We start from the raw sequence: 230,686 nt of genomic DNA, 5'->3' as shown, positions 1-230,686 counted from the left end.
TAGCCATGGGCTACATCAAAGGCGTATTCGGCATTAAAGGCTGGCTTAAAATTGCCGCCAATACCGAATACACCGACAGCCTGCTGGACTACCCAGAGTGGCAGTTGTGCAAGGATGGCAAAACCCTGAATGTCACGCTTGAAACAGGTAAAATTGTCAATGGCGAACTTCAGGTCAAATTTGAAGGTATAGACGATCGCGATCAAGCATTTGCCTTGCGCGGCTATACCATCGAAATTCCCAGAGAGTCATTCGCCCCTACTGAGGAAGACGAATACTACTGGGCAGATTTAGTCGGCATGACCGTCATCAATAAAGAAAACATTGTCCTCGGCAAAGTCAGCAACCTGATGGAAACCGGTGCAAACGATGTTTTGATGATTAAAGGCGAACACGGACAAATTCTGATTCCCTTTGTCTCCAACTATATCGAATCTGTCGATACCGACAGCAAAACCATTATTGCCGACTGGGGTTTGGACTACTGATGCTGATTCAAGCCATCACCATTTTCCCAGAGATGTTCGACAGTATTGTCGAATACGGCGTTACAGGCAGAGCAAGAAAACAAAATCTTTGGCAGTTTCAAGCCATCAATCCCCGAAAATTTGCCGAGAACAAACTTGGCTATATCGATGATCGCCCTTTCGGAGGTGGTCCGGGAATGATTATGATGGCGCCGCCACTTCAAGCGGCAATTGAAGAAGCCAAAGCAAACTCGCAAAAACCTGCCAAAGTAATTTATCTCAGTCCGCAAGGTCAGCCGCTGACACATAAAAAGGCCGCAGAACTTGCCGAACTGCCCCATCTTATTCTTCTATGCGGACGCTATGAAGGCATAGATGAAAGACTGCTGCAAAGCAGTGTGGACGAAGAAATCAGCATTGGCGACTTTGTTGTCTCGGGCGGTGAATTACCCGCCATGATGTTGATGGATGCCGTCTTAAGATTGGTTCCGGGCGTATTGGGCGATATACAGTCAGCCGAACAAGACTCGTTTTCAGACGGCCTTTTAGACTGCCCTCATTACACCAAACCCGTAGAATTCCAAGGCATGATGGTTCCTGATGTCTTACGCTCAGGGAATCATGGCTTGATTGCCGAGTGGCGATTGAAACAATCGCTGCGACGCACTTTAGAGCGCCGACCTGATTTATTGGAAAAGCGCAGTTTAATCCCAAAGGAATCCCGCCTCTTAAAAGAGATCTTGCAAGAGCAACAGGAAATCCAATCATAACTTAGGAAAAACAAATGAACTTGATTCAACAATTAGAGCAAGAAGAAATCGCTCGCTTGAACAAAGAAATCCCTGAATTCGCTCCAGGCGACACCGTTGTCGTATCTGTACGCGTGGTTGAGGGTTCTCGCAGCCGTCTGCAAGCATACGAAGGTGTTGTTATCGCTCGCCGCAACCGTGGCCTGAACAGCAACTTCATCGTTCGCAAAATCTCTAGCGGCGAAGGTGTAGAACGTACTTTCCAACTGTACTCTCCTACCGTAGAAAAAATCGAAGTTAAACGCCGTGGTGACGTACGTCGCGCTAAACTGTACTACTTGCGTGGCCTGACCGGTAAAGCAGCTCGCATTAAAGAAAAATTGCCTGCTCGCAAAGGTTAATAGCCTTCATCAAAAACCCACTTCAATGAAGTGGGTTTTTTGTTTTTATACAAGAACTCCTTGTCTTTCTTACACAATCCTGTAAGCCAATCACAATTCCCATCTCACGCATAAACTTAAACAGAATCATAATTCCCCCTGCTTCTTTTAACCTTTATAACAAAGGCCGTCTGAAACAAAAGATTCAGACGGCCTTTAATCACATCGGGCGGTTATTTAAACCATCTTGCCAATGCTGGGATACGCGACAACAACATTGTATCCAAAATCCAAATGACAGCGATTGCGGCAATGGCCGTTGGGAAAATCACAGCCAAAATCAAAAGTGGCACAGCCATTGCCCACCATACCGGCAATTTGATTTTCTGTGCAGGAGGAACCAAACCACGTGCTTCTGAAGGACGGCGTTTCCACCACATCACACAACCGCTGACACAGATAAAGATAATCGCCAGACAGAACAAGACATTTGCCAATACGCTCCACCAGCCCAGTGTACCCATATGCAAAGCAATGCTTGCCGCCATGAATTTACCAAACCAGTTGTAATCATCGAAATGAATATCAGCCAGGATTTTGCCACTGTATTGATCAATGTGTACCGTACGATCCGCAGTCGGACTAATCATATCGTAGCTCATTGAGTCTTGCGACAGCGTCCATACGCCTGTTTTACCTTTAGGCAGGTTCAACTGATAGCGGCCTTTAAAGCCAATTTCACGCGCAAAGCGGTCAACCGTCTCCAACGTCATCGGCTCACTCGGATTAATGCCGTTTTCGCCCATTGTCGTACCGGAAACCGGCATAGGCGTCAGCTCCAAAATCCACGGTACTTCTTTAGATTTACCGTCATTCAGCACATCACCATGGGTTGGTACGGAAGATACCGGATTAGGCTCCACGCCCCATTTACCCGCAGGAAATTGGCTCCACGCCTGAACCACTTTACCGCCCCAAATACCTGCCCAAGCAATACCTGACAGACAGAACAGCAATAAAATCAAAGAAACCCAAGAGCCAAATGCACCGTGCAGGTTGCGCCACCAAGAACGACCTTTGCCTGCTTTAGGCAAAAAAACAGCCTTCAGACTACGCTGTTTTATCCACCACAAATAAATACCGGTCACAATCATGATGATGGTTAGCGACGCAGCGGTTTCCAACAGGTAGTCCCCTGTCTCCCCAATCATAATATCGCCGTGGATTTCATCCATCGTGTGATACCAGCCTTGACCGCGTGGCATCGTATTCACGACTTTTGCCGTATAGGGATCAACGGCAACCATAGTGGCTTTATCGTCATTGTTTACGCGGAATACGGCAACCATATCATCTGCGCGCGGCGCAATATACTGCACTACAGAAGCAGTTTCCGGATTCACAAACTGTCTGGCAGCTTCAGCCTGAGCCGACAAAGGCTGAACCACTGCCTGCGGCGTAACATGTATGCGTTCGCCTTCTTTACCGGTGATATTGGCAAATAGCAGCATTCCCAACCCTGTAACAGCCAGCAGGGTTAAAAACGGCGCAACCAAAAGCCCGGCATAAAAATGCCATCGCCAAACAGTCAAATAACGGCGGTTAGCCTGTTGTTCATTTTGGGAAGTTGGTTTTGTTTCCATATATTCTCTTTATATAATTAGATAAGACTAATCCTTAAGGATTATTAGCGAACATTTTAATCAAAACCATTCATTTAAGAAACCGTTTTTCCCATGCAGCTTTGAAATACTTCAATATTTAGTTTTCAGGTCGTCTGAAAAAACAAAATAGAACAGAAAACAACACTTTACTGAAAATCCGTTTTAATCATTGCGGTTTCGGCAGAATTTGGTAGAATACAGGCATTACTTATTTATTCATCAAGCCGCCAAGCTTTGGCGGCTTGTATTTTTATTTCCAATCCGGCTACCGCGCGTGGCCGGATAAAATTTTAAAAGCATCATCATGCTTTCATGGAGAACTCAATGCAAAAAATCCCTTTGACCGTTCGTGGTGCAGAATTGTTGAAACAAGAACTTCAACACCTCAAAAGCGTAGCACGTCCAGAAGTCATTGAAGCCATCGCCGAAGCACGTTCGCACGGCGACTTGTCTGAAAACGCAGAATACGAAGCCGCCAAAGAGCGTCAAGGCTTTATCGAAGGCCGCATCGCCGAGTTGGAACACAAACTCTCTATGGCGCACATCATCAACCCTGCCGAAATCCACGCCGAAGGCAAAATCGTATTCGGCACAACTGTGACACTGGAAGATTTGGAAACTGAAGAACAAGTTACCTACCAAATCGTCGGTGAAGATGAAGCAGACATCAAAGAACGCAAAATCTACGTTGGCTCCCCCATTGCCCGCGCCCTAATCGGCAAAGAAGAAGGCGATATTGCAGAAGTTCAAGCACCCGGTGGCGTGCGTGAATATGACATCATTGCCGTGCAATATATTTAAATAAACAAAAGGCCGTCTGAAAACATTTTCAGACGGCCTTTTGCTGTACCTAAAAACACCATAATTAAAGAAAATAAAATCTTCCCAGGAGAAGCATAATGAATCTACTATACAAAATTATCCACACCGCTGCCGCCATGTGGCTTGGTATGCAGCTGACAGCAGGCTATGTTACCGCCCCTATCCTGTTTCGCCTCCTGCCCAAAATACAGGCGGGAGAAATTGCCGGCATTTTGTTTGCCATTACAGCACTATGTGGCTTAGTTATTTTTGGTGCAGCCTATGCCTTTTTCAGAAAACAGCTGGCCTCACTTTCTTGGTGGATATTGGTGCTTTGGCTACTCTTAGCCTGCAACCATCTTTTGGTTACACCGGTTATCGAGGCACACAAGTACGGTCTGGATAACTGGCTACTGTCCCTAGTAGGTGGAACATTCGGCGTTTGGCACGGCTTATCCAATATCATCTTTTTGATTTGTACAATACTGGCAGCCATCTGCGTATGGAAATGGCCCAAGTCAAACTAATCTGTCTTAATAAAAGGCCGTCTGAAAATAAATCTTTCAGACGGCCTTTTATTTTGAATCATGAATTTCCTGATTATTCAAATATAAGCCATAAAAAATGCCCTGCATATTGCAGGGCATTTTTCACAAACCGATTAAGGTTTAGCGTAACCGTGAACGCCATTGTAAGGAGCTGGGATCCAACCTTCATCAGTAGCAGGCAATTCGCCTTGACCTTCGATAGTTTGGCCTGGAGCAACTTGACGAGTAACAACGCTGCGGATTTTAACGTCAACGCGGCGGTCAGGCTCGATACAAGCGATAAGAGCAGCACGTTTCTTAGCTTTAGAAACTTTTTTGCCCAGTTTAGCAACTTCAGCTTCACAAGTAGCAGTCATTTGAGCTTGAGATTCGCCCAGACCTACTACAGAGATTTTGCTAGAAGCAACGCCACGGCCTACCAAGTAGTTAGCCACTACGTTAGCACGACGCTCAGACAGAGCTTGGTTGTATTGCTCAGAACCCATGAAGTCAGTGTGACCTTCAACACGTACAGTTTGTACGCTTTCGTTGCTCAGGCGTTGAGCCAAAGCGTTCAGGTTTTCTTGAGCTTCAGGACGCAGGTTGTCTTTGTCGAAGCCGAACAGAGTTTTAGAAGACAGGGAAACAGTTTCATCAACATACTCAGGAGCTTGTTGTACAGGAGCAACTGCTTCGCGGTCACCACATTCAACACGGCCTTGGGTAGCTTTGTCGAAGTAGGTGTCTTTCCAGCATTCGCCGTAGTTGTTACGGACGATTTCTTGAGATTGGCTGCTTACGACGTAGCCGTGTTTGGTGTGCGCTTCACTTGCCATTGCAGTGCCTGAAGCAACCAATGCAACGAACAATGCGCTTAATTTCAGCTGTTTGGTCATTTTATTCCCTCATCAAATTGTTATGCGGCGGACTAGGAAAGCAACCGCTGCAAAGTACCAATATACAGGCCGCAGTATCAAAACAGCGGCAAATCGGATATATCAGGTTGCACTATAAAGAAGCGCAAGGCAAACTGTCAATACTCGATGCCTTCAAACAATTATGAAGTGCCTGCTTCCTAGTAGTTAATCATGCCGAAAAATCAATCTTGTGTCATTAATTTAGGGCAAAATCAGCCAATTCACCCGCCCCAAGTTGTACAAAAACAACAAAACTTCATCCCCCTTTCATTCACAGATTTCCTGTTTTCATATCATTAAAAGATATTTTCATTAAAAACAAGCGTTTTCAAAACTCAGGGCAAAACCGGGCAAAATATGTTAAATTACAGACCGTTTGTCGCACAAAATCCACAATAACAACGTATCCGATACTGCTACCATGAAACTGCAACAATTACGTTACGCCCTTGAAGTTTACCGGCACAATCTGAATGTCTCCGAGGCTGCCGATGCGCTTTTTACATCCCAACCCGGCATTTCCAAACAAATCCGCCTGCTTGAAGAAGAATTGGGTATCCAAATTTTTATCCGCAGCGGCAAGCGTGTGGTTTCCGTTTCGCAACCGGGCAAAGCCGTATTAGAGATTTCGGAACGAATTTTACGTGATGTACAAAACATTAAAAATATCGGCAGCGAGTTTACCGATCACGACAGCGGCTCGCTGACCATCGCGACAACGCATACCCAGGCGCGTTATGCCTTGCCCACAATCGTTGCGGAATTTGTCAAAAACTACCCTAAAGTCAATTTGACCATCAAACAAGGCAGCCCTTCTGCCATTGCGCAAATGGTCAGCAGCGGCGAAGCGGATTTGGCAATTATTACTGAACGTATTGACGATCATCCCGAGTTGGGCAAACTGCCCTGCTATGAATGGAACCATGCCGTCATTGTTCCGCACGACCACCCTCTTTTGGACTGCCGCAATCCTTTAAGCCTTGAAGATTTGGCTTCTTTTCCGCTGGTTACTTACGAATTTGCTTTTAATTCCGGCAGCAGCATTGCGCGTACATTTAATAAAGCGCATATTGAGCAACCTGATGTTGCCTTATCGGCTGCCGATACGGATGTATTGAAGACGTATGTTCGCTTAGGCTTGGGTGTTGGTTTGATGGCCAAAATGGCGTACGATCCCGCGGTCGATCAAGATTTACAGCTGATTGATGCGGCGCACTTATTTGAACCGTCGCCCACTTGGATAGCCTTACGCTCGGATACTTACCTGCGCGGTTATACCTATGATTTTATACAGATGTTTGCACCGAAACTGACCCGTGAAGCAGTTGACCGCATTCTGTACACGCCGGTTGTTGAAGATTTTTCAATTTAACATCTAACTATAACTTGCGTAACTTAACAATTATTCTTTAATTCTTGTTAAAAAGGCCGTCTGAAATATTTCAGACGGCCTAAGATTCAGATAGCGTGCGAACAACCAGAAACCATTTTCTTCAAGGTTGTCGCATCTAAGATTTTGATGTGCTTGTGTTCAACAGAAATCAAGCCTTCATGATGGAATTTAGACAAGGTGCGGCTGACTGTTTCCAGTTTCAGCCCCAAATAGCTGCCGATTTCCTCACGCGACATCCGCAAGATAAAATCATTAGCGGCAAAGCCTCGTGAATAGAGACGCTGGGATAGGTTGAGCAAGAATGCCGCCAATCGCTCTTCAGCGCGCATATTGCCCAAAAGCAGCATAACGCCCTGATCTCGGACAATTTCGCGGCTCATCAAGCGGAAAAAGTGAGAACGAAGACTGGGAATATCCTGTCCAAGTTCTTCAATATGTGTAAACGGAAGCTCGCATACTTCGCTGTCTTCCAAAGCCACAGCATCACAGCTGTGAATATGGGAACAAATCCCATCCATACCGATCAGCTCGCCCGACATAAAAAAGCCGGTTACCTGATCTCGTCCATCTTGGCTGGCGACTGTTGTCTTAAAGAAGCCTGCACGGATGGCAAACAAAGAGGTAAACGGCTCGCCGGCACGGAACAGGTATTCACCTTTTTTCAGACGGCGGCTTTGACGAATAACCGCATCTAATTGTGAAAATTCGTTAGGCATTAGTCCGACAGGCAAACACAGTTCTCGTAAAGAACATGTGGAACACAAGGTTTTCATTTGATGTGTTGCATTGTGTGTAGCCATAACGCACCTTTAATTTGCTTAATTTTCTCAACCCCTGATGAAGCCGAATAACTATTGACCCAAGTCAAAGTTGGCATATCATTATCAGGCATTCTACCAAACTATCGAAATTTTGACTAAAATTTTCCCTAATTTCCTTACTTTATACTACAAGCCCAACCATGAAAATCATCCCCATCTCAAATAACACCAACACAAACAATGAATTACCGGAATTTGACCGTGAATTGATTGCCAGTTTGCCATCAAGCGGTCCTCGCTATACCTCCTATCCGACCGCCGACCGCTTCCATGAAGGCTTTAAAGAAGCCGAATATATCCAAGCTTTAAACCTGCGCAACATGGGCGCGCTCAACAAACCCCTTTCGCTCTACATCCACATCCCCTTCTGCAATACCATCTGCTACTACTGCGGCTGCAACAAAATTATTACCAAAGACAAAAGCCGTGCCGATGCCTATATCCAGTATCTGGAAAAAGAAATGGAATTGCTGGCACCGCATTTAGGCGGACGACACCAGCTTGCGCAACTCCACTTCGGCGGCGGCACGCCCACATTCCTAAGCGACGACCAACTCGAACGCGTCTTCGAAATGATCCGCAAATACTTCCAGCTGATTCCCAACGGCGAATACTCCATCGAAATCGACCCGCGCAAAGTCAGCCGCGAAACCGTCCTCAAACTGGGCAAACTCGGTTTCAACCGCATGAGTGTCGGTATTCAAGACTTTGACCCTAAAGTGCAGGAAGCCGTCAACCGCATTCAAAGTTATGAAGAAACCAAAGAAGTGATTGATGCCGCGCGTGAAGCCGGGTTTAAATCGGTCAGCGTCGATTTGATTTACGGCCTGCCGCACCAAAACACCGAAAGCATCAAAACCACCATCGACACGGTCTTGTCCCTCGACCCCGACCGCCTCGCCCTCTACCACTACGCCCACCTGCCACATATCTTCAAACCGCAACGCCGTATCGACACCAATGTCGTCCCCGGCAGCGAAGAAAAACTCGATATGCTGCAATATTGCGTTCAAACCCTGACCGAGCGCGGCTACGTTTTCATCGGTATGGACCACTTTGCCAAACCTGATGATGAACTCTCCATCGCCCTCAAAGAAGGCTTCCTGCAACGCAACTTCCAAGGCTACTCGACCTATGCCGACTGCGACTTGGTGGCGATCGGCGTCTCCTCTATCGGCAAAATCGGCAGCACCTACTCCCAAAACGAGCGCGACATCGATGCCTATTACGCCGCACTCGATGCCGGACATCTACCGATTATGCGCGGCTACCAGCTTAATCAAGACGACATTCTGCGCCGCAACATCATTCAGGATTTGATGTGCCGCTTCTCGCTTGATTATCAAATTTACGAAAGCGTGTTCGGCATTCCGTTTAGCCGCTATTTTGTAGCGGAACTGGAAGATATGAAACAACTGGAAACCCTCGGTCTGGTCCGCCTCAAACCGCACGGTCTGACCGTTACACCGAAGGGCCGTTTCTTGATCCGCAACATCGCCATGGTGTTCGACTACCATTTGCGCCATAAAGAAACCAAAGCCAAATACTCGCAAACCGTATAAACAGGAATGGAAAAGGTCGTCTAAAAATTTTCAGACGACCTTTGTTTTTATTTTCAATACTTTCGGGTAACATAAAACCATATTTTCCGCTTTATCAGAATTCAAAGTTAATTTGTATAGGCGCGTATCCTATGGTTACCGAACAGCAAAACGATATCCTCAGCATCAATCAAGTACAGCTTCTCCTTGCTGAAAAACGCACGGCACTTGCTATCATGCGTACAGGTATTGCCGTTTTCGCACTCCCTTTGTCTATTTTCAGTGCGCTGATTGCGACATCGAAATGGTATGAGGCCGTTGATGTTTGGCCTTTGCTCGTACTGGTCAGTCTGATGAACATCAGTTTGATTTTTTTCTCGGTCTATCTGATTACCCGCTCGCTCCGTAGAATGCACCAATACGACCGAATGATTGCCGATATCAAATACAACAACCAGTCTTTGCGTAAACTGATTAAGTCATAAAGTGCAAATAGTTGGAGCTGGGCATAAGGTCGTCTGAAAATCAAAATATAGAGGAACTCTAGATTTGTATTAAAACATGATTCTGCCAAACATACCGTAATTGATCTTGGAGACCTTACTGTACACTTTGCTCCCCCATTTGGAATCGATACGATACCATTGCAGTACAAGATATAATCTGCAATATATTTATGGTTTCTCTTAGGTTTTTTATGCCTAGAACTTATTGAAATGATCAACTCAATTGGATATTAGGAACCCTGCTGGATACACCGATCGTGTTTAGACAAATACGAATGCAGTCTGCAATTTTGGTTTATCCGGTCTCAGGTCTCGAACGCTTTTAAAATATGGAACAACCCGATTTTTTCCCCATCCCCAGTCCCTGTATAGGTGTCTGCGAAGCCAATGCCAAAGGTTATTGCAAAGGCTGCCTGCGCAGCCGGGAAGAGCGCCTGTACTGGCTCCAGATGACCGACAGCCAAAAGCATCAAGTCATGCACCTTCTATCCCTCAGGAAAGCCAAAATCCGCAACCGCAAAACAGAAAAGCCCGACACGGGCGAACATCCGGTTCAAAACCTGCTCGATTTCTAAATTGCCCTTGCCTACCGCACACCACAATAAGGAAAAACATGAAAAAACTGCTTGCCTGCCTGCTGATACCATTTACCGCCCTCGCCTTGGGCACCTGCAAACCCGCCGCGACCTCACCCGAAAGCAAACCTGCCGAACTTAACTGGCAGCAGCCTAAACTGACCAGCAATGTCTGGAAAATCAGCAAAGAAGGCCAACCCGATTCCTACCTGCTCGGCACCATCCACATGGGGCAAACCAATCAAACCTTATCTTCCGATGCAGTCAAACTATTGCAATCTGCCGACCAACTGACGACAGAAGTTGATGCATTGCCGGACAGCAGTCCGGAAACAAAAAAAATGTATCAAAAATACTTCAAAGAAGTCATGAGTACCGAACCGCTCAGCCGCAAGCTTGGCAAAACAGATTTCCGTCTTTTACAAGAAATCTATTCACAAAATGAAGAAAGCCGACACATTGCCAAAATTGCCGACAAACTCCACCCGTGGGCAGCATTGGTTTTTGCCGGCAGCGCATTTCCCCAAGGATATAGCGCAGAAACCGGTGCAGATATGTTGCTGACCAACGCAGCAGTCAATATCAACAAACCGCGTGGTTCATTAGAAAGCTTGGACGATGTTACCGCGATCTTCAAAGCACAGCCTGAAGAGACCATGCTCAACTTTCTGAAAGCCAGCATTAAAACCAATAAAGAAGAAACCGAAGATATCAAAAAACTCCATCAAGCCTATTCAGACGGCCGCTTTGAAGAACTCATTCCACTTTTGGAAGAAACCGAACAGCGCACCCTCAAACGTGTTGATGCTAAATATGCCAAAAACATGTCCGATTGGCTGAAAAACGACCTCCTGATCCGCCGCAACTTGGCATGGCTACCTGAAATCCGCAAGCAATCGGCCAAACAAAGCACCCTCTTTGCTGTCGGCATTGCCCATTTACCCAGCGAAAAAGGCTTAATCGAACTGCTACGTAAAGAAGGCTATCAAGTAACGCCCGAACCCAAAGTTCTGATTTGGCAATAAACCCAATCAAACAACAAGGCCGTCTGAAAGTCTTTCTTTCAGACGGCCTTTATTTAATCTCTATTAAATGAAGCTGTAAGCAATGTTGAGACAAAATCAATCGCCCAATGCCGCTACCATCACCGCTTTAATCGTGTGCATCCGGTTTTCTGCCTGATCAAACACAATGCTGGCTTCGCTTTCAAAGACTTCTTCCGTTACCTCCACACCATTCAGGCCGAATGTCTCATAAATCCATTCGCCGACTTTGGTTTCGCGATTATGGAAAGCAGGCAGGCAATGCATAAACTTGACTTGCGGATTTTCAGCCGCGGCCATTAATTCGGGCGTAACTCGGTAATCTTTCAGCAAATCGATACGTTCCTGCCATGCCTCTTTAGGCTCACCCATGCTGACCCACACATCGGTATGGATAAAATCCACGCCTTTCACGGCTTCTTTCACATTCTCCGTCAACAGAATCCGTCCACCGGTCTCTTTGGCAACAGCCTGCACCGTCTCGATAATGTTTTCAGACGGCCACAAACTTTTCGGCGCACCGATACGCACGTCCATGCCCAGTTTCGCAGCCAACACCAGCAACGAATTGGCCATGTTGTAACGCGCATCGCCGACATAGGCAAACGCAATTTGGTTCAAAGGCTTATTGCTATGCTCGCGCATCGTCAGCGCATCAGCGAGCATTTGAGTCGGGTGGAACTCATTGGTCAAACCGTTGAACACAGGCACGCCTGCATATTTGGCCAGTTCTTCCACCACATCCTGTCCAAAGCCGCGATATTCGATACCGTCAAACATCCGCCCCAAAACACGCGCCGTATCCTTAATGCTTTCCTTATGCCCGATTTGGCTGGCAGACGGCTCCAGATAAGTTACCCCTGCACCTTGATCACGTGCGGCCACTTCAAACGCGCAACGGGTGCGGGTTGATGTTTTCTCGAAAATCAGAGCAATGTTTTTCCCCTTCATCCGCTGCACTTCGCGCCCTGCTTTTTTAGCAGCCTTCAATTCGGCTGCAAGGTCGAGATAGGTGGTAATTTCTTCCGGCGTAAAATCCAAAAGTTTTAAAAAATGGCGGTTTTTCAGGCTCATGTCTTATTTCTCTTTTTCTAGCGTGGGCATTGCCCAACATTTTTCTCCATGCAGATTTTTCCGGGCTTCCCCGACCTTCTGCTACTCAATTTTTCAGCGTGCGAAGCCTGCCCCTAATGCAGCCTCTTATCCTCTCAAAACAAGGCCGTCTGAACCTCGCCTCGCTCCAAGGCAAGCAACGATTGTTTGCGGTTCAAACCGCCTGCGTAGCCGGTCAGCTTACCGTCGCTACCGATAACGCGGTGGCAGGGAATCAAGATAGACACCTTGTTCTGCCCGTTTGCAGCGGCAACGGCACGAATGGCTTTAGGATTACCCAACTGTTGCGCCTGCTCCTTGTAGCTGCGCGTTTCGCCGTAAGGAATGGTCAGCAGTGCATTCCATACCTGCTGCTGAAAGGCTGTACCTATCGTTTCCAAAGGTGTCGCAAAAACTTTCAGACGGCCTTGGAAGTATAAATCCAATTCTTGGCGTAAAAGTTGCGTTTGCTCATTTTCTTGAAAAATAAACTGCCCACGCAAAGCTTTTTGGACAGCCATGATTTCCTGTTCCATATGTTTCTGCCCGACAAATTCCAGCAGACACAAACCCTTACTGCCGAACACCGCCAACATCTCGCCCAACGACGTGGCAACCGCGGCCGCAGTCAGTTCGTTCGGACTATCAGGATAACGCGTTTCCAACAGACGGATGGCTCGGCGGATACGGACATATTCTTCGGGCGTGCAGCCGATACGGTCAATAAAATCCTGCTCGAACTGCTTGGCTTCGTGTTCCGTCAAACATTCATACATCAGGGTTTCGAGGTCGGTGGGAAAATAGGTTTCCAGTCGCTCGCGGATTTCATTCCACTTTAATGGAAGCTCGTTTAAAGAAGGCAGAGTAATCATATTTTGCCTTGTTCAATTATCGATAACTTAAGAGAAAACCGAAAGAGCAAAAGAATCGTATCGCCCTATCGTTTTTCAAAGCCTATGGTACGGCCTTTTCACTTCAACAGGCGTTTCAATATACCTTCATACACCGCCGACAACTTCGGAATATCGTCCAGCCGCACGTTTTCATTGATTTGGTGGATGGTCGCGTTAGACGGGCCTAACTCGATGAGTTCTTTGGCAATGGCTTTGATGAAGCGTCCGTCCGAAGTGCCGCCGGTGGTGGACAATTCGGCCTCAACACCACAAATCTCGGCAATGGCTTCGCGTGCCACGTCGGTCAGTTTTCCTGCCTGAGTTAAAAACGGCTGACCTGAGCAAGACCACTGCAAATCGTATTGCACGCCGTGCTTGTCCAAAATGGCGTGGACGCGTTGTTTCAGCTCTTCTTCGGTGGACTCGGTAGAGAAACGGAAATTGAATTTGACGTTCAGCTCGCCCGGAATGACGTTGGTCGCGCCTGTGCCGCCGTTGATATTGGAAATCTGGAAACTGGTCGGCGGGAAGTATTCGTTGCTTTCGTCCCAGACTTCCTGCGTTAACTCTAACAAGGCCGGTGCAAAAGTATGGACGGGATTGATTGCCAAATGCGGATAGGCAATATGGCCTTGCTTGCCTTTGACAGTCAGATTGCCCGACAGCGAGCCGCGCCGGCCGTTTTTAATCATATCGCCCAATTTGTCCACGGCGGTCGGTTCGCCGACGATGCAGTAGTCGATAAGCTCGTCGCGCGCTTTCAACACATCGACGACTTTGGTCGTGCCGTCCAGCGCGTCGCCCTCTTCGTCGGAAGTAATCAGAAGCGCAATGCTGCCTTGATGATCGGGATATTCGGCAACGAAGCGTTCGCAGACGGTAACGAAACAGGCGATGCTGGTTTTCATATCCGCCGCGCCGCGCCCGTATAATCTTCCGTCGCGCTCGGTCGGCTCGAACGGGGGCGAATCCCATTTTTCAACAGGGCCTGTCGGTACAACGTCGGTATGCCCTGCAAAACAGACGACGGGGGCTTTCGTGCCGCGTCGAAACCAGATGTTTTTGGTGTCGCCGAAATGGAGTTCTTCAGCCGCAAAACCGATTTTGTGCAGGCGTTCGGCAAGCAGTTTTTGGCAATCCCGGTCGTCGGGGGTAACGGATGGGCGGGAAATCAGCTCTTTGGCAAGCTCTAGGGATTGAGTTTCGGTCATATTTGTTCACTTTGAGAAACAGACCGTCTGAAACGTTCTGAATATAATTTTCAGACGGCCTTGAGTTTATTTGAAGATACTGAATAGGCAGTCTGCCTTTCGGTATTCTGAGTTATTTTCCATGGCAAGCTTCATAAAGCGGCAGTAATTCTTCCACTGTTTCCGCTATCCATTTCGCAACATCCTGCTTGCCCAAATCATTGCGTTCGATGTGCTTCCCGATACAGAAGAAATCTTTGTCGTCTCGAAGCTTTCTATCGCCGTCGCTTTGTTGGGCGACGGTGCGGTAGTCGTCATATTCGCTTTCCGCACCGTGCCACATATCGAATGAAGCGTATTTTTCAGTGTCAAAATTATCCAGCCAGCGGTTGTAATCAGGCAGCGCAATGGGGGAGACATCGGCTTTATAGCAATGCCAGTCCAAGCTGACGCTCAAACGGCGGCGGTTGAGCAAAATCGATAAAATCGCTGCGGAATTTTTATATTGTTCGTATTTAAAATAGGCAAAAAAATGAGCGCGTACCTGCCAGCCGTTACACCAGCGTTCGATATGCGGCGGCGCAAACGGTGCACCCAATTCGGCGGCAACCTGCTGGATTAGCTGCTGCCATACCTGCCAGTTTTCTTTATAGTCTGCCTTGATTTGCGGAATGCTTTCAGGCTGGTATTTTTTAAGCTGGGAAAACTGGAAAAAAGGGATATTGAACAAATCGCAACTTTTTGGGGTCAGCATAGTGTATTCCTTAAGACGATTGTTTCAGACGACCTTATTTGCGGCGACGTGCGGCCATAATTTCACCGATTTCGGTCAGTTTTTCTTTGGGGATAAAGGTTTTGCCCATATCAAACAGCGGCTCTTCAATCGCCAGATGAACATCATATCCCGCGACAAAGCGTTTGAACGTTTCCGCATCGGGGACATAGGCGTTGTCCGCTTCAAGCTTGGCAAATTCAGCCGCTACGCCGTCCCAGTTGTTGTGCAGACTGATATGTTGGCGCAAAAGCTCGTCAACGCTTTCTTGAGCTTGCGGCGCATATTGCAATAGAAGCGGGAAGAAATTTTCCTCTTCGTCTTCATGGTGCAACGGCGCGGCAACATTAAAATATTGGGCAATCTGGCGGATGGTTTGCAAAACGATTTGATTGCAGCCGTTTTCGGCAATATAGTCCGACAACATGGCAACCTGGCTGCAGAAACGGCGCACTTTGCCATGACAGGCGTACAGCATTTCAATGGGTTCGGCAAAAGTAACGCTTTTGGTTTCAAACGGATTCATGGTTTTGAGGTTTTATTCTTAAATTAATGTTTCCAGATTATAACAAAACAGCCTGCGCAAGGCAGGCTGTCTGTTTTTAAGCTTAATGCGGATTAGTCAACCAAAGTAACTTTACCATTCATCAAAGCACCGTGACCTGGGAAGGTACAAGCGAATTTGTATTCGCCGCCAGCCAATTTAGCAGGATCCAGAGTCAGGGAAGCTTCTTCGCCGCCGCCAACCAGTTTGGTGTGGGCAACAACGCGTGCGTCGTCAGGTTTAACGTAGTCAGTTGCAGCAGCACCGGCACCGTCTTTGAAAATACCGTCCATGTCTTCGGCTTTACCGATGACGATGTTGTGACCCATGCTTTCTTTAGGTTGGGTACCGGTGTGTTTCAAAGTGATGGTGAATTCTTTACAAGCTTTGCTTACTTGGATTTCTTTAGTGTTGAACTGCATAGCGTCGTTGGCTTCAACAGTAGTTGCGCAGTTGCCGGCAGTAGGAGCGGCGGCAGCATCGGCTGGAGCAGCTTCAGAGGCAGGAGCGGCATCGGCAGGTGCAGTAGTTTCTGCAGGAGCAGCTTCAGAAGCAGCGGAAGCAGCAGGTGCTTCAGCAGGTTTTGCAGCTTCTTGAGAGCATGCAGCCAAGCCGATAACGGCAGCGGAAATCAGAGCCAGATAAGCTTTCATTGATGTATCTCCTAATGATGAGAGTCTTGTTAAGTTCTATTAATAGAACCCGCGCGAATATATTAACAAAGGCAAATGTCAAACTTAAACTTATTCACGCAGAGTGATAAGAAATTCAGGCGTTATTTTGCTACAAACTTCACACGAAATCAAAATTTCAGGCCAAGTTTACATCAGTTTACCTAAAAGAAAACAGTTACTGTTTAGGTCGTATTTCTTTAGTATTAGATGCTATCAGTCAAATGAAATAAATTTTAACATTTATTAACCATAATCCCATTCAGCATGATTTTAGCGGCTGTGCTTGCGTACCAATTCTGCCAATGCCGCTGCCAATTCGGGATGCCTGCCTTCCAATTTGGCCGCAGCTGCATCGAAGCTGTCCAAAGCAGCCTCGCTCAATCGCAAGCTGTTGGTTTTCGGCTGAGGAGGCGGTTTTGGGACCACCCTGACCGCCACTTCGCGTATTCCGTCATGCAATGCTTGCAACTTAGGCAACATGGCAGGCAGGATCATTTTTAAACGCGAAGCAGCCATATTGTTGGCAGCAAGCAAAACCAATCTTCCGTCTTCTACGCAGGCCGTCTGAAAATGCGGATGCAGGTTGGCCGGCAAAACCGTTTTGACTTTTGCATCCAATTTCCGCCATTGTTGCGATTGTTGCAACAAGCCCGCCAGTAAATGATCGCGCTTGCCCAATTGTGCTAAATCCATATATTTCAGACGGCCTTTCAGTAAATTAACCAAACAATTACAATTGAAATACAGCAAAACCGCCTTTATTTCAAACAGCATTACCGCGTTATACAAGCGCTTGTGTTAAAATCCCAATTTCGCCCACTATTATATCAAGGCGCAGGAATTATTCATGCTGACAAACATTGCTAAGAAAATCTTCGGCAGCCGCAACGACCGCCTGCTGAAACAATATCGTAAATCCGTTGCTAAAATCAATGCACTCGAAGAACAGATGAAAGCGTTGAGCGACGCAGATTTACAGGCCAAAACCGCCGAATTCAAACAACGCCTCGCTGACGGACAAACGCTAGATGATATTTTGGTTGAAGCCTTTGCCGTCTGCCGCGAGGCATCCCGCCGCGTATTGGGCATGCGCCACTTCGATGTACAGCTGATCGGCGGTATGGTCCTGCACAACGGCAAAATCGCCGAAATGCGTACCGGTGAAGGTAAGACATTGGTGGCCACCCTTGCCGTTTACCTGAATGCATTGTCAGGAAAAGGTGTACACGTCGTTACCGTCAACGACTACCTCGCCTCCCGTGACGCAGGCATTATGGAGCCGTTGTACAATTTCTTAGGCTTGAGCGTCGGCGTGATCGTAGCCGATTTGCAACCTTTCGAACGCCAAACCGCTTACGGTGCCGACATTACTTACGGTACAAATAACGAGTTCGGCTTCGACTACCTGCGCGACAATATGGTTACCGACCAATACGACAAAGTTCAGCGCGAATTGAACTTTGCCGTTGTCGACGAAGTGGACTCTATTCTGATCGACGAAGCGCGTACGCCGCTGATTATTTCCGGCCAGGCAGATGACAACATCCAGCTCTACCGCGTAATGGATGCCGTTCCGGCCCACCTTATCCGCCAAGAAACCGAAGAAGGCGAAGGCGATTACTGGGTGGACGAAAAAGCACACCAAGTTATTCTGAGCGAAGCCGGTCACGAACACGCCGAGCAAATCCTGACCCAAATGGGCTTATTACAGGAAAACGATTCGCTCTACTCTGCCGCCAATATTTCCCTGATGCACCACCTCATGGCGGCATTACGTGCGCACACTCTGTTCCACAAAGACCAACACTACGTCATTCAAGACGGTGAAATCGTGATTGTGGACGAATTCACAGGCCGTCTGATGGCCGGTCGCCGCTGGTCCGAAGGCTTGCACCAAGCCGTTGAAGCCAAAGAAGGCGTAGAAATCAAACGCGAAAACCAAACGCTTGCATCTATTACCTTCCAAAACTACTTCCGCCTGTACAGCAAACTGTCTGGCATGACCGGTACGGCCGACACCGAAGCCTTCGAGTTCCAAAGCATTTACAACCTCGAAACCGTCATCATCCCGACCAACCGTCCGGTACAACGTAAAGACTTCAACGACCAAATCTTCCGCTCAGCCGAAGAAAAATTTGAAGCCGTTGTCAAAGACATTGCCGAATGCCACAAAAACGGCCAACCGGTTTTGGTCGGTACCACCAGCATCGAAAACTCCGAACTGGTTTCTGACTTATTACATAAAGCAGGTCTGCCGCATAACGTTCTGAACGCCAAAGAACACGAGCGCGAGGCATTGATTGTGGCCCAAGCCGGTAAAGTTGGCGCGATTACCGTTGCCACTAACATGGCAGGCCGCGGTACCGATATTGTCTTGGGCGGCAACCTCAAACATCAAATCGAAGCCATCCATGCCGATGAAACCCTGAGCGAACAGCAAAAACAAGCGCAAATTTCCGCCCTTGAAAGCGGTTGGCAAGCCGAACACGACCAAGTTGTGGCCGCAGGCGGTTTGCACATTATCGGTACAGAACGCCACGAAAGCCGCCGTATCGACAACCAATTGCGCGGTCGTGCAGGCCGTCAGGGCGACCCAGGCTCCAGCCGTTTCTACCTGTCGTTTGAAGACCCATTGCTGCGCCTGTTTGCACTCGACCGTGCCGCCGCCATCCTCAACCGTCTGGCACCTGAGCGCGGCGTTGCCATCGAACACGGCCTGCTGACCCGTCAAATCGAAGGCGCGCAACGTAAAGTCGAAGGTCGCAACTTCGATATGCGTAAACAGGTTTTGGAATACGATGACGTTGCCAACGACCAACGTAAAGTGATTTACCATCAACGCAACGAAATCCTGACGACTAAAGACGTCAGCGATTTGACCCGCGAAATCCGTGCCGACGTTATCAGCGACTTGGTTGATTACCACATCCCGCCTGACAGCATGGAAGAGCAATGGGACATTCCGGCACTAGAGCACCAACTTGCCGCCGATTTCCGCCTGCATGTCGATATTAAAGGCTGGTTGAAAGAAGACAGCACTTTGGACAACCAAGACATTAAAGAGCGCCTCATCAAACGCATCGAAGACGAATATGCCGAAAAAGTCGAATTGGTCGGCAAACAGGCTATGTCTGATTTCGAACGCAATGTTATGCTGCAAGTTATCGACAACCAATGGCGCGAGCACCTCGCCGCTATGGACTACTTACGCCAAGGTATCCATCTGCGCAGCTATGCTCAGAAAAATCCAAAACAGGAATACAAACGCGAAGCTTTCGCCATGTTTGAAAACCTGTGGCGCGGTATCAAACAAAACATTGCCGCTTTGCTGACCGCCGTTCAAATCGAGCGCAACAGTGAATACGACCACACTGCCGCACAAAGCGTCAGCGATGTTCAAACCGTCCACTCCGATGCGCCTGATATGGAAGAATTGCTCGGCCAATCGCAAACCGATTTGGTTACCGAAGCGTTCGACCCTGACGGCACAGACTTCAGCCCTGAAGCGCTTGCACAAAACGGCCTGATTGTTCACCGCAACGATCCTTGCCCTTGCGGCAGCGGCCTGAAATACAAACAGTGCCACGGCAAATTGAACTAAGCAGTCATCTCAAAAGGCCGTCTGAACAAGTGTAAAAACGAAATCAAAGATTCTCGTTTCCCTGTTCAGACGGCCTGAGAATTATCCAAACAAGCAAAAAATTTCCAAACCCAATTTCAAAAGAGTATCCCTATGGCAGGCAACACCTTCGGACAAATCTTTACCGTTACCACTTTCGGCGAAAGCCACGGCGCAGGCTTGGGCTGCATCATTGATGGCTGCCCGCCCGGATTAGAACTGAGCGAAGCGGATATCCAGCTTGACCTTGATCGCCGCAAACCCGGCACCAGCCGCCACGTTACCCAGCGCCGCGAAGCCGACCAAGTCGAAATCCTCTCCGGCGTATTCGAAGGCAAAACCACCGGTACACCCATTGCCCTCCTAATCCGCAATACCGACCAACGCAGCAAAGACTATGGCAATATCGCCACCAGCTTCCGCCCTGGTCACGCCGATTACACCTACTGGCACAAATACGGTACACGCGACTATCGCGGCGGCGGTAGAAGTTCCGCCCGCGAAACCGCTGCCCGCGTTGCCGCCGGAGCAGTTGCAAAAAAATGGCTGAAAGAAAAATTCGGCACTGAAATTACCGCCTACGTTACCCAAGTCGGTGAAAAAGAAATCCAGTTTGAAGGCTACGAATATATTTCCCAAAATCCTTTTTTTGCAGCAAACCAAAGCCAAATTGAGGACTTGGAAAACTATATGGACAGCGTGCGCAAATCATTGGATTCTGTCGGCGCAAAACTTCATATCGAAGCAGCCAATGTCCCTGTCGGCTTGGGCGAACCTGTTTTTGACCGCCTCGATGCAGAAATTGCCTATGCCATGATGGGCATCAATGCTGTCAAAGGTGTGGAAATCGGCGCAGGTTTTAATAGCGTAACGCAACGTGGCAGCGAACACGGTGACGAGCTCACGCCACAAGGTTTTCTATCCAACCACTCAGGCGGCATCTTGGGCGGCATCAGCACCGGACAAAACATTCATGTAAATATTGCCATCAAACCGACCAGTTCCATCGCCACACCGCGCCGCAGTATTGATATAGAGGGCAACCCTGTCGAGCTTGCCACACACGGCCGCCACGACCCCTGCGTCGGATTACGCGCCGCTCCGATTGCAGAAGCCATGCTGGCATTGGTCTTGATCGACCACGCCTTACGCCATCGTGCGCAAAATGCCGATGTTCAGGTTAATACACCGGACATTGCCAAATTGGAAAAATAACCGTTTATTTCTGAATATTCTCAGAAAAATTTAGCCAAATCACAGTCTTTATACTACAATAGCACCTTATTGCCGTATGACGAAAATACGGATTTATATTAGAGGAATACAACCGCAATGGCACAAGAAACCGCTTTGGGCGCTGCGCTGAAATCTGCCGTCCAAACCATGAGCAAGAAAAAACAGACAGACATGATTGCCGACCACATTTACGGCAAATATGATGTTTTCAAACGATTCAAACCGTTGGCCGTTGGCATCGACCAAGACTTGGTTGCCGCCCTACCCCAATACGACCCTGCACTGATTGCACGCGTACTGGCCAACCACTGCCGCCGTCCACGCTATCTGAAAGCCCTGGCTCGCGGCGGCAAACGTTTTGACTTGAACAACCGCTTCAAAGGCGAAGTCAGCGCAGAAGAACAAACCATCGCCCAACAGCACCCAGCCGTTCAACAGGCATTAGCTGCACAAGCCGAACGCCAAGCCGCTAAGGCTACCGCTGAAACAGAAGCGGCTCCTGTACAAGCGGAGACCAACGAAGCTGCCGAATAATGTTCAGACGGCCTGATAAGGCTTGCACTAAATAAATAGAGACCCCAATTCAATACGACATCTTTAACATCGATGAATTGGGGCTTTTTTATTGCCTTAACCTTATAGTAGACTGATTAAAAATAGCTTTTTCCCTCACCAAGCCAAGTTTTGAAACCAAAATCTTTGCTAAGATATTCCCAATAAGGTATTTCTCTATTACCTTGATTATTCTTATATCAGTTCAAACATTGAACAGCATGATTTATACATCGTTAAAACAAACTAAAATTTATACCTTACAAAATTAACCGTCTGAAATATCTTTCAGACGGCCTTTTGAAATAAAATAATCAATTAAAACACGGCTTGCAAAACCAAATAGCTGACAACAGACAAAACGGCAGCGGCAGGCAAGGTAATAACCCAAGCAAGGCCGATCGGTTTCATCAATTTCCAGTTGGCATTGCGGTTAACCAAGCCGATACCCAAAACGGCACCCACCAAAATATGGGTACTGGAAACAGGCAAGCCCATAAATGATGCGGCCATCACGACAGCAGCGGCAGAAAGCTCTGCAGAAAAACCTGATGCAGGGTGCATTTCTGCCAAGCTGGTGCCTACGGTTTTAATCACTTCTTTACCGACAAACCACAAACCGACGATCAAAGCGATACCGAAAGTCAACATGGCAATCGGCGGCACGGCGTTTTGAGCAGTAATGCTGTTGGTACGCAACACATCCATAATCGCGGCAAACGGACCAATCGCATTGGCAATATCGTTTGCACCATGGCTGAATGCGAAACCGCAAGCGGTAAATACCTGCATCCATGAGAACATTTGGAAGGTTGATTTATCCAAATCTTTGCGTTTCAAACTTTTGGCGAATACAAACGTACCCATCCAAATAGCCGCACCGATCATGAAAATGGTCAGGAAGCTGTTGACATTGCTCATGCCCAAATGCAGATTTTTCAGACCTTTGAAAATCAACATGGCCGCAATCATCATACCGCCGACAGAAGCAATGAACGGCACCCAAGAATGCAGGGCTTTGTAAGAATCCACTTCGCCCTTACGGCTGTCAAAGCGGTACAGGCCGCGATAATACTCAGACTGCAACTCTTCGGGATCAAAGTCCGGCTCATCATAAATTTGGGCATCGTGCGCCATTTTGGTGGCGTATTCGACTTTTTCAGATTCACTCAAGGCTTCAAAAAACAGGCGGTGCTCTTCTTTATAGGCTTTCTTCTCCAGCTTGATGCCTTTCAGCGTATTGCCGGCCCAAGAGTTGTAATCCAAAACATTTTTCTTGATTCGTGAAAACAACAGATAGGAAACGATGCCACCCAAAACCGGGGACAAAATCCAAGACAAGGCAATCTCACCCAATTTATCCCACTGAATCAATGCAACGGAATCTACGCCGTTTAACGTCGCCATGCACAATGCACTACCGACAATACCGCCGATAATGGCATGTGTCGTGGAAACCGGCAGGCCTTTGTGCGAGGCAAAAAGCAGCCACAATGCCGCAGCCAAAAGCGCAGACATCATAATAAAGACAAACTGCATCGGATCCAGATGCATGCCATTCAAATCGACAATACCCTTACGGATGGTATCTGTTACCTCGCCACCGGCAATCACTGCGCCGCTGACTTCAAATACTGCCGCAATCAGCAAAGCTTGCGGAATAGTCAATGTGCCGGAGCCGACACTTGTACCGAAAGAGTTGGCAATATCGTTACCACCCACATTAAACGCCATGAAGACGCCGAAAAAGGTAGCAAGGATAAACAGGCCGGAGTGGTTGTAGTGGGTATAACCCAGGCCCCAATAAATAAAATAGCCGACCATGCTCACAAGCATAGCGGCAAAAACCGTATTAATCAGCTTCAAGTTCGCACTCGACTGAGTTTGAGCCATGGAAAGTTTCCTTTTGGAAAACATGTTGAGTCGTGTTATTTTAACCTTTTTGTAATCTTTCTTGCACCAACTATTTACATTAAATGCCGAAATTCCCGTAAAAACGTCAAAAGGCGTTAAAATGTCGTTTTACCTTCTCTTTCTGTAACCGAAATGCAACCCCAATACTATATCGGTATCATGTCAGGAACCAGCATGGACGGTGCCGATGCCGTACTGATTCAAATGCAGGGCAAGCAATGGCAACGAGCCGTTGCCCACAGCTTTCTACCCTATTCAGACGGCCTGCGCCAAGAATTGTTGGCACTGCAAGACATAGGCGAAAATGAATTGCACAGAAGCAATATCCTGGCGCAAACACTCAGCCGCCTATACGCCCAAACCGTCCAACAACTATTGGCAGAACAAAACCTGTCGGCTAAAGACATTGCCGCAATCGGCTGTCACGGACAAACCATCCGCCATGCACCTGAACACGGTTACAGCATTCAACTGGTCAACCTCTCGCTTTTAGCCGAACTGACCGGCATTTTCACGGTCGGCGACTTCCGCAGCCGCGACCTTGCCTGCAACGGTCAAGGTGCGCCCCTCGTCCCCGCTTTTCACGAAGCGCTATTTCAAGATGCGAATGAAACCCGAGCCGTACTCAACATTGGAGGCATTTCCAATATCAGCATCCTCCCGCCCGACAGCCCTTCTTTCGGCTTCGATACCGGCCCCGGCAATATGCTGATGGATGCATGGATGCAACATATCTGGCAGCAGCCTTACGACAAAAACGGGGAAAAAGCCGCACAAGGCAAAATCCTCCCTGACCTGCTCGCTTCCCTGCTCGATCATCCTTACTTCAGCCGCCCTTATCCGAAAAGCACAGGCCGAGAATTGTTTTCCCTAGGCTGGCTTCAAGGCCGTCTGAAAGGTAATGAAAAGCCGGAAGATGCGATACGCACATTGGTCTTTTATACTGCACAAACTATTTTTGACGCGACCAAACAAGCTGCTCCGGCGATTCATCATCTTTATATCTGCGGTGGCGGCATCCGCAATCCGGTTTTGATGCAAGACTTGGAAACCCTGTTTTCTCCCGACACCAAATTGCACAGCACAGCCAAGCTCCATCTTGACCCGCAATGGGTTGAAGCTGCCGCTTTTGCCTGGCTTGCAGCCTGTTGGTGCAATCAAGTTCCAAGCAATCCCTACCATGCGACGGGCGCACATTCATACCGAATTTTAGGCTCGGGACATTACGGTAACTAAAGTCGGATAAATAAAAAGGCCGTCTGGACATTTTCAGACGGCCTTTACTATATTAGCTTTTACTTATTCTTCTTCCGGCAAACGATTGATTTTTACACGGGCAATCCGTTGTCCGTCCTTCTCAACCACTTCAAAACGCCAGCCATGATAATCGATGAAATCACCCACATCAGGAATACTTTGCAATTCTTCCATAATCAAACCGGCAACAGTATGAAAGTCCGCGTCTTCCTCTTGAGCAGGCAGATTTAACTGGGAAGCCAATTCCACATACTCCAATGCACCATCCACAGACAGCGTTTCATCCTGACTGGCTGGAGCAGCCTCTTCTTCCTCACGCTCGAATTCTTCGGGGAATTCACCGGCAATGGTTTCCAACAAATCTTTCATGGTCACCATACCCAACACCGCACCAAATTCATCCACCACCAAGGCATAATCCGCGCTGCTTTGACGGAACAATTCAATCGCATTCAACGCTGTCGTACTGTCCGGCAAAATTAATGGCTGGCGCAAGGCCGTCTGAATATTGATTTCACCCGATTCAAGCAGCTGGTTCAGCAAATCTTTTTTACTGATATAGCCCAAAGGCTCATCTACACCTGCCTTACCAACAACCAACAAACGGCTATACGGCGTATTTTTCAACTGCGCATTTTGTTCTTCCCGACTTTGGGAAATATCCAATTTCTCGATTTCCCGACGCGGAATCATCACGCCCATAATCGGACGCTCCGCCAAAGTCAGCACGCTGCGAATCATGGATTTTTCGTTTTCTTCAAAATGCTCGTCATCACCGCCGTTATCGCCTGCTTTTGCCAAAATGCTTTCGCGGATACCCATCATGCCCAACACATTTTCAGCGGTACGCTTACGCCAAGAGGTACTGATGTAGTCATTTTTGCGGGCATTCTTTTGCGAAACCTGATTAAACAGTTCGATCAAAATCGAGAAGCCGATCGCCGCATACAAATAGCCTTTCGGAATATGGAAATGGAAGGCTTCCGCGATCAGGCTGAAACCAATCATCAACAAGAAACCCAGACACAACATCACAACGGTCGGATGCTTGTCCACAAAGGCAGTCAACGGTTTGCTGGCAGAAATCATCACAGTCATCGCCACAACAACCGCCCCCATTGCCACCACAATATGATCCACCATCGCCACTGCCGTAATAACAGAATCGATAGAGAAAACCGCATCCAAAATCAAGATTTGCGCCACAACGCCCCAAAAAGAAGAATGCTTCTTCTGCCCTTCAGCAACCGCAAATTGATTGTGGCCTTCAAGGCGTTCGTGCAGCTCGGTAGTCGCTTTATAAAGCAGGAAAATACCGCCGGCAAACATAATCATGTCTTTGCCGGAAATCTCCAAGCCACCCAGTTCAAACAAAGGACGCGTCAGCGTCATGATGTGCGCCATAAAGCCCAGCATGAAAATCCGAATAACGACAGCCAAACCCAAGCCCGTTATCCGCGCCCTATCCCGTTGCGACGGTTTGACCTTGTTTGCCAAAATCGCTACGAAAACAAGGTTATCAATACCTAAAACAACTTCCAACACCAGAAGCGTGGCAAAGCCTATCCAAGTATGCGGCTCGGCCAACCAACTGAAATCCATAATGATTGCGTTCCTTTAAAATACAAAAAGGCAGCCGTTCCGCTTAAAACGGACAGACTGCCAAATTTCGGGCATAAATAAAGGGAAAGAAGCGGTATAACAACTACTCTGCTCTGCGTCTTTCATGAAAAATTTATGCCTCGGTCAACAATAATGGCAAACAGTTTATCAGTTTGACGAAAGAAAGGCAAAGTCTGACAGCATATTTTCTTTTAAAAACAGCCTACAGCTGCCAATCAATCACTTTCTCCAGCTTTAACAAAAGGAATCGGTCGATGTATTTGTTGATCATAGTTTGTTCGGTTTGCTGAAAGAAGATTCTTATAAGGAATTCCCTAAATGCCTGGGTAAAAACTTAGGTTTTTTTACTAAGGTCTCAAGCCGTCTGAAAATTGGGATTTTTTCAGACGACACGGTTTATATAGACAATAATTTTCTTAGAAAATATAACGATTATATTCTTTCAGAAATTACGGATATACTTAATCTCCATACAGTTAAAGTAATTAATCTGCCATCTAAATAAGAATATTCTAATTGAAGAGCATCATCTTCAAAGCAAATATTTCCAGCTGTAAATGTATTGCCATCTAGCCTACCTGTTATCTTATATTGTGTACTATCACCTATTCTTTCAAAAGGAATAATAACAGATTCATCTGTATTAACCTCTTCCAATATAAATTCATCAATAATGAAATAGTCAAGTTCCACATTGTAAACTTTATTTACTTCAATAGCCATTGGACAACAATTAAGGAAACAATATAGATCGTTATTTTCTATAGAAAAATATGCAAATTCCTCAATTGTTTCATCCATTTTTTTTAGCTTTGCTGAGTAAATCATTTTTAACCTTTCATAAATTATTTTACTTCATAAATTGTTTTATCTTTTGGATTGCTACGATTTATAGCTTTCCAAAACTCTTTTCCACTTTTCACATGGATGGTTGTGGTGTAACCTTAATGATTTGTTCCTATAAAGGCTGATGAATTAAGTGTAATCATTTAATCAATTATCATCAAAATATCTTAAAATATTAACCAATAGATAAAATAAAAACCACCATACAAGATGGTGGTTTTCAAATCTGGCTCCCCGACCTGGGCTCGAACCAGGGACCTGCGGATTAACAGTCCGTCGCTCTACCGACTGAGCTATCGGGGAATTAAAGATGAAATTATATAGAAAATATCAGAAGCCTGTCAAGCAACAATCTATATAAAAACAAAAATATTTTTATATCTTTTTAATTTATAAAAATTTTATAAGATTTCAGAAATTTGTTTAGCCGCACGTTTCGCATCCAACAAAATCAAGCCCAATTTACCGCTTTCTTTTGCCATCAATGCCAATACTGCATTTTCACCTGCTTGACTCAACAGAATATAGCCATTTTTACCTTTAACCATTACCTGATCCAATTCACCGCAAGCCAGCTCATGTACGGAACGATTGCCCAATGCCAAAAGCGTTGCTGACATCGCACCTACACGGTCTGCATTCAGGTGGGAAGGCAGCATGGTTGCGATCGGCAGGCCGTCTGTAGAAATAACTGCAGAAGCAGTGATATCAGCAGAGGTATTGTTCAAATCGCTTAATACAGAGATTAATAGTTGTTGCATAGTCGCTCCATTCTAAAATAAATATCGGTCAGGCAAAAATCAACGGCTGCCGTATCGGTGGTACAGCACTTTAACCAAAGTAACAAAAGCCTCTTTATTTAAGTCAGGCATTCCGCCAATTACCAAAATCAGCTTGGTCATGCCAATATACAGAGGGAAAAAGGTCAATTCACTTTGGCCTGAAGGATCACAAATACCCCATGCGCTATTATTGATATGCAGGTTATTGCGAATCAAAAGACGGTGATTGTCTTCCATTTTGGCCACTTCGCTCGCCAAAAGGCCCAATTCTTCTGCTGCCTCATGATGGAAATTAGCATTGGCAAAATACAAACCGTTTTCATCAGCCAACAAAGCTTTGCCAGAATTAGACAACTGTTCCAATAATGTCGGTAATTGTTCGTCAGTCAGATGGATGTCCTCTGTGCTGATTTCCTCATCACCGTACAAAAACTCCAAGCGTTGGAGACGATACAACAGGTTTAAAGCGGTATTGATATCGCTGGTGTCTGCCCACGCCAAAAGTTTTTCACTGCTGATGGTTTCAGACGGCTCTGCACGCAACAGACCATACAATAAAGTTCTGCTGGCACTGGGCGTATCACTTGAAACAGCATAATACGCACCCGCCGGTGTAATCTTAGGATATAAATTTGCTTGTAAAGAGAGTGTCGCTTCCATCTTATACCTCTAATCCGGGGTCAATTGAGAACAACATGGCAGTAACCAATTGTTTTACATCGTCTTCTCGACGCGCATCAATCTCAAAAACCGGTACATTAAAATTATTCTGTGCTAAATACTTTTGATAAACATCCACGCTTGGTAAGGATCGGATATCCATCTTCGTTACCCCTACAACCAGAGGCGCTTTTTTCAGCAACTCCCGGAATGCATCCAAGAAAAATTGCAAGTCTTTCAATGGGTTACTTCTTGTATTATCTAAAAGAAGTACCAAGCCCATGCTGCCTTGGCTCAGAATTTCCCACATGAAATTAAAACGCTCCTGACCAGGCGTACCATAAAGGTGAACCTTGGTTTCCTCATCCAAATGAATGACACCGTAGTCCATTGCCACAGTCGTGTACCCCTTGCGGACAAGTGTCATATCGGATGCGGATGCATCGGTTTGAACCGGCGGTTCATCAGATAAAGCTGAAATTGCAGTGGTTTTACCTACGCCGACAGGACCGGTAAAGATAATTTTATTTTCTTTCATGACGTGTCCTTTACGATTTGCCCAGCAACTTACGCATCAGGCGTTGCAACAGGCCGCGAGGTTGTTCTTTCGACGGACCGGCAATTTTTTGAGCCTCTTTGCTCATCGCTGTTTCAGGTACGTCTTTGCTATTCACATCAATCTGTTCGTTCAACGAAGGCGTATTGTTCGCATCAGTTGCAAACTCTGTATCTGTCGCTAAAAAGCCTGTCAGATATGTTGCCGATAAATAATTCAAAATATCAGGCATTTCTAAAGGCATGACTTTATAGAGGATGTTCAGATTAACAGATGTTTTCGTCAGAAATGCCGACAAACGCATAGATTCCGGAACATGCGCCAAACGGGTTAAGTTTGGCCACCGCTTGAGTGTAAAGACAGTTTGCGGCGTCATCGGATAAATCAGACGGCCTGATGCAGTCCAAATAGCCATTTGCCACAAGCATGACATAATGGTGACTTTGGCTTTTTCTTTCCATTGAGGATTATCAGGAACAGCCTTACACACAACAGCCAAGTTATCGTTCTTACACAATTTCTCCAACTCATTGGCACTGACTGTCAACAGCACTCTCTGGATACTAGGAAACACGATTAATATCGGCTTGCCTTCATGCAAGACAGCAATATCTTGGTGTCCTTGACTGGCAAATTTCAGCGCGCCCAACAAGCCTTTATTTGGATTAAATCGGCGAATGGTTGCTTTTCTTGTACCATCGGAATTGGATTGTCTTTTATTCTCTTCAGCCGCTTGTTGTTCAGACGGCTCAAAAACATTCCCGCCCTGAGCCAGGCTGCGCAAAACAGGAAACAAGGTATCGAATTTAACCGGTTTAGCCAAATAAGGAGTCGTTACGGTTGGCAATTCAGAAGAAAACATTGCCACAGGCACTTGCGGATAAGTTTTCTTCGACTCTTTCCAAGCTTCTACACCTGCCGGAGTATCGGTATCAACCAATACCAAATCCGGTCTTTCATCAGAATCAGGAGAAACGATGACGTAATTCGTCGTATTGTGCATTTTAAATGCCATACGGAATACCGCCTGCTGTTGCTCACCCATCTCCTGTAACATAACCCGTATGGTTTTAATTTTTGGTAAATGATTATTCATCACTCGTACTTTCTACGATTATCTTATTTTTTTGAATATTGGTTCATTCGTTGCAAGAGACGGCTCATTGCCAAGACAACCTCTTCAGGCAGGCTGACAACACGCTCGCGCAACAAGCGCAGAAATTGTTCCAAACGTCCCCAATCTTCAACGCGTTCGTACAAATCAAACAAGATAATGTACAACTGCGATTCCTGTGGATACCGCAAAACAGCCTGTTCCAAAGTACCGATGGCCAAATCCAACTGACCGTAGGCTAACAAAGATTCCACTTCTTTCAGAGCTTCATCAGCAGGTGAAGAGCTGGCGCTGATAACCGAAGAGTCTTTTTGAACCAACTCACGATATTTGGCTTTCATCTGCAAAGAACTTGGCTGAATATACCCGCGTTTTAAGCCAATCTCTTTAATTTGCTGTTCAGACGGCCCTTTTTCCAAATCATCAAAAATTTCGTGATAACCAAGGCTATAACCCCAGCCAAGCATACGTTCTTTTACTTGACGGCCATATTGACCCAAAGAGTGGTAAAGCTTCCACAGATGCTTGGCAAACTGCCCTACTTCTTCATTCTGATAATCCAGACGCAAGGCATCGATAATGAGACCAGCAGGCTTCGCAGAAGTTTGGATTGCTTTGTTGTATTGATGCAAAGCAGTCTCGTAGCTGATCTTGTCTTTCAGGATTTTTGCACTACGTTCCGGTTTGGCAAAACCAATAACCGCGCCCATCTCTTCAGGGCTGATTTCGCCAAAGTCTTTCTTGCCTAATACGATAGGCGCACGTTTGCCCATACCTGGCACGACAATGCGTTCAGCCGAATCGTTCTCAAAGGCAATATGCTCGTCGGAAGAAACTTCCAAACCGCTTTGCTCGCCAATTTGACGGTCCACTTCCTGCATATTCCAACCGAGATGATGCTCGGCGAAAACACGCAGGCGTAGGTTGGTAGAATCCAAAGCCAGACCGGCTTTCAGGTATTCGGCTACGCTGTCTTCAGAAAGGGAAGCACTATGGCGCTCAAGCGTATCCGCCAGCATATCGATATTGCCAACTCGCAGATTCAAACCAATTAATTCATGAACCAGCTTTTCCGGAGCACCGTCTTCCAAAGTATTGAGATAACCGGCCAAAGACTCTGCAGCCTTACTCTCATAGCCGAACTGTTTATAAACCTGATATTCGGTCAACGGATCGACTTCTTGTGCGGAGATAGAAGCTGTTGCATCGTTTGAGCCACTTCCACCCCATTCCCAGTCTTGATTATCCGCATTGGAAACTGTCTGGTTGACCTTCTCAATCCAGTCGTTTCCATCCTCAGAGGAGGCTGTATGAGCAGCAGATGTACGGCCGCTTTTTGATGCATGTGCGCTTTGTTTGTCTGAATTGTTACTTTGTTTATGACGAACAAAAAACAACACCAGCAAAAAAAGCACCAGCAAAAAAATAGTTAAAAGTTGATAGTTCAAGAACACCTCCCGGTCTTGTGCTGCAAACTGCATTTATTAACATCTGTTGCTTTACACGCAACTTCAACGTTATTCATTCCCCAAACGAATGATGATAACATGAATGCACTCATTTTTACATTAAAAACCCTACTCACATAAAGGACTTGATACCAATTTACAACTCGAACACACCGATGGATTCAACATGCGAGGTTTGTGCAAACATATTCATGATTCCCGCCGCCTTAAACTTATAGCCCTTATCAACCAAGACACCGGCATCTCGTGCAAATGTTGATGGATTGCATGAAACATATACTATCTTTTTGGGAAAAAACGGCTTATGTAGCGATTTGACAACAGCATAAGCCCCACTTCTCGGCGGATCCAGTAGCATCTTGTCAAATTGCCCCCATGACTCAACAGTCTTTTCATCGGTATCGAACAAGTCGGCAACAGAAAACGTCATATTCTCAGCACAACGATTCAGGCGGGCATTTTCCCTTGCCCTATCTACCAAATAATCAGCGCCTTCAATACCGACAACCGATGCGCCACTTTTCGCCAGCGGCAAACTAAAATTGCCCAAACCGCAAAACAGATCGGCAATCCGCTCCCCTTTTTGAGGGTTTAAAAGTCTGACCGCCCTTGCCACCATCACTTCGTTCAGCTGCGCATTAATCTGCGTAAAATCACCGGGTTTGTAAGGCATTTCCACATCAAACTGAGTAAAAGTATAGTTCAGGTCAGGCGCGTTCTCAGGGTAAAACGGCAAGGACTCGGCATGATCCTGCAACCATATTTGCCATGCCTTTTCAGCACCCGACAATATCTTATCAAACCAATTACGCAATTCGCTTAATATTTGTCCAAACGGTTGATTTACGAAACGAATGTTGAGCACCGTCAAATTTTTTCCGCAATAAAACTCAACAAATTTCACTTTCACACCATCATCATGCAGCTTTTGCAGCAAATTTCGAACATCAGACAATCTATCGGACACATGCTTAGGCAAAATATGGCAATGGTGGATATTGACAACATCATGGCTTTTTTTGGCCTGAAAACCGAGTTTCAGACGGCCTTGTTTATCCACCGAAACACTTAAACGCGCTCTATCGCGATAATACCAGGAGTAACCATATAAAGGAGGTAAAATTATTTCCGGCTTAACCTTACCTATCCGTTCCAACTGCTCTTCCAAAATCCGTTGCTTTAACGCAACTTGCGCTCCGAAAGAAACATGTTGAAGCGAACAGCCGCCACATGTATCAAAATAGCAACAGGCTGGTTCGACACGTTCGGAAGAAGCCTTCAAAACCTTTTCAACTTGAGCCTCGGCAAACTGCTTTTTCTCTTTATGTATGGTAAACGTTACACGCTCTCCAGGCAGCGCACCGCCGATAAATACGGTCTTCCCATCAACTCTGGCAACACCCCTGCCCTCATAATCCAAAGAAAAAATTTCCGCCTTTTGATACCGTTCTTTCACACTCATACCGTTTCCATCAGACAGCCGCTTACCGGCCGTCTGACTGTCTTCCAATACCGAAAGCGCATATTTTCTCACAAAAACACAGAGTTTCAGGTATCATGCGCCAAAAACTTTCATTTCAAACCCTACAAAAAAAGACGACATGAAAAAAATACTGTTCGGCCTGACAGCCGCCCTTTTAACTTCAGCCGCTGCTGCAAACACACTTATTCCAGACGTCTCCCCCGCCTCTTCCGGACAACACGTCGTTATCAATATTACGCAACAGCGTTTGTTCCTCTACGACAATGGCAAACTGAGCAAAATTTATCCTGTTGCTGTCGGTAAAGCCATGACCCAAACCAACCTGGGCGAACATAAAATCGGCGCAAAAGCCTACAACCCGGTTTGGCACATCCCTAAATCTATTCAAAAAGAACGCAATGACGGCGTAAAAAGCGTACCGGCCGGCCCAAACAATCCGCTGGGCCCGGTATTTGTCCGTCTTGGCGACCCTAAATTGAGCCTTGGCATTCACGGCACCAATGCCCCTGCCAGCGTACCTGGCGTCCGCAGCCATGGTTGCGTGCGCATGAAATCGCCTGATGCATTGGAATTTGCCAAAACCATCGCAACAGGTTCCCCTGCCTCCGTTATCTACCAAATGGCAAGTCTGAACGAAGATGCCAACCAAAACTTATGGCTGGCTGCCTATCGTGACCCATACGACAAGAAAAACCTTGATACGGCTGCACTGAAAAAAAGCATTGCCGCCTGGGCAAAAGCGCACGGTAAAACCATTCCTGCCGCGCGTGTAGATGCGATCCTGAAAGGTCGCACCGGCGCGGCAAACTGTCTGACCTGCGCCAAAGGCGTGAAACTCAAATCGCCTTTGAAATCTTTGGCATGGACTAGCGGCACGGATGCTTACAGCAAACCAAAAGTCATGCCGAAACCAGCTCCAGCTAAAGATGTGGTATTGCCTCAAGGCACTGAAATCGAAGTCGATGCTACCGACGATACAAACAAGGCAGCATCCGAACCGAAACAAAGCGTTCGTCCGACTCCGGTGAAACCGGCAAAACCTGCTGCCAAACCGGCAACTACTCCTGCCGAGACGCCTGCTTCCGCGCCTAAAGCCGCTTCCGAACCGGCTACTGCCCCGGCCTCTGCTCCTGTAAAAGAGACTCCGGCAAGCAGCGAACCGGAAGATTTGCTGTTCTAAGCAGAACAAAATACATAGCCAAAGGCCGTCTGAAACGAATTGTTCAGACGGCCTTTTCGTACAAATGGATATTGGAAATATAGGCCTCTCTTGATTCAGACGGCCTTTTTGCTTTCCAAATATTCTGACAAGCCGCGTTCGCGCAAAATACAGCTTGGGCATTCATGACAACCGCTGACCACACCGTTATAACAGGTATGCGTATGCTCGCGAATATAATCCAACACACCCATTTCATCCGCCAATGCCCAAGTTTGCGCTTTGGTTAAATACATCAAGGGCGTGTGGATTTGAAAAGCGTAATCCATAGCCAGATTCAGCGTAACATTCATCGACTTGACGAACACATCGCGACAGTCGGGATAACCGGAAAAATCGGTTTCGCACACGCCGGCAATGATATGGTGTATCCCCTGCCCTTTGGCATAAATAGCGGCGTACAGCAAAAACAAAGCATTGCGTCCATCTACAAATGTATTGGGCAGGCCGTCTGAAGCTGTTTCAATGGACGCTGTATCATCCATCAACGCGTTATGCGTAATCTGTTGCATCAGGCTCAAATCGAGTACGGTCTGCTTCACGCCTAAATCTTGGGCAATCCAACGCGCGCGCTCCAATTCGATGGCGTGGCGTTGTCCATATTGAAAAGTGATGGCCTGCACATTTTCACGGCCATATGTTTGAATTGCCTGAATCAGGCAGGTTGTTGAATCCTGCCCGCCCGAAAAAATAACGAGGGCCTGCTGTTTTTCCATAGTAAATTCCTAGTTTTGTTAACGCGGGAGGTTTGCGAACCGCGTGATTTGAAGATTGACGGATTATAACGGATTTCGTCTATAATCACGGCACTTCATTTTCTTTTATATAGCATAATTATGAGCATCTACGCCCTGAAACCAAAATTTCAAAACCTGTTGCGCCCCATTGTTAAGCGACTGTATCAAAAAGGCATTACTGCTAATCAGGTCACTCTGTTTGCCTGCGCTGTTTCCATTTTGATCGGTTTACTTTTAGCATTGTTTACAGGTGTATCCACATTATTCTGGCTTTTGCCGATCTGGTTGTTTGTCCGCATGGCGCTGAATGCAATCGACGGCATGTTGGCAAGGGAGTTCGGCCAGCAATCGGCATTAGGCGGTTATTTGAATGAAATCACCGATATTGCCGCCGATGCTGCTTTGTATCTGCCTTTTGCCTTCATCGCGCCCTTCGGCGGCGTGCAAATCGCCCTGTTTATTTGGCTGGCGGCAATGACCGAGTTTTGTGGCGTTTTGGGACAAGTTCATGGCAACGGCCGTCGTTATGACGGGCCATTCGGCAAAAGCGACCGCGCATTCTTTATCGGCGCATTGGCAGTATGGTATGCAATCGCCGGCAGCTTCCATTCGACTTTCTATATCCTTATGTGGCTGGCCTGCGCGGCATTGGTTTATACCTGCTACAAACGCGTCATCAATGGCTTGAAGGCCGTCTGAAACCATAAACTATCGGTTTCAGACGGCCTTTTATCCATCAGCCGAGATAACTTACTGTTTACCCAACTGACTGTAATCTACCAACATATACTTGGCAGTAATTTTCTGCGAAGCATTACCTTCGTCACCCATCAAAATCATCTGCGGCTTGCCGTTAATGGTAATCGAATCAACAGCTTCAACGTTGGTGATGTGTTGCAGATTAGGCAGAGAGATTTTTTGCGGTTCATCGGTCGGATTACCGCTCCAAGTCCACAGTTGTGAGAATTTCTGTCCATTCTCATCCTTCACTTCATTGGCGATAACGTAGGTTTTCAACACAGGATCATAGTTGAGGGAACGGATACCGCCGCCATCAATATCAATCACCGCCACTTCATCAAACTCAGGCTTGGCATTGCGCTCAAACACATCTTTCGGATTGCTGATAAACGCGACCAAAGCCATGTTGTTGAACTCAGGATCACGAAATCCCAAAACAAGACGTTTTTTCACCGGATCAAACGCCATGCCCTCAATATTGATTTCTTCAAAAGAAACTTCTGCCTTGGTTCGCTCGCGAATCAAATCATGCAGCTTATGATCGGTTTCCAAAACTTGCGTCAGATTATCGTAGCTGGTCAGCCCCAACACATTGCCGTCTTGGATTTTAAAGCGCATCAGGTGTTCGCGGTCAGGCGAGCGGTTGCCTTTACGGGTGCGAGAATGTGAAGTCAGCGCGTAGATAAAGCCTTCATCGTCGCGTGCCAAAGCCTCCAAGTCGCTGAGACGACGTTTGAAACCGGTAATCACGCGTGTATCCAATGCCTCGTCTTCCACAAACCTGCCGGTTTTATCAATGCTGATGATACTGAACGCATGGTTTGGTTCGTCTTCCGCGATCAGCAATTTACCATCCGGAAGCTGTTGTACGGCAGAAGGCTCAAATACGCCGTTAAACATATTGATACCCAGCGAGCGCAACTCTGCCTCGTTGTTGGCTGGAGGCGTCAGCAATGACGGCAATGTTTTCACGCCGATAAATGCTGCTAACGAAGCCAGCAAGCCCCAGCGGAATACAGCGTAAGATAAATTGATGTATTTGAACTGTTTGTCCGCCAACAAACCAAGCCAATAAAGATGGTCGCTCATCTTTTCATAGATTTGTTTACGGTCGCCCATAATCTCCTGCATCATTTCCCAATATTGATCTTTTTGCAGCTTCACACGGTCTTCATAAATCAAAATATTGGGTTGGCTGCCGCCAAAAAAGCGCGTTTCGGTACTGCTGAGGCGGGTTTTCAAATCCCGCAGTTTCGAACGGCCTCGGACAAAATCCTTAAACCATGTACGCGCCGCCTGCATTTTGCCGATACGTTCCGGCGAAGCAGAAAGCAATGCAAACACGATAGACGCAGCGGCAGTAATCATAAACGTACTGGCCGGAATCAAAAACTCGGGCGACGATGAAAAAATAAACGCGCCCGAAATCATCAGCGCAGAAACAATAAAACCATTCAGCGAAATCATAATGTTCGCTTTGGTTGCCGCCAGCGCCAACAATTCCATCTCCGAGCGTACGGCGTTGCGGAACATGGTTTCCACGCCCTTATTCGTACCCAACAAATCAGGCGCATTCAAATCCTCGGCTTTATTTTTTTTCTTCTTCGCCTTATCTTTTTTACGTTTGGCTTTCTTCTCGTTTTTTTCAGACGGCATTTCAGGATGTTCAACCACTCCCTGACCTTCTACCGTTTCCTGAATTTCTACCGCGTCAGCCACAACCTCAACTTCATTTTCAACCACACCGTTTTGACTGTGATCCCAAAAATCAACATCCTGTTGGGATTCGGCAGCTGTGCCGTCATTTAAAGGTTTTTCTTGGTCGCCTATCTGCTTCGGTTGACCATCTTCCTTCCAATCATTCAAACTCATATCATGACTCTCAACATCAAACACTTTGAATTAAATGGAAAATAAAAAAGCATATTTAGTTCATTTATTTTAGATAATTTACATGCTATTTACATTCTTTAAATGCCTAAATAGCAAACTGTCGCAGGACCAAAAGCCCTGCGACAATCCACTTTATATCGAAATATTAATAATCGATGCGTTCTTTAATAATTTTCAAATCAGGGTAAGACAAAACAATGTCGTACTCACGGCCATCTTTAAAAGCCTCAATATCCAATACAGGCTGGCCGCGACGGCTGTCGGCTTCAACATCGTGGACTTGATAGCCGCGTTGTTCCAATATTTTTACGGCTTTAGCACGATTTTGCTCGAAGTTTTTGTCGTTGTAGATTTTGTGTTCGATATAATCGCTGGCACCGGCAGTAGCGGCAGACAAAACAACGATGGCGGTCAATAAGAATTTTTTCATGTTTGATTTCCTTTTCAAATGTGTATTCGGGTTTCGATGGATGTATTAAAACATGACAAAATTAGCAGTTAATTAGTGCTTGGTTAAACGCAGTAAAGGCCGTCTGAAAACTATTCAGACGGCCTAAGCGATTCCCCTTAGGAAGAAATAAGAGAAAAAATTTGGCAACAATATGATAACGATAAGTCCCGTCTGACTGTATTTCGTAAATTAATTACGAAACAAAGAGTTTATGATGATATGTCGGTAGTAGTTTGTAAGGTTATCCAAACACCCTCTATCTAACCTTTTAACGATTACTGTCATCAGTTTTAAGTGAAATTTGGAATCATCTTTTACCATGTCTCCCCATCATTTCATTCGTCCGTCTATCGGATAATCATTGCATTTATTTGATATGTCATGATACTGTTCAAAAAATATGACTATTAGGAGTTTCTCATGTCCGAACAGCAAAAATACTTTTCTACCCAAGACGGTACTTCGCTTTTCTACCGCTATCGCCCTGCTGCCGATGGTTCTTCCGACAAAGCCATTGTGCTGTTCCATCGCGGACATGAGCACTCCGGCCGGATGATGTTTGTGGCAGATGAACTGGGTTTTGATGATTTTGCCTATTTTGCTTGGGACGCGCGCGGTCATGGTTACAGCCCCGGTGAACGCGGCGATAGTCCTAGTATCGGCACTTCGGTTTCAGATGTGGATGATTTTATCCGACACATCCAAAGCGAATACGGTATCAAACCTGAAAACATCTGCGTTATCGCGCAAAGTGTCGGTGCGGTATTGGTTTCTACTTGGTTGCACGATTACGCTCCGAAAATCCGTTGCGCCGTATTGGCTTCGCCTGCGTTCAAAGTCAAACTCTATGTTCCGTTTGCCCGTACCGGTTTAAAAATTATGCAAAAATGGCGTGGCAATTTTTTTGTCAACAGCTACGTCAAAGCCCACTATCTGACCCACAACGTCGAACGTCAAAAAAGCTACGACAATGATCCACTTATTGCCCGCGCTATTTCCGTTCGTATCCTGCTGGGTTTATATGAAGCGGCCGAGCGCGTCGTTGCCGATGCACAAGCGATTACTACGCCTGTACAACTGTTGATCTCAGGCAGCGATTGGGTTGTTCATCACAAACCGCAACACGATTTCTACAACTGCTTAGGCAGTCATATTAAAGAGCGCCATATCCTGCCCGGCTTCTACCACGATACGTTAGGCGAGCAAGACCGTGAAATCGCATTTGTCGAAATGCGCCGTTTTATCCGCGAGCGTTTCAATCAGCCTTTGCAACAAGTCGATCTGACTCAAGCGCACTTGTTTGGAGACAGCCGTCGCGAAGCCGACGAACTGGCTACGCCTTTGCCTGTTTGTACGCCTCGCGGCGCATTTTGGGCAACATATCGCGCCTCACTCAAGCTGGGCTCGCGTTGGAGTGAAGGCTTGAGAATCGGTCAAGAAACAGGTTTTGATTCAGGCAGCACACTGGATTACGTCTACCGCAATCAACCGCAAGGCAGCAACGCTTTCGGTGTATGGGTGGACAAATACTATCTCAACGCCATCGGCTGGCGCGGCATTCGCCAACGCAAAGTCAATATCGGCAAAGCCATTCAGACGGCCTCAGCTAAATTGCGTGAAGCAGGCAAACCTGTACACGTTTTAGATATCGCGTCCGGTCATGGCCGCTATGTATTGGATGCCCTGACTGCCGACACATTGCCTGATTCCGTACGCTTGCGCGATTACAGCCCGATTAATGTCGAAGCCGGCCGCAAACTGATTGCAGAACGCGGCTTGCAAAACACGGTAACCTTCAATGAAGTCAATGCCTACGACCGCGCCAATTATCACGATTTACAGCCGCGTCCTACCCTAGGCATCGTCTCCGGCTTGCACGAATTGTTTGCCGACAATGATTTGATTTTGAACTCGCTCTACGGCTTCGGCGAAGCCATTGAAACCGGCGGCTACCTGATCTATACCGGCCAGCCGTGGCATCCACAACTGGAAATGATTGCCCGCGCCCTGACCAGCCACAAAGCAGGCAGCCCAAACTGGGTAATGCGCCGCCGCAGTCAGCAGGAAATGGATCAGTTGGTTGAAAAAGCCGGTTTTGAAAAAATCCATCAATGGATAGACGAAGACGGTATTTTCACCGTGAGCTTGGCAGTGAAGAAATAAAAATAAAGGCCGTCTGAACAATTTTTTAACTTTCAGACGGCCTCAATGAGGCTTAAATCTTTCGCTTTGAATTAAAGATTAATGTAAACAGATTCGTCGTTTTTCACGATGAAGTGGTTATGCTTTATCAATACCTATGACTTCAGAAGTAGTGTAGTTATTTCTATCGAAATAACTACCAGATATGAGTTTTATTCGGTATTACTCCGCAAGGTAAAAAAAGTGAGAATAGACTATCCAGAGCCATCATTGCATCACTTTTAAAGTAGAACATATATCTTACCTACTCCGAAAAAATATACGATATACCGATATACAAAGAAATTCTCGGGAGTGCTTTCTCAAATTTCAATAAGTTGAAATCCCATAATGCTAAAGTTACTTACATTACTGCTTGTTTCCACATTTTCAGCTATCTGCCATGCTGCTGCGGTTGACTGGACACCTTTGCTGCAATCTATGAAGAAGGGTTGTGCGTTTGATTCTGAAGCCTTGCCTTATGGAAAGTCCGACATCGGCAAACTGCCTGCCAAATACCGCGCATCCGTTGCCCGAAGCCACAGCAAGCAGACAGCGTCAGATGGTGAGGCATTCACCATTGAATTGAAAAATTCTGTTGCTTTTGGGCTGCCCTTATCTGCTTTGACCATCGAATCCAATGAAGGATACGGCTACATCAAAATGAAATTTGCCCGAAATGCCGATGTATCTAAGCTTATCCCCTTATTCACAATACCAACCAATAAACAACGCGGTATGTTGGCCGTCGGCATGGCGAAGAATTTTTGTGCCAAAGATGCAAATGGGACGTTGACTGAATACCAATCTTCACAGCGTCACTGGCGAGCCGTTTCAACAGATGGTCCGTGGCAGGAATTCCGCTACCATCCAAAAGAAAACGCTTTATCCTGCCTTCGCTCCGATCAATACGGCGATGAATTGAGATGTCCAAAATAAGTCCATGAAACCCTCCCTCAAAACTTCCCTACTCAAGCTGATTTCAGTCGGTATCTTGTTTTACACCAGCTACGGCCTATCCAATCATTATGCGGCATCGCTGGACTATGTGCCTGAAATCACTTTTGCATGGGAGCGCAATATTCCGTTTTGGGCATGGACGATTGTGCCTTATTGGTCGCTAAACCTGATGTATGCCGCGGCATTTTTTCTTTGTCGTGATACACATGAACAAAACCGATATGTAGCGCACCTTGTCGTCGCCCAACTGATTGCGACTATTTGCTTTGTGCTGTTTCCACTGCGTTTCGGGTGGCCTAAACCGCCTGCCGATGGGCTGTCAGGCTGGCTGTTTGATTCATTGGCTGCATTTGATTTGCCGTACAACCAAGCGCCATCTTTGCATATCGCGTTGGCGATTATCGTGGGTGCATTTTATTGGACACGCTTTCCCAAAATCCGCCTGCCGCTTTTGTTGTGGCAAAGTTTGATTGCCTTGTCAGTACTGACGACTTATCAACATCATTTTATTGACGTGCCGACCGGAGCATTGCTTGGCTGGCTGGTGTTGTGGGCTTTACCGCGTCAGATGACTTCGCCATTTAAACTGGGCTTGAGTGATGTACGCTCAAGAAAGATTGCGTTGCTGTATTTGCTTGGTGCGTGTTTGATGGCCTTGCCTGCGCTGCTGGGTGGTGTGTGGCTGTGGTTGATATGGATTAGCGTGTCTTTGCTGATGGTGGCCTTTGCCTACTTGACTGGAAATGCATACGTATTCCAAAAACAGGCTAACGGTAAATTATCGGCGGCGGCGACAGTTTTGCTGTTGCCTTATCTGGTGGGCGTACGGCTAAACATGGCGTATTGGTTACGCGGTAAAGCGAAAACGGCACCAGTCCGCAATGATGTATGGATTGGCAGCGTTTGGGGAATTTCAAACCATCTGCCTGCCGTATTGGATGTATGCGCCGAATATCTCTGCCGTAGCTATCAAGGAGAATATCGCTCCCTGCCTTTACTGGATATGGTAACGCCATCTGAAAACGATTTGGTTCAGACAGCCTTGATATTGGAAACCTTGCGCCAAAAACACGGCAAAGTGCTGGTATGTTGCGCTTTGGGTTATGGAAGAAGTGCCGCAGTGGTACTGACGTGGCTGCTGGTCTATGGTGGCTGCAAAGACTTGGCACAGGCAAAGGCCGAACTCAAACAGGCTCGGCCGCAAATGGTATTATCGCCGGCTACCGCCCAAGCAGTCGAAGCTGCGGCCAACCGTTTAAGACAAGGATAATGATGGACAACGCAACCGATAGCCGTATTATTGCCCACCTGCTCTCTACCGCACATTATGTTGCCGCCTGCAACGCCTTGCTGCTCGCCTTGTCGGCAAAATATGGCGGCGCATGGTTTGCGGTACAACTTGTCTTGGCAGCGGTTTTGCTGTACTGCCATATCCGCATTCACTTCGACCGCCGCGTGTTCCAAGACTTTGCCGACAACCGCTACTCTCCTGAAGACTTCGACCAATCCTTACAACAAAACAGTTTGCGTCAAATTTCAGGCAACCGTACGTTGACCCAACGGATAAACGGCGCACTTTCCCTATGGCGCAAATGCTTATACCTGACCGCCGCCCAATTTTTAATTTTGCTTATCCAAAGCATTTGATTATTTTGGCTGATTTATCCAAACCGAATCCTTAGCGGTATCTCACTCCAAAAGGCAGAAACAATGAAAAACTTCCTCAAAAAACAACTTGCCTGGCTGACCGACCAAGCCTTGTGTCTGTCGGTCTCTTTTCTTACGGGCGTACGCCCCAAAAGTCCGCGCGAGCTGACATTCAATCAGCACCAAAAGGTCTATTACGCCAATCACGGCAGCCATGGCGATTTTGTACTGGTGTGGATTTCTCTGCCCCGCCGCTGGCGTTTGTCCACACGCCCTGTCGCCGGTTCGGATTACTGGCTGACGAGCAAACTCAAACGCTTCATCATTCAAAATGTTTTCAACGCCTTGCTGATTCCGCGCCATAGCGATAATCCGCAAGCGATTACCGAACAGATGAAAGATGCGCTGAACGCAGGCGACTCTTTGATTATTTTCCCTGAAGGCACGCGCAACACTGACGACAACACCATCCTGCTGCCGTTTAAGTCCGGCATTTATCATCTGGCAAAAAGCAAACCCAATACCGAATTTGTGCCGATTTGGATAGACAACATCAGCCGCGTACTGCCCAAAGGCAAAATCCTGCCTATCCCGCTTTTGTGTGAAGTCCATATCGGACAGCCGCTTACTTTGCAGGAAAACGAAGACAAAGACAGCTTTTTAACACGCAGTCGTGAAGCGCTGCTGGCACTCAGGCCGTCTGAAAACGACCGCAGCGAGCTTCGCCAAAATGAACCTGAAGTTCATCAAAACAAAGGAGGACAAGCATGAGCCTTTCTACGACTTCCCAACAAATCATTGTCGAACAAGCCGCCGCTCATCTGACTCCGCAAGCCAGCTATATTTTTGTCGGCGTATTTGCCGTATTGTGTTTTGCCAGCATCATCGGACAATGGCTCAAGCGCAAAAATGGCGCAGATAATGCCACCATTGCCAACCTCAACGCCCGTATTTACGCATGGTGGCTGATGACGCTGGTGTTGCTGGGCGCGTTTTGGTTCGGAAAAATCGGGACAGTTGTACTGTTTTTCCTGATTTCATTTGCCACACTGCGCGAGTTTATGACCCTCGTCTATCGCCGCCGCAGCGACTATTACAGCATGGTGGTCTGCTTTTACCTGTTGCTGCCGGTGCAATACTATTTCGTCTATGACGGCTGGTATGGCATGTTCAGCATTTTTATTCCGGTTTACGGCTTTTTGATACTGCCGATTATTGCCAGCCTCAGCGGCCAAACCGCGCATTTTTTGGAACGCGCCGCCAAAACACAATGGATGGCGATGATTTGCATCTTCTGTCTGTCCCATGTTCCGGCGCTGATGTTTCTGGACTTGGACGGCTTCGACAACGGCAACAATATCCTGTTGCTGATCTTCCTAATTGGCGTGGTTCAAGTATCGGATGTATTGCAATACGTTTGGGGTAAACTGATTGGCGGTGCAAAAATCATGCCTTCGCTTTCGCCGTCCAAAACCATTTCCGGCACAGTCGGCGGTATTTTGTCGGCCACAGCCATTGCCGCGTTGATGGCGCCGATTACACCGTTCTCCCACGGACAAGCAGCCGTTATCGGCTTTATCGTCTGCCTGATGGGCTTCTTTGGCGGCCTGGTTATGTCTGCCATCAAACGCGATTACGGTGTCAAAGACTGGGGCAATATGATACACGGCCACGGCGGTATGCTTGACCGCGTGGATTCGATTTGTTTTGCCGCACCCGTGTTTTTCCACATCACCCGTTATTTCTGGAACGGCTAAACTTCAGGCCGTCTGAAAGCTGTTTTCAGACGGCCTTGAATGTCTAAAACTGCCTGCCCTACCAATTCGTTATACAATACGTAACCATTGTTATTACACACACAAAATGAATAAACCCTCTCCAATCTTTCCCATTTTTCTTGCTACGATTATCTTCGCGCTCATTGTTTGGTCAGGTATCAATCCCCATGACCGTGCAGTCTGGTACGCCGAAATCATCCCCGTAGCATCCGTATTCTTCCTTCTTGTTGCTACCTACCGCATTTTCCGCTTCAGCAACTTGGCCTACTTATTCATGAGTTTTTGGCTGATTATGCATTCCATCGGTGCATACTATACTTTTGCCGATGTACCGTTTGAATCCATCAACCGCTTTGTCGAACCGATTTTGGGCGAAAACCGCAATCATTACGACCGTATTGCCCATTACATCATCGGCTTCTACGCCTACCCGATGGCTGAATGGCTGCTGCGCCGCAAGCTGTGTAATCTGCCGCTGGCTTTGTTTTTCGGGCTGTTCTTCATCATGAGTGTGGCTGCCGCCTATGAAATCATCGAATGGCAATATGCCGTCATTGACGGCGGAGAAGCCGGACTGGAATTCTTGGGTTCTCAAGGCGATATTTGGGACGCGCAAAAAGACATGCTTGCCGATACTTTGGGCGCGTTAACTTCTCTGTTTATTTTTGTGTTTACCCGACCCGATAAACGCTTGGGTTTCTCTTAAATCTACCCCTTTAAAGCGAAAGGCCGTCTGAAACCAGATTTTCAGACGGCCTTTTTTCATTTTTCTATCGACATTATTGTAAAAATTAATAAATACGATAGTTAAAAACATAAGCCGATTTTGAAACAAAATCCGTCATCAAAATTTTTAAGCACATGAAATATATAAAAAACAACGTCTGTTAAGATTTTGTAAACAACATGCCTACGTCAACCTGAATTTTTCGATTTGATTTAAGTCAGCATATCTTGTGTCATTAATCCATAAAATATTCAGAATTCTACAAAATATCGATTAACCCGATAGAGGTTATCATCAAGACGAGGAACACAAAATGCAGAAAATTCCAGAATTGGTCTGCCCCGCCGGCAACCTGCCTGCACTGAAAACCGCTGTGGACAACGGTGCGGATACGGTTTACATGGGTTTGAAAGATGCGACCAATGCACGAAACTTTCCGGGACTGAATTTCGATATGAAATCTGCGCGGGAAGGCGTAGCTTACGCCCATGCGCGCGGGCGCAATGTACTGATGGCCATCAATACATTCGCACAAGCCGGCCAAGTGGAGCGTTGGCACGCTGCTGTGGATACGGCGGCGGATTTGGGTGCCGATGCGATTATTGTTGCCGACCCCGCCATCATGGCGTATGCGGCAGACAAACATCCGAATTTACGCCTGCATATGTCGGTACAAGGTTCGGCCACCAATTACGAAGCCATCAATATGATGAAAGAGCTGTTCGGCATCCGTCGTGCCGTTTTGCCGCGCGTGCTGACCATCGATCAGGTCAAACATGTGATTGACAATACTGATGTGGAAATTGAAGTCTTTGGCTTCGGCAGTTTGTGTGTGATGGTGGAAGGCCGTTGCATCTTGTCGAGCTATGCAACAGGCGAATCGCCCAATATGCAAGGTGTCTGTTCTCCGGCAAAATCCGTCCGCTGGGAACAACTGCCCGACCGCATGAACGTACGTCTAAACCAGGTATTGATAGACCAATACAAACCCAATGAACCGGCAGGTTATCCAACCTTGTGCAAAGGCCGCTTTGAAGTCAATGATGAAACCTACTATGCTTTGGAAGAACCAACTAGCCTGAATGTTTTGGAAATGTTGCCTGAACTCATCAAAATCGGTGTATCCGCCATCAAAATCGAGGGACGCCAACGCAGTCCGATGTATACGGCGCAAGTAACCAAATCCCTGCGCCAAGCACTGGATGCAGCCGCAGCTGACCCGTCGCATTTCAAAGTCAATCCGTCCTGGAACAATGCCTTGAGCAAAGTTTCGGAAGGTCATCAGACAACTTTGGGCGCATACAACCGCCCATGGAAATAAGGGGAAGAAAATGAATTCATTGAAATTGTCGCTGGGCCCTATTTTATTTTTCTGGCAAAAAGAAGCCCTACTGGAATTTTACGTTTCCATGCTGGATACGCCGTTGGATACGGTCTATTTGGGCGAGGTAGTCTGCTCACGCCGTCAGAAAATGCGCTTTGCCGACTGGTTCGGACTGGCTGAAGACCTGGCAGAAAGCGGTAAGGAGATTATTCTTTCTTCACAAGTCCTGCTCGAAAGCGAATCCGATCTGAAACGCCTGCGCAAAATCACGGAGCAGGGAAAGTTTAAAGTTGAAGCCAACGACATGGGTGCGGTCAAATTGGCACGCGAACATGGCATTCCTTTTGTTGCCGGTGCAAGCCTGAATATCTACAACGAAACTACTTTGGACGTATTCCGAAAATTAGGGGCATTCCGCTGGATTGCACCGTCCGAGCTGAGCCGCGATAAGGTTGCCGAAATCATCAAGGCTTCAGACGGCATTGAAACCGAACTCTTCGCTTGGGGTAAAATGCCGCTCGCCTATTCATCACGTTGCTTTACCGCCCGCCATTACAATTTGAATAAAGACAGTTGCGAGTTCCGCTGCCTCGACCACGAGCACGGTATGGCCATGAATACGCGAGAAGGCCAGCCGTTTCTCACCATCAACGGCATCCAAACCATGTCTTACGGCTGCCAAAACCTACTGCCCCACCATGAAGACTTGAATAAAATCGGCGTGAATATGCTTAGACTGTCGCCACAAATGCACGGCATGGCTGAAATTATCCAAATTCACCGCGATGTATTGGACGGAAAAGCCACATGGGAAGATGTCCGCCTCGAGTTGGAACGACTGACTACCGGAACACTGGTTGACGGCTATTGGCGCGGTCAGCCCGGTATTGAAACCGTGAAGGAGGCATATTATGGCGCTGCCTGAAATCATATTACCCAAATGGATGGCAAAAATCGGTACCAAACTTCCCGGCAAACCTCCACGCTTTGTTTTGGTCTCCGTATTGAATACCATGCTGAAAAAAGGTTTACTGCCTGCCGATATGGAACTTTTTGCCGGAAGAAAATTCGAAATCGAAGTTTTGGATGCCGGTATCAAAGTGCGGTTTAGTGCCAATACGGAAAAATTCCTGGACGACAACTTCAGTGGCGTCCCCGATCTGAGGCTGGCGGCCAACGGTATAGACTTCATGCGCATGATGATGCGCGAGGAAGATCCCGATACCTTATTTTTCAACCGTAAATTGCAAATCGAAGGCGATACGGAACTGGGGCTAATTACCAAAAACTTACTCGACAGTGTTGAGTGGCCTTTCAGCGAATGGTTCCTGAAACGCAGCACGTCCACTTTGGATTGATTAATTTTGGTTGAACCAAGAACAAAGGCCGTCTGAATGTTTCAGACGGCCTTATATATTTCACCTCTTTGATATGTCTTCTCTTATTGGTTTTATCAAATATAAAAAAGCGTACCTTGTTAGGTACGCTTTTTTCAATCCGACTCAAAATTAGAATTTTGCACCGGACTCATTTGCCATAAAGTCTACAGCCGCTTTAACCTCATCGTCACTCAAGCTGCTGTTGCCGCCTTTGGCAGGCATTGAATTAAAACCTTCAAGCGCGTGTTTGTGCAAAGTATCTTTACCTTGCTTAATTCGAGGAGCCCAGTCGTCTTTTTTACCGACAACAGGTGCGCCCGGAATCATACCGCCATGACATGTTTTACAGTTGGCTTCAAAAACAGCTTTGCCGTCTACCTTAACCGGAGCTGCTTCTGCTTTTTCAGCAGGTTTGGCTTCAGCAGCCGGAGCAGCTTTAGCATCTGAAGCAGCTTTATCGGCAGCAGGAGCAGAAGCAGCCGCCGGAGCAGAAGCATCGGCAGGTTGAGCTACCGGAGCAGGCTCGGCTTTTTTAGCAGGAACTTTTTTACCGTCTTTGTTGGACAAACCCCAAACATAAGCGGTCATGATGTGCAGCTTGTCTTTGTCAAGGAAGTGACCCCAAGCAGGCATTTGGCTGCTGCGGCCGTTGGTAATGGTTTCGGTAATCGCTTTTTGAGTACCGCCCCACAACCATACATCGTCGGTCAGATTCGGGCCGAGGCCTTGGATACCTTGACCTTTGTCGCCGTGACAAGTGAAACAGTTGGCAGGTGGGCCGCTAAACAGGGCTTTACCGCGTTCTGCACGTTCTTCGTCGTATTGACCTTTAGGTTTAGAAAGAGACATAACATACTGTGTTACGTTTTTCACTCCTTCTTCACCCAAAGCAGGCCCCCATGCCGGCATAGAGGCAGTACGGCCTTTTTCAATGGTTTCCTGAATTTTTTCAGGTTCGCCACCCCACAACCAGTCGTCGTCGGTCAAATTCGGGAAGCCTTTGGAGCCTTTGGCATCTGAGCCGTGACATTGGATACAGTAGGTATTGAAAAGGTTTTGTGCAATAGCACGGGCTTCAGGGTCTTTAGCCACTTTCTCAATCGGCATATTGGAAAATTTAGCATACACTTTACCGTATTGCTGATTGGCTTTGGCAACTTCTTCTTCATATTGACCATGGCTGCTCCAGCCCCACAGGCCTTTGTAATCGCCAATACCTGGATACATAATCAGGTAGCCGACGCCAAACAGCCATGTGCAGACATAAAGCCAAAACCACCAACGTGGCAGAGGGTTGTTGTACTCCGAAATGCCGTCCCACTCATGACCTGTGGTTTTTACTTCTTCGCCTTTTTTAGGGCGTTTCACAACGTTTTGCGAAAGCAGAAGCCAAGCCAGGCCGATGAAGCTGAGCACGACGATAACGGCAATATATATACTCCAGAAACTACTGGTAAATTGGGATGTTGTGTTCATTATTTTGCTCCGTGATCACGGACTGACTGAGCTTGATCGTCCTTTTCAGACGGCCTTTGTTCGTCATTATCGAAAATACTGCTGGCAGCATCGTCATAGTTTTTCTTATTGCGTCTATTGAATACAATATAGAGAACTAAAATAAAGCTGATAAATACCCAAACAGTAAAGAGCGAGCGAGCCCAGTTAGCGTCCATGATGTTACCTTACGTTTTTCAATGCCAAGCCCAAGCCTTGCAGATAGGCGATAACAGCGTCCAGCTCTGATTTGTTAGCCAGCATTTCAGGTGCTTTGGCAATTTCTTCATCGCTGTAAGGTGTACCCACTTTACGCAGGGCTTTCATATGCGCCACAGTTGCCTCGGCATCGACTTTATTGCGTGCGAGCCATGGGAATGCAGGCATATTGGACTCCGGCACAACGTCGCGTGGGTTCTGCAGGTGGATGCGGTGCCATTCATCGGAATAACGGCCGCCAACACGAGCCAAATCCGGACCGGTACGTTTAGAACCCCATTGGAACGGATGGTCATAAACAGACTCACCGGCAACAGAGTAATGACCGTAACGTTCAGTTTCTGCACGGAATGGACGAATCATTTGAGAGTGGCAGTTGTAGCAGCCTTCGCGTACATAAATATCGCGACCTGCCACTTGCAGGGCGTTATATGGTTTCACGCCGGGTGCAGGTTCGGTAACTGCCTTGGTGAAGAACAGCGGAACAGCCTCAATCAGAAGGCCGACGCTGACTACAAGCAGGGTGAATACAATCAGTACACCGACTTTTTCTTCAGCTAATTGTTGTAATTTCATTTTGGTAGCCTATCTTTCTTGTCATTAGTGGTGTTGAGTTTGAGAAACCGCAGGAATCTCAGCATCAACTGCTTTACCACTGATAGCAGTACGGTAAACGTTATATGCCATGATGCACATACCGCTCAGGTACAGAAGACCGCCGGTGAAACGAATCATGTAGTAAGGCATGGTACGTTTTACGGATTCAACGAAGGAATAAGTCAGCGTGCCGTCGTCATTCAAAGAACCCCACATCAGACCTTGCATTACGCCGGCAATCCACATTGCAGCGATATACAGAACCACGCCGATGGTCGCGATCCAGAAATGCGCCTCAACCAATTTGGTGCTGTACATTTCATTTTTGCCGAACAAGCGGGGAATCATATAGTAAACGGAACCGATGGTTACAAAGCCCACCCAGCCCAATGCGCCGGCGTGAACGTGTGCAACAGTCCAGTCGGTGTAGTGGCTCAGAGCGTTAACTGTTTTGATAGACATCATCGGACCTTCGAAGGTAGACATACCGTAGAAAGACAGAGAAACGATCAAGAATTTCAAAATCGGGTCGGTACGCAGTTTGTCCCATGCGCCGGACAGAGTCATGATACCGTTGATCATACCGCCCCAAGAAGGCGCAAACAGGATCAAAGACAATACCATACCCAAAGATTGAGTCCAGTCAGGCAATGCGGTGTAGTGCAAGTGGTGAGAACCTGCCCACATATAAGTGAAAATCAAAGCCCAGAAGTGAACAACGGACAAGCGGTAAGAGTAAATCGGACGGCCCGCTTGTTTAGGCACGAAATAGTACATCATACCCAAGAAGCCGGCTGTCAGGAAAAAGCCCACCGCATTGTGGCCATACCACCATTGAACCATCGCATCAATCGCACCTGCGTAAACCGGATAAGATTTCATCAAACCGGCAGGGATGCTGATATTATTGACGATGTGCAACAGCGCAACGGCCAAAATAAAGCCGCCGTAGAACCAGTTGGCAACGTAAATATGTTTGATTTTACGTTTGGCAATCGTACCGAAGAATACGATAGCGTAGGCAACCCACACCAGCGTAATCAAAATGTCGATAGGCCATTCCAATTCGGCGTATTCTTTACCTTGGGTGTAACCCATAGGCAAGCTGATGGCCGCAGCCACGATAACAGCCTGCCAACCCCAGAAGGTAAATGCAGGCAGCCAACCGCCAAACAGACGGGTATTACATGTACGTTGAACAACGTAGTATGATGTACCGATCAAACCGCAACCGCCGAATGCAAAAATAACCGCATTGGTGTGCAGAGGACGCAGGCGGCCGAAGTGGAACCAAGGTCCGATATTGGATAAATCGAGGGCCGGAGCAAAAAGCTGGGCAGCGACGATAACGCCAACCAACATGCCCACAATACCCCAAACTACAGTCATGATGGCGAACTGGCGCACCACTTTGTAGTTATAAGTTTGTGTGTCCATGGAAGTCTCCATAAATTATGGGTATAAAAAATTTTTATCTCACCCCAACCCCTGCATTTACGAAAAACGCAATACGGCCAAGGCTCAAATTTTTCTAAATTTAACATAGACACCACAACATGCCAAGCAAAATTACATTCCACATTGCATAAAATATTTAGCAAGACATAAATTCATTTCTTTTATAATCAATAAATTATTAAAACATACGCATTAAATCGGACATGGTATTTTTTCAAGCCCCCTTTTTCATACAGTTTTATTGATATAGATTAAGCCTACCCTTTAAACCCCCTATTCTTAATAAACTTTAGCAAATTAACCAATAGCCATGATTAATTACGAAATTACTCCCAACTTTCTGTCTCATGAATGGCACATCACCTTATCATTCACTCAAACCAATGATTCTGAAACAGAAATCAGCCTACCAAACTGGGTTCCCGGCAGCTACCTCATCCGTGACTTTGCCCGCCACATCACACACATCAACGCGCACTGCAACGGCAAAGCCCAGCCGCTGACACAAACCAGCAAAAACCATTGGCAAACCCCTGCTCTCAGTGGAGCGTGGGAAATTTACTACACTGTTTACGCATTCGACTTATCAGTTCGCGGCTCGTTCCTCAGCACCGAGCGTGGCTTTTTCGACGGCGCGTGCCTATTCTTAAAAGTACACGGACAAGAGCAACAACCGCACCAAGTCGAATTTCCTACCCTGCCGCACACATGGCAGATAGCCACCACCCTGCCCCAAACCTCGGCGATCACTTTTCAGACGGCCTCATACACCGAGCTTATCGACCACCCGGTTGAAACAGGCATCATCGAATTTCTCGAATTTGAAGCACAAGGCATCCCCCACCGTATTGCATTAAGCGGCATCTATCCTGATTTCGATCGCACCCGCTTCCTCGCCGATATTCAAAAAATCTGCGAAACCGAGTTAGCGATGTTCCCCTTCCCTGCCCCGTTTACCAAATACCTTTTCTTACTACATCTGGGCGACAACCTCTACGGTGGACTGGAACACATCAGCAGCACCGCCCTGCTTGCCGACCGCCACAGTCTGCCATCTTACGATATGGGCGAAGCCGACAAAGCCTATACCGAACTGCTCGGCCTCTTCTCCCATGAATACTTCCACGCATGGAACGTTAAATCCATCAAACCGGCCGTCTTCGCACCTTACAACCTCGACCAAGAAAACTACACCGAGCAACTTTGGGCATTTGAAGGCATTACCTCCTACTACGACGACCTCTTTCTAGCCCGAAGCAAAACCATCAGCCCCGAAGCCTACCTTACCCTGCTTGCACAAAGCATCACACGCGTACAGCAGACACAAGGCCGTCTGAAACAAACACTTGCCCAATCCAGTTTCAGCGCATGGGACAAGTTCTACAAACAAGACGAAAACAGCCCTAACGCCATCGTCAGCTATTATCAAAAAGGCGCACTGGCCGCACTTTGCCTCGACCTCATCATCCGTGAAAAAAGCCAAGGCAAATACAACCTCGACAGCGTGATGCAGCAACACTATCGTGACTGGTGCAACACCCATCAAGGCATACCCGAAAAACACTGGCAATCCCGTTGTCAAGAAATAACCGGTTTAGATTTAGAAACCTTCTTTCAGACGGCCTTATACAGCACCGAAGACCTTCCGCTCGCAGAATGCCTGCAAAGCGTAGGTGTCAAACTTGACTTCATCCCTCTGCCACGCCAGCACGGCGGAGCATTTGCAAGCGAACCCCAATCGGTTGCCCCAGCCAACGATTTGGGCGCACGTTTCAAACAAAGTAGCGACCATGCCGTCCTGACTCATGTATTTAATGGCGGCAGCGCAGAAAATGCCGGACTCTGCCCGCAAGACAAAATCATCGCCCTAGGCGGCTATGCCTGCAACGACCTTGCGGCACAGTGGAGCAAACTGCCTATCGGCACGCGCACCACCATCCATTTCTTCCGCCAAGGCCTGTTGCGCGAGACCAGCATCACAGTTCAAGCGGCAGAAGCCAATACCGCCCTGCTGCAGATTACCGATCGCCAAAAACTCGAAAACTGGTTGTACAATCATTAAATAAAACTTCAGACGGCCTGCTAATTCACAGGCCGTCTGAAATCAACATACCCATTTAATATAAAGAAAGGAAAAACTATGCCCATCCGTAAACTGACCGACACCCTCTATATCGCCCCCCAACTGACCGAAGCAGATGTCCAAGAAGCCGTACGCCTCGGCATCCAAACCGTCATCTGCAACCGCCCGGACGGCGAAGAAGAAAACCAACCGGCTTTTGCCGAAGTACAAAACTGGTTTAAAGAGGCCGGCATCAACCAATTCTCACACCAGCCCGTCGTTGCGCCTCAAATCAACGCAGCCGATGTTGCAGCCTTCCAAAATCTGTTGCAACAATCCCCGGCTCCTATCCTTGCCTTCTGCCGTACTGGTACTCGCTGCTCCCTGCTTTGGGGTTATCATCAAGTGCAACACGGCGTATCTGTAGCCGAAGTAGTTGCCGCAGCCGAGCAGGCAGGCGTCAATCTCAGCAACTTTGAAGCCCGCCTGCAAGAAGCCAAAGATAAAGGTTTGGCTTAATGCTTAATTTATATAAGTAGCAGCCTTTAAACCGATCAGGCCGTCTGAAACCCATTTTTCAGACGGCCTAATGACTTTTATTCACAATCAAACCTTATTTTTAATTTATTTCCACTATCCTAAAAATATATTTTCTAAATCAAGCCCGAATTGACCTGTATCAATACCCCAACCCTATTTTCATTTATAATGCCTTTCAATACTTCAGGGTCAAGCCCGAATCATCCAGTTTTCCTCTATAAGAGCCAGCTCTCTTATTAAATGATTTTTCTTTCCTCTTGATGTGTGTGTGTTTGGGTGTGGCCGAAAGCCACCCCCTTTTTTTTATACCTACCCCCTTTAAGGCCGTCTGAAAACTTTCAGACGGCCTTTCCTTTCCCCTCACAAAAATAGTATAAAATCCCCTTATCGTTCAAACTACAAACTCAAAACACCATGGTCAACAAACTCACTCCCCCTCCCAGCCTGCCCGATCCGCAAGACCTCCGCGCCATTATCGCTTACAACATGCGCCTCTATCGCGTCAATCACGGCTGGTCGCAAGAAGAACTGGCACGCCAATGCGGACTTGACCGCACCTACGTTTCCGCCGTCGAGCGCAAACGCTGGAACATCGCCCTTTCCAACATCGAAAAAATCGCATCCGCGCTTAAAATCGCCCCTTACAAACTCCTCCTTCCGCCGCAAGAAATGCTCCGCCAAATGACTGAGCCTGCCGATACCCAAGCCTAATTCACAGCCAGACACCATTATGACCGCCGCCCAACAAGCCATCAAAACCTATCAGCAGCAAAAAGCCGCAGCAGAAACTGCCTACCGCCAAAACAACCGCCCTACCGCTTACTTCCGCGACCATATCACCGCTGCCGAAACCCTGCTGCAAACCCTCTGGCAAATCCATTTCCCCGACAGCAACGACATCAGCCTCATTGCCATCGGCGGCTTTGGGCGTTGCGAACTCTATCCCCATTCCGACTGGGATTTAGCGATTATTTCCTCCACTCCTTTTTCAGACGGCCTACAACAACAAACCGCCCAATTTATCCAAACCCTTTGGGACGCACGCCTCAATCCGGCCATCAAAAGCGGCAGCATAGAAGAAATCCTCCAAAGTACCCAAAACGACATTACCGGCGAAACCGCCTTTCTTGAAGCACGCCACCTACAAGGCAATGCCGACCTTACCGCCCAACTTCTAAACAAACTCAACACACGCCGCGACACAGCCGCCTTTATCGAAGCCAAACTCCTCGAAATGGAGCAACGCCATACCAAATCCCAAGGCACAGGCGCACAACTCGAACCCAACATCAAAACCTGCCCCGGCGGCCTGCGCGACATCCACACACTTATCTGGACAGCCAAAGCACAAGGCATAGACAGCAACCCCACCGCCCTCGTTACCGCCGGCGTCCTCACACGCACCGAAGCCGGCATGCTGGCCCATGGCTACCGCCGTCTTGCCAACATCCGCATTCATCTCCACCTTACCGCCGACCGCCCCGAAGACAGGCTGCTTTTCGACTACCAGTCCCAAGTTGCCGAAAGCTTAGGCTATACCCAACCCGACATCCGCGGCCGAAGCGAAGCCCTGATGCACACCTTCTACCGCGCTACCAAAGCCATCAAACAACTCAACGGCATCCTCATTCCGGTTCTCAAAAACCATCAAACCTCCAGCCGTCCCCGACATATCCACCCCATCGACAGCCGCTACAAACGCATCGGCCACCAAATCGCCGCCAACGACCTTGCCCTGTTCGAGCAAAATCCCGAACACATCTTCACCATCATCCAAACCATGCAGGAGCAAAACATCACCACCATCGAGCCGCAAACCCTGCGTGCATGGTGGGCGGCCACACGAAAAATCAATACCCGTTTCACCCAAAATCCAGAAAACCGCCGCCGCTTCATCCAATTCTTCAAACACGGTACCGGCCTCACCCAAACCCTCCGTTTTCTCAACCTCTACGGCGTACTTGGCCGCTATCTCCCCGCATGGGAAAAAATCACCGGCCTGCTCCAACACGACCTCTTCCATATTTACCCCGTAGACGACCATATTCTGACCGTCGTCCGCAATATGCGCCGTCTCGCCATCGAAACCCACAGCCACGAAATGCCCGAAGCCAGCGCCATCATGCAGGCCTACCCACGACCACATGTCCTCTACACCGCCGCCCTGCTGCACGACATCGCCAAAGGCCGTGGCGGCGATCACGCCAAAGAAGGCATCAAAGACGCACAACAATTCGCCGCCAACCACTACTACACCGAAGAAGAAAGCCACCTCCTCGCATGGCTGGTTGAAAACCACCTGCTCATGTCCACCGTTGCCCAAAAAGAAGACATCCAAGATCCCCATGTCCTCCAAGCCTTTTGCCGCCGTATTCCCACACGCGAATACCTAGACGCACTCTACCTGCTTACCATTGCCGACATCCGCGGCACCAACCCCAAACTTTGGAACACATGGCGCGCCAGTCTGCTCCAAACCCTCTACCACAGCACCGCCGCCGTTTTAAACAGCAAACACCACGATCCCGAACGCCTCCCCAACCGACGCGAACAAGCCTCGACCGATCAGCTCACGCGCGCGGCCGTTCCCCTCAAAAACCAACAAAAGCTCCGCCGCATTCTCGGCAGCGCATACTACGTCCGCCATCAGACACGGGAAATCCTCTGGCACACCGCAAATCTCGCCTACGATACCCAAAGTCCGGCCGTCCGCAGCCGCATCCTTCCCCAAAGCAACAGCCTTCAAGTCATGGTGTTCATGCCCAATGGCGACCGCCTCTTCGCACGCCTCTGCCGCATCTTCAGCAGCCACCGTTTCGACATCCAAGCCGCCCGCGCCTTCATTACCGAGCACGACTACATCCTCGACACCTTTATCTTGCAACTTCCCGACAATCTCCCGCCCGAAGAATATCCCGACCGCCAAAGCGCACTCGAAGCCGAGCTCAACAGCTTCATCCACGGCAATACCACCGTCCAAAAACAAAGCGGCCGCCCACACATCAGCCGCCGCATCCGCCATATCCCCATCCCTCCTACCGTAATCATCACCCCCGAAGAAGATTATCCCGGCTGGCACACCATAGACATCACCGCCGTCAACCGCCCCCACCTCCTCGCCGACATCGCCGAGACCTTCTTCGCACACAACATCAGCCTGCGCTACGCCAAAATCACCACCTTGGATCAGCGCATTGAGGACAGCTTCATCACCTACAGCCCATCCCTGCAAGACCCACAAACCCAAAACACCCTAAAACAAGCATTGATCGAAGTCTTGACCCCATAAAGGCCGTCTGAATATCTTAAAAACATAGGGTGAGCATTTTTTGCTCACCCTAATCACATCCAAATTATAAACATCCTGAATATATCCTTCTAAAACACTCAAGAAATCCAAAGCCTTAAAATTCGAAACCAAAACTTCCTTCTGACATAAAACTACATTCTAAAATCATAACCCAAATGAATACAATTCTGATAACAAATTTTCATTCACCTATTACACCAAACCCTCTTTAAAAATCCTTCCTGCCAAATCTTTTCCCCATTCATATTCAAACAAAATACGCATACAAAATAAAACCCATAAAAAACAAAAAAATAAAATCACAAAATATTAAACCTACCGATTAATCCATAAAGATACCGTCTATCTAAATCAATTAACATATTATTGAACAAGCTTAATTTCTGACAAAAAACGTCACACACCCAAACTTGTCTCCCTTCCCTGTCACAAAAAACACAAAACTGACAAAAAACGTCAACCACCCAAATTCCCTAAAATCCTGAAACTTTCAAACAAAACCTCACAAAACTTAAAAATTAAAAAATAAACCCAATAAAAACAACAAACAAAAAATAAAAGAATAAAATTTTCAACCCATTTTCCACACTTGGCACACCGACTGCTTGAAACAACACGTCCGGTAAGGCCCAAGCCTCAAAGCAGCAAGCCCGACGGAAGCTGTATATTCCTTCTTACTTTATGGTTTACTCATAATACAAAGTGCCAAGCACATTACGGACTTTTTACTTAAACATAATTATTCACACTTTCAAACTGGAGTTTTAATCAATGAAAGCAATCCAAAAAGGTTTCACCCTGATCGAATTGATGATCGTCATCGCGATTATCGGCATCTTGGCAGTTATCGCCCTGCCTGCATACCAAGACTACACTGCACGTGCTCAAGTTTCTGAAGCCATCTCTTTGATGGAAGGTCAAAAGTCCGCTGTTGTTGAATACTATGCAGATAAAGGCAAATGGCCTACTAGTAATGCCGAAGCAGGTATTGCAACTAATACAAGCATTCAGGGTAAATATGTTGCACAAGTAGATGTTGGTGGTGACGGTGTTATTACTGCCACAATGAAAGCTAGTGACGTAAATAACGAAATTAAAGAAAAAACTGTATCCCTTACTCCTCATGCCACTACTGCCGGTGCTACTCCTGGTGCAGCTGCAACTGCTAACGGCTCCTTCACTTGGACTTGTGCTCCAGGCACAACAAATGGCGTAGCTACAAAATTCTTGCCTTCCTCTTGCCGTCCAGATGAGAAAAAACCAGCTGCGTAAAAATAAGCTAGCTAATCTAATTTAAATATCTAACAAAAGATATTCGACTCGAAGCAAATCCCATAATAATTATGGGATTTGCTTTATAAAATAAAAATAAGAAAACGACATACTCAAAAATGAAAAAACTACGCAAAGCCCAAACCGGCTTTAGCCTGATTGAGTTGATGATTGTTATCGGCATTATCGGCATTTTGGCAATAGCGGCTCTTCCTGCATACCAAAACTATGTTGCCCGAGCACAAGTAGCAGAAGGCATTTTGTTGGCAGGCAGTATGAAAAGCTATGTTGAAGAAGCCTATGCGGATAAAGGCAGCTTGCCGCTTGACCTCAATATCAAGCAACTCGCTTCAGACGACAATAAAGTCGGCAACTATGTAAAGATTGTCCGTATTGAAGATAATGGCACTATTGTTGCCGCCATCGGTAATCAAGCCGCTGTTCCTGTGAAGAATACCGAAATCCACTTGACACCAAGTTTTGCAAAAACAGGGGCTACTAAAGGTACAACAGTTTGGTCTTGCGGTGGCACCATGGATACACACTTCCTTCCTGTATCCTGCAAACAAAGCCTGTAAGCTTATTTCCCAAAATATAAAAATACATTGCGAAGAAAACACCCCAAACAAAGCCAAATACAAACGCGGAAAACGAATCAAAGCAAAAGAACAAAACTCTCCAAAACAAGGTCATTAAGAGCCTGAATCATCACATTACGAGAATAAATGCCGTCTGAAATCCATTTTCAGACGGCCTCTTTATATTTAATCCGCATCCGACAAGAAAGTTTTAACCTGATTGGTTCAGACGGCCCTCGTCTTTTCACCACTACATAAAACAAATTCGCAACACTCCTGATAAGACAATTTGTCGCCCATCTGAACTCAATATATAATTTAACCATACAAGTCTTTATTTTTAAGCATTTTTCATTTTTAAAACATACATTGTCTACATTGGGAGAACCATCATGCCTCATCTAAACTTAGATAAAACGGATTTAAAGATTCTGCAGGTTTTGCAGGAAAATGGGCGGTTGAGCAATGTTGAGCTTTCTGAAAAGGTGGCGCTCTCCCCTTCCCCCTGCCTGCGCCGTCTCAAACAGCTTGAAGATGCCGGCATTATTCAAAAATACGCCGCCCAGCTTTCTCCCGTATCTTTGGGCTTGGGCTTGCAGGCTTTTATCCGTGTATCGATTAGCAAGGCAAAAGATGCGCGCGAGGATTTTTCCGAATCTGTCCGCGCTTGGCCGGAAGTATTGAGCTGCTTTGCTTTAACGGGTGAAACCGACTATCTGCTCCATGCCTTTTTTACCGATATGAACGCGTTTTCCCATTTTGTTTTGGACACGCTGCTTTCACACCACGGCGTGCAAGATGCACAATCAAGTTTTGTGTTGAAAGAAATTAAAAACACGACCGCCCTGCCTTTGGTTCATTTGGTTCAGGATTGATGATTTGAAACTGATAAAGGCCGTCTGTTGTTCAGACGGCCTTTTAAATTCCAATGGTTTGCTTTCACGCCCATACACTTGTATACTTTTTAAGAATAATTCACATAAGCTTTTACTATGACAGACACCGCCCATCTCGATATCGATACTGTTTCAGAACATACCAAACAATGGCTGGAAAAAGCCGTTATCGGGCTGAATCTCTGCCCGTTTGCCAAGGCGCCGCACGTTAAAAACCTGGTTCGCATCGTTGTCAGCGAAGCCCGTCATTTGGACGGTTTTCTTGAAGACTTGGATCGTGAATTGCAACTTTTGGGCAAGACGCCCGCTTTGGAATTGGAAACCACTTTACTGGTTCATCCGACACTGTTCCCTGATTTTGAAACCTTCAACCAAATGCTGGAGATTGCTGACGATGCCGTTGTAGAAAACGAATTGGAAGGCATTGTCCAAATTGCGCCGTTCCATCCTGATTTTCAATTTGAAGGCACAGAAGCCGACGACATCAGCAACTACACCAACCGCTCGCCCTATCCGACCTTGCATCTGATTCGTGAAGACAGTATTGCCAAAGCGGCTGAAGCATTTCCCGATGCCTCGGCAATTTTCGACCGCAATATCGCGCTGTTGGAAAAAATGGGGCATGAGGGCTGGGATAAATTAGACATTCCGCGTTGTCCATTTCCGCATCACAAGCCGTCTGAAAACAAATAATTGGTGATGGGAATATGGTTCGCTATTTATTGATTTTTTGCGGCGCATTGTCGCTCGTCTTAGGCATTATCGGCATTTTCCTGCCATTACTGCCGACTACGCCTTTCATTTTATTGACCGCCGCCTGCTGGGCAAAAGCTTCGCCGCGCTTTCACAATTGGCTCTATCATCACCGCCATTTCGGCCCGATCATACAAAATTGGGAAAACAACGGCGCCGTGCCACGCAAGGCAAAGTTCTTCGCTATCGGCATGATGGCTCTTTCTTGCCTGTTTATGTTTTGGCAATTTCCAGAACGCTGGTGGATTGGTGCCGTATCATCAGTCTTCTGTAGCTGCGTAGCAGTGTGGATGTGGCTGCGGCCGGAAGCATAAAATAAAACAGGTGGGCATTTTCGCTTACCTGTTTTTTATTTTCATACCTAATTTATCCATCAAAACAATCAGTAAGAACCAAAACACCCTATTCGACCCTCATTTTTCAGACGGCCTCCATTTATTCAATTAAATGTAAATTTTAGCTAAAATTAATTCAAAGTATTTTTTCGATAGCATTATTTCCGAAATTTCAAACTCCTGTTTCAAAAACATTTTTTTACTACTTCCAACTACGCCCATCGCTTTTATTTCTTTATTTGTATCAACATTTCTTTTGATTCCAACATTCTAAACCATCCCTTAACACTTGCTTTGCGTTATACTTTCCCCTGACACAACCGCGCAGTTCGTCTGGATATTTTCAGACGGCCTGAATATTTCACCGCCGTGCTTTCTCAACGAAGTTCCTCACGGCGCAACAGAATAAAAAGGAAATACTATGCGCTCTCTCTCATTTTTACTGCTTCTTGCCGCCTTTCCTGCTGCGGCATCCGATTTTGACGGCTCATCCGCAAGCCTGCTTTGGGGTCTGCCGTTTGCACTGATTCTCTTATCCATTGCACTCGGACCTTTGTTTTTCTCCCGTATTTGGCACCACCACTTCGGCAAAATTACGGCGTTTTGGACGCTGCTGTTTTTAACGCCGTTTATCGTAACCTTTGGTTTCGGAGCCGGCGTGCATACCGTTGCCCATGCATTGGTTGAAGAATATATCCCCTTTATCCTGCTGCTTTTGGCGCTCTATACCATTTCAGGCGGTATTTTTGTCAGCGGCGATTTGCACGGCTCGCCCAAATTGAACACAACCCTGTTGGCAGTCGGCACGGCTTTGTCTTCCATCATGGGGACGACAGGTGCGGCGATGTTGATGATTCGTCCGCTTTTGAAGGCCAACCATAAACGCCACTACCGCGTTCACATCGTGATTTTCTTCATTTTCCTGGTAGCAAATATCGGCGGCGGTCTGACTCCGTTAGGCGATCCTCCACTGTTCTTAGGATTCCTGAAAGGCGTAGATTTCATGTGGACGGTCAAACACATGCTGATGCCTGTATTGATCAGTTCTGTGGTTTTGCTGGCTGTTTTCTACATCATCGACAGCCGACACTTCAACCGCGAACAAAGCGAGCACCTTGCTCCTGCTCCTTCCGATAAAGAAGAAAAAGTCAAAATCTACGGCAAATGGAATTTTCTGTTACTGGCCGGCGTAGTCGGTGCGGTTTTGCTGTCCGGTTTGTGGAAACCAAATCATCCGGGCTTTGAAATCTTGGGCAGCCATTACGCCTTGCAAAACCTGATGCGCGATGGCATTTTGCTGGCTTTGACCGCCGTATCTTGGATTATTACGCCCAAACAGGTACGCGCAGGTAATGAGTTCAACTTCGAGCCGATTGCCGAAGTGGGCAAACTGTTTTTGGGTATTTTCATTACCATTTCGCCTGTTTTAGCGATTTTAAAAGCCGGTGAAACAGGCGCATTGTCTTCCGTTGTCTCTTTGGTTCACGACGCGGCAGGCAATCCGATTAATGTGATGTATTTCTGGATGAGCGGCATTTTGTCGGCATTCTTGGATAACGCGCCGACTTATTTGGTCTTCTTCAATATGGCCGGTGGCGATGCCCAAGCCTTGATGACAGGCCACCTGTTCCATTCATTGCTGGCAGTATCCATGGGTTCCGTATTTATGGGCGCGCTCACTTATATCGGTAATGCGCCGAACTTCATGGTAAAAGCCATTGCCGAACAACGCGGCGTACCGATGCCTTCCTTCTTCGGCTACATGGCATGGTCGGTAATTGTATTGGTACCGCTGTTTGCCCTGCATACGATGATTTTCTTCGTTTGGCAGCTCTTTTAAACTTAAGGCCGTCTGAAATTCAGACGGCCTTTTATTTTCTAACAAACCAGCAAACATAATTCTTAAATATCAATCAGTTAAAATTTTTTCGCTTTAACATTTCATTACATATCCCTACTTTTTTCCCACTTTTCCCGTAAAAATAAGCGTAAAACTGACATAAAACAGCCTATACCTGATAAAATCTAAAGCTTTGTTGTTTGCGTTTATTCGTTGTTTTTATAGCAAACCTCTGCTTTTTTCAGACGGCCCATCCTTTGTTTCAAAGCATTACATGCCGTCTGAAAAAACAATCCGACATCCGAATCTCAACCCACCAAAAAGTAACGCATCCTTATGATTAAGATAAAAAAAGGCTTAGACCTGCCTATCGCGGGCAGACCGGAGCAAGTCATTTATGACGGTCCGGCCATCACCGAAGTCGCGTTGCTTGGCGAAGAATATGTCGGCATGCGTCCCTCGATGAAAATCAAGGAAGGCGAAGCCGTCAAAAAAGGCCAAGTGCTGTTTGAAGACAAAAAGAATCCGGGCGTAGTATTTACTGCTCCGGCTTCAGGCAAAATCGCCGCTATTCACCGTGGCGAAAAGCGCGTACTTCAGTCAGTCGTAATTGCCGTTGAAGGCAACGACGAAATCGAGTTCGAACGCTACGCACCTGAAGCACTGGAAAAATTGAGCAGCGAAGAAGTGCGCCGCAACCTGATTCAATCCGGTTTGTGGACTGCGCTGCGCACCCGTCCGTTCAGCAAAATCCCTGCCGTCGATGCCGAGCCGTTCGCCATTTTCGTCAATGCGATGGACACCAATCCGCTGGCTGCCGATCCTACGGTCATCATCAAAGAAGCTGCCGAAGACTTCAAACGCGGCCTGTTGGTATTGAGCCGCCTGACCGAGCGTAAAATCCATGTGTGTAGAGCAGCAGGCGCAGAGGTGCCGTCTGGAAACGCTGCCAACATCGAAACACATGAATTTGGCGGCCCGCATCCTGCCGGTTTGAGTGGCACGCACATTCATTTCATCGAGCCAGTCGGTGCGAACAAAACCGTTTGGACCATCAATTATCAAGATGTAATTGCCATTGGCCGTTTGTTTGCAACAGGCCGTCTGAACACCGAGCGCGTTGTTGCCTTGGGCGGCTCTCAAGTCAACAAACCACGCCTCTTGCGTACCGTTTTGGGTGCGAAAGTATCGCAAATTACTGCGGGCGAATTGGTTGATGCAGACAACCGCGTGATTTCCGGCTCGGTATTGAACGGCGCGATTGCACAAGGCGCGCACGATTACCTCGGCCGCTACCACAATCAGATTTCCGTTATCGAAGAAGGCCGCAACAAAGAGCTGTTCGGCTGGGTTGCGCCACAACCGGACAAATACTCCATCACGCGCACCACTCTCGGCCATTTCCTGAAAAACAAACTCTTCAAGTTCAACACAGCCGTCAACGGCGGCGACCGTGCGATGGTACCAATCGGCACTTACGAGCGCGTGATGCCCTTGGATATCCTGCCTACCCTGCTCTTGCGCGATTTAATCGTCGGCGATACCGACAGCGCTCAGGCACTGGGTTGCTTGGAATTGGACGAAGAAGACCTCGCTTTGTGCAGCTTCGTCTGCCCGGGCAAATACGAATACGGCCCGCTGTTGCGCAAGGTGCTGGAAACCATTGAGAAGGAAGGCTGATTATGGGCTTGAAACATTTTCTTGAAAAAATCGAACCGCACTTCCTGCCGGGCGGCAAACATGAAAAATGGTATGCCCTCTACGAAGCTGCGGCGACGATTTTCTATACATCCGGCGCGGTAACGCGCAAAGCGGCCCACGTCCGCGATGCACTCGACTCCAAGCGCATGATGATTTTGGTGTGGCTGGCTTTGTTCCCTGCCATGTTCTACGGTATGTACAACGTCGGCGTACAGGCATTCGGTGCGTTAACGCCTGATTTGCTGCAACAAAATATTGCCAACGACTGGCATTACGCCCTTGCCAACGCTTTGGGCATCAATATGTCGTCTGAAGCGGGCGTGTTGGGCAAAATGCTGTTCGGCGCGATTTTCTTCCTGCCGATTTACGCGACTGTATTTGTTGTGGGCGGTTTCTGGGAAGTCTTGTTCGCCACCGTGCGCAAACACGAAATCAACGAGGGTTTCTTCGTGACTTCGATTCTGTTTGCCTTAATCGTTCCGCCTACGCTGCCGCTGTGGCAGGCCGCCTTGGGTATTACCTTCGGCGTGGTGGTTGCGAAAGAGGTGTTCGGCGGTACGGGTAAAAACTTTATGAACCCTGCGCTGGCAGGTCGTGCGTTCCTGTTCTTCGCCTACCCTGCCAATATTACCGGCGATACCATTTGGACTGCAGTTGACGGCTATTCCGGTGCTACTGCTTTGGCGCAATGGGCGGCACACGGTGCAGACGGCCTGAAAAACGCTGTAACCGGTCAAAACATCTCTTGGATGGATGCGTTTATCGGTAACGTGCCCGGCTCAATCGGCGAAGTATCCACTTTGGCGCTCTTAATCGGCGGCGCGTTTATCGTGTTCACTCGTATTGCCTCTTGGCGCATTATCGCCGGCGTGATGATCGGTATGATTGCCATGTCTTCTCTGTTTAACTTCATCGGTTCGGACACCAACGCCATGTTCTCCATGCCTTGGTACTGGCACTTGGTAGTCGGCGGCTTCGCCATCGGTATGCTGTTTATGGCGACCGACCCTGTTTCCGCTTCCTTTACCAATGTCGGCAAATGGTGGTACGGCGCGCTTATCGGTGTAATGTGCGTATTGATCCGCGTGGTCAACCCTGCTTACCCCGAAGGCATGATGTTGGCGATTCTGTTTGCCAACCTGTTTGCCCCGATTTTCGACTATTTCGTCGCACAAGCGAACATCAAACGCAGAAAGGCGCGCAGCAATGGCTAAGAAATTCGATAAAGACAGCTTCAGCGGCACGCTGATTGTGGTATTGGTTGTCAGCCTGATTTGTTCCATCATCGTTGCTGGTGCGGTCGTTGGCTTGAAACCAATCCAAGAGAAACAAAAACTCCAAGACAAACAAGGCTATATCTTGAGCGTAGCCGGTTTGATGGATAAAAACACCGACATCAGCAAAACCTTTGCCGAGCGTATCGAGCAACGTGTCGTGGACTTGGCTACCGGCGAATACGTCGCCGATGCGCCTAAAGACTTCAGCGCACGCGTTGCCAGCAAAGACCCTGCCCAAAGTATTCAAATCAAACCTGAAGACGATTTGGCAGGCATCAAAAGCCGTGCCAAATACACTGAGGTTTACTTGGTAAAAGGCGAAGACGGCAAAGTCAGCCAAATCATCCTGCCTATGCACGGCAACGGTTTGTGGTCTGTCATGTACGGTTTTGTCGCCATTCAACCTGACGGCAACACCATCAACGGCATTACCTACTACGACCAAGGTGAAACCCCGGGTTTGGGCGGCGAAATCGGCAACCCTCTGTGGCAACAAAAATTCGTCGGCAAAAAACTGTTTGACGAACAAGGCAAACTCGCCCTGCATGTCGGCAAAGGCGCAAGCTCAGACAAAGAACACGGCGTAGATGCCCTCTCCGGCGCGTCGCTGACGTCTAAAGGTGTGCAAGGTTCGTTCGACTACTGGTTCGGCGAAAACGGCTATATCCCCTACCTGAACAAATTGAAATCAGCAGGAGCACAATAATGGCTGACATGAAACGCTTGAAACATTTGATGTTTTCACCCTTTATCGACAACAACCCGATTGCCTTGCAGGTTTTGGGTATTTGTTCGGCTTTGGCGGTTACCACCAAACTTCAGACGGCCATCGTAATGGGTATTTCCGTAGCTTTGGTAACCGGTTTTTCCAGCTTCTTCATTTCTTTGGTACGCAACTACATCCCCAACAGCATCCGTATTATTGTGCAAATGGCGATTGTTGCTTCCTTGGTAACGCTGGTTGACCAACTGCTCCAAGCCTTTGCTTATGAGCTGTCCAAACAGCTGTCCGTTTTCGTCGGCCTGATTATTACCAACTGTATCGTGATGGGTCGTGCCGAAGCATTCGCCATGAAAGAGCCTCCTTTGGAGAGCTTGGTTGACGGTATCGGCAACGGCGCAGGTTACGGCATGATGTTGATCATCATCGCAACCATCCGCGAACTGATCGGCTCAGGCAAGCTCTTTGGCTACACCATTTTCCAAACCGTACAAGATGGCGGCTGGTATCAAACCAACGGCTTGTTCCTGCTCGCCCCTAGCGCGTTCTTCATCATCGGCTTCTTGGTATGGGGGCTGCGCACTTGGAAACCTGAACAGGCGGAGAAATAACACATGGAACATTACTTAAGCCTCTTTGTAAAATCCGTCTTTCTGGAAAACATGGCACTTTCCTTCTTCTTGGGGATGTGTACATTTTTGGCGGTATCTAAAAAAGTATCCACTGCATTCGGTTTGGGCGTTGCCGTAACTTTCGTACTCGGCCTGTCCGTCCCTGCCAACCAACTCGTTTATTCGCTGTTGAAAGACGGCGCGCTGGTTGAAGGCGTGGATTTGACCTTCCTGAAATTCATCACCTTCATCGGCGTGATTGCCGCTTTGGTGCAGATTTTGGAAATGTTCTTGGACAAATTCGTCCCTGCCCTCTACAACGCATTGGGTATCTACCTGCCTCTGATTACCGTAAACTGCGCGATTTTCGGTGCCGTATCGTTTATGGCGCAACGCGAATACAACTTCGGAGAGTCCGTTGTATACGGTTTCGGTGCAGGTTTGGGCTGGCTTTTGGCTATTGTCGCTTTGGCGGGCATTACCGAAAAAATGAAATATTCGGATGTCCCTAAAGGCCTCAAAGGCTTAGGCATTACCTTTATCGCCGCCGGCCTGATGGCAATGGCGTTTATGTCGTTCTCCGGCATCCAGTTATAAGAAAGGAATCGGCATGGAGATTATTTTAGGTATCGTGATGTTTACCCTCATCGTCTTGGTTTTGGCACTGATGATTCTGTTTGCCAAATCCAAGTTGGTGAGTGAAGGCGACATCACCATCAAAGTCAATAATGAAAAAGAGCTGACGATGCCTGCCGGCGGCAAACTGCTGGGTGCGCTTGCCAGCCAAGGCATCTTCGTTCCTTCCGCCTGCGGTGGCGGCGGCTCATGCGGTCAGTGCCGCGTTGTCGTGAAAAGCGGCGGCGGCGACATTCTGCCGACCGAGTTGTCCCACATCAGCAAACGCGAAGCGCGCGAAGGCTGCCGTCTGTCTTGTCAGGTCAACGTCAAAACCGACATGGACATCGAAGTACCGGAAGAAGTGTTCGGCGTGAAAAAATGGGAATGTACCGTTATCTCGAATGACAACAAAGCAACGTTCATTAAAGAACTCAAGCTTGCCATTCCCGAAGGCGAAGAAGTTCCTTTCCGCGCCGGTGGCTACATCCAAATTGAAGCCCCTCCTCACACTGTTGCCTACAAAGACTTCGACATTCCTAAGGAATACCACGAAGACTGGGACAAATACAATCTGTGGCAATACGTTTCCAAAGTGGACGAGCCGATTTTGCGTGCCTACTCTATGGCTTCATACCCTGAAGAAAAAGGCATCATTATGCTGAACGTTCGTATCGCTACGCCGCCTCCTCGCGTACCTGATGCGCCTCCGGGACAAATGTCTTCTTACATCTGGTCGCTTAAAGCCGGTGATAAAGTAACGATTTCCGGTCCATTCGGTGAGTTCTTTGCCAAAGATACCGATGCCGAAATGGTATTCATCGGCGGCGGTGCAGGTATGGCGCCGATGCGCTCCCACATTTTCGACCAGCTGAAACGTTTGAACTCCAAACGTAAAATTACTTTCTGGTATGGAGCCCGTTCTAAACGCGAGATGTTCTATGTCGAAGACTTCGACCAACTCGCAGCAGAATTCCCGAACTTCACATGGCACGTTGCCCTGTCCGACCCATTGCCTGAAGACAACTGGGACGGTTACACAGGATTCATCCACAACGTGGTTTACGAAAACCACCTGAAAAACCACGAAGCACCGGAAGACTGCGAATTCTACATGTGCGGCCCTCCAATCATGAACCAGTCCGTGATCAAAATGCTCAAAGACTTGGGCGTGGAAGACGAAAACATCCTCTTGGACGATTTCGGCGGCTAACAGACAAGAAGGAAGAAACTTCGGTTTCTTCCTTTTTTATTGCCAGGCCGTCTGAAAATCATACTTTCAGACGGCCTGAACCTTTCTTTTACGATACAATAAAGGCTTCAAAAAATAATCCGCAAATCCCTTATGCCGTTTCTTTCCAATTCGTTTTACCGTCCGATAATCGGTTGCACCGTTGCCATCTTTTCCGCATTCACACTCTCTGCCTGTCAACCTGAAAAACAACAACAAACCATCACCCTGCAAGGCGAGACCATGGGCACGACCTATACCGTCAAATACCTTTCAGACGGCCAAGACAAACTCCCCTCCCCTGCCGAAATACAAAAACGCATTGATGACGCGCTTAAAGAAGTCAACCGGCAAATGTCTACCTACCAGACCGATTCCGAAATCAGCCAATTCAACCAGCTGCGTACCGTCAATCAGGCCATGCCCATTTCCCAAGACTTTGCCTATGTGACCGGCGAAGCCTTGCGTTTAAACAAACTAACGCACGGCGCACTGGACGTAACCGTCGGCCCTTTGGTCAACCTTTGGGGATTCGGCCCGCAAAAAGAAATCACGCACGAACCGACTGCACAAGAAATCCAACATGCTTCAGAAATGGTCGGTACGGACAAACTCAAACTTTCCCAAGATGGACAGCATCCCACACTTGCCAAAACCCATCCCGAAGTTTATTTAGACCTATCCTCCATCGCCAAAGGCTTTGGTGTAGATAAAACCGCCGCCGAACTTGAAAAACTCAATATCGGCAATTATTTGGTTGAAATCGGCGGCGAGTTGCATGGCAAAGGCCGCAATGCGCAAGGCAATCCTTGGCGTATCGGCATCGAGCAACCCAATATCGTTCAAGGCGGCGCCACTCAAATTACCATTCCATTGGACAATAAATCACTGGCCACGTCCGGCGACTACCGCATTTTCCATGTCGATAAGTCAGGCCGTCGCCTTTCCCATATCATCAACCCTAAAACCAAACAACCCATCAGCCACAACCTTGCTTCCATCAGCGTAGTAGCAGAAAACGCCACACTTGCAGACGGCCTTTCCACCGGATTGTTCGTTCTCGGAGAAACCGAAGCGCTTAAACTTGCCGAGCAAGAAAATCTCGCCGTTTTCCTTATCATCCGAACCCCGCAAGGCGGCTACCATACTAAAATGTCCAGCGCATTCAAAAAATTATTAAACTAACCTTCAGGAATACACACATGAAAACCCTCCTTCTGACTTTCGGCATCTTTATCATTGTCATCCTCGGCATGGCAGTCGGCTATATTTTCTCCAAACGCACCATCAAAGGCAGCTGCGGCGGCATTTCCTCTCTCGGTATGAAGAAAATGTGCGATTGCGACACACCATGCGATACCTTGCAAAAAGAGCTGGATAAAAAACAACATTCCGACAATCAAGGCATCAAGGTCGATCATTAAGTCTTTGTTGAATGTTTATTCATAACTCAAGGCTGTTTATCCCCCATCAGGCCGTCTGAAAAATAAAAGAGCGTAATCCCAATGGATACACGCTCTTTGTATTTTGTCTATTCCAAAGCAATCCAAAAATATCTTGCATACACATTTGAAACAAGCCCCCAAAAACCAATCAGAAAATAAAAAGAAAAGCTCCTGCAAAACAGGAGCTTTTCTTGGAAGAAACCGGATTATTTCAATTTAGTTTCTTTGTAAATAACGTGTTTACGGGCTACTGGGTCAAATTTTTTGATTTCCAGTTTGCCAGGCATAGTACGTTTGTTTTTAGTAGTTGTGTAGAAGTGACCAGTACCAGCGCTGGACTCCAGTTTGATTTTATCGCGCATTGCAGTAATCCTTAATTAATGGTGTTTAAATTAAGCTTCGCCGCGAGCACGCAAATCAGCCAATACGACATCAATGCCTACTTTATCGATGGTGCGCAATGCAGCGTTAGAAACGCGCAGGCGAACCCAGCGGTTTTCACTTTCTACCCAGAAACGACGTGATTGCAAGTTAGGCAAAAAACGACGTTTGGTTTTGTTGTTGGCGTGTGATACGTTATTGCCAGACATCGGGCGCTTACCGGTCACTTTGCAAACTCGTGCCATGGTTAGTCTCCAAACTTCTAAAATAGTAAAACGCGATTTATACCACGAAATCCGCCTTCAGTTCAAGTCGTTTACTGAAAAAACGGGATTTGTGGAAATAAATCTTCTCAATATGTTGCATCTGCGAAACGGTATCTCGCAAAGCCTTAACTTTTCAATTATAACGGATTTCTTCAAAAAAATCATCTGTCGTTTGCTTGGTCGGCGAAATAAATAGGCCGTCTGAACATTTCAGACGGCCTATTTATCATCATGCTTTTTTCTTCAACGCCGCATTCAAAATGCAGCCGAGTATAAAACAGGCTAAAGAAGGAACAACCCACCCTAAACCGATATTATAAAACGGCAATGCGCGCTCGATGGCGGCAGCGGTATCGGCATCCAATCCAAACGCAGCTTTATAGGCATCGAGCAAACCGACCATAAGGGCCGCCATCATGGTGCAGAAATAGACAATACGGCCGCCGCCGAACAGTTTATCCGTCAAAGCCAGCAGAATGATGACGATGGTCAGCGGATACAACAGCATCAGCATTGGGATGGAAAAATGCAAAATCGCTGACAGGCCTTTATTGGCCAACAGGATAGACACCACCGTATTCAGTATTACAAAGACTTTATAAGAAATACCCGGGCAAAGACGGTTGAAATATTCGGCGCATGAAGTAATTAAGCCAACCGCCGTACTCAGACAGGCAAGCAGCACCATGACGCCAAGCAACACAATACCGGCCGTACCGAAATAGTGCTGTGCGGTTTTAGACAAAACCGACGCGCCGTTTTCCTGCAAGCCGATACCGGCCACACCTGTCGCGCCCATATAGCCGATAAACAGGTAAACCACTGCCAAACAAGAAGCCGCCAACACACCGGAAATCGTCGTGGTCTTCAGCAAGTCCGCGCGGTTATCCACGCCCATGGCGCGAACGGCATCGATGACGATAATGGCAAACACCAGCGAAGCCAGCGCGTCCATGGTGCCGTAGCCTTCCAAAATACCTTTAACCAACGGATGAGTAGCAAAATCGCCTTGCGCCGCCTGCGGCATACCCATCGGGTTAATAGCGGCATAGCCGACCAATATTGCAATTGCCAGCAACAAAACGGGCGTAAGGATTTTACCGATACGGTCAACCAGCTTACCCGGAGAAATCGACAGCCAATAAGTCATGCCGAAAAACACCAGGCTGAATACGGCCAATGCGATGTTTTTCCAAGATTCATCAATGAAAGGGGAAATCGCGGTTTCAAAAGACACTGTCGCTGTACGCGGCATGGCAAACAAGGGACCGATTGCCAGATAAAGCGCAGCGGCAAAAGTCACGCCGTACCAAGGCGCAACACGGGAAGCCAGCGCTTCCACATCGCGCGAGCCGGAATAGCCGACGGCAATCACGCCCAGCAATGGCAACCCCGCCCCGGTTAACAAAAAGCCGAACATTGCCGAAAGCCAGTTTTCGCCGGCCTGCTGCCCCAAATAAGCCGGGTAAATTAAGTTACCCGCGCCGAAAAACAGCGCAAACAGCATCAAGCCCACCGCCCATAAAGAAGCCTTACTGCGACTTGTCGTCGAATTCATTTTAGTTCTCTTTTTCCAAATACCCGTTATCGGTTTCATCGATTTCAAGGCCGTCTGAAAACATTTCGGCTTCATTTGTTTCCAAACCGTCTTTCAGGCTGATTTCGATTTCGCCATAATTTTCCGGCTGTACGATACGCACCAAGCCTTCTTTGGCCAATTCCAGCAATGCAATAAAATTGACCACCACATATGTCGCGCCCTGCTCCGGCTTAAACAAATCGCTGAACTTGCTGATACCGCTTTCGTTCAAATGACGCAAAATCGCCGTCATCTGCGCGCGCACGGAAATGGTTTCCCGCACCACTTCATGACTGCGCGTATGCTTGGCACGCGACAAAATACCCAACCAAGCCTGCGTCAAATCGGCAACGTACACTTCCGGCAACTTCGCTTCGACCGCAATTTCCAGCGGCAAATACGCCCAAGCGAAATCACGTCCGGCACGCGGCAATGCGTCCAAGCCCTGAGCCGCCAGTTTCATTTGTTCGTAAGCCAACAGACGGCGCACCAGCTCGGCACGTGGATCCGCCTCTTCATCCTCTACCTCTTCAGGACGCGGCAACAGCAGGCGCGATTTAATTTCAATCAACATCGCCGCCATCAGCAGGTATTCTGCCGCCAAATCAAACTGATACGCTTCCATTTGGGCAATATAGTGCAGATACTGCTCGGTAATCTTCACCATCGGAATATCGAGGACATCGATATTTTGCTTGCGGATAAGGTACAGCAGCAAATCCAACGGCCCTTGGAAGCTGCTCAATACCACCTTCAACGCATCAGGCGGAATAAACAAATCCTGCGGCACATCGGTAACAGGCTGACCGAACACCCACGCAACGGTATGTTCAGACGGCGTTGCGGCAGTAGAAGAAATAAGGTGTTCTGAAGACATGGTTAAAGGGTCTTTTTCTTTTTAAGTTTAGTAAGAAGTTTCATCAACAACAGGCCATCTGAAACAAGGACGACCCGTTTTTAATATAAAAATCAGCGTTTTTTACGATTGATTTGCAAAGAAACAATGGCGACGGCAAATGTCTGAGCCAAGGCCATACCCAACAGCGGCAGGCTGGCGAAAACCGTACCCGTCAGTACCGAGCCGATATCTCGGGACAACACAAAACCATCCCTCGCAAGCATCGCCACCATCAAAGCCAACAGCAGCAAACTTTCGCAGCCGACCAAAAACCAAATCATTTTAACCGAACGGCGTTTGCGCCATTTCATGATACCGGCGTGCAAAAGGCTGAAGATCACGATGGACAGAAACGGATAAAGAAAAGTGGTGAATGGGCGGTTATAACCGCTTTGCACACACAAATAATCGCTGGGTAACGTATTGCATTCCATCACATCGAGAAACATCGGATCGACGGCATACATCAACACACCGAACCATACCGCATAAATCAGGCTGGCGATAAAGTAGGCTTTAAAAAATCGGTTCTTACCCATTTCCTACCCCTCACTTCCGCCCCGCGATATGCTCCACCGCCGCCTGCGCACAATACAATCCAAACGAAGCCGTCACCAGCATACTCGCACCGTAGCCCGCGCAGGACAAACCTTGTGGCGCGGCATCGGTCGAACATGCTTCGCCGGATTGCGGCGGCGTAATATTCTCGGTTGAATAAACGCAAGGCACGCGCATTTTTTCTTTGGTATCGCGGCTGAAGCCGTAGCGTTTGCGCAAGGTATAGCGCAAATTGGAAAGCAGCGGGTCGTGGGTAACGCGGCTCAAATCGGCGGTTTGGATCAAAGCCGGATTTTTCTGTCCGCCCGCGCCGCCGCTGATAATAAACGGTTGTTTATGTTGCACGAAATATGCCGCCATCGCCGCTTTGACACGGATTTGATCAATGGCGTCGATGACAAAATCAAAAGGCCGTCTGAAAAGCTCGTCCAGATTGTCTTCGGTCACAAAATCTTCGATTTCCGTCACTTCGCATTGCGGATTGATTTGGGCAATGCGTTCGCGCAAAGCGGTAACTTTTGCCTTACCGAAATCATCGGTCAAAGCGTGCAACTGGCGGTTGACATTGGACTCGGCAACGTTGTCCAAATCAATCAGCGTTAAACGACCGATACCGCTCCTCGCCAACGCCTCCACCGCCCACGAGCCGACGCCACCGACGCCGACCACGCACACATGCGCACGCGAAAAGCGCACCAGCGCTTCGTCTCCGTAAAGTCTGGCAATGCCGCCAAAGCGGCGCGAAGAAAGAAAAGCGGCGTCCTGCATAAGTAACCTTGTGATATATCAATAAATTAATGAAAAACGCCACAGGCGAATCGGACTGACATTATACTTGAAAGCAGATGGGCTGTTGTACCCGCCCGAAAGAGTTTATAATCGTTTCACATTCAGACAAGTTCTGATTTCATATTAAACGAAAGTGCCGCTACTCGGCGCAAAAGGAGAATAAATATGTACAAACATCTGGTTGTAGCCGTTGACGGTAGCGAGACCTCCCTCAATGCATTGAAACACGCCGCCGAACTGGCAAGCCTCAACAAAGCCCAACTGACTTTGGTTCACGTTGCCAACCCTGCCGAATACATGGCTTTGGCTCCTGAATTCCTGCAACACGAAAGCTACGAAGCCGCCGCAGTGGCCCAAGGCAACGAAGTTTTGGATTTCGCAGAAAAAACAGCGCGTGAAAGCGGCGTTGAAAACATCGTGAAACACCTGTTGGTTGCCAACAAAGGCGCGCGCGAAATGGCGCAAGACTTGGTTGACTACGCCGACAACAACGGCGCAGACCTGTTGGTACTCGGCACACACGGCCGCACCGGCCTGATGCACCTGCTGATGGGCAGCTTCGCCGAAACCGTAATGCGTCAAAGCCACCTGCCTCTGCTGATTATCCGCAGCAAAGCTGAAGAAGCATAATCAAGCATTTATTTAAAATAGCGAAAGGCCGTCTGAATATTTTTCAGACGGCCTTTTTTCATTTCACATTACAGCTTCAGCTTTTATTTTGCCATTTCTTTGAACACTTCGTGTGCCACAGCAATGGTTTCGTCAATCAGCTCAGGCGTATGCGCGGCGGAAACAAACCCGGCTTCGTAAGCAGACGGGCCGAATGCGACATTGCGGTCGAGCATACCGTGGAAGAAATGTTTGAAACCGTCGATATTGGAACGCGCCATGTCGGCATAGTTTTGCGGCGTATGGCTGGCAAAATACAAACCAAACATACCGCCCACGCTGTCCGCCGTAAATTCAACGCCATGTGCTTTAGCCGCATCGGCAATACCGTTGGCGAGGCGTTGGGTCAGGGCAGTCAGGTTTCCATAGAAGCCTTCGCGCTGAATGATTTCCAGCGTTTTCAAACCGGCCGCAACCGCAATCGGATTACCGGACAATGTGCCTGCCTGATACACGCCGCCCAATGGGGAAATACATTCCATAATGTCTTTACGGCCGCCAAACGCTGCCAAAGGCATACCGCCGCCGATCACTTTGCCCATGGTGGTCAAATCAGGCTTGATGCCGTGCAAAGATTGCGCACCGCCCAGCGCCACGCGGAAACCGGTCATCACTTCGTCGTAAATCAACACGGCACCGTGTTTTTCAGTCAATTCGCGCAAGGCTTTGACAAAGGCTTCAGACGGCCTAACCAGATTCATATTGCCGACAAAAGGCTCCAAAATCACACAGGCAATGTCATTGCCGCTTTGGGCAAAGGCTTCTTCCAGTTGGGCGATATTGTTGTATTCGAGTACCAAAGTATGTTTGGTAAAGTCGGCAGGCACGCCGGCAGAAGAAGGATTGCCAAACGTCAACAGGCCGCTACCTGCTTTCACCAACAGGCTGTCGGAATGGCCGTGGTAGCAGCCTTCAAACTTGATGATTTTGTCGCGGCCGGTAAAACCGCGTGCCAGACGGATAGCGGTCATCGTTGCTTCCGTACCGGAGCTGACAAGGCGCAGCTGCTCGACTGACGGCATGATTTTGGCGATTTCTTCGGCAATGACAATTTCGCCTTCAGTCGGCGCACCAAACGACAAACCGCCCAATGCTGCTTCGCGCACGGCTTCAATGACTTCAGGATGGGCGTGGCCGACAATCGCAGGGCCCCAAGAGCCGACATAGTCGGTATAACGCGTGCCGTTTTCGTCCCAAACATACGCGCCTTCTGCCTTTTTGATAAAGCGCGGTACGCCGCCGACGCTGCCGAATGCGCGCACAGGAGAGTTTACGCCGCCGGGAATAATGGCTTTGGCGCGGTTGAACAAGCTTTCATTACGGTTCATGGTCAATTCTTTCGTAAGAGGTCGTCTGAAAATCAAATCGGAGCCATTTTAACACCAAATCCTTTTCAGACGGCCCAAGCTTCAAAATAAGAATCGGGCGCAAAATCAAAATTATTCTTTAAAAACAAACACTCTATCCACATTTTTCCTGCTTGTGCTATAATCCGCGACCTATTGAAACAATAAAAGAAAAGCATCATGTTACGCGGATTCATACTCAGCCTCGCCCTTTTGGCATCCGCCCTCGTCCATGCACAACGCAGCCTGCCTGACGATATGGACGTGGCCATTTTAAAGACTGTCGATTTGCCTTATCTGAAAGTCAGCAAAGGCGGTTTTTCTTGGACGCGCCTGCTGACCTTGGGCATTGTGGACGGCAATGCGGCCAAACTGCAAATCACCCGCTTCACCAAAATCCACGATGAAAACGACCGTTTCATCCCCATGGGCCGCCTGCTGAATCAAACCGGCAAAGCCGTCGCGTTCAAATACAACGAAGAAAGCCGCCTCGTCCGCGAAATCTGGATTTTGACCGACGCCGAAGCCGACAGGTTCATCGAACACGCCAAAAAGCAGAAAAAGGCGGAAGAATAATTTTTCAGACGGCCCGAGTATTTCACAGGCCGTCTGAACCCTTTTACAACAAGCAAGTCAATCAAAACAAACCATGAAAAAAGTATTTATCCGCACCTTCGGGTGCCAAATGAACGAGTACGACAGCGAAAAAATGCTGTCCGTCCTCGCCGAAGAACACGGCGGCATCGAGCAGGTTACCCAACCTGACGACGCCGACATCATCTTGTTCAACACCTGCTCCGTGCGTGAAAAAGCGCAAGAGAAAGTCTTCTCCGACTTAGGCCGTGTACGCCCGCTCAAAGAAAAAAATCCCGACCTCATCATCGGTGTTGCCGGCTGCGTTGCCTCTCAAGAAGGTGAAAACATCGTCAAACGCGCTCCGTATGTGGACGTGGTTTTCGGCCCGCAAACGCTGCACCGCCTGCCCAAACTCATCGTCGATAAAGAAACCACTGGTCTCTCGCAAATCGATATTTCCTTCCCCGAAATCGAGAAATTCGACCACCTGCCGCCTGCACGCGTAGAAGGCGGTTCGGCGTTCATTTCCATCATGGAAGGCTGTTCCAAATATTGCTCTTACTGCGTCGTCCCTTATACCCGCGGCGAAGAATTCTCCCGACCGCTCAACGACGTATTGACCGAGATTGCCGGTTTGGCACAACAAGGCGTTAAAGAAATCAACCTCTTAGGCCAAAATGTCAATGCCTATCGAGGCGAAATGGAAAACGGCGAAATCTGCGACTTTGCCACTTTGTTGCGCATCGTCCATGAAATCCCCGGCATCGAACGCCTGCGCTTTACCACCAGCCATCCGCGCGAATTTACCGACGCGATTATCGAGTGCTACCGCGACCTGCCGAAGCTGGTTTCCCACCTGCACCTGCCGATTCAAAGCGGTTCCGACCGCGTATTGAGTGCGATGAAACGCGGCTACACCGCCTTGGAATACAAATCCATCATCCGCAAACTGCGTGCCATCCGTCCTGATTTGTGCCTCAGCTCCGACTTTATCGTCGGCTTCCCGGGCGAGACCGAGCGTGAGTTCGAGCAAACCTTGAAACTGGTCAAAGACATCGCCTTCGACTTAAGCTTCGTCTTTATTTACAGTCCGCGTCCGGGTACGCCTGCCGCCAACCTGCACGACGACACGCCGCACGAAGAAAAAGTGCGCCGCCTCGAAGCTTTGAACGAAGTCATCGAAGCCGAAACCGCGCGCATCAACCAAACCATGATCGGAACGGTTCAACGCTGCTTGGTTGAAGGTATCTCCAAAAAAGACCCTGACCAACTGCAAGCCCGTACCGCCAACAACCGCGTGGTCAACTTTACCGGCACACCCGACATGATCAACCAAATGATCGATTTGGAAATCACCGAAGCCTACACCTTCTCCCTGAAAGGCAAACCGGTATAAGCACACACAAACAAAGGCCGTCTGAAACTGTTCAGACGGCCTTTATCTTGGTTCAGCCCGGCATTATCTGATTCATGTATTTTTATTACCCGAACAAAAGGCTTTTCAGTATAATACCGCCCGAAAATTCCCTTATCTGTTGAGAAGTTAAGGCAAAAATCCGAGCTTCCGGCAGTTAAATCCGCTGATTCCGTCCTTGAACGGCTTTCCCAAAGGAATATCTCGAATGAGTTCTTCAAATCAAAGCGTTTTGGAAAGATTATTCAACCTCAACGCCAATCAGACCAACGTCCGCACGGAAATTATGGCCGGTGTGACAACCTTCCTCGCCATGTGCTATATCATCATCGTCAATCCCCTGATTTTGGGCGAAACCGGTATGGATATGGGCGCAGTATTTGTGGCCACCTGTATCGCCTCCGCCATCGGCTGTTTCGTGATGGGCTTTGTCGGCAACTACCCGATTGCCCTCGCTCCGGGCATGGGTTTGAACGCCTACTTTACCTTTGCCGTCGTCAAAGGCATGGGCGTAGACTGGCGTGTGGCTTTGGGTGCCGTTTTCATCTCCGGCATCATTTTTATCCTGTTCAGCTTCTTTAAAGTGCGTGAAATGCTGGTCAATGCCCTGCCTATGGGCTTGAAAATGTCGATTGCCGCAGGTATCGGCCTTTTCTTGGCATTGATTGCGCTCAAAGGCGCAGGCGTGATTGTGGCCAATCCTGCCACATTGGTCGGCTTGGGCGACATCCACCAGCCTACCGCCCTGCTGGCGATGGCAGGCTTTGTCATGGTGGTTGCACTTGGCCACTTCCGCGTTAAAGGCTCCATCATCATTACCATTCTGACGCTGACCGCCGTCTCCACCGTCTTGGGCTTGAGCGAGTTCAAAGGCGTGGTCGGCGAAATTCCGAGCATTGCGCCAACATTCATGCAGATGGACTTCAAAGGCTTGTTCACCGTCAGCATGGTCAGCGTGATTTTTGTATTCTTCCTGGTTGACCTGTTTGACTCTACCGGCACATTGGTCGGCGTTTCCCACCGCGCAGGCCTGTTGCAAGACGGCAAACTGCCACGTTTGAAACGCGCCCTGCTTGCCGACTCTACCGCCATTATCGCAGGCGCCGCCTTGGGTACTTCTTCTACCACCCCTTACGTTGAAAGCGCGGCAGGCGTTTCTGCCGGCGGCCGTACCGGCCTGACTGCCGTTACCGTCGGCGTACTGATGCTGGCCTGTCTGATTTTCTCCCCGCTGGTTCAAAGCATTCCTGCATTCGCTACCGCACCCGCCCTGCTCTATGTTGGCGCGCAAATGTTGCGCAGCGCGCGTGAAATCGATTGGGACGACATGACCGAAGCCGCACCGGCATTCCTGACCATCGTCTTCATGCCGTTTACCTACTCGATTGCCGACGGTATCGCGTTTGGCTTTATCAGCTACGCACTCATCAAACTCTTGTGCAACCGCACCCAAGACGTACCGCCTATGGTATGGATTGTCGCCGTGTTGTGGGCACTGAAATTCTGGTTCTTAGGTTAAACCACTCAAACGAACAGGCCGTCTGAAAAATTTTCAGACGGCCTGTTTTATTTTACCCAGCGTTTAAAGCTGTTGGTAAAAGATTATTTTTTCGCTTTTTTAGCAGCAGGTTTAGCGACAGCTTTCGCGCCTTTGTCCAATGCGCAGAAGCGGGTAACGATTTGATCAACCACTTCTTGTTTGCCGTTTACTTCGGTAGTACCGCGGATAGTCAGCATGTTGCCGTCAACTTTGTCTACGTTGGCTGCAGTGGCAGCTTCAGCAACCCAAGCAACATTACCGCCCCAGAATGCGTTTACATCTTTGCTGCTGTCAGTGATACGGAACAGGTTTTCAGTTAGTTGACCTTTGTATTTTACTTGTGCAGCAACAACTTCGTTGCCTTTGAAGCCGTACATTACGCTCAGAGGCTCTCTGCCGTCTTTACCGCATTTGTAGTGAACTTCTTTAGTACCGTCGATAGAGTCTACTTTCAAAGTATTAGGCACTGGAGCTTGAGCTTGTTGAGCCTGAGCTTGGGTTTGTTGTTGCGCAGTAGGCGCAGCTTTAGCTTCAGGTTTAGCTTTAGAACCGCTGCTACATGCAGTCAGGGCAACAGCCGCCAAAACGGCAGGAACGATTAATTTAACATTCATATTCATAATTGACTCCCAAATGGTTTCAATAAAAAACCAGCAAAGGCCGGCTGACATTTACACATTAACAGAGATATTCCGTCTTGTCTTTATCTCAGACGGCATTTTTTAAGAAAAGTTTGAATGTATATTTTTATCTTCTAAAATCAATAAATTATAAATATGAAATCATGTAAATTCAGGTTTGGGAATTTTTAAGATGAATACTGTTGTCAATAAATCGGGGTTTGGCAATGGTAAAATGAGATTGAAAAGCGCATATAGACAACAAAAAGTCTGGGCGATTTATTTTACACACTTCTGCCTCTTGAGTTGCCGTGAGTTTCAGACGGCCTTAGAACACAAACAGTAAATGTAATAAAAAAACGCAATCTGAAACAGATTGCGTTTTTTTGAAAACTGGCACGCCCACGGGGAATCGAACCCCGGTTACCGCCGTGAAAGGGCGATGTCCTAACCGCTAGACGATGGGCGCAGATAAATCTTGTGGCGCACCCGGAGCGATTCGAACGCCCGACCCTCTGGTTCGTAGCCAGATACTCTATCCAACTGAGCTACGGGTGCATCCTCATCACTTCGCAAGTGCGTTGTGAATCAAGAAGACCGAATAATATAGGCTTTACTGAAACCTGTCTACTCTTTTCGCAGATATTTTTTATATTTTTAATTAAATGATTGAAATTAAACAATATAAAATTAACGTAAAATCCCTACTCCTGACAAATCCTGCGCCATTTTGGCGGCGGAGTTATCGGTCATGCCGCCGACAAAATCCAAAATCTTCATATAGGCCTGATACAGACTGTCTTCAGGAAGAATCGGATTGTGCTTTTTCAATAATTCCAACGCCAAAGACTGACGTGTTGCCAACTGTTTTTCAGCAATCAGGGCATAAGCGGCAGGGACGAGTAAATCCAAGATGGAGCCTAAACATGGGAACGTGGCGATCTCGGTCAAGAGCTTGGTGTGATGGCGGAAAATCCGTGTTTGCGCCAATTCTTTCGCTTTTGCCAAAGTGTTTTGCACTTGCGGGCTACACAAAGCAAGCAAGTCTTTGCCTTTGAATGTTCCGTCCAACAAATCGGACTGATGCAGCATAAAGGTTTGCGCAACATCATCAATCGCCTTGCCGATCGCAATGCCGCGCAACATGGCGCAACGCTGACGACTGGAGCTGGCGTGCCATGCGCTTTCAGCAAAGGTCAGCTCGGACAAGATACTCTCCACTTCCGTATCCGTGAGCAAATCCAATTCGACGGCATCTTCCAAGTCCAGCAAGGCGTAACAAATATCGTCGGCAGCCTCCATCAAATAAGACAAAGGATGGCGCGCCCAGCTGTCTACTCCTGCGGAAACCAGCCCCAATTCGTCGGCAACTTGACGGATAAACGGCAACTCTGTTTGATAAATATTGAATTTCTTTCTGCCGTTTGGATGTTGCGTTGTCCATGGATACTTCAGCAATGCGCCGATGGCTGCTGCAGTCAGGCGCATTCCGCCCGCCTCGGGATACATTTCAAGACTGGCGACGATACGCAGGCTATGCGCATTGCCTTCATAGGTTTGAATGTCGTTGCGCTCCGCTTCGTTCAATGTGTTCAGATAAATTTGATGCTCAGGCCGTCTGAACCAATCACGCAAAGCATCTTCGCCAGTATGGCCAAACGGCGGATTGCCCAAATCATGCGCCAAACAGGCAACCTGCACCACGGCACCAATATCGCTGGGCGTATTGCCCTGCGGTAGAAAACCGCCGTTGTGCAACATTACGCCCACACGATTACCCAAGCTCCTGCCCACGCTGGCAACTTCAACGCTGTGCGTCAGGCGGTTGTGCGTCAAGTCGTGCTGCGCCAGCGGATGCACCTGCGTTTTTCGACCAAGGCGGCGGAAGGCTCCGGAAAAAACAACCCGGTCGTAGTCGATGTGAAAATCCGTACGCAAAGCATCGGCACCTTCCTGAGTCGAAGGGGTAACGGTCGGCACGATTTCGCCGTTTTTAGTGCGGAAGCGTTGGGTGGATAATAAGTTTTGCCAATTCATTCGGATGTTCATAAAGGTTCCTCAAGCAAAGTAAAGGCCATCTGAAACATATTCAGACGGCCTTATGCTTATTTACCGCGCATCAATTCAAAGAAATCGTCATTGTTTTTGGAGTCTTTGAGTTTACCCACCAAAAACTCGGTCGCTTCGATTTCGTCCATAGGATGCAGGAATTTACGCAAGAGCCACATACGTTGCAACTGATCGTTCGGCACCAGCAATTCTTCGCGGCGCGTACCGGATTTGTTGATGCTGATGGCCGGGAACAGGCGTTTTTCTGCCATGCGGCGGTCAAGGTGCAATTCCATATTGCCCGTGCCTTTGAACTCTTCGTAAATCACGTCGTCCATGCGGCTGCCGGTTTCAACAAGCGCTGTCGCAATAATGGTAAGCGAACCGCCCTCTTCCACATTACGCGCTGCGCCGAAGAAGCGTTTCGGACGGTGCAAAGCGTTGGCATCTACACCGCCGGTCAGAATTTTGCCCGAAGTCGGCACGACGGTATTGTAGGCGCGCGCCAAACGGGTAATCGAATCCAGCAGGATGACCACGTCTTTTTTGTGTTCGACCATGCGTTTGGCTTTTTCAATCACCATCTCAGCCACTTGTACATGGCGTTGCGCAGGTTCGTCAAACGTAGAGGAAACGACTTCGCCGCGTACAGAACGGCTCATCTCGGTAACCTCTTCCGGACGTTCGTCAATCAACAGGACAATCAGCTCGACATCGGGATAATTGGCGGTAATAGCGTGGGCAATGTTTTGCAACATCACGGTTTTACCGGTTTTAGGCGGCGCCACCAACAATGCACGTTGGCCTTTACCGATTGGGGAAACCAAGTCGATAGCGCGGCCGGTCAGATTCTCTTCGGCTTTGATGTCGCGCTCAAGTTTGAATTGTTCGGTTGGGAATAAAGGCGTGAGGTTTTCAAAGAGGATTTTGTGTTTGCAGACTTCGGGCTGATCGCCGTTGATGGTATCGAGGCGGACAAGCGCGAAATAGCGCTCGTTGTCTTTAGGCACGCGCACGCTGCCTTCGATGGTGTCGCCGGTGTGCAGATTGAAGCGGCGGATTTGCGTGGGCGAAACATAAATATCGTCAGGGCCGGCAAGGTAAGAAGTATCTGCGCTGCGCAAGAAACCGAAGCCGTCGGGCAGGATTTCGAGTGTACCGGAACAGGTGAAGCTGACATTCTGCTTCATCATCTGGCGGACGATGGCAAAAACGAGGTCTTGTTTGCGGAAACGGTTGGCGTTTTCAATGCCATGTTCTTCTGCCATTTCCAAGAGTTTGGAAATGTGGAGGGTTTGGAGTTCTGAAACGTGCATAGTATTGATATATTTTGAATGGTATCAGAGAGATGGCACGAAGGCCGTCTGAAAGTATGAAATCGTGCCGCAGGATACGGTAGATTTTTGAGAAAGTTGAATTTTAGGCAGTTGGAGGCAGGGTGTCAAATTTTTAAATTGAACACTGAGCCGAGACCATAATCTTACCCTGCAATAAGATTATGGCCGGCAACAGCTTGGCAATCGCAACCCTATCGCCAAAAATCCGAGTATTTACCCAACTTCAGACAGCCCTCTGTCCGTACCGCATCAGCGTCATGCCGCCGACCGCCGCCGCGCAACCCGCAACCAGCGAAATATGCAGCGGTTCGCCCAAAAACCACGCCGAAGACAGCACACCGAAAATCGGCACGAGCGTAATATACGCCGCCGCGCTGCCTGCGCCCAAAGTCTTTACGCCTTCGAAATACCACGCATAGGCCAATACCGTCGCGCCGATGACTAGCCACGCCAAGGCTGTCCAGCCGCGCCCATCCATTGCCGCTATCGCCTCAAACGGCATTCCGTCCGTCCACAACGCCACCACCGACAACATCAGCGCGCCAATGAACGACGTTGCCGTCGTTACCGTCAGCGCATCTATCCCGCGCAAAACCGCACGACCGATTAAGGTATAAGCCGCCCAACAGACCACGCAACCGAAAATCAGCCACTCTCCTGCCTTGGTGCCGCCCGATAACACTGTCAACGGCTGCCCTTGCGTTACCACCATAATGGCACCGCCGACCGCCAGCAGCATACCCGCCAAAATCTTCGCATTTAAACGCTCGCCGAAAAACCAAGTTGCCAACAGCAGCGTCAACACGGGGGTCACCGCCACGACCACCGCCGCCTTGCCTGCCGGCATAGTCTGCAAACCCAGCATAAAAAACACCGCATAGCCGCACACCCCGACGGAAGCGGCCACCGTCAAACCCAGCCATTGCCGCGCCGATAAAGCTGCTAAAGTTGCAAACCTGCTGCGCGCAAACAACCAGCCCAACAACAAAACCGAAGCCAGTACAAACCGAACCGCCCCGCCCGTCAGCGGTGGCAGCAACTGCCCCAGCATCCGCCCCATCGGCCAAGACGCGCCCCACAGCACCGCCATCCCCAGCAGTTTCAAATGTACAGAATAACGTTCCATCTCATTCCTTTTATCGACAAAGGCCGTCTGAAAATGTTTCAGACGGCCTTTATCCACTTAGGATTTTACAATACGACCATTAGGGTAAATACTGCGGTAAGCAATATAAGGAGCCAGCAGTAAAACTGCGCTGACAGGTAGGAATAGTAAAAGTATGATCATGATAATCCACTGGCCTAACATGCTGCCTAATACGCCCCACATAAAAGAATAGAGAGCCACACCTACAACATAAACTAATATTGCAGGAATATTACACATAGCCGCTTTAACATTAGCTTTAATAGCCTCCCATGGCTTCAGACCATCTAAAACAATCAAAGCGGGGGTTAATAAAAATATAGACAAAAGGACAATAACAATCAATACAACACCTATCATCATTGCCCAATGACCTGCAAAATATAGCGGAATGATAAGCAAACTAACAGCTATACTGAACAGCACCTGAAGTAACAATAAAATGAAAAAACTCATTTTTTTATCTAAAAAAACAATAAAAAAATCTTTCACATCAAATGCTTTTCCATTATTGATATTGTTAGCAACATACATAGCTCCGCCTACTAAGCATGAACCCACCCAGCTGAATACAATACCTTTTAAACTAGAAAGCGCATTAATTCCTAGTAAGTCAATAATAGAAACCACAAAGCCTACGATCATATAAGCCAATAATACGCCCATCCATTTCCACGGATGAAGTTTGAAAATACCGAAAGCGTCGGTAATCCACTTGATGCCTGCAGAAGCAGGAAGGCGTTTGGGTTCGTGATATCGAACTTCCTGTGAAGTGGGTATTTGGTTTTCCATAAAATTCCTATTATAAAATCAAAAATTTAAACACAATAAAGGCAGCCAGTGCATACTGACTGCCTTCTTACCAATTATTTTGCCTGCCAAGAATCTTTCAGTGTCACAGTGCGGTTAAACACCGGCGTGTCTTTGCTGTGGTCTTTGCGGTCGGTAACAAAATAGCCGATACGCTCGAACTGCCAACGGCTCTCCGCCGGCAAATCTTTTGCGACAGGCTCGGCGTAGGCGGTGATTTCCTTGATGGATTCAGGGTTGAGGAAATCGGTAAACGGCAGGTATTCGCCGTCTTCGCCGCGCACGGCATCGGGACGCTCGACGGTAAAGAGGCGGTCGTAGAGGCGGACTTTGATTTCTGCTGCGTGTTCGGCGGAAACCCAGTGAATCACGCCTTTGACTTTGCGGCCTTCGGGATTTTTGCCCAAGGTATCGTGGTCGATGCTGCATTTGAGTTCAACCACATTGCCTGCCTCGTCTTTTACTACTTCGTCGCACTTGATGACATAGCCGTGGCGCAAACGCACTTCGCCGCCGGGAATCAGGCGTTTGAAGCCTTTGGGCGGATTTTCGGCAAAGTCGTCGGCTTCGATGTAGATGGTTTGTGAAACAGGTACTTCGCGATTGCCCATTTCTTCGTGGTTCGGATGGAACGCGGCACGGCGGCTTTGGGTTTTACCGGCTTCAAAGTTGGTCAGGGTAACTTTGAGCGGGTTCAAAACCGCCATCAGGCGCGGTGCGGAGTTTTCCAGCTCTTCGCGAATCGCGCCTTCCAACACGCTCATATCGACCACGTTTTCAGATTTGGAAATACCGGCGCGTTTGGCAAACAAGCGCAGGCCTTCGGGCGTGTAGCCGCGGCGGCGCATACCGGAAATGGTGGGCATACGCGGGTCGTCCCAGCCGGTAACGTGGCCGTCTGAAACCAGTTGGTTCAGCTTGCGTTTGGATGTGATGGAATACAAAAGCTCCAAACGGGAAAACTCATATTGGCGCGGACGTGTGGCATGCGGCGCGGGAATGTTGTCCAACACCCAGTCGTACAACGGACGGTGTGCTTCAAATTCGAGCGTACACAAGGAATGCGTGATGCCTTCGATGGCATCGGAAATGCAATGTGTGTAGTCGTACATCGGGTAGATGCACCATTTGTCGCCGGTGTTGTGGTGATGGGCGCGGCGGATGCGGTAGATGACCGGATCGCGCATATTGATGTTGCCTGATGCCATGTCGATTTTCAGGCGCAGGGTTTTGCTGCCGTCGGGGAATTCGCCGTTTTTCATGCGCGTGAATAGGTCGAGGTTTTCTTCGACGCTGCGGTCGCGATAAGGGCTGTTTTTGCCCGCTTCAGTCAGCGTGCCGCGGTATTCGCGCATTTCTTCGGGCGTCAAATCATCGACATATGCCTTGCCGTCTTTGATTAAACCGACGGCGTAGTCATACAGCTGGTCGAAATAGTTGGAAGCGAAACGAGGCTCGCCCGCCCAATGAAAACCGAGCCACTCGACGTCTTCTTTGATGGCGTTGACGTATTCGTCGTTTTCTTTTTCGGGGTTGGTGTCATCAAAACGCAGGTTGCACAAGCCGTCGTAAATATAAGCCAAACCGAAGTTCAGGCAGATGGATTTGGCGTGGCCGATGTGCAGGTAGCCGTTCGGCTCGGGCGGAAAACGGGTTTGGATGGCTGTATGTTTACCGCTTTTGAGATCTTCATCGATAATGGTGCGGATAAAGTGGTTGTCCGCGAATTGGTCTTTATTCAACATAATATTTCTTTGATGGAAAGATGATTTTCTGTTTTCAGACGGCTTGGGCATTCAATCAGGCCGTCTGAAAGGAATGGAATGATGGCTTAATTGTACCCGACTTGGCTACTTTGATACAGGGTCGGCAACCTGCCACGCCACTCCGCGTTCGTTTAGGGTTTTCTGCATGGCGGCGGATGGTGTGCGGTCGGTAAACAACTTATCGAATGCGCCGATATCGCCCAGTCTGACCAAGGCATTACTGTTGAATTTGCTGTTATCGACACCAAGATAGCGCACGCGTGCATTGTTCACCATCGCCTGCATGACGCTGACTTCCTTGTAATCGTCATCCAAAAGCGAGCCGTCGTTTTCTATGCCGTGGGTACTCATGATGGCATAGTCGACTTTGAATTGGTTGATGAAATCGACGGTCGCCACGCCGGTAATACCGCCGTCCAAGGGGCGGACCACGCCGGAAGCGATGATGACCGTGTAGTCGGTACGCGCTGCGGTAATTGAGGCGGCGTAGATGTTGTTGGTGATAATCCGCAGGTTTTTACGCTGTCTGACCAACTCGGCAGCGACGGCTTCCATGGTGGTGCCGATGCTGATAAAAAGCGAGGCATTGTCGGGAATGGTGGAAGCAATCAGACGGGCAATGGCGTTTTTTTCCTGCTGCTGATGGTTGCGCCGCTCCTGCCCTGCCGTTACGACTGAAACGTCGCCCAAAGATGCGCCGCCGTGATAGCGTTTGAGCTGTCCGGTCTCGCTCAACTCCTGCACATCGCGGCGTATGGTTTGCGGCGTAACATCCAAATTTGCCGCCAATTCTTCTACCGTCATAAAGTTATGTTCGCGGACAAGGCTGAGGATATGTTCGTGTCTTTGGATTTTGGGTTTCATGGCGTTTCGTTTTGTAGGGATAAACCAATGGCCGTCTGAATATTTCAGACGGCCTTTTTATTATCAAACCGATTACATCTCAAGTTTCTGTTCCAAGCGTTCCATACACGCGCCCAAATGACGGCGCATGACTTTGGTCACACGGTTGCGCTTGCCTGCCAGCAACAAATCGAGGATTTCTCGGTGTTCATGGTGCGAATTGGAATCGATGTTGCGCTTTTCTTTGCGAAGCGGATCGGAAACGGCCACAATCAATGAAGAGCGCGCGCACAAGGTATTCATAATTTCAAACAGGACATCGTTGTCCAGCAGCCGCGCCAATTCGACATGGAAGGCATTGGACAGGCGGTTCCAACCCACGCGGTCGCCGCTTTCGGAGGCTGCACCCTCTTGCTCAATCATGGCGTAAAGCGGTTTCAGACGCGTTTCCAAATCAGGCATATCGATAAGGACGCTCAAAATCATGCTTTCCATTTCGATACGCGTGTTGAACACGTCTTTCATTTCTTTCAAGTCCGGCACATGGACAAATGCGCCGCGATTGGGCTGCAAATCGACGATTTTATCGTGCGCCAAAAGCGATAATGCGCCACGCACGGTATTGCGCGAGCAAACCATTTGTCGGCAAAGCTCGGACTCGGTCAGTTTTTTGCCCGGCAGCAGCAGATGGTCGGTAATGCCGTCCAAAATCAATGCGTACACGCGGAAGAGTTCCGAATCGTGACGCTCTTCCAAAATAAGCGATGAAGTTGCAGGCGCAACGTTGGTATTATTTTCGTAATCCATAATGTTTCCCCAGTATCCGTATTAAGGCACAAGCGTTTACAAACCTGCAGCTTTCGGGGGTGTTTAAAATATAATTAAAAATTGTTGACAATGTTAAACGAAACTTGCACAATGAGGTCAACAAGCCAAGTTATAAAGGCTGATAGAGAGAGAGAAAAAGGAATAAAAAGCAAGCAGATATATTCATGTTAATGCGTGAATATATCTGCTTTTTTTGTGGGTAGCCGGTTCACGCTCCGACACTCCCACCCTGAAATCGCCCTATTCTGTTTCGACGATCTCGAAGCTGTGGCTCATTTTTGCCGCTTTGCCCAGCATAATCGATGCGGAGCAATATTTTTCGGCAGACATCTGTACGGCGCGCTCAATCGCGCTTTCTTGCAAATCTCGACCATACACTTTGAAATGGATATGGATTTCGGTAAACACGCGCGGCGCGGTGTCGGCGCGTTTGGCAGTCACTTCGGCACGGCAGTCGGTGATTTTTTGGCGTTGTTTCTCGGCAATCATCACTACATCGATGCTGGAGCAGCCTGCTACACCCAACAACAGCATTTCCATCGGGCTGGGGCCGCGTTTGACTTCGCCTTCAGCCGCCGCGCCTTCCATCACAACGCTGTGTCCGTTTGCCGTTGTACCGACGAAGCACATTCCGTCTATCCATTTTGAGGTAACTTGCATGGTGTCTTTTTTATCCGTAAAAGCATTAATCCGATATTGTAAACAATTTCAAGTGATAAACCTAGTCAGGCCGTCTGAAAAATACAATCAATTACAATTGGTCTGAACGCATTATTCGTCCCGATACGCCCAATGGTTGACCGGCCCGTGCCCTGCCCCGATACCCAAAGGATGGGAAATGGCGGCAGCAATATAGTTTTTTGCCGTTTGAACCGCCTCGGATACGCTAAACCCTTTTGCCAACTCGGCTGTGATGCAGGCAGAAAATGTGCAGCCCGTACCATGCGTATGCGGCGTTGGGAAACGTTTGCTGTTCAGCTCAATGATTTCATATGGCGTAAACAGCCAGTCAGTGCAATATTCGCTTTGGCTGTCGGCAAGATGGCCGCCCTTAATTACCACATTTTTCACGCCCCAATCCTGAAGAATTTTGGCGGCGCGTTCCGCATCTTGGCGGTTTTCAATATTGATACCCGTCAATGCCTGCGCTTCGGGCAGATTGGGGGTCAATACGTCCGTATGCGGCAGCAGCAGGCGTTTCATGGCTTCGACGGCTGAATTTTCCAACAACGGTGCGCCGCCTTTGGCAATCATGACCGGATCCAACACGCGTTTGCCGAAGTCGCATTCGGCGGTTTGTTCCGCCACGCATTCGATGATTTCCGCCGTACCCAGCATGCCGATTTTATAGGCGCGGATTTGGAAATCCTCCTGAATTGCGGCAATTTGCGCGGCAATCATGTCGGTCGGTATCGGATGCACTGCTGATACGCCCAAAGTATTTTGTGCGGTAACCGCTGTCAGTACGCTGGTGCCGAACACACCGCGCATTTGAAATGTCTTTAAATCCGCCTGTATGCCCGCGCCGCCGCCGGAATCTGAGCCGGCAATCGTCAGCGTTTGAATAAAAAGTTCGTCCATCATATCCTCCTGTTTTTCAGACGGCCTTTTGCTTATCGTTAATGGGAAGCCGTTTGGTTTTATCCGCAAACAAAGGCATTCGCCGTCTATTTTTCCGAATGCCTTATCTGTTGTTTTACCAAAAACAAATGTATGTTCTCGGGCGAAATATCTTAACAAACAAAAGGCCGTCTGAAAACTATTTTCATTTTCAGACGGCCTGTTCAATTTTAAACCTATTCAGGCTTAATCTTCGTATGCGTCAATCGGCAAGCAGGAGCAAACCAGATTGCGGTCGCCATACACTTCATCTACCCGTTTGACGCTCGGCCAGAATTTGTGTTCGCGGACGAACGGCAATGGGAAGACAGCTTCTTCGCGGGAGTACGGATGCGCCCATTCACCGGTTACATCTGCTGCGGTATGCGGAGCATTCACCAGCGGATTATCCTCTTTCGGCCATTCGCCGCGCTCGACTTTCAGCACTTCCTGTTTGATTTGTTTCAGGGCGGCGATGAAGCGGTCGAGTTCGGCTTTGCTCTCGCTCTCGGTCGGCTCGATCATCAGCGTGCCGGCAACAGGGAAAGAAACCGTTGGTGCGTGGAAACCGTAGTCCATCAGGCGTTTGGCGATGTCGGTTTCGGTGATGCCGCTTTCGGCTTTAAGCGGACGCAAATCGACGATACATTCGTGCGCAACGCGGCCGTTTTTGCCTGTATACAGAATCGGATAGTCTTCGCTCAGACGTTTGGCAACGTAGTTGGCGTTGAGCAATGCCCAGCGTGTTGCCTGTTCCATGCCTTGTTTGCCCATCATGGTCAGGTACATCCAAGTAATCGGCAGGATGGACGCAGAACCGAAGGCCGCAGCAGCAATGGCGGTTTGGTCGGCACTGGCGCTGTGGGTGTCGGTCAAAGCGTGTCCCGGTGCAAACGGGGCAAGGTGGGCTTTCAAACCGATAGGGCCGACGCCCGGACCGCCGCCGCCGTGAGGGATACAGAAGGTTTTGTGCAGGTTCATGTGCAACACGTCCGCGCCGACTTCGGCAGGCTGCATGATGCCGATTTGGGCGTTGAGGTTGGCGCCGTCCATGTAAACCTGTCCGCCGTTTTCATGGATGATGCGGCAGATGTCGCGGATGCCTTCTTCGTACACGCCATGGGTGGACGGGTAAGTAATCATGATGGCGGACAAAGCGTCGCGGTATTGCTCGGCTTTGGCTTTCAAATCGTCGATGTTGACGTTGCCGTGTTCGTCGGTATCGACAACGACGACTTTCAAACCCAGCATAGCGGCAGTCGCAGGGTTGGTGCCGTGGGCGGATTTGGGAATCAGGCAGATGTTGCGGTGTCCCTCGCCGTTGGCTTCTTGATAGCGGCGGATGGAGAGCATGCCGCTGTATTCGCCCTGCGCGCCGGAGTTGGGCTGGAAAGAAATCGCGTCAAAGCCGGTGATGGCTTTCAGGCTGTTTTCCATGTCGGTCAAAAGCGCGCGGTAGCCTGCGGCTTGGTCTTTGGGGGCGTAGGGGTGGATGTCGGTAAACTCTGCCCAAGTAATCGGCAACATTTCCGCAGTCGCATTGAGCTTCATGGTGCAGCTACCGAGCGAAATCATGCTTCGGTTCATCGCCAAGTCGCGGTCTTCGAGTTTTTTCAGGTAGCGCAACATTTCGTGTTCGGTGTGGTAACTGTTGAACACGGGATGTTGCAGAATGTCGTCTTGACGCAGCAATTCGGCGTTCAGACGGCCTTTGACATCATCGGCAAATATGAACGTATCTTTGCCGGTAAACGCGCGGTACAAATCAACCAAATCTTCGTATGCCGATGTTTCATGGAATGCAGCCGCAATTTGAGTATCGTTGACGCGGCGCAGGTTGTAACCCGACTCCAAAGCAGCGGCAAACACTTGGTCTGCTTTCTCTTTGCTGCCGAAATCGACGGTAACGGTATCGAAGAAGATTTTGTGAACCACATTCAGGCCGTCTGAAACCAGCGCATCGGCAAAGGCAGAAGCCAGCACATGAATGCGGTTGGCAATGCGTTTCACGCCTTCAGGGCCGTGGTAAACGGCATACATACCGGCCAAGTTCGCCAGCAATGCCTGTGCGGTACAAATATTGGATGTCGCTTTTTCGCGGCGGATGTGTTGCTCGCGGGTGGACAACGCCATGCGCAAGGCAGGTTTGCCTGATGCATCTTTGGATACGCCGATGATGCGGCCCGGGGCGGAACGCTTGAACTCGTCCTTAAACGCGAAATAAGCAGCGTGCGGACCGCCGAAGCCCATCGACACACCGAAGCGTTGGGTGTTGCCCAACGCGATGTCCGCGCCCAACTCGGCAGGCGATTTCAGCAAAACCAAGCTCATGATGTCGGCGGCAACGGCCACGATTGTGCCTTTTGCTTTCAGACGGCCGATAACGTCCTGCAAGTCTTGAACATCGCCGTCTTTGCCGACATATTGGAACAGCGCGCCGAAGTATTCGCCTTCATCCGCTTGGGCAAAATCGCCGACCACCAGTTCAAAGCCGAAATATTTGGCGCGGGTTTTCATCACGTCCAAAGTTTGCGGATACACGCGCGCATCCACAAAGAAACGCTCGGATTTCACTTTACCCACGCGGTGCGCCATCGCCATCGCTTCGGCGGCGGCAGTCGCCTCGTCCAGCAAAGACGCGCCTGCCACAGGGAAACCGGTCAAATCGATACACACTTGTTGGAAGTTTAACAACGCTTCCAAACGACCCTGCGCGATTTCCGCCTGATATGGGGTGTAGGCGGTATACCAGCCTGGATTTTCCAACACGTTGCGCAAAATCACATTCGGCACGCGGGTCGGGTAATAGCCCAAACCGATATAGGACTTGTTGATCACGTTTTTCGACGCAATGCCTTTCAATTTCGCCAACGCGTCCGCCTCGGTCAAAGCCTCGGGCAAATCGAGTTCGGACGGCATACGGATGCTTTGCGGCACGGTATTGCCGACAAAATCGTCCATGCTCTTCTCGCCGAGCGCTTCCAAAAGCGCAGCCTCGTCGCCAAAGCTCAAATGGCGCGCGGCAAATTCGTTCGGGTTGAACAATTCAGATAGTTTCATTTCTACTCCTTCGGTGTTATCGATATCAACACTGTTTTTTCTTGCAGATGTTGTTTCAGACGGCCTCCGCCCACTTTGGACGACATGCCAATATTTCCCTATAAACCGGACAGGTTTCCACATGCGCGCCGGGCAAGTAGCCGGTACTCATCAGAAATTCGCCGACGATTTCGCTGCCGACAAATTTGAAATGTTTTTTAAACAGTTTCACCCATTCAGCCTTGTCGAGCGGATGGTTTGCATCGAGCCAGTTTTTGAATGATCCGTATTCTTGCTGTATTTGTTTGATTTGTCGCGCGTTATAAATGGCTGCGTTGATTTTCAGGCGGTTGCGGACGATGCCTGCATCGGCAAGCAGCCGCTCAATATCGGCTTCGTCAAATGCGGCGACCGTATCAATGTCAAAACCTTTAAATGCCGTCTGAAATGCCTGCTGCTTCTTCAGCATCAGCGTCCAGCTCAATCCTGCCTGATTGATTTCCAACACCAGCCGCTCAAACAATTCATTGTCGTCCTCAATCGGAAAACCGTATTGCGTGTCGTGATAATGTTTGTTGGGGTTGTCCGTATCGTCAGGAAGCGTGGCGACAAATTCGCAGTAATTCATGTTTGCTGAGGAAAAATTGAAACAAAGGCCGTCTGAAAGCATTTTTCAGACGACCTAAGACCTGCAATATCAAACAGGCGCAAAACCTGTTTGGATGTTTGCAAAAATCAAGCTACTTCGCCTGCGTATTGTTCGGCAGTCAGCAGACCGTCGTAATCGGCAGGGTTGGCAGGTTTGATTTTGAAGAACCAGCCTGCGCCGTAAGGGTCGCTGTTGGCAGTTTCCGGAGCGCTTGGCAAATCTTCGTTGACGGCAACGATTTCGCCTGCAATCGGAGCGTATACGTCAGATGCGGCTTTTACAGACTCAACCACACCGGCTTGCTCTTCGGCAGCCAGGTTTGCGCCGACTTCTGGCAGCTCAACAAACACGATGTCGCCCAACAGCTCTTGCGCGTGATGGGTAATGCCGACGGTGATGGTACCGTCTTCTTCAAGGCGCAGCCATTCGTGGCTGGCAACGTATTTCAGTTCTGCTGGGATGTTGCTCATGGTTTGATACTCCATTGATAGGGGGTTATTTTCAGACGGCATCTGCATGAATCAATATCCACAGATGCCTTGTTCAATGCTTTCTACAAACGTCCGTACCGGACGACAATTAAAACCTGCTTTCAGACGGCCCTTAATAAATAAAGGCCGTCTGAACCAATATTAATCAAACTGTTTTTGACCATTGCGGACAAACGGCAGCTTCAGTACGCGCACGTCCACTTCTTTACCACGCATCAGCACTTTGGCGGTATCGCCGTCAAAGTCTTTCGGTACGCGCGCGATGGCGATGGATTGTTTCAGGCTTGGAGAGAATACGCCGCTGGTGGTTTCGCCTTGGCCTTTGTCGGTCAACACTTCCATATGCGCGCGCAGGATGCCGCCTTTTTCGAGTAACAAGCCAACCTGTTTGACGGCAACGCCTTTTTCTTTCAATGCCAGCAAGGCGGCTTTACCGACGAAGTCGCGGCTTTCGTCTTTCAAATCAACGGTCCAACCCATGCCTGCTTCGAGCGGGCTGGTATTGTCATCCATATCGTTGCCGTAGAGGTTCATACCGGCTTCCATGCGCAGGGTGTCGCGTGCGCCAAGGCCGCAAGGCTGTACGCCTGCTGCTTGCAAGGCTTTGAAGAATGCGACGGCTTCGGTACCGGGCAGGATGACTTCGACGCCGTCTTCACCGGTGTAGCCGGTGCGGGCAACAAACCAGTCGTTGCCCAAATCCGCGCCTTGGAACGGTTTGAGATTATGGACGACATCCGCCCATTCGGGTTTGACGGTCAGGAGTTTTTCGATGGCTTTAGGACCTTGTATGGCAAGCATGCCGAGGTCGTAGCGCGGGTTGAAGGCGACGCCGAACTCTTGTCCAACTTTGTGGAATTGCGCCGTGTCTTTTTCGCGGGTCGCGCCGTTGGACACGATGCGGTATTGGGTTTCGGCTTCGTTGGTGCGGTAAACGATTAAGTCGTCAATCACGCCGCCGTTGTCGTTGAGCAAAGCGGAATAAAGGGCTTTGCCGACAAAAGCGAGTTTGGCGACATCGTTGGCAATCAATTTGCGGAAAAAGGCTTTGGCATTTGCGCCTGCTACGTCGGTAACGAGCATATGTGATACGTCAAACATACCGGCGTCGGTGCGCACGGCTTCGTGTTCGGCGATTTGTGAACCATAATGGATGGGCAGCTCCCAGCCGGCAAAATCTACCAGCTTCGCGCCTGCATCTTGATGGGCTTGATGAAATGGGGTGGTTTTCAGAGCAGTCATTCTCAAGTTTCTCCGGATTTTTTGTTCAGATGCCGCCCGCGCACCTATGCGCGGATGACCCTATCTGTCCTTGAACCTGAGATTTTCGGCCGTATCCGCATGATGGCAAACCAGTCTGCTCACTGCTTTGCGCGGTTGTCTGAATGGTGGTTCAGACGGCCTTCTCCCCTTCGGTGGACGTTATTCTAACGCCGCTCTCCAGATTGTTTGTTTCAATGTGCAGTCCCTGATACCTGAGCGATTTAAGGGTGTCTGCGCCTTCGGTGGTTACATTATAGTTAGGTGTAACACTCTCCTGCACATTTCCCGATTATGTCTTGAATCGGCGGTTTGGGCAAGTAGCCGATGAATATTTATGATGTGAATATTCGTCTTTTTATTGGGGCGGCAAAACCTGAGCCTTTATCAAATTGTTGGCTATGCGGCAAACGTTTTTGCAAAAGTCTCAGGCCGTCTGAAGCCCTTACCCGTTTTTCCTATATAATTCTGTTTTTTCGATTTATCTGCGTCCATCATGAACCGCCTCAAACGCATCAAAACCATCCTCTGCACGCTCTACCGCTACCGCCTTGCCGAGCTGATTGCCTCGCTGGTCCGTCCGGGTTGGGCGCGGACTTTCCTCAATATGCTGCCGCAGTCGTCCAAGTTCAAACACGAAATGCCTGCCGTGCGCCTGCGTTTGGCGTTGGAAAGCCTGGGGCCGATTTTCATCAAATTCGGGCAGGTATTGTCCACGCGTCCCGATTTGATTCCGCACGATTACGCGGTCGAACTGGCAAGGCTGCAAGACAAAGTGCCGCCGTTTGACGCGCAACTTTCACGCTCGCAAATCGAAAAATCACTGGGACAATCCATCGACACTTTATACGCGGAATTTGAAACAGAGCCTGTCGCCAGCGCGTCCATCGCCCAAGTACACAAAGCCCGCCTGCATTCGGGCGAACAGGTCGCCGTGAAAGTCTTGCGCCCCAACCTTTTGCCCGTTATCGAACAGGATTTGTCGCTGATGCGCTTTGGTGCAGGCTGGGTGGAGCGTTTGTTTTCAGACGGCAAGCGTTTGAAGCCGCGCGAAGTAGTGGCCGAATTTGACAAATACCTGCACGACGAATTGGACTTGATGCGCGAAGCCGCCAATGCCAGCCAGCTCGGTCGCAATTTCCAAAACAGCGATATGCTGATTGTGCCGAAGGTGTTTTACGACTACTGCACCAGCGACGTGCTGACCATCGAATGGATGGACGGCACTCCGGTATCCGATATTGCCAAACTCAAAGCCGACGGCATTGATTTGCACAAACTTGCCGATTACGGCGTGGAAATCTTCTTCACGCAAGTTTTCCGCGACGGCTTTTTCCATGCGGATATGCACCCCGGCAATATTTTGGTCGCCGCCGACAACCGCTACATTGCCCTCGATTTCGGCATCGTCGGCACGTTGACCGACTACGACAAACGCTATCTCGCCATCAACTTCCTCGCATTCTTCAACCGCGATTACCACCGCGTCGCTACCGCCCACATCGAATCGGGCTGGGTGCCTGCCGACACGCGCGCGGAAGAATTGGAAGCGGCTGTCCGCGCCGTGTGCGAACCGGTGTTCAACAAACCGATTTCGCAAATTTCCTTCGGCTTGGTACTGATGCGCCTGTTTGAAGTCAGCCGTCGCTTCAATGTCGAAATCCAGCCGCAGCTTGTATTGCTGCAAAAAACGCTGCTCAACATCGAAGGTTTGGGCCGCCAACTCGATCCCGATTTGGATTTGTGGAAAACCGCCAAACCGTTTTTGGTGCGTTGGATGAACGAACAGGTCGGCCCCAAAGCCCTTTGGCGCAACCTCAAAAACGAAGCCCCCGACTGGGCGCAAATCATTCCTTCCCTGCCGCGTAAAATCAGCGCGCTGGTTGATGAAAACCGCCAACAGGAAATGCGTGATGCCTATGTACATCTGGTCAAAGTACAGCAACGCCAAAGCCTGTGGCTGGGTGTGATTGCGGTTGTTTTGCTGCTGATTTTGCTGTTTAAGTAAACCGTAATACAGCTTTAAACGACATAATAAAGGCCGTCTGAAATCTGATTTTCAGACGGCCTTTTATATACCAAACCTATTCTTTTTTCTCGTGCTGAACATTTCCGCTTTCGGCTTCGATATGCCGTCTGAAGCGCAAACCTGCGGCATGGTAAAACGGATGCGGCGAGAATTGGCGCGATACTTGCGAAGCGAAGATGCAAGTCAGCAACATCCAAAACAATAAATTCTGTCCGCCCGTCATTTCCATTACCACCACGGCGGCGGTCAACGGCGATTGGGTCGCGGCGGCAAGGAATGCGGCCATGCAGAGCAAAACCGCGACATTGGATGCGTCGCCCAGTTGCGCGAAAGAAGCCATGTGTTCGCCTATCATCGCACCGATGGTTAACGATGGCGTGAAAATACCGCCGGGAATACCTGCCCAGTAGCTGAACACGGTCGCCGCCCATTTTGCGGCGGCCAAGCCGAACGGCGCTTCATACGCACCTTTAAGAGCGGCTGCGGCTTCGTGATAGCCCGTGCCATAGGTTTTACCTTGATAAAACGTACCGAGCAGCGCCAGCAAGATACCCATTGCAAAAGCGACCACCAACAAATGACGGCGGATGAAACTGCGCCAGCGTACCGGTGCGAATGCCGCCGCGCCGCGATACAAAAAGCTGCCGAACAATCCGCCTGCCACGCCGCAGACGATGCCCGACACCACGGCCCACATCAGCATGTTTGGCAGCTCATGTCCTTGAAAACCTGAGAAATACGGGTTGTTGCCCTGTATTGCCACTTGAATGAAACCGGCTGCCAACACGCCCATCAGGATTTGGCGTTCCCAACGCAAAATCACGCCGCGCCCCAATTCTTCGATGGCAAACACCACGCCGGCCAAAGGCGCGTTAAACGCCGCCGCCAAACCGCCTGCTGCGCCTGCGGCAATCAAATCGTTTTCCTGCATGCCCCTAAACGCCAGCCCGTGCTTTTTACACCACGCGCCCCAAGCGTTCATGACCGCCGCACCCACTTGTACAGACGGCCCTTCCCTGCCGATCGACGCCCCCAAAATCATGCCCAAAAACGTCAGCGGAATTTTAAAAAAGGTTTCGCCCAGACGAATCAAACGGGTTTTCTGCGCGCCATACGGCAAAGACAAAGAAGCTATAACCTGCGGAATACCGCTGCCGGAAGTGTACGGCGCAAATTTGCGCGTAAACCACGCCAAAAGTGGCAAACCCAGCGGCAAAGCCACCCACGCAAACCACGGATATTTTCCCACTAACAAAGCGTTCCATTCCAAAGCCAAATCCGCCAAGTACGCAAACATCAAAGCCGTCAGGGCAACCAGTGCCGAACCTGCCAGCAAAAACAGAAAGGCAATGCTCTTTTTGGACAGGCGTTTGGTTTGGCGGATTTTGTGGGCGAGGCGCGCCGCCCAAGTCTGTGGAAATTTCATAATAGGCACGCAGTCAATGTGTTCAGACGGCCTTGATACTTTTCTCAAAGGCCGTCTGAAAACAAGGATAAAGGTTTTTAAGAACGGTAATCCGCGTTAATCGACACATACTCGTGCGACAAATCGCAGGTATAGACGGCCGCCGTCGTATCGCCGCGTTGCAAATCGATGCGGACGGTAATTTCCGGACGATTCATCACGGCTTGTCCTGCTTCTTCGGTATAGCTTTCCGCACGGCCGCCGTTTTCAGCCACCAACACGTCATCCAGCCACATTTTCAAAGCATCGACGTCCAAGTCTTCAATACCGGCATAGCCGACGGCTGCCAACAGACGGCCCAAGTTCGGGTCGGAGGCAAAGAAAGCAGTTTTCACCAAAGGCGAATGGGCGACGGCATAAGCCACTTTGCGCGCCTCTTCGCGAGTTTTCGCATTTTGCACTTCAACCGTGATGAACTTGGTTGCGCCCTCACCATCACGGACAATAGCCTGCGCCAATTCCAAGGCCAGCGAACCGAGCAAGGCTTTGAGCTGCGCATAGCGCGGATCGGCGGTATTGTCGATTTCGCTCTGACCGCAACGGCCTGTCGCCATAATCACGAAGCTGTCATTGGTACTGGTATCGCCGTCCACGGTAATCGTATTGAAACTTTCGTCTGCGATTTCTTGCGTCATCAGCTGCAAAATCGGTTGGGACACTTTGGCATCAGTAGCGATAAACGACAACATAGTCGCCATATTCGGATGAATCATGCCCGAACCTTTGGCGATGCCGGTGGCGCGGACTGTGTGCTTTTCGCCGACCAAGCCTTTGCGTGAAGCAGCTTTCGGTACAGTATCCGTCGTCATGATGGCACGCGCCGCGTCCGACCAAAATGCAGGGCGCACTTGCGGCAAAGCGGCCACGATTTTATCCACAGGCAAGGGTTCCAAAATCACGCCGGTTGAAAACGGCATGATTTGATTGGATTGGCAGCCGACCTGTTCCGCCACCGCCGCACACACTTTAACCGCGTCCAGACGACCTTGCGCGCCGGTACCCGCATTGGCATTGCCCGTATTGATGACTAAGGCACACACGCCGTCTTGGTCAAACAGATGCGACTTGGCGATATGCACCGGCGCGGCGCAGAAACGGTTTTGCGTAAACACCGCGCCCACCGTATGCCCGCCGCCCAACACCATCAGCGTCAAATCGTCGCGGTCTTGTTGCTTGATGCCGGCACGACCTGTAAACAGACGGATGCCGTCGATTTCCAACAATTCGTCTGCACGTTTTTCAGTCAAATTTACAGCCATATCATTTTCTCCTGTTTACACTATTTTCAGACGGCCTAAACGCTATACGCCCAATAAGGGAATCAAGATAGGAACCAATATCGCCGTCAACACGCCGTTGAGCGTCAAGCCCAGGCCGGCATATGCGGCCATACGGCGGCCGTATTCCAAAGACGCCGCAATACCCATCGCATGTGAGGCCGTACCCAAAGACATTCCCACTGAAGAAGGCATATACAACGCCCCTTTCAACACTTTATATCCGGCCATCTGGCCAAAAAGTCCGGCAATAATCACCGTTGCCGCTGTAATCGCCGGAATACCGCCGACCGATGCCGTGATTTCAATCGCAATCGGGTTGGTCACGGATTTGGAAGCCAGCGACAGAATCACTTCGCGCGAAGCGCCCAGCCATTTGGCAAAATACACGCCTGTAACAATACCTGTTACGCTGCCCGCCAACTGAGACAACACCACCGGCAACCACTGGCTGCGGATACGGTCCCAATTTCGATAAAGCGGCACCGCCAGCAACACAACTGCCGGTTTCAACCAAAAATCAATAAAGTGCGAAGCAGAATGGTACAGCTCGTAATCAATGGAAAATACCTTCAAATACCCCATCAACACCAGCGTACTGATCAATACCGGATTACACAGCACATTCCCCGTGCGCGCCCGAATCTGCACCGCCAAAGCATATACGGCCAAAGTCAGGAACAGCATGACCGAGGGCATGCGCAACAGCCCGTCTATGTTCATCACACCCACCTCCTGACCCACTCATGCACTTTACCTGTCACCAACAATACGCAGATCGTACTGCCGATTGTGGCCGTCAAAATCGAAAACCAGTCGTTTGCAATCACATCTAAATAGCTGATGACGGCCACGCAAGGCGGCACCAAAAATAAAGTCAGGTTTGCCATCAAAATGTCTGCCAGTTCTCCCACCCAAGACAATTTGACCCAGCCGGCCTGAAGCGCGGCAAACAGCAAACCCATGCCGACAATGCTGCCCGGCAGCTTCAACCCCAAAATCCAAACGGCCGCCTCGCCCAAAGCCAAGCAACCCAATACCACCAATAAGGCACGAATAATATTCATTAAGCCGGTTTCTCCTTATCCTTTTTCAGACGGCCTCAAAAAATTTATTAATCATTGAATCATATCGTGCCACAGGCCGTCTGAAAAGGGAAGAAACGCCTTCCTTCAAGTTTAATAAAAGATAAGTATGATTACTCTAGCGGATTGGCTTAGGCAATATTGAAACCCTTACCCTGCTTTTTGTCTTTAACGGCCGCCGCAAACCGGACAGTCGGGATTGCGTCTCACTCCGTATTGCCGCCATTGTCCGCTCAATGCATTGTAGGTAGAAAGTTTGCCGTGCGACAGCGTACCGATACCGATCAGCACTTTAAGCGCTTCGGCGGCTTGGGTCGTTCCGATAACGCCGACCAATGGCGAAAAAACGCCAAACAATGCACAAGCGCCGTCGCTGGCTTGTTCGCCATCAAACAGGCAGGCATAGCAGGGCGTATCGGGAAGATCGGGACGGTACACGGCGATTTGTCCGTCAAAGCCGACGGCCGCGGCGGAAACCAAAGGCGTGCGCGTGGCAACGGCGGCGCGGTTGACCGCCTGCCGCGTGGGATAATTGTCGGAACAATCGAGGATGATGTCGGCTGCGTTTGCCAATTCGACCAGCCTGGCCTCATCGAGAAATTCGGCAATGGCTGTAATGTGTGTTTGGCTGTTGATCTGTTTCAGACGGCCTTGCATCACCAAAGCCTTGTTTTTACCGATGTCGGCTTCGGTAAATGTGATTTGGCGTTGAAGGTTGGTCTCGTCAATGGTATCGGCATCGGCAATCGTCAGGCGGCCGATGCCGGCGGCGGCAAGATACGGCAAGGCCGCCGCACCCAGCCCGCCGCAACCGACAACGAGCGCATGGGCGGCCAAAAGTTTTTCTTGGCCTTCGATACCGATTTCATCAAGCAGGATATGGCGGCTGAACCGCAAAAGTTGTTGATCGTTCATCATAACAATAAGGCCGTCTGAAACCCAATGTTCAGACGGCCTGAGTGATTTAGAAATTAATATTTTCGTAGGCGTTGTCAAACAGGAAAGGACGGCCTTCGCTGCTGGTCTCGGATTCGAGGCGGATGCCGCTGAGCATCATATTGCGGTCAACGTCTTTCATCATGTCGTAAACGCTCAAGAGTGCCAAATTTAGGCCGGTCAGGGCTTCGGTGGCAATGCTACCGTTGCTGTTCGCTTGGACGGTCAATGTGGCCTTCAGGCAGGCCAGCTCAACGTTAATATCGAAATCAACCTGCACGCCGATGATGCGGCCGGGCAGGTGCAGCGGAATCAGGTTGGCGGTCTGTTTGATGCTCTGAATGGCGGCAACGCGGGCGATGGTCAGGATACTTGCCTTTTCGGTGGCATTCTCTATCAACACCCTTACCGCCTGCTGGCTCATGTTGACGGTGCCGACGGCGACGGCGGTGTGTTGTTCAGGAAAATCGGGCTGGTTGGGAAATTCAATCATGGGTTTCTCGCCTCTGTTTTGATGGGCAATATTTTACGGCATTTTACAGACAGCGACCACGCGGCGGATACGGACGGCTGTTTTCCGGTTTGAAATGTATCGGACGGCAGCATTGGCAGTTTACAAAAATTTGCTATACAATGGATTCACGATACACCCAAATTAACATTTAAATAAGAGAAAAATCATGCAACTGCATATCTTAAATAATCCAAAAGATGCCGCTCTGGCGGCGGATGCGGAATTTTTAAAACAGTCTCTTTTCAATCTGCTGCATGAGGAAGCGTCGCCTTTGGTGGTCGAAACCGTTAAGTTATTATCGACTTCAGACGACAGCGCTGCCTTGATTGAAAAGGTGTTGCCGCAATTAGATGAACAACAAACCCACGATTTAACCCTGGCCTGCGGCCTGTTCGCACAGATTTTGAACATCGCCGAAGACGTACACCACGAACGCCGCCGCCAAATCCACGAAGAGGCCGGACACAACAGTGCCGAAGGCAGCCTGACGGAAACCGTGCGCAAGCTCAAAGCCGGAAAAGTCAACGGCAAAGCGTTGCAACAACAACTGGACAATACAGTCGTTACCGCCGTTTTGACCGCGCACCCGACCGAAGTGCAACGCCAAACCGTCTTGAGCTTCAACCGCCGCATCCGCGCGCTGCTGCCGCAACGCGAACGCTGCACCAATCCTGATGCGCTGGCTCAGTTACGCCGAGAAATCGACACCGTGCTTTTGGGCTTGTGGCAGACCAGCGAAACGCGCCGCCACAAACTCAGCGTCAACGACGAGATCAACAACGGTGTATCCATCTTCCCAATGAGCTTCTTTGAAGCCCTGCCCAAACTCTACCGCACAATGGAACGTGATTTTCAGACGGCCTATCCCGGCGTCCGCGTTCCGAATATCCTTAAAATCGGCGGCTGGATCGGCGGCGACCGCGACGGCAACCCGTTTGTTTCTGCCGAAACCTTGCGTTTTGCGTTCAGACGGCATGCCGACGCAGTGTTCCGTTTCTATCGCGGCGAACTCGACAAACTTTACCGCGAATTGCCGCTCTCCATCCGCCGTGTCAAAGTCAACGACGATGTGATGGCACTGGCCGCCCTCTCGCCTGACGAAGAAATCGCCCGCACCGAAGAACCCTACCGCCGCGCCATCGCCTACATCATGGCCCGTGCCATGGGCAAGGCACGCTCACTCGGTTTGGGCATGGGCTGCAAATTCGGCTTCCTCGAGCCTTATGCCACAGTCGAAGATTTCCTCAACGACCTGAAAAAACTGCAACGCTCGCTCCACGAAAACGGCAGCCAACTGCTGGCAGAAGGCCGTCTAGCCGACATTATCCGCAGCGTATCCGTGTTCGGCTTCCACATGATGCCGCTCGACCTGCGCCAACACGCAGGCAAACACGCCGATGTGGTTGCCGAGCTTTTCCAACACGCAGGCTTGGAAGACTACAACAGCCTGAACGAAGAGCAAAAACAAACCGCCCTGTTGCGCGAATTGAGCCATCAACGTCCGCTGTACAGCCCGTTTATCACATACAGCGACCATACCCGCCACGAACTGGCAATTTTCAACGAAGCGCGCAAAATTAAAGACGAATTTGGCGAAGATGCCGTTACACAAAGCATTATTTCCAACTGCGAACAACCCAGCGACCTGCTCGCCTTGGCATTGCTGCTGAAAGAAAGCGGCCTGCTGGTGGTGGAAAACGGCAAACCGCACAGCCGCATCAATATCGTGCCTCTGTTTGAAACCATCGAAGCGCTCGAAAACGCCTGTCCGGTCATGGAAACCATGTTCCGCCTCGACTGGTATGATGCCCTGCTCGAAAGCCGCGGCAATATCCAAGAAATCATGCTGGGCTACTCCGACTCCAACAAAGACGGCGGCTACGTTACCAGCTCGTGGTGTCTGTATCAGGCAGAGTTGGGCTTGGTCGAACTCTTCAAAAAATACGATGTCCGCATGCGCCTGTTCCACGGCCGCGGCGGCAGCGTAGGTCGCGGCGGCGGCCCATCTTACCAAGCTATTTTGGCGCAACCTGCAGGCAGCGTTGCCGGACAAATCCGCATTACCGAGCAAGGCGAAGTCATTACCGCCAAATACGCTGACCCGGGCAATGCCCAACGCAACTTGGAAACCTTGGTTGCCGCGACTTTGGAAGCCAGCATCCTGCCGGACAAAAAAGACCCTGATGCCAAACTGATGCAGGATTTGTCGGACGTATCGTTCAAATACTACCGCGAACTGATTACCCACCCCGACTTCATCGACTACTTCCTGCAAACTAGCCCGATTCAGGAAATCGCCACCCTCAACCTCGGCAGCCGCCCCGCCAGCCGCAAAACCCTGGCGCGGATTCAGGACTTGCGCGCAATTCCGTGGGTATTCTCATGGATGCAAAACCGCCTCATGCTGCCGGCTTGGTACGGTTTCGGCAGCGCAGTGGAAACCTTGTGCGAAGGCAATCCCGACACACTGGCCGCCCTGCGCGAACATGCCCAAAGCAACCCGTTCTTCCAAGCCATGCTCTCCAACATGGAACAAGTGATGGCGAAAACCGACATCACTTTGGCGGAAAACTATGCCGGCTTGAGCGAATCGCCCGATAAAGCAAAAGTCATCTTCGGCATGATTAAGGAAGAATACCAACGCAGCCGCAAAGCACTGCTCGACCTGCTGCAAACCGAAGAGCTCCTGCGCGACAACCGCAGCCTCGCCCGTTCGCTTGCCTTGAGGATTCCATACCTGAACGCCCTCAATGGCCTGCAAGTCGCCATGCTCAAACGCCTGCGCAAAGAGCCCGATAATCCGCACGCACTGCTGATGGTTCACCTGACCATCAACGGCGTGGCGCAAGGTTTGCGTAATACCGGTTAAGTCAGTACGGAAAAAAGGCCGTCTGAAACAGTTTTTCAGACGGCCTTTAAACTAACTGCGAACCGCGGCAAAGGTTTTACCCACAAACTCCATACTGTTTCTCAACCTGCTTGCCACTCTGACCCTATTCATTTAACTTACCCTGTATTTCAGACTATTTGGAGAAATAGCAGATAACCCTCTGCTAAATCAAAGTGTTCACTTAAGCATGACAACCACTTCAGCATGATGGATGGTCGGCCTACTGACATACCTTACTGCGGCACCACCCCATATCGCCGCACAATAAGCTTTCAGACACCCTGAGGCCGTCTGAAAAACGAAAACATCTTACGCCAAGGCAACTATCATTATGTTTGACATTGTATTTATCTTGTTATTCGGCAGGCTTCAGCCCCACAAAACACCCGACTCATCCGACACGCCCGTCCCTTTTGGGCATTCGGCGGTAGGCTCGGCTTTAATTTATTTATGCATACGCATAGGGACAATCATCGTTCATGATTCGATTTCCAAAGCCATTAACAGCCTCCCCCTCATTCTGTTTCAAACAATCTGCATGTTCGGCTGTCTAGTTTTGTATTTTAAAATGTTGCGTACCACATCCGACCCGAAATACCGGCAGATGATTTATTGGGTACTGGGCATTCTTTTGGGTTTGATCTTAAGCCTCCTGTCTGAAAAATTGTTTTATTTAACGGCTTTATTCATTTACTCATTCTTCGGAAGCACAATAAGCTGAATGCCTGCCCCTCTTTTTTCAGACGGCCTTTTATTATAAGAACACACCAGCATTGCGGCTGTTTTGAGTACCTCCACAATATGCTATAATTCGCCGTTAAACTTTTATCTTTTCAGGAAAAACCATGAGCTTGAAATGCGGCATCGTCGGTTTGCCCAACGTCGGCAAATCCACCCTCTTTAACGCGCTGACCCAATCGGGTATCGAAGCGGCAAACTATCCTTTCTGTACCATCGAACCCAACGTCGGCATCGTTGAAGTCCCCGATCCACGTATGGCCGAATTGGCAAAAATCGTCAATCCGCAAAAAATGCAGCCTGCCATCGTCGAATTTGTCGACATCGCCGGTTTGGTTGCAGGCGCGAGCAAAGGCGAAGGCTTGGGCAACCAGTTCCTCGCCAACATCCGCGAGACTGACGCGATTGTTAACGTTGTACGTTGCTTTGACGATGACAACATCGTCCACGTTGCAGGCAAAGTTGATCCGATTGCCGACATCGAAACCATCGGCACCGAGTTGGCACTGGCTGACTTGGCCAGCGTCGAAAAAGCCATCGTCCGCGAAGAAAAACGCGCACGCTCAGGCGACAAAGACGCGCAAAAGCTGGTCGATCTGTGCAAAAAACTGCTGCCTCATCTAGACGAAGGTAAGCCTGTACGCGCTTTCAGGTTGGACGCAGAAGAACTTGCCATGCTCAAACCGCTGTTCCTACTGACTGCCAAACCTGCCATGTACGTCGGCAACGTTTCCGAAGACGGTTTTGAAAACAACCCGCACCTCGACCGTCTGAAAGAATTAGCTGCAAAAGAAAACGCACCGGTTGTGGCCGTTTGCGCCGCGATGGAAAGCGAAATCGCCGAATTGGAAGACGACGAAAAAGCCGAATTCCTCGCCGAAATGGGCTTGGAAGAACCGGGCCTGAACCGCCTCATTCGTGCCGGCTACGACCTCTTGGGCCTGCAAACCTACTTCACCGCCGGTGTCAAAGAAGTCCGCGCTTGGACCATCCACAAAGGCGACACCGCGCCACAAGCCGCCGGCGTGATTCACACCGACTTTGAACGCGGCTTCATCCGTGCCCAAGTTATCTCCTACGAAGACTTCATCGCTTTAGGCGGCGAAGCAAAAGCCAAAGAAGCTGGCAAAATGCGTGTGGAAGGCAAAGAATACGTCGTACAAGACGGCGATGTGATGCACTTCCTCTTTAACGTATAAACCCAGCGTAACGCTTTTTCAGACGGCCTTTTCTAAGATTAAGGCCGTCTGAATTTATTTTCAGACGGCCTCATGTCTTGAAATATCAACAAAACAAAACATCATCTCCATAATAAATGCGGGCATGGCCCGTAATTTTTCTCTCTTAAAATCTCTCATTTCTTACCGACGCCTTACCTAAAAATAGCGCAAGGTTACATCATCAACAACAATACCACTAATATGACAATAAACAATTAAACAATACCACATCGTATTGATTCATTATAAAAACAACATATTAAACATTATGTTGAAACTATCAACCGTATTCCTACTCTAATCTATTACTATTCAAACACATATCATCAGCAATCATTCTAAGAAGGCAAACAAACTGCCCAGTACTGACAAACGATGGCCGACCTCCGAAATGCCCCCACTCTCGGCAGGAATCACTTTTCAGACGGCGCCATTAAAATAAACTAATTAAAATCAAAATATTATGAGCAAAGTTTTATCTTACCGCCCAGATATTGATACATTGCGTGCCGTTGCTGTTCTATCCGTTGTCGTTTTCCATATTGAAAAAAACTGGCTGCCTGGCGGCTTTCTTGGTGTCGATATCTTTTTTGTCATTTCCGGCTTTCTGATCACGATGATTATTCATCGTGAAATGAGCAGCGGGATTTTCTCGTTCAAAAAATTTTACATCCGCCGTATCAAGCGGATACTGCCCGCATTTTTTACCGTATTGACGGTAACGCTGATATGCGGCTTTCTTTTATTCACCAAAGATGATTTTTCCCTTTTATGGAGGACAGCCCTGTCCACCTTGGGGTTCATCTCCAATATCTTTTTTGCCAAGGGTCAGGGCTATTTCGATCCCATACAAGAAGAAAAACCTTTGCTTCACATTTGGTCTTTATCGGTCGAAGAACAATATTATTTCGTCTTCCCGATATTGCTGTTATTGGTTGTCCGCAAAAGCTGGCGCACCCAGTTTGCTTTCCTCATCACGCTATGCGTATTCAGTATTTTGGCTTCTTTTATGCCGACTGCGCTGGATAAATATTACCTTCCCCATCTGCGCGCCTGCGAAATGCTGATCGGCTCGTTGACGGCAGTGTGGATGCAATATCGGCAACAACAAGGGCTGGATACCGGCAAACAATATGCGGCGGCAGGCGCATTACTTTCCTTATGCGTACTGTTTGCCTGCCTGTTTACCTATACAGAAAAAACTGCCTATTTCCCGGGGCCTGCCGCCATGATTCCTTGTTTGGCCGCCGCCACATTCATTTATTTCAATCAATTTGAACACCGGCTGAAAAAATTTTTCCAATGGAAGATTACTGTCGGCATAGGCTTGATTTCCTATTCACTGTATCTGTGGCATTGGCCTGTATTGGCTTTTATGAGATACATCGGTTCAAACAATCTGCCTTCGTATTCAACTGTGGCCGCGATTGTCTTAATGTTTGCACTCTCTCTGCTTTCTTATTATTTTGTCGAGAAGCCGTTTAAAAACTGGAAAGGCTCTTTTGCCCAATCTGTGACATGGGTTTATGCCGTCCCCATGCTTGTTTTGGCCATTACGCCTTTTCTTGCCATGAAGCTCCCGTTTATGGAGCAATACGACCGTATGGGATTGGCGCGTTCCTACACTTCTTGTCACAACAATACCGACAAACATTGTATTTGGGGCGATACCGACAAACAGCCGGAATTACTGATTCTAGGCGATTCGCATGCCGACCAATATAAAACGTTTTTTGATACCGTCGGCAAAAAAGAAAAATGGTCGGCAACGATGGTTTCTGCGGACAGTTGTGCCTATGTAGAAGATTATGCCGCGCCCGTATTCAAACAAAACGCTTCCTGCCGTGCCGTTTATCAGTATGCCAAAGAGCATCTGCCCCAATACTCAAAAGTGCTTTTGGCCATGCGCTGGGGTAGCCAAATGCCTGAAAACAGCCACTCCCTTGCTTACGATGCCGATTTTTTCAAAAAATTCGACCTCATGTTACAAAAACTTTCTTTGGAAAAACAAGCGGTTTACCTGATGATAGACAACCCTAATCTGTCATACAACGGCTTGCGCGCCTATATTCTGTCTTACCGGATACCGGGATTTAGTCAGAATCTTGCCATTGATGAAACAGTCACTTCAAAAGGCAATGAACGCATCAAAGAATTAGCAGAAAAATATGCCAATGTGCACATTATCGATGCCGCTGCCTATATTCCGGAAAATTTCAAAATCAACGGATTGCCGGTTTATTCCGATAGAGACCACATCAACCCTTACGGCGGTAGAGAACTGGCCAAGCGTTTTTCTGAAAAACACACGCTTCTTCAGTAAGCCATAGCCATTCATCCGATGAAATTTGTTACAATTAGCAGTTTGTAAAACTGCTAATTTTTTTTGGAAGATATCAATGAGAGTCATCAAAGACCTACAATCGCGTGGCTTAATCGCGCAAACTACCGACATCGAAGCCTTAGACGCTTTGCTAAACGAACAAAAAATTTCCCTCTATTGCGGTTTTGACCCGACAGCCGACAGCCTGCATATCGGCCACTTGCTGCCCGTGTTGGCATTGCGCCGTTTCCAAAAGGCAGGACATACGCCGATTGCTTTGGTGGGCGGCGCGACCGGCATGATCGGTGACCCCAGCTTCAAAGCGGTAGAACGCAGCTTGAATTCCGCCGAAACCGTTGCCGGCTGGGTAGAAAGTATCCGCAACCAACTGAAACCGTTTTTGAACTTTACAGGCAAAAACGCCGCCATTATGGCGAACAATGCCGACTGGTTCGGCAGCATGAACTGCCTCGACTTCCTGCGCGACATCGGCAAGCATTTCTCCGTCAATGCCATGCTGAACAAAGAGTCCGTAAAACAGCGTATCGAGCGCGACGACGTGGGCATTTCCTTCACCGAGTTCGCCTACTCCCTGCTGCAAGGCTACGACTTTGCCGAATTGAACAAACGTCATGGCGCGGTTTTGGAAATTGGCGGCTCCGACCAATGGGGCAACATCATTGCCGGTATCGACTTAACCCGCCGTCTGCATCAAAAACAAGTATTCGGCCTGACCCTGCCTTTGGTAACCAAATCAGACGGCACCAAATTCGGCAAAACCGAAGGCGGCGCAGTATGGTTAAACGCGAAGAAAACCTCACCGTATCAGTTCTACCAATTCTGGCTGAAAGTCGCCGATGCCGATGTGTATAAATTCCTGAAATACTTCACCTTCCTGTCTATCAAAAAAATCGACGCCATCGAAGCCAAAGACAAAGCCAGCGGTACCAAGCCCGAAGCGCAACGCATCCTTGCCGAAGAAATGACCCGCCTGGTTCACGGCAAAGCCGCCCTGAAAGCCGCGCAGCGCATTTCCGAAAGTCTGTTTGCCGAAGACCAAAGCAGCCTGACCGAAAGCGACTTTGAACAGCTCGCTCTCGACGGCCTGCCGACTTTTGAAGTTTCCGAGAGCCTCAACGTGGTTGAGACTTTGGTGAAAACCGGTTTGGCGTCTTCCAACAAAGAAGCGCGCGGTTTTGTCAACAGCAAAGCGGTTTTGCTCAACGGCAAACCTGCTGAAGCCAACAATCCGAACCATGCCGCTGAAAAACCTGACGATGCCTATATGCTGACCGACGAACACAAACGTTTCGGCAAATACACCATCGTCCGCCGCGGCAAACGCAACCACGCTTTGTTGGTTTGGAAATAATCTTTAAACATTAAACGCATCGTTTAAAATAATCATGCCGTCTGAAATCAGCCCACGCTTTTTTCAGACGGCATTTTCTATTGATGATATTCAGTTTTCCCAAAAAGAAAGGACAGGTATTACACCTGCCCTTCTATTAAGCCAATTTCTTTAAGAAACTTTTATCCCGTGATTACTGCAAACGCTCATTTTCTTGGCGTACGGCATTCACCACATCCGCGCCAAACAAAGCGTTGACATCGGTTTCATCAAACACATACTTGCTATGGCAGAAATCGCAATCGATTTGAATGCTGCCTTGTTCTGCCACCACGCCGCCGACTTCCTGACCGCCAAGCATCAACAGCATATCGCTGACTTTGCCGCGGGAACAGGTGCAGGCAAATTCAATGGCTTCCGGCTCAAAAACGCGGGGCGGGGTTTCATGGTAAAGACGGTAAAGGGCGTGATGCGCGTCCAAACCGGTCAATTCTTGCGGAGTAAGCGTTTGCGCAAGCGTGGTCACATGTTCCCACGCGACATCATCCAATTCTTCTTCCGGCAGACGTTGCAACAATAATGCACCTGCGGCTTGGTCATCGGCAGCAAGCGTAATATAGGTATCGAGCTGCTCGGAACGTTTCATATAGTTAACCAGCATTTGCGCAATGCTGTCGCCTTCTAGAGGGACAACACCTTGCCATGGGTCGGCATCTTTAGGCTGATGGGTCAAAACGAACACGCTGTTTTCGCCCAACAGCGCAGTCAGGCTTTCATCATCACGAATTTCAGCAGTTTCGTCCCAACGCGCGGTAGCACGGACAGTATTTTCAGAAGTCGCTTCCACCACCAACATTTTCAGACGGCCCTGACCTTGAACCTGAACAATCAGCGTGCCTTCGTTTTTAAGGTTGGCAGACAATAAAGAACCGGCGGCCAACAATTCGCCCAATGCGCGGCGGATGGCGACAGGATAATGTTTTTGGTTAACGATGTGTTGCCAAACCTTTTCGAGGCGGATGTGCATGCCGCGGATAGGCATATCGTCGAAGATAAAGCGTGTACGGATATCGCTGTGATTTTGTGTCATGTCAGTCTCTGAAAATAAATCAATGAATGCCGCTTATATGGTTGCAGCAGAGGATAAATCAAGCGAAACCGCATTTAATGTTTTTCTAGTTTGTTTGGAAACAAGGGTTTAACGCAAAATAACAGCAGTTTTTTTGCCAAAAAGACGGTTTTTGAATACAATCAAGCAGATAACAAAAGAATGATACGGGATAACATCTCAGAAACCGGCAATGTGCCTGCAATCGGCAGGGGATGCCTTCTGAAACGGAAGTTTTTATAATGAATTTTTTACTCCGGCTCGCAGCAGTTTGGACTTCGGTCGCCATGCTCGCGAGCGTCAATTTTTCTTACGCCGATGATTTGGAAAACCTGATTACCACCCGTCAGCATGTTTTAAACCAATTCAACGACAACGCCAACGTTTACGGCAATACGCGTCAGGCAACCCCTGTCCACCCCGTCAATACACGCCCAGCCCCAAGCAACAATACGCGCGCACCTTCGGGTAATGCAGATGAGTTAATCGGCAGCGCCATGGGCTTGCTCGGCGTGGCCTACCGCTACGGCGGCACATCAGCCTCTACCGGCTTTGACTGCAGCGGCTTCATGCAACACATCTTTAAACGCGCCATGGGCGTAAACCTGCCGCGCACCTCTGCCGAACAGGCGCAAATGGGCGTTGCCGTGAGCCGTTCGGAATTGCAGCCGGGCGACATGGTCTTTTTCCGTACCATGGGCCGCGGCCGTATTTCCCACGTCGGCCTTTACATCGGCAACAACAATTTCATTCACGCACCGAGAACGGGCAAACGTATCGAAATTACCAGCCTCGGCCACAAATATTGGAACGGAAAATACGCCTTTGCTCGCCGCGTGAAGAAAAACGATCCATCCCGTTTCTTGAATTGAGGTACACGATGGCAATGCCGCAAATGCCCAAATGGTATGACGACGACGGTCAGATTGTTTCCTGCACCGAAAAAGTCAAAGTCATGACCGAAAACTTGAACGAACTGTACCAAATAGCGCAGGACGCATTTGAAGACGCGCTGCTGATGGGTTGCTCCGAAAAACAGTTGCGTGAATACTTCCGCGACTTAATGGCCGGACTGGAAAACCCTTATCAAAAAAACGGTTAGTTATTCGATCCATACAAAAAAAGGCCGTCTGAAAGTTTTTCAGACGGCCTTTTTTATCGGGCAGATCCCCTACCCTATTGCTAACATTCCACCACGCGCACGGATACAGGTATGGCTTTTTTCTGCAAAGTAATGGCCAAGCCTGCGAGTGAGGTTTCTTTGTAGGTTGCCTTCATATCACGGCCGGTTTGCAACATGGTTTGAATCACTTCATCAAGCGAGACTTTTTTGTCTGTGCCGTCTTCCAAAAGCGCGAGGGTGGCGAGCTTGAGGGCTTTTTCGGCGGCGATGCCGTTGCGCTCGATGCAGGGGATTTGCACCAAGCCGCCGACAGGGTCACAGGTCAGGCCCAAGTGGTGTTCCATGGCCATTTCGGCGGCGTTTTCCACTTGTTTCGGTGTACCACCGATAACTTCGGCGTATGCGCCTGCCGCCATGGAACATGCTACGCCAACTTCGCCTTGGCAGCCGACATCCGCGCCGGAAATTGACGCATTGGTTTTATACAAAATACCGATGGCACCGGCAGTCAGCAGGAAATCCTCAACACGAGATTGGTTAGCGTGCGGATTAAATTTGCGGAAATAGTGTAAGACGGCAGGAATAATGCCTGCTGCGCCGTTGGTCGGTGCGGTTACGACGCGGCCGCCGGCGGCATTTTCTTCGTTGACCGCCATGGCGTACACCATCGGCCAAAGCTGAGTATTGACGATTTCGCTCTCGCGTAGGACTTTGAGTTTGGCTGCCAACTGCGGCGCGCGGCGGCGGACGTTCAAGCCGCCAGGCAGCTGCCCTTCCGCACCCAAGCCGCGCTTGATGCAGTTTTCCATCACATCGGCCACGGCAGCCACACGGCGGCGCACTTCCGCTTCATCGCAACCTGCCAACGCTGCTTCATTGGCCAACACGACTTCGGAAATATTCAACTGGTTCAGACGGCATTGTGCCAGCAACTCGTCGCAGTTTTTGTAAGGATATGGCACGTCCGAATTTTCCTGCGCCTCTTGTGCAAACCCTTCGTCTGTTACGATAAAACCGCCGCCAACCGAATAATAGATCTGTTCTTTCAGCTTCAGGCCGTCTGAATTGTAGGCGATAAAGTTCAAACCGTTCGGATGTTTGGGTAACACTTTGTCGCCGCGGATATCCAAATCTTTTTCGGGATTGAAGGCCATTTCGCGGCCGTTGAGTTTTAAAACGTGTTGCGTGCGGATGCGTTCCAAGCGTTGGGGGATGTCTGCCAGCGGAATATCGTGCGGCAGGCTGTCTTCCAAACCGAGCAATAATGCGTCGAATGTGCCGTGTCCGATGCCGGTCAAAGCAAGCGAGCCGTACACTTCAATGACAATGCGTGCCACTTGTGTATCCAAGTTTTCGGCATGCAGCAAATCGGCAAAGGCGGCCGCAGCCTTCATCGGGCCAACGGTGTGCGAGCTGGACGGGCCAATGCCGATTTTGAAAATATCAAAGATGCTGATCATAATTTTCCTATTATTGTGTGTGCGGGCTGTGTTTTTCAGACGGCCTTAAGGCCTAAAGAGGAATCTTTTGCACCGCTTGCCAATGCAAGTACCAAATGTCCGACAGTCATCAAAGGATCGCCTGCTTCCGGCGATGTGTATTTCAGCGTCAGCGGTTTTTTACGCAAGGGTTCGTAATGGCTGACTTTACAATGCGGGTCTTCCAAACTTGTAGAACCGGCGCGGTATCTGTATGCCAACAGCCGTAAATCGTTCAAGTCCATCTTCATGCCGTTATCCAACAATTCGCGCAACTGGTTTTCCCAGGCAATATCGTTGCTTCCGTCTTTAATGGCAATCAAGATGGACTTTTCGAGGATTTTTTTGATGTGCTGGTTCAAGGAGCGGATTGGGAAATGCCCCAGCCACAACAAATCGGTCTCCGCAAATTGGGCGGAAAACTGCTCGATAAACCAGGAATGTAAACCTCGATAATCCGGCGAATGAAACAGGGTTGATTTAACCTTGTTGCCATCTTTATCCAACATGTAATGGCAGCCGATAATCACGCTGCAAGATTCGGCAGCCCATCTAGGAATAATGACTTTGGGGGTAAAGAGCGTTTCGAGGCGTTGCTCGGTAAATTGTGTGGTGAAATCGGTGTTGTATTGCAACGATGTCGGCAAATAGCCGCGCCAAAGGTACATGCCGATCCTGTTTTCGCCGATGACATCCAAAAGTTGTTCCAGCATGATACGGCTAGGACATGAAATAAATTCGTCCGCATCCAGCGGAAAAACGAAATCTATCGCTTCATCTTTTGCTACAAGCTGCTTCATAAGCAGGTTTACCAATTGCTCTTGATTGTACTTGAGCGCTTGATATTGATAGATAAATATCGGTAAACCTTCTTCTTTCAATTGAATCAGGATTTCCCTTGTGCCATCGCTGCTGCCATGATCGATGATGTGCATTTCATCCATCAGCTCGAGATTATGACGGACAAACGATTCGATAACGTCGTTTTCGTTGCGCACCATACTGATGCTGATTAATTTTTTTCCCATAAATTATGCAATGTATTGATAGGTTTTAATCATTTTTCAGACGGCCTTGATCCAACCGGCAATGCGTTTTTCAATCGCTTCGGCACTCAAACCCAAGTCGTCCAACAGTTTTTTCGGGTCGCCGTGTTCGGTAACTTTGTCTTCTACACCCAGCAGCAATACCGGTTTGCAGATGCCGTGTTTCGCCAACACTTCCAACACCGCACTGCCTGCGCCGCCTTGTTCGGCATTCTCTTCAGCGGTAACGATGTAGTCATGGCTTCGGGCAAGACGGACGATCAGCTCTTCATCTATCGGTTTGACAAAGCGCATATCGGCAACGGTCGCGTTCAGATTCTCAGCCGCGATCAATGAGGGGGCAACCATGCTGCCAAAGGCGATAACGACAATTTTCTCGCCTTCGCGACGGATGATGCCTTTACCGATTTCAACGGTTTCCAGGCCGTCTGAAATGGTTGCGCCCGTGCCTGTACCGCGCGGATAACGGACTGCGGACGGAGAGTTTGCTTGATAGCAGGTTGAGAGCAGCAGGCGGCATTCGTTTTCGTCGCTTGGTGCGGCAATAATCATGTTCGGCACGCAACGCAAAAAGCTCAAGTCGTATAAACCGGCATGGGTCGGGCCGTCTGCACCGACAATACCGGCACGGTCGATAGCGAACAAAACAGGTAGGTTTTGTAGGGCAACGTCGTGTACCAACTGGTCGTAAGCGCGTTGCAGGAAAGTGGAGTAAATCGCTACGACAGGCTTAATGCCTTCGCATGCCAAACCGCCGGCAAAGGTAACGGCGTGTTGCTCGGCGATGCCGACGTCGAAATAGCGGTCGGGGAATCGCTGTTCAAACTCAACCAAGCCGCTGCCCTCGCGCATGGCAGGCGTGATGGCAACCAAACGCTCGTCAGCCGCCGCTTGGTCGCACAGCCATTGGCCGAACACTTGCGTATAAGTCGGTTTGGCCGCGGCAGGTTTGACTTCCGGCGCAGGCACTTCGCTCGGCAGCTTGGCGACAGCGTGGTATTTGACAGGATCGTTTTCGGCGAATTTGTAGCCGTTGCCTTTTTTGGTGATGACGTGCAACAACTGAGGGCCTTTGCGGCCGCGCAAGTCTTTTAATACGTCCACCAGATTTTCAACGTTGTGGCCGTCCACAGGGCCGGTGTAACGGAAACCAAAGTTTTCAAACAAAGACAGCGACTGTTTGGCGTGTTCCGCTTCGCCTGCCAAGGTTTTGATTTTGTTTTCGACTTTTTGGGCAAGCTCCATCGCGCCGGGCAATTTGTCTAATACTTTGCTTGATTGGGCTTTAATGGTGCTCAACAGGCCGTGCATATCGCGCACGACGTTGCTGGCGAGGTATTTCGGCAGCGCGCCGACATTGGGGGAAATCGACATTTCGTTGTCGTTGAGAATCACCAGCAAATCGACATCCATATCGCCTGCGCAGTTCAGGGCTTCAAACGCCTGACCCGCCGTCATGGCTCCGTCGCCGATGATGGCGACGCTGCGGCGGTTGTTGCCTAATTGTTTGTCCGCAATGGCCATACCCAATGCCGCGCCGATGGATGTGGAAGAATGCCCCACGCCGAATGCGTCGTATTCTGACTCGCTGCGTTTGGGGAAACCGGCCAAACCGCCGTATTGGCGCATGGTATGCATTTGATTTTTGCGGCCGGTCAGGATTTTGTGCGGATAGCTTTGATGGCCGACATCCCAGACCAAATGGTCTTCGGGCGTGTCGTACACATAATGCAGGGCCACCGTCAGCTCGACCGCGCCCAAGTTACTGGCGAAATGGCCGCCCGTCTTACCGACGGAATCCAACAGAAATTCGCGCAATTCGGCGGCGACTTGCGGCAGCTGTTTTTTCTCTAGACGGCGCAAATCCTGAGGCGTATCGATAATATCGAGCAAAGGGCTTGGGTTCATGATTTTTGGCGGTGAATTTTTGTGTAACGGACGATTATATCAAGAGATTGCACAACTTGTTACAAATGCTTTCAGACGGCCCGAACCTTTATCCTTTATAATACTGCCAACTGAAAACACAAGGCCGTCTGAAATGACCCAAAACGCAAACAATCTCTGCTGGCTCGATATGGAAATGACCGGCCTCAACCCGGAACATGACCGCATTATCGAAGTCGCCATGATCATTACCGACTCTGATTTGAACATACTGGCGCAATCGGACGTTTACGTCATCCATCAAAGCGACGAGTTGCTCGACGGCATGGACGAGTGGAACACCGCCACCCACGGCCGCACCGGCCTGACCCAACGCGTGCGCGAATCCAAACTGACCGAAGCCAAAGTCGAGCAAAACCTGTTGGACTTCATGTCCGCATGGATACCCGAGAAATCGACGCCCATGTGCGGCAACTCCATCCATCAAGACCGCCGCTTCATGGTCAAATACATGCCGCGTTTGGAAGCCTATTTCCACTACCGCAACTTAGACGTATCCACGCTGAAAGAATTGGCCAAACGCTGGAATCCTGCCGTTGCCAAAAGCGTGGTCAAACGCGGTTCGCACAAGGCATTGGACGATATCCTCGAAAGCATCGAAGAAATGCGCCATTATCGCGAGCATTTCCTCAAACTCCCTTCCGAACAATAATCCCAAGGCCGTCTGAAACCGGTTTTACACCGTTCAGACGGCCTGATCGGCTTCCCTCATCTCATGAAAATCACCAAAATCTTTACCTTCGATTCCTCGCATATGCTCGACGGGCATGACGGCAAATGCCAAAACCTGCACGGCCACACCTACAAACTCGAAATCACCGTCTCCGCACCCGTTATCCAAGGCGGCGCAAAAGACGGCATGGTGATGGACTTTACCGACTTGAAAGCCATCGTCAAACAACACATTACCGACCCGTTCGACCATGCCTTCATCTATCACGGCAACAACGAACGCGAAAGCCAAATCGCCGCGCTTTTGGAAGGCTGGAACATGAAAACCCTGCGCCTGCCCTGCCGCACCACCGCCGAAAACATGAGCGTAGAAATGTATGGCCGTCTGAAAAACGCCGGTGTCAAAGTGTGCAGCGTGAAACTATGGGAAACGCCGACGTCGTGTGCCGAATATGAAGGGGAATAAACTGCTGTCCTGTATTTTTCAGACGGCCTGTTCCCCAAACACGCCCATCCGCTAAACATCAAAAGGAATCTTCATGAAAATCATCTCCACCCTCCTCGTCCTCTTCGTCGCTGTCGAACACTTCTACATCGCTTGGCTCGAAATGACGCAAATCCCAAGCGAAAAAGCGTCAGAGCTGTTCAACATGCCTTACGAGTTTATGGAACAAAAACGCGTACAAACCCTGTTTTCCAACCAAGGCCTGTACAACGGCTTCCTCGCCATCGGCTTGGTATGGGCACGCTTTGCCGCGCCCGACAACGCCGTTTACGGCGCAACCATCCTGTTCCTCGGCTTCGTCCTCATCGCCGCCGCATGGGGCGCGTTTTCATCCGGCAACAAAGGCATTTTGTTCAAACAAGGCTTGCCGGCATTTTTGGCCGCCGCAGCCGTCATTGCCGCTTAAGCACACACCAGCCATTCTTTCCTATTGAACTGACAGAAAGAATGGCTGCCTCAACCGATTTCTCAAAACGCTTCACCACAACAATTAAAACCCGCACACCCGACATTCATGACCATTCAAATCACACCAAACAATCCCCAATACCGCATTGTCGAAATATTTGAAAGCCTACAAGGCGAAGGCTGGAATACAGGCATGCCCGCCGTTTTCATCCGTTTGGGCAAATGCAATCTCGCGTGCAGCTGGTGCGATACTGACTACCTCAAATTCGGCATGATGAGCCTGTCCGATATTTTAGGCCGTCTGAAAACCTACACGGCGCGCAATATCATTATTACCGGCGGCGAACCCACCATCCAACCGCATTTGGATACCCTGCTCAACACACTCAAAGCCGAAGGCTATTTCATGTGTATCGAAACCAACGGCCTCAACCCCGCGCCGCCGCAAATCGACTACGTTGCCACCAGCCCTAAAGCCTGTTACGCCGCCAAATATGAAAAAAGCTGCATCGAGAAAGCAGACGAAGTGCGCATTGTTGCCGACGGCGATGTCGTTGCGTTTTGCCAAGAGATGGAACGCAAAATCCGCGCCCGACATTACTACCTCTCGCCTTGCGAACAAGATGGTGTGATGAATATCTACGACACCATCCGCCAAATCGGCGTATTAAACAGCCGATCCGATGCCCCCGTCCATTGGCAACTGAGCGTACAAACGCATAAATGGGCAGGAATAGAATAATTCGTTTGAAATCAATTAAAAACAAAACCTTTACAAAATATTGAATGTAAATACCATTCCATATTCGACCAAATGCACTACTGGCAATGCTCTCAGGCCGTCTGAAAACCCAATTTTAGACGGCCTTTTTTGTTACAAACCTCTTGACCGATTACATAAGATTACGTAAAGTGTGCAACAGTTTTCATAAATTGGTAAAACCAATTTACCTGATAACTGATTGCATCTAAAAAGGTAGCAATCCTTATTCGAAAAACATCTATTACTCAACACATCGCATCAAACCGCTATTGATTGACGGTTATGGTGCTTGTTGCCCCGAGGATATTCCTATGGCTCTCTTTCTCAGCATTTTCCCCATCATCCTGCTGATTTGGCTGATGGTTAAGAAAAACAGTATGCCGTCTTACATTGCGCTGCCGATTACCGCCGCGCTGATTTACGTCATCAAACTGTTTTATTTCGGCGACAACGCCATGTTGCTCAACGCAACAGCCGCGTCCGGCCTCGTCTCTACCCTGACCCCGATTACCGTGATTTTCGGTGCCATTATGTTTAACCGCATGATGGAAACCACCGGCTGTATCGACGTCATCCGCAAATGGCTGGCTACCATCAGCCCGAACCCGATTGCCCAATTGATGATCATCGGCTGGTCTTTCGCCTTTATGATTGAAGGCGCGTCCGGTTTCGGTACGCCTGCCGCCATTGCCGCGCCAATCCTGATGAGCTTGGGCTTCAACCCGTTAAAAGTAGCCATCTTCGCTTTGGTGATGAACTCCGTGCCTGTTTCCTTCGGTGCAGTAGGTACTCCGACTTGGTTCGGCTTTGCGCCTTTGGGCTTGGATCAAAAGAGCATTATGGAAATCGGTATGCAAACCGGCGTAATGCACTTCTTTGCTGGTTTCATCATCCCCGTCATCGGCTTGAGCTTCATCGTACCTTGGGCTGAAATCCGCAAAAACTTGGGCTTCATCGGTATCGCCGTATTCTCCTGTACCCTTCCTTACGTTGCATTGGCTATGGTCAATGAAGAATTCCCATCTCTGGTTGCCGGCGCAATCGGCCTGATGGTGTCCGTATTCGCGGCAAACCGCGGCTGGGGCTTGAGCAAAGATTACGCCAAAGACCCGAATGCAGAAAAAGTACCTTTCGCACAAGTTGCCAAAGCACTGGCTCCTTTGGGTATGCTGATCGGCATGCTGGTGGTAACCCGTATCAAACAGTTGGGCATCAAAGGCCTGCTGACCAGTAAAGAAGAATGGTTCAGCTTCCAACTGCCGTTTGACTTATCCAAAATTACCGTCAGCGACTCCCTGACCATTACCTTCGGCAACATCTTCGGCCAAGGCGTAAACGCTTCCTACCAAACTCTCTACGTTCCGGCATGGATTCCGTTTGTCTTCACCGTTTGGATCTGCATCCTGCTGTACAAAACCAAATTCAAAGATGCGTGGTCTTTCTACGCTGCAACCTTCAACCAAACCAAAAAACCTCTGCTTGCCCTGATGGGTGCGCTGATTATGGTTCAGCTGATGATGGTTGGCGGCGATGACTCCATGGTGAAAATCATCGGTAAAGAGTTTGCCGCGATGGCAGGCGAACACTGGGTGTACTTCTCCCCTTACCTTGGCGCAATCGGTGCATTCTTCTCAGGCTCCAACACTGTATCCAACCTGACCTTTGGCCCGATTCAACAACAAATCGCGCTTGATACCGGCCTGTCCGTTACCCTCATCCTCGCCCTGCAATCCGTCGGCGGCGCAATGGGTAACATGGTCTGCATCAACAACATCATCGCGGTGTGCAGCGTGTTGAACGTGAACAACGCCGAAGGTGCCATCATCAAGAAAACTGTCATCCCTATGACCATCTACGGCATCATCGCCGTGACTGTGGCTGCAATTTTCTTCTTGTAAACCGCTTCATATCAAAGGCCGTCTGAACATTCAGACGGCCTTTTTTGTATTCTTTCGCTATATTTCTTAAAGAATCATTAATGTATATATTCCGCAACAACCCACATAACTACTTTGCAACACCAAATTACAAACAACTTTCTATTAATAAACAATCGGGTAATCATAAGTAAACACTGTTTTGCAATTTACCTAATTGCCACTACCGACAAAACGCCTAAAATACGCTTCATCTGCAAACGGAAACCCTTTCTCACTTTGCAAGATAACACACAACCCTCATATGGAGCTTAGATCATGAAATTACTTTCTGTTATCACTGCAGCCGCATTGGCTACTGTTTCCTTCTCTGCTGCCGCTGCACCTGCCGGCTTCGTTTCTTACCGTTGTGACGGTGGCAAATCACTGAACGTGATGTACGGCTTTGACCGCAGCGGCCGTGCAGTTACTGCTGACGTAAACGCCGGTGGCAAAAAAGCCTCTTTGGTTGTCGACAAAAAACGTTCTGACAGCACTGGCACTACTTTCACCAACCGTCGCGGCTATGTAATGTCTGCCGGTTTCATCGACAAAAACACCCACACTACTTCTGAAGTGGTTGGCGTGAACGCCCCTAACGGCTCATTCCTGGTGAAAAACTGCGAACCACGTCCACGTTAATCCCAGTTTTCCTATTTAACCGAATCATCCCGGTTTGATAGAAAGGCCGTCTGAAAAACAATTTTCAGACGGCCTTTTGATTCAAGCCTATAAAAAAGAGCGTATACCGTACACGCTCTTTTTGTTTATTCACACACCAATTAAATACGCATCGGCATCACGATGTATTTGAAGTTAGGATTGTTCGGCACGGTAAACAGCGTTGAACGGTTGGCATCGCCGAAAGCAAGCTGCATATCGTCGGAGTGGATGTTACGCAACACATCCATCAGGTAGCCGATGTTGAAACCGACTTCGAGTTCTCCGCCTTGGTAAGCGATTTCCAGCTCCTCGCGCGCTTCTTCCTGCTCGTTGTTGCTACATACGACACTCAGCAAACCAGGCTGCAGGAACAGTCGTGCGCCGCGGAATTTTTCATTGGCAAGAATGGCAGCACGCTCGAGCGCACCCAAAAACTGGGTACGGGACACGAGGAAAATCTTGTCGTTATCCAAAGGAATCACGCGGTTAAAGTCAGGGAACTTGCCATCGATGACTTTGCTGACAATGGTCGTACCATTACATTGGAAGCGTACTTGATTGTCCAAAAGCTCAACGGTGATGGACTCGGACGGATTGTTCAATAGCTTGAAGAGTTCCAATACCGTTTTGCGCGGCAGGATTACTTCCGTTTTCGGCAGTTCTGCTTCAATTTGGCTGGCCGCATAAGCAAGGCGGTGGCCGTCGGTTGCAACAAGGCGCAGTTGGTTTCCTTCAACCTGCATCAGCAAGCCGTTGAGGTAATAGCGGATATCTTGAACCGCCATGCTGTATTGCACTTGCGAAAGCATGGTTTTGAAGGTTTCTTGAGTCAGCGAGAAAGTCGCGCTGACGTCGCTGCCGACATTCATCAACGGAAAGTCTTCGGCCGGCAGGGTTTGCAAGGCAAAACGGGATTTGCCCGCGCGCAAAGTTAGACGGTTGTCCGCCCAATCTAAGGACACCAACGCACTGTCTGGCAGGGCGCGCAGGATGTCTTGGAATTTTTTAGCATTGGTCGTAATGCGGAAATCGCCTGCCTGACTCTCAGGGCCGGCGGTATTGATTTGGATTTCCAAGTCGGTTGCCAAAAGTTTGGTTTGTCCGTCTTTGCTTTCCAGCAACACATTGGACAGAATTGGCAGAGTATGGCGACGCTCAACGATACCGGTAACGGCTTGCAACGGCTTGAGCAGACTGTCGCGATCGGCTTGTAAAATCAGCATGTTCCATTCCTTTGAATTTGAAATCGGTTGATTTGGGTATTTTAAAATATTTTTTGTTTTCAGACGGCCTCATATTGACATCAGGCCGTCTGAAATTGCATTGGGTCAGTTCTGAATCAAAATCAGCAGTTTTTCGTAGTCTTGCGCCAATTCGGGGTCTTCTTCGCGTAATTTCGCCACTGCTTTGACGCCGTGCATCACAGTCGTGTGGTCACGACCGCCAAAGGCATCGCCGATAGAAGGCAGGCTGAGCGTGGTCAGCTCTTTGGTCAGGCTCATGGCAACTTGGCGCGGACGGGCGATGTTGCGCGTGCGTTTTTTACCTAATATATCGCTGATTTTAATACGGTAGTATTTGGCTGTCGCATCGATGATGATGTCGGCGGTAATGACTTTGTGTTTCTCGGCAATAATATCCTGCAAAGCCGTACGCGCCAAATCCATGTCGATGACAGGACGGTTCATAAAACGGCTGCTGGCGCTGACTCGGTTGAACGCGCCTTCCAACTCACGCACATTGGAGCGGATCAGATTGGCGATAAACAGAGCGGCTTCGTCTTCGATACTGATACCGGCTGCTTCTGCCTTTTTCTGCAAAATCGCCACACGCATTTCCAATTCGGGCGGTTCGAGTTCCAACGTCAAACCCCATGAGAAACGGGACTTGAGACGGTCGTCCATACCCTCGATTTTGGCAGGCAATACGTCGCACGTCAGGATCAGTTGTTTTTTCTCGTTGTGGAAATGGTTGTACAGATAGAAGAATTCTTCCATCGTACGGTCTTTACCTTTGATGAACTGAATATCGTCGATAATCAGCAGGTCATATTGCTTGTATTGTTGCTTGAATACATCGTAAGTGTTGTTGCGCACAGCCTTCATAAAGCTGCGGATATAGTCGTCCGAGTGCATATAGCGCACTTTGGCATCAGGACGGTTTTTCAGCAATTCGTTGCCGATGGCTTGCACCAAGTGGGTTTTACCCAAACCGGTACTGCCGTATAAGAAAAACGGGTTGTAGCCCTGTCCCGGATTTTCAGCAATCGCTTGGGCGGCTGCGGCGGCAAGGCGGTTGCCCTTACCTTCCACCAAAGTTTCAAATGTATAGTCGCGCGACAGATTGGTCTGTTCGTAGCGCGCTTCTTCCGCATCGTGTTGTGCGTCGGTTTTGGCTTTGGCAACTGCTTTAGACTCAGCCGGAGCGGCAGTTTGCACTTGAGGCTCATGCGGCAGGTTTTTCATGCGTTGTGCCAAAATCTCGGCAGCCGTCATGGCAGTGGCAGGCTTGGAAACCGTTTCAGACGGCCTATCTTCTTCCATTGGCGCAGCAGTTTGCAAAGGCATTTGAACAGGCTCTACAAATTCTTCAACTTCAATGACTTCTTGCACTTGCACCGGTGCAACAGTCTGAGCCGCCATTTCATAATGCGTACCTACGCCCGGCTTAAACGCGAAAGCAGCCTGCTGAGGCACCAATTCGGCACGCACGGCGTCAATTTTGGCGGCAAACTGGCTTTTGAGCATATTGCAGGCAAATTGGTTTTTACCATACACCACCCATACGCCGTTTTCTTCGCCCACGGTCAAAGGCGCAATCCATTGCGCAAACTGCCCGGCAGGCAACATTTCGTGAAGGCGGCAAAGGCACAGCGGCCAAAATTCAGCTAACGTCATAAGATTAAGCTCGGAAAATGGAAGATTTGGGAAATACAAGAAGGCAGAGCAGACAGGCAATCCGATAAAAATCAAATTTTTACAATACTCCCGCTGCTTTCAGACGGCCTTGCGCACAGAGAAAAGCAAGGTTGGGCGATTATACCCATTCCGCTCTTTTTTATCCACAACCGCCGCAAAATTTTATCCACAAATTCTATCAATGCATAAAACCCGTTGTCACACTTTGGCCAACGAAAAGTTTTTATATTGATTGACAAAAGCAGTAAATTAGAGTGTAATTCACGGTTTAATTATCTACCAATTTTTAGGAAACATCATGAAACGCACTTATCAACCTTCCGTTACCAAACGCAAACGCACCCACGGCTTCTTGGTTCGCTCCAAAACCCGCGGTGGTCGCGCAGTATTGGCTGCTCGTCGCGCCAAAGGCCGCAAACGCCTGGCTGTATAATTTTGAATTACGGCTTCTCGAAGCAGTATCGCTTATTAAAAACGGATGATTTTTCATCCGTTTTTGCGTTGAAAAACCGACGCAGCCGCGATTTGCTGCAAGTCTCCCAGTCCGCGGACAACGCGCTCGGCCATCCGCGCCTTGGTTTGGTCGTCAGCAAAAAGGCCGCCAAACGCGCCCATGACCGCAATTATATGAAGCGCGTCATCCGCGACTGGTTCAGACTGAATCAACACCAGCTGCCGCCGCATGATTTTGTTGTGCGCGTGCGTCAGGCGTTTAATCGGGAAACTGCTCCGGAAGCCCGAAGCCAACTTGCCCAGCTGATGAAAAAACACCGATGAACACCCTGCTTTCCAAGCTCCTCCTTGCACTCATCCGCTTTTACCAATACTGCATCAGCCCCCTCATTCCGCCGCGCTGCCGCTACACCCCGACCTGTTCACAATACGCAGTCGAAGCCGTCAAAAAATACGGCGCATTCAAAGGCGGATGGCTGGCAATCAAACGCATCGCACGATGCCATCCTTTCGGTGGACACGGACATGACCCTGTTCCATAATGCTGCTGTCAACCATTTAAAGAACACGATTTCCTTTAATTTCCCGTCGGTTTCTATATAATGCCGTCTGAAGCAGTTTTCATCTCGATTACCTATCCGTCAATTCCAGGAATCTCTTATGGATTTTAAAAGACTAATGGCGTTTTTTGCCATTTCAGTGGCAATTTTTGCCGGCTGGGAACATTTTTTCCCCAGCCCCAAACCTAATCCGGCGCAACAAGCCGCGCAACAGCAAACGGCCACGGCTCCGGCAAAAGCCGCTGCCGAAGCCGCGCTTGCCCCGGCTTCTCCCATTACCGTTACCACGGACACAGTTAAAGCCGTCATTGACGAAAAAAGCGGCGACCTGCGCCAGCTGACCCTCTTGCAATACAAAGCAACCGGTGACGAACACAAACCTTTCGTCCTGTTTAACGACGGCAAGGAATACACCTACGTTGCCCAATCCGAGCTTTTGGACGCACAAGGCAACAACGTACTAAAAGGCATCAGCTTTAGCGCTCCGCAAAAACAATACAGTTTGGAAGGCGACAAAGTTGAAGTCCGCCTGAGCGCACCTGAAACCAACGGCCTGAAAATCGACAAAGTTTATACTTTTACCAAAGGCAGCTACTTGGTCAACGTCCGCTTTGACATCACCAACAGCAACGGCCAACCTGTCAACCTGAGCGCAGACTACCGCATCGTCCGCGACCACAGCGAACCTGAAGGCCAAGGCTACTTCACCCGTTCTTACGTCGGCCCTGTTGTTTACACCCCTGAAGGCGGCTTCCAAAAAGTCAGCTTCTCTGATTTGGACGACGATGCCAAATCCGGCAAATCCGAAGCCGAATACATCCGCAAAACCCCGACTGGCTGGCTCGGCATGATTGAACACCACTTCATGTCCACTTGGATTTTGCAGCCTAAAGACGGCCAAAGCGTTTGCACCGCAGGCGACTGCCGTATCGACATCAAACGCCGCAACGACAACCTGTACAGCGCAAGCGTCAGCGTACCTTTAGCCGCCATTCAAGCCGGCGCGAAAGCCGAAACCGCCATCAACCTGTATGCCGGTCCGCAAACCACTTCCGTTATCGCCAACATTGCCGACAAACTACAACTGGCCAAAGACTACGGCAAAGTACACTGGTTTGCCTCCCCGCTCTTCTGGCTCTTGAACCAACTGCACAACATCATCGGCAACTGGGGTTGGGCAATCATCGTTTTGACCATCATCGTCAAAGCCGTACTGTATCCATTGACCAACGCCTCTTACCGCTCTATGGCAAAAATGCGTGCTGCCGCACCTAAATTACAAGCCATCAAAGAGAAATACGGCGATGACCGCATGGCGCAGCAACAAGCCATGATGCAGCTTTACAAAGACGAGAAAATCAATCCGCTGGGCGGCTGTCTGCCTATGCTGTTGCAAATCCCCGTCTTCATCGGTCTGTACTGGGCATTGTTCGCCTCCGTAGAATTGCGCCAAGCGCCTTGGTTGGGTTGGATTACCGACTTGAGCCGTCCGGATCCTTTCTACATCCTGCCTTTTATTATGGCGGCAACCATGTTTGCACAGACTTATCTGAATCCGCCGTCAACCGACCCTATGCAGGCGAAAATGATGAAAGTCATGCCTTTGATTTTCTCCATCATGTTCTTCTTCTTCCCTGCCGGTTTGGTTCTGTACTGGGTAGTCAACAACCTCTTGACCATCGCCCAACAATGGCACATCAACCGCAGCATTGAAAAACAACGCGCCCAAGGCGAAGTCGTTTCTTGATGAAGGTTTAGGCAACACAAAGGCCGTCTGTTGTTCAGACGGCCTTTTTTATTTCCTCAAACAAATACAGTTTTAGATTGAGCCCAATCCAGTTCTAAGCGGCATGCAACACAAAAATCGTCGGGCGTTTTTTCAAATTTGGCATTTCTTTTCTTTTTCGCCACTGCGCAATCGTCTGGCTTATGATTTCCTGTGTCGGCAAGGTCAAGTCCGTGGCCACGCACAAGCGCGTTTCGGGATGCAGGTTTTCCACCGCATCAGCCAACAACGCATCGTTGCGATACGGCGTTTCGATAAACAGCTGAGTTTCATTCTGCTGGCGCGAACGTTGCTCCAAAGCCTTCAAACTCTGAATCCGCTCGTTTTTTTCAGACGGCAGATAACCCTTAAATGCAAAGTTTTGCCCATTCGCACCCGAAGCCATCAGCGCCAGCAACAAACTGGACGGGCCGACCAAAGGCCGTACTTCAAAACCGTGTTTATGCGCCAATGCCACTAAATTCGCACCCGGATCGGCAACAGCAGGGCAACCCGCCTCGCTGACAATTCCCATACTGCGCCCTTCTTGCAAAGGTTTCAGCAATTCCGGCAAAGCCTTCAAATCCGTGTGTTCATTCAGCGTTTGCAAATTCAGCTCACGAATAGGCGTAGTCACGCCCAAATGTTTCAAATGCGCGCGCGCTGTTTTTTCCGCTTCCACGACAAAATCCGTCAGCCCGACAATCGCCTGTTGTTCATGCGGCAACAGGCATGGCGTATCAGGCGCACCCAAGGGGGTAGGAATCAAATACAAAATCGGTTTCATTCTTGCAACTCCAAAAAATCTCAGGCCGTCTGAACACATTCAGACGGCCTCAAACTATAAAACTTCCACACCTTCGTTTTTCAAAAAATCAATCAGACGGAAAATCGGAAGGCCGATCAAAGCATTCGGGTCCGTACTTTCAATCCGCTCCAACAAAGCAGCGCCCAAACCCTCGCTCTTCGCCGCACCGGCACAATAAACCGAATCCGGCTCGCGTTCCAAATATCTGCTGATTTGCGCCTGCGTCAACTGTCGCATGGCAACCACCGTATAATCGACATGATGCTGAACCTTGCCCGTGGCAGTATTCAAAAGTACGATTGCGCTGTAAAATTCAATCCGTTTTCCGCTCAAGTCCGCCAGCATCTGTTGTGCATTTGCGACGTTCATCGGCTTGCCCAACTGCCGTCCTTCGCACCATGCGACTTGGTCTGCGCCGATAATCAGCGCGGCTGGGAAAGCTGCCGCCAATGAACGGGCTTTGCCTTCAGCCAAACGCAGCGCCGTCTCGCCTGCATGCTCGCCCGCAATAGGCGTTTCGTCAAAATCAGGCGATGCCGTCTGAAAATCGATACCCAAACGGCGAAGCTGTCCGCAGCGGAAAACCGAACTCGACCCTAAAACCAAAGGCAGTTTTACTTCCATATTTTTACTTAAAAACATTGACGTTAGACTGCCGAAATTATATCATACTCCGTTTATGTCATACCCTAATTTGATTGACCCAGAAGTTTTCGCCGCCGAAGGGCAGAATCTGCAAGGCAGCTTCCTGCTCGAAGAATTGGATGAACGAGTCAGTTCGCACGATTATCCGGCCGACAAACAGACACGCGTGTCGTTTACGCTGCAAGGCGGTCGCGACCGGCTGCAACGTCTGTTTCTCGATTTAAACGTCAAAGCCGACATGCCCCTGATTTGCCAGCGTTGCATTACGCCTATGCCGTTTCTGCTCGATGAAACCAGCCGTATCGTCCTGTTTGCCGATGAAGAGAGTTTGGACGAAGCCATGCTTGCCGATGAGGAATTGGAAGGCATGCTGCTCGAAAAAGAGCTTGACGTGCGGACTCTGGTTGAAGACCAAATCCTAATGTCGCTCCCTTTCTCCCCTCGACACGAAGACTGCGGCAACGATGGAACACTGGACGAAGTCAATCGGGACAAACCAAACCCCTTCGCTGTTTTAGCAGGTTTGAAAAGCAGTTAATTAGGACACAGTTTATTTATCTAGGAGCTTGAAATGGCCGTTCAACAAAACAAAAAATCCCCTTCTAAACGCGGTATGCACCGTTCACACGACGCTCTGACTGCGCCTTCTCTGTCTGTTGACAGCGCAACCGGCGAAGTGCATCGTCCACACCACATTTCTCCAAACGGTATGTACCGTGGCCGTAAAGTGGTAAAAGCTAAAGGCGAATAATCCGTTCGTCTGACTGAAAAAGCCAGAATATTGCCATGCAATGACTGGCTTTTTTGCATTGCACCCTGTATTTTCCTCTTCGGAAGCACACCATGAAACGTAAAATCTGGTACACCTACGACGACATCCACCGCGTAATCAAAGGATTGGCGGAAAAAATCCAAAACTCCGGCACAAAATACGATGCCATGATTGCCATTGGCGGCGGCGGTTTTATCCCTGCCCGCATGTTGCGCTGCTTCTTGGAAATTCCAATTTACGCCGTCACCACAGCCTACTACGACAGCGATAACGAAGGTCAAGTGACCGAGGAAGTGAAAAAAGTCCAATGGCTTGATCCCGTTCCCGATGTACTGAAAGGCAAAAACGTACTGGTTGTTGACGAAGTGGACGACAGCCGCGTTACCATGGAATTCTGCCTGAACGAATTGTTGAAAGAAGATTTCGGCACCATCGGCGTGGCAGTATTGCATGAAAAAATCAAAGCCAAAGTCGGCAAGATTCCCGAAGGCATCCCTTATTTCAGCGGCATTACCGTGGAAGACTGGTGGATCAACTATCCTTGGGACGCGCTAGACATCGACGAACACAACAAATTGGCCGTGCAAAACCAATAAATTTGGTACGACTATCGCAACAAGCCTTTTCATCTGATTTTCAATTCAATCTCCTGAAAATCAGATGAGCGTGCTTGTCCGATTGTTTGAGGCCGTCTGAAACACACAAACCGGAGAACAACATGATTACACTGGCCGTAGATGCCATGGGCGGAGATGCAGGCCTTGCGATTACCGTCCCCGGTGCAGTGGATTTCCTAAAACAACAATCCGACGTACATCTGATTATGGTCGGTGATGAAGCAGCAGTCCGCCAAGCATTAAGCTCAGCAGGTGCGCCTATGGACCGCATCACCGTCTGCCATGCAGCGCAAGTCGTCGAAATGGATGAAGCGCCACAATCTGCGCTGAAAAATAAAAAAGAATCATCCATGCGCATCGCCATCAACCAAGTTAAAGAAGGCAACGCGCAAGCCGCCGTATCGGCAGGCAATACCGGCGCACTAATGGCGACCGCCCGATTCGTCCTCAAAACCATTCCCGGCATTGAGCGCCCTGCCATCGCCAAATTCCTGCCATCCGACAGCGAACACGTTACGTTGGCCTTGGATTTGGGTGCCAACGTTGACTGTACGCCCGAACAACTGGTTCAATTTGCCATCATCGGCAGCGAGCTGGTACACGCACTACACCCTGAAAAAGGCAGCCCGCGCGTCGCCCTTTTGAACGTCGGCACAGAAGACATCAAGGGTACGGATGCCGTCAAACAAACCTTTAAACTGTTGAGCAGCAGCAAACTCAACTTCATCGGCAATATCGAAAGCAACAGCGTTTTGTATGGCGAAGCCGATGTCGTTGTCGCAGACGGTTTTGTCGGCAACGTTATGCTCAAAACCATCGAAGGCGCGGTTAAATTCATGAGCGGCGCCATCCGCCGTGAATTCCAAAGCACCCTGTTCAACAAACTTGCCGCCATTGCCGCCCTGCCCGCACTCAAAGGCTTGAAAGGCAAACTGGATCCGCGCAAATTTAACGGCGCCATCCTGCTTGGTTTACGCGGTATCGTGATTAAGAGCCACGGTGGAACCGACGAAGTCGGCTTCCGTTATGCTTTGGAAGAGGCCTACCACGAAGCCAAATCCGCCGGCCTCGCTCAAATCGAACAAGGCGTAGCCACCCAATTGGCTGCTTTGGAAGCCGCCAAAGCAGCAGCCGAACTGGAAGAAACCGCTGCTCCAACAACGGAAGCTTAAGGCTGATATACACAGGCCGTCTGAAACTCCAAAATGTTCAGACGGCCTGTTTTTATCTTTAATCACCGACTTCATTCTTAATATTGGGAATTTTCCCATTTTCGCTTACAATACCCGACTATCTGAATCAACTCTCTAAAAAGGCCGTTCTCATGCAATATGCCAAAATTTCCGGTACAGGCAGCTACCTTCCTGCCAACCGCGTCAGCAATGACGACCTTGCCAAAAAAGTGGACACTTCCGACGAGTGGATTACCACGCGTACAGGTATCAAATTTCGCCATATTGCAGACGACAGCGAAAAAACCAGCGATTTGGCCGCCGAGTCAGCGCGCCGCGCCTTGGCAGATGCCGGTTTGCAGGCTGACGATATCGACCTGATTATCGTCGCCACAGCTACCCCCGATATGCAGTTCCCTTCTACGGCAACCATCGTGCAGCAAAAATTGGGCATTGCCAACGGCTGCCCTGCCTTTGACGTACAAGCCGTGTGCGCCGGTTTTATGTATGCCCTGACCACTGCCAATGCCTACATCAAAAGTGGCATGGCGAAAAACGCTTTGGTTATCGGCGCTGAAACCTTCAGCCGCATCGTCGATTGGAACGACCGCACCACCTGCGTCCTCTTTGGTGACGGTGCGGGCGCGGTTGTCTTAAGCGCATCTGACGAACCGGGCATCATCCACAGCAAACTCAAAGCCGACGGCAACTACCTCAACCTTTTGAACGTCCCGGGACAAATTGCCAACGGCCAGATTTGCGGTTCGCCCTACATCAGCATGGACGGCCCCGGCGTATTCAAGTTTGCCGTCAAAATGCTGTCCAAAATCGCAGATGACGTTATCGAAGAAGCCGGTTATACCACCAATAAAATCGATTGGCTTGTGCCGCACCAAGCCAATAAGCGCATTATCGACTCTACCGCCAAACACTTGGGCTTGAGCATGGACAAAGTGATCCTGACCGTCCAAGACCACGGCAACACGTCCGCTGCCTCCATTCCGCTGGCACTGGATGTCGGTATTAAAAACGGCCAAATCAAACGCGGACAAAACCTCTTGCTCGAAGGCATCGGCGGCGGTTTTGCCTGGGGTGCGGTTTTGGTGAAATACTAACGGTTGGGCCGTCTGAACACCCCTTTCAGACGGCCTATTCTGCTCAAACCCATGAAATCCCTAACGTTTGCACTCTGCATCAGCAGCCTGTTTTTAAGCATAACGGCTGTAATATTGCCCAAACTGGCAATCGCCTATCTTGCACTGAGTGCATACGTTTTCCTGCTTTACTACCAAGACAAACAGCGCGCACGCAACCACGGCAGACGCATACCCGAAGCAAAATTACACCTGCTCAATCTGCTTGGCGGCTGGCCGGGCGGTTATTGCGGCAGCCTCGCATTCAGGCACAAAACCAGCAAACCCGGATTTATCCGCACCTTTCGACTGAGTGCTGCAACCAATACTGTCGCCACCCTCCTTCTGCTGGCAGACACCCTCAAACATTCAAACCAATAAGGAATTACCATGTCTTTCGCATTCTTCTTCCCCGGACAAGGCTCACAAAGCCTAGGCATGATGAACGGCTTTGCCGAGCAAGCCATCGTTAAAGCCACATTTGACGAAGCTTCCGCCGTATTGGGTCAAGACCTGTGGGCAATGATTAACGGCGAAGATGCCGAATTAATCGGACAAACCGTCAACACCCAGCCCATCATGCTGGCCGCCGGTATTGCCACCTACCGCGCCTACTTGGAAGCCGGTGGTAAAATCCCTTCAGTCGTTGCAGGTCACAGTCTAGGCGAATACACCGCCCTCGTCGCTGCCGGCGCATTGAATTTCGCAGACGCGGTCAAACTGGTCCGTCTGCGCGCCGAACTTATGCAATCTGCCGTACCGCAAGGCGTAGGCGCAATGGCCGCTATTTTGGGTTTGGAAGATGAACAAGTAAAAGCCATTTGTGCCGAAGCTGCACAAGGCAAAGTCGTTGAAGCCGTCAACTTCAACTCCCCCGGCCAAGTCGTGATTGCCGGCAATACCGCCGCAGTCGAACGCGCCATGGCCGCCGCCAAAGAAGCCGGAGCCAAACGCGCCCTGCCGCTGCCTGTTTCCGTTCCCTCACATTGCAGCCTCATGAAGCCCGCAGCGGAAAAACTTGCCGAAGCATTGAAAGACATCACCATCAAACAACCGCAAATCCGCGTCATTCATAACGCCGATGTTGCCTCTTATGATGATGCCGACAAAATCAAAGATGCCTTGGTACGCCAACTGTACAGCCCGGTGCGCTGGACAGAAACCGTCAACGCGCTTGTTTCCGAAGGCATTACCGAATCAGCCGAATGCGGCCCCGGCAAAGTCCTCGCAGGCCTCGCCAAACGCATCAATAAAGAAGCCGCGTGCAGCGCATTGACCAATGCCGATCAAGTGGCTGCATTTATCGAAGCCCACTAAAATGTTTTCAGACGGCCTTATCCTGTCAGGCAAGGCCGTCTGAAAAATCAGCTCACTCCAATCCGAATACATTATGAAAAAAACCATTATTCTTGCCGTTCCCTACATGTACGGACTGGATCAATGTATCGAAAAAAATCTGCGTTTTCTTGGTTTTGAGGTCATTAATCTGTGCTATGACGACCGAGATTCCTATTATCCGAACTTGGGCAGCAGACTCAAAAACCTCTACCACAAACACATCACCAAAGACGGCAACTATAAAAAATACCTCAAATACAGCCGCCACCTCGACGACATTCAGCAAAAACTGGCCTCACTAAACGGCAAAAAAGCCGATTATGCGCTCTGTATCCGCGCCAATATTTACCCAAAAGAAATCATCGCCACCATCCGCGAACACAGCAATGTTTGCGTGAATTATCAATGGGATGGCGTAGGCCGTTTCCCAGACATTATTGAATATTTGGATTATTTTGATCAATGTTGGGTTTTCGATCCCGATGATATTCAAAAATATCCACAATGCCGTTTCAAAGCCACCACCAATTTTTACTTTGACTTTCCCGTGGCGGAATATGCACCTACCAACAAACTCTACTTTTTAGGCGGCTACGAACTTAGACGCGAAGAACAAACCAAACGCTTTATCCAAGAAACCGAACGCCTCAACCTACCCTTGGATTTTCATATCTACTGTAAAGACGATAGGGCTGAAAAAGCCTTCGGACACAACGGCATCCGCTATCTTGACCGCAGCAGCATCCTCAGCTTTGAAGAAAACCTCAGCCAAGTACAAAGTTGCGGTGCGGTTGTCGATTTTGCACAATTCGAACATTACGGCTTATCATTCCGTATCTTCGATGCGTTGCGTTTCGATAAAAAACTGATCACCACCAACAAACATATCTTGGAGACCGACCTATACCACCCAGACCGCGTATTCGTATGGGACGGCGGTAATTTAGACGCATTGCCTGAATTTTTGGCACGTCCGTATCAGCAACCTGCCCCTGAAATCAAAGCCTATTATTCGTTTACACAATGGCTAAACCGCCTGCTCGGCATTGATTAACCCTATTGCCTATGGCAAATACTCCTGCCTGACAAAATATTATATTGAATACATTATGAGTAAGAAAAAAGTCATTCTCGCCATGCCGGAACTCTTCAAAATCCACGAACTCATTATTGAGAACTTGGAGAAATGCGGATTTGAAGTACTGTCCCTGACCTATGAAGAAAAAGAGTTCAAATACAAAAATGTATTTCAACGGCTGAAAAAAATCTGGTATCGAAATATTCTTGGACAAAAAGACTTCAAAAAACGGACCATGTTCCGCGCCGTAGAAGAACGCCTCAATACCCTGTTAAGCGAACATCCCGAACAAGCGGATTATTGCTTCATGATTTGGCTGGGCGCATACCCGAAAGACTTCATCGCCAAGCTCAGAGCGCATTCAAAATTAATGGTGTATTACAACTGGGAAGCCCTGACCTTCTTAAAAGAAGACTTCGACAACATCGAATTTTTCGACAAATTTTACTTTTTCGATCCGTTTGACCAAGGCAAACACCCCGAATACGCCGAAAAACTCTTTCCAACCACCAGCTTCTACTTTGACAGCTTCAGGCCGTCTGAAAACCCGCAAAACAAAATCTTGTTTATCGGCTCGTACGCTGCCGACCGCAACAATGACATCCGTGCATTTTGCGAAGCTGCACGTTCAATCAGTTTAGAAATAGATTTCCGCTTGGCCAGTAAGAAAATCGAAGAAGAAAAAGCGGCTTTAGGCATTCCCGAAGTCGAGTTCTTCTCATTTGAAAACGCCCTCTCCTATCGTCAAAACTTAGAAGAAGCGGCCAAATCCTCTGTATTGGTAGATTTCCTCAACCGCAAGCACTACGGCCTCTCTTTGCGGATTTTCGAAGCGATTGGATTGGACAAAAAACTGATTACGACCAATCCGACCATCGTACATTACGATTTTTATCACCCGAACAATATGTTCTACTGGAATGGAAGCAACCTTGATGAACTCAAAGCCTTCCTGACCTTGCCGTATGTACCGCTTGCTCCCGGCCTGAAACACAAATACAGCTTCAGCAACTGGATCAGCTGCGCATTTGATATTGAACCGAATATCCCTATCAGATTACCTGAAATCAATAGAGAAGTTGTGGAGAATTTAAATGTTTGATAGAGAAAAATTAGTATTAGAAACTGTTCATATCCGCAAACGAGAATTTATTGAACAGCCGAGACATATTGTTTATGCAGCCGATCAAAACTATATCAAACACATCGGCACTGCGTTACTTTCTGTGCTGCAAAACAATACCAGTCCAATACATTTTCATTTGTTAGTTAGTGGTTCAGAAGGTTATGATTTTAATATTTTCGATCAAATTGAAACATCAAATCAAAACTACGCGATAAGCGTTTACCATTTAAATACAGAATACTTTTCTACCCTGCAGACTACCCATTATTTTACTATCGCTATGTATTACCGTATGAGTATCCCTTGCTTATTAAAAGGTATTACTCATACTGCGCTTTATTTAGATACTGATGTACTGTGCTTGGGCAACATTGATGATTTATTTGAAATCGACATTTCAAATTCTTTGATTGCTGCCGTACCTGATGCAATCTTATACAGAGCATATATAAAACAACTCAATCAATTTGGTTTTACAGATACTGAGCCTTATTTCAACTCTGGGGTCATTCTATTCAATATTGACAAATGGAATGATATGGCAATAGATAAAATTTTGTCTGAAAAAATGCAAGCCGTAGAAAAACAGAATTTTAAACTCTCCTGTCCAGACCAAGATATTTTGAATTTAGCCTGTATAGGTCATGTACACTGGCTTTCAGAAAACTTTAACTGGATACATTGGCATCAAAAATACAGTGAATTAATCGACAATCCCAACAATATCCGCTTAGTCCATTTTGTTGGTCATATCAAACCGTGGCATCAATTAGGCTTCCACCCTGCATATGATCAATATTTTAAGAATTCCCCATGGAATAACGGATATCTAGAACAACCTCTATCAACTTGGTTGCCCTTTCCAAATCCTAAAAGGAAATTTAGACAAGCAGCCAAACGGCTTTGGAAACAAGGACAAAAAAAGCAAGCATGGGCATACTACAGAGAATATTTATTACGAAGAATCAACAAACGACGGTATCAAGCACCCTCCCCAGGTAAATAAGGCCGTCTGAAACCATTTTTCCAATCTCAATTAAGGAATAAAACATGAGTACACAAGATTTGAGCGGCAAAATCGCTTTAGTAACCGGCGCATCGCGCGGTATTGGTGCGGCGATTGCCGATACTTTGGCTGCGGCCGGTGCAAAAGTTATCGGTACAGCCACCAGTGAGAGCGGTGCGGCTGCAATCAGCGAACGCTTGGCACAGTGGGGCGGCGAAGGCCGTGCATTGAATTCTGCTGAACCTGAAACCATCGAAAACCTGATTGCCGACATTGAAAAAGAATTCGGCAAACTGGATATTCTGGTCAACAACGCCGGCATTACCCGCGACAACCTCCTGATGCGCATGAAAGAGGAAGAGTGGGACGACATCATGCAGGTCAACCTCAAATCTGTGTTCCGTGCCTCCAAAACCGTATTGCGCGGCATGATGAAACAGCGTACCGGCCGCATTATCAACATCACATCCGTTGTCGGCGTGATGGGCAATGCCGGTCAAACCAACTATGCGGCGGCAAAAGCAGGCTTAATCGGCTTCTCCAAATCTATGGCACGTGAAGTCGGCAGCCGCGGCATTACCGTCAACTGCGTCGCCCCCGGCTTTATCGACACCGATATGACCCGAGCCCTGCCGGAAGAAACCCGCAAAACCTTTGAAGCGCAAACTTCTTTGGGCAAATTCGGTGAAGCGCAAGATATTGCCGATGCAGTCTTGTTCTTGGCTTCTGATCAGGCAAAATACATTACCGGTCAGACACTTCATGTCAACGGCGGCATGTTGATGCCTTAAACCATTTATTTAAAGGCCGTCTGAATATTTCAGACGGCCTTTTTTGTCAATCAAAACACTACTTTACATTCTATCTTGATATAATCTTAATAATCCGTTAGATAACGCTCGAAACAGTAAGTCCAAATAAGCATGATACGGGAAATCAAATTGCAGAAATGAAGTTCATTCTGTGCGTTTTTATTTGGGTTTGCTGTCGGTTTTCGACGTGTTTCAGACGGCCTATATAACAATAGCTACTTTTAACGAAAGGCCGCCCACTCTATGCACGAATTCTCCCTCGGTCCCATTGTCATTGTCCTGTTGGTTTCCGTCATTACGGTTATCTGCTGTCGCAAGTTCAACATTCCTTCCATGCTCGGTTATCTTTTGGTCGGTTTTATTGCCGGTCCGGGTATGTTTAAACTGATTCCGCAAAGCCACGCCACTGACTATTTGGGTGAAATTGGCATTGTGTTCTTGATGTTCAGCATCGGTCTCGAATTCTCCCTGCCCAAACTCAAAGCCATGCGCCGCCTCGTATTCGGCTTGGGCGGTTTGCAAGTCATCATTACCATGCTCTCGATTATGGGCATTTTGATGGCAATGGGCACGCCGTTTAACTGGGCGTTTGCCACTGCGGGCGCACTGACCATGTCGTCCACCGCCATCGTCAGCCGCATTCTGTCGGAGAAAACCGAGCTGGGTCAGCCGCATGGACAAATGGCCATGGGTGTTTTGCTGATGCAAGATATTGCCGTGGTACCGCTGATGATTCTGATTCCGGCACTTGCCGGCGGCAGCGAAGGCAACTTGTGGGTAGAACTGGGCTTAGCCGGTTTGAAAATGTTGCTGACCTTGGGCATTTTGTTTGTTGTCGGCAGCCGTGTGATGTCGCGCTGGTTCAGACTGGTTGCCAAACGCAAATCGTCCGAACTCTTCATGATCAACGTTTTGCTGGTTACTTTGGGCGTGGCCTATCTGACAGAGCTTGAAGGCCTGTCTATGGCATTGGGCGCATTTGTCGCCGGTATGCTGCTTTCCGAAACCGAATACCGTATTCAGGTAGAAGACGACATCCGTCCATTCCGCGATATCCTGCTTGGCTTCTTCTTCATTACCGTCGGTATGAAGCTGGATATTCAGGCGCTGATCGGCAACTGGCAGCAAATCCTGATTTTGTTGGCAATCCTATTGGCCTTGAAAGCACTGGTCGTCTTCATCATCGCTTTGCGCATGAAAAACCCTACGAGCGACAGCCTCAAAAGTGCGCTTTATTTGGCACAAGGCGGCGAGTTCGGCTTCGTGATGCTGGCCATTTCCAGCAAAATCAATATGGTTTCGCCCGAATTGGAACAAGCAGCCACTGCTGCCGTCTTGCTTTCCATGATTGCCGCTCCATTTATCTTGGGCAGCAGCGATGCCATCGTCAGCCGCTTCGTCAAATCCGACTGGGACATGAAAGCCTTGGACTTGCACTCCATGCTGGTGGAAACCATGAGCAAATCCGAACACGTCCTGATTATCGGTTTCGGACGCGGCGGTCAATCGGTTGCCCGTGTATTGGCGCAAGAAGGCATCCCCTACTTTGCCCTTGACTTGGATATTGCCCGCGTACAAGTGGCACGCAACGCAGGCGAACCGGTTTCCTTTGGCGATGCCAAACGCCGTGAAGTCTTGGAAGCCGCCGGCTTGGGGCGCGCCAAAATGGTGGTCATCACGCTGAACAATATGCACGAGACCCAACATGTTCTCGGCAACATCATGTCCATGCATCCGAGTATGCCGGTTTATGTTCGCGCCACCAATGACGATTACGTCAAAACCTTTACCGAAATGGGTGCGGAAGAAACCGTCTCCGATACCAAAGAAACCAGCCTGGTGCTGGCAAGCTATGCCATGTTAGGCCACGGCCTCTCTTACAACCATGTTTATCAAACCATAACCCACATCCGTCACAGCCGCTATGCATCGTTGCAGGACTTGTTTGTCGGCAGTGATGATGACAGCTTCTCCGACGAAGACAGCAAGGCCGTCTGCCGCCATGCCTTCCCATTGCAAGGCGAGGCACACGCCATCGGTAAAACCATCCGTGAATTACCATTGGCAGCGCATTATCTGAAACTATTGTTTATCCGCCGCAATACCGGAAAAATCCAAGACCTTGACCCTGATTTCGTTCTGGAAACCGGTGACATTTTGGTTGTCGCAGGCAAGCAGGAAGAAATTATTTCCTTTGAAAACTGGTGCTTGCAGGGAGATATCTAATTATCGGCAAATAAATCTTGCGCGCATCAGGATTTTTTGGTTTAATAGCGTCTTCGCAATTTTGCGCATGGGTGATTAGCTCAGTTGGTAGAGCGTCTGCCTTACAAGCAGAATGTCGGCGGTTCGACTCCGTCATCACCCACCAAGTTTCTTTTTCATTGTCTTTGACAGTGAATGCGCGGTGGTAGCTCAGTTGGTTAGAGTACCGGCCTGTCACGCCGGGGGTCGCGGGTTCGAGCCCCGTCCGCCGCGCCATTATTTAAAAATACTGATTTTTCAGTATCTCCCTTTTTCGGGTGATTAGCTCAGTTGGTAGAGCGTCTGCCTTACAAGCAGAATGTCGGCGGTTCGACTCCGTCATCACCCACCACTTTCCTTTTCATTGTCCCTGACAATGGATGCGCGGTGGTAGCTCAGTTGGTTAGAGTACCGGCCTGTCACGCCGGGGGTCGCGGGTTCGAGCCCCGTCCGCCGCGCCATCAAGTTAAAAATAAAAATACCGGTTTTTACCGGTATTTTTTCGTCTATACCCTATGCCTTTTTATAAAAAATCGAGCTTTTTAAATAGTATAAACAGGACAGCACAATAAAGCAGACATATGGTTTGAGTCCTGCAAGACCATCTATTTCAAGCTGATTCACACCAAACGCTTATTCATCAAATCCCTAAATCATCTTCCAAAATAGACATAAATACTTGTCTACCCTTATTACACAAAGGCCGTCTGAAAACGTCGATACATTTTCAGACGGCCTTTTTTTAGCTTATCAAGCCTGATACCTAATCATGCAGGAAGCCTTAGCATCAATCCAATGTTCGCCACCGGGCTGAACGATTTTAGACACCAGCTTATCCAAGTCGCGTAAATAATCGGTTGATTTTTGGCTGTTGATAATGACGACAACCACCAACGGCTTTTCGCCTAACCAATACCCAGCCAGTGCGCGGACATCTTTAAGCGTACCGGTTTTAAGGCGCAGGTTTTCACCTGGCTGCTTCAAGCGTGTTTTAAGCGTGCCGTCTTTACCGGCAATCGGCAGCGTACTGATAAACTCGTTTTTAAACGGGCTGAAGTACGCTTTTTCCAACATTTGCGCCATCATTCGCGCATTGAGCCGTTCAACGCGGGACAGGCCTGAACCGTTTTCCAACACCAGCCCTTCCGTATTGATACCGGCAACCGCCAGCTCGCTTTTTACGATAGAGGCAGCCTTAGTCTGCGCCAGTTTGTAATCAGACATGTTTCCGGCAAATTTAAGGAAAACCGAACGGGCAATCAGATTATTGGAATGCTTGTTCATATCGGTGAGGATATCGGTAAGCGGTTTGGATAGATGACTTGCCAACACATGTGCATCATGAGGCGCAACACCTGTCGTCAGTCCGTCTGAAACCGTACCGTCTTGTTGACGCCATTGGTTGACAAAACTTTTGCCGACAAATTCTTTCATGCTGTACATATTCAGATACAGCTCTTTGCCCAAGCAGCTTTCCGGCAGCTTACCCGATACGGTCAGCGTATTGTTTTTATAGGAAGTCTTCATGTGGTTTTTTAAAACACTGCACTTCCCTTCTTTATTCTCAAGCGTCAATTTGTTTTGAATGTTCAGATTCGGCAGCGGCGGGTTGGTACGGATGACCAAGCTTCCGTCTTCTTCTTTTTCAGCACGCAGTCCAACGGTTTTATACGCCAACATATTGGGATCGGGCGGCGTCATAAAGCTTTCGGCAGAATCGGAAGCAAAATCATCCGGATTCTTCACATCGCCCCACAGGCTGCGGTCGAGTATCAGATGTCCGTCAATATGGCGTATGCCCTTATCGCGCATCTGTTGCTGCATTTGCACCAAATCATGCTGGTCAAACACAGGATCGCCGCTCCCCACCCAATACACATTGCCTTTCAACGTATCGCCTTTGATTGGGCCGTTGGTTTTAAACTCAGTTTTCCAACGATAATCACCGCCCAACATACGAAACGCGGTAAACGCCGTTACCAGCTTCATGGTCGAAGCAGGATTGCGCAATTCATCGGCACGGTGTTCGGCAATCACTTTGCCGCTGTCCAATTCCTGCACATAAACGGAAATTTCATTTTCAGGAATACGCCCGAAATCCAAAGCCCATGACGGACAAACCGCCATCATCAGGCTGATTGATAAAATACTTTTAAATTTCATTGCGTTACAAAAATCTTATAAATTCTTACGAGGTACCTAGGCCGTCTGAACGTTTCAGACGGCCTTTTTATTTATTTCTGATGCGCTTTCAAACGCAAAGCAAACATGACGACCATAACACCGACAATCAAAGCGCACCCCATCGCCAAATGGATACCGTCCAGCATTGCCTGTTGCGGCATATCTGCATTGGAAAGTTTCTCGCCGATATTGGTCGCACCGACAAAAAACGCCGCACCGATGGCACCGGAAATCGGATTGATGGTAGTCAGAATCGCCGCACCGTGCGGATTGAGCGTTTTCGGCAACGCGTTCAGACCATGGGTTTCGCCGGTTACACAAGCAGACACGGAAAGCGCCAACAGCGTAAACATCGCCGTCAACATCACCACTTGCGTATCAATCCGCAAAAACAGCCACAATACCGCCAACGACACCACCAGCATCACTGTTGCCGGCAAGACGACGAAGCGGCCGCCCTTTTTGTCCAACAATTTGCCGAACAAAGGCGCGGCAACCGCTTGGGCAATGCTGGCAGGCATCAGAATCAGGCCGGTTGCCGTACCGGTCAGCATCAACACTTGCTGCGTGTACATCGGCACCATCAACTCCAAGCCCAAGAACAGGAATATCGCACCGGCCAAAATCACAACGCAATATCCGAACTGTTTGTATTCAGACGCACGAAGGTTCAACAACGGCGTAGCCAAACGGAACTGACGGTGCGCAAACCAACCCACCAGTACAACGGAAGCGGCAAAGAGCAGGATAAATTCCAGTAACGGCATATGGGCAAAATTACTGCTCGCATAAACCAGCCCGCCGAAGCCTGCAATCGACAGCACAGCCGACAACATATCAATTTTCGGACGGCTGATGTTACTCAAATTGACCGTCAAATATTTACCCACCAACACCATCGCCGCCAACATAAACGGCGCGGTAAAACCGAACAGCACACGCCAATGCGTATGGTCGATGATGATGCCCGACAGCGTCGGCCCCATTGCAGGCGCGGCGGTAAACATCATGGTAATCACGCCCATCGCCGTTCCGCGCTTGTTGGGCGGGAAAATCGACAACACGCCGTTAAACAGAAGCGGGACAAAAAACGCGGCAGACACTGCCTGCACCATCCGACCGACCACCAATACACCAAACGTCGGCGCAAACGCGCAAATCAGCGATCCTGCTAAAAACGTCGCCTGCGTGAACAGCACCATTTTGCGCGTTTCAAACCATTGAATCACACCTGCCGTAATCGGCGTAAATGCCCCCATGACCAGCAAAAAGCCCGTTGTCAGCCATTGGACCGTGGTCTTATCGACACCAAAATCTTTCATAATCGGCGTAAGCGCGACATTCAGCAGCGTGTCGTTGAGATAGCCGAAAAATGCGCCGATGAATAAGGTGGCGACAATGGTTTTAGCTGGAAAGTCGGGATTGTCGGCATAGTATTCGTGTGCCGTTACGTCCTCTTGCGAATCAGAAACGTGCATAATAATTTGAAATATCAGCGAAACCGTTATTTTAGCATAAACCATTTTGACAGGCCGTCTGAAACCTTGACCGCTTCCACAGATAACACTAAAATTTAGAATTGTTTTCATTTTTATTATTAAACAGGAGAAAAACATGTCAAAGAAAGTCAGCATCTTGGTCGGCAGCCTGCGTAAAGGCTCGTTTGCACGAAAAATCGCACAAAACGTCATTTCCATGTTCCCCGAAGGCTACGAAGCGCAAATCGTCGAAATCGGCCATTTGCCTTTATACAACTTCGACTACGACGATCCTGCCGTTACCGACTTCCCCACTCCATCCAGCTATACCGAGTTCCGTGAAACCATCAAAGCCTCTGCCGGCGTATTGTTCGTGACTTCCGAAAACAACCGTACCGTCCCTGCCTGTCTGAAAAACGCCATCGACATCGGCTCCAAACCCAATGCCGATGTTGCCTGGAAAAAAACACCTGCCGGCATCATCAGCCATTCTGTCGGTAAAATGGGCGGTTATAGCGCGCAAAAAAATCTGCGCCTTGCCCTCTCATATTTCGATATGCCGCTGACCGGCCAGCCGGAAGTATTCCTCGGCAACTCGCCTACCCTGTTTGACGACAACGGCCAGCTCATCGAATCAGCGCGCGGCTTTGTCCAAGGCTATATCGACCAATTGGTTGCCTTGATTGAGAAAAACCCTAAATAATCGGGATTAAAGCATACAGGCCGTCTGAAAACCGAATTTCAGACGGCCTCATCGTTTGCAAAAAATCAGTTTTTCAACCCTTCCTAAATTTTTACTAAATGAGTGCGGTTATAATCACTATCCACCCATCCTCCGGAGAATTTCCATGCGCGTATTATTGGTTGAAGACGATGCCATGATTGCCCAAGCCGTCAGTGCCAACCTGAAAGACACCGGCTACGCTGTCGATTGGGTCAGCCGCGGTTCGGAAGTGGCCGCAGCAGTGGCGGCGCAGGCATACGATTTGCTGCTCTTGGATTTGGGCTTGCCCGGCAAAGACGGTTTGGACGTATTGGCGCAAATCCGCAACGGCGGCTGTACCGTTCCCGTCTTAATCGTGACCGCACGCGACGATTTGCACAGCCGGCTCAACGGCCTAGACGGCGGCGCAGACGACTACATCGTCAAACCCTTCGACATGGCGGAACTGCAAGCCCGTATGCGCGCCGTATTGCGCCGACACGGTGGGCAGGCGCAAACGCTGCTGAGCAACGGCATCATCACGCTCAACCCTTCCACCCATCAGGTGGAAGTGGTCGGGCAGGAACAGGCCATCATGCTCAGCAACAAAGAATTTGCCGTCCTCCAAGCCCTGCTGCTGCGCCCGGGCATGATTCTGTCGCGCAGCGATTTGGAAGATAAAATCTACGGCTGGGGCGAAGAAGTCGAAAGCAACGCCGTTGACTTCCTGATTCACGCCTTACGCAAAAAACTCGGCAAAGAAGCGATTCAAAACGTCCGCGGGGTCGGCTGGCTGGTTGCACAAAACAACCAGGCCGTCTGAAAACCACAACAATATCAACACACAAACCATGCAACGCCTTATCCACACCATCAAACAATCCCTGCAAGTCCGAATCAGCCTCGCCCTGATCTGCATGCTCCTGCCCCTCTCCATCCTTGCAGGCATATTTTCATATTACGATACTTATCACGAGACCCAAGAGGTTCAAGACGACCTGTTGCGCCAAGTTGCGAACTATCTCGACCCGAGCGATGCCGATGACGAGAATCACTCGCTCGACAACGACAACAAGATTTCCGTTCAATTTCCCAATACGCCCAACCCCATTGTCAGCCTGCCTGAGAAGATTTCAGACGGCCTACACACCATTCAGGCCGATGACGACGACGATTACTACCGCGTTTATACCCGCGACACCAAGCAAGGCCGCATTGCCGTCATGCAGGAAAGCGACTACCGCGAAGAGCTGGCCGAAATGGCCGCCGTGCAGAGCATCCTCCCCATGCTCCTCGCCCTGCCCCTGATTATCCTGCTCACCGTCTGGATTACCCATCGCGCCATGCGTTCCGTCAAAACCCTGTCCAACGATTTGGAACAGCGCCAAATCAACGACCTCTCGCCGATGGACACGCAAGACATTCCCAGCGAAATCCAAGGCTTTGTCGTCGCCATCAACAACCTGTTGCAACGTACCGACGAAAACGTCCGCCAACAGCAACGCTTTATCGCCGATGCCGCACACGAATTGCGCAGCCCCATGACCGCCCTTTCCCTTCAGGCAGAGCGGCTCAACAATATGCAGCTGTCCGCCGAAGCGCGCGAGCAGTCCGCCCTGTTGCAACAAAGCATACAGCGCAACCGCCACCTGCTCGAGCAACTCCTCTCCCTCGCACGCGCCCAAGCACCCGAAACCCAACGCCCCAAAACCCTGATCAGCCTGCAAAACCAGTTCCGCCGCGTCTTGCAGGAACTCATGCCGCTGGCGCTGGCCAAAGGTCAAGACATCGGCGTCGCCGTTGAAAACGACTGCCAAATCCACGCCGACGATACCGAAATCTACACCCTCATCAAAACCTTTACCGACAACGCCATCCGCTATACTCCCAAAGGCGGCCGTATCGATTTGGGCTTTGACGAAACCGCCGAATACCTCAACATCTGGGTGGAAGACGACGGCCCCGGCATTCCCCCAAGCGAACGCCAACGCGTTATCGACCCCTTCTACCGCATTCTCGGCACCGAACAACAAGGCACCGGCTTGGGGCTGTCCATTGCAGACACCATTGTCAAACGCCATCAAGGCCGTCTGAAACTGGCCGACAGCCAACGCTTTGACAGCGGCTTGCTGATTATTGCCGAGTTAGATAAAAAGACGCTTTAAATAATTGACCCAACCAAATGATTTATCTAGCTTTAAGCCGATGAATCAAAACGTTTTAAAACCAAAGGCCGTCTGAAAATGACTTTCAGACGGCCTTTTTATATTTTAAAGCAAACCTCATTCATTCTTCACAAATACGGCTGCAAGGTTTGGCGGAGGATTTCCATATCGGTAATTTCGGTAATATTGGCTTTGCCCAAGTATTCCAAGCCGACAAAACGCATGATGCCGCTGCTGACTTTTTTGTCGTGGCTCATGTGTTCAATCCATTTTTCAAATGAGAAAACAGGCGGTGCGGACGGGAGGGAGGCGGCTTCCATTAAAGCGGCAATGCGGTCGGTATCGGCTTGTTGGGTTTTGCCCAAAATTTGCGACAAACGGGAAGCGAGGACGCAACCGGCGGCAACGGCTTCGCCGTGCAGCCATACGCCATAACCCATTTCGGCTTCGATGGCATGGCCGAAAGTGTGGCCGAGATTAAGCCATGCGCGGATGCCCTGCTCGGTTTCGTCTTGGGCAACAATATCGGCCTTCATTTTGCAGCAATGGTAAACGGCTTTTGCCATTTTTTCTTGGTGTTGCGCCATCAGGTCGGCCATATTTTCTTCCAACCAAGCAAAAAATTCGGCATCGCCCAATGCGCCGTATTTGATGACTTCGGCCATACCTGCGGAAAGTTCGCGTTGCGGCAGCGTTTGCAGGGCGGTCAAATCGGCCAGCACGGCTTGCGGCTGGTAGAACGCGCCAATCATGTTTTTACCGAGCGGATGGTTGATGGCGGTTTTACCGCCGACCGAGGAATCGACCTGGCTGAGCAATGTGGTCGGCACTTGGATAAAAGGTGCGCCACGCTGATAAGTCGCCGCGGCAAAGCCGACCATATCGCCTATCACGCCGCCGCCCAAAGCGATTAAAGTGGTTTTGCGTTCGGCACGGTTTTGCATCAGGCCATCGTAAATCAGGTTAAGCGTCTGCCAGTTTTTATATTCTTCGCCGTCGGGAAGGATGATGCTGAAATGCGGCACGCCCAATCTGTCTAAGGCCGTCTGAAGCTGTTTGAGATAAAGCGGCGCAACGGTTTCGTTGGTAATGATGGCTGCTTTTTTGCCTAAATAGGGCTGAAGCAGCGTATCGGCCTGCTCAATCAGTTTATGCCCAATAAAGATGGGGTATTGATGGGATGGGGTTTGGACTGTCAGTGTGCGCATAGTATTCCTTTGCAAAGCGTATTTATTCGCCTAAAGCCTGTATCAGGCGTTTGAGCGTTTTGTGACAGCTGTCGGATTCAATGACAAGATGGGCGGTTTGACGGTACAGCGTATCGCGTTGGTCATACAGCTCTTGCAGTTTGGCCAAAGGGTCGGCAACTTGCAACAGCGGCCGGTTACTGTCGTAACGGGTGCGCTCCAGCAAGGTTTCGGGGCTGGCATGCAGATAAACAACCGTGCCGTTTTGGCGCAAAATCTGTCTGTTTTCACTGCGCAATACGGAGCCGCCACCGGTCGATAAAACAATATTGCGCTGGGAAGCGAGCTTCTTCAGCATATTGGTTTCGCGGTTGCGGAAGCCTTCCTCCCCTTCCATCTCAAAAATGGTCGGAATGGTTACGCCCGAAGAAGTGCAGATTTCGTAGTCGCTGTCGTAAAACGGGCATTCAAACATTTGGGCAAGCTGCTTGCCCAAAGTGGTTTTGCCCGCGCCCATCAGCCCGATTAAAATTAAGTTGCCGTTGATTTTTTCCATGTGGGTCATTTTATACGATATGGTGGTTTCGTGGAAAAGTTCGTCGTCTTTCAGACGGCCTTTTCATCTCAGGCCGTCTGAAAACCAAAACAGGCATACCTTTGCAGATATGCCTGTTTGTCATTTTAGAGATTAGTAACGCAGATTGTTACCCACATTGTCCATAATGCGCGGTGTGATGAAGATCAACAGCTCACGGCGGTTTTCACGTTTGCCGCGTGATTTGAACAGATTGCCGACAACAGGGATATCGCCCAAAACAGGTACTTTGTTCACTGCATTGGTGCTTTCTTCTTCGTAAATACCGCCGACAATCAGCGTACCGCCATCTTCAACCATGGCTTGGGTATTCAAGTGTTTGGTGTTGATACACTTGGTTGTCAGAGAATCCACGGTACAGTCGATCGGGGTATCGCGATTAATCTTCACAGTCATGATGATTTGACCGTCAGGCGTAATGTTCGGCGTTACGGTCAAGCCCAAAACGGCTTTCTTGAAGGTAATCGAAGTCGCACCGCTGGAAGAAGCCTCTTGATAAGGAATTTCCGTACCGGATTCAATTTTGGCTTCTTTGCGGTCTTGTGTCAGCACACGCGGATTGGAAATGGTTTTGCTCTTACCTTGTTCTTCAGACGCGCTGATTTCCAAGCCCAATGCGCCGGACGAGAACGCACGCACCAGCGCAATACTGTTGACTGCGGCTGCGGTCGGCAGGCTGACGTTTGGATCCAAAGTCCATGTGCGGTAGCCTACGTCACCACGGTTAAACGAAGCATTGGTATTGTAGTTGGTTTGTGCATTGCTCCAGTTGCTGCCCCATGCGTTACGGCCACTTGCACCACCGGAACCGAATTTAACGCCCAAATTACGGAAGAAGGTATCTTCTGCTTCCACAATACGCGCTTCCACCATTACTTGACGGGTCGGAACATCCAATTCATCAATCAGTTTGCGGAATTTCTCAATCACGCCGCGGTTATCGGTCACGATCAGCGTATTGGTGGCCGGATCAATTAAGGCGCTGCCTCGGTTGCTCAACAGAGTATTGCGGGTATTGGAATTATTGCTGTCATATTCTTCCAGACGCAGAATTTTGCGGAATTCTTCCACGTTTTTGTATTTCAACTGGAAGGTTTGAGAATACAGCGGGCCCAATTCGGCAATCTCTTTTTCCGCCTGTAAGAAGGCTTTGTCTTTTGCCAACAATTCATCGCGAGGTGCGATATTGATGATGTTGCCTTGACGGCGCATATCCAAATTGCGCGCCTGCATAACCAAATCCAGAGCCTGATCCCAAGGTACATCTTTCAGGGATAAAGTCATGGTGCCTTTGACGGTATCGCTGGCAACAATATTCACACCGGATTCTTTTGCCAAAATCTGCAAGATGGTACGAACTTCTACATCTTGGAAATCCAAAGAAATTTTACGGCCTTTGAACGATTTGTTCGCATTGTGGTTCAAGCCGCCGGATTCGGTATTGGCGGCTTTAGGCGATACTTCAAATACAAAACGGCCGGAAGAAGCTTTGGTATTGATGTCCCAATTCGCATTATTGTTGCGGATAATGAGCTGGGTAGAATTGCCGATACGTTTGAGCGTAACGTTTTGTACAGGCGTATTGAAGTCAGCCACATCCAAACTGCGTTGCGCTTGTGTCGGCAGCGTATGGTTTTTCAATGTCACAACCACACGGTCACGCTGCTGTTTGATATCCGGCTGTCCGCTGAAACCCGGGGCAGACAATTCAATAATGCCGGAATTGCGTGCGCCTTTGCGGAAATCGATATTGGCGGCCGAAACGGCTTGATAAGCCTGAGTAGCGCGCGCGGTAGACGGCGTAGCCGCACGTTCATTTGCAACGGCTGCATTGGTTTGGTCAGTAGATTCGTTTACAAACACCCAAACTTCGTTGCCGCGAATCTCAGTATTGTATTGGCTGATTTTGTTCAAACCCAAAACCACGCGTGCGCGGTCATTGTTTTGTGCCGCAGTAATTTGATTCAGCAATGGGTCTGCATATTCCAAAACAGGCTGAGGCAAACGGATATTAGTGTTGGCAAAATCCAATGCGATACGCGCCGGAGTAGATGTTACAAAACCATGAGGTGTAGTGACGTCTTTGTCGAAACGGATTTTGATGATTTTTTGGTTGTCAGGCAAAGTGGAAACGTTGATATCGGTAATATTGCCTGCAAAGGCCGTCTGAACAGCGAGGGCAACGCTGAAGCCGGCAAATAATTTTGTCATGTGCTTGGTTTTCATAATCGAGTGAGACCCCTAAATTAATTTGAATTCGAACTATCTGAGCTATTGGAAGAATCCGCCTCTTTACTGCTCAATGGCAATTCGGCCTTCCGGTACACCCAGTTGCCGTAGCTGTCCTCAACTTGCTCGGTCAAGATAATTTTATCTTCGGTAATACTTTGGATTCTGCCGTAATTCTGACCGATGTAGTTTCCGGGATAAACGGTATAAACATGGTCGTTGACCTTAATAAATCCGGAAACTTTGCCGCTGCTTTGCAGCGTTCCGACAAAGGCCATGTTTTCCAAACTGAAGGCTTCCAATGTTTCTTTCGGACGGTTCACATCCGGCGCATTGCCTCCTTTAGGGGCAGTGTCCAAACGGCGTGAATCAAACGCATTCATGCCTTTAAAATTCGGCGGGCTATACGGCTTAGGCAATGTAACCGTCGGCTCTTCAAACGGAATAATCTTGGATTTTGCTTCCTGACGGGTTTGTGTCATCCATTGAGTCAAATCTTCATAGCTTTGCGTACAGGCTGCCAAGGGAAGAAGACTTAAGAGTAAGATGATTTTTTTCATGATTTCCCTATTCTTTTATTTTTGCTCATTCTCGGCAGATTTGCCTTCTTCTTGTGCCTGTTGCGCAGCCAATTCGGCAGCAATCTCTTCGGCCGGACGGGCTTTGTAAGTCGTCGCAATCGCGCTCAATGTCAACTCGCCTTTATTGCCTTTGCCTTCTTTGTCCTCACCTGCGTTCACGAGTTTTAAAGAATCTAACGTAATAATGCGAGACAAATCGCCTACATCACGGGTAAATTGACTGATCTGAGAGTATTTGCCTGTGATGGAAATCTGATACGGCAGTTTTTGAATTGGACCATCGTTTTCAGGTTGGAGCGGTGCAACGCTGTCCAAACGCAACCCGTTGGTTGAACCTGCCTGATGCAGCTCTTGAATCAGGTTCGGAATTTCCGCGTCGGTCGGCAGTTGTTTCAACAAAACATCAAATGCAGAGCGGATCGAAGCCAATTCAGCCTTTAGATTGTTCAAGCTTGCCGCCTGAATGCTTTTACGCGTAAAGGTTTCCTTCAGCTCTTCCTCTTTAGCTTCCTGCGTATTCAGGGTTTCAATCTGATCTTTAAATACGCCGACATAGCCCAAAGCCAACATACCGACAATCAATAAACCTGCCAGCAAAAGTTTTGAAGGCATATTGAGCAGGTACAGGTTTTGTACGTCCAATTGTTTCAGGTTTTTAGATGCCATTATTGAGCCTCCGGAGCAGGTTCTGCCACAGGTTCGGCCATTTCACCGCTGCTTTGGGCAGTCGGTGCAGGAGCCGGCGTATTCACTTGGTTGATTGAAGATTTCAAAGTAAATTCTTGGTAGTTATCTACTTTTTTAATACTCAACAATTCAGGCTGCAAGAAAATACCTGTACTCGGCAGGGAGCGCATCATAACGGCAATTTTATTGTCGCTGATGGCATGACCGCTGATTTTATAGCTGGTCGGGCTTTCGGCTTCCAACGCGGTCAAATAAGTATTATCGGGCGTAAGCGCATTCAAAGAATCAAGGATATAAGCCGCTTGATAGCGTTTTTCCTGCAACTCTTCAACTTTCAGCTTCTTGGCCAAGAAGGCTTCTTTTTCTTGCTGAAGTTTATCGATTTCGCCTAATTCTCTATCAAGTCTGTCGATTTCGGTTTGCAGGAAGTTGTTGCGGCCTTCTTGATTGCGGATGGCGCTGTCAATACCAAGATAGGTAGCGGCTGCCAAGCCCAAACCCACTGCAAAAGCACCAAGCATCAATATTTTGAATTGCTGCTGCTTGCGCTGTTTAATCTCTTCCCGATACGGAAGAAGGTTGATTCTGGTTAATTCGATCATGTTCTCAAAGTCCCCTTAATGCCAATCCGAACGCCAAGGTCAGTGACGGCGCATCAATTTGAAGCTGCGGCAATTCTACTTTTGCACTGCGTTCCACATATGAAATCGGATGCAGATATTCTGTTGCCGTATTGGTTTGCGAGAAAATGCTTTCTGCCAAACCTGCCTGCTGTGCGGTAAAGCCTGTCAGCAGGATGTGTTTGATATTGGCGAAAGAATCAGTGGCCTGCGTGGTATAGTAAAATTGCAAAACACGCTGAACTTCTTGCGCAACCTGTACATTAAAACGGTCGGCAATCTGAGACTGGTAGTCGGAAGGCTTGTTTTGAGAAGCCATCATTTGCGCGGCTTTTTCTTCCGTCACCTGATAAGTCCGCTGAATCAGCTGATTGAGCTGCTCTGTGCTGACCGGCGTTTCTTGTTTGTAAAGAATACGGCCGTTTTGCAGAATCAAGGCATACATTTGCGTCGCATGAATGCCGAACACGGCAACTTTTTCCTCTGCCATTTCGGGAGCATGCGTATTTATCCAATGAACAAAGGCATTGCGTTGCGCCAGCAAGTCTAAATCCAAAGCGGACAAAGGCAAGCCCGCATTCTCAAACATTTCAATGCGCGGCTCGACATCGTCTTTTTTGGCAGCAACAGCTAAAACATGCTGGCCTGAACCGACTTCTTCGGCTTGAAAGTCGTAGTTCATTTCTTCAATAGGCGCAAATTGGCCGACTTCCGCTTCGACAAACTCTTCCAAGTCCAAATCGGTATCACGCGGGTTGTAAATAATTTGCTCGACTGTCGCCAAGTTTTGTGGCACGGCTGCAACAATATTTTTGCAAGAACTGCGTAATTGTGCGTAAGTATGCTGGATGTAGGTAGCAAGCTGATCGTAGTCTTGAATTTTGTTGCCTTTGACAATATTTTTAGGCAATTTGGTAATAACGTATTTTTCCAGCTGAATTTGGTTTAAACTACGGCCTGTCAGTTGTACCATCTTAATGGCATGTTGGCTGATATCGACACCGATGGCAGAGCGGTTGTTCAATCCACTAGAAGCCTTGCCTGTTTTGGTATCTTTCGTGCTTTTAAATAAGCGCATGATTTGACTTCCCTGTATCATTTAGGAGTGAGTAACTGTTTCGTTATCCGTAAAGGACTTCTTATTCTTTGCACAGTATTGACTGTGGCTGATAGAAATCGTTTCCCATTTTACTTTATTTATCGCCATTAATGGCAAATTATTACTTAGTCATGATTAAAAAGATTATAACGACCTGCCTGGGTCTCTTATTGGGACTGGCTCTTTTCGGCGTGGGGCTGATTGCAATTGCAATTTTGGTCACCTATCCGAAACTGCCGTCTTTGGACACTTTACAACACTACAAACCCAAAATGCCGCTGACGATTTATTCTTCAGACGGCCAAGTGATTGGCGTTTACGGCGAGCAACGGCGTGAATTCACCAAAATCGGTGACTTTCCCAAAGTTTTGAAAAATGCCGTGATTGCCGCCGAAGACAAACGCTTCTACGACCACTGGGGCGTGGACGTTTGGGGTGTGGCGCGCGCCGCGATCGGCAACGTCATGGCCGGCGGCGTCCAATCCGGTGCCAGTACGATTACGCAACAGGTTGCTAAAAACTTCTACCTGAGCAGCGAGCGTTCGTTCACCCGTAAATTCAACGAAGCCCTGTTGGCCTACAAAATCGAGCAGTCTTTGAGCAAAGACAAGATTTTGGAGCTGTACTTCAACCAAATCTATTTGGGTCAACGCGCTTATGGTTTTGCATCTGCAGCCCAAATTTATTTCAACAAAAATGTTAACGAGTTAACATTGGCCGAAGCCGCCATGTTGGCCGGCTTGCCCAAAGCCCCTTCCGCCTACAATCCGATTGTAAATCCTGAACGCGCCAAACTGCGTCAGGCTTATATTCTGAATAATATGCTGGAAGAAGGCATGATTACCCTGCAGCAACGCGATCAGGCTTTGAAAGAAGAGTTGCATTACGAGCGTTTTGTACAAAACATCGATCAAAGCGCCCTGTACGTTGCCGAAATGGTGCGTCAAGAGCTGTTTGAGAAATACGGCGAAGATGCCTACACGCAAGGCTTCAAGGTATACACCACCGTCGACACCGCACACCAGCGCGTGGCCACCGAAGCCCTGCGTAAAGTCCTGCGTAATTTTGACCGCGGCAGCAGCTACCGCGGTGCAGAAAACTACATTGACCTGAGCAAAAGCGACAACGTAGAAGAAACTGTCAGCCAATACCTTTCTACGCTTTACACCGTCGATAAAATGATTCCGGCAGTTGTATTGGAAGCCTCCCGTAAAGGTGTACAGATTCAGTTGCCGAGCGGCCGTAAAGTGACGCTGAACAGCCACGCTTTAGGCTTTGCCGCCCGTGCCGTCAACAACGAAAAAATGGGCGAAGACCGCATCCGCCGCGGATCCGTCATCCGCGTTAAAGGCAGCGGCGATACCTTTACCGTCGTTCAAGAGCCTTTGCTGCAAGGCGCATTGGTGTCTTTAGATGCGAAAACCGGTGCAGTCCGCGCATTGGTCGGCGGCTACGACTACCACAGCAAAACCTTCAACCGCGCAACTCAAGCCATGCGCCAACCCGGCTCGACGTTCAAACCGTTCGTTTATTCCGCCGCTTTGGCAAAAGGCATGACTGCTTCCACCATGATTAACGATGCGCCGATTTCCCTGCCGGGCAAAGGTGCAAACGGTAAAGCGTGGAACCCAAAAAATTCAGACGGCCGCTATTCCGGTTACATCACGCTGCGCCAGGCTTTGACCGCTTCGAAAAACATGGTATCCATCCGCATCCTGATGTCTATCGGTATCGGTTACGCGCAACAATACATCCAACGCTTCGGCTTCAAGCCGTCTGAAATTCCTGCCAGCCTGTCTATGGCTTTGGGTACAGGCGAAACCACGCCGTTGCGTATTGCAGAAGGTTACAGCGTCTTTGCCAACGGCGGTTACAAAGTATCTGCCCACGTCATCGACAAAATCTACGACAGCCAAGGCCGTCTGAGAGCGCAAATGCAGCCTTTGGTAGCCGGTGAGAACGCGCCTCAGGCCATTGACCCGCGCAACGCCTACATCATGTACAAAATCATGCAAGACGTTGTCCGTGTCGGTACCGCACGCGGTGCAGCCGCACTCGGCCGCGCCGACATCGCCGGTAAAACCGGTACCACCAACGACAACAAAGACGCATGGTTTGTCGGCTTCAACCCTAGCGTTGTGACTGCCGTCTATATCGGCTTTGACAAACCGCGCAGCATGGGTCGTGCAGGTTACGGTGGTACAATCGCCGTACCGGTATGGGTAGAATACATGCGCTTTGCCCTGAAAGGCACCAGCGTCAAACCGATGAAAGCCCCTGAGGGCGTGGTTTCGAACGGTGGCGAAGTGTATATGCGCGAACGCATGACCACCAGCTCCGACCTGGCCTTGGACAACAGCGGCGTTGCGCCGCGCCCCACTCAACCTGCCCGTCGCGCGGTTCCGAATGAAAACCGCCGCCGCACCGAGAGTGGCAATGCGCCAGCCCGTGAAGAATTAGACGAAACCCCAGTTCTGCCAAGCAATACCGGCAACAATAACAAACAACAACTGGACTCTCTGTTCTAACAAATCAAGGCCGTCTGAAACGTTCAGACGGCCTTTTTTGAGAAAATTCAAAGCAAAACCATGATTGATTTACACTGCCATTCGACCGTTTCAGACGGCATGCTCTCCCCAACCGAAGTCGTCCGACTCGCCCGTCAAAACGGTTGCACCCTGCTCGCCCTGACCGACCACGACCACACCGGCGGACTGGCCGAAGCTCGCGCCGAAGCCAATACCCTCGGCCTCTCCTTCATCAACGGCGTAGAAATATCCGTCACTTGGCGCGGCCGCACCATCCACGTTGTCGGCTTGGACTTTGACGAACACAACGAAACCCTGCAAAACCTTCTTGCTAAAGTCCGCAAAGGCCGTCTGAAACGATTGGAAGCCATCGCGGCCAAACTGGAGAAAAAAGGCATAACAGGCGCGTATGAAGGTGCGCTGGCATTAGCCGCCAACAAAGAAATGGCCAGCCGCACCCACATTGCTGAATTCCTCATCCGCGCAGGCCATGTTAAAAACAAACAGCAGGCATTTACCAAATACCTGGGCGACGGCAAATCCTGTTCCGTCAGACACGAATGGGCCACACTGGAAGACTGCGTAGCCGCGATTACAGGCGCGGGCGGCATGGCCATTATCGCCCACCCGATGCGCTATGAATTATCCGCCACCGCCAAACGAAACCTGTTTCAAGAATTTAAAAACCTTGGCGGCGCAGGAATTGAAGTGCACAGTGGCAACTGCTGTAAAAACGACCGCCTCAACTATGCCCTGCTTGCCGACCGCTTCGACTTTCTCGCCAGCGCAGGCAGCGACTTCCACCGCCTCAACGACTTCAGCGGCGGCATACTCGGCACCTGCCCCGACTTACCCGAACAATGCCGCCCGGTCTGGGAACACTTTAAGGCCGTCTGAATTTTTGACAGCAATTTTTCAGACGGCCCGCCAAGTATGAGATAGTTATAAACATATCACACTCTACATATTGAAACTGCCTGCCCGATACACCATAATAACCCTATAAATACCCCAAAAATAAAGGTTAACACCATGTGCCAACTGCTCGGCATGAATTGCAACACGCCCACAGACATCATGTTTTCTTTTGAAGGCTTCCGCCGTCGCGGCGGCATTACTGACCACCACGCCGACGGCTTCGGTATCGGCTTTTTCGAAGGCAAAGGCGTGCGCTTGTTTCATGACGACAAACCCAGCGCCAACTCGCCCGTTGCCGACTTGGTGCGCGCCTACCAAATCAAATCTGAAAACGTTATCGCCCATATCCGCAAGGCCTCACAAGGCCAGACCTCATTGGCGAACACTCATCCCTTCATGCGCGAAATGTGGGGCGAATATTGGCTGTTTGCCCACAACGGCCATTTGATTGATTTTTACCCCGAGCAGGGCGAGTACTACCATGCCGTCGGCACGACCGATTCCGAACGCGCGTTCTGCTTTATTCTCAACCGCCTGCGCAGCCGTTTTGCCACCAAGCCCGAACCTGAAGTTTTGTTTGATGCCATCGCCGGCCTGACCCATGAAATCCGCCGCTATGGCTTGTTTAATTTCGTGATGTCCAACGGCGACTGCCTGTTTGCCCACGCCAGCACCTTACTGCACTACATCGTGCGCAAAGCCCCGTTTGGTAAAGCGCGTTTGCTGGACGATGATGTCATGGTCGATTTTTCAGAAGTGACCACCCCGAACGATAAAGTTTCCGTCATCGCCACCCTGCCCCTGACGCGAGATGAAACCTGGTCGCAATTGGCAGTCAATGAATTGGTGATGTTTCAAGACGGCGACATTGTCCTCAGCGACCGCCCCGACAATCCGGTTTACATGAGCGCGGAAGAAGGTTTGGAAATCGCCCGTGCCGTCGGCGTATCGGTTTGACGTTTGATTGGCTGAAAAACTCAAGGCCGTCTGAAAGGCTCAACTTCGCTCAAGTTGCCCTTTCAGACGGCCTTTTTATACTTAATCCATAGACAAAGCCTTTACTATACGAAAATAACGCAATCCGCTACAATAATAGTTCACAAACAATAAATTCAATTGCTTAGCGACCTTGCCGAGCGTATGACAAGGAAACCCGATGAAGTGCCCGTTTTGCCAACACCCCAACACACAAGTAACCGACTCGCGATGGCTAGAAGACACCAACAGCATCCGTCGCCGTCGCAAATGCTTGGAATGCGGACAACGCTTCAGCACTTTTGAAACCGTTGAAATGCGGATGCCGCAAGTCATCAAATCCAACGGCACACGGGTTCCCTTCAATCCGCACAAACTGCAGACCAGCCTTGAGCGCGCGCTGCACAAACGTCCTGTCATACAAGAACAAATCGATGAAACCGTTGCCCTGATCGAGCAGCGCCTCTACCGTTTGGGCAAAAAAGAAGTCGCTTCGCACATCGTTGGCGAAATGGCGATGGAGGAACTGGCAAAAATCGACCAAGTTGCTTATGTCCGCTTCGCGTCCGTCTATAAAAGCTTTAAAGACGTTTCCGAATTCACCCAAGTCATCGCCGAATGCAAAGCCAAATAAGGCCGTCTGAAACCATGTTTTCCGCACTTGATACCCAAATGATGCAAACCGCCCTCGAGCTGGCCAAGCTTGGGCGGTTTTCTACTTCCCCCAATCCCCGCGTCGGTTGCGTAATTGCACACGGCGCACAAATCGTCGGACAAGGTTTCCACGTCAAAGCAGGCGAGCCGCACGCTGAAGTTCACGCATTAAGGCAGGCCGGAGCTACGGCAAAAGGTGCAACAGCCTATGTCACGCTGGAACCTTGCAGCCATTACGGCCGCACACCGCCATGCGCCGAAGCGCTGGTTCATTCCGGCGTAACGCGCGTGGTCGCCGCCATGACCGACCCTAACCCGTTGGTCGCAGGCAAAGGCTTGTCTATGCTGGAAGCCGCCGGAATCCGTACCGAAAGCGGTTTGTTGGAAGCTCAGGCGCGCGAGCTCAACCGCGGTTTCCTGTCGCGTATCGAACGCGGCAGACCATTTGTCCGCCTCAAATGCGCCGCCAGTTTGGACGGCAAAACCGCCCTTTCAGACGGCCGCAGCTTTTGGATTACCGGCGAAGCAGCGCGCGAAGACGTACAAATTCTCCGTGCCGAAAGTTGCGCCGTTTTGACCGGTATCGGTACCGTGCTTGCCGACAACCCGAAACTCAACGTCCGCAGCTTTCCCACCCTACGCCAACCTGCGCGTATCGTCTTGGACAGCCGGCTGCAAATCCCTTTGGACTGCCACCTCGTGACCGATACCGAAAGCCCGACCGTTATCGTTACCCTTTCCTCAGACGAACAACGTTTGCAGGCGCTGGGTAAATTTGAACATATCCGCATTATCAGGCCGTCTGAACACATCAACGGCCGCATCAATCTTCTTTCACTCATGCCGCAACTGGCAGAACTTGGCTTTGGCGAAGTTCTGGTAGAAGCCGGCTCAACACTTGCTTCAGCCTTCCTGAAGGATGACTTGGTGGATGAAATCGTCCTCTACCAAGCACCGAAACTGTTAGGCGCAGGCAAACCTCTTTTCTCCCTCCCTGAAAATCCGGCCGCCCTACTTTCAGACGGCCCTTGGCAAAGTCAATCGGTAGAAATCATCAGGCAGGACATTAAATGGGTTCTCCGGAAAAAATCCGTCTAATTGCCTCAACTTAATAATCAAACCACTTTTAATAGGACATATCTATCATTTACATAGCAATAAATGTAATTTTTTCGTCAATATATTATAATGACTTTAGCGTATTCCAATTTAAAACTTTGACTTAAGTTAACTATCCTCAAGCCGATTGTCGACAAATTTTCCTTTTTTTCATCACGAAATAATGGATTATTAAGATAAGTTAAGCCACGAAAATTTATTAAAAATTTTTATTCTAGAAGGGTTTTAAACGGCATAAACGGTAGTTTCATTTCATGAATCATACATTTGACAAAACAATATCTAAAATCAAAACATGTGGTTGAATGTAATTTCTAAAAATTAAGTATTCAAAAATACCGTTTCCATACCATAGAGACCGTCTGAACGACCGTTAAACTTTTTTGATTGAGACGAATCAGATAAGTGCTTATGATTTTGTCTAATGCAATTATAAGTATGGTTTTAAGGCTTCACACGATACAGCAGCCGGCTATGGCTATGCGGTTGCAGCAAACAACTCAGGCATCGGGCAAACACTCCCGATTTACTCATTCATTAAACGAAAGACATCATGAAAAACATTACGATACAAAAATTTGCCGATAAGACCGCAAAAATCGGCATCGTTGGCTTAGGCTACGTCGGTTTACCACTGATGTTGCGCTATGTGGACATCGGTTACCAAGTTTTGGGTTTCGACATTGACACCAACAAAGTCGACAAGCTCAATAAAGGCGAAAGCTACATCGAGCATATCCCTTCCGACAAAATTGCCGCTGCTTCCAACAGCCTGTTTGAAGCAACGACCGACTTCTCCCGCATCGGCGAAGTAGAAGCCGTCATTTTGTGCGTACCGACTCCGCTGAACAAATACCGCGAGCCGGACATGAGCTTTGTGATCGACACTACCGATGCGGTAAAACCTTACCTGCGCGCCGGTCAAGTGCTGTCTTTGGAATCCACCACCTACCCCGGTACTACCGAAGAAGAATTGCTGCCACGCATGGAAGAAGGCGGCTTGAAAGTCGGTCAAGACGTATTCTTGGTTTACTCTCCTGAGCGTGAAGACCCGGGCAACCCTAACTTTGAAACCCGTACCATTCCAAAAGTCATCGGCGGCCATACCCCAGCGTGTTTGGAAGTCGGCCTTGCGCTGTACCAACCTGCCATCGATAAAGTTGTTCCAGTAAGCTCCACCAAAGCTGCCGAGCTGACCAAACTTCTGGAAAACATCCACCGCGCCGTAAACATCGGCTTGGTGAACGAGATGAAAATCGTTGCCGACAAAATGGGCATCGACATTCACGAAGTCATCAATGCCGCTGCAACTAAACCGTTCGGCTTCGTTGCTTATTATCCAGGCCCTGGATTGGGCGGCCACTGTATCCCTATCGACCCGTTCTACCTGACTTGGAAAGCACGAGAATACGGTGTAAACACCCGTTTCATCGAGCTGGCTGGCGAAGTGAACTCCCACATGCCCGACTACGTTATCGAAAAAGTCGGCCTGGCTTTGAATGACCACAACCGTTCTATCAAAGACAGCAAAATCTTGGTATTGGGTATCGCCTACAAGAAAAACGTGGACGATATGCGTGAAAGCCCGTCTGTGGAAGTGATGGACCGCCTGCACAAACTGGGCGCAGTGGTTTCCTACTCTGACCCGCACGTTCCAGAGTTCCCACATATCCCCGGCCACCACTACTTCGACCTGAAGAGCGAAGCGCTGACCCCTGAAACTGTCGCTCAATACGACTGCGTGGTTCTGACCACCGATCACGACAAATTCGACTATGACATGATCACCGAACATGCCAAGCTGATTGTCGATACTCGCGGCAAATTCCCAGTGAAAAATCCTAAAGTCATCAAAGCATAATCTTGCTTCAGACGCATCCGGCTGCCACCGGTTTCCCCGACCGGGACGGCGGCCGGTTTCCCAAGGCCATTTGTTTTTCAGACGGCCTTGGCAAACCGGCAACGGTAACAACGCATCTCTTACGAAAAACGCTCAGCTCGAACTTCTGGCCGTCTGAAAACAAATAATATGAACGCGAAAAAAATCCTCGGCTACGCATTGGGCCCGATAGGAAGCGCCGCTTTCGGCCTGCTTTCCCTGCCGCTCATCTCATGGTACTTCCCTGCGGAAGACATCGGCCGTATCGTACTCTTGCAGACCATTGCCGGACTGAGCATTCTGCTCTTGGGCTTGGGGCTGGACCAATCCTATATTCGCGACTATTACGCCGTTAAAGACAAGGCCGCGCTGTTCAAATCCGTTTTTTTATCGCCATTGATTCTGACGGTGGCGGTTGTGGTTTTAGTGTTGCTGATAAACGCATCATGGCCGTCTGAAATCATTTTCGACATCCCCAGTGCGAATTTGGGGATTCTCTTCCTGATTTTCTTAGCCACCACGCTGATTATCCGTTTTTTAGCCTTGATTTTGCGGATGAAAGAGCAGGCATTGGCTTTTTCCGTCAGCCAGCTTGCGCCGAAATTCTTGATTTTGGTGTTGGTTTTTGCCGTGATTGCTTCCGGCTTGCCTGCCAATACTACTTCGCTGGTTTTTGCCTACACCGCAGCCCAAGTGCTGACTGTTTTACTGTTGATCTATCAACTGCGCCGAGATCTGCAAGCCGTTTCCCATGCGAAATGGTCGTCCGAGCTGCATCGGGACGGCCTGCGCTACGGCCTGCCGCTGGCATTCGGCAACTTGGCCTATTGGGGCCTGACTTCGATTGACCGCTTTGTCCTCAAAAACATCTCTGGCTTGGACGAGTTGGGCATTTATTCGATGGCGGTCAGCTTTGGCGCCGTCGCCTTGATTTTCCAAAGCGTGTTCTCCACCATTTGGGCGCCTTTGGTGTTCAAATGGGTAGAAGAAAAAAACAATCTGGACAAAATCGGCGACATCACGCTTTCCATGACCGTCCTCATCAGCGCAATGATTTGCCTCATCGGGATTTTCTCGCCGATGGCGACCTGGATACTGCCGGAAAAATACACGCAGGTTCAATTTATCCTGCTCTCGTGTATGCTCTTCCCCCTGTTTTACACGCTGACCGAAGTCAGCGGCATCGGTTTGAACGTCGTCCGCTCGACTTGGCTGATTACTGTCATCAACATCGTTGCCTTTATCGCCAATACCGCCCTACTCTATCTGTTGGTACCGAAATTTGGTGCAAAAGGTGCAGCTATGGCCAGCGCAACGGCTTTTTGGCTGTTTTTCATCTTGAAAACCGAATTCTCTTCACGCCTGTGGCAGCCTTTGCCGCGCCTGAAGATTTATACCAACTCAACGCTCTGCCTGATAATCTGCCTTGCCTACACTTGGCTGGGTACACGCGACAACTATATTTGGTTTGCGCTGGCATGGGCAGTCGGACTGGGTTTCCTGTTCCTAAAATACAAACACGCACTATTTGCCGCGACCGAAAAAATCAAAGCCAAATTAAACCGTTCGGCAAAATAGCCAACCTGAGATTCACGTCTCTACGATAACAACAGAACGACTATGAAAATAAAACGTCTGAACTTATACACTTACATCCTATACATCATGCTCGCAGCCTATATGCTGGGGCCCGCGCTGTCCTTTAAGGTCGGCGTACCGCGTATTGATAACCCGCTGACCCTGATATTTGTACTGCTTGGTTTTGTCGTATTTTTTCTGGAAAGCAAGCATATTCCGCGCAAGATTTTTGCCATGCTCTGCGCCCTGACTGCCATGTGCATCTGGCCTGCCATCCACATGGGCATTACGTCGCTGACGCCGACGCAGTACATGGATATTTTGTTTTTTATGGCGGTTCCGGCTTTCTTCTACTTGTTTTACCAAGTATTGAAGCGCGCCGACGACCCTTTGGGAACGATTCAGAAGTTCCTTGTCGTATTTACGCTGTTTATCGCCGTGCCACCGTTTGCAGAGCTGGCCACCGGTATTCAGTTTGTGAGTGCCAGCGATGAATTGGCCATTGACGAAGGCTCGCTCAAAGGCTTGTTCTTTAACCCAAACAACCTTGCCGCCACCGCAGTCTGCCTTGCGCCTGCCATTTTGTTTTTCTTCCAACTCCAAGGACGGAAACACAAAGAAAAACTGCTGGGCTGGGGCTTGTTCCTGCTGTTGGGCATGGCCATTTTTGCCAGCGTATCGCGTACCGCCATCGGCTGTTACCTGTTGATTTTGCTGGTTTATACGGCCTATCGCAAAAACGGTTTTATTACGGTCGGCGTCGCTGGTTTACTGGCGTTGGTGTTGTCGATGATTCCGTCACGAGCGATTGCGGAATTTTTGCTGTCGCTCAACGGCAACCAGTTTTTGGAACGCTTTTCCAGCCGCGTGTACCTCTTCCTGTACGACTTAGGCAGCGACAACTCCGTGTCCTACCGTCAGGAGATTTACAACTACTTCTGGAATAATCCGCCCCTGCTGCTGACCGGCTACGGTCCTAAAAACTTCCGCGAATATTTCGGCGGCCATTTGAGCGGCAGCTTGGGCTTTGAAAACCCGCACAGCTTCATCATCGAGCTATATCTGGGTTTCGGCATGATTTCCTTACTCGGCTTTATTGCCTTTGTAGCGTGTTATTTCCTCTACACCGCCTCAAACCGCGCAGTAACCGGCAAATCGCGCGTTTTGGCTTGGGTTGCCTTGGGCATTTTCCTGCTGGCCGGTTTTATTCCGTCCACCATTTTGCGTATGCCGTTTATCTGGCTGCCCTGCCTGCTGATTTTTATTTACAGCGTATTTGTTGCGCCCAAGCTGAAAGATATGGCCGCTTACGCATACAATGAAACACTATACGATACGAAGAAACCATCATGAAAATCATCCTGACTACTTCCATGTCCGGCCTCGGTGGCACTGAAAACGCCACTTTCCGCCTCGGCCGCCTGCTCAAACAACGCGGACACGATATCGTATTGGCCTCTTCAGACGGCCCTTTGATTCAGGAAGCGCAAGCATTGGGCATCCGTTGGCAGCCGATTGATTTTTACCAAGGCGGATTATTGGGTTACGTCAAAGGCATGTTTGCCTATATGAAACTGCTGAAAAAAGAGAAACCTGATGTGATTCACTGCCAAATGGCGCGTATCGTTCCGGCCTGCGCCATTGCGGCCAAGTTTGCCTCGCCGAAAACCAAAGTGTTCTACCACGCGCGCGGCCTTGATCCGGAAACTTATCCGAAAATTGCCAAGCTTTTCGATAAGCTGGGCGTGTACATCATCGGCAACTGCAAACACGAACGCGAAAAACTCATCCGTTACGGTTTCCCTGCCAACCGCATCACCTACACTTACAACGCCCTGCACAAAGCAGATTTCGTTCCTGAAAAAACGGTCAAAGACTATGTCCAACTGGGCACGCTTTCCCGTTTGGACACCGTCCGCGCCGTGCATCTGATGTTGGATATTTTGAAGAAAATGGTTGACCGCGGTATGCCTGTACGCCTCAACGTTGCAGGTATCGGCGAAGAAATGGACAACCTCAAAGCCCAAGCCAAACGTTTGGGCATTGAAGACAAAGTCACCTTCCTCGGCGGTGTCCGCGACTTGACCGGCTACTTCAAAGAAGTCGATATTTTGGTGAACACGCCGCATTGCGTAGGCGACCACGGCGCAGGTGTCGGCAACAATATTTTGGAAGCCGGCCTTTACGACACGCCTGTCGTGACCTACAACATGGCGGGCATTTCCGAAATGGTCATCACCGGCCAAACCGGCTACTGCATTCCTTTCGGCGATGACGAAGCGTTTATCGAAGCCGTCGATACACTCATCAAGCATCCAGAGTTGCGCAGTCAAATGGGCAAAGCCCTGCACAAACATGTCGAAACCTTATGCTCCGACGACGAAATCTACCGCACCACCATGGCTGCGTACGAAATGTAAGGCCGTCTGAAACATGAACATTACCATCGTCGCCCCTTATTGCTCGCTGCCTTCCGAGCCGCATTTCAACCGCTTCTGGTATCTTGCCGAGCTGTTGTCGCAGTCGCATGACGTGTTGCTGATTACCAGCAACTTCAAGCACTACGACAAATCTTTCAGACGGCCCGAAGATGCCGAGGCCGCCTCACAAGGCCGTCTGAAAGTCATGCTGTTGGAAGAAAGCGGATACAGCAAAAACGTGTCTTTGGGACGCGTGACCAGCCATCACCGCTTTGTCAAACATTTTGAAAAATGGTTGGAAAACTGCCGTCCGGGCGAACAAGACGTCGTCTTTTCCGCCTATCCGCTGATTGCCACCAACCTGCTGTTGGGCAAACACAAAACGCGTTTGGGCTACAAACTGATTGTCGATGTGCAGGATGTATGGCCGGAGTCTTTCTCCTCGGTCGTACCGTTTTTGAAAAAAGTACCGCACAACCTGCTGCCCTTTGCTTCACGCGCCAACCAAGCCTACCGCTACGCCGATGCGCTGGTTGCCGTATCGCAGACTTATCTCGACCGCGCCAAAGAAGCCAATCCGAACGTACCCGGCGAAGTCGTCTATATCGGCGCTGATTTTCCCAAACTCGATGCCGCGCCTGCTAAAGATTTTGGCGACGACAAAACCCGCTTTTTCTACTTGGGCACGCTCAGTTACAGCTATGACGTGGAAACCGTGTGCAAAGGCGTTCGCAAACTGTTGGATGCCGGTGAAAACGTCGAATTGCACATCATGGGCGGTGGCCCCGATTTGGAGAGGCTCAAACAATATGCCTGCGACGGCATCAAGTTCTACGGCTACATTCCTTACGCCGAAATGATGTCGGTCGCCAAAGGCTGCGACATTTCCGTCAACGCCATCCACTCTTACGCCATGCAGTCGATTACCAACAAACTGTCCGACTATATGGCTTTGCAAAAACCGATTCTGAACAGCCAGGTCAACGACGAAGTTGCCAAAGTCCTTACCCTGCTGCCGCATGCGAACTACCGTTCCGGCGATGTGGACGGTTTCGTTCAAGCCGCCAAAGATATTCTGAAGCGCAAAAACGATCCTGTTCAGTCCGAAGAAATCGTCCGCCGCTTCAAACGCGACGTTGCCTATCAAAAAATCGTCAACCTGATTGAAAGATTAGCTCATGAATAAATTTTTCAAACGCCTGTTTGACATTGTTGCCTCCGCTTCGGGGCTGATTATCCTGTCGCCTGTGTTTTTGATTTTGGTGTACCTCATCCGCAAAAACTTAGGCTCGCCTGTGTTCTTCATCCAAGAGCGGCCGGGCAAGGATGGCAAGCCGTTTAAAATGATTAAATTCCGCTCCATGTGCGATGCAATCGATAAAGACGGCAACCCGCTACCGGACAGCGAACGCCTGACCGATTTCGGCAAAAAATTACGTGCTACCAGTTTGGACGAACTTCCTGAATTATGGAATGTCTTAAAAGGCGAGATGAGTCTAGTTGGCCCTCGTCCGCTGCTGATGCACTACCTGCCGTTGTACAACGACTTCCAAAACCGCCGCCACGAAATGAAACCGGGCGTGACCGGTTGGGCGCAAGTCAATGGCCGCAACGCCATTTCATGGGATGAAAAATTCGCCCACGATGTTTGGTACATCGACAACTTCAGCTTTTGGCTGGATATCAAAATTTTGTTCCTGACGGTTAAAAAAGTCTTCGTCAAAGAAGGCATCTCGGCCGAAGGAGAAGCCACCATGCCTTATTTCACGGGTAATAAAACTGATGAAAAAAAATAACATACTGATTCTGTCGGCAGGTCGCCGCGTCGAATTGGTGCAGGACTTCCAAACCGAAGCCGCACGTTTTTCAGACGGCATCGGCGTTTTTGCCACTGACCTCAACCCCCACATGTCTTCTGCCTGCCATGTTGCCGACCGCGCTTTCAGCGTGCCACGCATCGATGCAGCCGAATACATTGACAGCATTTTCGAGCTGGCCAAACAACACAACATCGGTCTGATTGTGCCAACCATCGATACCGAGCTGCTCAAACTGGCCGAAGCACGTGACCGTTTTGAAGCTGAAGGAATACATATTGTCATTTCCGATGTAAAACTGATTACCCTGTGCCGCGACAAGCGCCTGACCGCAGGCCTGTTTGCACAATACGGCATCCGTTCGCCTGAAATTTACGAACGTGACCGCTTGGTTTTCCCGTGTTTTGCCAAGCCTTATGACGGCAGCCGAGCCATCGGTGCGAAAAAAATCAACACACCGGCTGATTTGACTGTCGACATTACCGAAGACCCGAAAATGATGTTCGCCCAATATATCGATATTGAAAATGCTTTTTCCGAGTTTACCGTCGATATGTATTACGACCGTCAAGGCCGTCTGAAATGCGCCATTCCTCGCGAACGTTTGGAAGTGCGCACCGGCGAAGTCAGCAAAGGCGCAACCCGACGCAATGCCCTGTATGAAGAGCTGGTTGAAAAAATGGCCGTATTGGAAGGCGCACGCGGCTGCATTACCGCGCAATTCTTCGTCAGCAAAACCGACAATACGACCTACGGTGTGGAAATCAACCCGCGTTTCGGCGGCGGTTTCCCGCTGACTTACGCCGCAGGCGGCAACTATCCGGGCTGGCTGATTCAAGAATATATCGGCGACCAAGACGTCCCGTTCTCCGACGTCTGGGAAAACAATTTAATCATGCTTCGTTACGATGCTAAGGTTTTGGTAAGAGAACATGATTAAGCCGGAAGAATCCGTCATCGTCTTCGATCTTGACGATACGCTTTACTCTGAGTACGACTACAAATGCTCCGGAATACAGGCAGTTGTAGGAATCATTACGTCGCTTTACCCTCAATACGATGCTGACGTACTAAATGAAATTGCAGACAATAAAAGTAAAGACTGGCTCGACAATTTGTGTCATCATTGCAAATTAAACGAACTAGAGAAACAATCACTTTTGTGGCAATATCGACTACATAGGCCTGTTATCCGACCCTATGTCGAACCGTCTTTTTTACGGAAGCTGATGCGCCCTTTTGCCGCACGCGCCCTGATTACAGACGGCCGCAGCCTGACACAGCGTTTGAAAATACAGGCCTTGGGTTTGACCGATTTGTTTGACGACATTTTGATTTCGGAAGCCACGCAATCGGAAAAACCCGACGATAAGCGTTTTGTCTTCCTGCAAAACAAATATCCGGCTGCAAAACGTTTCATCTACATCGGCGACAACATCAAAAAAGATTTTGTCGCACCCAACAAACTGGGTTGGCTCTCCATAGGCATCATGCCTAAGCCGCACAATATTCATCAAGCCGAGCCCGAGCAATACGGTCGTGAATACCAGCCCACCCTTTGGATAAACACCCTGGAAGAATTGACTACACTGACAACTTCCGCCACCGAAAAAGCAAATGCATAAGGGACATTTCTCCATGAAAATCTTATTTATGGGTCGTAAACAGGTTTCCGCCAACCTGCTTCGTTTTTTGACCAAACAAGACCATATCGAAATCGTCGGTGTCTTGACCGACAGCCATCTGCAAGGCTCGCCGACCACGGCTGCTGCGCAGGAATTGGGCTTGCCCCTGTACACCTTCGATACGGCTTTGGAAGCAATGCGAGAAGGCCGTCTGAAATACGATTTGGGCTTGTCCGTCCTTTACTGGCGCAAGCTGCGTGATGAATTCCTGAGCATTCCGACTTTAGGCACGATCAACTTCCACCCTGCGCTGTTGCCCGAATACAAAGGCACAGGCGGCTACAATCTGGCCATCATGGACGAGCTGAACGAATGGGGCAATACCGCCCACTACGTCGATGCTTCCATCGATACCGGCGAAATTATTGAAGTGGACCGTTTCCCTATTGACGCTGAAACAGAAACCGCCCAATCGCTCGAACGCAAAACCATGCAGGCATTGGAAGATTTCGCACGACGCATCATCACCCGCGCCATCGAGTCGAAAACCAAATTGCCAACCACGCCAAACATCGGTGGCCGCTACGTCAGCCGTGACGAGATGGAAGCCATGAAGCAAATCCGCGACGGCGACAATATCGAGAAGAAAATCCGCGCCTTCTGGTTCCCTCCTTACGACGGCGCATACGTCGAAATCAACGGTCAGAAATACACCCTGATCAACCGCCAACTGCTGGAAGAAATCGCCCCCAAAGGCTCAACCAGTCTTTTTGCAGGAAAAACAAATGCTTAATACATCACTCTCCCCATGGCCAAGCTTTACTCAAGAAGAAGCCGATGCCGTTTCCAAAGTCCTGCTGTCCAACAAAGTCAACTACTGGACAGGTACGGAATGTCGCGAATTTGAAAAAGAATTTGCTGCTTTTGTCGGTACGCAATACGCCGTCGCCCTTTCCAACGGTACGTTGGCTTTGGACGTAGCCCTCAAAGCAATGGGCATCGGCCAAGGCGATGATGTGATTGTCACTTCGCGCACTTTCTTGGCTTCCGCATCCTGTATCGTGACCGCCGGTGCAAATCCGGTTTTCGCCGATGTCGATTTAAACAGCCAAAACATCAGCGCCGAAACCATCAAAGCCGCTTTGACGCCAAACACAAAAGCCATCATCGTGGTTCACCTTGCCGGTATGCCTGCCGAAATGGACGACATCATGGCTTTGGCCAAAGAACATAACTTGTGGGTTATCGAAGACTGCGCCCAAGCGCACGGTGCGAAATACAAAGGCAAATCCGTCGGCTCTATCGGCCACATCGGCGCTTGGTCGTTCTGCCAAGACAAAATCATGACCACCGGCGGCGAAGGCGGCATGGTAACCACCAACGACAAAGAGCTGTGGAGCAAAATGTGGTCGTACAAAGACCACGGCAAAAGCTATGACGCCGTGTACAACCGCGAACACGCACCAGGTTTCCGCTGGCTGCACGAAAGCTTCGGTACCAACTGGCGCATGTTGGAAATGCAGGCGGTCATCGGCCGCATCCAGCTCAAACGCATGCCCAAATGGACGGCGCGCCGCCAAGAAAACGCCGCCAAACTGGCTGAAAGCTTGGGCAAATTCGCCAGCATCCGTTTGGTCGAAGTGGCCGACTACATCGAACACGCGCAATACAAGTTCTACGTTTTCGTCAAACCCAAACACCTGAAAGACGGCTGGACGCGCGACCGCATCGTCAGCGAACTGAACGCGCGCAAAGTCCCCTGCTATCAAGGCAGCTGCTCCGAAGTGTATTTGGAAAAAGCCTTCGACAACACGCCTTGGCGTCCGAAAGAGCGTTTGAAAAACGCTGTCGAGTTGGGCGACACCAGCCTGATGTTCTTGGTGCACCCAACCCTGACCGATGAAGAAATTGCGTTCTGCAAAGAAAACATCGAAGCCGTATTGACTGAAGCCACGGCATAATCATTTTCAGACGGCCTGCAACTTCAGGCCGTCTGAAAAAATAAAACAGCCTGCTTCAAACAATCCGTACCAAGCCACATTACAACACTCAGACACAAGAAATATAAAATGAACTTGGAAACCCTGCTGGCTCTGCCGCGCAATCTAAAAAAAACCTTCTTCGTCATCCACGATATCTTGATGATATTCGTGGCGTTTTGGTTTGCCCAAAGCCTCAAAGTGCAATATTCCGACGAATGGTTGAGTATCGCCAACTGGCTGGCTTTCGGCAGCACCGCGTTGCTGACCATCATCCTTTTCATCCGTATCGGCCTCTACCGCGCCGTTACGCGCTTCGTCAGCATCCGCGTCCTGACCGCCGCCGCATTCGGCAGCATCATTTCAGCGGTCTTGTTCTGCCTGACCACCCTGATTTTTGAACAAAAACTACACCTTGCCCTGCCCATCGTCTATTTCTTGGTCTTGGTGGTCGGCGTTACCAGCTCGCGCATGATCCTGCGTGCGATTCTGACCGATCATCACCGCAAACAGATGACCCCCGTCATCATCTACGGTGCAGGCCAATCCGGCCGCCAGTTGTTGGAAGCCATCAAACAGGTTAACGAATACTCGGCCATCGCCTTTGTCGATGACAACCCGAAAATCCAACGTACCGTCATCTATGACCTTGCCGTCTACAACCCCAACGAAATCCCGATGCTGATCAGCCGCTACGGCGTCCGCAAAATTCTGCTAGCGATTCCAAGTTCTACGCCGGAAGAACGCAAAGACATCATCCGCCGCCTCGAAGCATACAAATGCGAAGTCCTGACCATTCCGGGCATGAAAGATTTGGTCGACGGCAAAATCAACGTCAGCTCATTGAAAAAAATCTCTGTGGTCGATTTGCTCGGCCGCGCCCCTGTGGCACCGCGCCCTGAATTGATGAGTGCCGACATCAGCGACAAAGTCGTGATGGTGACCGGCGCAGGCGGCTCTATCGGCTCCGAACTTTGCCGTCAGATTCTCAACTGCCGTCCGACCAAACTGCTGTTGTTTGAATTATCCGAATTTGCCCTGTACAGCATAGACAAAGAATTGCGCGAAACCCAAGCAGCGCAAGGCAGTCAAGTCGAAGTCGTACCGCTTTTGGGCTCGGTTCAAAACAAAGAACGCCTTAGCAGCATCATGAAGGCCTATCACGTCGACACCGTTTATCATGCTGCGGCCTACAAACACGTCCCTATGGTCGAGTTCAACACCATCGAAGGCATTCAAAACAACGTGTTCGGCACACTCTGCTGCGCACAGGCTGCCGTAGATGCGGGTGTTTCCACCTTTGTTTTGATTTCCACCGACAAAGCCGTCCGTCCGACCAACACCATGGGCGCCAGCAAACGCATGGCCGAACTCTGCCTACAAGCGCTTGCCGCCGAGCCGGAACAAAAAACACGCTTCTGCATGGTACGTTTCGGCAATGTATTGGGTTCGTCCGGCTCCGTTGTCCCAGTATTTGAAAAACAAATTGCCGAAGGCGGCCCGATTACCCTTACCCACCAAGACATTACCCGCTACTTCATGACCATTCCCGAAGCGGCGCAACTGGTTATCCAAGCCGGCGCAATGGGTAAAGGCGGCGACGTATTCGTCCTCGACATGGGCGAATCCGTCAAAATCATCGACCTTGCCCGTCAAATGATTGTCCTCAGCGGCCTCAAGGTCAAAGACGAGCAACACCCGCACGGCGACATCGAAATCAAGATTACCGGCCTGCGCCCGGGCGAGAAACTTTATGAAGAACTGCTCATCGGCGACGAGGTTCAAAAAACCACTCATCCCCGTATTATGACCGCCAGTGAAGTAATGCTTCCATGGACGCAATTATCTGACATACTGTCGGAACTCCAAACCGCTTGTCTCCAAAGCGACCAAAACAGCCTGCGCCAGCTTTTGTTGCGCGCACCGACAGGCTTCGTACCCAAAGACGGTATCTGCGACTTGGTTTGGCAACAAAACAACAAGGCCGTCTGAACATTTTCAGACGGCCCGGACACCATCCCGCAAGGACTACTACATGAAAAAGACGCTCTCCCTGCTTACTCTATTCGCACTGGCTGCCTGCAACAGCACGACTGTCATTCCCGGTTCGACCATCAAAACCCGAACCAAAACCATTGTTTACACCGACAACGACACCGCCGCCGATACCAACCTCGACAGCCGCGTTGCCGTTTACCCCATCACGCCCAACCTGATTGAAAAAATGCGCAAGCCGCCTGTACTTTCCCAAAACAACCAAGGTTTGGAGCAAAGCAAAAGCGCTTACCGCTACCGCATCGGCAGCGGCGACGTCCTCAATATCATGGTTTGGGCGCACTCCGACCTCAACTCCCCTATCCAGCAAAGCAATCCGCAAACCAACCAAGTCAGCCGCGGTGCCTGGGTGGATGAGGGCGGTTACATCACTTACCCGTTGGCAGGCAAAATCCAAGCCAAAGGCAAAACTTTGGACGAATTGCAAAATACCCTGACCAGCCTTCTGAAACGCTACATCAAAAACCCTCAAGTAGCCATCAACGTTACCGAATTCCGTTCGCAACGCATTTCAGTATCCGGTGCCATCAACCAAGCAGGTCAACTGCCGATCACCAATATTCCGATGACCATTTTGGATGCCATCAACCAAGCAGGCGGCGTTACCCAAAGCGCCGACACCCAACACATCAAATGGACGCACAATGGCGTCGACCGCACCATTTCCCTACAAGACATGCTGCAATACGGCGATATGTCGCAAAACCATCTCCTCAGCCATGGCGACATCGTTTACGTTCCTAACAGCAGCAACAACAAAATCTACATCATGGGTGAAGTCGGCAAACAAGCCACCCTGCCGATCGGCAACCACGGTCTCAACCTGACCCAAGCGCTTGGCGAAGTGGGCGGCATGAACCAAGCCTATGCGGATGCAACCGGTGTATTCGTGATCCGCCGCGTACCTGAAGATGCGGCCAAACCTATCCACATCTACCAGCTCAACCTGAAAGATGCGACCTCTTACGCACTGGGCAGCGAATTCAAACTGCGTTCGGAAGACACCGTTTACGTTACCGCCGCCCCGGTTACCCGCTGGAACCGCGTAATGTCACAAATTACAAACTCCATCAGCAACGTCAACACCCTCGACAATACGTTTAAATAAGCAGTGATTCCTGCTGTCAGACCCTTGTTTGACAGCAGGATACAAAATCACGCACAATCCGACCAAATTACATAAACGGCATATAAAAGCCGTACACACCGCACAAACGGAAAAGCAGTACCTTATAGTCTGACTCACGCTTTTTTCAGACCATAAACCGAAACAATATCATGTACCACAACATACTCATCGTCTGCCTAGGCAACATCTGCCGCTCCCCCACCGCAGAGCGGATCATGCAGAAAAAACTACCCGGCCGCCGCATCAGCAGCGCCGGCATAAAAGCACTGGCAGGTAAGGATGCCGATTTCCAAGCCATCAAAACCGCACTCAAACACGGCGTTATCGTTGCAGGCCATACGGCACGCCAACTGACCGCCCCAATGTGCGAACAGGCCGATTTGATTCTCGTCATGGAGCCCTGTCAAATCGACATGGTGGCCGACATCCATCCGCCGGCACGCAGCAAAACCATGCTGTTTGCCCAATGGTTGCCTAAAAAAACCGTACCTGACCCATACAAACAAAGCAGTGAAATGTTTGAAGCCGTTTTTGAACAGCTCAATACTGCCGCAGACACTTGGAAAACCAAACTACACGGAAAAACTCAACCGGTATAAAACCGGCATGAACAAGAAAGCAAGCAATGAAAAAAACGACCTACACACCTTACAGCGCAGACAACGACGAAATCGACTTCGGCCAACAGCTGCGAGTAATTTGGACAAATAAATACAAAATCCTCGCCGCCCTGCTTGCAGGCGGTATTCTTGGCGCAGCCTTCAGCCTGGCATCCACTCCGCAATACCGTGCCGACGCCATGCTGGAAATTGAAACGCGACAAAACCAAATCCTGACTGAAATCAACAGCATCTTCAACAACCAAACCACGCCGTCTGAAGCAGAAGTCGAGTTGGTTCAATCACGCCTGGTGCTGGGTAAAACCGTTGACGACCTTCAGCTTGACCAAGAAGTCAAAGCCAAATACACACCCGTTATCGGCAGCCTGATGCACAACATCAGCGGCGACCCCGATCCCAAACTGACCGTCGGCAGCTTTACCGTACAAGACGAATGGTTCAACAAAACCTTCACGCTGACCGCCAAGAGCAACAAAGCCTATACCCTTACCCTGCCTGACAAACGCGTTGTCGAAGGTAAGGTCGGAGTGCCTCTGAAAATCAACAATCAAACCACCCTCAAAATCGATCAAATCCTGGCCAACCCGGGTCAAGAATTTGCGTTAACCAAGTTCTCCCGCATCAGCGCCATCGAAAACATCCAAAACAAACTGGCGGTCATCAGCAAAGGTAAAACCAGCCCCATCATCAACCTTACCTTTACCGGCACCGACCCTAAACGTACCAGCGTCATCCTCAACAGCATTGCCGACAACTACGTTGCGCAAAATCGCGAACGCGACGTCCAAGTTGCATCCAGCGGATTGGCTTTCATCAGCGAAGAATTGCCACGCTTGAAAGAAACCTTGCAAGATGCTGAAAACAAACTCAATGCCTACCGCCAACAATCAGGTTCCCTCGACATCCCGCTCGAGTCCAAAGGCGCATTGGAAAGCCTGACCGGCATCGAAACCCAAATTACCCTGCTCAAAACCGAAGAAGCAGGTTTGGCCGAGTTGTACACGCCGGAACACCCTTCCTATAAAGCCGTATTGGACAAACTCTCCGTTCTCGAGCGCGCTAAAAACAAAATCAACCAACAAATCGCCGAGTTGCCGAACACCCAACAAGAAGTTATCCGCCTGACCCGTGACGTAGAAACCAACCAAGCAACCTACGTCCAACTGTTGAGCAAACAACAAGAACTCAACATCATGAAAGCCAGTGCGCAAGGTAATGTCCGCATCGTCGATTATGCCTATGTCCCTGAAAACCCCGTTGCACCGCGCAAAACCGTCATCACGCTCCTGAGCGCACTTGCCGCAGGCTCATTGACCGCTTTGTGGCTGATGATTCGCAACCGCATGAAAAACGGCATTACTTCATCTGAAGAAATCGAAAACCTCAATTTGGAAGTCGTCGCTCTTGTTCCGCACTCCAAAACCCAGCAAAAACGCGACTTCTTCAAAAGCAAATTCAAGAAAACCGGCGGCCGTTCCAACTATCTGCTGGCCAGCGAAGACCGTGCCGACACGGCAGTCGAAGCCATCCGCGCCCTGCGCACCAATATCTACTTTTCCATGCTGGACGCGCCTAACAACGTCCTCATGATTACCGGTGCCTCGCCTGAGGCAGGCAAGTCCTTTATCTCCGCCAACCTCGCCGCCGTAATGGCGCAATCGGGCAAACGCGTCCTGCTTATCGATACCGATATGCGCAAAGGCTACCTCGACCGACTCTTCGGCCTTACCCCCGAGTTCGGCTTGTCTGACATCCTAAGCGGCAAAGCGGCTCCGGCCAAAGCTGTACAAGAGACCGGCATTGAAAACCTCCACCTCATCAGCAGCGGCAGCTATCCTAGCAATCCGTCCGAGCTTTTGATGGACAACCGTTTCAACGAATTGCTCGCCCACGCGCGCCAACGCTACGATTACGTCATCTTGGACACGCCGCCCGTATTGGCCGTGACCGACGCCGTCATCATCGGCCAACATGCAGGCACCGTCCTGATGATCAGCCGTTATGCGCACACGCGTGCACGAGAGCTTGAGGCCAGCGTCGAACGCCTCAAACAAAACCACATCAACATCAAAGGTGTCGTCCTCAACGGCATGAAGCGCGAAGCCAACAACAGCTACGACTACTACGCCTACGATGCCTACCATTCCGGTAACAATAAATCATAAACCGAAGCAGGCCGTCTGAACTTTCAGACGGCCTAAGGCTTTTTAAACGGCACAAAAAATTTTTCACAAACGCCGCCCTTGCACCCCAAAGCCGTTTGTTTTAAAGTAAGCCCCGTTCCCATATGGAAGAGAAACATGAAAATTACCGTCATCGGCGCAGGTTCGTGGGGTACAGCTCTCGCGTTGCACTTTGCGCACCACAACAATGAAGTTGCCCTTTGGACACGCAATCCCGACCAAATCCGCACCCTGCAAGCAGATCGCGAAAACAAACGCGGCCTGCCCGGCTTCCCTTTCCCTGAGCCCCTGACCGTTCACGCCGATTTGGGCGAAGCGCTGAAAGACAGCCAACTTGCCCTGATCGTCACCTCCGTAGCCGGACTCAGAAGCAGCGCCGAGCTGCTCAAACAGCATAACGCCGCCGATATTCCCGTTCTCGCCGCCTGCAAAGGTTTTGAACAAGATACCGGTCTTCTGACTTTCCAAGTACTGAAAGAAGTCCTGCCTAACAATAAAAAAATCGGCGTTCTCTCAGGTCCGAGCTTTGCCCAAGAACTTGCAGCCCAACTGCCTTGCGCCGTCGTGCTTGCTTCCGAAAACAAAGACTGGGTGGAGGAAACCACTGCCCAACTGAACACCAACGTAATGCGTCTGTACGGCAGCACCGACGTCATCGGTGTTGCAGTGGGCGGTGCCGTTAAAAACGTCATGGCAATTGCCACCGGCCTTTCAGACGGCCTCGAATACGGCCTCAACGCACGCGCAGCCTTAGTGACACGCGGCCTTGCCGAAATCACCCGCCTTGCCATCGCCATGGGCGCACAACCCAAAACCATGATGGGTTTGGCAGGCATCGGCGACCTTATCCTGACCTGTACCGGCGCACTCTCACGCAACCGCCGCGTCGGCCTCGGCCTCGCAGAAGGCAAAGAGTTGCATCAAGTGCTTGTTGAAATCGGCCACGTTTCCGAAGGCGTCAGCACCATTGAAGAAGTCTTCAACACCGCCGCCAAATACCAAATCGATATGCCCATCACTCAAACCCTGCTGCAACTCATCCGCAAAGAAATGACCCCGCAGCAAGTTGTTGAACGACTGATGGAACGAAGCGCGCGCTTCGAATAAACGGTCGCGCCGTCTGCCATTCAGACGGCCTGACGCACAATATGACGGCCATAAGGCCGTCTGAAGGGAAACACATGAACCAATCACTGAACAATCTGGAAATCAACGTTTACCAACTTGTCCAAAAATTTGAAACGCTGGTTTCAGAAAACCGCCGTCTCAACGAAGAAATCGACAGACTCAAACTCGAGCAAGAGCAACAAAAACGCCAACACGATGCGGCCATTGACGAACTCAGCGAAGCCTTGCTGGTTCAAGTCGGCAAACTCAAAGAAGACCTGCAAAGCAAAATTGACAACCTGACTGCCGAAAAAGAAAACTACCGCAACGCGCTGGCCCAAAGTGCAGACCAAATCCGCAGCCTCATTGCCCGATTGCCCCAAGAAACACAACAATAAAAGGACGCCCCGTGAGTATCGAACAAGTCAATCTCGACATCATGAATGTCAACTTCACCATCAACACGCCGAGTGAAGAAAAAGCCACCCTTCTGCAAGCCGTTGAAATGCTCAACAAGAAAAGCGATGCGATTAAAGAAAGCGGCCGCATCGTCGGCACAGACAAAATTGTCGTCATGGCAGCCCTCAACGTCGTACACGACCTCTTGAAAACCACTCTCAACGACGATTTGGCAATCGGTGAATTTGAGCGTAAAATAACCGACATGAACAACGCGTGCCAAAAAGCACTGGCGCGCTTGGAACAAAACTGATTTTCCCCTTTTCCCTGCGGTGTTCGCGAAGGCATATATTCCTTTGAACCAATACGTTCGCTTTAGGTTACCGGGAGCTGTAGTGGGCGCGAGCGTCCGTTTATCGGACGCACCCGAAACTACCCGAGGTGACCGCCTTGTCAGCAAGGTTCAAGCGGATTCAGCCTAAACGGCACTCGTGGGGATTCCCTAAAAAAAGCCATGCCGACAGGTGTGGCTTTTCCCTTTCCAAGTAAAGACTTTCGTAAAGATTTCCGGCCGTCTGAAAAAACCGCATATTCATGCATCAAACACACTCAATTAAGATTGACAAAAGCCAATCTCCTCTTTAAAATCCATAACTTTCTATATATATCTGGATTCCAACCATGAAAACCTTCTCTGCAAAACCCCACGAGGTGAAGCGCGAATGGTTCGTCATTGACGCAGAAGACAAAGTTCTGGGTCGTGTCGCAGCCGAAGTCGCACACCGTCTGCGCGGCAAACACAAACCCGAATACACCCCTCACGTTGATACCGGCGATTACATCATCGTCATCAACGCAGACAAACTGCGCGTGACCGGTGCTAAATTCGAAGACAAAAAATACTTCCGTCACTCTGGTTTCCCAGGCGGCATCTACGAGCGTACCTTCCGCGAAATGCAAGAGCAATTCCCAGGCCGCGCTTTGGAACAAGCCGTAAAAGGCATGTTACCTAAAGGTCCTCTGGGCTACGCCATGATCAAAAAACTGAAAGTGTACGCTGGCGCCGAACACGGCCACGCTGCACAACAACCTAAAGTTTTGGAACTGAAATAATAAGGACACGACATGAACGGTAAATACTACTACGGCACAGGCCGCCGCAAAAGTTCAGTGGCTCGTGTATTCTTGACTAAAGGTACCGGCCAAATCATCGTAAACGGCCGCCCCGTTGACGAATTCTTCGCACGTGAAACCAGCCGCATGGTTGTACGTCAACCTCTGGTTCTGACTGAAAATGCCGAATCTTTCGACATCAAAGTTAACGTAACCGGTGGTGGCGAAACCGGTCAATCCGGCGCCATCCGTCACGGCATCACCCGCGCCCTGATCGACTTCGATGCAGCCCTGAAACCAGCCCTGTCTCAAGCAGGCTTCGTTACTCGTGATGCTCGTGAAGTTGAACGTAAAAAACCAGGTTTGCGCAAAGCACGTCGCGCAAAACAATTCTCCAAACGTTAATACGTTTTCAGAATCGAATCAAAAGCCTTGCTCTGCAAGGCTTTTTTCATTTATCAAACAATCATTCAATCTTTTTTCATGGCACAATACATGACGAAAACCCTGCTCCACTACGCCAAATCATTGCTTCAGGCCGTGATTATTTTCATTTTGCTCTCCTTGATTGTCGACTGGGTACGCAAACCCGACCAACCCTTACAATCAGCAGCGCAAACCCTCACTCTAACCAATGGCCAAACCACTTCCCTCCAATCCTTCAGCCAGAACCGTGTTGCTGTTGTTTACTTTTGGGGTAGCTGGTGTCGTATTTGCTCATACACATCATCAACCATAGAAAAGCTGCACCAAGACAATATCCCAACACTGGGCGTAGCCTTGCGCTCCGGAAGCGACGCGGACATTGCCCACCATATGCAACAAAACAATCTATCCTTTCCAAACTTCAATGATTCAGACGACCTGATGGCTCAAAAATGGAATATAGCCGTCACACCGACCATTATCATATTAAAAGATGGCAAAATGATTCATCACACATCCGGAATTTCCAGTTATATCGGCTTAAAAATCAGAATTTACTTGGCAAATATCTTCAGCTAAATTCATTGAAAATCCACTAAAAATAGAAAATTTAAAGAATAATTTCACCTGAATATATTCAACCAATTCCACTTCATAAATAAATAAACTATCTCTTTCCCAATAACATATGATTTTGTTGAGATTATAAAGAAAATAGACTAAGATATAACCATAAGAACAATTGGAAACATTATTATCAAAACAAACTGTTAGAGATCTTCATCTAATATTGTGGCAGTGATGCTTTTGTTCCCATGACCCGGCTGCCGACGGCAGCCTTAAAACAGCAATATTCGCCTTTATCAATCTACCTCACGCTTCAACGGTTTGATTTTTGATAACACCGGAGACTTAGTAATGCCCAACCAATCTAAACATGCATCTATCAATATCGGTCTGATTCAGGCACGGGAAGCATTGATGACCCAATTCCGCCCTATTCTGAACCAAGCCAATATTACTGACCAGCAATGGCGTATCATCCGGCTCTTAGCGGAAAACGGCACACTCGACTTTCAAGATTTGGCCAATCAGGCCTGCATCCTTCGCCCCAGCCTGACCGGCATTCTGACCCGCCTGGAAAAAGCAGGTTTGGCCGTTCGTCTGAAGCCTTCCAACGACCAACGCCGTGTTTACCTGAAACTGACGCCCGAAGGTGAGAAACTCTATGAATCCACCGGCGCATTGGTTGACGAACGCTACGATGCGATTGAAAAAGTTTTGTCCAAAGAAAAAATGGCACAACTCAAAGAACTCTTGGCAGAGCTGGCAAAAATCGAACAGGCATTAAAATAAAGAAAGCCGGATGACAGACTCAACACACACACTCAAGAGACCATTTCGAGATGCCATGGCCTCCTGTGCCGCCGGCGTACACGTCATCACGACAGACGGCAAAGCGGGACGCTATGGCATTACCATGACTGCCGTAACTGCCGTTACCGACGAGCCGCCGACGGTCATGCTGTGCATCAACCGCCAATCCGCCATCATTCCCATCCTGCAAGGCAACCGTGATTTGTGCATCAACACACTCAACGACAGCCAGCAGGATGTCGCCGAACACTTTGCCGGACTGACCGACCTCTCGCCCGAAGAACGCTTTGAATACCATATTTGGCATAGGGGGCAAACCGGACAGCTCGAAGTCGAAGGTGCGCTGGCGCACCTGCATGGCAGCATTGTCGATCAACGCGAAATCGGCACGCATTACGTCTTTTTCGTTCAGATCAACGAAATCCGCAATACCGACGCGCAAGCGCCGGCATTGCTGTATTTCCGTAGGCAATTCAAATCTTTGGCATAAATAAAGGTCTCAGGCCGTCTGAAACATCGGTTTCATTTTTTCAGACGGCCTGAGACTTTTTCTGTTTCACACATTATAGGCACACCCATGAAAGCAATGATATTGGCCGCCGGTCGCGGCGAACGCATGCGCCCGCTGACCGACCACACGCCCAAACCCTTACTCGAAGTAGCAGGCACGCCGCTTATCGGCTGGCACTTGCGCCGCCTGCAGCAGGCCGGCTTTACTGAAATCGTCATCAACCATGCCTGGCTTGGCCAGCAAATCGAAGACACCTTGAAAGACGGTTCAGCCTACGGCGTACACATTGCCTATTCTCCCGAGCGTGCCGGAGGCCTGGAAACTGCCGGAGGCATTGCCACCGCCCTGCCGCTTTTGGGCAACGAGCCGTTTTTGGTCGTCAATGGCGACGTGTTGACCGACATTGATTTCCAAGCTGCACAACTGGCTGCCCAGCGCATGCAGGAACACAACCTTCTCGCCCATTTGTGGCTGGTGGACAATCCACCCCATCATCCCGAAGGCGACTTCGGCCTGCTTTCAGACAGCCTGGTATCCGCATCATCCTCAGACGGCCAGGCCCTGACTTTCAGCGGCGTGGGCGTTTATCATCCCGCGCTTTTCAAAGATACCCCGGCGCACCAGGCTGCCAAACTTGCCCCGCTGTTGCGTCAGGCCATGAGCCAAAGCCAAATCAGCGGCGAACACCACACCGGCCTTTGGTTGGACGTCGGCACCGTCGAACGCCTGCAAGAAGCCGACTGTATCGTCCAAAGTTGGTAAAACAAAAGAGGCGTATCCGATACATCCCTTTCAATATCAAAGGCCGTCTGAAAATATTGGTCAACCCATTTTTCAGACGGCCTCAATCTATCATCAAGCTTTAGCCAATTTCTTTTCTTTCTTCATTCCCAACAAGCCATTGACAATCATCACGCACAATCCCGACCAAATCAATCCGTAGCCGATCAATGCGCCTTTTTGCACCGGCTCGCCCAGCCATACAATCGACACGATAAAGAGCAATACAGGTTCCAAATAGCTCAACATGCCGAACACTGCAACCGGCAGTAACTGATTCGCCTTCAAATTCAACTGCATGGATATTGCACTATTAAAACCCAGCAACACAATAAAAAAGATTAAAACCGGTTTGGCCGCAATCATCGCCGGCGTATCCGTTGCCAGCACAATATACGCCAACGCAAACGGCGTAATCATCATTAAATCAAAGGTCAGACCGATTAAAGAAGGCACGCCCAGTTTTCGACGCAGCAGATAATAAAACGGATAAGTACCGAACACCCATACAGTCGTCCACGAAAACGCGCCCGACCGCACCAATTCACATGCCACGCCTGCACACGCCAAGATTACCGCCACCCTCTGCAACCGGTTCAAACGCTCTTTAAACCAAATCCGTCCGCCCAGCATCATTGCCAAAGGAAACAGGAAATAACCCATAGCAATGTTTACCCCTTCCCCATTGACCGGCCCCCAGACAAACAGCCACAACTGGCTGGCAAATATCGGCGTCGGCAATACAATCAGCAGCCATCGTTTCCAATCCCGGCCGACGCCATAAGCAAAACGCGTTGCCGCCTGCCAACCGTTGACCATCGTCATCAGAACGCACAAAGCCGACAGCATGGCGACCATGCGCCAGGCAAACACCTCCGTCCCCGTCATCGGCCGCATCCACATACCGTACAGAAACAGCATGGAAAACAACAAATTGGACGCTATCGCAGCCAGCAAACCTTTGGATAAATTCGTCATTTCAGACGGCCTTTTGCAATCAATCAAAGTTAATATTGTAGAAAAAACGGATGAAAAAATTACTCATCTTTTTGAATGAAGTTTTACCGCAAACATCCGTTTCATTAAAGGCCATCTGAAAACCCTGTCTTCAGGTTTTCAGATGGCCTTTCATTGCATCGAAGCAGTCTAATGCATCAACCTTGCTTCACAATATCCGACAGCGGCCAGCGCGGTTTGACATTGAATGCGCCGACAGCCTGACGCTCGGCAAGACGCATCGCACCGGCAAAGGCAATCATTGCACCGTTGTCGGTACAGTATGCCATCAGTGGGAAATAAACATTGATTTTTTCTTCCTGCGGTTTGGGTTTGCCTTTTTCAGACGGCATTTTAACGGTTAAGCGTGAGAATTTATCACGCAGTTTCCAGTTTGCACCCACACCGCCGGCAACCACCAAAGTTCTGAAGCCGGTATCCAACAACGCTTTTTTGGCTTTGGCCGCCAATACGTCAACCACCGCATCTTGGAAAGCGCGGCAAATGTCGTTGCGCGTCTGTTCGGGAATTTCATCGTTGCCAGTTTCGGCACGGACTTTTTCGACAGCGGTCAAAACGGCTGTTTTCAAACCGGAAAAGCTCATCTGCAAATCGTGCGAATGGAGCATGGGGCGTGGGAATGTGAAGGCATCAGGCGTGCCGAGTTTGGCCAACTCGGATAATTTGGCACCGCCGGGATAAGGCAAACCCAACAGCTTGGCCGTTTTATCAAACGCCTCGCCTGCCGCATCATCCACGCTTTCACCCAGCAAGGTGTAATCGCCGATACCGCGTACAGCCATAAATTGCGTATGTCCGCCCGACACCAGCAAAGCGACAAATGGAAATTCAGGCTTATCATCTGCCAACAAAGGCGAGAGCAAATGGCCTTCAAGATGGTGAACGGGGATAACGGGCTTGCCGATGGCAAATGCCAACGCATTGGCGAAGCCTGAACCGGCCAGCAATGCACCTCCCAAACCCGGGCCTTGCGTAAAGGCAACTGCGTCAATATCGGCATAGCCTACGCCTGCTTCCTTCAAGCAACCTTGCGTCAACGGCACGACACGGCGGATATGGTCGCGGCTGGCCAATTCGGGGACAACGCCGCCGTATTCGGCGTGCATCGCCATTTGTGTATGCAAATGATGCGCCAACAGGCCGCGCTCGGTATCGTAGAGCGCAACGCCGGTTTCGTCGCAAGATGATTCAATTCCTAATACCAACATGGTTTGAGGCCGTCTGAAAAAATGATTAAAAACGATTCAGACGGCGTTTTCTCCGAAAACGGAAAAAGGCCGTCTGAAATAAAGTGCGGGATAAGCTGCTTACAAAGTGCCGTAAGAATGCAGGCCGCTCAAGAACATATTCACGCCGATAAAGGCAAAGGCGGTAATGACCAGGCCGATGACCGCCCACCAAGCCAACACCCTGCCGCGCCAGCCTGCCACCAGCCGCAAATGCAACCAGATAGCGTAATTCAGCCAAACGATGAATGCCCAAGTTTCTTTCGGGTCCCAGCTCCAATAGCGACCCCACGCAGAGGCTGCCCACAATGCGCCGAGAATGGTGGCAATCGTGAAGAACAAGAAACCGACGGCAATCGCTTTGTACATGACTTCTTCAATGACTTGCGAGTGCGGCAGCCATGATTTTTTGCCTGCATCTTCTTTTCTGAGCGCTAGCAGTTCGGCAATACCCAGCATGGCGGCGATACAGAATGCACCGTAGCCGATAAAGTTGGCCGGAACATGGATTTTCATCCACCAAGACTGCAAAGCCGGAATCAGCGGCTGAATGGCATGAGCCTCGCGTGAAACGCTGTACCATAAGACAAATCCGACCACAATTGCCATAAAGCTGAAGACGAAGCCACCCAGTTTTTGTACGGCAAAACGGCCTTCGTAATAGAGGTACATCAGCGCCGTAATGACCAAGAACAAGATGAATACTTCGTAAAGGTTGGAGACCGGAATATGGCCGGCATCGGGACGCAGCAGATAGCTTTCATGCCAGCGCACCAGCAAACCGACAAAGCCCGCCATCGCGGAGACCCACGCAAACACGGTACCCATGCCCAAAAGCGTATTGGACGGCACATTTTTGCGCACCGCCGCTATCGCGCCGACGATATAAGCAAACAAGGCAAAGAACACAAACGCGCATTGCCACATAATCGCCGACTGGCTGCTTAACAGGTATTTGAGCAAGAAGCCGTCTGCACGTTTGATATCGCCGCCATACAAATCAACGGCAAAATACGCCAGGCACACACCCACAGGGATAAACCAGCGCATCGGTTTGAAAAACCAACCCAGAAAAACGGCAATACCGGCACTCGCCCACAAAATCACCATTTCGTAGATGTCCATGTGCAGACCGGCTTGGGTTTGGGCAATAAACGCACCGATGGCAATCAGCAGTGCGAATGCCCAGTCGAAGAGGTTGAGGTTTCGGATAAATGATTTGTGTGTCAGAAGCTCATGCTCGGGCAAGGCCTGATGTTTGTTATTCATGGTTCAAATCCTTGGCAAGCTGCTGCAATTGCCGTGTGTGTTGCGGAAATTCTTTCTGCAAGTCGCGTTCGTTGCGGCTGGAAGACATGGCAAAACGGATACGGCCGTCTGAAAACAGCAGCCAAGCACGTTTTTCACGGATATAGAACATAAATACCGTGCCCAACACCAGCAATACCGAACCCAAATACACCAAGAATTCCCCCGGCGAACGGGTCATCTGCAATCCGGAAGAGCGCACTTCGGAATAGCCGTCCAATTGCAGCAACATCGGCGCAGGATACTCGGTCAAACCGGTGTACGCGTCCATTGCATGCAGCAGGAAGCGGTTGCGCTTTTCGTCTTGCGGCCAAGCCGGCAGGTTGTATGTACTGATCGTGTCTTCCAAAGCGGCGTTCATCACGCCATAGAGCATCTCGTAGAAATAGCCCTGCATTTTTTCCTGCTGATCTTTGGGAATGTTGGTGGTAACAAATTCGTCCAAAGCCAAATAGCCGCCTTTGGCAAAAATCGACAAGGTGTTTTCCGCCGCCGCCATGAATTGTTCACGGATTTCGGCAGGCGCGCCTTTGACGGCGTTGGCAACGGTTTTACGGCGTGCCGCGTCGTCTTTCAAATATTGGCGCAAAGCCATAAAGGTATCGATTTGGCCGTTTTTATCCATCGGAATGCGCAACCAGCGGTATTGCTGCGCCAAGCCGCTGCGTGTGCCGGTAATGAAGAAATAGTCTTCATCTTGTTTTACCGGCAACATATAGTTTTTATATTCGACCGCCTGCCCTGCTTTGTCGCGGATGCGGTAAACGATAGATGGGCCGATATTGGTGTATTTTTTGCCTTCTTGACGGACGGAGCGAACATCATTGATGGCGGATTTCAGGTTTTGCTCTTTTTCAGACGGCTCGCTCATGTCTTCGACGTTCATCGAAGTAAACTGGTCAAATTCCAGCTTATAAGAAGCCTTGCCCAAATCCAGCGGAAACTCGCGCATAGAAGTTGCTTTGAGTTTGACCGGAGTACGATCGGCATCAGCCAGATTCCACGCTTTAAACGTCAAATCAGAGCCGCCGTCGGCGAAACTTGCCTGATAAACCGTAATACCGTGCAGCGTCAAAGGATGGTTGACGCGGATGGTGTGTTCGCTGACTTTGCCGGTTGCCTTGTCCGTAACTTCCAAGTCGCTGGCGAAATCGCGCGGCATACCGGTATCGTAAAAATCAATATGGAATTTCTTCAATTTGACCGAAAACGGCAAGTCTTGCACGAGCATGCCGTTATCCGCATTCAGAAATACCACGTCCGCGCTCTGACCTTCCGAAATATTGACATTGCCCCTAAACGACAAATTAGACGTACCCAACACGCTTTCGGGCTTAAAGTCTTTGGCGTAAACCGCCGTATTGTCCGGCACGACCCGGCCGGTAAGCATACCGATTTTCAGCAGAATATTGCTGTCTATCAAACCGCCCAAACAAATCACAATCAGCGCGGCATGGGCAAAGATATAGCCCCATTTGTTCATCGCACCTTTTTTCGCCGCCACCAAAACCGAACCGTCTTCACGCGTAACGGTTTTACAGCCGTAGCCCTGCACTTCCAAATACCGTTGTGCGACTTCGGGCGTCACCTGTCCGTCTAAAACGATGGAATGGCGCATTGCCGCCAGCGATTTTTCCTTCGCGTTTTCACGGAAGGAACGAATCTCGCGCAAAAACGGCGGAACATTGCGAATCAAGCACAATCCGGTGGAAACCACCAAAAACATCATGATGACAACGAACCACGCCGAGGCGTACACGTCGTACAGACCCAAAAAGCCGAAAATCTGCGACCAAAACGGGCCGAATTTCACCAAATAATCGACTTGCGGCTGGTTTTGCTGCAAGACCGTACCGATAATCGAAGCCACGCCCAACAGGCTGAGCAGGGCAACGGCAAAACGCATGGAGCTGAAAAAGGCAAACCACGGTCTACGGATGAGTGGGACGGATGATGAAGATTTACTCATATCTCAAATGTCGGCTTGGGGCAACCCGATTGATGGAACGGACTGCTATGACGTGTGATGCGAAAGGAAGAATACTGCATATTGCAGTAAAAATCTTGCCGTCGCTATTTGAAAAAAACAATCAGGCTTATCGGCCTATATTGGCTAAGGCCGTCTGAAGGGTTTTCAGACGGCCTGTATCAATAAGCTCGTTTCAAAACGAAATTAGTGCAAACCTTGGATGAAGTTGGCTACTGCATTCAACTCTTCTTCGCTCAGGCGGTTGGCAATATCGGCCATGATGGCGTTTTTGCGTTGGCCGGATTGGTAAGCTTTCATTTGCTCAACAACGTAAGCTTTGTGTTGGCCGCCCAGACGAGGATAGGCTTGGATTTCAGTACCGCCGCCAGGGATACCTGCGCCGCTAGGACCGTGGCAAGACATACATGCCGGCAGTTTTTTAGCGCTCAGGCCGCCGCGATAGATTTTCGCGCCCAGCTCTGGGTTTTCTTTAGGATTGGCTTCGCCCGGTTTGCCTTGTTGTTTGGCGTAGTAGGCGGCAGCGTCGCGGATGTCTTGTTCGGACAAGTTCATCACCATCGGTTTCATCACGCCGGCAGCACCGTGGGTACGGGTACCGTCTTTGATGGCCATGGTTTGACCGTAGGTGTAGGCCGCAAACTGACCTGCCAGTTTAGGATAAGTTGCGATACCGCTGTTACCATCGGCTGCGTGACACGCCGCACAGATAGTAGTCGCTACCTGTTTGCCTTTTTCAGCATCTGCTTTAGGGGCAGCGGAAACCGCACCGGCAGCCAATACCAAGGCCAATAAAGTCAATCGTTTCATGGAGTGCTCCTGATTACAGCATTGCGTACCGCGTCAATGCCTTTTTTATACTCAAATACCGGGGAATTTTCCCGATTAAAACCGATAATTCTATAAACGTGCTATTCTATACCAAGTTTACATTAAATTACTACTCAAATTACCAAACTGCTGCAACATAAATGCCCGATACAAATTATGATGTTGCAGTTTTGTTTCCATGCAAGGAAATACTGATGAACCTTTTTCAAAACGCCAAATTCTTTACAACGGTCAACCATTTGAAAGACCTGCCCGACACGCCGGCCGAGATTGCCTTTGTTGGCCGAAGCAATGCCGGCAAATCTAGCGCCATCAATACTTTAACTAATCATGTGCGCCTTGCCTATGTTTCCAAAACACCGGGCCGCACCCAACACATCAATTTCTTTGAACTGGAAAACGGCAATTTCATGGTCGATTTGCCCGGCTACGGCTACGCGCAAGTACCGGAGGCCATCCGTGCGCACTGGGTCAAACTCTTGGGCGACTACCTGCAACAACGCCGCCAATTGATCGGCCTGATTTTGATTATGGACTCGCGCCATCCGCTCAAAGCTTTAGACATTCAAATGCTGGACTTTTTCCACATCACCGGTCGTCCTGTGCATATCCTGCTGTCAAAAGCAGACAAGCTGTCTAAAAACGACCAGATTAAAACTTTAGCGACGGTAAAAAAATCACTCAAGCCCTACACCGAGCGTCAAAAAATCAGCGTTCAACTGTTCTCCAGCCTGAAAAAACAAGGCATGGACGAAGTCAATCAAGTGGTCGGCTTATGGTTTGACGCGCATCGCGAAGAAATCGAAAATCTTGCAGGCGAAACATCGCCTGAGTGATTGTAAAACAAGGCGGAATAAGATAAGTTGACCAACCGCAAATCTTATTCCGTCATTTGTTTTTCGATAATGCCGTTTTCTATCTTACTTTCAAAGGGTATGTATCCACATGCCCTTTTTTATTGCGTTTTTTTTATTTTCTTATCGCAAACTAAAAACAACGACGTATCAGTGAAAATTCTTAAAAAGCATGGTGTTATTCAACTAAACCTTTTTCAGACGGCCTTTGCCTCATCTTCGCCATCCGTCCAACCTGCTTCTTTCAATTTTCGCTGTTGCGCATCATATCGGGCTTTTTCCGCCCAATACATTGTCTGAATACAGGCATCGCCGCACTCGCTGCCGCAACATTCCCACGACTCGGGGCGGACGGGTTCGCCTAACAACGGCTCGCCCAAGATGGCTTCGGCTTTATTCTTCAGGGTCGTATCCATCGGCAATTTCCAAGCGTGCACCGTCAAACTCAATCACTTCGCCGCCGCGTATTTTGGCGGTTTTACGGGTTTCAGTTTCGCCGTTACGCAACACCAGCCCTTCGGCGATAAACGCTTTTGCCTGTCCGCCGCTTTCGGCAAGGCCGGCCAATTTCAATAAATCGCACAACGCGATGTATTCGTTGTCTTCAAGATAGACAGTTGCTTCCATCATTTAATCCTTTTCAATAAGGGCGATATTTTAACATGGCCGTCAGAAAGAAAGCCCCCTTCTGTTTTATTTGCTTTATCCAACCCCATTACATTTGGTTTTCAGACGGCCTTTAGCTGCCAACCCTGCTACAATACGCCTTTTATTGTTCACGCCGATTTTGCCATGACCGAGCCGACCTACATCCCCCTGCGCCTGCATACTGAGTTTTCGATTACCGACGGTATGGTGCGGATTAAAAAACTGATTGCCAAAGCGCAGGAATACGGTTTGCCTGCTTTGGGCATCAGCGATTTGATGAACGAGTTCGGTTTGGTGAAATTCTATAAAGCCTGCCGCGGTGCAGGGATTAAGCCCATCGGCGCGGCGGACGTGTGGATAGGTAATCCGAATGCGCCCGACAAGCCGTTTCGCGCCATGCTGATTATCCGCGACGATGCGGGTTATCTGCGCTTGAGCGAGCTTTTGACGGAGGCTTATGTCGGCAAAGACCGCAATATCCATCATGCGGAACTCAATCCCGAATGGCTGGAAAACGGCGACAACAGCGGCTTGATTTGTTTGAGCGGCGCGCATTACGGCGAAGTGGGCGTGAATCTCTTAAACGGCAATGAAGACGCGGCACGTGCGGCGGCGTTGAAATATGCGGCATGGTTTCCCGATGCGTTTTATTTAGAGCTGCAACGCCTGCCCGAACGCCCCGAATGGGAGGCTTGCGTTTCCGGCAGCGTGAAGCTGGCGGAGGAGTTGGGTTTACCGGTGGTAGCAACGCATCCGACACAGTTTATGAACCGCGACGATTTCAACGCACACGAGGCGCGGGTGTGCATCGCGGGCGGCTGGGTATTGACAGACAAAAAACGTCCGCGCAATTTCACGCCGAGCCAGTTTTTCATTCCGCCGGAAACGATGGCCGAACGTTTCGCCGATTTACCCGAAGCCTTGGAAAACACGGTGGAAATCGCCAAACGCTGCAATCTGCACATCACATTGGGCAAAAACTTCCTGCCGCTCTTCCCTACTCCGGACGGCCTGTCGCTGGATGATTATTTGGTGAAACTGTCCAACGAAGGCTTGCAGGAACGCATGGTTCAGCTTTATCCCGACGAGGCGGAGCGTGCGGCAAAAATGCCGGAATATCAGGAGCGGCTGGATTTTGAGTTGAACATCATTATCCAGATGAAATTCCCCGGCTATTTCCTTATCGTACAAGACTTTATCAACTGGGCGAAAACGCACGGCTGTCCGGTAGGGCCGGGTCGTGGTTCGGGCGCTGGCTCGCTGGTGGCGTATTCGCTGAAGATTACCGACCTCGATCCGCTCAAATACGCGCTGCTGTTCGAACGTTTCTTGAACCCTGAACGCGTCTCCATGCCTGACTTTGACGTGGACTTCTGTCAGGCAAACCGCGGCCGCGTGATTGAATATGTGCGCGAGAAATACGGCGCGGAAGCGGTCAGCCAGATTGTTACCTTCGGCACGATGTCGTCCAAAGCGGTCATCCGCGACGTGGGGCGTGTGCTGGAACTGCCGTTTATGCTGTGCGACAAACTGTCCAAGCTGATTCCGTTGGAAGCCAACAAACCTCTGAGTTTGGAAAAAGCCATGGAGGCCGAGCCGCAAATTCAGGAACTGATTGAAGCGGAAGAAGCGGACGAACTGATTACGCTGGCGAAAAAGCTGGAAGACCTGACGCGCGGTTTGGGTATGCACGCAGGCGGCGTGTTGATTGCGCCGGGCAAGATTTCCGATTACAGCCCCGTGTATCAGGCGGACGAATCCGCCTCGCCCGTATCCATGTACGACAAGGGCGACGTGGAAGACGTGGGTTTGGTGAAGTTCGACTTTTTAGGTCTGCGCAACCTGACCATTATCGAAATGGCGCAGAACAACATCAAAAACACCACCGGCGATATCGTCGATGTCGGCAAGATTCCGCTTGACGACCAGGCCGCCTACCAAATCTTCCGCGATGCGAACACCACCGCCGTGTTCCAGTTCGAGTCGACCGGCATGAAAAAAATGCTGAAAACGGCGCACACCACCAAGTTTGAAGAACTCATCGCCTTCGTATCACTCTACCGTCCCGGCCCGATGGACAACATCCCTGACTTCGTCGCGCGCATGAAGGGCCAGGAATTCCAATACATCCACCCGCTGCTCGAAGGTATCCTCGCGCCGACCTACGGCATTATGGTGTATCAGGAACAAGTGATGCAGGCGGCGCAGATTATCGGTGGCTACTCACTCGGTGGTGCGGACTTGCTGCGCCGCGCCATGGGTAAGAAAAAGCCCGAAGAAATGGTGAAACACCGCGAAATCTTCGCCGAAGGCGCGGCAAAACAAGGCATTTCGCGCGAAAAATCCGACGAAATCTTCAACTACATGGAAAAATTCGCCGGCTACGGTTTCAACAAATCCCACGCCGCCGCCTACGCCCTGATTTCCTACCAGACCGCATGGCTCAAAGCGCACTATCCCGCCGAATTTATGGCGGCGACCATGTCGTCTGAATTGGACAATACCGACCAGCTCAAGCATTTCTACGACGACTGCCGCGCCAACGGCATCGAGTTCCTGCCGCCCGACATCAACGAATCCGACTACCGCTTCACGCCGTATCCGAACATGAAAATCCGCTACGCACTCGGCGCGATTAAAGGCACGGGTGAAGCAGCCGTCGAATCCATCATCGCCGCGCGGCAAAGCGGCGGCAAGTTTACCGGCCTCTTGGACTTCTGCGAGCGCGTTGGCAAAGAACACATGAACCGCCGCACCCTCGAAGCCCTGATACGCGGCGGCGCGTTCGACAGCATCGAACCCAACCGCGCCATGCTCTTGGCAAACATCGACCTTGCCATGAACAACGCCGACCAAAAAGCCGCCAACGCCAACCAGGGCGGGCTTTTCGACATGATGGAAGACGCCATCGAACCGGTGCAGCTCATCGACGCACCCATGTGGAGCGAGTCGGAAAAACTCGCCGAAGAAAAAACCGTCATCGGCTTCTACCTCTCCGGCCACCCGTTCGGCCCGTATGCCCAAGAAGTCCGCCAAATCGCCCCGACCAAATTAGGCCGTCTGAAACCGCAAGACAGCGTACGCCTCGCCGGATTCGTCACTGCCGTGCGCACCATGATGGGCAAACGCGGCAAAATCGCCTTTGTCAGCCTCGAAGATTTGAGCGGGCAGATTGAAATCATGGTCAGCGGCCAGACGCTGGAAAACTGCGCCGACTACCTCAAATCCGACCAAGTGCTGATTATCGAATCCAAAGTCAGCCGTGACGACTACGGCGGCGGCGATGGGCTGCGCATCATGGCCAACCAAGTCATGACCCTGCAAATGGCGCGCGAACGCTACGCCCGCAGCCTCAGCCTCGCCCTCGCCCCCGGTCACGACATCGCACGCCTCGCCGCCATCCTCACCGCCCACCGCCTGCCCGACACGTCGCACATCCCACTGCAACTGTCGTACAGCAACTGCAAAGCATCAGGCAAATTGAAAATTGCACCAAAATGGATGGTAACGCCAAGCACCGCCTTGTTTGACGAACTGGAAACATTGCTAGGTAGCAGGGCCGTCCGCGTGAATTGGTAACACTAAAGGCCGTCTGAAACTACACGTTCAGACGGCCTTTAATTTAAAAAGCGCTTTAAAAACATAAATCAAATACGGATTGAGGCTTTCAGACGACCTTATTGTATAGAGAGATTATCTGAAAAGTTTATTGCAAGAGACTTTGGCTAATAGGAAAAGATAGCCCACAAAAAAAGGGGGTGAAAATACACCCCCTTTTTCTATAGAAGCCCCATATCAAAGGCCGTCTGAAAAACAGTTTTATTTAACGATTTCAACCGGGCCATGGTCGTCGCAGTGGTCGCCGTGTTGGTGATGCAGACGGCCGTTGACGATGTAGTCGACGTGATCGCCGTGCGGTACAGCTTCGTGGCCGCAACCTTCGCCGTGAATGTGGCCGTGGCAGGTGTCAACCGGATGGCAGCCGTCAGGGTTGGTTTCATTGACACTCAGAGCATGCTCGTCGTAGTGGCCGTTGTGCTCATGGTGCAGGTGGCCGTCGTGCAGATAATCGACGTGGCCTTCGTGTTTGATGGCAGTGTGGCCGCAGTTTGCGCCGTGAACGTGGTCATGATGTTCGTGGGTTTTGCAGGTCATTTTTTCTCTCCTAATGTTCAGTGAATAGCAATCTTTCGCGATTGATTCTTTCATTTTATCTTTTTTTTGATACAAACGTAAAAAATTTTACAGTTATTAATATATTGTTACGATATATCATCTGTTGATATATAAGCCTATTTTATTTTTCAGACGGCCTTTCATCTATAATTCATTTATTTTCAGCGAGAACTTCAAACCCTTCCGGCAATGTAAAATATCGAATTTTTCAGCCGTAACAGGTAACATGGAAACAAAGGGATGGGTTCTTCAAACAAACAGGTACTGCAATGGGAAAACAAGCCAGACTTTATATGGTTCGCAGCACGCAAGGTGCGCTTTATGATGTATTTTTTGAACGCGGTGTGGCGGCATTGGCCTGGCCCATGCTGGCCGAAGCGGCGGCCAAGGGTTTTGGCCGTGAGGAACTGACGGATATTTACCGTTCGGCCGTGCCGAATGTGAAGTTGAGAACAGCGCAATCGGGTGCGGCTCAGATGTGGCGGTTTGTCAACGAGTTGGCCGATGGAGATGCCGTATTGACCTACTCGCCTACCCTGCGCCGTTATCGGGTTGGCAGGATTACAGGCGGAGCGGTGCATTGTCCGCAATGGGACGATGAAAAAATGTCGCTGGTGCGGCCGGTTGAGTGGCTGGGCGAAGTGTGCCGTGATGATTTGAGTGCGGCTACGCAACGGGCTTTGGGCAGCGTGGCAACTTTGTTTGCGGTATCGGAAGCGTGTGCGGCAGAAATTTTTGAACGCGTGGGTTTTCAGACGGCCTAAGAAGGGAAAGGAAACAGGATTATGTGGAACACCATGCATGAATGGCTGAACGCTTTGCCTGTCAGTGAAGAAATCATTAAATCGGCATTGATGTCGGTATTGATGATTGTGGCCGTCATTGCCGGGCGCAGCATTTTGCTCTCGGCGCATTTTCGCAGCCATCCGGATTTGAGCATTGAAAACAAACGCCGCTCGCTGGTGTTCAGCCGCAACGTGACCATGTTGCTGATCCTGCTCGGGCTGGCGATGATTTGGGCGGCGCAGATTCAAACGTTGGCATTGTCGATGTTTGCAGTGGCCGCAGCGATTGTGGTGGCGACCAAAGAATTGATTATGTGTTTGTCCGGCAGCATCCTGCGCTCGGTAACCAAACAATATTCCATCGGCGACTACATCGAAATCAACGGCCTGCGCGGACGGGTGGTCGATATCAATATGCTGAACACGCTGATGATGCAAATCGGCCCTAATCCGTTGATCGGCCAACTTTCCGGCAAAACGCTCTCGTTTCCCAACAGCCTGCTTTTGAGCCATACCGTGCGCCGCGACAATATTTTGGGCAATTATGTGATTCATACGGTTGAAATCCCCGTGCCGATTCATTTGGATTCGGACGAAATCATAGGCCGTCTGAAAGCCGTTCTTGAGCCGTTGTGCGCGGCCTATGTTCCCGTTATCCAACAATATTTGGAAAACGTTCAAGCGCAAAAACTCTTTATTACCCCCGCCGCCCAGCCGCGCGTGTCCCGCGTGCCGCATGATGACAAGGTGTACCACATCATCGTACGCTTCGCCTCCCCCGTTTCCAAACGGCTGGAAATACAACAGGCCGTCTTAGACGAATTTTTGCGCACGCAATACCGACTGATCAACCAAACAAAATAGTACGGTTTGTTTATTGATACAATCAAATCCCTTACAATAATGAAGTTCACAATCAACAATAAGGAAAAGTCATGTTGCCCGAATCAGCCCTTGCCGAAATGTATCCCGTCATTATGACCCCCAGCCATGACGGCAAATATTTCCACAACTACACCCTCTCGCTTCTGAACATCGTCCACACCAACGCCTCCCTCGGCCTGCCGCTGCAAGTAATGATGCAGCGCGGCGAAAGCCTGATTACGCGCGCGCGCAACAACTGCGTGGCCAAATTTTTGGAAAACAAAGAATGGACGCATTTATTCTGGATTGACTCCGACATCGGCTTCTCTCCCGACTCATTCTACCGTCTGCTTTTGGCAGACAAAGACGTTGTAGCAGGCATTTATCCGCTCAAACGCGACAACTGGCCTGAAGAAGGCGTTCCGGCCGGCACGACCCAAGCCGACTTCGAGCGCATGTACACTTCTTATACCGTCAACACCAGCGAAAAAAATGAAAACGGTGAAATCGTATTGAAAGTCGATGAAGACGGTTTTATGAAAGTTCATGATGCGCCAACCGGCTTCATGGTTATCAAGCGCAGCGTATTTGAAAAAATGATGGCAGCCTACCCCGAGTTGAACTACATCTCCGACAGCGACTACAACAGAGAAGACAAAGGACTGCACTACCGCTTCTTCGACTGCATGGTCGATCCTGAAAGCAAACGCTATCTGTCCGAAGACTACACCTTCTGCCACCTCTGGCGTCAAATCGGCGGAGAAGTGTACGTCGACGTACAATCCAACCTGACCCACCAAGGCGCAAAAGTGTATCGCGGCTCGTTTGCCGAATCCCTGCAAACCAATGTTGCCAATGCAGTATTTGCCCCGAAAGGCACACCGATGCGCCTCGAGCTGGCTGCGCCATTGCACGCCAATCCGCGCGGCGCAGAATAAGATTGGCCGACAGGCGGGCGGAACACTTTAATTCTGCCTGTCTGCCACCATATAACGCCTATCGTTTTCTTTTCAGACGGCCAAAAGGCCGTCTGAATCCATCTTATTCAGGAGAAACCATATGAGCGACAACGTCCTGCTCCACTTGAGCGAAGAACCCCGTTTCGACCAAATCAAAACCGAAGATATCAAACCCGCCCTGCAAACCGCCATTGCCGAAGCGCGCGAACAAATCGCCGCCATCAAAGCGCAAACGCACACCAACTGGGCAAACACCGTCGAAAAACTGACCGACATTACCGAACGCGTCGGCCGCATTTGGAGCGTGGTTTCCCATCTCAACTCCGTCGTCGATACGCCCGAGCTGCGTGCCGTATACAACGAATTGATGCCTGAAATCACCATTTTCTTCACCGAAATCGGTCAAGACATCGAGTTGTACAACCGCTTCAAAATCATCAAAAATTCTGCCGAATTCGACACCCTCTCCCCAGCGCAGCAAACCAAGCTCAACCACGACTTGCGCGATTTCGTCCTCAGCGGTGCCGAATTGCCGCCCGAACAGCAGGCAGAACTGGCGCAACTGCAAACCGAAGGCGCGCAACTGGGTGCCAAATTCGCACAAAACGTCCAAGACGCGACCGACGCTTTCGGCATTTACTTTGACGATGCTGCGCCGCTTGCCGGCATCCCCGAAGACTCCATCGCCATGTTTGCCGCCGCCGCGCAAAGCGAAGGCAAAACAGGCTACAAAATCGGCCTGCAGATTCCGCACTACCTCGCCGTTATCCAATACGCCGACAACCGAGAACTGCGCGAACAAATCTACCGTGCCTACGTTACCCGTGCCAGCGAATTGTCTGACGAAGGTAAATTCGACAACACGGCCAACGTCGAACAAACGCTTGCAAACGCGCTGAAAACCGCCAAACTGCTCGGCTTCAAAAACTACGCCGAGCTGTCGCTGGCAACCAAAATGGCGGATACGCCCGAACAGGTTCTAAACTTCCTGCACGACCTTGCCCGCCGCGCCAAACCGTTTGCCGAAAAAGACTTTGCCGAAATCAAAGCCTTTGCACGGGAAACCCTGAATATCGAAGATCCGCAATCTTGGGATTTGAGCTACGCCGCCGAAAAACTGCGCCAAGCCAAATACGCCTTCAGCGAAACCGAAGTGAAAAAATACTTCCCTATCAGCAAAGTATTGGCAGGCCTGTTTGCCCAAATCAAAAAACTCTACGGCATCGAGCTGGCTGAAAAAACCGTCCCCGTTTGGCACAAAGACGTGCCCTATTTCGAGCTGAAACAAGACGGCCAAACCATCGGCGGCGTTTACATGGACTTGTACGCACGCGAAGGAAAACGCGGCGGCGCATGGATGGATGGCTACAAAAGCCGCCGCCGTTTCGCCGACGGTACGCTGCAACTGCCGACTGCTTACCTCGTCTGCAACTTCACCCCGCCGGTCGGCGACAAAGAAGCGCGTTTGAGCCACGACGAAATCATCACCCTCTTCCATGAAACCGGCCACGGCCTGCACCATTTGTTGACCCAAGTTGACGAAGTGGGCGTATCAGGCATCAACGGCGTCGAATGGGACGCGGTCGAGCTACCTAGCCAATTCATGGAAAACTTCGTTTGGGAATACGACGTATTGGCGCAAATGTCCTCGCACGAAGAAACCGGCGCGGCATTGCCGAAAGAGCTGTTCGACAAAATGCACGCTGCCAAAAACTTCCAACGCGGTATGTTCCTCGTCCGTCAAATGGAATTTGCCCTCTTCGACATGGAAATCTACCATCAGGAAGATGAAGGCCGTCTGAAAGAATGGCCGCAAATCTTGGACAAAGTGCGACAAGAAGTCGCCGTGACCCAACCACCGGCATACAACCGCTTTGCCTTGAGCTTCAGCCACATCTTCGCCGGCGGCTACTCCGCAGGCTATTACAGCTACGCATGGGCGGAAGTTTTGAGTGCAGACGCCTACGCCGCCTTTGAAGAGAGCGACGACGTTGCCGAAACCGGCCGCCGCTTCTGGAAAGAAATACTGGCCGTAGGCGGTTCGCGCAGCGCAGCAGAATCCTTCAAAGCCTTCCGCGGCCGCGAACCAAGCCTGGATGCCCTGCTCCGCCACAGCGGTTTCGACAACGCTGCTTGATTTGAAAATCCGCCGTTTTAATTGCTGATTCAACGCCAAAGGCCGTCTGAAATGTTTCAGACGGCCTTTTTATAATCAATTCAATATTTTCAGCAAAACAAATATAAAACCATTCAGCCGATAAAACCACCCAGCGCGGAACGCCGCAACGGTTGCCAAGCTCAATATTTTCCCAATGCGGACAAGCCGCCCATAAAAACAGGGCATGTTCCCATGCCCTATCATTTGAATTTCAGACGGCCTTTCGGTTGTCAAAACTTATTAGGAACAATGAGCAAGCACTGTCCCTAACAAGACTTCGAGAAAGACAGAAGTCCGCATATCAAACCCCTATCTCCCCCAGCCCAACACTAAAATTAGTTTTTGCCCTTTTTATCACCGGCATCCAAGCGCATATTGATAAATTCCATCATCAAATCTTTTTTCGTCCAGAAAAAGGTTTTCATTTTTTCCAAAGAATAGATTTTCCGAATCATCGCCGGCAATCCTGCATGAACGATGGCGGCAACCTCGCCATTGGTTGTTTCGTTGTCCATGGCGGCTTTGAGGTTTAGATTGCGCGTATTCAGGTAGTCGCAAAGCGCTTTTCTGACGCTGTTGCTAATTTCAAATTGTTTCATGTTTTCCGTCCATAATGTTTTTATAATTAATTAGCATAGGATTTTAACAAGTTTTTTGCATTGTGCATATCTCAACTTGCATATTGTTGCGGAATTTACAATTTGGCTTTTGGGTAAAATCATGCCTGCAACACATTGTTGCGGCGCACTAAATCGGATTGTTTTGACTATTTTGTTTTGGCTCGGGCCGTATTGCGGATAAAATAATGGTTTTAGGTTTTGGGGCCGTCTGAAATGTATTTGTGGTTTAAGCTGTTACACATATTTTTTGTGATTTCTTGGTTTGCCGGACTGTTTTATCTGCCGCGGATTTATGTGAATCTGGCGCAATTGGAACCCGGCAGCGTGGAATATGTACGGCTGACGGATATGTCGCGCAGGCTATACCGCTTTATGTCGCCTTTGGGCTGGGGAACGCTGATATTTGGCGCGGCCATCGGGTTTGTAAATAATTGGTGGGGCAACGGCTGGCTGGCGGTTAAATTATTGTGCGGCCTGCTGCTCTTGGCTTACCAGCTTTATTGCGGCCTGCTGCTGCGCCGTTTTCAAAACGGCAGCAATGTGTATTCGCACCGCTGGTATCGGGTATTCAACGAACTCCCCGTATTGATGATGGTGGCCGCGCTTTATATGGTGGTTTTCAAGCCGTTTTAATCTTCAGACGGCCTGTTTGGTAAATAAGGAAAGAATTCATGACGGTCGAAATCGAACGCCGCTTTTTGCTGGCGGATGACAGTTGGCGCAAAACGGCAGGCGAGCCGCTGGTGTTGCAACAGGGCTATTTGAGCGTGGAAAAAGAGCGCACCATCCGTGTGCGGATTATCGGTTCGCAAGCCTGGCTGACCCTGAAAGGCTATATTTCCGACATGACGCGCAGCGAATTTGAATACGAAATTCCGCTGGCGCACGCGCAAGCGATGATGGCGGATATGTGCCCGTTTAAAATGGAAAAATACCGCTATCGTGTCGAATTTGAAGGCTTTGTGTATGAAATCGACGAATATTTCGGTGACAATGCGCCCTTGATTGTGGCGGAAATCGAATTGCCGTCTGAAGATACCGAGTTTCCCAAACCGTCTTGGCTGGGCAAGGAAATCACGGCAGACGGAAAATTCACCAATGCGTATTTGAGCAAACATCCGTATTCGTCTTGGACGGAATAAGGGCGGCAACCACTCTACACACAAAAAAAGGCATGTATCGCACATGCCTTTTTTTCTTTTCAGACGGCCTGATTTGCTTTACCGATTTGCATCGAGCTGCTTTCGACACACCGTTTCAAATATCGGGCAAGCCCTCATTTTTTATCCGTGTAGCCTTACGCCGGATGGCAGGCAACCATGTAGTTGACTTCGGTCGAATCGCACAGGGAATAACGGCCGCTCAACAAATTGTAGGTCATGCCCTTGCTGCCGACGGTATCCAATCCAGCTTGGCGGCACATGCGCGCGAGTTCTGCCGGCGTGATGAATTTTTTCCAATCGTGCGTGCCTTTGGGGACGAATTTCAACAGATATTCCGCACCGACAATCAGATGCAGATAAGATTTGGGATTGCGGTTGATGGTGGAGAAAAACACCATGCCGTCTGGTTTGACCAGTTTCGCGCAGGCTTGAACGATGGCGGCCGGATCGGGAACGTGTTCCATCATTTCCATACACGTTACCACATCGAAGCTGTGCGGCTGCTCGGCGGCGAGGTCTTCGACGCGGATGCAGTGGTAATCGATATTGGCAACGTGTTGAGCGGCCGCATGGGCAGCGGCGGTTTGCAGGGATTTTTCCGCCATATCGATGCCGGTCACGTGTTCTGCACCGCGTTTGGCCATGCTTTCCGACAAAATACCGCCGCCGCAGCCTACATCCAGCACGCGTTTGCCTGCCAATCCGGCATAGCCGTCGATATAGTCGAGGCGCAAGGGGTTGATGTCATGCAGGGGCTTGAATTCGCCGTTTGTATCCCACCATTTGTCGGCGATTTGGCTGAACTTGGCGATTTCGCCGGCATCTACGTTGTCGTGTTGATTGCTCATGGTTTGCTCCTGCATAAAATCATTCGCCTGATTTTAGCCGATTGCGCTTCAAAATAAAATGTTTCAGACGGCCTTTGCCCGTTTATCGGCCCTATTTCAACTTTCATCCGCCTGCCCATAAAAAACGCACCTTGCGACAAGGTGCGTTTCAATCGGCATGATTTAGAATTTAGCGCCGGATTCGTTGGCCATGTAGTCAACTGCGGCTTTCACTTCATCGTCGCTCAAGCTGCTGTTGCCGCCTTTGGCAGGCATGGAATTGAAGCCTTCGAGGGCGTGTTTGTGCAAGGTGTCTTTGCCTTGTTTAATGCGAGGCGCCCAGTCTTCTTTTTTGCCTACAGCCGGAGCGCCGGGAATCAAGCCGCCGTGGCATGCTTTACAGTTCGCTTCAAAAACGGCTTTGCCGTCTACTTTGGCGGATTCGGCAGGCTTGGCTTCAGCGGCAGGCGCTTCGGCTTTCTCTTCGGGCTTGGCGGCTTCTTCAGGTTTCGCAGCTTCCTCTGCTTTGCTGGCAGCGGCTTCAACCTTATCGGCAGCTTCTTGAGCGGCAGATGCAGTCGCATCGGCAGCAGAAGCGGCTTCGTTTTTCACTTCAGATGCAACGGCTTGAGCAGTCTCTTGTGTCTCCTGTTTAGCCTCTTGGGAACAAGCTGTCAAACCAGCCATCATCATTACGGCAATCAGTAATTTGTTCATGTTCTGTCTTTCCTTAATTTTATTTAAATCACTGTTTTATATAAACAGCTCAAAAATTCTAACACAGAAACTAATACCTTCGACCTACACTATAATAAATATTGGTATAAATCAGATTTTGTCACAAAAACTGAAAAACATATTGACACCACCTCTCTACTCGGATAGAAATTCACCCCATTTGTCATGAATCGCGATAACTTTCATTTTATTGTTCAAGCAGTTACTTATTTTATTTTCAAAGTTTCTTTTAGAATTCAACTTTTTACCGATTTCTCCATGAGTAGTGTCAACCTGAAAGCCATCCCCATCCCAAACAGGCCGTCTGAATCCCAATCAGGTTTCAGACGGCCTGTTTGACTCATGTTAATAAACATTTGCCGCTTGGCTATGCAAAAGATACCAGCAGACTTACCTATTTATGTGGTTATTCATATCCCGACTACAATTTAATCCATTGCCGCCATTAGTCTTTTACCATTGTTTCAGCTTCAGCCCACAATCCCCGCTTCTGCTCTGCCGTCAATTTCTTAATCCCAATTTCCCGTTTCAGCGCTTCACTTTTGCTCAGGCCGTCTGAAACAATGCGCATCTCAACAGGCTTGTTCAACCGCGTGTATTTCGCGCCTTTTCCTGACAAGTGCGCTGCAAATCGCTCTTGCGGACGGTTGCTGATGCCGCAATAAAACGCGCCGTTTTCGCACAAAATCAGGTAAACGCTCCAATTTTCCGCGTTCATAAATCCCCTTCCTTGGCAAAACTCTCAGTAAAAATGCGCACGGCAGCCTCGGTTTTGGCAGACTGCACACGATAAGGCGTGACCAAATAAAGGCTGACCGGCGGCAATGTCCATTCAGGCAAAACCGCTTTCAGACGGCCTTGCGCAATTTTCTCCCTCACTTCGCCGTCCACCTGCAAAGACAAACCGAAACCGCTTTCGGTCAGACTACACACTGCGGCAAGATGCGTGCAGGCAATGCTGTCGGCGACGTCGAGGAAATAGCTTTCTTCACCATTTTGCAAGGTCGTGCGGACGGGCAGGAAGTGCAGCCAGCGGTGGGTATGAAGCTGCGCGGGATGGGTAATGGGCGGATGCCGGTCAAGATAATCGGGTGCGGCGCAAATGATGTACGGCCAAGTCACGAGATGGCGCGCAACCAAGTTGGGATCGTCCAAAGCCCGGTCGCCGCCGCGTATGGCGATGTCGGTCTGATTGTGTTGCAGGTCGTCCAAGGTATCGCTGAAATTAAAGACAGGACGGATTTTAGGGAACTCGGTTTGCAATCGCGAAAAGGCCGTCTGAAAAGCACGGGAACCGATGACGCAGGAAGTCAGGGAAATCCGCAATTCACCGACGGGTTCGGTTTTCAGATTGTCGATAACGGTACGCGTATCGGCAAGCGTGGCGGCTAGACGGCGGCAGTATTCGCCCAAGGCGCGGCCGGCATCGGTAGGCGCAAGACTGCGCGTGCTGCGGTTTAACAGCTTGATGCCGTGCAGGGTTTCGAGGCGGTTGATGTGCTGGCTGACGGCAGACGGCGTCATGCCCAGCGCGGCCGCAGCGGCGTTCATACTGCCGTGTTCGAGGACGGTAGCGAAAACAAGCAGGGGTTTGATGTCTTGCATGATGTTTACTTTACTGAAATTGGTGTTTTCAGACGGCCTGTTAGGAATACTGCGGATTATATAGCGCAGATGAAAAATCGGCGCGGAACTGATTGGGCGGTTGAATAATATTTATTTATAGCCATTTGCATATTTACCCTTTTTAAGGTATACCGCCTATTGATGTTTATATTTTAAAAGGATGATTAAATGGCCGATTTCGACACATCTAACCCTTACAGACCCAAAGGACTACTGCAGCATCTGATGCGATTTTTAGGTCTTGGTTATTCTGCCGAAGATGAATATGTATATGAACGTTTGGCAGCTTTAGATTTGAATACAACGGTTTATGCCGACTTATTCTTCAATAAAACAGATGAATTTTTGATTTTGACTTCAGATTTCGGCCCTGAAATGGGGACATTTAAGGTTAATGCAGGCATAGGTGGAGGCAAAAAACAATTCCAAGGCAAAAGCTGCCCAATTTTGGGCTATATCCATGTTGGAAGCGGTACGTTCATGGATCAACCCATATACAATCTGACCTGGGCAGAAGATGATGCAAACAACCCCTTTAAAAACTGCTTATTTCAGACACTCAAACCACTGACTATATACCGTACCCGTAGCAAGTTAGGCATGGATTGGGAGCCATTCGGAAGTGATTGGTTAGGCAATATACTTTTAGTTGAAGTACTTGAAACTGACGCACACAATCAAAAATTGGAAAACTTACGCCGAGAATATCTGAAGCAACATTCAGATTAAACACATTTACGAGCACCATCGAGGCATCTTCAAAATGGGCAGGGCTGCCTGTGAAATTATCTTTGAACGCAGACGGCAAAAAACCGGCAAGCAGGGCGCTCAAACGCTTAACGGAAGCATTTGCACAACAGGCGCAACTCTACTCCCCCTTAAACGCATACCTGCTCGAACATATCCGTAAACACAACGACATCCGCACCAAAAACGAATTTTTTGCCAATTCGTATCCGACAGCGTAAAGCTTCCTTCAAGATTTAAAGCCGAAAGCATTGAATTTTGTCAATCAGAATCTCTATATCGTGTTTCACAATGATGACGATGCATTGATACCCGACGATGAATACTATTTTTATGTTTCATTTGATACAAAGGGTAACATTACCGGCATCACTTCCTGACACTGACAACAGGCCGTCTGAAGCTTAACCTCGTTTCAGACGGCCTTACAATGCACTCATCTAATCAATCACATCCCCACAAGGAGTCAAACATGAAAATCGCAGTTATTGGTGCAACAGATTATGTCGGCAACGCAGTCGTTCAAGAATTGGCAGGCCGCGGTCATGAAGTAACCGCTTTTGCTCGCAACACAAACAAAGTTTTCCAAGCGCAAAATGTTGCCGCCGTCTCAGCAGATGTCAACGCGGCAGACTTCGCCGACAAGCTGGCAGGCTTTGACGCCGTAGTCAGCGCGTTCAACCCGGGCTGGACCAATCCCAACATCGGCGCGGATTTCACACGCGGCGCAAACAGCATCGTCGAAGCGGCAAAAGCAGCGCAAGTGCCGTATCTCTTGATTGTTGGCGGCGCGGGCAGCCTGTATGTAGTACCCGGTTTGCAAGTTATCGATACGCCCGACTTCCCGAAAGAAATTTTCGACGGCGCCAATGCCGCACTCCATCTCTTGGCAGAGCTCCTGCCGCGCCGCGACGTGAACTGGTCTTTCGTTTCCCCTCCGGCACGACTGGGCGCAGACGGCGGTTTCAGCGAAGATAAAACCGGCAAATACCGCTTGGGCAAAGACGATTTGCTGATGGACGGTGAAATTCCGGCAGGCATCAGCGTTGCCGATTTGGCAGTCGCCATCGCCGACGATGCGGAAAACAAAGCGCATTTGTTTGAACGTTTTACCGTCGCCGCTGTTTAATCGTCTTAATTTAAAGGCCGTCTGAAACTAAAAGTTTCAGACGGCCTTTGCATGCGCTCATCTCATCAATCGAATCTCAACAAGAAGTCACACATGAAAATCGCAGTGATTGGTGCAACAGCTTATGTCGGCAACGCAAGCAAAGTTTTCCAAGTGCAAAATATTGTCGTCGTCTCCACATACGAATAAAATCTGTCGGCAATTTATATCAAAATTACAAAAATATTTTGAACAAAGTGAAGGAATTGTACCAGAGTAGTAAGGAGCCCATCCTGAAAAGATGTAGATCATAAATTGCATATTGTGAGCAACAATCCGCTCCGCTACCGATCTTTTCTCACGCAAGCGCTGATGGTTAAGATGATCTGAAAGCATCTCTCTAATTTTTCAGACGGCCTCAATTTTCCCTGTACTCTATTTCAAGGAGTTTTCATGACACCTCAAACTGTCTTAGATTTCTGGTTTACCGAAGAAAACCACCCTTTCCAATTTGCCCGCAACAATGGATTCGATGCCCAAATTCGCGCTCAATTTTTCGATATTTGGCAGCAGGCAGCTCGCGGCGAACTTTCACACTGGCGCGATACCCTGCAAGGCAGGCTCGCCGAAATCATTATTCTTGACCAATTCTCGCGCAATCTGTTCCGCGACAGCCCTCAAGCGTTTGCCCAAGATACTGCTGCACTCATTCTTGCCCAAGAAGCCGTTCGCCAACCCGGCTTCGCCGACCTCCTTCCGCATGAACGCCATTTCATGCTGATGCCGTTGATGCACAGCGAAAGCCAAGTTATCCATGAACAAGCCGTACCGCTGTTTGAACGCTATACCAATGAAAACGCATTGGCCTTTGAAATCAAACACAAAGTCATCATCGACCACTTCGGACGCTATCCGCACCGTAACGCCGTATTGGGGCGTAAAACCACGGAAGAAGAAGCAGAATTTCTGAAGCAGGAAGGTTCATCATTTTAATTCCATCAAAGTCAAAGGCCGTCTGAAACCGAAATCAAGGTTTTCAGACGGCCTGCATCATCGTGAAATCACTATATAATACCGTCTATTAAATTCCAGATACGAGCCAACCATGTCCGTAACCCAACCCACCATCGCCGCCATCGCTACCGCCCCCGGACGCGGCGGCGTCGGCGTGATACGTCTTTCCGGCAAAAACCTGCTGCCTTTGGCGCAAACCCTCAGCGGCGGCAAAACGCCCAAGCCGCGCACCGCGCTTTACACCGACTTTCTCGGCGGCGACGGGCAGCCGATAGACAACGGCATCCTGCTCTACTTCGCCGCGCCCGCCAGCTTTACCGGCGAAGACGTGATTGAATTGCAGGGACACGGTGGCCCTGTGGTAATGGACATGCTGCTCTCGCGCTGCCTCGAACTGGGCGCGCGCATGGCGGAGCCGGGCGAATTTACCAAACGCGCCTTCCTCAACAACAAACTCGACCTTGCCCAAGCCGAAAGCGTCGCCGACCTCATCGATGCCTCCAGCAAATCTGCCGCCCGCATGGCGTTGCGTTCGCTCAAAGGCGCGTTTTCCCAACACATACACGAGCTGGTGGACGACCTTATTACTTTGCGGATGCTGGTTGAAGCCACGCTCGACTTCCCCGAAGAAGACATCGACTTTCTCGAAGCCGCCGACGCGCGCGGCAAGCTCCAAGCGCTGCAAGGCCGTCTGAAAACCGTGCTTGCCAGTGCGGAACAAGGTGCGATTTTGCGCGAAGGCATGAACGTCGTCCTCGTCGGCGCGCCCAACGTCGGCAAATCCAGCCTGCTCAACGCCTTAGCGGGCGACGACATCGCCATCGTAACCGACATCGCCGGCACCACCCGAGACACCGTGCGCGAACAAATCACTCTCGACGGCGTGCCCGTCCACATCATCGACACCGCCGGCCTGCGCGAAACCGACGACGTGGTCGAACAAATCGGCATCGAGCGCAGCCGCAAAGCCGTCTCCGAAGCCGATGTCGCGCTGATTCTGATTGACCCGCGTGAAGGCGTGAACGCCAAAACCCAAGCCATTTTGAACAGCCTGCCCGAAGGTTTGAAAAAAATCGAAATCCACAACAAAGCCGACCTGACCGGCGAACCTGTCGCCGTCCGTTCAGACGGCCTTGCGCAAACTGGAGCGGAAAGCGTCATCAGCCTGTCTGCCAAAACCGGCGTCGGCCTCGATTTACTCAAACACGCGCTGTTGCAGGAAGTCGGCTGGCAGGGCGAAAGCGAAAGCCTGTTCCTCGCCCGCAGCCGCCACCTCAACGCCTTGCACGAAGCCGAAGCCGAGCTGGAAAACGCCGCCCTCTGCAACAACAACCAAATCGAGCTTTTCGCCGAACACCTGCGCCTCGCCCAAAACGCCTGCAGCGAAATCACCGGCGAATTTACCGCCGACGATTTACTGGGCGTGATTTTCTCGCGCTTCTGTATCGGCAAATAAAACGGTTTACCATCAAATACAAAGGCCGTCTGAATATTCAGACGGCCTTTTTTATCACCAAAACAAGCTTAATTTCACTTGCGTTTATTTATTGGCAGCTTCTGCCATATTTTTTGCGATTTTGGTCGCACCAACTGTCAAACCGGACATGCCGATCAGAGAAGCCGCGGCCAATTTGATTAATGTTTTCATTTTAACTCTTTTCTGTGTATTTAAGGGTGTTTGTGTATTTTTTATTTATCGGCATCAGCCATATTGTGGGCGATATTGGTTGCGCCAACAGTCAGGCCGGACATACCGATTAAAGAGGCTGCTGCCAGTTTGATTAAAGTTTTCATTGTTTATCTCACTTTCTTGTCTGTCGGCCGAAAAACGGCCTAAGTTGCGTTTTCTGAAGTATTGTAATTAATTCGTTTATGATTGAATTATTTGTGTACTACCGTTTCGATATTACGGGAGATGCCGATGGCAGAAGCTGATATTCCGGACATACCGATTAAAGAAGCGGCAGCAAGCGTTATTAAATTTCCCATTTTAAGTAGTCCTTTTTCATAGATACAAAATGTTATTTAACAACATACACATTTTTTCGTCGGCATCTGCGCTGCAAACAGGACGAATCATACCGTGTTAATTGTTAATTAATACAACTTTTCTGTAAAGAAAAAATACTAAAAACATACATAACAAAGATTTTAGTTAATTTATATTTTGTTTTGAAAATGACACCGATGTCTTTCTCAATGACACCGATGTCTTAATTACATACACACTACAAACGTATCTTATTGCGCCCATAAAATCCCTCCTTTTTTGTTGTAAAATCGCACTCTAAATTAAATATATTTTAAATTCAAAATGTTATAGATCTATCTTTTTCACAGCCCAAATCTTCAATTAGTCAAAACCAATACCTTTGATAGCTTCTTTTAAAGAAAACACACGTTTCTAGTACATATCCGACCATAAAATGCGCTGCAAATATATGATATAGTGAAACATTCTGCGTATTGACTATTTCCAGCATGAACAACACCCTAATCCTGACCGGCGCGGCCGCATTTTTTATCGGCGCGCTGTTTGCTTGGCTGATAACACGCTACCAAGCCCAAAGCCGACACTTTATTGTTTTGCAAGAATTGGCCGAAAGCCGCCGCCTGCATGAGTTTGCCGAACAGGTGCAGGCTCAAACTGCGGCAGACTTGGCGCAAAGCCGCCATACCGTGCAGGAATTGCAAGACGAATTGCAGGAGACGGGCAACCGCTTTGCCGCAGCCGAAAAACAGATTGCCTATCTGCAAGATTGCGAGGCCGAAGCCGAAGCTTTAAAACACGAATGTGCAAAATGGCAGCAAAGCGCGCAAAACCTGCAAATCAACAATGAACGCCTAAACACGCAGCTGGTTCAAGAACAGGCATTGAGTGCGGATAAAAATACGCTTTTACAACAGCAGGAAACGGAAAAAGGCCGTCTGAAACAAGACTACGACACGCTTTTGGAGCAAAACCATGCGCTGCAAGTCCAAAACGAACGCCTCTCCACACAACTGACCCAAGAAAAAGCCAATATCGACGATAAAAACAGCCTTTTACAGCAACAGGAAGCCGAAAAAGGCCGTCTGAAACAAGAATACGCCGCCCTTTTGGAGCAAAACCACGCGCTTCAAGTCCAAAACGAGCGCCTCAACACCCAATCGGAAAAAGACCGTCAGGCTGCCGAAGAAAAATTAGCTCTATTGGCAGATGCGCGTAAAAACCTAAGCGACCAGTTCCAAAACCTCGCCAACACTATTTTAGAAGAGAAAAGCCGCCGCTTTACCGAGCAAAACCACGATCACCTCCAGCAACTGCTCAATCCGCTCAACGAACGCATACACGGCTTCAGCGAGCTGGTTCAGCAGACTTATGAAAAAGAAGCCAAAGAGCGCTTGACCATCGAAAACGAGCTCAAACGCCTGCAAACACTCAACACCCAGCTCCACCACGATGCCAAAGCGCTGACCACTGCGCTGACCGGCACGCAAAACAAAACCCAAGGCAACTGGGGCGAGATGATTTTGGAAAGCGTATTGGAAAATTCCGGCCTACAGAAAGGCCGCGAATACATCGTTCAAGCCTCCAGCGTCCGCCACGAAGCAGACGGCACCCAGCGCCGCCTCCAGCCCGACGTCCTCATCAATCTGCCCGACAACAAACAAATCGTCATCGACTCCAAAGTATCGCTGACCGCCTACGTCCGCTATACGCAAAGCACCGGCGCAGAAGCAGAACGCGAGCTTGCCAACCACGTCGCCAGCATCCGCGCCCACATCAAAAGCTTGGCAGCGAAGGATTACACCGACCTTGAGGGCGTCAAAACGTTGGACTTCGTCTTTATGTTCGTCCCTGTCGAACCGGCCTACCTCCTCGCCCTGCAACACGATCCAAACCTCTTCCAAGAGTGTTTCGACAAACGCATCATGCTGACCGGCCCCAGCACCCTGCTCGCCACCCTGCGCACCGTTGCCAACATCTGGCGCAATGAGCAACAAAACCAAAACGCGCTGGCCATTGCCGAGGCAGGCAGCAAACTTTATGACAAATTTGTCGGCTTTGTCGAAAGCATGGACGGCATCAATAAAGCGCTTGGTCAGGCACAATCCCAGTTTCAGACGGCCTATGGCCGCTTGGTTTCCGGCAGGGGCAACCTCATCAGCAGCACCGAAAAACTGCGCAAATTGGGCATCAAAGCCGGCAAACAACTGCAACGCGATTTATTAGAAAAAGCCATGTCGGAAAACGAAGACCACGCCGCCTTACCGACCGCGCAAGGCCAAGAAAATGACTGACAAAATTTAAAACATTACAAATAAAGGGAATTTAACCAATGAGCAACATTACCATCGTCCTTGCCGCCGATACCGGCTATGCCGAACAAGTCCATACCCTGATGAAGTCCATCTGTACGCACAATACAGGTGTCAATTTCTACCTTATGCACAATACCTTCAGGAAAGAATGGATCAACTATACCAACCAAAAACTCGCCGCCAGCGGCAGCCGTCTGAATGATGTCAAAATCGAAATGGACTTCAGCCAATATCGCCGCCTACCCCATATTTCGGATGCCGCATTTTTCCGTCTGATGATGCAACATCTGCCTGTCGACCGCGCCCTTTATCTCGACAGCGATATGGTGATTACCCAATCCCTACACGATTTGTTCAACCTCGATATGCACGGTTATCCCGTTGCGGCGGTACAAGACTCCTTTCTTGCCCGTACCGAATGGAATCACCCGACCGGCCTGCACACTACGCCCTATTTCAATTCCGGTATGTTGTTGGTCGACCTGGCGCAATGGCGGGAACAGAATATCGCGGCGCAACTGCTGCAAACTGCTGCCACCATTGACAAATCCGTTCCCTACGGCGACCAATGCTTTCTAAACACCGTATTTCAAAAAAATTGGCTGCAATTGGAAGAATCTTGGAATTTCCAAACCGGCGCAGTCCAATATTTCCAAAAACGAAATCTCAGCGAAGTATTCCCCAAACCCGACACTGTTCCGCCCGTTATCCACTACACCACACGCGCCAAACCGTGGTTGTGCGATTACGGCGAGATTCCTTTTATCGAAGTCTATTGGCAATACTATTGTGCCGACTGGCCAAAAGCGTAATTTCAGGCAGAGATTTTTATCTATCATCAAAAACAAAAGGCCGTCTGAAATCGCTTCAGACGGCCTTTAAGCCATAAAAAAACAGGCAGAATATTCTGCCTGTTTTATGTTCAAACCCGACCGTAAAGCAGGCTTTTCCACCCACCTCCAGCCGGCGTCATCGTTATCCGATTAGATACCGCGCAACAATTCGTTCACGCTGGTTTTCGCACGGGTTTGCGCGTCCACGCGTTTGACGATAACCGCGCAGTAGAGGCTGTGGCTGCCGTCTTTGGAAGGCATGCTGCCAGATACGACAACCGAACCAGCCGGCACGCGGCCTTGATAGATTTCGCCGGTAGTACGGTCAAGGATTTTGGTGGATTGACCGATGAACACGCCCATAGAAATCACGCTGCCTTCTTCGACAATCACGCCCTCAACGATTTCAGAACGCGCTCCAATGAAGCAGTTGTCTTCAATAATGGTCGGGCTGGCTTGCAGAGGCTCAAGTACGCCGCCGATGCCGACGCCGCCACTCAAGTGCACGTTTTTACCGATTTGCGCGCAAGAGCCGACAGTCGCCCAAGTATCGACCATCGCACCTTCGTCAACGTATGCGCCGATATTGACATAAGAGGGCATCAACACGACATTTTTCGCCACAAAGCTGCCACGACGGGCAACGGCACCCGGAACTGCACGGAAACCTGCGCTGCGGAATTCGTCTTCAGACCAATCGGCAAATTTAGTCGGTACTTTGTCGAAGTATTTGTTCACACCGTCGTTGAGGATTTCATTGTCCTGAATGCGGAAAGACAGCAATACGGCTTTTTTCGCCCATTCGTTGACTTTCCATTCGCCCACGCCCAAACGCTCGGCAACGCGCAGTTTGCCGGAGTCGAGTTGATGAATGGTTTCCAAAACCGCTTCACGCACTTCTGGGGTAACGGTATTCGGATTGATTTCGGCACGGTTTTCAAAAGCCGTTTCAATGATGTTTTGCAAAGACATGTTGATTCCTTCAAGAGATCCGGGCCGTCTGAAACCTCTTCAGGCTACCCTATTACAAATATTTAACTCGTTATTTTGCCATGTAAAAGCGATTTCGTCAGCTATTAACATGATTAGCGCCGAGCGTTACACGGCAGGATTTCGGCTAAGCCAAGATTTTCAGACGGCCTGTTCAAGTGAATTGAATGACATTTATTTTCCAACCGGTTTCCCAGCCGCAATATGCAAACTGTCGATTCTGCCGACACACCGTGCCGATAAATCAATCTTCGCCGCCAATCTTTTGCAGCAGATTTTCAGCCACCACGCCGCATTCGGTATCCCGCTTTAACGGTTTCGCGTTCAAATCTTTCAAGGCCGTCTGAAAGTCGGCGAAATCCATCAACTGCGAACCGAAACGGCGCATATGTTCGGTATCCTGCTGACAGTCTATCAGCGCAACACCCAAATCCGCCAAAAACGGTACGGCGCGGGCAAATGCAATCTTTGACGCATCGGGACGCAAGGCAAACATCGATTCGCCATAAAACACGCAGCCGATTTGCACGCCGTAAAACCCGCCTGCCAACTGCATTTCGCCTTGCTCATCCGGCAGCCAGCATTCAAACGAATGCGCATGCCCCTGATGGTGCAGCTTCAAATAGGCCGTCTGAAACGCAGGTTCTATCCACGTTCCGTCCTGTTCCGGACGCGGCACATTGGCGCAATGGGCAATTACTTTTTCAAAACAGTGGTTGACCGTTACCCGATACGGCTTGTGACGCAAAGTTTTGGCGAGCGAACGGCCGATATGCAGGCTTTCCGGCACAATTACGGCTCGCGGCGCAACCGCATACCAGAAAAACCAACCATCGCGGCTAAACCACGGAAAAATCCCCTGCCCATACGCCGACAGCAGCCGCCCCGTATCCAAATCGCCACTGACGCCAACCAAGCCGTCGCATTCATCTAATGCGTAAGACGGGTCGGGGAAACGATAATCCCGTGGCGCAAGTAAAGGAATCTTCATCGCAAAGCCCATAAAGTTTCAGACGGCCTTAGGCTGAAAATGCCCAAGGCCGTCTGAAAAATCAACATACAAACTGCTTAACGTTTGGTTTTGGTTTGGCATTCGCCGCATACACCGTACATATACAGCGCGTGGTCGACGATGCGGTAGCCGTTTTCTTCGGCGATTTTGTCTTGCAGCGCTTCGATTTCCGGATTGTGGAATTCGGTTACTTCGCCGCATTTCACGCAGACGATGTGGTCGTGGTGGTCGCCTTTGTCCAATTCGTAAACCGCTTTGCCGGTTTCGAAATGGTGGCGTTGCAAAATGCCGGCCTGTTCAAACTGGGTCAACACACGGTAAATCGTCGCCACGCCGATTTCCACACCCTCTTCCAACAGGATACGGTACACATCTTCCGCACTCAAATGCTCCTCGGCATGAGTCTCAAACAAGTCCAAAATTTTCAAACGTGGACCCGTAACTTTCAAACCGCTGTCTTTCAATTGCGCAATGTTGCTGAATTTTTCCATAATATTCAATATCCCTGTAAGGTAATAACCGTTATAATACGCACTTTCCGCCCGTTTGCCCACTATTGGGCCGTTAAAGGGCGGCAATCTGCCGCCGGTCTTGCAATTGAAAATCGGCGAAAAGAAAAATTAAGAAGATGATTATCGTTTGCTTTTTAAAAATATTCAAGCGATGATAAACATCTTTCCCGAAATGACACAGAAAGGTAAGCCCGTGAATAAAGCCTTATGCCTTGCCATCGCCGCTATTTTAGGTCTGGCCTCATGCAGTGCCGAGCGCGTATCCAACTTTCCATCCTACAAACTTAAAATCATTCAAGGTAACGAGCTCAATCCCCGCGCCGTGGTTTCCCTGCGCCAAGGTATGACCCGCGACCAAGTCCAACTGCTGCTCGGCACGCCGCTCCTGCGCGACGCCTTCCACGCCGACCGCTGGGATTACACTTTCAACACCAGCCGCAACGGCATCATCAAAGAACAAAGCAACCTGACCCTGTACTTTGAAAACGACGTCCTCGCACGCGCCGAAGGCGATGCCATCCAAAAATCCATCGAAGCCGTTCAAGCCGGACAAAACGTCGTTCCGACCACCGAAACCAACGCGAAATAAGGAAGCCCCATGAGCGCATTGAAAATCGCCATTGCCGGCGTCAACGGCCGCATGGGCCGCGTTTTGGTTGAAGCGGTCAACAACCATCCCGATGCCGTCCTCTCCGGCGCACTCGAGCATTCCGGTTCAGAAGTATTGGGTTTGGATGCAGGCTTCGCCTCCGGCCTCAAAACCGGCGTCGCCATTTCAGACGACGTAGATGCGGTTTTGGCTCAAAGCGATGTCCTTATCGACTTTACCCGTCCCGAGCCAACCCTGAAACACCTGCAAAAATGCGTGGAAAAAGGCGTCAACATCATCATCGGCACGACCGGTTTTGACGACGCAGGCAAAGCTGCCATCCAAGCCGCAGGCGAGAAAACAGGCGTTGTTTTCGCAGCCAACTTCAGCGTCGGCGTCAACCTGACCTTCCATATCCTCGACACCGTCGCCCGCGTGTTAAACGAAGGCTACGACATCGAAATCATCGAAGGCCACCACCGCCACAAAGTCGATGCCCCAAGCGGCACCGCGTTACGCATGGGTGAAGTCATTGCCGACGCCCTCGGCCGCGACCTCAAAGAATGCGCCGTTTACGGCCGCGAAGGCCACACCGGTCCGCGCGATCCGTCCACCATCGGTTTTGCCACCGTCCGCGCAGGCGACATCGTCGGCGACCACACCGCCCTCTTCGCCACTGACGGCGAGCGCGTGGAAATCACCCACAAGGCCAGCAGCCGCATGACCTTTGCCGCCGGTGCTGTACGCGCCGCAGTTTGGGCAAACGGCAAAAAAGGTCTGTACGATATGCAAGACGTACTGGGTTTGAAAAACCGATAAACCCGCATCATCAGGTTTCATACCTTACAAGGCCGTCTGAAAGCACAACGTCGATTTTCAGACGGCCTTATTAAAAAAGAAAGCCCCACCATGTCCTATCAACAAATCACCATCAACGTCAACGATGCCGTCGCCGAACGCCTTGCCGACACGCTGATGGAACACGGCGCATTGTCCGCCGCCATTGAAGATGCCTACGCCGGTACAGAAAACGAGCAGGCCATTTTCGGCGAGCCGGGCATGCCGACCGAGCAAATCTGGCAACAAAGCAAAGTCATCGCCCTTTTCGGCGAAAGCGACGATGCCGCTTCCATTATCGAAGCCGCCGCGCAGGAATGCGGTTTGAACGATTTGAAATACACCGGCGAAATCCTTGAAGATCAAGACTGGGTACGCCTGACCCAAGCGCAATTCGACCCAATTCAAATTTCCGAGCGCCTGTGGATTACCCCGTCTTGGCACGAAGCGCCCAACGGCAACGCCGTCAACCTGCAACTCGACCCGGGCCTTGCCTTCGGCACAGGCAGCCATCCGACCACACGTCTCTGCCTCAAATGGCTGGACACGCAGCTCAAAGGCGGCGAAAGAGTATTGGACTACGGCTGCGGCTCAGGCATTTTGGCCATTGCCGCCCTCAAACTCGGCGCAGGCTCCGCCATCGGCGTAGACATTGACGAACAAGCCATCCGCGCCAGCAAAGACAATGCCGCGCAAAACAACGTCGACGCACAGTTCTACCTGCCGGACGGCCTGCCGCAAGGCCAATTTGATGTCGTTGTCGCCAACATTCTGGCCAACCCGTTGCGTATGCTCGGCGAAATGCTTGCCGCACGCACCAAACAAGGCGGCCGCATTGTCTTGTCCGGCCTTTTGGACGAACAAGTCGAAGAACTCAGCGACATTTACAACCAATGGTTCGACATTGAGCCTGCCGAAATCGAAGAAGGCTGGGCGCGATTGAGCGGCGTCAAACGCTAAACCTGTTTTCCGATACAAAGGCCGTCTGAAATTTAATCTTTCAGACGGCCTTTTTGCACTTAAAACGCTGAATATTCCAGCAAAATCAGGTATAATTGCCTATTATTTTGACCTTTCGGAACACATCCGCCGCGCCCGTTTGACATTTCATCGCGCTCACGGAAAAATTCCTTGAAATTCAGCAAGAAAAGACCATGACTGACCAAAAACACGAAGAATACGGCGCCGACAGCATACAAGTGCTGGAAGGCTTGGAAGCGGTACGCAAACGCCCCGGTATGTATATCGGCGACACGCAGGACGGCAGCGGCCTGCACCACATGGTGTTCGAGGTGCTCGACAACGCCATTGACGAAGCGCTCGCCGGCCATTGCGACAAAATCACCGTAACCATCCATGCCGACAATTCCGTCAGCGTGGCCGACAACGGCCGCGGCATGCCGACCGGCATCCACCCGAAAGAAGGCCGCTCCGCCGCCGAAGTCATCATGACCGTCTTGCACGCAGGCGGCAAATTCGACAACAACAGCTACAAAATCTCCGGCGGCTTGCACGGCGTGGGCGTATCCGTCGTCAACGCGCTGTCCGACTGGGTAACGCTGACCATCTACCGTGACGGCAAAGAACACTTCGTCCGCTTCGTACGCGGCGAAACCGAAGAGCCGTTGAAGGTCGTCGGCGATTCCGACAAAAAAGGTACAACCGTACGCTTCCTTGCCAGCAGCGAAACCTTCGGCAATGTCGAATACAGCTTCGACACCCTTGCCAAACGCATCCGCGAACTCTCCTTCCTGAATAACGGCGTAGATATCGAGCTGATCGACGAACGCGACGGCAGACACGAAAGCTTCGCCCTCTCCGGTGGCGTGGCCGGCTTCGTGCAATACATGAACCGCAAAAAAACGCCGTTGCACGAAAAAATCTTCTACGCGTTCGGCGAAAAAGACGGCATGAGCGTGGAATGCGCGATGCAATGGAACGACAGCTACCAAGAAAGCGTGCAGTGCTTCACCAACAACATCCCTCAGCGCGACGGCGGTACGCACCTGACCGCATTACGCCAAGTGATGACCCGTACCATCAACAACTATATCGAAGCCAACGAAGTCGCCAAAAAAGCTAAAGTGGAAACCGCCGGCGACGATATGCGCGAAGGCCTGACCTGCGTTTTGTCCGTCAAACTGCCCGACCCGAAATTCTCATCGCAAACCAAAGACAAACTGGTTTCCAGCGAAATCGGCCCCGTTGTCAACGAAGTTATCAACCAAGCCTTGACCGACTTCCTTGAAGAAAACCCGACCGAAGCCAAAATCATCACCAGCAAAATCGTCGATGCTGCGCGCGCTCGCGAAGCCGCCCGCAAAGCACGCGAAATTACCCGCCGCAAAGGCGTGATGGACGGCTTGGGCCTGCCGGGTAAACTTGCCGACTGCCAAGAAAAAGACCCTGCCCTGTCCGAACTCTACCTCGTCGAGGGCGACTCCGCAGGCGGTTCCGCCATGCAAGGCCGCGACCGCAAATTCCAAGCGATTTTGCCGCTTAAAGGTAAAATTTTGAACGTCGAAAAAGCACGTTTTGAAAAAATGCTGGCCAGCCAAGAAGTCGCCACGCTGATTACCGCTTTGGGCGCAGGCATCGGCAAAGAAGAATTCAATGCCGAAAAACTGCGCTACCACCGCATCATCATCATGACCGATGCCGACGTGGACGGCGCGCACATCCGCACCCTGCTCCTGACCTTCTTCTACCGCCAAATGCCCGAGCTGGTCGAACGCGGCTACATCTACATCGCCCAGCCGCCTTTGTACAAAGCCAAATACGGCAAACAAGAGCGCTATCTCAAAGACGAATTGGAAAAAGACCAATGGCTGCTCGGTTTGGCATTGGAAAAAGCCAAAATCGTTTCAGACGGCCGCACCATCGAAGGTGAAGAGCTTGCCAATACCGCCAAACAATTCCTGTTGGCGAAAACCGTCATCGAGCAAGAAAGCCGCATCATTGACGAACTCGTCCTGCATGCCATGCTGCACGCTTCGCCGGTCGATCTCAGCACGGCAGAAAGCGCAGACCGCGCCGTTGCCGAATTGAGCGGCCTCTTGGACGAAAAAGAAGTCGCACTCGAACGCATCGAAGGCCACGAAGGACACCAGTTCATCAAAATCACACGCAAGCTGCACGGCAATGTGATGGTGAGCTACCTAGAGCCTAAGTTCCTCAACAGCAAAGCCTACCAAACCCTTACCCAAACCGCCGCCGCACTCAAAGGCATGGTCGGCAAAGGGGCGAAGCTCTACAAAGGCGACAACGAATACGACATCGACAGCTTTGAAGCCGCTTTGGACATCTTGATGAGCGTTGCCCAAAAAGGCATGTCCATCCAACGATACAAAGGCTTGGGTGAGATGAATCCAGAACAACTTTGGGAAACCACGATGGATCCTACCGTCCGCCGCCTCCTGAAAGTCCGCATCGAAGACGCCATCGCCGCCGACGAAGTGTTCGTAACCCTGATGGGCGACGAAGTCGAACCGCGCCGTGCCTTCATCGAAAACAACGCCCTGCTGGCACAAAACATCGATGCCTAAGCATGGAAAGATAAAAGGCCGTCTGAAAAACTATTTTCAGACGGCCTTTTTGTTTTTGTACTTTGTTTCTTACAACTCAAATCCCAACAACTTCGCGTGTTTTAATAGAGCGTTCCAACTGATTCGGATTCGGGACAATCCCAAATAACCAGTTTAAAACGCTCCAATCCGCTTCCGCTTTATTCCGCTTTCCCTAAAATCATCGCATCGCCATAGCTGAAAAAGCGGTATTCCTGTTCCACCGCATGGCGGTAAACGCTGCGGATATGCTCCATGCCCGAAAACGCGCTGACGAGCATCAGTAAGGTTGATTTGGGCAGGTGAAAGTTGGTAATCAAGCGGTCGGCAACATTGAAGCGGTAACCCGGCGTAATAAAAATATCGGTATCGCCGCGACCGGCTTTCAGACGGCCTGTTTCGCGTGCAGCGGATTCCAAGGCGCGCATGGAGGTTGTACCCACTGCCCACACTTTATTGCCGCGCGCTTTGGCGGCTTCAACGGCGGCAACAGTCTCGACCGGTACGTCAGACCACTCGCTGTGCATTTTGTGTTCTTCAATTTTATCGACGCGCACGGGTTGGAATGTGCCGGCACCGACGTGCAGGGTGACTTCCGCAGTTTCTACGCCTTTGGCTTTCAGACGGCCCAACAACTCATCGGTAAAGTGCAAACCTGCCGTCGGCGCGGCCACTGCGCCTTGATACTTGGCGTACACGGTCTGATAGCGGCTGTCGTCTTCATCATCGGCCGCGCGTTCGATATAAGGCGGCAAAGGCAGATGGCCGTTTTGCTCCAAAAGTTCGTAAACAGTTTGCTCACCTTCAAATTTCAGGCAAAACAATTCCTCCGCGCGCTCCATCATGACGGCACGGATATCGCCTTCAAAAATCAATTCTGTACCCGGTTTCGGCGATTTGGACGAGCGGATGTGCGCCAATGCGGTGTGCGCGTCCAATACTCGTTCAATCAGGGCTTCGATTTTGCCGCCGCTGGCTTTTTGGCCGAACAGGCGTGCCTTCATCACTTTGGTATTGTTAAACACCAGCACATCGCCCGGTGCGACATAATCGGGTAAATCGCCGAAATGTTTGTCTTCAATCGGCAATGTAGGCAAGGCAACCAGAAGCCTGCTGCTGCCGCGCACTTCCGGCGGATGCTGGGCAATCAGTTTTTCGGGCAATTCAAAATCAAAATCGGAAATATCCATTGTCGTGCATAATTTAAAAAAAACAGGCGCCATTATACGCGCAAAGTTGGTTTTCAGACGGCATGTTTTGTCGAAAAACCAATAAATTAGAATAAACGCTCTTGAAAAAATCACTTTTTAACGAAAACCAGCGTTCCTTTCTTTTTTCGCCGAAAAACGCCTTTTTTCTATCTTTTACTGGACATTTACCGACAAGTTCGGGAAAATAACCAGATTCATTTCTCAGGCTCCGCCCTGTTCCGACATTATTTAAACGCCGGATGGCAAACCCGCCTTCCGACGTCTCAGGAAATCATCTAAAACCACAGCGGCGCATACCCAATATGCACTTTATGCCGCGCTAAAAAGGAAAAGCAATGGATTTGCGTAAATTAAAAAAACTGATTGATTTGGTCGAAGAATCAGGCATTGCAGAAATTGAAGTTACCGAAGGCGAAGAAAAAGTCCGCATTACGCGCACCACTGCCGCCGCAGCTCCTATTTATGCTGCTCCGGCACCTGCCGCAGCCGTTCCGGTTGCCGCCCCTGCAGCTGCTCCGGCCGCAGCCGCTCCAGCCGCCGCCCCTGCCGCTCGCGATTTGTCCAACGCGCAAAAATCGCCTATGGTCGGTACATTCTACCGCGCCCCCGGCCCGAACGCAGCCGCTTTCGTCGAAGTCGGCCAACAGGTTAAAGCCGGCGATACTTTGTGCATCATCGAAGCCATGAAGCTGATGAACGAAATCGAAGCCGAGAAATCCGGTGTCGTTAAAGAAATTCTGGTTGAAAACGGTACTCCGGTCGAATACGGCGAGCCGCTCTTCATCATTGAATAATCCGTTTTTTCAGACGGCCTTTATCTTTAAGGCCGTCTGAAATTCCTTTTTCTGTTCATTAAGGACAAACCATGCGTCTGATTTTGGCTATTTTCTTGCCATGGCTGCAGTTTTTCACCATCGGCCGTCCGTTTGCAGGCATCATCTGTCTGATTCTGCAATGTACGCTGGTTGGCTGGATACCGGCAGCCATGTGGTCGGTTTACGCTTTGAGCCAATACAAAACTGACCAAAAAATCCGCAACGCATTAGGCGGCCGACAATAGGCCGTCTGAACCATCCGGAAAGATTATCATGCTGAAAAAAGTATTGATCGCCAACCGGGGCGAAATCGCCCTGCGCGTCCTGCGTGCCTGCCGTGAAATGGGCATCGCCACCGTCGCCGTCCATTCCGAAGCCGACAAAGACAGCCTGCACGTCAAACTCGCCGACGAATCCGTGTGCATCGGCCCTGCCGCATCCGCACAAAGCTACCTCAACATTCCCGCCCTCATCGCAGCTGCCGAAGTAACCGAAGCCGACGGTATCCACCCCGGCTACGGCTTCCTCGCCGAAAACGCCAATTTTGCCGAACAAGTCGAACAATCCGGCTTTGTCTTCATCGGCCCTAAAGCCGACACCATCCGTCTGATGGGCGACAAAGTATCCGCCAAACACGCCATGATTGAAGCCGGCGTGCCTTGCGTTCCCGGCTCTGAAGGCGCATTGCCAGACGACGGCGATGAAATCCTCAAAATTGCCGATAAAGTCGGTTATCCCGTCATTATCAAAGCCTCCGGCGGCGGCGGCGGTCGCGGTATGCGCGTCGTCGAGAAAAAAGAAGACCTCCTCCAGTCTGTTGAAATGACCAAAGCCGAAGCAGGCGCGGCATTCGGCAACCCGATGGTTTACATGGAACGCTATCTGCAGCGTCCGCGCCACGTCGAAATCCAAGTGATTGCCGACGAACACGGCAACGCCATCTACCTCGCCGAGCGCGACTGCTCCATGCAGCGCCGCCACCAAAAAGTCATCGAAGAAGCACCGGCTCCGTTCATTACTGAAGAAGAACGCGCCAAAATCGGCAATGCCTGTGCCGACGCTTGCAAACGCATCGGCTATCGTGGCGCAGGTACGTTTGAATTCCTGTACGAAGACGGCGAATTCTTCTTTATCGAGATGAACACACGCGTTCAGGTTGAGCATCCGGTTACCGAACTCATCACCGGCGTGGACATCGTCCAAGAGCAATTGCGCATCGCATCCGGCCTGCCTTTGCAATACAAACAGGAAGACATCCAAGTTGAAGGCCACGCATTTGAGTGCCGTATCAACGCCGAAGACCCGTACAACTTCATTCCAAGCCCGGGCCTGATTGAAAGCTGCCACTTGCCCGGCGGCTTCGGCGTCCGCGTCGACAGCCATATTTACCAAGGCTACCGCATCCCTCCTTACTACGACAGCCTGATCGGCAAAGTCTGTGTCGTCAGTAAAGACCGCGACCAAGCCATGGCCAAAATGCGTGTTGCCCTCAATGAGCTGGCGATTACCGGCATCAAAACCAATACGCCGCTGCACCGCGACTTGTTCAGCGACCCAGGCTTCCAAAAAGGTGGCGTCAGCATCCACTACTTGGAACACTGGCTGGAAGAACGCAAAGCCAAACAGGATAAATAATCCCTTGTTTTGACTAAAAATCAGGCCGTCTGAAACGCAAAATAAAGTTTCAGACGGCCTTTTTTAAGGCGAAGCAGGCTTCTTCAAATACCGCGTGGACTTTTACGCGCTGGAGAGCCTGCCCGAACTCAAAGCAGGCAAAATCGGCACGATTTGCTGTTCACGTCCGACCAACCCGACCGGCAACGTGCTGACCGACGGCGAAATGGCGCAGCTGGGCGCGTATCCGCTGAAAATCCACAAGCCCGAAGGCGCGATTTTCTTGTGGCTTTGGTTTGAAAACCTGCCTGTTTCGTCGCAAACCTTGTACGAAATGCTCAAAGCCGAAGGCACGCTGATTATTCCGGGCGAACATTTCTTTGTCGGCATCGACACGCAAGATTACCCACACGCCCGCGAGTGCATCCGCATGAGTATCGCGCAGGACGCGGAAATGCTGGAAAAAGGCATCGCCGCCATCGGCAGGGTGGTGCGCGGTTTGTACGATGCGGCGTAAACGGTAAAGAGGATAGCCATTCAGTCAAAAGGTCGTCTGAAAACAGTTTCAGACGACCTTTTGTCATTTATTTATTTATTTTTTTTTGAAATGAAATTAATTTTCTTTTAAAATTAACCGTTACGATCGACTTTTGAAAGAAAATACAAATGACTAAGCCCGCTTCCAGACTCAGCATCCTCAGCCTCTCCCTCCTTGCCGTTTCAGCGGCATTTGCCTCAGACGAACCCCAAGACCGAGAAATCGCCGAACTCGAAACCATCACCGTAACCGCCAGCGCGGACGCATCCAAGGGCGGTTTGATTCCTGCATTTAAGGGCGGACAGGTGGCGCGCGGCAGCCGCGTGGGTATTTTGGGCAATAAAAAAAACCTAGAATCGCCGTTCTCTAATACTGCTTACACCAATAGGCTGATTCAGGACAAACATGCGCGCAGCGTCGGCGACGTACTGCAAAACGACCCGACCGTCCGCGTTGCGCGCGGTTACGGCAATTTTCAGGAAGCGTATTTCATACGCGGCTTTGCCGCCGAATCGGACGATACCATGTACAACGGCCTTTACGGCATCCTGCCGCGCCAATACATCGCCACCGAGCTTTTTGAACGCGTGGAAGTCCAGCGCGGCGCATCCGCCTTCTTAAACGGCATGGCGCCGGGCGGCAACAATATCGGCGGCACGGTATCCGTATTGCCCAAACGCGCGTCCAATGAAGGATTGAACCGGCTGACTGCCAATTACGGCGCGGGGAAACGCGGTGGTTTGGCGGCGGACGTGGCGCGCCGTTTCGGACAAAATCAGGAATTCGGCGTGCGCGTCAATGCGGCGCACCATAACGGCAAAACCGCAATAGACGACGAAAAGTCCAAACTCAGCCTGGTCAATGTCGGCCTAGACTGGCGCAATGAAAATGCCCGCCTGTCCGCCGATTTGGGCTGGCAGGACAACAAGCTCAAAGCCACGCGTACCAATGTTACCCTGTCAGGCCTGACCGCCGTGCCGACCGCGCCTGATGCCTCGTCCAACTGGGCACAGCCGTGGACGTATTCCAACGAGCGCGACTGGTTCGGCACAATGCGCGGCGAATACGATTTCAACGACAACCTGACTGCCTACGCCGCCTACGGCTTCCGCCGCAGCAAGGAAAACAATTCTCTGGCAAACCTGACTGTCGGCAATGTCAACGGCAACGGATCGATTTACCGCTTTGACAACGCGCGTAAGGATAAAATCGACACGGGCGAAATCGGTTTGCGCGGCAAATTCAATACGGGCGCGGTAGAGCACGAATGGACCGCCGCCGCCAACCGGTTCCAATCCTCGCGCAAAAACGCTTACATCATGGATTGGGGCAACAAATATACGACCAACCTCTACAACCCGTCCCACTATCCGCAACCCGCAGCCGCCAACCCGCTGTATTCGGGCAACGACATGGGCAATCCTGCTGTTACCGGCAAAACACGCCTGACCAGCTTCGCCTTGGGTGACACCTTCAGCCTTTGGGACAAACGCCTGCAATTCATGCTCGGGGCGCGCTGGCAGCAAGTGCATAACAAGGCTTACGCCTATAATACGGGCGCACAAACCGAAAATTACAAAAAATCGCGCCTCAGTCCCGCCGCCGGCGCGGTGTACCGCATCACGCCGAATTGGTCGGTGTACGGCAACTACATCGAAAGCCTGGGACAAGGCGCGACTGCAGGCTCGACTGCCTCCATCAACGGCCGGGTCTACGCCGTCAGCAATACCGGCGAATCGCTCAAACCCTATGTTTCCAAACAAAAAGAAATCGGCACGAAATTTGAAGCCAACGGCTTCGGCGCGGGATTGGCCCTGTTCCACACCGACAAACCGCGTTCGCTTTACGTTGCCGAAAGCAACAACACCGCCCGCTTCACCTCCGAAGGCAAAGACCGCCACCGGGGCGCGGAAATCACCGTTTATGGGGAAGTCGCACAAGGTGTGAGGCTCTTGGGCGGCATTACCCTGCTCGATGCCAAGCAGAAATCTACCGGCTCATCTTTAACTGACGGCAAACGCACCATCGGCGCGGCTAAAACCCAAGCCAACATTGGCTTGGAATGGGAAGTGCCGAAAGTGCAAGGTTTGGCATTTGACGGACGCATGGTTTACACAGGTTCTTCCTACGCCGATGCGGCCAATACGCTTAAAGTCGGCGGCTGGACGCGCTTCGACATCGGCGCGCGCTACCACACCCAAATCGGCAGGCACGAAGCCACCTTCCGCGCCCGCCTCGATAATGTTGCCAACAAGAAATACTGGGCATCCGTCGGCGGATACCCTAACAGCGGCTACCTGAACGCCGGCGCACCGCGCAGCTTCACCCTGTCGGCTTCGGTCGATTTTTAAGGGACGGGCGGCAAACGGCCTCCAACGGTCCAAAGGTCGTCTGAAACGTTTTCAGACGACCTTGGAGCCTGGGGCGTCCGACTTTGCCCTACGCTTTCGGACAACTGCCGTAAAACTCCGCCTTTGTAGC

General features: G+C 49.7%; 218 protein-coding genes, 7 tRNA genes, 1 other RNA gene, 1 pseudogene and 2 riboswitches (1 of these 229 running past the window's edge). Of the genes and pseudogenes, 137 read left to right on the top strand and 90 right to left on the bottom strand.

Translation table 11 applies throughout. The features are described 5' to 3' along the window. The 3 genes in view from rimM to rplS are tightly spaced (at most 14 nt apart) and all read left to right on the top strand, a layout consistent with a single transcriptional unit that may run on beyond the window. On the top strand, window positions 1–488 hold the 3' portion of the coding sequence (gene rimM / locus O3681_RS09700) for a ribosome maturation factor RimM (RefSeq protein WP_036493152.1). It extends 22 nt beyond the left edge of the window; the window shows 488 of its 510 coding nt (coding positions 23–510); the start codon falls outside the window, past its left edge; the stop codon is at window positions 486–488. Beyond that, entirely contained in the window at window positions 488–1,237 is a 750-nt protein-coding gene (trmD, locus tag O3681_RS09695; RefSeq protein WP_371459844.1) for a tRNA (guanosine(37)-N1)-methyltransferase TrmD, read from the top strand. The genes rimM and trmD overlap by 1 nt, the downstream gene beginning before the upstream one ends. Window positions 1,238–1,251: 14 nt before the next feature. Then, entirely contained in the window at window positions 1,252–1,617 is a 366-nt protein-coding gene (gene rplS / locus O3681_RS09690) for a 50S ribosomal protein L19 (protein ID WP_003679470.1), read from the top strand. 212 nt (window positions 1,618–1,829) lie between these two features. On the opposite strand, the gene O3681_RS09685 is transcribed toward rplS, so the two are convergent. After that, window positions 1,830–3,239, bottom strand: coding sequence for a PepSY-associated TM helix domain-containing protein (locus O3681_RS09685; RefSeq protein WP_371459843.1), 1,410 nt, complete (start codon window positions 3,237–3,239; stop codon window positions 1,830–1,832). A 345-nt stretch (window positions 3,240–3,584) separates the two neighbouring features. Between O3681_RS09685 and greA the strand changes: the two genes are divergently transcribed. Both greA and O3681_RS09675 read left to right on the top strand, forming a co-directional pair. Then, window positions 3,585–4,061: a transcription elongation factor GreA gene (gene greA / locus O3681_RS09680; RefSeq protein WP_101755904.1), complete on the top strand. Its 477-nt coding sequence runs from the start codon at window positions 3,585–3,587 to the stop codon at window positions 4,059–4,061. A gap of 98 nt (window positions 4,062–4,159) precedes the next feature. Then, window positions 4,160–4,588, top strand: a complete 429-nt coding sequence (locus O3681_RS09675) for a DUF4149 domain-containing protein (RefSeq protein ID WP_371459842.1) — start codon at window positions 4,160–4,162, stop codon at window positions 4,586–4,588. A gap of 134 nt (window positions 4,589–4,722) precedes the next feature. Here the strand turns inward: O3681_RS09675 and O3681_RS09670 are convergent, their stop codons facing one another. Further along, entirely contained in the window at window positions 4,723–5,484 is a 762-nt protein-coding gene (locus O3681_RS09670; protein ID WP_371459841.1) for an OmpA family protein, read from the bottom strand. Between the two features lie 442 nt (window positions 5,485–5,926). On the opposite strand from O3681_RS09670, the gene O3681_RS09665 reads away from it, so the two are divergent. After that, complete coding sequence (locus tag O3681_RS09665; protein WP_150537329.1) at window positions 5,927–6,877, top strand: CysB family HTH-type transcriptional regulator; 951 nt, start codon at window positions 5,927–5,929, stop codon at window positions 6,875–6,877. A gap of 86 nt (window positions 6,878–6,963) precedes the next feature. Here the strand turns inward: O3681_RS09665 and fnr are convergent, their stop codons facing one another. Beyond that, a complete protein-coding gene (gene fnr / locus O3681_RS09660; protein WP_039862092.1) occupies window positions 6,964–7,698 on the bottom strand; it encodes a fumarate/nitrate reduction transcriptional regulator Fnr in 735 nt (244 codons plus the stop codon). 161 nt (window positions 7,699–7,859) lie between these two features. Between fnr and hemN the strand changes: the two genes are divergently transcribed. From hemN to O3681_RS09640, 4 genes are all read left to right on the top strand, one after another. Then, the gene (gene hemN / locus O3681_RS09655) at window positions 7,860–9,281 is read left to right on the top strand and encodes an oxygen-independent coproporphyrinogen III oxidase (RefSeq protein ID WP_371459840.1); all 1,422 of its coding nucleotides are present in this window, start codon (window positions 7,860–7,862) and stop codon (window positions 9,279–9,281) included. A gap of 131 nt (window positions 9,282–9,412) precedes the next feature. Beyond that, window positions 9,413–9,745, top strand: coding sequence for a hypothetical protein (locus tag O3681_RS09650; RefSeq protein ID WP_070646679.1), 333 nt, complete (start codon window positions 9,413–9,415; stop codon window positions 9,743–9,745). A gap of 350 nt (window positions 9,746–10,095) precedes the next feature. Then, window positions 10,096–10,341 (top strand): DUF1289 domain-containing protein, encoded by a 246-nt coding sequence (locus tag O3681_RS09645; RefSeq protein ID WP_101755901.1) that lies wholly within the window; start codon window positions 10,096–10,098, stop codon window positions 10,339–10,341. A gap of 38 nt (window positions 10,342–10,379) precedes the next feature. Then, window positions 10,380–11,366, top strand: coding sequence for a TraB/GumN family protein (locus tag O3681_RS09640; RefSeq protein ID WP_371459839.1), 987 nt, complete (start codon window positions 10,380–10,382; stop codon window positions 11,364–11,366). A gap of 96 nt (window positions 11,367–11,462) precedes the next feature. On the opposite strand, the gene O3681_RS09635 is transcribed toward O3681_RS09640, so the two are convergent. The 7 genes from O3681_RS09635 to O3681_RS09605 form a co-directional block, all read right to left on the bottom strand. Continuing rightward, complete coding sequence (locus O3681_RS09635; RefSeq protein WP_371459838.1) at window positions 11,463–12,458, bottom strand: ornithine carbamoyltransferase; 996 nt, start codon at window positions 12,456–12,458, stop codon at window positions 11,463–11,465. 134 nt (window positions 12,459–12,592) lie between these two features. Next, window positions 12,593–13,348, bottom strand: coding sequence for a methylated-DNA--[protein]-cysteine S-methyltransferase (locus O3681_RS09630; protein WP_107724122.1), 756 nt, complete (start codon window positions 13,346–13,348; stop codon window positions 12,593–12,595). 98 nt (window positions 13,349–13,446) lie between these two features. Beyond that, entirely contained in the window at window positions 13,447–14,580 is a 1,134-nt protein-coding gene (gene dapE, locus O3681_RS09625) for a succinyl-diaminopimelate desuccinylase (RefSeq protein ID WP_371459837.1), read from the bottom strand. A gap of 112 nt (window positions 14,581–14,692) precedes the next feature. Beyond that, window positions 14,693–15,313 carry a glucose-6-phosphate 1-dehydrogenase family protein gene (locus tag O3681_RS09620; RefSeq protein WP_107724120.1) on the bottom strand — a complete coding sequence of 207 codons (621 nt, stop codon included), beginning with the start codon at window positions 15,311–15,313 and terminating at the stop codon, window positions 14,693–14,695. Between the two features lie 34 nt (window positions 15,314–15,347). Then, entirely contained in the window at window positions 15,348–15,857 is a 510-nt protein-coding gene (locus O3681_RS09615; protein ID WP_101755895.1) for a hemerythrin domain-containing protein, read from the bottom strand. A gap of 92 nt (window positions 15,858–15,949) precedes the next feature. Continuing rightward, window positions 15,950–16,528, bottom strand: coding sequence for an azurin (gene azu / locus O3681_RS09610; RefSeq protein WP_371459836.1), 579 nt, complete (start codon window positions 16,526–16,528; stop codon window positions 15,950–15,952). Between the two features lie 291 nt (window positions 16,529–16,819). Continuing rightward, complete coding sequence (locus O3681_RS09605) at window positions 16,820–17,242, bottom strand: DciA family protein (RefSeq protein WP_199903877.1); 423 nt, start codon at window positions 17,240–17,242, stop codon at window positions 16,820–16,822. 154 nt (window positions 17,243–17,396) lie between these two features. Here O3681_RS09605 and secA point away from each other — a divergent pair, with 154 nt between their 5' ends. From secA to O3681_RS09590, 3 genes are all read left to right on the top strand, one after another. Further along, complete coding sequence (secA, locus tag O3681_RS09600) at window positions 17,397–20,150, top strand: preprotein translocase subunit SecA (protein WP_107724118.1); 2,754 nt, start codon at window positions 17,397–17,399, stop codon at window positions 20,148–20,150. 132 nt (window positions 20,151–20,282) lie between these two features. After that, a complete protein-coding gene (gene aroC, locus O3681_RS09595) occupies window positions 20,283–21,383 on the top strand; it encodes a chorismate synthase (protein ID WP_107724117.1) in 1,101 nt (366 codons plus the stop codon). A 117-nt stretch (window positions 21,384–21,500) separates the two neighbouring features. Continuing rightward, entirely contained in the window at window positions 21,501–21,938 is a 438-nt protein-coding gene (locus O3681_RS09590; protein WP_107724116.1) for a ProQ/FINO family protein, read from the top strand. Window positions 21,939–22,274: 336 nt separating this feature from the next. Here O3681_RS09590 and O3681_RS09585 read toward each other — a convergent pair whose 3' ends face one another. Then, window positions 22,275–23,849: an anion permease gene (locus tag O3681_RS09585; RefSeq protein ID WP_300481818.1), complete on the bottom strand. Its 1,575-nt coding sequence runs from the start codon at window positions 23,847–23,849 to the stop codon at window positions 22,275–22,277. A 153-nt stretch (window positions 23,850–24,002) separates the two neighbouring features. Here O3681_RS09585 and O3681_RS09580 point away from each other — a divergent pair, with 153 nt between their 5' ends. Continuing rightward, complete coding sequence (locus tag O3681_RS09580) at window positions 24,003–25,106, top strand: anhydro-N-acetylmuramic acid kinase (protein ID WP_371459835.1); 1,104 nt, start codon at window positions 24,003–24,005, stop codon at window positions 25,104–25,106. 63 nt (window positions 25,107–25,169) lie between these two features. Here O3681_RS09580 and O3681_RS09575 read toward each other — a convergent pair whose 3' ends face one another. The 9 genes from O3681_RS09575 to rlmD all read right to left on the bottom strand — a co-directional run bounded on the left by O3681_RS09575 (window position 25,170) and on the right by rlmD (window position 33,639). After that, a complete protein-coding gene (locus O3681_RS09575; RefSeq protein WP_049331125.1) occupies window positions 25,170–26,729 on the bottom strand; it encodes a TerC family protein in 1,560 nt (519 codons plus the stop codon). A gap of 453 nt (window positions 26,730–27,182) precedes the next feature. After that, on the bottom strand, window positions 27,183–27,578 hold the full coding sequence (locus O3681_RS09570) for a hypothetical protein (protein WP_063069136.1): 396 nt from the start codon (window positions 27,576–27,578) through the stop codon (window positions 27,183–27,185). Window positions 27,579–27,823: 245 nt separating this feature from the next. Then, window positions 27,824–27,899: transfer RNA gene (locus O3681_RS09565), tRNA-Asn, on the bottom strand. Window positions 27,900–27,997: 98 nt separating this feature from the next. After that, the gene (locus tag O3681_RS09560) at window positions 27,998–28,357 is read right to left on the bottom strand and encodes a roadblock/LC7 domain-containing protein (RefSeq protein WP_070587466.1); all 360 of its coding nucleotides are present in this window, start codon (window positions 28,355–28,357) and stop codon (window positions 27,998–28,000) included. A 39-nt stretch (window positions 28,358–28,396) separates the two neighbouring features. Then, a complete protein-coding gene (locus O3681_RS09555; RefSeq protein ID WP_070587468.1) occupies window positions 28,397–29,038 on the bottom strand; it encodes a peptidase M23 in 642 nt (213 codons plus the stop codon). Window position 29,039: 1 nt separating this feature from the next. Continuing rightward, a complete protein-coding gene (locus O3681_RS09550; protein ID WP_003748733.1) occupies window positions 29,040–29,576 on the bottom strand; it encodes an ATP/GTP-binding protein in 537 nt (178 codons plus the stop codon). 10 nt (window positions 29,577–29,586) lie between these two features. After that, window positions 29,587–30,690, bottom strand: a complete 1,104-nt coding sequence (locus O3681_RS09545) for a response regulator transcription factor (protein WP_107724113.1) — start codon at window positions 30,688–30,690, stop codon at window positions 29,587–29,589. A 23-nt stretch (window positions 30,691–30,713) separates the two neighbouring features. Beyond that, window positions 30,714–32,189: a 23S rRNA methyltransferase gene (locus O3681_RS09540; protein ID WP_107724112.1), complete on the bottom strand. Its 1,476-nt coding sequence runs from the start codon at window positions 32,187–32,189 to the stop codon at window positions 30,714–30,716. A gap of 124 nt (window positions 32,190–32,313) precedes the next feature. Beyond that, entirely contained in the window at window positions 32,314–33,639 is a 1,326-nt protein-coding gene (gene rlmD / locus O3681_RS09535) for a 23S rRNA (uracil(1939)-C(5))-methyltransferase RlmD (RefSeq protein ID WP_107868255.1), read from the bottom strand. A 139-nt stretch (window positions 33,640–33,778) separates the two neighbouring features. Here rlmD and O3681_RS09530 point away from each other — a divergent pair, with 139 nt between their 5' ends. After that, entirely contained in the window at window positions 33,779–34,840 is a 1,062-nt protein-coding gene (locus O3681_RS09530) for a L,D-transpeptidase family protein (RefSeq protein ID WP_371459834.1), read from the top strand. A gap of 95 nt (window positions 34,841–34,935) precedes the next feature. Here the strand turns inward: O3681_RS09530 and queC are convergent, their stop codons facing one another. Continuing rightward, window positions 34,936–35,595, bottom strand: coding sequence for a 7-cyano-7-deazaguanine synthase QueC (queC, locus tag O3681_RS09525; RefSeq protein WP_371459833.1), 660 nt, complete (start codon window positions 35,593–35,595; stop codon window positions 34,936–34,938). A gap of 3 nt (window positions 35,596–35,598) precedes the next feature. Further along, a riboswitch (PreQ1 riboswitch) is annotated at window positions 35,599–35,644 on the bottom strand. Between the two features lie 71 nt (window positions 35,645–35,715). Between queC and O3681_RS09520 the strand changes: the two genes are divergently transcribed. Beyond that, window positions 35,716–36,315 carry a CDP-alcohol phosphatidyltransferase family protein gene (locus O3681_RS09520; protein WP_107868258.1) on the top strand — a complete coding sequence of 200 codons (600 nt, stop codon included), beginning with the start codon at window positions 35,716–35,718 and terminating at the stop codon, window positions 36,313–36,315. A gap of 51 nt (window positions 36,316–36,366) precedes the next feature. Here O3681_RS09520 and O3681_RS09515 read toward each other — a convergent pair whose 3' ends face one another. Beyond that, the gene (locus O3681_RS09515; RefSeq protein WP_371459882.1) at window positions 36,367–38,013 is read right to left on the bottom strand and encodes a Pycsar system effector family protein; all 1,647 of its coding nucleotides are present in this window, start codon (window positions 38,011–38,013) and stop codon (window positions 36,367–36,369) included. A gap of 382 nt (window positions 38,014–38,395) precedes the next feature. Continuing rightward, on the bottom strand, window positions 38,396–38,680 hold the full coding sequence (locus tag O3681_RS09510) for a PepSY domain-containing protein (RefSeq protein WP_314460144.1): 285 nt from the start codon (window positions 38,678–38,680) through the stop codon (window positions 38,396–38,398). A 441-nt stretch (window positions 38,681–39,121) separates the two neighbouring features. Here O3681_RS09510 and O3681_RS09505 point away from each other — a divergent pair, with 441 nt between their 5' ends. The 10 genes from O3681_RS09505 (at window position 39,122) to O3681_RS09460 (ending at window position 48,676) form a co-directional block, all read left to right on the top strand. After that, window positions 39,122–40,864, top strand: coding sequence for a bifunctional alpha/beta hydrolase/class I SAM-dependent methyltransferase (locus O3681_RS09505; protein ID WP_371459832.1), 1,743 nt, complete (start codon window positions 39,122–39,124; stop codon window positions 40,862–40,864). A gap of 369 nt (window positions 40,865–41,233) precedes the next feature. Further along, window positions 41,234–41,821: a hypothetical protein gene (locus O3681_RS09500; protein WP_371459831.1), complete on the top strand. Its 588-nt coding sequence runs from the start codon at window positions 41,234–41,236 to the stop codon at window positions 41,819–41,821. Window positions 41,822–41,825: 4 nt separating this feature from the next. Further along, on the top strand, window positions 41,826–43,112 hold the full coding sequence (locus O3681_RS09495) for a phosphatase PAP2/dual specificity phosphatase family protein (protein WP_371459830.1): 1,287 nt from the start codon (window positions 41,826–41,828) through the stop codon (window positions 43,110–43,112). Window positions 43,113–43,114: 2 nt separating this feature from the next. Further along, a complete protein-coding gene (locus tag O3681_RS09490) occupies window positions 43,115–43,489 on the top strand; it encodes a hypothetical protein (protein WP_371459881.1) in 375 nt (124 codons plus the stop codon). 63 nt (window positions 43,490–43,552) lie between these two features. Beyond that, entirely contained in the window at window positions 43,553–44,260 is a 708-nt protein-coding gene (locus tag O3681_RS09485; RefSeq protein WP_254343685.1) for a 1-acyl-sn-glycerol-3-phosphate acyltransferase, read from the top strand. Next, a complete protein-coding gene (locus O3681_RS09480; RefSeq protein WP_371459829.1) occupies window positions 44,257–45,246 on the top strand; it encodes a phosphatidate cytidylyltransferase in 990 nt (329 codons plus the stop codon). Before O3681_RS09485 ends, O3681_RS09480 begins: the two co-directional genes overlap by 4 nt. A 106-nt stretch (window positions 45,247–45,352) precedes the next feature. After that, window positions 45,353–45,973: a DUF2238 domain-containing protein gene (locus tag O3681_RS09475; protein ID WP_049330747.1), complete on the top strand. Its 621-nt coding sequence runs from the start codon at window positions 45,353–45,355 to the stop codon at window positions 45,971–45,973. A gap of 334 nt (window positions 45,974–46,307) precedes the next feature. After that, the gene (locus O3681_RS09470; protein ID WP_003748766.1) at window positions 46,308–47,315 is read left to right on the top strand and encodes a peptidase U32 family protein; all 1,008 of its coding nucleotides are present in this window, start codon (window positions 46,308–46,310) and stop codon (window positions 47,313–47,315) included. Window positions 47,316–47,325: 10 nt separating this feature from the next. Continuing rightward, entirely contained in the window at window positions 47,326–48,243 is a 918-nt protein-coding gene (locus O3681_RS09465; protein WP_314590490.1) for a U32 family peptidase, read from the top strand. Next, window positions 48,230–48,676 carry an SCP2 domain-containing protein gene (locus O3681_RS09460; protein ID WP_254323964.1) on the top strand — a complete coding sequence of 149 codons (447 nt, stop codon included), beginning with the start codon at window positions 48,230–48,232 and terminating at the stop codon, window positions 48,674–48,676. The genes O3681_RS09465 and O3681_RS09460 overlap by 14 nt, the downstream gene beginning before the upstream one ends. Window positions 48,677–48,826: 150 nt before the next feature. Here O3681_RS09460 and ccoP read toward each other — a convergent pair whose 3' ends face one another. The 4 genes from ccoP to ccoN are packed head-to-tail and all read right to left on the bottom strand — an operon-like array spanning window position 48,827 to window position 52,444. After that, entirely contained in the window at window positions 48,827–50,173 is a 1,347-nt protein-coding gene (gene ccoP / locus O3681_RS09455; RefSeq protein ID WP_300483432.1) for a cytochrome-c oxidase, cbb3-type subunit III, read from the bottom strand. Further along, on the bottom strand, window positions 50,173–50,370 hold the full coding sequence (locus tag O3681_RS09450; RefSeq protein WP_003748776.1) for a CcoQ/FixQ family Cbb3-type cytochrome c oxidase assembly chaperone: 198 nt from the start codon (window positions 50,368–50,370) through the stop codon (window positions 50,173–50,175). Before O3681_RS09450 ends, ccoP begins: the two co-directional genes overlap by 1 nt. 4 nt (window positions 50,371–50,374) lie before the next feature. Further along, window positions 50,375–50,986: a cytochrome-c oxidase, cbb3-type subunit II gene (gene ccoO, locus O3681_RS09445; RefSeq protein WP_371459828.1), complete on the bottom strand. Its 612-nt coding sequence runs from the start codon at window positions 50,984–50,986 to the stop codon at window positions 50,375–50,377. A gap of 24 nt (window positions 50,987–51,010) precedes the next feature. Then, window positions 51,011–52,444, bottom strand: coding sequence for a cytochrome-c oxidase, cbb3-type subunit I (gene ccoN, locus O3681_RS09440; RefSeq protein WP_003748780.1), 1,434 nt, complete (start codon window positions 52,442–52,444; stop codon window positions 51,011–51,013). 331 nt (window positions 52,445–52,775) lie between these two features. On the opposite strand from ccoN, the gene O3681_RS09435 reads away from it, so the two are divergent. The 18 genes from O3681_RS09435 to nqrM all read left to right on the top strand — a co-directional run bounded on the left by O3681_RS09435 (window position 52,776) and on the right by nqrM (window position 71,631). Beyond that, a complete protein-coding gene (locus O3681_RS09435) occupies window positions 52,776–54,527 on the top strand; it encodes a M61 family metallopeptidase (RefSeq protein WP_371459827.1) in 1,752 nt (583 codons plus the stop codon). 78 nt (window positions 54,528–54,605) lie between these two features. Next, window positions 54,606–55,046 carry a TIGR01244 family sulfur transferase gene (locus O3681_RS09430; RefSeq protein ID WP_300483391.1) on the top strand — a complete coding sequence of 147 codons (441 nt, stop codon included), beginning with the start codon at window positions 54,606–54,608 and terminating at the stop codon, window positions 55,044–55,046. A gap of 435 nt (window positions 55,047–55,481) precedes the next feature. After that, entirely contained in the window at window positions 55,482–55,778 is a 297-nt protein-coding gene (locus O3681_RS09425) for a helix-turn-helix domain-containing protein (RefSeq protein ID WP_070606972.1), read from the top strand. A 19-nt stretch (window positions 55,779–55,797) separates the two neighbouring features. Continuing rightward, complete coding sequence (glnD, locus tag O3681_RS09420; protein ID WP_371459826.1) at window positions 55,798–58,356, top strand: [protein-PII] uridylyltransferase; 2,559 nt, start codon at window positions 55,798–55,800, stop codon at window positions 58,354–58,356. 792 nt (window positions 58,357–59,148) lie between these two features. Next, window positions 59,149–59,649: a pilin gene (locus O3681_RS09415; RefSeq protein ID WP_371459825.1), complete on the top strand. Its 501-nt coding sequence runs from the start codon at window positions 59,149–59,151 to the stop codon at window positions 59,647–59,649. A gap of 119 nt (window positions 59,650–59,768) precedes the next feature. Continuing rightward, the gene (locus tag O3681_RS09410) at window positions 59,769–60,227 is read left to right on the top strand and encodes a pilin (protein WP_371459824.1); all 459 of its coding nucleotides are present in this window, start codon (window positions 59,769–59,771) and stop codon (window positions 60,225–60,227) included. Between the two features lie 392 nt (window positions 60,228–60,619). Further along, entirely contained in the window at window positions 60,620–61,102 is a 483-nt protein-coding gene (locus O3681_RS09405; protein ID WP_003684427.1) for an Lrp/AsnC family transcriptional regulator, read from the top strand. 117 nt (window positions 61,103–61,219) lie between these two features. Continuing rightward, window positions 61,220–61,816: a DUF1415 domain-containing protein gene (locus tag O3681_RS09400; protein ID WP_371459823.1), complete on the top strand. Its 597-nt coding sequence runs from the start codon at window positions 61,220–61,222 to the stop codon at window positions 61,814–61,816. 14 nt (window positions 61,817–61,830) lie between these two features. Further along, on the top strand, window positions 61,831–62,190 hold the full coding sequence (locus O3681_RS09395; RefSeq protein ID WP_070632654.1) for a YbaN family protein: 360 nt from the start codon (window positions 61,831–61,833) through the stop codon (window positions 62,188–62,190). A 442-nt stretch (window positions 62,191–62,632) separates the two neighbouring features. Next, complete coding sequence (locus O3681_RS09390) at window positions 62,633–64,051, top strand: sodium:proton antiporter (protein ID WP_371459822.1); 1,419 nt, start codon at window positions 62,633–62,635, stop codon at window positions 64,049–64,051. 336 nt (window positions 64,052–64,387) lie between these two features. Further along, complete coding sequence (locus O3681_RS09385) at window positions 64,388–65,731, top strand: Na(+)-translocating NADH-quinone reductase subunit A (RefSeq protein ID WP_371459821.1); 1,344 nt, start codon at window positions 64,388–64,390, stop codon at window positions 65,729–65,731. 2 nt (window positions 65,732–65,733) lie between these two features. Beyond that, on the top strand, window positions 65,734–66,966 hold the full coding sequence (locus O3681_RS09380) for an NADH:ubiquinone reductase (Na(+)-transporting) subunit B (RefSeq protein ID WP_371459820.1): 1,233 nt from the start codon (window positions 65,734–65,736) through the stop codon (window positions 66,964–66,966). Next, window positions 66,959–67,735: a Na(+)-translocating NADH-quinone reductase subunit C gene (locus O3681_RS09375; RefSeq protein WP_371459819.1), complete on the top strand. Its 777-nt coding sequence runs from the start codon at window positions 66,959–66,961 to the stop codon at window positions 67,733–67,735. The genes O3681_RS09380 and O3681_RS09375 overlap by 8 nt, the downstream gene beginning before the upstream one ends. Next, entirely contained in the window at window positions 67,735–68,361 is a 627-nt protein-coding gene (locus O3681_RS09370) for an NADH:ubiquinone reductase (Na(+)-transporting) subunit D (RefSeq protein WP_049329022.1), read from the top strand. The genes O3681_RS09375 and O3681_RS09370 overlap by 1 nt, the downstream gene beginning before the upstream one ends. A gap of 3 nt (window positions 68,362–68,364) precedes the next feature. After that, window positions 68,365–68,958, top strand: a complete 594-nt coding sequence (gene nqrE, locus O3681_RS09365) for an NADH:ubiquinone reductase (Na(+)-transporting) subunit E (protein WP_003684365.1) — start codon at window positions 68,365–68,367, stop codon at window positions 68,956–68,958. A 13-nt stretch (window positions 68,959–68,971) separates the two neighbouring features. Beyond that, entirely contained in the window at window positions 68,972–70,189 is a 1,218-nt protein-coding gene (gene nqrF / locus O3681_RS09360; protein WP_049333900.1) for an NADH:ubiquinone reductase (Na(+)-transporting) subunit F, read from the top strand. A 132-nt stretch (window positions 70,190–70,321) separates the two neighbouring features. Next, window positions 70,322–71,392, top strand: coding sequence for an FAD:protein FMN transferase (locus tag O3681_RS09355; protein WP_003748810.1), 1,071 nt, complete (start codon window positions 70,322–70,324; stop codon window positions 71,390–71,392). 17 nt (window positions 71,393–71,409) lie between these two features. Then, a complete protein-coding gene (nqrM, locus tag O3681_RS09350; RefSeq protein ID WP_003680888.1) occupies window positions 71,410–71,631 on the top strand; it encodes a (Na+)-NQR maturation NqrM in 222 nt (73 codons plus the stop codon). Window positions 71,632–71,858: 227 nt separating this feature from the next. On the opposite strand, the gene rpmG is transcribed toward nqrM, so the two are convergent. From rpmG to O3681_RS09320, 6 genes are all read right to left on the bottom strand, one after another. After that, window positions 71,859–72,014, bottom strand: a complete 156-nt coding sequence (gene rpmG, locus O3681_RS09345; protein ID WP_003684373.1) for a 50S ribosomal protein L33 — start codon at window positions 72,012–72,014, stop codon at window positions 71,859–71,861. Between the two features lie 30 nt (window positions 72,015–72,044). Further along, on the bottom strand, window positions 72,045–72,278 hold the full coding sequence (gene rpmB, locus O3681_RS09340; RefSeq protein WP_002216391.1) for a 50S ribosomal protein L28: 234 nt from the start codon (window positions 72,276–72,278) through the stop codon (window positions 72,045–72,047). A 250-nt stretch (window positions 72,279–72,528) separates the two neighbouring features. Then, window positions 72,529–73,857 (bottom strand): branched-chain amino acid transport system II carrier protein, encoded by a 1,329-nt coding sequence (brnQ, locus tag O3681_RS09335; protein ID WP_371459818.1) that lies wholly within the window; start codon window positions 73,855–73,857, stop codon window positions 72,529–72,531. A gap of 1 nt (window position 73,858) precedes the next feature. Next, window positions 73,859–74,755, bottom strand: a complete 897-nt coding sequence (locus tag O3681_RS09330; RefSeq protein ID WP_371459817.1) for a ScpA family protein — start codon at window positions 74,753–74,755, stop codon at window positions 73,859–73,861. A gap of 92 nt (window positions 74,756–74,847) precedes the next feature. Further along, a complete protein-coding gene (locus O3681_RS09325) occupies window positions 74,848–75,315 on the bottom strand; it encodes a hypothetical protein (protein WP_371459816.1) in 468 nt (155 codons plus the stop codon). A 10-nt stretch (window positions 75,316–75,325) separates the two neighbouring features. Then, complete coding sequence (locus O3681_RS09320) at window positions 75,326–76,102, bottom strand: tRNA threonylcarbamoyladenosine dehydratase (RefSeq protein ID WP_315092936.1); 777 nt, start codon at window positions 76,100–76,102, stop codon at window positions 75,326–75,328. Between the two features lie 186 nt (window positions 76,103–76,288). Here O3681_RS09320 and O3681_RS09315 point away from each other — a divergent pair, with 186 nt between their 5' ends. Continuing rightward, window positions 76,289–76,753, top strand: coding sequence for a universal stress protein (locus O3681_RS09315; protein ID WP_003680896.1), 465 nt, complete (start codon window positions 76,289–76,291; stop codon window positions 76,751–76,753). Window positions 76,754–76,836: 83 nt separating this feature from the next. On the opposite strand, the gene hemL is transcribed toward O3681_RS09315, so the two are convergent. After that, window positions 76,837–78,120 (bottom strand): glutamate-1-semialdehyde 2,1-aminomutase, encoded by a 1,284-nt coding sequence (hemL, locus tag O3681_RS09310; protein WP_107724082.1) that lies wholly within the window; start codon window positions 78,118–78,120, stop codon window positions 76,837–76,839. 198 nt (window positions 78,121–78,318) lie between these two features. On the opposite strand from hemL, the gene O3681_RS09305 reads away from it, so the two are divergent. The 3 genes from O3681_RS09305 to O3681_RS09295 all read left to right on the top strand — a co-directional run bounded on the left by O3681_RS09305 (window position 78,319) and on the right by O3681_RS09295 (window position 81,647). Continuing rightward, window positions 78,319–78,714 carry a hypothetical protein gene (locus tag O3681_RS09305; RefSeq protein ID WP_107724081.1) on the top strand — a complete coding sequence of 132 codons (396 nt, stop codon included), beginning with the start codon at window positions 78,319–78,321 and terminating at the stop codon, window positions 78,712–78,714. 73 nt (window positions 78,715–78,787) lie between these two features. Then, entirely contained in the window at window positions 78,788–80,110 is a 1,323-nt protein-coding gene (miaB, locus tag O3681_RS09300) for a tRNA (N6-isopentenyl adenosine(37)-C2)-methylthiotransferase MiaB (RefSeq protein ID WP_003684389.1), read from the top strand. A 226-nt stretch (window positions 80,111–80,336) separates the two neighbouring features. Continuing rightward, the gene (locus O3681_RS09295; protein WP_371459815.1) at window positions 80,337–81,647 is read left to right on the top strand and encodes an NCS2 family permease; all 1,311 of its coding nucleotides are present in this window, start codon (window positions 80,337–80,339) and stop codon (window positions 81,645–81,647) included. A gap of 83 nt (window positions 81,648–81,730) precedes the next feature. Here O3681_RS09295 and O3681_RS09290 read toward each other — a convergent pair whose 3' ends face one another. The 16 genes from O3681_RS09290 to gcvT form a co-directional block, all read right to left on the bottom strand. Next, on the bottom strand, window positions 81,731–82,288 hold the full coding sequence (locus O3681_RS09290) for a hypothetical protein (RefSeq protein ID WP_371459814.1): 558 nt from the start codon (window positions 82,286–82,288) through the stop codon (window positions 81,731–81,733). Window positions 82,289–82,682: 394 nt separating this feature from the next. Next, window positions 82,683–82,757: transfer RNA gene (locus tag O3681_RS09285), tRNA-Glu, on the bottom strand. A gap of 12 nt (window positions 82,758–82,769) precedes the next feature. Then, window positions 82,770–82,846: transfer RNA gene (locus O3681_RS09280), tRNA-Arg, on the bottom strand. Between the two features lie 132 nt (window positions 82,847–82,978). Continuing rightward, entirely contained in the window at window positions 82,979–84,337 is a 1,359-nt protein-coding gene (locus tag O3681_RS09275; RefSeq protein WP_371459813.1) for a deoxyguanosinetriphosphate triphosphohydrolase, read from the bottom strand. Between the two features lie 56 nt (window positions 84,338–84,393). Continuing rightward, a complete protein-coding gene (gene rho / locus O3681_RS09270) occupies window positions 84,394–85,653 on the bottom strand; it encodes a transcription termination factor Rho (RefSeq protein ID WP_003680905.1) in 1,260 nt (419 codons plus the stop codon). Window positions 85,654–85,897: 244 nt separating this feature from the next. Next, window positions 85,898–86,800, bottom strand: a complete 903-nt coding sequence (locus O3681_RS09265; RefSeq protein ID WP_371459812.1) for a DMT family transporter — start codon at window positions 86,798–86,800, stop codon at window positions 85,898–85,900. Window positions 86,801–86,857: 57 nt separating this feature from the next. Next, window positions 86,858–87,613, bottom strand: coding sequence for a BPSS1780 family membrane protein (locus tag O3681_RS09260; RefSeq protein ID WP_070460349.1), 756 nt, complete (start codon window positions 87,611–87,613; stop codon window positions 86,858–86,860). A gap of 74 nt (window positions 87,614–87,687) precedes the next feature. Beyond that, complete coding sequence (locus tag O3681_RS09255) at window positions 87,688–89,376, bottom strand: glutamine--tRNA ligase/YqeY domain fusion protein (RefSeq protein WP_107724079.1); 1,689 nt, start codon at window positions 89,374–89,376, stop codon at window positions 87,688–87,690. Between the two features lie 105 nt (window positions 89,377–89,481). Continuing rightward, window positions 89,482–90,261 carry a DeoR/GlpR family DNA-binding transcription regulator gene (locus O3681_RS09250; protein ID WP_371459811.1) on the bottom strand — a complete coding sequence of 260 codons (780 nt, stop codon included), beginning with the start codon at window positions 90,259–90,261 and terminating at the stop codon, window positions 89,482–89,484. A gap of 72 nt (window positions 90,262–90,333) precedes the next feature. Further along, complete coding sequence (locus O3681_RS09245) at window positions 90,334–91,047, bottom strand: GntR family transcriptional regulator (RefSeq protein WP_070587508.1); 714 nt, start codon at window positions 91,045–91,047, stop codon at window positions 90,334–90,336. A gap of 261 nt (window positions 91,048–91,308) precedes the next feature. After that, window positions 91,309–91,728 carry an OsmC family protein gene (locus O3681_RS09240; RefSeq protein ID WP_003679886.1) on the bottom strand — a complete coding sequence of 140 codons (420 nt, stop codon included), beginning with the start codon at window positions 91,726–91,728 and terminating at the stop codon, window positions 91,309–91,311. A gap of 111 nt (window positions 91,729–91,839) precedes the next feature. Next, window positions 91,840–92,649, bottom strand: a complete 810-nt coding sequence (gene thiD, locus O3681_RS09235; RefSeq protein WP_371459880.1) for a bifunctional hydroxymethylpyrimidine kinase/phosphomethylpyrimidine kinase — start codon at window positions 92,647–92,649, stop codon at window positions 91,840–91,842. A 225-nt stretch (window positions 92,650–92,874) separates the two neighbouring features. Then, complete coding sequence (gene gcvP, locus O3681_RS09230) at window positions 92,875–95,727, bottom strand: aminomethyl-transferring glycine dehydrogenase (RefSeq protein WP_371459810.1); 2,853 nt, start codon at window positions 95,725–95,727, stop codon at window positions 92,875–92,877. Window positions 95,728–95,782: 55 nt separating this feature from the next. Further along, a complete protein-coding gene (locus O3681_RS09225) occupies window positions 95,783–96,334 on the bottom strand; it encodes a DNA-3-methyladenine glycosylase I (RefSeq protein ID WP_371459809.1) in 552 nt (183 codons plus the stop codon). A gap of 107 nt (window positions 96,335–96,441) precedes the next feature. Then, window positions 96,442–96,840, bottom strand: coding sequence for a glycine cleavage system protein GcvH (gene gcvH, locus O3681_RS09220; protein WP_063068454.1), 399 nt, complete (start codon window positions 96,838–96,840; stop codon window positions 96,442–96,444). 147 nt (window positions 96,841–96,987) lie between these two features. Further along, the gene (gcvT, locus tag O3681_RS09215) at window positions 96,988–98,088 is read right to left on the bottom strand and encodes a glycine cleavage system aminomethyltransferase GcvT (protein WP_371459808.1); all 1,101 of its coding nucleotides are present in this window, start codon (window positions 98,086–98,088) and stop codon (window positions 96,988–96,990) included. 210 nt (window positions 98,089–98,298) lie between these two features. Next, window positions 98,299–98,396, bottom strand: a riboswitch (glycine riboswitch). Between the two features lie 206 nt (window positions 98,397–98,602). Between gcvT and ubiB the strand changes: the two genes are divergently transcribed. Beyond that, window positions 98,603–100,114 carry a ubiquinone biosynthesis regulatory protein kinase UbiB gene (ubiB, locus tag O3681_RS09210; RefSeq protein ID WP_070649421.1) on the top strand — a complete coding sequence of 504 codons (1,512 nt, stop codon included), beginning with the start codon at window positions 98,603–98,605 and terminating at the stop codon, window positions 100,112–100,114. Between the two features lie 76 nt (window positions 100,115–100,190). Here ubiB and O3681_RS09205 read toward each other — a convergent pair whose 3' ends face one another. From O3681_RS09205 to O3681_RS09180, 6 genes are all read right to left on the bottom strand, one after another. Then, the gene (locus O3681_RS09205; RefSeq protein ID WP_107724075.1) at window positions 100,191–101,561 is read right to left on the bottom strand and encodes a chloride channel protein; all 1,371 of its coding nucleotides are present in this window, start codon (window positions 101,559–101,561) and stop codon (window positions 100,191–100,193) included. Between the two features lie 77 nt (window positions 101,562–101,638). Next, complete coding sequence (gene argJ / locus O3681_RS09200; RefSeq protein ID WP_107724074.1) at window positions 101,639–102,859, bottom strand: bifunctional glutamate N-acetyltransferase/amino-acid acetyltransferase ArgJ; 1,221 nt, start codon at window positions 102,857–102,859, stop codon at window positions 101,639–101,641. A gap of 42 nt (window positions 102,860–102,901) precedes the next feature. Continuing rightward, entirely contained in the window at window positions 102,902–103,600 is a 699-nt protein-coding gene (locus O3681_RS09195) for an LrgB family protein (protein ID WP_371459879.1), read from the bottom strand. Then, the gene (locus O3681_RS09190) at window positions 103,600–103,944 is read right to left on the bottom strand and encodes a CidA/LrgA family protein (RefSeq protein ID WP_107724073.1); all 345 of its coding nucleotides are present in this window, start codon (window positions 103,942–103,944) and stop codon (window positions 103,600–103,602) included. Before O3681_RS09190 ends, O3681_RS09195 begins: the two co-directional genes overlap by 1 nt. 186 nt (window positions 103,945–104,130) lie before the next feature. Next, complete coding sequence (locus tag O3681_RS09185) at window positions 104,131–104,877, bottom strand: ThiF family adenylyltransferase (protein WP_371459878.1); 747 nt, start codon at window positions 104,875–104,877, stop codon at window positions 104,131–104,133. Window positions 104,878–104,926: 49 nt separating this feature from the next. Then, window positions 104,927–105,391, bottom strand: coding sequence for a cyclic pyranopterin monophosphate synthase MoaC (locus O3681_RS09180; protein WP_107724071.1), 465 nt, complete (start codon window positions 105,389–105,391; stop codon window positions 104,927–104,929). Between the two features lie 187 nt (window positions 105,392–105,578). Between O3681_RS09180 and ppc the strand changes: the two genes are divergently transcribed. The 4 genes from ppc (at window position 105,579) to tyrS (ending at window position 113,955) form a co-directional block, all read left to right on the top strand. Next, window positions 105,579–108,281: a phosphoenolpyruvate carboxylase gene (gene ppc, locus O3681_RS09175; protein WP_371459807.1), complete on the top strand. Its 2,703-nt coding sequence runs from the start codon at window positions 105,579–105,581 to the stop codon at window positions 108,279–108,281. Window positions 108,282–109,147: 866 nt separating this feature from the next. After that, entirely contained in the window at window positions 109,148–110,239 is a 1,092-nt protein-coding gene (ychF, locus tag O3681_RS09170) for a redox-regulated ATPase YchF (RefSeq protein ID WP_371459806.1), read from the top strand. Between the two features lie 484 nt (window positions 110,240–110,723). Then, window positions 110,724–112,583, top strand: coding sequence for an acyltransferase family protein (locus tag O3681_RS09165; protein WP_371459805.1), 1,860 nt, complete (start codon window positions 110,724–110,726; stop codon window positions 112,581–112,583). A 76-nt stretch (window positions 112,584–112,659) separates the two neighbouring features. Next, window positions 112,660–113,955, top strand: a complete 1,296-nt coding sequence (gene tyrS, locus O3681_RS09160; protein ID WP_371459804.1) for a tyrosine--tRNA ligase — start codon at window positions 112,660–112,662, stop codon at window positions 113,953–113,955. A gap of 172 nt (window positions 113,956–114,127) precedes the next feature. Here tyrS and hslO read toward each other — a convergent pair whose 3' ends face one another. Next, window positions 114,128–115,024 (bottom strand): Hsp33 family molecular chaperone HslO, encoded by an 897-nt coding sequence (hslO, locus tag O3681_RS09155; protein ID WP_371459803.1) that lies wholly within the window; start codon window positions 115,022–115,024, stop codon window positions 114,128–114,130. Window positions 115,025–115,284: 260 nt separating this feature from the next. Between hslO and O3681_RS09150 the strand changes: the two genes are divergently transcribed. Continuing rightward, complete coding sequence (locus O3681_RS09150) at window positions 115,285–115,914, top strand: C40 family peptidase (RefSeq protein ID WP_371459802.1); 630 nt, start codon at window positions 115,285–115,287, stop codon at window positions 115,912–115,914. 8 nt (window positions 115,915–115,922) lie between these two features. Beyond that, complete coding sequence (locus tag O3681_RS09145; RefSeq protein WP_004519529.1) at window positions 115,923–116,144, top strand: hypothetical protein; 222 nt, start codon at window positions 115,923–115,925, stop codon at window positions 116,142–116,144. A gap of 80 nt (window positions 116,145–116,224) precedes the next feature. Here O3681_RS09145 and O3681_RS09140 read toward each other — a convergent pair whose 3' ends face one another. From O3681_RS09140 to dxs, 3 genes are read right to left on the bottom strand one after another with little or no spacing between them, the layout of a single operon-like run. Then, window positions 116,225–117,625 (bottom strand): L-serine ammonia-lyase, encoded by a 1,401-nt coding sequence (locus O3681_RS09140; RefSeq protein ID WP_371459801.1) that lies wholly within the window; start codon window positions 117,623–117,625, stop codon window positions 116,225–116,227. A 35-nt stretch (window positions 117,626–117,660) separates the two neighbouring features. Continuing rightward, window positions 117,661–118,671, bottom strand: coding sequence for a glycosyltransferase family 2 protein (locus tag O3681_RS09135; protein WP_371459800.1), 1,011 nt, complete (start codon window positions 118,669–118,671; stop codon window positions 117,661–117,663). A gap of 36 nt (window positions 118,672–118,707) precedes the next feature. Further along, window positions 118,708–120,597, bottom strand: a complete 1,890-nt coding sequence (dxs, locus tag O3681_RS09130; RefSeq protein WP_371459799.1) for a 1-deoxy-D-xylulose-5-phosphate synthase — start codon at window positions 120,595–120,597, stop codon at window positions 118,708–118,710. A 133-nt stretch (window positions 120,598–120,730) separates the two neighbouring features. Between dxs and orn the strand changes: the two genes are divergently transcribed. From orn to O3681_RS09100, 6 genes are all read left to right on the top strand, one after another. Continuing rightward, window positions 120,731–121,288 carry an oligoribonuclease gene (gene orn / locus O3681_RS09125; protein WP_371459798.1) on the top strand — a complete coding sequence of 186 codons (558 nt, stop codon included), beginning with the start codon at window positions 120,731–120,733 and terminating at the stop codon, window positions 121,286–121,288. Between the two features lie 63 nt (window positions 121,289–121,351). Next, on the top strand, window positions 121,352–121,774 hold the full coding sequence (queD, locus tag O3681_RS09120) for a 6-carboxytetrahydropterin synthase QueD (protein ID WP_003748900.1): 423 nt from the start codon (window positions 121,352–121,354) through the stop codon (window positions 121,772–121,774). 73 nt (window positions 121,775–121,847) lie between these two features. Further along, a complete protein-coding gene (locus O3681_RS09115) occupies window positions 121,848–122,219 on the top strand; it encodes a DUF1304 domain-containing protein (protein ID WP_036492894.1) in 372 nt (123 codons plus the stop codon). 108 nt (window positions 122,220–122,327) lie between these two features. Continuing rightward, a complete protein-coding gene (locus O3681_RS09110; protein ID WP_371459797.1) occupies window positions 122,328–122,963 on the top strand; it encodes a 7-carboxy-7-deazaguanine synthase QueE in 636 nt (211 codons plus the stop codon). Window positions 122,964–123,295: 332 nt separating this feature from the next. Then, entirely contained in the window at window positions 123,296–124,882 is a 1,587-nt protein-coding gene (locus O3681_RS09105; RefSeq protein WP_049332627.1) for an L-lactate permease, read from the top strand. A 297-nt stretch (window positions 124,883–125,179) separates the two neighbouring features. Then, the gene (locus O3681_RS09100; protein ID WP_003748906.1) at window positions 125,180–125,542 is read left to right on the top strand and encodes a hypothetical protein; all 363 of its coding nucleotides are present in this window, start codon (window positions 125,180–125,182) and stop codon (window positions 125,540–125,542) included. Window positions 125,543–125,682: 140 nt separating this feature from the next. Here O3681_RS09100 and dnaN read toward each other — a convergent pair whose 3' ends face one another. Further along, window positions 125,683–126,786, bottom strand: coding sequence for a DNA polymerase III subunit beta (gene dnaN, locus O3681_RS09095; RefSeq protein ID WP_070825897.1), 1,104 nt, complete (start codon window positions 126,784–126,786; stop codon window positions 125,683–125,685). Window positions 126,787–126,891: 105 nt separating this feature from the next. Further along, entirely contained in the window at window positions 126,892–128,460 is a 1,569-nt protein-coding gene (dnaA, locus tag O3681_RS09090; protein WP_371459796.1) for a chromosomal replication initiator protein DnaA, read from the bottom strand. Window positions 128,461–128,779: 319 nt separating this feature from the next. On the opposite strand from dnaA, the gene rpmH reads away from it, so the two are divergent. The 4 genes from rpmH (at window position 128,780) to yidC (ending at window position 131,241) form a co-directional block, all read left to right on the top strand. Beyond that, window positions 128,780–128,914 carry a 50S ribosomal protein L34 gene (gene rpmH, locus O3681_RS09085; RefSeq protein WP_002214728.1) on the top strand — a complete coding sequence of 45 codons (135 nt, stop codon included), beginning with the start codon at window positions 128,780–128,782 and terminating at the stop codon, window positions 128,912–128,914. A 2-nt stretch (window positions 128,915–128,916) separates the two neighbouring features. Further along, a complete protein-coding gene (gene rnpA, locus O3681_RS09080; RefSeq protein WP_371459795.1) occupies window positions 128,917–129,258 on the top strand; it encodes a ribonuclease P protein component in 342 nt (113 codons plus the stop codon). After that, window positions 129,255–129,476, top strand: a complete 222-nt coding sequence (gene yidD, locus O3681_RS09075) for a membrane protein insertion efficiency factor YidD (RefSeq protein WP_003682178.1) — start codon at window positions 129,255–129,257, stop codon at window positions 129,474–129,476. The genes rnpA and yidD overlap by 4 nt, the downstream gene beginning before the upstream one ends. 118 nt (window positions 129,477–129,594) lie before the next feature. Continuing rightward, the gene (gene yidC, locus O3681_RS09070; protein WP_371459794.1) at window positions 129,595–131,241 is read left to right on the top strand and encodes a membrane protein insertase YidC; all 1,647 of its coding nucleotides are present in this window, start codon (window positions 129,595–129,597) and stop codon (window positions 131,239–131,241) included. Window positions 131,242–131,335: 94 nt separating this feature from the next. On the opposite strand, the gene O3681_RS09065 is transcribed toward yidC, so the two are convergent. Together O3681_RS09065 and O3681_RS09060 are read right to left on the bottom strand one after the other, a co-directional pair. Beyond that, a complete protein-coding gene (locus O3681_RS09065) occupies window positions 131,336–132,046 on the bottom strand; it encodes an SAM-dependent methyltransferase (RefSeq protein WP_371459793.1) in 711 nt (236 codons plus the stop codon). A gap of 54 nt (window positions 132,047–132,100) precedes the next feature. Next, a complete protein-coding gene (locus tag O3681_RS09060) occupies window positions 132,101–132,691 on the bottom strand; it encodes a nucleoside triphosphate pyrophosphatase (protein WP_371459792.1) in 591 nt (196 codons plus the stop codon). 55 nt (window positions 132,692–132,746) lie between these two features. Between O3681_RS09060 and O3681_RS09055 the strand changes: the two genes are divergently transcribed. From O3681_RS09055 to O3681_RS08980, 16 genes are all read left to right on the top strand, one after another. Then, window positions 132,747–133,250: a DUF177 domain-containing protein gene (locus tag O3681_RS09055; RefSeq protein ID WP_371459791.1), complete on the top strand. Its 504-nt coding sequence runs from the start codon at window positions 132,747–132,749 to the stop codon at window positions 133,248–133,250. A gap of 33 nt (window positions 133,251–133,283) precedes the next feature. Continuing rightward, window positions 133,284–133,463: a 50S ribosomal protein L32 gene (rpmF, locus tag O3681_RS09050; protein ID WP_002240035.1), complete on the top strand. Its 180-nt coding sequence runs from the start codon at window positions 133,284–133,286 to the stop codon at window positions 133,461–133,463. A 92-nt stretch (window positions 133,464–133,555) separates the two neighbouring features. After that, window positions 133,556–134,080 (top strand): phosphoribosyltransferase, encoded by a 525-nt coding sequence (locus O3681_RS09045; protein ID WP_371459790.1) that lies wholly within the window; start codon window positions 133,556–133,558, stop codon window positions 134,078–134,080. Window positions 134,081–134,202: 122 nt separating this feature from the next. After that, window positions 134,203–135,273: a phosphate acyltransferase PlsX gene (gene plsX, locus O3681_RS09040; protein ID WP_371459789.1), complete on the top strand. Its 1,071-nt coding sequence runs from the start codon at window positions 134,203–134,205 to the stop codon at window positions 135,271–135,273. A gap of 152 nt (window positions 135,274–135,425) precedes the next feature. Next, window positions 135,426–136,388: a beta-ketoacyl-ACP synthase III gene (locus tag O3681_RS09035; RefSeq protein ID WP_371459788.1), complete on the top strand. Its 963-nt coding sequence runs from the start codon at window positions 135,426–135,428 to the stop codon at window positions 136,386–136,388. A 51-nt stretch (window positions 136,389–136,439) separates the two neighbouring features. Further along, window positions 136,440–136,787, top strand: coding sequence for a DUF1294 domain-containing protein (locus tag O3681_RS09030; protein WP_371459787.1), 348 nt, complete (start codon window positions 136,440–136,442; stop codon window positions 136,785–136,787). Between the two features lie 9 nt (window positions 136,788–136,796). After that, complete coding sequence (gene fabD, locus O3681_RS09025) at window positions 136,797–137,723, top strand: ACP S-malonyltransferase (RefSeq protein WP_371459786.1); 927 nt, start codon at window positions 136,797–136,799, stop codon at window positions 137,721–137,723. Window positions 137,724–137,796: 73 nt separating this feature from the next. Further along, window positions 137,797–138,798, top strand: a complete 1,002-nt coding sequence (locus tag O3681_RS09020; RefSeq protein WP_314459336.1) for a hypothetical protein — start codon at window positions 137,797–137,799, stop codon at window positions 138,796–138,798. A 55-nt stretch (window positions 138,799–138,853) separates the two neighbouring features. Then, window positions 138,854–139,924, top strand: coding sequence for a hypothetical protein (locus O3681_RS09015; RefSeq protein WP_107724167.1), 1,071 nt, complete (start codon window positions 138,854–138,856; stop codon window positions 139,922–139,924). Further along, on the top strand, window positions 139,917–140,954 hold the full coding sequence (locus O3681_RS09010) for a glycosyltransferase family 8 protein (protein WP_107724044.1): 1,038 nt from the start codon (window positions 139,917–139,919) through the stop codon (window positions 140,952–140,954). The genes O3681_RS09015 and O3681_RS09010 overlap by 8 nt, the downstream gene beginning before the upstream one ends. A 44-nt stretch (window positions 140,955–140,998) precedes the next feature. Next, complete coding sequence (gene fabG, locus O3681_RS09005) at window positions 140,999–141,745, top strand: 3-oxoacyl-ACP reductase FabG (RefSeq protein ID WP_371459785.1); 747 nt, start codon at window positions 140,999–141,001, stop codon at window positions 141,743–141,745. A 264-nt stretch (window positions 141,746–142,009) separates the two neighbouring features. Beyond that, entirely contained in the window at window positions 142,010–143,992 is a 1,983-nt protein-coding gene (locus tag O3681_RS09000; protein ID WP_107724042.1) for a monovalent cation:proton antiporter family protein, read from the top strand. A gap of 69 nt (window positions 143,993–144,061) precedes the next feature. Next, window positions 144,062–144,137, top strand: a tRNA-Val gene (locus tag O3681_RS08995). A 33-nt stretch (window positions 144,138–144,170) separates the two neighbouring features. Then, a tRNA-Asp gene (locus tag O3681_RS08990) sits at window positions 144,171–144,247 on the top strand. Between the two features lie 39 nt (window positions 144,248–144,286). After that, window positions 144,287–144,362: transfer RNA gene (locus tag O3681_RS08985), tRNA-Val, on the top strand. A gap of 32 nt (window positions 144,363–144,394) precedes the next feature. Next, window positions 144,395–144,471 (top strand) — tRNA-Asp (locus O3681_RS08980). A 289-nt stretch (window positions 144,472–144,760) separates the two neighbouring features. Here the strand turns inward: O3681_RS08980 and dacB are convergent. Next, window positions 144,761–146,173 carry a D-alanyl-D-alanine carboxypeptidase/D-alanyl-D-alanine-endopeptidase gene (gene dacB / locus O3681_RS08975; protein ID WP_371459784.1) on the bottom strand — a complete coding sequence of 471 codons (1,413 nt, stop codon included), beginning with the start codon at window positions 146,171–146,173 and terminating at the stop codon, window positions 144,761–144,763. Window positions 146,174–146,244: 71 nt separating this feature from the next. Further along, complete coding sequence (locus tag O3681_RS08970; RefSeq protein WP_371459783.1) at window positions 146,245–147,672, bottom strand: MFS transporter; 1,428 nt, start codon at window positions 147,670–147,672, stop codon at window positions 146,245–146,247. A 136-nt stretch (window positions 147,673–147,808) separates the two neighbouring features. Here O3681_RS08970 and O3681_RS08965 point away from each other — a divergent pair, with 136 nt between their 5' ends. The 3 genes from O3681_RS08965 to O3681_RS08955 all read left to right on the top strand — a co-directional run bounded on the left by O3681_RS08965 (window position 147,809) and on the right by O3681_RS08955 (window position 150,540). Continuing rightward, on the top strand, window positions 147,809–148,375 hold the full coding sequence (locus O3681_RS08965) for an NADPH-dependent FMN reductase (RefSeq protein WP_049328898.1): 567 nt from the start codon (window positions 147,809–147,811) through the stop codon (window positions 148,373–148,375). Between the two features lie 145 nt (window positions 148,376–148,520). Beyond that, window positions 148,521–149,198 (top strand): response regulator, encoded by a 678-nt coding sequence (locus O3681_RS08960; RefSeq protein WP_371459782.1) that lies wholly within the window; start codon window positions 148,521–148,523, stop codon window positions 149,196–149,198. Window positions 149,199–149,226: 28 nt separating this feature from the next. Next, on the top strand, window positions 149,227–150,540 hold the full coding sequence (locus O3681_RS08955; RefSeq protein WP_285071496.1) for a HAMP domain-containing sensor histidine kinase: 1,314 nt from the start codon (window positions 149,227–149,229) through the stop codon (window positions 150,538–150,540). Window positions 150,541–150,668: 128 nt separating this feature from the next. On the opposite strand, the gene aroB is transcribed toward O3681_RS08955, so the two are convergent. The 7 genes from aroB to pilM all read right to left on the bottom strand — a co-directional run bounded on the left by aroB (window position 150,669) and on the right by pilM (window position 157,517). After that, window positions 150,669–151,748: a 3-dehydroquinate synthase gene (gene aroB / locus O3681_RS08950; RefSeq protein WP_371459781.1), complete on the bottom strand. Its 1,080-nt coding sequence runs from the start codon at window positions 151,746–151,748 to the stop codon at window positions 150,669–150,671. Window positions 151,749–151,770: 22 nt separating this feature from the next. Continuing rightward, on the bottom strand, window positions 151,771–152,283 hold the full coding sequence (locus tag O3681_RS08945; RefSeq protein ID WP_371459780.1) for a shikimate kinase: 513 nt from the start codon (window positions 152,281–152,283) through the stop codon (window positions 151,771–151,773). 132 nt (window positions 152,284–152,415) lie between these two features. Beyond that, a complete protein-coding gene (pilQ, locus tag O3681_RS08940; protein ID WP_107867825.1) occupies window positions 152,416–154,548 on the bottom strand; it encodes a type IV pilus secretin PilQ in 2,133 nt (710 codons plus the stop codon). Between the two features lie 20 nt (window positions 154,549–154,568). Next, entirely contained in the window at window positions 154,569–155,111 is a 543-nt protein-coding gene (locus O3681_RS08935; RefSeq protein WP_107769130.1) for a pilus assembly protein PilP, read from the bottom strand. A 15-nt stretch (window positions 155,112–155,126) separates the two neighbouring features. Then, window positions 155,127–155,798, bottom strand: coding sequence for a type 4a pilus biogenesis protein PilO (locus tag O3681_RS08930; protein WP_314592587.1), 672 nt, complete (start codon window positions 155,796–155,798; stop codon window positions 155,127–155,129). Continuing rightward, window positions 155,798–156,421 carry a PilN domain-containing protein gene (locus tag O3681_RS08925; RefSeq protein WP_107724035.1) on the bottom strand — a complete coding sequence of 208 codons (624 nt, stop codon included), beginning with the start codon at window positions 156,419–156,421 and terminating at the stop codon, window positions 155,798–155,800. The genes O3681_RS08930 and O3681_RS08925 overlap by 1 nt, the downstream gene beginning before the upstream one ends. Window positions 156,422–156,425: 4 nt before the next feature. Continuing rightward, window positions 156,426–157,517, bottom strand: a complete 1,092-nt coding sequence (gene pilM, locus O3681_RS08920; protein WP_199903875.1) for a type IV pilus assembly protein PilM — start codon at window positions 157,515–157,517, stop codon at window positions 156,426–156,428. 152 nt (window positions 157,518–157,669) lie between these two features. Between pilM and O3681_RS08915 the strand changes: the two genes are divergently transcribed. From O3681_RS08915 to murU, 29 genes are all read left to right on the top strand, one after another. Next, on the top strand, window positions 157,670–160,066 hold the full coding sequence (locus O3681_RS08915; protein ID WP_107724033.1) for a penicillin-binding protein 1A: 2,397 nt from the start codon (window positions 157,670–157,672) through the stop codon (window positions 160,064–160,066). A gap of 60 nt (window positions 160,067–160,126) precedes the next feature. Continuing rightward, complete coding sequence (locus O3681_RS08910) at window positions 160,127–160,963, top strand: PHP domain-containing protein (protein ID WP_150540630.1); 837 nt, start codon at window positions 160,127–160,129, stop codon at window positions 160,961–160,963. Between the two features lie 135 nt (window positions 160,964–161,098). Continuing rightward, window positions 161,099–161,941: a class II glutamine amidotransferase gene (locus O3681_RS08905; RefSeq protein WP_070460457.1), complete on the top strand. Its 843-nt coding sequence runs from the start codon at window positions 161,099–161,101 to the stop codon at window positions 161,939–161,941. A gap of 199 nt (window positions 161,942–162,140) precedes the next feature. Continuing rightward, complete coding sequence (gene nrdR / locus O3681_RS08900; RefSeq protein ID WP_371459779.1) at window positions 162,141–162,593, top strand: transcriptional regulator NrdR; 453 nt, start codon at window positions 162,141–162,143, stop codon at window positions 162,591–162,593. Between the two features lie 14 nt (window positions 162,594–162,607). Then, on the top strand, window positions 162,608–163,711 hold the full coding sequence (gene ribD / locus O3681_RS08895) for a bifunctional diaminohydroxyphosphoribosylaminopyrimidine deaminase/5-amino-6-(5-phosphoribosylamino)uracil reductase RibD (RefSeq protein ID WP_371459877.1): 1,104 nt from the start codon (window positions 162,608–162,610) through the stop codon (window positions 163,709–163,711). Between the two features lie 574 nt (window positions 163,712–164,285). Next, window positions 164,286–165,593 (top strand): nucleotide sugar dehydrogenase, encoded by a 1,308-nt coding sequence (locus O3681_RS08890; RefSeq protein WP_004520865.1) that lies wholly within the window; start codon window positions 164,286–164,288, stop codon window positions 165,591–165,593. Window positions 165,594–165,761: 168 nt separating this feature from the next. Continuing rightward, entirely contained in the window at window positions 165,762–167,189 is a 1,428-nt protein-coding gene (locus O3681_RS08885; RefSeq protein WP_107724029.1) for an oligosaccharide flippase family protein, read from the top strand. A 42-nt stretch (window positions 167,190–167,231) separates the two neighbouring features. After that, complete coding sequence (locus tag O3681_RS08880; RefSeq protein WP_150537188.1) at window positions 167,232–168,542, top strand: O-antigen ligase; 1,311 nt, start codon at window positions 167,232–167,234, stop codon at window positions 168,540–168,542. Continuing rightward, the gene (locus O3681_RS08875) at window positions 168,539–169,609 is read left to right on the top strand and encodes a glycosyltransferase family 4 protein (protein WP_254347044.1); all 1,071 of its coding nucleotides are present in this window, start codon (window positions 168,539–168,541) and stop codon (window positions 169,607–169,609) included. The genes O3681_RS08880 and O3681_RS08875 overlap by 4 nt, the downstream gene beginning before the upstream one ends. 13 nt (window positions 169,610–169,622) lie before the next feature. Continuing rightward, complete coding sequence (locus tag O3681_RS08870) at window positions 169,623–170,795, top strand: glycosyltransferase (protein WP_371459778.1); 1,173 nt, start codon at window positions 169,623–169,625, stop codon at window positions 170,793–170,795. Then, window positions 170,788–171,405 carry a sugar transferase gene (locus O3681_RS08865; RefSeq protein ID WP_371459777.1) on the top strand — a complete coding sequence of 206 codons (618 nt, stop codon included), beginning with the start codon at window positions 170,788–170,790 and terminating at the stop codon, window positions 171,403–171,405. The genes O3681_RS08870 and O3681_RS08865 overlap by 8 nt, the downstream gene beginning before the upstream one ends. Next, window positions 171,392–172,366 carry an ATP-grasp domain-containing protein gene (locus tag O3681_RS08860; protein WP_371459776.1) on the top strand — a complete coding sequence of 325 codons (975 nt, stop codon included), beginning with the start codon at window positions 171,392–171,394 and terminating at the stop codon, window positions 172,364–172,366. The genes O3681_RS08865 and O3681_RS08860 overlap by 14 nt, the downstream gene beginning before the upstream one ends. Then, window positions 172,359–173,051 carry an HAD family hydrolase gene (locus tag O3681_RS08855; protein WP_371459775.1) on the top strand — a complete coding sequence of 231 codons (693 nt, stop codon included), beginning with the start codon at window positions 172,359–172,361 and terminating at the stop codon, window positions 173,049–173,051. Before O3681_RS08860 ends, O3681_RS08855 begins: the two co-directional genes overlap by 8 nt. 13 nt (window positions 173,052–173,064) lie before the next feature. Further along, window positions 173,065–173,844 carry a methionyl-tRNA formyltransferase gene (locus O3681_RS08850; RefSeq protein WP_070814986.1) on the top strand — a complete coding sequence of 260 codons (780 nt, stop codon included), beginning with the start codon at window positions 173,065–173,067 and terminating at the stop codon, window positions 173,842–173,844. Further along, entirely contained in the window at window positions 173,837–175,012 is a 1,176-nt protein-coding gene (locus tag O3681_RS08845; protein WP_371459774.1) for a DegT/DnrJ/EryC1/StrS family aminotransferase, read from the top strand. The genes O3681_RS08850 and O3681_RS08845 overlap by 8 nt, the downstream gene beginning before the upstream one ends. Before the next feature lie 108 nt (window positions 175,013–175,120). Then, window positions 175,121–177,022: a nucleoside-diphosphate sugar epimerase/dehydratase gene (locus O3681_RS08840; protein ID WP_308881672.1), complete on the top strand. Its 1,902-nt coding sequence runs from the start codon at window positions 175,121–175,123 to the stop codon at window positions 177,020–177,022. A gap of 43 nt (window positions 177,023–177,065) precedes the next feature. Then, window positions 177,066–178,193, top strand: coding sequence for a polysaccharide export protein (locus O3681_RS08835; RefSeq protein WP_308881671.1), 1,128 nt, complete (start codon window positions 177,066–177,068; stop codon window positions 178,191–178,193). A 170-nt stretch (window positions 178,194–178,363) separates the two neighbouring features. Next, window positions 178,364–178,813 (top strand): low molecular weight protein-tyrosine-phosphatase, encoded by a 450-nt coding sequence (locus O3681_RS08830; RefSeq protein WP_107724022.1) that lies wholly within the window; start codon window positions 178,364–178,366, stop codon window positions 178,811–178,813. 26 nt (window positions 178,814–178,839) lie between these two features. Next, window positions 178,840–180,999 (top strand): polysaccharide biosynthesis tyrosine autokinase, encoded by a 2,160-nt coding sequence (locus tag O3681_RS08825; RefSeq protein ID WP_107724021.1) that lies wholly within the window; start codon window positions 178,840–178,842, stop codon window positions 180,997–180,999. Window positions 181,000–181,134: 135 nt separating this feature from the next. Then, a complete protein-coding gene (locus tag O3681_RS08820; RefSeq protein WP_293199084.1) occupies window positions 181,135–182,124 on the top strand; it encodes an NAD(P)H-dependent glycerol-3-phosphate dehydrogenase in 990 nt (329 codons plus the stop codon). Between the two features lie 74 nt (window positions 182,125–182,198). Continuing rightward, complete coding sequence (locus O3681_RS08815; protein WP_036494022.1) at window positions 182,199–182,522, top strand: hypothetical protein; 324 nt, start codon at window positions 182,199–182,201, stop codon at window positions 182,520–182,522. Window positions 182,523–182,533: 11 nt separating this feature from the next. Beyond that, window positions 182,534–182,836: a cell division protein ZapA gene (locus O3681_RS08810; protein ID WP_003681511.1), complete on the top strand. Its 303-nt coding sequence runs from the start codon at window positions 182,534–182,536 to the stop codon at window positions 182,834–182,836. Between the two features lie 8 nt (window positions 182,837–182,844). Continuing rightward, window positions 182,845–183,025, top strand: a non-coding RNA gene (gene ssrS / locus O3681_RS08805) — 6S RNA. Between the two features lie 179 nt (window positions 183,026–183,204). After that, window positions 183,205–183,636, top strand: coding sequence for a 50S ribosomal protein L13 (rplM, locus tag O3681_RS08800; RefSeq protein ID WP_003684605.1), 432 nt, complete (start codon window positions 183,205–183,207; stop codon window positions 183,634–183,636). A gap of 12 nt (window positions 183,637–183,648) precedes the next feature. Further along, entirely contained in the window at window positions 183,649–184,041 is a 393-nt protein-coding gene (gene rpsI, locus O3681_RS08795) for a 30S ribosomal protein S9 (protein ID WP_003681515.1), read from the top strand. A 90-nt stretch (window positions 184,042–184,131) separates the two neighbouring features. Next, window positions 184,132–184,641 carry a protein disulfide oxidoreductase gene (locus tag O3681_RS08790; protein WP_371459773.1) on the top strand — a complete coding sequence of 170 codons (510 nt, stop codon included), beginning with the start codon at window positions 184,132–184,134 and terminating at the stop codon, window positions 184,639–184,641. A 339-nt stretch (window positions 184,642–184,980) separates the two neighbouring features. Then, entirely contained in the window at window positions 184,981–185,418 is a 438-nt protein-coding gene (gene hpaR, locus O3681_RS08785; protein WP_003681518.1) for a homoprotocatechuate degradation operon regulator HpaR, read from the top strand. A 10-nt stretch (window positions 185,419–185,428) separates the two neighbouring features. Beyond that, entirely contained in the window at window positions 185,429–185,929 is a 501-nt protein-coding gene (gene hpaC, locus O3681_RS08780; RefSeq protein WP_371459772.1) for a 4-hydroxyphenylacetate 3-monooxygenase, reductase component, read from the top strand. Window positions 185,930–186,016: 87 nt separating this feature from the next. Continuing rightward, window positions 186,017–186,712, top strand: a complete 696-nt coding sequence (gene murU, locus O3681_RS08775) for an N-acetylmuramate alpha-1-phosphate uridylyltransferase MurU (RefSeq protein WP_371459771.1) — start codon at window positions 186,017–186,019, stop codon at window positions 186,710–186,712. Between the two features lie 93 nt (window positions 186,713–186,805). On the opposite strand, the gene rarD is transcribed toward murU, so the two are convergent. The 5 genes from rarD to O3681_RS08750 all read right to left on the bottom strand — a co-directional run bounded on the left by rarD (window position 186,806) and on the right by O3681_RS08750 (window position 193,078). Next, window positions 186,806–187,708 carry an EamA family transporter RarD gene (gene rarD, locus O3681_RS08770; RefSeq protein WP_371459770.1) on the bottom strand — a complete coding sequence of 301 codons (903 nt, stop codon included), beginning with the start codon at window positions 187,706–187,708 and terminating at the stop codon, window positions 186,806–186,808. Window positions 187,709–187,884: 176 nt separating this feature from the next. Continuing rightward, a complete protein-coding gene (gene tsaD, locus O3681_RS08765) occupies window positions 187,885–188,955 on the bottom strand; it encodes a tRNA (adenosine(37)-N6)-threonylcarbamoyltransferase complex transferase subunit TsaD (protein WP_371459769.1) in 1,071 nt (356 codons plus the stop codon). Window positions 188,956–189,054: 99 nt separating this feature from the next. Beyond that, entirely contained in the window at window positions 189,055–190,242 is a 1,188-nt protein-coding gene (ccsB, locus tag O3681_RS08760) for a c-type cytochrome biogenesis protein CcsB (protein WP_371459768.1), read from the bottom strand. After that, on the bottom strand, window positions 190,235–192,187 hold the full coding sequence (locus O3681_RS08755; protein ID WP_371459876.1) for a cytochrome c biogenesis protein ResB: 1,953 nt from the start codon (window positions 192,185–192,187) through the stop codon (window positions 190,235–190,237). Before O3681_RS08755 ends, ccsB begins: the two co-directional genes overlap by 8 nt. Before the next feature lie 267 nt (window positions 192,188–192,454). Beyond that, a complete protein-coding gene (locus O3681_RS08750; RefSeq protein ID WP_049322625.1) occupies window positions 192,455–193,078 on the bottom strand; it encodes a cytochrome c in 624 nt (207 codons plus the stop codon). A gap of 215 nt (window positions 193,079–193,293) precedes the next feature. On the opposite strand from O3681_RS08750, the gene yihA reads away from it, so the two are divergent. Then, window positions 193,294–193,935 carry a ribosome biogenesis GTP-binding protein YihA/YsxC gene (gene yihA, locus O3681_RS08745; RefSeq protein ID WP_371459767.1) on the top strand — a complete coding sequence of 214 codons (642 nt, stop codon included), beginning with the start codon at window positions 193,294–193,296 and terminating at the stop codon, window positions 193,933–193,935. 215 nt (window positions 193,936–194,150) lie between these two features. On the opposite strand, the gene O3681_RS08740 is transcribed toward yihA, so the two are convergent. Further along, complete coding sequence (locus O3681_RS08740; protein WP_371459766.1) at window positions 194,151–194,369, bottom strand: hypothetical protein; 219 nt, start codon at window positions 194,367–194,369, stop codon at window positions 194,151–194,153. Continuing rightward, on the bottom strand, window positions 194,347–194,580 hold the full coding sequence (locus O3681_RS08735; RefSeq protein ID WP_002221492.1) for an RNA-binding S4 domain-containing protein: 234 nt from the start codon (window positions 194,578–194,580) through the stop codon (window positions 194,347–194,349). Before O3681_RS08735 ends, O3681_RS08740 begins: the two co-directional genes overlap by 23 nt. Before the next feature lie 165 nt (window positions 194,581–194,745). On the opposite strand from O3681_RS08735, the gene dnaE reads away from it, so the two are divergent. After that, window positions 194,746–198,180, top strand: a complete 3,435-nt coding sequence (gene dnaE / locus O3681_RS08730) for a DNA polymerase III subunit alpha (RefSeq protein WP_371459765.1) — start codon at window positions 194,746–194,748, stop codon at window positions 198,178–198,180. A 240-nt stretch (window positions 198,181–198,420) separates the two neighbouring features. Here the strand turns inward: dnaE and O3681_RS08725 are convergent, their stop codons facing one another. Then, window positions 198,421–198,756: a hypothetical protein gene (locus O3681_RS08725; RefSeq protein ID WP_063068286.1), complete on the bottom strand. Its 336-nt coding sequence runs from the start codon at window positions 198,754–198,756 to the stop codon at window positions 198,421–198,423. A 290-nt stretch (window positions 198,757–199,046) separates the two neighbouring features. Between O3681_RS08725 and O3681_RS08720 the strand changes: the two genes are divergently transcribed. The 4 genes from O3681_RS08720 (at window position 199,047) to O3681_RS08705 (ending at window position 203,522) form a co-directional block, all read left to right on the top strand. Continuing rightward, entirely contained in the window at window positions 199,047–199,541 is a 495-nt protein-coding gene (locus O3681_RS08720; protein WP_371459764.1) for a restriction endonuclease, read from the top strand. 21 nt (window positions 199,542–199,562) lie between these two features. Continuing rightward, on the top strand, window positions 199,563–200,426 hold the full coding sequence (locus O3681_RS08715) for a mechanosensitive ion channel family protein (RefSeq protein WP_004520900.1): 864 nt from the start codon (window positions 199,563–199,565) through the stop codon (window positions 200,424–200,426). A 71-nt stretch (window positions 200,427–200,497) separates the two neighbouring features. Continuing rightward, window positions 200,498–201,364 carry a hypothetical protein gene (locus O3681_RS08710; protein ID WP_107724009.1) on the top strand — a complete coding sequence of 289 codons (867 nt, stop codon included), beginning with the start codon at window positions 200,498–200,500 and terminating at the stop codon, window positions 201,362–201,364. 121 nt (window positions 201,365–201,485) lie between these two features. Next, entirely contained in the window at window positions 201,486–203,522 is a 2,037-nt protein-coding gene (locus O3681_RS08705) for a M3 family metallopeptidase (protein WP_371459763.1), read from the top strand. 356 nt (window positions 203,523–203,878) lie between these two features. On the opposite strand, the gene O3681_RS08700 is transcribed toward O3681_RS08705, so the two are convergent. After that, a complete protein-coding gene (locus tag O3681_RS08700) occupies window positions 203,879–204,142 on the bottom strand; it encodes a hypothetical protein (RefSeq protein ID WP_371459762.1) in 264 nt (87 codons plus the stop codon). Window positions 204,143–204,376: 234 nt separating this feature from the next. Between O3681_RS08700 and O3681_RS08695 the strand changes: the two genes are divergently transcribed. After that, a complete protein-coding gene (locus O3681_RS08695; protein ID WP_004520906.1) occupies window positions 204,377–204,796 on the top strand; it encodes a CopD family protein in 420 nt (139 codons plus the stop codon). Between the two features lie 38 nt (window positions 204,797–204,834). After that, complete coding sequence (locus O3681_RS08690; protein ID WP_371459761.1) at window positions 204,835–205,305, top strand: CYTH domain-containing protein; 471 nt, start codon at window positions 204,835–204,837, stop codon at window positions 205,303–205,305. Between the two features lie 155 nt (window positions 205,306–205,460). Here the strand turns inward: O3681_RS08690 and ubiG are convergent, their stop codons facing one another. From ubiG to O3681_RS08670, 4 genes are all read right to left on the bottom strand, one after another. Then, on the bottom strand, window positions 205,461–206,174 hold the full coding sequence (gene ubiG / locus O3681_RS08685; protein WP_371459760.1) for a bifunctional 2-polyprenyl-6-hydroxyphenol methylase/3-demethylubiquinol 3-O-methyltransferase UbiG: 714 nt from the start codon (window positions 206,172–206,174) through the stop codon (window positions 205,461–205,463). Between the two features lie 162 nt (window positions 206,175–206,336). Beyond that, on the bottom strand, window positions 206,337–206,870 hold the full coding sequence (locus O3681_RS08680; RefSeq protein WP_070815008.1) for a cytochrome c5 family protein: 534 nt from the start codon (window positions 206,868–206,870) through the stop codon (window positions 206,337–206,339). 466 nt (window positions 206,871–207,336) lie between these two features. Next, the gene (locus tag O3681_RS08675) at window positions 207,337–207,609 is read right to left on the bottom strand and encodes a GIY-YIG nuclease family protein (RefSeq protein ID WP_371459759.1); all 273 of its coding nucleotides are present in this window, start codon (window positions 207,607–207,609) and stop codon (window positions 207,337–207,339) included. Then, window positions 207,606–208,496, bottom strand: a complete 891-nt coding sequence (locus O3681_RS08670; protein WP_371459758.1) for a LysR family transcriptional regulator — start codon at window positions 208,494–208,496, stop codon at window positions 207,606–207,608. Before O3681_RS08670 ends, O3681_RS08675 begins: the two co-directional genes overlap by 4 nt. A gap of 189 nt (window positions 208,497–208,685) precedes the next feature. On the opposite strand from O3681_RS08670, the gene O3681_RS08665 reads away from it, so the two are divergent. The 7 genes from O3681_RS08665 (at window position 208,686) to O3681_RS08635 (ending at window position 216,503) form a co-directional block, all read left to right on the top strand. Further along, on the top strand, window positions 208,686–209,246 hold the full coding sequence (locus O3681_RS08665) for a hypothetical protein (protein WP_371459757.1): 561 nt from the start codon (window positions 208,686–208,688) through the stop codon (window positions 209,244–209,246). A 50-nt stretch (window positions 209,247–209,296) separates the two neighbouring features. Continuing rightward, entirely contained in the window at window positions 209,297–209,485 is a 189-nt protein-coding gene (locus O3681_RS08660) for a hypothetical protein (RefSeq protein WP_371459756.1), read from the top strand. A gap of 251 nt (window positions 209,486–209,736) precedes the next feature. Beyond that, window positions 209,737–210,393 carry an NAD(P)-dependent oxidoreductase gene (locus O3681_RS08655; RefSeq protein ID WP_371459755.1) on the top strand — a complete coding sequence of 219 codons (657 nt, stop codon included), beginning with the start codon at window positions 209,737–209,739 and terminating at the stop codon, window positions 210,391–210,393. A gap of 432 nt (window positions 210,394–210,825) precedes the next feature. Beyond that, entirely contained in the window at window positions 210,826–211,365 is a 540-nt protein-coding gene (locus tag O3681_RS08650; protein WP_004520918.1) for a DUF924 family protein, read from the top strand. Window positions 211,366–211,477: 112 nt separating this feature from the next. Then, complete coding sequence (gene mnmE / locus O3681_RS08645) at window positions 211,478–212,842, top strand: tRNA uridine-5-carboxymethylaminomethyl(34) synthesis GTPase MnmE (protein ID WP_371459754.1); 1,365 nt, start codon at window positions 211,478–211,480, stop codon at window positions 212,840–212,842. Window positions 212,843–213,867: 1,025 nt separating this feature from the next. Next, complete coding sequence (gene rmuC, locus O3681_RS08640) at window positions 213,868–215,670, top strand: DNA recombination protein RmuC (protein ID WP_371459753.1); 1,803 nt, start codon at window positions 213,868–213,870, stop codon at window positions 215,668–215,670. 38 nt (window positions 215,671–215,708) lie between these two features. Next, complete coding sequence (locus O3681_RS08635; RefSeq protein WP_371459752.1) at window positions 215,709–216,503, top strand: glycosyltransferase family 8 protein; 795 nt, start codon at window positions 215,709–215,711, stop codon at window positions 216,501–216,503. Window positions 216,504–216,674: 171 nt separating this feature from the next. Here the strand turns inward: O3681_RS08635 and dapD are convergent, their stop codons facing one another. The 3 genes from dapD to fur all read right to left on the bottom strand — a co-directional run bounded on the left by dapD (window position 216,675) and on the right by fur (window position 219,080). After that, window positions 216,675–217,496, bottom strand: a complete 822-nt coding sequence (gene dapD / locus O3681_RS08630; protein WP_003749076.1) for a 2,3,4,5-tetrahydropyridine-2,6-dicarboxylate N-succinyltransferase — start codon at window positions 217,494–217,496, stop codon at window positions 216,675–216,677. A gap of 262 nt (window positions 217,497–217,758) precedes the next feature. Next, complete coding sequence (gene aat, locus O3681_RS08625) at window positions 217,759–218,505, bottom strand: leucyl/phenylalanyl-tRNA--protein transferase (protein ID WP_371459751.1); 747 nt, start codon at window positions 218,503–218,505, stop codon at window positions 217,759–217,761. 77 nt (window positions 218,506–218,582) lie between these two features. After that, window positions 218,583–219,080: a ferric iron uptake transcriptional regulator gene (gene fur / locus O3681_RS08620; RefSeq protein WP_003682812.1), complete on the bottom strand. Its 498-nt coding sequence runs from the start codon at window positions 219,078–219,080 to the stop codon at window positions 218,583–218,585. Window positions 219,081–219,231: 151 nt separating this feature from the next. On the opposite strand from fur, the gene O3681_RS08615 reads away from it, so the two are divergent. From O3681_RS08615 to gyrB, 4 genes are all read left to right on the top strand, one after another. Next, window positions 219,232–219,627 (top strand): outer membrane protein assembly factor BamE, encoded by a 396-nt coding sequence (locus tag O3681_RS08615; RefSeq protein WP_039862532.1) that lies wholly within the window; start codon window positions 219,232–219,234, stop codon window positions 219,625–219,627. 9 nt (window positions 219,628–219,636) lie between these two features. Further along, a complete protein-coding gene (gene dapB / locus O3681_RS08610) occupies window positions 219,637–220,446 on the top strand; it encodes a 4-hydroxy-tetrahydrodipicolinate reductase (RefSeq protein ID WP_070504004.1) in 810 nt (269 codons plus the stop codon). 90 nt (window positions 220,447–220,536) lie between these two features. Then, window positions 220,537–221,424 carry a 50S ribosomal protein L11 methyltransferase gene (gene prmA / locus O3681_RS08605; protein ID WP_371459750.1) on the top strand — a complete coding sequence of 296 codons (888 nt, stop codon included), beginning with the start codon at window positions 220,537–220,539 and terminating at the stop codon, window positions 221,422–221,424. 194 nt (window positions 221,425–221,618) lie between these two features. Next, window positions 221,619–224,009, top strand: coding sequence for a DNA topoisomerase (ATP-hydrolyzing) subunit B (gene gyrB, locus O3681_RS08600; RefSeq protein WP_150537159.1), 2,391 nt, complete (start codon window positions 221,619–221,621; stop codon window positions 224,007–224,009). A gap of 179 nt (window positions 224,010–224,188) precedes the next feature. On the opposite strand, the gene queA is transcribed toward gyrB, so the two are convergent. Continuing rightward, window positions 224,189–225,217: a tRNA preQ1(34) S-adenosylmethionine ribosyltransferase-isomerase QueA gene (queA, locus tag O3681_RS08595; protein ID WP_371459749.1), complete on the bottom strand. Its 1,029-nt coding sequence runs from the start codon at window positions 225,215–225,217 to the stop codon at window positions 224,189–224,191. Between the two features lie 356 nt (window positions 225,218–225,573). On the opposite strand from queA, the gene accB reads away from it, so the two are divergent. From accB to O3681_RS08570, 5 genes and pseudogenes are all read left to right on the top strand, one after another. After that, window positions 225,574–226,032, top strand: a complete 459-nt coding sequence (gene accB, locus O3681_RS08590) for an acetyl-CoA carboxylase biotin carboxyl carrier protein (protein ID WP_371459748.1) — start codon at window positions 225,574–225,576, stop codon at window positions 226,030–226,032. Between the two features lie 71 nt (window positions 226,033–226,103). Beyond that, window positions 226,104–226,298: a YqaE/Pmp3 family membrane protein gene (locus tag O3681_RS08585; RefSeq protein ID WP_039862547.1), complete on the top strand. Its 195-nt coding sequence runs from the start codon at window positions 226,104–226,106 to the stop codon at window positions 226,296–226,298. A 28-nt stretch (window positions 226,299–226,326) separates the two neighbouring features. Beyond that, window positions 226,327–227,688 carry an acetyl-CoA carboxylase biotin carboxylase subunit gene (gene accC / locus O3681_RS08580; RefSeq protein ID WP_371459747.1) on the top strand — a complete coding sequence of 454 codons (1,362 nt, stop codon included), beginning with the start codon at window positions 226,327–226,329 and terminating at the stop codon, window positions 227,686–227,688. A gap of 67 nt (window positions 227,689–227,755) precedes the next feature. Continuing rightward, window positions 227,756–228,184, top strand: a pseudogene (locus tag O3681_RS08575) (valine--pyruvate transaminase); the annotation flags it as partial. Window positions 228,185–228,333: 149 nt separating this feature from the next. Further along, a complete protein-coding gene (locus tag O3681_RS08570; RefSeq protein WP_371459746.1) occupies window positions 228,334–230,556 on the top strand; it encodes a TonB-dependent receptor in 2,223 nt (740 codons plus the stop codon). The last annotated feature ends 130 nt before the right edge of the window (window positions 230,557–230,686 follow it).

The organism is Neisseria sp. 27098_8_158 (assembly GCF_041433145.1).
Taxonomy (GTDB): Bacteria; Pseudomonadota; Gammaproteobacteria; order Burkholderiales; family Neisseriaceae; genus Neisseria; species Neisseria subflava_E.
Note: the sequence above shows the minus strand (reverse complement) of the source record. Positions and strands in the feature narration are given on the sequence as shown.

Excerpts from the sequence above, each read along its gene's own strand:
- O3681_RS09485 (WP_254343685.1), top strand. The coding sequence starts at position 43,553 with ATGAAAAACTTCCTCAAAAAACAACTTGCCTGGCTGACCGACCAAGCC.
- prmA (WP_371459750.1), top strand. The coding sequence starts at position 220,537 with ATGTCCTATCAACAAATCACCATCAACGTCAACGATGCCGTCGCCGAA.
- O3681_RS08655 (WP_371459755.1), top strand. The coding sequence starts at position 209,737 with ATGAAAATCGCAGTTATTGGTGCAACAGATTATGTCGGCAACGCAGTC.
- O3681_RS08845 (WP_371459774.1), top strand. The coding sequence starts at position 173,837 with ATGCTTAATACATCACTCTCCCCATGGCCAAGCTTTACTCAAGAAGAA.
- O3681_RS08695 (WP_004520906.1), top strand. The coding sequence starts at position 204,377 with ATGTATTTGTGGTTTAAGCTGTTACACATATTTTTTGTGATTTCTTGG.
- O3681_RS09260 (WP_070460349.1), bottom strand. The coding sequence starts at position 87,613 with ATGGAAAACCAAATACCCACTTCACAGGAAGTTCGATATCACGAACCC.
- O3681_RS08755 (WP_371459876.1), bottom strand. The coding sequence starts at position 192,187 with ATGCGTTTTGCCGTTGCCCTGCTCAGCCTGTTGGGCGTGGCTTCGATT.
- O3681_RS08960 (WP_371459782.1), top strand. The coding sequence starts at position 148,521 with ATGCGCGTATTATTGGTTGAAGACGATGCCATGATTGCCCAAGCCGTC.
- pilQ (WP_107867825.1), bottom strand. The coding sequence starts at position 154,548 with ATGAAAACCAAGCACATGACAAAATTATTTGCCGGCTTCAGCGTTGCC.
- O3681_RS08870 (WP_371459778.1), top strand. The coding sequence starts at position 169,623 with ATGAACATTACCATCGTCGCCCCTTATTGCTCGCTGCCTTCCGAGCCG.
- hemN (WP_371459840.1), top strand. The coding sequence starts at position 7,860 with ATGAAAATCATCCCCATCTCAAATAACACCAACACAAACAATGAATTA.
- O3681_RS09465 (WP_314590490.1), top strand. The coding sequence starts at position 47,326 with ATGAATTCATTGAAATTGTCGCTGGGCCCTATTTTATTTTTCTGGCAA.
- ccsB (WP_371459768.1), bottom strand. The coding sequence starts at position 190,242 with ATGAATAACAAACATCAGGCCTTGCCCGAGCATGAGCTTCTGACACAC.
- O3681_RS09010 (WP_107724044.1), top strand. The coding sequence starts at position 139,917 with ATGTTTGATAGAGAAAAATTAGTATTAGAAACTGTTCATATCCGCAAA.
- O3681_RS09060 (WP_371459792.1), bottom strand. The coding sequence starts at position 132,691 with ATGGAAGTAAAACTGCCTTTGGTTTTAGGGTCGAGTTCGGTTTTCCGC.
- O3681_RS09645 (WP_101755901.1), top strand. The coding sequence starts at position 10,096 with ATGGAACAACCCGATTTTTTCCCCATCCCCAGTCCCTGTATAGGTGTC.
- yidC (WP_371459794.1), top strand. The coding sequence starts at position 129,595 with ATGGATTTTAAAAGACTAATGGCGTTTTTTGCCATTTCAGTGGCAATT.
- O3681_RS09255 (WP_107724079.1), bottom strand. The coding sequence starts at position 89,376 with ATGTTGAATAAAGACCAATTCGCGGACAACCACTTTATCCGCACCATT.
- O3681_RS08910 (WP_150540630.1), top strand. The coding sequence starts at position 160,127 with ATGATTGATTTACACTGCCATTCGACCGTTTCAGACGGCATGCTCTCC.
- O3681_RS09580 (WP_371459835.1), top strand. The coding sequence starts at position 24,003 with ATGCAACCCCAATACTATATCGGTATCATGTCAGGAACCAGCATGGAC.
- O3681_RS09410 (WP_371459824.1), top strand. The coding sequence starts at position 59,769 with ATGAAAAAACTACGCAAAGCCCAAACCGGCTTTAGCCTGATTGAGTTG.
- miaB (WP_003684389.1), top strand. The coding sequence starts at position 78,788 with ATGAAAAAAGTATTTATCCGCACCTTCGGGTGCCAAATGAACGAGTAC.
- O3681_RS08680 (WP_070815008.1), bottom strand. The coding sequence starts at position 206,870 with ATGAACAAATTACTGATTGCCGTAATGATGATGGCTGGTTTGACAGCT.
- ribD (WP_371459877.1), top strand. The coding sequence starts at position 162,608 with ATGTTTTCCGCACTTGATACCCAAATGATGCAAACCGCCCTCGAGCTG.
- O3681_RS08715 (WP_004520900.1), top strand. The coding sequence starts at position 199,563 with ATGTGGAACACCATGCATGAATGGCTGAACGCTTTGCCTGTCAGTGAA.
- O3681_RS09405 (WP_003684427.1), top strand. The coding sequence starts at position 60,620 with ATGCCTCATCTAAACTTAGATAAAACGGATTTAAAGATTCTGCAGGTT.
- O3681_RS08915 (WP_107724033.1), top strand. The coding sequence starts at position 157,670 with ATGATTAAAAAGATTATAACGACCTGCCTGGGTCTCTTATTGGGACTG.
- O3681_RS08945 (WP_371459780.1), bottom strand. The coding sequence starts at position 152,283 with ATGGAAAAAATCAACGGCAACTTAATTTTAATCGGGCTGATGGGCGCG.
- gcvH (WP_063068454.1), bottom strand. The coding sequence starts at position 96,840 with ATGGAGTATCAAACCATGAGCAACATCCCAGCAGAACTGAAATACGTT.
- O3681_RS08720 (WP_371459764.1), top strand. The coding sequence starts at position 199,047 with ATGGGAAAACAAGCCAGACTTTATATGGTTCGCAGCACGCAAGGTGCG.
- O3681_RS08635 (WP_371459752.1), top strand. The coding sequence starts at position 215,709 with ATGAGCAACATTACCATCGTCCTTGCCGCCGATACCGGCTATGCCGAA.
- O3681_RS09275 (WP_371459813.1), bottom strand. The coding sequence starts at position 84,337 with ATGAACATCCGAATGAATTGGCAAAACTTATTATCCACCCAACGCTTC.
- O3681_RS09105 (WP_049332627.1), top strand. The coding sequence starts at position 123,296 with ATGGCTCTCTTTCTCAGCATTTTCCCCATCATCCTGCTGATTTGGCTG.
- O3681_RS08570 (WP_371459746.1), top strand. The coding sequence starts at position 228,334 with ATGACTAAGCCCGCTTCCAGACTCAGCATCCTCAGCCTCTCCCTCCTT.
- O3681_RS09545 (WP_107724113.1), bottom strand. The coding sequence starts at position 30,690 with ATGAATAATCATTTACCAAAAATTAAAACCATACGGGTTATGTTACAG.
- O3681_RS09590 (WP_107724116.1), top strand. The coding sequence starts at position 21,501 with ATGGCACAAGAAACCGCTTTGGGCGCTGCGCTGAAATCTGCCGTCCAA.
- O3681_RS08750 (WP_049322625.1), bottom strand. The coding sequence starts at position 193,078 with ATGAAACGATTGACTTTATTGGCCTTGGTATTGGCTGCCGGTGCGGTT.
- rho (WP_003680905.1), bottom strand. The coding sequence starts at position 85,653 with ATGCACGTTTCAGAACTCCAAACCCTCCACATTTCCAAACTCTTGGAA.
- O3681_RS08880 (WP_150537188.1), top strand. The coding sequence starts at position 167,232 with ATGAAAATAAAACGTCTGAACTTATACACTTACATCCTATACATCATG.
- O3681_RS09515 (WP_371459882.1), bottom strand. The coding sequence starts at position 38,013 with ATGCCGTCTGAAAAAAACGAGAAGAAAGCCAAACGTAAAAAAGATAAG.
- O3681_RS09665 (WP_150537329.1), top strand. The coding sequence starts at position 5,927 with ATGAAACTGCAACAATTACGTTACGCCCTTGAAGTTTACCGGCACAAT.
- O3681_RS08865 (WP_371459777.1), top strand. The coding sequence starts at position 170,788 with ATGAATAAATTTTTCAAACGCCTGTTTGACATTGTTGCCTCCGCTTCG.
- O3681_RS09510 (WP_314460144.1), bottom strand. The coding sequence starts at position 38,680 with ATGAAAAAATTCTTATTGACCGCCATCGTTGTTTTGTCTGCCGCTACT.
- O3681_RS09505 (WP_371459832.1), top strand. The coding sequence starts at position 39,122 with ATGTCCGAACAGCAAAAATACTTTTCTACCCAAGACGGTACTTCGCTT.
- ccoP (WP_300483432.1), bottom strand. The coding sequence starts at position 50,173 with ATGAACACAACATCCCAATTTACCAGTAGTTTCTGGAGTATATATATT.
- O3681_RS08965 (WP_049328898.1), top strand. The coding sequence starts at position 147,809 with ATGTCAAAGAAAGTCAGCATCTTGGTCGGCAGCCTGCGTAAAGGCTCG.
- nqrF (WP_049333900.1), top strand. The coding sequence starts at position 68,972 with ATGGAGATTATTTTAGGTATCGTGATGTTTACCCTCATCGTCTTGGTT.
- O3681_RS09415 (WP_371459825.1), top strand. The coding sequence starts at position 59,149 with ATGAAAGCAATCCAAAAAGGTTTCACCCTGATCGAATTGATGATCGTC.
- O3681_RS09675 (WP_371459842.1), top strand. The coding sequence starts at position 4,160 with ATGAATCTACTATACAAAATTATCCACACCGCTGCCGCCATGTGGCTT.
- O3681_RS09635 (WP_371459838.1), bottom strand. The coding sequence starts at position 12,458 with ATGAGCCTGAAAAACCGCCATTTTTTAAAACTTTTGGATTTTACGCCG.
- O3681_RS08840 (WP_308881672.1), top strand. The coding sequence starts at position 175,121 with ATGAACTTGGAAACCCTGCTGGCTCTGCCGCGCAATCTAAAAAAAACC.
- O3681_RS09450 (WP_003748776.1), bottom strand. The coding sequence starts at position 50,370 with ATGGACGCTAACTGGGCTCGCTCGCTCTTTACTGTTTGGGTATTTATC.
- O3681_RS09290 (WP_371459814.1), bottom strand. The coding sequence starts at position 82,288 with ATGAATATGAATGTTAAATTAATCGTTCCTGCCGTTTTGGCGGCTGTT.
- O3681_RS08835 (WP_308881671.1), top strand. The coding sequence starts at position 177,066 with ATGAAAAAGACGCTCTCCCTGCTTACTCTATTCGCACTGGCTGCCTGC.
- O3681_RS08650 (WP_004520918.1), top strand. The coding sequence starts at position 210,826 with ATGACACCTCAAACTGTCTTAGATTTCTGGTTTACCGAAGAAAACCAC.
- O3681_RS09380 (WP_371459820.1), top strand. The coding sequence starts at position 65,734 with ATGGGCTTGAAACATTTTCTTGAAAAAATCGAACCGCACTTCCTGCCG.
- O3681_RS08815 (WP_036494022.1), top strand. The coding sequence starts at position 182,199 with ATGAACCAATCACTGAACAATCTGGAAATCAACGTTTACCAACTTGTC.
- trmD (WP_371459844.1), top strand. The coding sequence starts at position 488 with ATGCTGATTCAAGCCATCACCATTTTCCCAGAGATGTTCGACAGTATT.
- O3681_RS09390 (WP_371459822.1), top strand. The coding sequence starts at position 62,633 with ATGCGCTCTCTCTCATTTTTACTGCTTCTTGCCGCCTTTCCTGCTGCG.
- gyrB (WP_150537159.1), top strand. The coding sequence starts at position 221,619 with ATGACTGACCAAAAACACGAAGAATACGGCGCCGACAGCATACAAGTG.
- mnmE (WP_371459754.1), top strand. The coding sequence starts at position 211,478 with ATGTCCGTAACCCAACCCACCATCGCCGCCATCGCTACCGCCCCCGGA.
- rlmD (WP_107868255.1), bottom strand. The coding sequence starts at position 33,639 with ATGAGTGTGAAAGAACGGTATCAAAAGGCGGAAATTTTTTCTTTGGAT.
- O3681_RS09140 (WP_371459801.1), bottom strand. The coding sequence starts at position 117,625 with ATGATCAGCATCTTTGATATTTTCAAAATCGGCATTGGCCCGTCCAGC.
- O3681_RS09385 (WP_371459821.1), top strand. The coding sequence starts at position 64,388 with ATGATTAAGATAAAAAAAGGCTTAGACCTGCCTATCGCGGGCAGACCG.
- O3681_RS09585 (WP_300481818.1), bottom strand. The coding sequence starts at position 23,849 with ATGGCTCAAACTCAGTCGAGTGCGAACTTGAAGCTGATTAATACGGTT.
- O3681_RS09320 (WP_315092936.1), bottom strand. The coding sequence starts at position 76,102 with ATGCAGGACGCCGCTTTTCTTTCTTCGCGCCGCTTTGGCGGCATTGCC.
- argJ (WP_107724074.1), bottom strand. The coding sequence starts at position 102,859 with ATGGCTGTAAATTTGACTGAAAAACGTGCAGACGAATTGTTGGAAATC.
- rplS (WP_003679470.1), top strand. The coding sequence starts at position 1,252 with ATGAACTTGATTCAACAATTAGAGCAAGAAGAAATCGCTCGCTTGAAC.
- O3681_RS09100 (WP_003748906.1), top strand. The coding sequence starts at position 125,180 with ATGAAATTACTTTCTGTTATCACTGCAGCCGCATTGGCTACTGTTTCC.
- rpmF (WP_002240035.1), top strand. The coding sequence starts at position 133,284 with ATGGCCGTTCAACAAAACAAAAAATCCCCTTCTAAACGCGGTATGCAC.
- dnaE (WP_371459765.1), top strand. The coding sequence starts at position 194,746 with ATGACCGAGCCGACCTACATCCCCCTGCGCCTGCATACTGAGTTTTCG.
- O3681_RS09180 (WP_107724071.1), bottom strand. The coding sequence starts at position 105,391 with ATGATTGAATTTCCCAACCAGCCCGATTTTCCTGAACAACACACCGCC.
- O3681_RS09495 (WP_371459830.1), top strand. The coding sequence starts at position 41,826 with ATGAAACCCTCCCTCAAAACTTCCCTACTCAAGCTGATTTCAGTCGGT.
- O3681_RS09575 (WP_049331125.1), bottom strand. The coding sequence starts at position 26,729 with ATGGATTTCAGTTGGTTGGCCGAGCCGCATACTTGGATAGGCTTTGCC.
- O3681_RS09190 (WP_107724073.1), bottom strand. The coding sequence starts at position 103,944 with ATGAATATTATTCGTGCCTTATTGGTGGTATTGGGTTGCTTGGCTTTG.
- queA (WP_371459749.1), bottom strand. The coding sequence starts at position 225,217 with ATGGATATTTCCGATTTTGATTTTGAATTGCCCGAAAAACTGATTGCC.
- O3681_RS09225 (WP_371459809.1), bottom strand. The coding sequence starts at position 96,334 with ATGAATTACTGCGAATTTGTCGCCACGCTTCCTGACGATACGGACAAC.
- O3681_RS09315 (WP_003680896.1), top strand. The coding sequence starts at position 76,289 with ATGTACAAACATCTGGTTGTAGCCGTTGACGGTAGCGAGACCTCCCTC.
- O3681_RS08970 (WP_371459783.1), bottom strand. The coding sequence starts at position 147,672 with ATGCACGTTTCTGATTCGCAAGAGGACGTAACGGCACACGAATACTAT.
- O3681_RS08820 (WP_293199084.1), top strand. The coding sequence starts at position 181,135 with ATGAAAATTACCGTCATCGGCGCAGGTTCGTGGGGTACAGCTCTCGCG.
- O3681_RS09530 (WP_371459834.1), top strand. The coding sequence starts at position 33,779 with ATGAAAAAAATACTGTTCGGCCTGACAGCCGCCCTTTTAACTTCAGCC.
- O3681_RS09055 (WP_371459791.1), top strand. The coding sequence starts at position 132,747 with ATGTCATACCCTAATTTGATTGACCCAGAAGTTTTCGCCGCCGAAGGG.
- dxs (WP_371459799.1), bottom strand. The coding sequence starts at position 120,597 with ATGAACCCAAGCCCTTTGCTCGATATTATCGATACGCCTCAGGATTTG.
- O3681_RS09615 (WP_101755895.1), bottom strand. The coding sequence starts at position 15,857 with ATGAATCCGTTTGAAACCAAAAGCGTTACTTTTGCCGAACCCATTGAA.
- azu (WP_371459836.1), bottom strand. The coding sequence starts at position 16,528 with ATGAAAGCTTATCTGGCTCTGATTTCCGCTGCCGTTATCGGCTTGGCT.
- O3681_RS09475 (WP_049330747.1), top strand. The coding sequence starts at position 45,353 with ATGAATAAACCCTCTCCAATCTTTCCCATTTTTCTTGCTACGATTATC.
- O3681_RS08690 (WP_371459761.1), top strand. The coding sequence starts at position 204,835 with ATGACGGTCGAAATCGAACGCCGCTTTTTGCTGGCGGATGACAGTTGG.
- O3681_RS09500 (WP_371459831.1), top strand. The coding sequence starts at position 41,234 with ATGCTAAAGTTACTTACATTACTGCTTGTTTCCACATTTTCAGCTATC.
- O3681_RS09430 (WP_300483391.1), top strand. The coding sequence starts at position 54,606 with ATGCCCATCCGTAAACTGACCGACACCCTCTATATCGCCCCCCAACTG.
- O3681_RS09435 (WP_371459827.1), top strand. The coding sequence starts at position 52,776 with ATGATTAATTACGAAATTACTCCCAACTTTCTGTCTCATGAATGGCAC.
- O3681_RS09030 (WP_371459787.1), top strand. The coding sequence starts at position 136,440 with ATGAAATCCCTAACGTTTGCACTCTGCATCAGCAGCCTGTTTTTAAGC.
- fnr (WP_039862092.1), bottom strand. The coding sequence starts at position 7,698 with ATGGCTACACACAATGCAACACATCAAATGAAAACCTTGTGTTCCACA.
- O3681_RS08885 (WP_107724029.1), top strand. The coding sequence starts at position 165,762 with ATGAACGCGAAAAAAATCCTCGGCTACGCATTGGGCCCGATAGGAAGC.
- O3681_RS09110 (WP_371459797.1), top strand. The coding sequence starts at position 122,328 with ATGACCATTCAAATCACACCAAACAATCCCCAATACCGCATTGTCGAA.
- O3681_RS09555 (WP_070587468.1), bottom strand. The coding sequence starts at position 29,038 with ATGGAAGCGACACTCTCTTTACAAGCAAATTTATATCCTAAGATTACA.
- O3681_RS09195 (WP_371459879.1), bottom strand. The coding sequence starts at position 103,600 with ATGAACATAGACGGGCTGTTGCGCATGCCCTCGGTCATGCTGTTCCTG.
- dapB (WP_070504004.1), top strand. The coding sequence starts at position 219,637 with ATGAGCGCATTGAAAATCGCCATTGCCGGCGTCAACGGCCGCATGGGC.
- tsaD (WP_371459769.1), bottom strand. The coding sequence starts at position 188,955 with ATGTTGGTATTAGGAATTGAATCATCTTGCGACGAAACCGGCGTTGCG.
- O3681_RS09115 (WP_036492894.1), top strand. The coding sequence starts at position 121,848 with ATGAAAATCATCTCCACCCTCCTCGTCCTCTTCGTCGCTGTCGAACAC.
- ubiB (WP_070649421.1), top strand. The coding sequence starts at position 98,603 with ATGAACCGCCTCAAACGCATCAAAACCATCCTCTGCACGCTCTACCGC.
- O3681_RS08665 (WP_371459757.1), top strand. The coding sequence starts at position 208,686 with ATGGCCGATTTCGACACATCTAACCCTTACAGACCCAAAGGACTACTG.
- O3681_RS09305 (WP_107724081.1), top strand. The coding sequence starts at position 78,319 with ATGTTACGCGGATTCATACTCAGCCTCGCCCTTTTGGCATCCGCCCTC.
- O3681_RS09670 (WP_371459841.1), bottom strand. The coding sequence starts at position 5,484 with ATGACCAAACAGCTGAAATTAAGCGCATTGTTCGTTGCATTGGTTGCT.
- O3681_RS09045 (WP_371459790.1), top strand. The coding sequence starts at position 133,556 with ATGAAACGTAAAATCTGGTACACCTACGACGACATCCACCGCGTAATC.
- O3681_RS09540 (WP_107724112.1), bottom strand. The coding sequence starts at position 32,189 with ATGCAGTTTGCAGCACAAGACCGGGAGGTGTTCTTGAACTATCAACTT.
- O3681_RS08890 (WP_004520865.1), top strand. The coding sequence starts at position 164,286 with ATGAAAAACATTACGATACAAAAATTTGCCGATAAGACCGCAAAAATC.
- murU (WP_371459771.1), top strand. The coding sequence starts at position 186,017 with ATGAAAGCAATGATATTGGCCGCCGGTCGCGGCGAACGCATGCGCCCG.
- O3681_RS09325 (WP_371459816.1), bottom strand. The coding sequence starts at position 75,315 with ATGGGTAAGAACCGATTTTTTAAAGCCTACTTTATCGCCAGCCTGATT.
- gcvT (WP_371459808.1), bottom strand. The coding sequence starts at position 98,088 with ATGACTGCTCTGAAAACCACCCCATTTCATCAAGCCCATCAAGATGCA.
- O3681_RS09240 (WP_003679886.1), bottom strand. The coding sequence starts at position 91,728 with ATGCAAGTTACCTCAAAATGGATAGACGGAATGTGCTTCGTCGGTACA.
- O3681_RS09000 (WP_107724042.1), top strand. The coding sequence starts at position 142,010 with ATGCACGAATTCTCCCTCGGTCCCATTGTCATTGTCCTGTTGGTTTCC.
- secA (WP_107724118.1), top strand. The coding sequence starts at position 17,397 with ATGCTGACAAACATTGCTAAGAAAATCTTCGGCAGCCGCAACGACCGC.
- O3681_RS08790 (WP_371459773.1), top strand. The coding sequence starts at position 184,132 with ATGACGAAAACCCTGCTCCACTACGCCAAATCATTGCTTCAGGCCGTG.
- O3681_RS09065 (WP_371459793.1), bottom strand. The coding sequence starts at position 132,046 with ATGAAACCGATTTTGTATTTGATTCCTACCCCCTTGGGTGCGCCTGAT.
- rarD (WP_371459770.1), bottom strand. The coding sequence starts at position 187,708 with ATGACGAATTTATCCAAAGGTTTGCTGGCTGCGATAGCGTCCAATTTG.
- rpmG (WP_003684373.1), bottom strand. The coding sequence starts at position 72,014 with ATGCGCGATAAAATCAAACTGGAGTCCAGCGCTGGTACTGGTCACTTC.
- O3681_RS08670 (WP_371459758.1), bottom strand. The coding sequence starts at position 208,496 with ATGCAAGACATCAAACCCCTGCTTGTTTTCGCTACCGTCCTCGAACAC.
- O3681_RS08705 (WP_371459763.1), top strand. The coding sequence starts at position 201,486 with ATGAGCGACAACGTCCTGCTCCACTTGAGCGAAGAACCCCGTTTCGAC.
- O3681_RS09020 (WP_314459336.1), top strand. The coding sequence starts at position 137,797 with ATGAAAAAAACCATTATTCTTGCCGTTCCCTACATGTACGGACTGGAT.
- O3681_RS08875 (WP_254347044.1), top strand. The coding sequence starts at position 168,539 with ATGAAAATCATCCTGACTACTTCCATGTCCGGCCTCGGTGGCACTGAA.
- nqrE (WP_003684365.1), top strand. The coding sequence starts at position 68,365 with ATGGAACATTACTTAAGCCTCTTTGTAAAATCCGTCTTTCTGGAAAAC.
- hpaC (WP_371459772.1), top strand. The coding sequence starts at position 185,429 with ATGACAGACTCAACACACACACTCAAGAGACCATTTCGAGATGCCATG.
- dapD (WP_003749076.1), bottom strand. The coding sequence starts at position 217,496 with ATGTCTTTGCAAAACATCATTGAAACGGCTTTTGAAAACCGTGCCGAA.
- O3681_RS09605 (WP_199903877.1), bottom strand. The coding sequence starts at position 17,242 with ATGGATTTAGCACAATTGGGCAAGCGCGATCATTTACTGGCGGGCTTG.
- O3681_RS09640 (WP_371459839.1), top strand. The coding sequence starts at position 10,380 with ATGAAAAAACTGCTTGCCTGCCTGCTGATACCATTTACCGCCCTCGCC.
- O3681_RS09395 (WP_070632654.1), top strand. The coding sequence starts at position 61,831 with ATGGTTCGCTATTTATTGATTTTTTGCGGCGCATTGTCGCTCGTCTTA.
- accC (WP_371459747.1), top strand. The coding sequence starts at position 226,327 with ATGCTGAAAAAAGTATTGATCGCCAACCGGGGCGAAATCGCCCTGCGC.
- O3681_RS08830 (WP_107724022.1), top strand. The coding sequence starts at position 178,364 with ATGTACCACAACATACTCATCGTCTGCCTAGGCAACATCTGCCGCTCC.
- dnaN (WP_070825897.1), bottom strand. The coding sequence starts at position 126,786 with ATGCTGATTTTACAAGCCGATCGCGACAGTCTGCTCAAGCCGTTGCAA.
- O3681_RS08735 (WP_002221492.1), bottom strand. The coding sequence starts at position 194,580 with ATGGAAGCAACTGTCTATCTTGAAGACAACGAATACATCGCGTTGTGC.
- rpsI (WP_003681515.1), top strand. The coding sequence starts at position 183,649 with ATGAACGGTAAATACTACTACGGCACAGGCCGCCGCAAAAGTTCAGTG.
- ychF (WP_371459806.1), top strand. The coding sequence starts at position 109,148 with ATGAGCTTGAAATGCGGCATCGTCGGTTTGCCCAACGTCGGCAAATCC.
- thiD (WP_371459880.1), bottom strand. The coding sequence starts at position 92,649 with ATGGACGAACTTTTTATTCAAACGCTGACGATTGCCGGCTCAGATTCC.
- O3681_RS09425 (WP_070606972.1), top strand. The coding sequence starts at position 55,482 with ATGGTCAACAAACTCACTCCCCCTCCCAGCCTGCCCGATCCGCAAGAC.
- O3681_RS08725 (WP_063068286.1), bottom strand. The coding sequence starts at position 198,756 with ATGACCTGCAAAACCCACGAACATCATGACCACGTTCACGGCGCAAAC.
- fabG (WP_371459785.1), top strand. The coding sequence starts at position 140,999 with ATGAGTACACAAGATTTGAGCGGCAAAATCGCTTTAGTAACCGGCGCA.
- rplM (WP_003684605.1), top strand. The coding sequence starts at position 183,205 with ATGAAAACCTTCTCTGCAAAACCCCACGAGGTGAAGCGCGAATGGTTC.
- O3681_RS09135 (WP_371459800.1), bottom strand. The coding sequence starts at position 118,671 with ATGGGAAAAAAATTAATCAGCATCAGTATGGTGCGCAACGAAAACGAC.
- aroB (WP_371459781.1), bottom strand. The coding sequence starts at position 151,748 with ATGCGCACACTGACAGTCCAAACCCCATCCCATCAATACCCCATCTTT.
- nrdR (WP_371459779.1), top strand. The coding sequence starts at position 162,141 with ATGAAGTGCCCGTTTTGCCAACACCCCAACACACAAGTAACCGACTCG.
- O3681_RS09685 (WP_371459843.1), bottom strand. The coding sequence starts at position 3,239 with ATGGAAACAAAACCAACTTCCCAAAATGAACAACAGGCTAACCGCCGT.
- glnD (WP_371459826.1), top strand. The coding sequence starts at position 55,798 with ATGACCGCCGCCCAACAAGCCATCAAAACCTATCAGCAGCAAAAAGCC.
- yidD (WP_003682178.1), top strand. The coding sequence starts at position 129,255 with ATGAACACCCTGCTTTCCAAGCTCCTCCTTGCACTCATCCGCTTTTAC.
- O3681_RS08700 (WP_371459762.1), bottom strand. The coding sequence starts at position 204,142 with ATGAAACAATTTGAAATTAGCAACAGCGTCAGAAAAGCGCTTTGCGAC.
- O3681_RS09250 (WP_371459811.1), bottom strand. The coding sequence starts at position 90,261 with ATGAAACCCAAAATCCAAAGACACGAACATATCCTCAGCCTTGTCCGC.
- O3681_RS08925 (WP_107724035.1), bottom strand. The coding sequence starts at position 156,421 with ATGATCGAATTAACCAGAATCAACCTTCTTCCGTATCGGGAAGAGATT.
- accB (WP_371459748.1), top strand. The coding sequence starts at position 225,574 with ATGGATTTGCGTAAATTAAAAAAACTGATTGATTTGGTCGAAGAATCA.
- O3681_RS09265 (WP_371459812.1), bottom strand. The coding sequence starts at position 86,800 with ATGGAACGTTATTCTGTACATTTGAAACTGCTGGGGATGGCGGTGCTG.
- rpmH (WP_002214728.1), top strand. The coding sequence starts at position 128,780 with ATGAAACGCACTTATCAACCTTCCGTTACCAAACGCAAACGCACCCAC.
- O3681_RS08930 (WP_314592587.1), bottom strand. The coding sequence starts at position 155,798 with ATGGCATCTAAAAACCTGAAACAATTGGACGTACAAAACCTGTACCTG.
- O3681_RS08710 (WP_107724009.1), top strand. The coding sequence starts at position 200,498 with ATGTTGCCCGAATCAGCCCTTGCCGAAATGTATCCCGTCATTATGACC.
- pilM (WP_199903875.1), bottom strand. The coding sequence starts at position 157,517 with ATGCGCTTATTTAAAAGCACGAAAGATACCAAAACAGGCAAGGCTTCT.
- O3681_RS08935 (WP_107769130.1), bottom strand. The coding sequence starts at position 155,111 with ATGAAAAAAATCATCTTACTCTTAAGTCTTCTTCCCTTGGCAGCCTGT.
- O3681_RS08675 (WP_371459759.1), bottom strand. The coding sequence starts at position 207,609 with ATGAACGCGGAAAATTGGAGCGTTTACCTGATTTTGTGCGAAAACGGC.
- ppc (WP_371459807.1), top strand. The coding sequence starts at position 105,579 with ATGCAACTGCATATCTTAAATAATCCAAAAGATGCCGCTCTGGCGGCG.
- fabD (WP_371459786.1), top strand. The coding sequence starts at position 136,797 with ATGTCTTTCGCATTCTTCTTCCCCGGACAAGGCTCACAAAGCCTAGGC.
- greA (WP_101755904.1), top strand. The coding sequence starts at position 3,585 with ATGCAAAAAATCCCTTTGACCGTTCGTGGTGCAGAATTGTTGAAACAA.
- O3681_RS09400 (WP_371459823.1), top strand. The coding sequence starts at position 61,220 with ATGACAGACACCGCCCATCTCGATATCGATACTGTTTCAGAACATACC.
- O3681_RS09205 (WP_107724075.1), bottom strand. The coding sequence starts at position 101,561 with ATGAAATTTCCACAGACTTGGGCGGCGCGCCTCGCCCACAAAATCCGC.
- O3681_RS09145 (WP_004519529.1), top strand. The coding sequence starts at position 115,923 with ATGGCAATGCCGCAAATGCCCAAATGGTATGACGACGACGGTCAGATT.
- O3681_RS09330 (WP_371459817.1), bottom strand. The coding sequence starts at position 74,755 with ATGTCTTCAGAACACCTTATTTCTTCTACTGCCGCAACGCCGTCTGAA.
- O3681_RS09375 (WP_371459819.1), top strand. The coding sequence starts at position 66,959 with ATGGCTAAGAAATTCGATAAAGACAGCTTCAGCGGCACGCTGATTGTG.
- O3681_RS09035 (WP_371459788.1), top strand. The coding sequence starts at position 135,426 with ATGCAATATGCCAAAATTTCCGGTACAGGCAGCTACCTTCCTGCCAAC.
- O3681_RS09185 (WP_371459878.1), bottom strand. The coding sequence starts at position 104,877 with ATGAACGATCAACAACTTTTGCGGTTCAGCCGCCATATCCTGCTTGAT.
- tyrS (WP_371459804.1), top strand. The coding sequence starts at position 112,660 with ATGAGAGTCATCAAAGACCTACAATCGCGTGGCTTAATCGCGCAAACT.
- O3681_RS09520 (WP_107868258.1), top strand. The coding sequence starts at position 35,716 with ATGAGCATCTACGCCCTGAAACCAAAATTTCAAAACCTGTTGCGCCCC.
- rmuC (WP_371459753.1), top strand. The coding sequence starts at position 213,868 with ATGAACAACACCCTAATCCTGACCGGCGCGGCCGCATTTTTTATCGGC.
- hemL (WP_107724082.1), bottom strand. The coding sequence starts at position 78,120 with ATGAACCGTAATGAAAGCTTGTTCAACCGCGCCAAAGCCATTATTCCC.
- O3681_RS08585 (WP_039862547.1), top strand. The coding sequence starts at position 226,104 with ATGCGTCTGATTTTGGCTATTTTCTTGCCATGGCTGCAGTTTTTCACC.
- O3681_RS08955 (WP_285071496.1), top strand. The coding sequence starts at position 149,227 with ATGCAACGCCTTATCCACACCATCAAACAATCCCTGCAAGTCCGAATC.
- plsX (WP_371459789.1), top strand. The coding sequence starts at position 134,203 with ATGATTACACTGGCCGTAGATGCCATGGGCGGAGATGCAGGCCTTGCG.
- O3681_RS08825 (WP_107724021.1), top strand. The coding sequence starts at position 178,840 with ATGAAAAAAACGACCTACACACCTTACAGCGCAGACAACGACGAAATC.
- O3681_RS09480 (WP_371459829.1), top strand. The coding sequence starts at position 44,257 with ATGAGCCTTTCTACGACTTCCCAACAAATCATTGTCGAACAAGCCGCC.
- O3681_RS09015 (WP_107724167.1), top strand. The coding sequence starts at position 138,854 with ATGAGTAAGAAAAAAGTCATTCTCGCCATGCCGGAACTCTTCAAAATC.
- O3681_RS09150 (WP_371459802.1), top strand. The coding sequence starts at position 115,285 with ATGAATTTTTTACTCCGGCTCGCAGCAGTTTGGACTTCGGTCGCCATG.
- hslO (WP_371459803.1), bottom strand. The coding sequence starts at position 115,024 with ATGACACAAAATCACAGCGATATCCGTACACGCTTTATCTTCGACGAT.
- O3681_RS09560 (WP_070587466.1), bottom strand. The coding sequence starts at position 28,357 with ATGCAACAACTATTAATCTCTGTATTAAGCGATTTGAACAATACCTCT.
- rpmB (WP_002216391.1), bottom strand. The coding sequence starts at position 72,278 with ATGGCACGAGTTTGCAAAGTGACCGGTAAGCGCCCGATGTCTGGCAAT.
- O3681_RS09370 (WP_049329022.1), top strand. The coding sequence starts at position 67,735 with ATGGCTGACATGAAACGCTTGAAACATTTGATGTTTTCACCCTTTATC.
- O3681_RS09650 (WP_070646679.1), top strand. The coding sequence starts at position 9,413 with ATGGTTACCGAACAGCAAAACGATATCCTCAGCATCAATCAAGTACAG.
- queC (WP_371459833.1), bottom strand. The coding sequence starts at position 35,595 with ATGGAAAAACAGCAGGCCCTCGTTATTTTTTCGGGCGGGCAGGATTCA.
- O3681_RS09245 (WP_070587508.1), bottom strand. The coding sequence starts at position 91,047 with ATGGATTACGAAAATAATACCAACGTTGCGCCTGCAACTTCATCGCTT.
- aroC (WP_107724117.1), top strand. The coding sequence starts at position 20,283 with ATGGCAGGCAACACCTTCGGACAAATCTTTACCGTTACCACTTTCGGC.
- ccoN (WP_003748780.1), bottom strand. The coding sequence starts at position 52,444 with ATGGACACACAAACTTATAACTACAAAGTGGTGCGCCAGTTCGCCATC.
- O3681_RS09460 (WP_254323964.1), top strand. The coding sequence starts at position 48,230 with ATGGCGCTGCCTGAAATCATATTACCCAAATGGATGGCAAAAATCGGT.
- dnaA (WP_371459796.1), bottom strand. The coding sequence starts at position 128,460 with ATGACGTTAGCTGAATTTTGGCCGCTGTGCCTTTGCCGCCTTCACGAA.
- O3681_RS09490 (WP_371459881.1), top strand. The coding sequence starts at position 43,115 with ATGGACAACGCAACCGATAGCCGTATTATTGCCCACCTGCTCTCTACC.
- gcvP (WP_371459810.1), bottom strand. The coding sequence starts at position 95,727 with ATGAAACTATCTGAATTGTTCAACCCGAACGAATTTGCCGCGCGCCAT.
- ccoO (WP_371459828.1), bottom strand. The coding sequence starts at position 50,986 with ATGAAATTACAACAATTAGCTGAAGAAAAAGTCGGTGTACTGATTGTA.
- nqrM (WP_003680888.1), top strand. The coding sequence starts at position 71,410 with ATGAAAACCCTCCTTCTGACTTTCGGCATCTTTATCATTGTCATCCTC.
- dapE (WP_371459837.1), bottom strand. The coding sequence starts at position 14,580 with ATGACCGAAACTCAATCCCTAGAGCTTGCCAAAGAGCTGATTTCCCGC.
- dacB (WP_371459784.1), bottom strand. The coding sequence starts at position 146,173 with ATGAAATTTAAAAGTATTTTATCAATCAGCCTGATGATGGCGGTTTGT.
- O3681_RS09470 (WP_003748766.1), top strand. The coding sequence starts at position 46,308 with ATGCAGAAAATTCCAGAATTGGTCTGCCCCGCCGGCAACCTGCCTGCA.
- brnQ (WP_371459818.1), bottom strand. The coding sequence starts at position 73,857 with ATGAATTCGACGACAAGTCGCAGTAAGGCTTCTTTATGGGCGGTGGGC.
- O3681_RS09355 (WP_003748810.1), top strand. The coding sequence starts at position 70,322 with ATGCCGTTTCTTTCCAATTCGTTTTACCGTCCGATAATCGGTTGCACC.
- O3681_RS09550 (WP_003748733.1), bottom strand. The coding sequence starts at position 29,576 with ATGAAAGAAAATAAAATTATCTTTACCGGTCCTGTCGGCGTAGGTAAA.
- O3681_RS09295 (WP_371459815.1), top strand. The coding sequence starts at position 80,337 with ATGAGTTCTTCAAATCAAAGCGTTTTGGAAAGATTATTCAACCTCAAC.
- aat (WP_371459751.1), bottom strand. The coding sequence starts at position 218,505 with ATGAAGATTCCTTTACTTGCGCCACGGGATTATCGTTTCCCCGACCCG.
- O3681_RS08740 (WP_371459766.1), bottom strand. The coding sequence starts at position 194,369 with ATGGATACGACCCTGAAGAATAAAGCCGAAGCCATCTTGGGCGAGCCG.
- ubiG (WP_371459760.1), bottom strand. The coding sequence starts at position 206,174 with ATGAGCAATCAACACGACAACGTAGATGCCGGCGAAATCGCCAAGTTC.
- orn (WP_371459798.1), top strand. The coding sequence starts at position 120,731 with ATGACCCAAAACGCAAACAATCTCTGCTGGCTCGATATGGAAATGACC.
- O3681_RS09620 (WP_107724120.1), bottom strand. The coding sequence starts at position 15,313 with ATGCTGACCCCAAAAAGTTGCGATTTGTTCAATATCCCTTTTTTCCAG.
- O3681_RS08905 (WP_070460457.1), top strand. The coding sequence starts at position 161,099 with ATGTGCCAACTGCTCGGCATGAATTGCAACACGCCCACAGACATCATG.
- yihA (WP_371459767.1), top strand. The coding sequence starts at position 193,294 with ATGAACCTTTTTCAAAACGCCAAATTCTTTACAACGGTCAACCATTTG.
- hpaR (WP_003681518.1), top strand. The coding sequence starts at position 184,981 with ATGCCCAACCAATCTAAACATGCATCTATCAATATCGGTCTGATTCAG.
- O3681_RS08850 (WP_070814986.1), top strand. The coding sequence starts at position 173,065 with ATGAAAATCTTATTTATGGGTCGTAAACAGGTTTCCGCCAACCTGCTT.
- O3681_RS08860 (WP_371459776.1), top strand. The coding sequence starts at position 171,392 with ATGAAAAAAAATAACATACTGATTCTGTCGGCAGGTCGCCGCGTCGAA.
- O3681_RS09165 (WP_371459805.1), top strand. The coding sequence starts at position 110,724 with ATGAGCAAAGTTTTATCTTACCGCCCAGATATTGATACATTGCGTGCC.
- O3681_RS09570 (WP_063069136.1), bottom strand. The coding sequence starts at position 27,578 with ATGATTTACTCAGCAAAGCTAAAAAAAATGGATGAAACAATTGAGGAA.
- O3681_RS09630 (WP_107724122.1), bottom strand. The coding sequence starts at position 13,348 with ATGATTACTCTGCCTTCTTTAAACGAGCTTCCATTAAAGTGGAATGAA.
- O3681_RS08855 (WP_371459775.1), top strand. The coding sequence starts at position 172,359 with ATGATTAAGCCGGAAGAATCCGTCATCGTCTTCGATCTTGACGATACG.
- queD (WP_003748900.1), top strand. The coding sequence starts at position 121,352 with ATGAAAATCACCAAAATCTTTACCTTCGATTCCTCGCATATGCTCGAC.